This window comes from Couchioplanes caeruleus (genome assembly GCF_003751945.1).
Taxonomy (GTDB): Bacteria; Actinomycetota; Actinomycetes; order Mycobacteriales; family Micromonosporaceae; genus Actinoplanes; species Actinoplanes caeruleus.
The window spans coordinates 5,192,214-5,422,375 of the sequence record NZ_RJKL01000001.1 but is presented as its reverse complement, the minus strand read 5'-3'; the positions used below and the strand labels follow the sequence as shown (position 1 = coordinate 5,422,375).

205 protein-coding genes, 2 tRNA genes and 2 pseudogenes (1 of these 209 only partly in view) are annotated in these 230,162 nt (G+C 71.3%); 76 read left to right on the top strand and 133 right to left on the bottom strand.

Annotated elements, in window-relative coordinates; translation table 11 throughout:
* A protein-coding gene (locus EDD30_RS24210) for an aminotransferase class V-fold PLP-dependent enzyme (protein ID WP_071806457.1) crosses the window boundary here: on the top strand, positions 1-739 show its 3' portion. It extends 464 nt beyond the left edge of the window; only the last 739 of its 1,203 coding nucleotides appear in the window; its start codon lies beyond the left edge, outside the window; it ends in the stop codon at positions 737-739.
* A gap of 212 nt (positions 740-951) precedes the next feature.
* Positions 952-1,509 carry a C40 family peptidase gene (locus tag EDD30_RS24205; RefSeq protein WP_084556531.1) on the top strand — a complete coding sequence of 186 codons (558 nt, stop codon included), beginning with the start codon at positions 952-954 and terminating at the stop codon, positions 1,507-1,509.
* Positions 1,510-1,525: 16 nt separating this feature from the next.
* Here EDD30_RS24205 and EDD30_RS24200 read toward each other — a convergent pair whose 3' ends face one another.
* From EDD30_RS24200 to EDD30_RS24190, 3 genes are read right to left on the bottom strand one after another with little or no spacing between them, the layout of a single operon-like run.
* Positions 1,526-2,569, bottom strand: coding sequence for an alcohol dehydrogenase catalytic domain-containing protein (locus EDD30_RS24200; RefSeq protein ID WP_211277841.1), 1,044 nt, complete (start codon positions 2,567-2,569; stop codon positions 1,526-1,528).
* A gap of 38 nt (positions 2,570-2,607) precedes the next feature.
* Complete coding sequence (locus tag EDD30_RS24195; RefSeq protein ID WP_071806456.1) at positions 2,608-4,002, bottom strand: aldehyde dehydrogenase family protein; 1,395 nt, start codon at positions 4,000-4,002, stop codon at positions 2,608-2,610.
* Positions 3,999-4,628, bottom strand: coding sequence for a TetR/AcrR family transcriptional regulator (locus EDD30_RS24190; protein ID WP_071806455.1), 630 nt, complete (start codon positions 4,626-4,628; stop codon positions 3,999-4,001). The genes EDD30_RS24195 and EDD30_RS24190 overlap by 4 nt, the downstream gene beginning before the upstream one ends.
* Before the next feature lie 54 nt (positions 4,629-4,682).
* Between EDD30_RS24190 and EDD30_RS24185 the strand changes: the two genes are divergently transcribed.
* Together EDD30_RS24185 and EDD30_RS24180 are read left to right on the top strand one after the other, a co-directional pair.
* Positions 4,683-5,855 (top strand): acyl-CoA dehydrogenase family protein, encoded by a 1,173-nt coding sequence (locus EDD30_RS24185; protein ID WP_071806454.1) that lies wholly within the window; start codon positions 4,683-4,685, stop codon positions 5,853-5,855.
* Entirely contained in the window at positions 5,852-7,390 is a 1,539-nt protein-coding gene (locus EDD30_RS24180; protein ID WP_071806453.1) for a long-chain-fatty-acid--CoA ligase, read from the top strand. The genes EDD30_RS24185 and EDD30_RS24180 overlap by 4 nt, the downstream gene beginning before the upstream one ends.
* Here EDD30_RS24180 and EDD30_RS24175 read toward each other — a convergent pair.
* Positions 7,364-7,801 (bottom strand): (deoxy)nucleoside triphosphate pyrophosphohydrolase, encoded by a 438-nt coding sequence (locus EDD30_RS24175; RefSeq protein WP_211277840.1) that lies wholly within the window; start codon positions 7,799-7,801, stop codon positions 7,364-7,366. The genes EDD30_RS24180 and EDD30_RS24175 overlap by 27 nt on opposite strands.
* A 180-nt stretch (positions 7,802-7,981) precedes the next feature.
* On the opposite strand from EDD30_RS24175, the gene EDD30_RS24170 reads away from it, so the two are divergent.
* From EDD30_RS24170 to EDD30_RS24155, 4 genes are all read left to right on the top strand, one after another.
* Positions 7,982-8,293, top strand: a complete 312-nt coding sequence (locus EDD30_RS24170; protein WP_071806451.1) for a 4a-hydroxytetrahydrobiopterin dehydratase — start codon at positions 7,982-7,984, stop codon at positions 8,291-8,293.
* Between the two features lie 24 nt (positions 8,294-8,317).
* On the top strand, positions 8,318-8,680 hold the full coding sequence (locus EDD30_RS24165) for a PH domain-containing protein (RefSeq protein WP_071806450.1): 363 nt from the start codon (positions 8,318-8,320) through the stop codon (positions 8,678-8,680).
* A 130-nt stretch (positions 8,681-8,810) separates the two neighbouring features.
* Positions 8,811-11,591, top strand: a complete 2,781-nt coding sequence (locus tag EDD30_RS24160) for a PQQ-dependent sugar dehydrogenase (RefSeq protein WP_244945384.1) — start codon at positions 8,811-8,813, stop codon at positions 11,589-11,591.
* The gene (locus EDD30_RS24155) at positions 11,588-13,258 is read left to right on the top strand and encodes a ThuA domain-containing protein (protein ID WP_071806448.1); all 1,671 of its coding nucleotides are present in this window, start codon (positions 11,588-11,590) and stop codon (positions 13,256-13,258) included. Before EDD30_RS24160 ends, EDD30_RS24155 begins: the two co-directional genes overlap by 4 nt.
* On the opposite strand, the gene EDD30_RS24150 is transcribed toward EDD30_RS24155, so the two are convergent.
* The 8 genes from EDD30_RS24150 to EDD30_RS24115 all read right to left on the bottom strand — a co-directional run bounded on the left by EDD30_RS24150 (position 13,259) and on the right by EDD30_RS24115 (position 20,570).
* Positions 13,259-13,996, bottom strand: coding sequence for a Type 1 glutamine amidotransferase-like domain-containing protein (locus EDD30_RS24150; protein WP_071806447.1), 738 nt, complete (start codon positions 13,994-13,996; stop codon positions 13,259-13,261).
* Complete coding sequence (locus EDD30_RS24145) at positions 13,993-14,826, bottom strand: nucleotidyltransferase domain-containing protein (protein WP_071806446.1); 834 nt, start codon at positions 14,824-14,826, stop codon at positions 13,993-13,995. Before EDD30_RS24145 ends, EDD30_RS24150 begins: the two co-directional genes overlap by 4 nt.
* Before the next feature lie 18 nt (positions 14,827-14,844).
* A complete protein-coding gene (locus EDD30_RS24140) occupies positions 14,845-15,720 on the bottom strand; it encodes a G5 domain-containing protein (RefSeq protein ID WP_123678483.1) in 876 nt (291 codons plus the stop codon).
* Positions 15,721-16,208: 488 nt separating this feature from the next.
* Positions 16,209-16,892, bottom strand: a complete 684-nt coding sequence (locus tag EDD30_RS24135; protein ID WP_084556975.1) for a polysaccharide deacetylase family protein — start codon at positions 16,890-16,892, stop codon at positions 16,209-16,211.
* A 123-nt stretch (positions 16,893-17,015) separates the two neighbouring features.
* Positions 17,016-18,359, bottom strand: coding sequence for an MFS transporter (locus EDD30_RS24130; protein ID WP_123678482.1), 1,344 nt, complete (start codon positions 18,357-18,359; stop codon positions 17,016-17,018).
* Between the two features lie 33 nt (positions 18,360-18,392).
* Complete coding sequence (locus EDD30_RS24125; RefSeq protein WP_143162835.1) at positions 18,393-18,842, bottom strand: hypothetical protein; 450 nt, start codon at positions 18,840-18,842, stop codon at positions 18,393-18,395.
* 28 nt (positions 18,843-18,870) lie between these two features.
* A complete protein-coding gene (locus tag EDD30_RS24120) occupies positions 18,871-19,458 on the bottom strand; it encodes a phosphoesterase PA-phosphatase (protein ID WP_071807440.1) in 588 nt (195 codons plus the stop codon).
* Positions 19,455-20,570: a trans-sulfuration enzyme family protein gene (locus EDD30_RS24115; RefSeq protein ID WP_071807441.1), complete on the bottom strand. Its 1,116-nt coding sequence runs from the start codon at positions 20,568-20,570 to the stop codon at positions 19,455-19,457. Before EDD30_RS24115 ends, EDD30_RS24120 begins: the two co-directional genes overlap by 4 nt.
* A gap of 59 nt (positions 20,571-20,629) precedes the next feature.
* Between EDD30_RS24115 and EDD30_RS24110 the strand changes: the two genes are divergently transcribed.
* Positions 20,630-21,112, top strand: a complete 483-nt coding sequence (locus EDD30_RS24110; RefSeq protein ID WP_071807442.1) for an Lrp/AsnC family transcriptional regulator — start codon at positions 20,630-20,632, stop codon at positions 21,110-21,112.
* On the opposite strand, the gene EDD30_RS24105 is transcribed toward EDD30_RS24110, so the two are convergent.
* The 6 genes from EDD30_RS24105 to EDD30_RS24080 are packed head-to-tail and all read right to left on the bottom strand — an operon-like array spanning position 21,101 to position 24,787.
* Entirely contained in the window at positions 21,101-21,592 is a 492-nt protein-coding gene (locus EDD30_RS24105) for an SRPBCC family protein (RefSeq protein WP_071807443.1), read from the bottom strand. The genes EDD30_RS24110 and EDD30_RS24105 overlap by 12 nt on opposite strands.
* The gene (locus EDD30_RS24100; RefSeq protein WP_071807444.1) at positions 21,579-21,944 is read right to left on the bottom strand and encodes an ArsR/SmtB family transcription factor; all 366 of its coding nucleotides are present in this window, start codon (positions 21,942-21,944) and stop codon (positions 21,579-21,581) included. The genes EDD30_RS24105 and EDD30_RS24100 overlap by 14 nt, the downstream gene beginning before the upstream one ends.
* 30 nt (positions 21,945-21,974) lie before the next feature.
* On the bottom strand, positions 21,975-22,433 hold the full coding sequence (locus tag EDD30_RS24095; RefSeq protein ID WP_244945383.1) for a MarR family winged helix-turn-helix transcriptional regulator: 459 nt from the start codon (positions 22,431-22,433) through the stop codon (positions 21,975-21,977).
* Positions 22,434-22,492: 59 nt separating this feature from the next.
* Positions 22,493-23,002, bottom strand: a complete 510-nt coding sequence (locus tag EDD30_RS24090) for an ASCH domain-containing protein (protein ID WP_071807445.1) — start codon at positions 23,000-23,002, stop codon at positions 22,493-22,495.
* A gap of 49 nt (positions 23,003-23,051) precedes the next feature.
* Positions 23,052-24,137, bottom strand: a complete 1,086-nt coding sequence (gene ychF / locus EDD30_RS24085) for a redox-regulated ATPase YchF (RefSeq protein WP_071807446.1) — start codon at positions 24,135-24,137, stop codon at positions 23,052-23,054.
* A gap of 11 nt (positions 24,138-24,148) precedes the next feature.
* Positions 24,149-24,787 carry a hypothetical protein gene (locus tag EDD30_RS24080; RefSeq protein WP_071807447.1) on the bottom strand — a complete coding sequence of 213 codons (639 nt, stop codon included), beginning with the start codon at positions 24,785-24,787 and terminating at the stop codon, positions 24,149-24,151.
* A 78-nt stretch (positions 24,788-24,865) separates the two neighbouring features.
* Here EDD30_RS24080 and EDD30_RS24075 point away from each other — a divergent pair, with 78 nt between their 5' ends.
* The 5 genes from EDD30_RS24075 to EDD30_RS24055 all read left to right on the top strand — a co-directional run bounded on the left by EDD30_RS24075 (position 24,866) and on the right by EDD30_RS24055 (position 31,216).
* Positions 24,866-26,335 (top strand): AlkA N-terminal domain-containing protein, encoded by a 1,470-nt coding sequence (locus tag EDD30_RS24075; protein WP_123678481.1) that lies wholly within the window; start codon positions 24,866-24,868, stop codon positions 26,333-26,335.
* A complete protein-coding gene (locus tag EDD30_RS24070) occupies positions 26,326-26,841 on the top strand; it encodes a methylated-DNA--[protein]-cysteine S-methyltransferase (RefSeq protein ID WP_071810073.1) in 516 nt (171 codons plus the stop codon). The genes EDD30_RS24075 and EDD30_RS24070 overlap by 10 nt, the downstream gene beginning before the upstream one ends.
* Positions 26,838-29,369, top strand: coding sequence for a valine--tRNA ligase (valS, locus tag EDD30_RS24065; protein ID WP_071810069.1), 2,532 nt, complete (start codon positions 26,838-26,840; stop codon positions 29,367-29,369). The genes EDD30_RS24070 and valS overlap by 4 nt, the downstream gene beginning before the upstream one ends.
* 284 nt (positions 29,370-29,653) lie before the next feature.
* A complete protein-coding gene (locus EDD30_RS24060) occupies positions 29,654-30,193 on the top strand; it encodes a hypothetical protein (protein WP_071810072.1) in 540 nt (179 codons plus the stop codon).
* Positions 30,194-30,439: 246 nt separating this feature from the next.
* Entirely contained in the window at positions 30,440-31,216 is a 777-nt protein-coding gene (locus EDD30_RS24055; protein WP_143163066.1) for a hypothetical protein, read from the top strand.
* Between the two features lie 135 nt (positions 31,217-31,351).
* On the opposite strand, the gene EDD30_RS24050 is transcribed toward EDD30_RS24055, so the two are convergent.
* Both EDD30_RS24050 and EDD30_RS24045 read right to left on the bottom strand, forming a co-directional pair.
* Positions 31,352-31,549 (bottom strand): hypothetical protein, encoded by a 198-nt coding sequence (locus tag EDD30_RS24050; protein WP_148088158.1) that lies wholly within the window; start codon positions 31,547-31,549, stop codon positions 31,352-31,354.
* A 129-nt stretch (positions 31,550-31,678) separates the two neighbouring features.
* On the bottom strand, positions 31,679-32,839 hold the full coding sequence (locus EDD30_RS24045; protein WP_071810067.1) for a DNA recombination protein RmuC: 1,161 nt from the start codon (positions 32,837-32,839) through the stop codon (positions 31,679-31,681).
* Positions 32,840-32,894: 55 nt separating this feature from the next.
* Between EDD30_RS24045 and EDD30_RS24040 the strand changes: the two genes are divergently transcribed.
* Positions 32,895-33,617 carry a hypothetical protein gene (locus EDD30_RS24040; RefSeq protein WP_071810066.1) on the top strand — a complete coding sequence of 241 codons (723 nt, stop codon included), beginning with the start codon at positions 32,895-32,897 and terminating at the stop codon, positions 33,615-33,617.
* A 67-nt stretch (positions 33,618-33,684) separates the two neighbouring features.
* Here EDD30_RS24040 and EDD30_RS24035 read toward each other — a convergent pair whose 3' ends face one another.
* Positions 33,685-34,692 (bottom strand): 4-hydroxy-3-methylbut-2-enyl diphosphate reductase, encoded by a 1,008-nt coding sequence (locus tag EDD30_RS24035; RefSeq protein ID WP_123678858.1) that lies wholly within the window; start codon positions 34,690-34,692, stop codon positions 33,685-33,687.
* 105 nt (positions 34,693-34,797) lie between these two features.
* Here EDD30_RS24035 and EDD30_RS24030 point away from each other — a divergent pair, with 105 nt between their 5' ends.
* From EDD30_RS24030 to EDD30_RS24015, 4 genes are read left to right on the top strand one after another with little or no spacing between them, the layout of a single operon-like run.
* The gene (locus tag EDD30_RS24030; protein ID WP_143163065.1) at positions 34,798-35,313 is read left to right on the top strand and encodes a hypothetical protein; all 516 of its coding nucleotides are present in this window, start codon (positions 34,798-34,800) and stop codon (positions 35,311-35,313) included.
* Between the two features lie 27 nt (positions 35,314-35,340).
* Positions 35,341-35,853, top strand: a complete 513-nt coding sequence (locus EDD30_RS24025) for a hypothetical protein (protein ID WP_071810064.1) — start codon at positions 35,341-35,343, stop codon at positions 35,851-35,853.
* A 10-nt stretch (positions 35,854-35,863) separates the two neighbouring features.
* A complete protein-coding gene (xseA, locus tag EDD30_RS24020; protein WP_071810063.1) occupies positions 35,864-37,090 on the top strand; it encodes an exodeoxyribonuclease VII large subunit in 1,227 nt (408 codons plus the stop codon).
* Positions 37,087-37,290, top strand: a complete 204-nt coding sequence (locus tag EDD30_RS24015) for an exodeoxyribonuclease VII small subunit (RefSeq protein ID WP_071810062.1) — start codon at positions 37,087-37,089, stop codon at positions 37,288-37,290. The genes xseA and EDD30_RS24015 overlap by 4 nt, the downstream gene beginning before the upstream one ends.
* A 3-nt stretch (positions 37,291-37,293) precedes the next feature.
* On the opposite strand, the gene EDD30_RS24010 is transcribed toward EDD30_RS24015, so the two are convergent.
* A complete protein-coding gene (locus EDD30_RS24010; RefSeq protein WP_071810061.1) occupies positions 37,294-38,133 on the bottom strand; it encodes a hypothetical protein in 840 nt (279 codons plus the stop codon).
* Between the two features lie 75 nt (positions 38,134-38,208).
* Positions 38,209-38,745 carry a DUF4245 domain-containing protein gene (locus EDD30_RS24005; protein WP_084557965.1) on the bottom strand — a complete coding sequence of 179 codons (537 nt, stop codon included), beginning with the start codon at positions 38,743-38,745 and terminating at the stop codon, positions 38,209-38,211.
* A gap of 101 nt (positions 38,746-38,846) precedes the next feature.
* Here EDD30_RS24005 and glpX point away from each other — a divergent pair, with 101 nt between their 5' ends.
* On the top strand, positions 38,847-39,872 hold the full coding sequence (glpX, locus tag EDD30_RS24000; protein WP_071810059.1) for a class II fructose-bisphosphatase: 1,026 nt from the start codon (positions 38,847-38,849) through the stop codon (positions 39,870-39,872).
* A complete protein-coding gene (locus EDD30_RS23995; protein ID WP_071810058.1) occupies positions 39,869-40,855 on the top strand; it encodes a DMT family transporter in 987 nt (328 codons plus the stop codon). Before glpX ends, EDD30_RS23995 begins: the two co-directional genes overlap by 4 nt.
* Before the next feature lie 7 nt (positions 40,856-40,862).
* Here the strand turns inward: EDD30_RS23995 and EDD30_RS23990 are convergent, their stop codons facing one another.
* From EDD30_RS23990 to phoH2, 4 genes are all read right to left on the bottom strand, one after another.
* Positions 40,863-41,525 (bottom strand): rhomboid family intramembrane serine protease, encoded by a 663-nt coding sequence (locus tag EDD30_RS23990; RefSeq protein ID WP_071810057.1) that lies wholly within the window; start codon positions 41,523-41,525, stop codon positions 40,863-40,865.
* A 60-nt stretch (positions 41,526-41,585) separates the two neighbouring features.
* Entirely contained in the window at positions 41,586-42,392 is an 807-nt protein-coding gene (locus EDD30_RS23985) for a S1 family peptidase (RefSeq protein WP_071810056.1), read from the bottom strand.
* Positions 42,393-42,466: 74 nt separating this feature from the next.
* Complete coding sequence (locus EDD30_RS23980) at positions 42,467-43,165, bottom strand: aggregation-promoting factor C-terminal-like domain-containing protein (protein WP_071810055.1); 699 nt, start codon at positions 43,163-43,165, stop codon at positions 42,467-42,469.
* Positions 43,166-43,549: 384 nt separating this feature from the next.
* Positions 43,550-44,965 (bottom strand): RNA 5'-3' helicase PhoH2, encoded by a 1,416-nt coding sequence (gene phoH2, locus EDD30_RS23975; RefSeq protein ID WP_071810054.1) that lies wholly within the window; start codon positions 44,963-44,965, stop codon positions 43,550-43,552.
* A 228-nt stretch (positions 44,966-45,193) separates the two neighbouring features.
* On the opposite strand from phoH2, the gene otsB reads away from it, so the two are divergent.
* On the top strand, positions 45,194-46,048 hold the full coding sequence (otsB, locus tag EDD30_RS23970) for a trehalose-phosphatase (RefSeq protein ID WP_071810053.1): 855 nt from the start codon (positions 45,194-45,196) through the stop codon (positions 46,046-46,048).
* 318 nt (positions 46,049-46,366) lie between these two features.
* Here the strand turns inward: otsB and EDD30_RS23965 are convergent, their stop codons facing one another.
* From EDD30_RS23965 to EDD30_RS23950, 4 genes are all read right to left on the bottom strand, one after another.
* On the bottom strand, positions 46,367-47,137 hold the full coding sequence (locus EDD30_RS23965) for an isoprenyl transferase (protein ID WP_071810052.1): 771 nt from the start codon (positions 47,135-47,137) through the stop codon (positions 46,367-46,369).
* A 31-nt stretch (positions 47,138-47,168) separates the two neighbouring features.
* Positions 47,169-48,287 (bottom strand): NAD(P)/FAD-dependent oxidoreductase, encoded by a 1,119-nt coding sequence (locus EDD30_RS23960; protein ID WP_071810051.1) that lies wholly within the window; start codon positions 48,285-48,287, stop codon positions 47,169-47,171.
* A gap of 94 nt (positions 48,288-48,381) precedes the next feature.
* Complete coding sequence (locus EDD30_RS23955) at positions 48,382-49,230, bottom strand: hypothetical protein (RefSeq protein WP_071810050.1); 849 nt, start codon at positions 49,228-49,230, stop codon at positions 48,382-48,384.
* A gap of 55 nt (positions 49,231-49,285) precedes the next feature.
* Positions 49,286-51,088, bottom strand: coding sequence for a phosphoenolpyruvate carboxykinase (GTP) (locus EDD30_RS23950; RefSeq protein WP_071810049.1), 1,803 nt, complete (start codon positions 51,086-51,088; stop codon positions 49,286-49,288).
* A gap of 320 nt (positions 51,089-51,408) precedes the next feature.
* Between EDD30_RS23950 and EDD30_RS23945 the strand changes: the two genes are divergently transcribed.
* The 3 genes from EDD30_RS23945 to EDD30_RS23935 all read left to right on the top strand — a co-directional run bounded on the left by EDD30_RS23945 (position 51,409) and on the right by EDD30_RS23935 (position 53,438).
* The gene (locus EDD30_RS23945) at positions 51,409-52,173 is read left to right on the top strand and encodes a sigma-70 family RNA polymerase sigma factor (RefSeq protein WP_071810048.1); all 765 of its coding nucleotides are present in this window, start codon (positions 51,409-51,411) and stop codon (positions 52,171-52,173) included.
* A gap of 46 nt (positions 52,174-52,219) precedes the next feature.
* Positions 52,220-52,813 carry a GtrA family protein gene (locus tag EDD30_RS23940; protein ID WP_084557963.1) on the top strand — a complete coding sequence of 198 codons (594 nt, stop codon included), beginning with the start codon at positions 52,220-52,222 and terminating at the stop codon, positions 52,811-52,813.
* Positions 52,814-52,874: 61 nt separating this feature from the next.
* Positions 52,875-53,438 carry a GtrA family protein gene (locus EDD30_RS23935; RefSeq protein WP_071810047.1) on the top strand — a complete coding sequence of 188 codons (564 nt, stop codon included), beginning with the start codon at positions 52,875-52,877 and terminating at the stop codon, positions 53,436-53,438.
* On the opposite strand, the gene EDD30_RS23930 is transcribed toward EDD30_RS23935, so the two are convergent.
* Genes EDD30_RS23930 through EDD30_RS23920 form a run of 3 tightly spaced genes read right to left on the bottom strand, consistent with a single transcriptional unit; the run spans position 53,365 to position 57,055 of the window.
* Positions 53,365-53,979: a PH domain-containing protein gene (locus tag EDD30_RS23930; protein WP_071810046.1), complete on the bottom strand. Its 615-nt coding sequence runs from the start codon at positions 53,977-53,979 to the stop codon at positions 53,365-53,367. The two genes, EDD30_RS23935 and EDD30_RS23930, sit on opposite strands and share 74 nt — an antisense overlap.
* A 4-nt stretch (positions 53,980-53,983) precedes the next feature.
* Entirely contained in the window at positions 53,984-54,853 is an 870-nt protein-coding gene (locus EDD30_RS23925; RefSeq protein ID WP_071810070.1) for a biotin--[acetyl-CoA-carboxylase] ligase, read from the bottom strand.
* A 36-nt stretch (positions 54,854-54,889) separates the two neighbouring features.
* The gene (locus EDD30_RS23920) at positions 54,890-57,055 is read right to left on the bottom strand and encodes a hypothetical protein (RefSeq protein ID WP_143163064.1); all 2,166 of its coding nucleotides are present in this window, start codon (positions 57,053-57,055) and stop codon (positions 54,890-54,892) included.
* Positions 57,056-57,280: 225 nt separating this feature from the next.
* Here EDD30_RS23920 and EDD30_RS23915 point away from each other — a divergent pair, with 225 nt between their 5' ends.
* A complete protein-coding gene (locus tag EDD30_RS23915; protein WP_394328331.1) occupies positions 57,281-58,849 on the top strand; it encodes an acyl-CoA carboxylase subunit beta in 1,569 nt (522 codons plus the stop codon).
* On the opposite strand, the gene EDD30_RS23910 is transcribed toward EDD30_RS23915, so the two are convergent.
* The 4 genes and pseudogenes from EDD30_RS23910 to EDD30_RS23895 all read right to left on the bottom strand — a co-directional run.
* Positions 58,846-59,496 (bottom strand): M50 family metallopeptidase, encoded by a 651-nt coding sequence (locus EDD30_RS23910; RefSeq protein WP_084557961.1) that lies wholly within the window; start codon positions 59,494-59,496, stop codon positions 58,846-58,848. The two genes, EDD30_RS23915 and EDD30_RS23910, sit on opposite strands and share 4 nt — an antisense overlap.
* 70 nt (positions 59,497-59,566) lie before the next feature.
* Positions 59,567-60,292, bottom strand: a complete 726-nt coding sequence (locus EDD30_RS23905) for a M50 family metallopeptidase (protein ID WP_071810042.1) — start codon at positions 60,290-60,292, stop codon at positions 59,567-59,569.
* Between the two features lie 267 nt (positions 60,293-60,559).
* On the bottom strand, positions 60,560-60,772 hold the full coding sequence (locus tag EDD30_RS23900; RefSeq protein ID WP_071810041.1) for a hypothetical protein: 213 nt from the start codon (positions 60,770-60,772) through the stop codon (positions 60,560-60,562).
* A 2,707-nt stretch (positions 60,773-63,479) separates the two neighbouring features.
* Positions 63,480-64,541: pseudogene (locus EDD30_RS23895) on the bottom strand (serine/threonine-protein kinase); the annotation flags it as partial.
* Positions 64,542-64,642: 101 nt separating this feature from the next.
* Here EDD30_RS23895 and EDD30_RS23890 point away from each other — a divergent pair.
* The 7 genes from EDD30_RS23890 to EDD30_RS40870 all read left to right on the top strand — a co-directional run bounded on the left by EDD30_RS23890 (position 64,643) and on the right by EDD30_RS40870 (position 72,188).
* The gene (locus EDD30_RS23890) at positions 64,643-64,840 is read left to right on the top strand and encodes an acyl-CoA carboxylase subunit epsilon (protein WP_071810204.1); all 198 of its coding nucleotides are present in this window, start codon (positions 64,643-64,645) and stop codon (positions 64,838-64,840) included.
* A 133-nt stretch (positions 64,841-64,973) separates the two neighbouring features.
* On the top strand, positions 64,974-65,372 hold the full coding sequence (locus EDD30_RS23885; protein WP_071810203.1) for a hypothetical protein: 399 nt from the start codon (positions 64,974-64,976) through the stop codon (positions 65,370-65,372).
* Complete coding sequence (locus EDD30_RS38410) at positions 65,372-66,769, top strand: hypothetical protein (RefSeq protein ID WP_143163077.1); 1,398 nt, start codon at positions 65,372-65,374, stop codon at positions 66,767-66,769. Before EDD30_RS23885 ends, EDD30_RS38410 begins: the two co-directional genes overlap by 1 nt.
* Entirely contained in the window at positions 66,766-67,884 is a 1,119-nt protein-coding gene (locus tag EDD30_RS23875; RefSeq protein WP_071810201.1) for a S8 family serine peptidase, read from the top strand. The genes EDD30_RS38410 and EDD30_RS23875 overlap by 4 nt, the downstream gene beginning before the upstream one ends.
* A gap of 31 nt (positions 67,885-67,915) precedes the next feature.
* Complete coding sequence (locus tag EDD30_RS23870; protein ID WP_071810200.1) at positions 67,916-68,554, top strand: Maf family protein; 639 nt, start codon at positions 67,916-67,918, stop codon at positions 68,552-68,554.
* A gap of 97 nt (positions 68,555-68,651) precedes the next feature.
* The gene (locus EDD30_RS23865) at positions 68,652-70,406 is read left to right on the top strand and encodes an acetyl/propionyl/methylcrotonyl-CoA carboxylase subunit alpha (protein ID WP_071810199.1); all 1,755 of its coding nucleotides are present in this window, start codon (positions 68,652-68,654) and stop codon (positions 70,404-70,406) included.
* Positions 70,407-71,363: 957 nt separating this feature from the next.
* Positions 71,364-72,188: a DedA family protein gene (locus EDD30_RS40870; protein WP_244945381.1), complete on the top strand. Its 825-nt coding sequence runs from the start codon at positions 71,364-71,366 to the stop codon at positions 72,186-72,188.
* 200 nt (positions 72,189-72,388) lie between these two features.
* Here EDD30_RS40870 and EDD30_RS23850 read toward each other — a convergent pair whose 3' ends face one another.
* Complete coding sequence (locus EDD30_RS23850; protein WP_071810206.1) at positions 72,389-73,789, bottom strand: NAD(P)H-quinone dehydrogenase; 1,401 nt, start codon at positions 73,787-73,789, stop codon at positions 72,389-72,391.
* A 105-nt stretch (positions 73,790-73,894) separates the two neighbouring features.
* On the opposite strand from EDD30_RS23850, the gene EDD30_RS23845 reads away from it, so the two are divergent.
* The gene (locus tag EDD30_RS23845) at positions 73,895-74,356 is read left to right on the top strand and encodes a gamma-glutamylcyclotransferase (protein WP_071810198.1); all 462 of its coding nucleotides are present in this window, start codon (positions 73,895-73,897) and stop codon (positions 74,354-74,356) included.
* Here EDD30_RS23845 and EDD30_RS23840 read toward each other — a convergent pair.
* From EDD30_RS23840 to EDD30_RS23825, 4 genes are read right to left on the bottom strand one after another with little or no spacing between them, the layout of a single operon-like run.
* Positions 74,353-75,285 carry a GNAT family N-acetyltransferase gene (locus tag EDD30_RS23840; protein ID WP_244945380.1) on the bottom strand — a complete coding sequence of 311 codons (933 nt, stop codon included), beginning with the start codon at positions 75,283-75,285 and terminating at the stop codon, positions 74,353-74,355. The genes EDD30_RS23845 and EDD30_RS23840 overlap by 4 nt on opposite strands.
* Before the next feature lie 14 nt (positions 75,286-75,299).
* On the bottom strand, positions 75,300-76,037 hold the full coding sequence (locus tag EDD30_RS23835) for an SCO6745 family protein (protein ID WP_071810196.1): 738 nt from the start codon (positions 76,035-76,037) through the stop codon (positions 75,300-75,302).
* A 44-nt stretch (positions 76,038-76,081) separates the two neighbouring features.
* Entirely contained in the window at positions 76,082-77,026 is a 945-nt protein-coding gene (locus tag EDD30_RS23830) for a hypothetical protein (RefSeq protein ID WP_071810195.1), read from the bottom strand.
* Between the two features lies 1 nt (position 77,027).
* Positions 77,028-77,660, bottom strand: a complete 633-nt coding sequence (locus EDD30_RS23825; RefSeq protein ID WP_071810194.1) for an MBL fold metallo-hydrolase — start codon at positions 77,658-77,660, stop codon at positions 77,028-77,030.
* A 111-nt stretch (positions 77,661-77,771) separates the two neighbouring features.
* On the opposite strand from EDD30_RS23825, the gene EDD30_RS23820 reads away from it, so the two are divergent.
* A complete protein-coding gene (locus EDD30_RS23820) occupies positions 77,772-78,758 on the top strand; it encodes a DUF4349 domain-containing protein (protein WP_071810193.1) in 987 nt (328 codons plus the stop codon).
* Between the two features lie 2 nt (positions 78,759-78,760).
* Here the strand turns inward: EDD30_RS23820 and EDD30_RS23815 are convergent, their stop codons facing one another.
* A complete protein-coding gene (locus EDD30_RS23815) occupies positions 78,761-80,020 on the bottom strand; it encodes an amidohydrolase (protein ID WP_071810192.1) in 1,260 nt (419 codons plus the stop codon).
* Between the two features lie 222 nt (positions 80,021-80,242).
* Positions 80,243-81,814 carry an acyl-CoA mutase large subunit family protein gene (locus EDD30_RS23810; protein ID WP_071810191.1) on the bottom strand — a complete coding sequence of 524 codons (1,572 nt, stop codon included), beginning with the start codon at positions 81,812-81,814 and terminating at the stop codon, positions 80,243-80,245.
* 209 nt (positions 81,815-82,023) lie between these two features.
* Here EDD30_RS23810 and EDD30_RS23805 point away from each other — a divergent pair, with 209 nt between their 5' ends.
* Both EDD30_RS23805 and EDD30_RS23800 read left to right on the top strand, forming a co-directional pair.
* A complete protein-coding gene (locus tag EDD30_RS23805; RefSeq protein ID WP_071810190.1) occupies positions 82,024-83,958 on the top strand; it encodes a serine/threonine-protein kinase in 1,935 nt (644 codons plus the stop codon).
* A gap of 63 nt (positions 83,959-84,021) precedes the next feature.
* On the top strand, positions 84,022-85,671 hold the full coding sequence (locus EDD30_RS23800; protein WP_071810189.1) for a phospho-sugar mutase: 1,650 nt from the start codon (positions 84,022-84,024) through the stop codon (positions 85,669-85,671).
* A 101-nt stretch (positions 85,672-85,772) separates the two neighbouring features.
* On the opposite strand, the gene EDD30_RS23795 is transcribed toward EDD30_RS23800, so the two are convergent.
* The 3 genes from EDD30_RS23795 to EDD30_RS23785 are packed head-to-tail and all read right to left on the bottom strand — an operon-like array spanning position 85,773 to position 91,979.
* Positions 85,773-86,456: a GOLPH3/VPS74 family protein gene (locus tag EDD30_RS23795; protein ID WP_071810188.1), complete on the bottom strand. Its 684-nt coding sequence runs from the start codon at positions 86,454-86,456 to the stop codon at positions 85,773-85,775.
* Positions 86,453-89,869: a CDP-glycerol glycerophosphotransferase family protein gene (locus EDD30_RS23790; protein WP_071810187.1), complete on the bottom strand. Its 3,417-nt coding sequence runs from the start codon at positions 89,867-89,869 to the stop codon at positions 86,453-86,455. Before EDD30_RS23790 ends, EDD30_RS23795 begins: the two co-directional genes overlap by 4 nt.
* Complete coding sequence (locus EDD30_RS23785) at positions 89,862-91,979, bottom strand: bifunctional glycosyltransferase/CDP-glycerol:glycerophosphate glycerophosphotransferase (RefSeq protein ID WP_071810186.1); 2,118 nt, start codon at positions 91,977-91,979, stop codon at positions 89,862-89,864. Before EDD30_RS23785 ends, EDD30_RS23790 begins: the two co-directional genes overlap by 8 nt.
* Before the next feature lie 120 nt (positions 91,980-92,099).
* Between EDD30_RS23785 and EDD30_RS23780 the strand changes: the two genes are divergently transcribed.
* Entirely contained in the window at positions 92,100-92,645 is a 546-nt protein-coding gene (locus EDD30_RS23780; protein ID WP_071810185.1) for an acyltransferase, read from the top strand.
* A 61-nt stretch (positions 92,646-92,706) separates the two neighbouring features.
* Here EDD30_RS23780 and EDD30_RS23775 read toward each other — a convergent pair whose 3' ends face one another.
* From EDD30_RS23775 to EDD30_RS23765, 3 genes are all read right to left on the bottom strand, one after another.
* Positions 92,707-93,990 carry a nucleotide sugar dehydrogenase gene (locus tag EDD30_RS23775; protein WP_071810184.1) on the bottom strand — a complete coding sequence of 428 codons (1,284 nt, stop codon included), beginning with the start codon at positions 93,988-93,990 and terminating at the stop codon, positions 92,707-92,709.
* A gap of 28 nt (positions 93,991-94,018) precedes the next feature.
* On the bottom strand, positions 94,019-95,587 hold the full coding sequence (locus EDD30_RS23770) for a glycosyltransferase family 2 protein (RefSeq protein ID WP_071810183.1): 1,569 nt from the start codon (positions 95,585-95,587) through the stop codon (positions 94,019-94,021).
* Between the two features lie 105 nt (positions 95,588-95,692).
* Positions 95,693-97,825: a glycosyltransferase family 4 protein gene (locus EDD30_RS23765; protein WP_071810182.1), complete on the bottom strand. Its 2,133-nt coding sequence runs from the start codon at positions 97,823-97,825 to the stop codon at positions 95,693-95,695.
* A gap of 97 nt (positions 97,826-97,922) precedes the next feature.
* Here EDD30_RS23765 and EDD30_RS23760 point away from each other — a divergent pair, with 97 nt between their 5' ends.
* From EDD30_RS23760 to wecB, 3 genes are all read left to right on the top strand, one after another.
* Complete coding sequence (locus EDD30_RS23760; protein WP_071810181.1) at positions 97,923-98,564, top strand: class I SAM-dependent methyltransferase; 642 nt, start codon at positions 97,923-97,925, stop codon at positions 98,562-98,564.
* Between the two features lie 14 nt (positions 98,565-98,578).
* On the top strand, positions 98,579-99,400 hold the full coding sequence (locus tag EDD30_RS23755; protein ID WP_071810180.1) for a hypothetical protein: 822 nt from the start codon (positions 98,579-98,581) through the stop codon (positions 99,398-99,400).
* A gap of 64 nt (positions 99,401-99,464) precedes the next feature.
* Positions 99,465-100,556 (top strand): non-hydrolyzing UDP-N-acetylglucosamine 2-epimerase, encoded by a 1,092-nt coding sequence (gene wecB, locus EDD30_RS23750; protein ID WP_071810179.1) that lies wholly within the window; start codon positions 99,465-99,467, stop codon positions 100,554-100,556.
* A 16-nt stretch (positions 100,557-100,572) separates the two neighbouring features.
* Here the strand turns inward: wecB and EDD30_RS23745 are convergent, their stop codons facing one another.
* From EDD30_RS23745 to upp, 7 genes are all read right to left on the bottom strand, one after another.
* Positions 100,573-101,163: a hypothetical protein gene (locus EDD30_RS23745; RefSeq protein WP_071810178.1), complete on the bottom strand. Its 591-nt coding sequence runs from the start codon at positions 101,161-101,163 to the stop codon at positions 100,573-100,575.
* On the bottom strand, positions 101,160-102,536 hold the full coding sequence (locus tag EDD30_RS23740) for a glycosyltransferase (protein WP_071810177.1): 1,377 nt from the start codon (positions 102,534-102,536) through the stop codon (positions 101,160-101,162). Before EDD30_RS23740 ends, EDD30_RS23745 begins: the two co-directional genes overlap by 4 nt.
* On the bottom strand, positions 102,533-103,063 hold the full coding sequence (locus EDD30_RS23735) for a hypothetical protein (RefSeq protein WP_071810176.1): 531 nt from the start codon (positions 103,061-103,063) through the stop codon (positions 102,533-102,535). The genes EDD30_RS23740 and EDD30_RS23735 overlap by 4 nt, the downstream gene beginning before the upstream one ends.
* Positions 103,064-103,108: 45 nt before the next feature.
* Entirely contained in the window at positions 103,109-104,311 is a 1,203-nt protein-coding gene (locus EDD30_RS23730; protein WP_244945379.1) for a glycosyltransferase family 4 protein, read from the bottom strand.
* On the bottom strand, positions 104,311-105,312 hold the full coding sequence (locus tag EDD30_RS23725) for a Gfo/Idh/MocA family protein (RefSeq protein ID WP_071810175.1): 1,002 nt from the start codon (positions 105,310-105,312) through the stop codon (positions 104,311-104,313). The genes EDD30_RS23730 and EDD30_RS23725 overlap by 1 nt, the downstream gene beginning before the upstream one ends.
* Positions 105,309-106,415, bottom strand: coding sequence for a DegT/DnrJ/EryC1/StrS family aminotransferase (locus EDD30_RS23720; RefSeq protein WP_123678479.1), 1,107 nt, complete (start codon positions 106,413-106,415; stop codon positions 105,309-105,311). The genes EDD30_RS23725 and EDD30_RS23720 overlap by 4 nt, the downstream gene beginning before the upstream one ends.
* 228 nt (positions 106,416-106,643) lie before the next feature.
* Positions 106,644-107,276 (bottom strand): uracil phosphoribosyltransferase, encoded by a 633-nt coding sequence (gene upp, locus EDD30_RS23715; protein WP_071807357.1) that lies wholly within the window; start codon positions 107,274-107,276, stop codon positions 106,644-106,646.
* A gap of 62 nt (positions 107,277-107,338) precedes the next feature.
* On the opposite strand from upp, the gene deoC reads away from it, so the two are divergent.
* The 5 genes from deoC (at position 107,339) to EDD30_RS23690 (ending at position 114,052) form a co-directional block, all read left to right on the top strand.
* Positions 107,339-108,289, top strand: coding sequence for a deoxyribose-phosphate aldolase (deoC, locus tag EDD30_RS23710; protein ID WP_071807358.1), 951 nt, complete (start codon positions 107,339-107,341; stop codon positions 108,287-108,289).
* Between the two features lie 50 nt (positions 108,290-108,339).
* Positions 108,340-109,767, top strand: a complete 1,428-nt coding sequence (locus tag EDD30_RS23705) for an aldehyde dehydrogenase family protein (protein WP_071807359.1) — start codon at positions 108,340-108,342, stop codon at positions 109,765-109,767.
* 112 nt (positions 109,768-109,879) lie between these two features.
* Positions 109,880-110,716 carry an aldehyde dehydrogenase family protein gene (locus tag EDD30_RS23700; RefSeq protein ID WP_071807366.1) on the top strand — a complete coding sequence of 279 codons (837 nt, stop codon included), beginning with the start codon at positions 109,880-109,882 and terminating at the stop codon, positions 110,714-110,716.
* Between the two features lie 113 nt (positions 110,717-110,829).
* Entirely contained in the window at positions 110,830-111,735 is a 906-nt protein-coding gene (locus EDD30_RS23695) for a DNA primase (RefSeq protein ID WP_084556720.1), read from the top strand.
* Between the two features lie 145 nt (positions 111,736-111,880).
* Positions 111,881-114,052 (top strand): transposase, encoded by a 2,172-nt coding sequence (locus EDD30_RS23690; protein WP_244945378.1) that lies wholly within the window; start codon positions 111,881-111,883, stop codon positions 114,050-114,052.
* 473 nt (positions 114,053-114,525) lie between these two features.
* Here the strand turns inward: EDD30_RS23690 and EDD30_RS23680 are convergent, their stop codons facing one another.
* The 5 genes from EDD30_RS23680 to EDD30_RS23660 all read right to left on the bottom strand — a co-directional run bounded on the left by EDD30_RS23680 (position 114,526) and on the right by EDD30_RS23660 (position 121,282).
* Positions 114,526-115,113 (bottom strand): GTP-binding protein, encoded by a 588-nt coding sequence (locus EDD30_RS23680; RefSeq protein WP_071807363.1) that lies wholly within the window; start codon positions 115,111-115,113, stop codon positions 114,526-114,528.
* Position 115,114: 1 nt separating this feature from the next.
* On the bottom strand, positions 115,115-115,489 hold the full coding sequence (locus tag EDD30_RS23675) for a DUF742 domain-containing protein (RefSeq protein WP_071807367.1): 375 nt from the start codon (positions 115,487-115,489) through the stop codon (positions 115,115-115,117).
* 92 nt (positions 115,490-115,581) lie between these two features.
* Positions 115,582-115,986 (bottom strand): roadblock/LC7 domain-containing protein, encoded by a 405-nt coding sequence (locus EDD30_RS23670; protein ID WP_014447580.1) that lies wholly within the window; start codon positions 115,984-115,986, stop codon positions 115,582-115,584.
* Entirely contained in the window at positions 115,983-119,771 is a 3,789-nt protein-coding gene (locus tag EDD30_RS23665) for a nitrate- and nitrite sensing domain-containing protein (protein WP_123678478.1), read from the bottom strand. Before EDD30_RS23665 ends, EDD30_RS23670 begins: the two co-directional genes overlap by 4 nt.
* 443 nt (positions 119,772-120,214) lie before the next feature.
* On the bottom strand, positions 120,215-121,282 hold the full coding sequence (locus EDD30_RS23660) for an adenosine deaminase (protein ID WP_071803207.1): 1,068 nt from the start codon (positions 121,280-121,282) through the stop codon (positions 120,215-120,217).
* Positions 121,283-121,308: 26 nt separating this feature from the next.
* Here EDD30_RS23660 and EDD30_RS23655 point away from each other — a divergent pair, with 26 nt between their 5' ends.
* Positions 121,309-122,109: a putative RNA methyltransferase gene (locus tag EDD30_RS23655; protein WP_071803206.1), complete on the top strand. Its 801-nt coding sequence runs from the start codon at positions 121,309-121,311 to the stop codon at positions 122,107-122,109.
* Here the strand turns inward: EDD30_RS23655 and EDD30_RS23650 are convergent.
* From EDD30_RS23650 to trpS, 12 genes are all read right to left on the bottom strand, one after another.
* Entirely contained in the window at positions 122,106-122,783 is a 678-nt protein-coding gene (locus EDD30_RS23650; RefSeq protein WP_071803205.1) for a DUF4272 domain-containing protein, read from the bottom strand. The genes EDD30_RS23655 and EDD30_RS23650 overlap by 4 nt on opposite strands.
* A 6-nt stretch (positions 122,784-122,789) precedes the next feature.
* The gene (locus tag EDD30_RS23645; RefSeq protein ID WP_071803204.1) at positions 122,790-124,067 is read right to left on the bottom strand and encodes a thymidine phosphorylase; all 1,278 of its coding nucleotides are present in this window, start codon (positions 124,065-124,067) and stop codon (positions 122,790-122,792) included.
* Positions 124,064-124,780, bottom strand: coding sequence for a cytidine deaminase (locus EDD30_RS23640; protein ID WP_071803203.1), 717 nt, complete (start codon positions 124,778-124,780; stop codon positions 124,064-124,066). The genes EDD30_RS23645 and EDD30_RS23640 overlap by 4 nt, the downstream gene beginning before the upstream one ends.
* Positions 124,781-124,852: 72 nt before the next feature.
* A complete protein-coding gene (locus EDD30_RS23635) occupies positions 124,853-126,121 on the bottom strand; it encodes an ABC transporter permease (protein WP_071803223.1) in 1,269 nt (422 codons plus the stop codon).
* 5 nt (positions 126,122-126,126) lie between these two features.
* Positions 126,127-127,317 (bottom strand): ABC transporter permease, encoded by a 1,191-nt coding sequence (locus EDD30_RS23630; protein WP_123678857.1) that lies wholly within the window; start codon positions 127,315-127,317, stop codon positions 126,127-126,129.
* 134 nt (positions 127,318-127,451) lie between these two features.
* Positions 127,452-129,035, bottom strand: a complete 1,584-nt coding sequence (locus EDD30_RS23625) for an ABC transporter ATP-binding protein (RefSeq protein ID WP_280526167.1) — start codon at positions 129,033-129,035, stop codon at positions 127,452-127,454.
* 103 nt (positions 129,036-129,138) lie between these two features.
* Complete coding sequence (locus EDD30_RS23620) at positions 129,139-130,236, bottom strand: BMP family lipoprotein (protein WP_071803201.1); 1,098 nt, start codon at positions 130,234-130,236, stop codon at positions 129,139-129,141.
* Between the two features lie 193 nt (positions 130,237-130,429).
* Entirely contained in the window at positions 130,430-130,711 is a 282-nt protein-coding gene (locus EDD30_RS23615; RefSeq protein WP_071803200.1) for an SCO4848 family membrane protein, read from the bottom strand.
* A gap of 31 nt (positions 130,712-130,742) precedes the next feature.
* On the bottom strand, positions 130,743-131,141 hold the full coding sequence (locus EDD30_RS23610; RefSeq protein ID WP_071803222.1) for a hypothetical protein: 399 nt from the start codon (positions 131,139-131,141) through the stop codon (positions 130,743-130,745).
* Positions 131,142-131,149: 8 nt separating this feature from the next.
* Entirely contained in the window at positions 131,150-132,070 is a 921-nt protein-coding gene (locus tag EDD30_RS23605; protein WP_071803221.1) for a YihY/virulence factor BrkB family protein, read from the bottom strand.
* 30 nt (positions 132,071-132,100) lie between these two features.
* Positions 132,101-132,652 carry a 2'-5' RNA ligase family protein gene (locus tag EDD30_RS23600; protein ID WP_244945377.1) on the bottom strand — a complete coding sequence of 184 codons (552 nt, stop codon included), beginning with the start codon at positions 132,650-132,652 and terminating at the stop codon, positions 132,101-132,103.
* A gap of 5 nt (positions 132,653-132,657) precedes the next feature.
* Positions 132,658-133,683 (bottom strand): tryptophan--tRNA ligase, encoded by a 1,026-nt coding sequence (gene trpS, locus EDD30_RS23595; protein WP_071803220.1) that lies wholly within the window; start codon positions 133,681-133,683, stop codon positions 132,658-132,660.
* A 138-nt stretch (positions 133,684-133,821) separates the two neighbouring features.
* On the opposite strand from trpS, the gene galE reads away from it, so the two are divergent.
* The 3 genes from galE to EDD30_RS23580 are packed head-to-tail and all read left to right on the top strand — an operon-like array spanning position 133,822 to position 136,188.
* A complete protein-coding gene (gene galE, locus EDD30_RS23590) occupies positions 133,822-134,799 on the top strand; it encodes a UDP-glucose 4-epimerase GalE (protein WP_071803219.1) in 978 nt (325 codons plus the stop codon).
* Positions 134,800-134,812: 13 nt separating this feature from the next.
* A complete protein-coding gene (gene galK, locus EDD30_RS23585) occupies positions 134,813-135,955 on the top strand; it encodes a galactokinase (protein WP_071803198.1) in 1,143 nt (380 codons plus the stop codon).
* A gap of 38 nt (positions 135,956-135,993) precedes the next feature.
* Positions 135,994-136,188, top strand: coding sequence for a hypothetical protein (locus tag EDD30_RS23580; RefSeq protein WP_071803197.1), 195 nt, complete (start codon positions 135,994-135,996; stop codon positions 136,186-136,188).
* 117 nt (positions 136,189-136,305) lie between these two features.
* Here the strand turns inward: EDD30_RS23580 and cysN are convergent, their stop codons facing one another.
* The 18 genes from cysN to EDD30_RS23490 all read right to left on the bottom strand — a co-directional run bounded on the left by cysN (position 136,306) and on the right by EDD30_RS23490 (position 166,090).
* A complete protein-coding gene (gene cysN / locus EDD30_RS23575) occupies positions 136,306-137,604 on the bottom strand; it encodes a sulfate adenylyltransferase subunit CysN (RefSeq protein ID WP_071803196.1) in 1,299 nt (432 codons plus the stop codon).
* Positions 137,604-138,515, bottom strand: a complete 912-nt coding sequence (gene cysD / locus EDD30_RS23570) for a sulfate adenylyltransferase subunit CysD (RefSeq protein WP_071803195.1) — start codon at positions 138,513-138,515, stop codon at positions 137,604-137,606. The genes cysN and cysD overlap by 1 nt, the downstream gene beginning before the upstream one ends.
* 38 nt (positions 138,516-138,553) lie before the next feature.
* Positions 138,554-139,444 (bottom strand): 3'(2'),5'-bisphosphate nucleotidase CysQ, encoded by an 891-nt coding sequence (locus EDD30_RS23565; protein WP_071803194.1) that lies wholly within the window; start codon positions 139,442-139,444, stop codon positions 138,554-138,556.
* Positions 139,445-139,460: 16 nt separating this feature from the next.
* Positions 139,461-140,867 (bottom strand): sugar transferase, encoded by a 1,407-nt coding sequence (locus EDD30_RS23560; RefSeq protein ID WP_071803218.1) that lies wholly within the window; start codon positions 140,865-140,867, stop codon positions 139,461-139,463.
* Between the two features lie 535 nt (positions 140,868-141,402).
* On the bottom strand, positions 141,403-141,990 hold the full coding sequence (gene pth / locus EDD30_RS23555; protein WP_071803193.1) for an aminoacyl-tRNA hydrolase: 588 nt from the start codon (positions 141,988-141,990) through the stop codon (positions 141,403-141,405).
* A gap of 66 nt (positions 141,991-142,056) precedes the next feature.
* On the bottom strand, positions 142,057-142,683 hold the full coding sequence (locus EDD30_RS23550) for a 50S ribosomal protein L25/general stress protein Ctc (RefSeq protein WP_071803192.1): 627 nt from the start codon (positions 142,681-142,683) through the stop codon (positions 142,057-142,059).
* A gap of 357 nt (positions 142,684-143,040) precedes the next feature.
* A complete protein-coding gene (locus EDD30_RS23545; RefSeq protein WP_071803191.1) occupies positions 143,041-144,021 on the bottom strand; it encodes a ribose-phosphate diphosphokinase in 981 nt (326 codons plus the stop codon).
* Between the two features lie 167 nt (positions 144,022-144,188).
* Positions 144,189-145,625 (bottom strand): bifunctional UDP-N-acetylglucosamine diphosphorylase/glucosamine-1-phosphate N-acetyltransferase GlmU, encoded by a 1,437-nt coding sequence (gene glmU / locus EDD30_RS23540; RefSeq protein WP_071803217.1) that lies wholly within the window; start codon positions 145,623-145,625, stop codon positions 144,189-144,191.
* A 62-nt stretch (positions 145,626-145,687) separates the two neighbouring features.
* A tRNA-Gln gene (locus tag EDD30_RS23535) sits at positions 145,688-145,758 on the bottom strand.
* A gap of 162 nt (positions 145,759-145,920) precedes the next feature.
* Positions 145,921-146,928 (bottom strand): CE1 family esterase, encoded by a 1,008-nt coding sequence (locus EDD30_RS23530; protein ID WP_071803190.1) that lies wholly within the window; start codon positions 146,926-146,928, stop codon positions 145,921-145,923.
* A gap of 97 nt (positions 146,929-147,025) precedes the next feature.
* Positions 147,026-148,741 (bottom strand): hypothetical protein, encoded by a 1,716-nt coding sequence (locus tag EDD30_RS23525; protein WP_071803189.1) that lies wholly within the window; start codon positions 148,739-148,741, stop codon positions 147,026-147,028.
* A 127-nt stretch (positions 148,742-148,868) separates the two neighbouring features.
* Complete coding sequence (locus tag EDD30_RS23520) at positions 148,869-150,554, bottom strand: hypothetical protein (protein ID WP_244945375.1); 1,686 nt, start codon at positions 150,552-150,554, stop codon at positions 148,869-148,871.
* A gap of 15 nt (positions 150,555-150,569) precedes the next feature.
* Positions 150,570-152,162 (bottom strand): hypothetical protein, encoded by a 1,593-nt coding sequence (locus tag EDD30_RS23515; RefSeq protein WP_143162546.1) that lies wholly within the window; start codon positions 152,160-152,162, stop codon positions 150,570-150,572.
* Positions 152,163-152,176: 14 nt separating this feature from the next.
* Positions 152,177-153,118 (bottom strand): sulfotransferase family protein, encoded by a 942-nt coding sequence (locus tag EDD30_RS23510; protein ID WP_071803187.1) that lies wholly within the window; start codon positions 153,116-153,118, stop codon positions 152,177-152,179.
* Between the two features lie 8 nt (positions 153,119-153,126).
* Positions 153,127-153,897, bottom strand: a complete 771-nt coding sequence (locus tag EDD30_RS23505; protein ID WP_071803186.1) for an alpha/beta fold hydrolase — start codon at positions 153,895-153,897, stop codon at positions 153,127-153,129.
* Positions 153,894-154,190, bottom strand: a complete 297-nt coding sequence (locus EDD30_RS23500; RefSeq protein WP_071803185.1) for an acyl carrier protein — start codon at positions 154,188-154,190, stop codon at positions 153,894-153,896. Before EDD30_RS23500 ends, EDD30_RS23505 begins: the two co-directional genes overlap by 4 nt.
* Before the next feature lie 11 nt (positions 154,191-154,201).
* Entirely contained in the window at positions 154,202-158,899 is a 4,698-nt protein-coding gene (locus EDD30_RS23495; protein ID WP_071803183.1) for a type I polyketide synthase, read from the bottom strand.
* Positions 158,900-158,905: 6 nt separating this feature from the next.
* Positions 158,906-166,090, bottom strand: a complete 7,185-nt coding sequence (locus EDD30_RS23490; protein WP_123678477.1) for a type I polyketide synthase — start codon at positions 166,088-166,090, stop codon at positions 158,906-158,908.
* A 520-nt stretch (positions 166,091-166,610) separates the two neighbouring features.
* Between EDD30_RS23490 and EDD30_RS23485 the strand changes: the two genes are divergently transcribed.
* Positions 166,611-167,213, top strand: coding sequence for a TetR/AcrR family transcriptional regulator (locus EDD30_RS23485; RefSeq protein ID WP_244945641.1), 603 nt, complete (start codon positions 166,611-166,613; stop codon positions 167,211-167,213).
* 121 nt (positions 167,214-167,334) lie between these two features.
* On the opposite strand, the gene EDD30_RS23480 is transcribed toward EDD30_RS23485, so the two are convergent.
* The 5 genes from EDD30_RS23480 to rsmA form a co-directional block, all read right to left on the bottom strand.
* Positions 167,335-167,793 (bottom strand): hypothetical protein, encoded by a 459-nt coding sequence (locus EDD30_RS23480; RefSeq protein WP_071803178.1) that lies wholly within the window; start codon positions 167,791-167,793, stop codon positions 167,335-167,337.
* Positions 167,793-168,263 carry a DUF4383 domain-containing protein gene (locus EDD30_RS23475; protein WP_071803215.1) on the bottom strand — a complete coding sequence of 157 codons (471 nt, stop codon included), beginning with the start codon at positions 168,261-168,263 and terminating at the stop codon, positions 167,793-167,795. Before EDD30_RS23475 ends, EDD30_RS23480 begins: the two co-directional genes overlap by 1 nt.
* A gap of 80 nt (positions 168,264-168,343) precedes the next feature.
* Positions 168,344-170,152, bottom strand: coding sequence for an ABC-F family ATP-binding cassette domain-containing protein (locus EDD30_RS23470; protein WP_071803176.1), 1,809 nt, complete (start codon positions 170,150-170,152; stop codon positions 168,344-168,346).
* A gap of 71 nt (positions 170,153-170,223) precedes the next feature.
* The gene (locus EDD30_RS23465) at positions 170,224-171,171 is read right to left on the bottom strand and encodes a 4-(cytidine 5'-diphospho)-2-C-methyl-D-erythritol kinase (protein WP_071803174.1); all 948 of its coding nucleotides are present in this window, start codon (positions 171,169-171,171) and stop codon (positions 170,224-170,226) included.
* Between the two features lie 73 nt (positions 171,172-171,244).
* Entirely contained in the window at positions 171,245-172,144 is a 900-nt protein-coding gene (rsmA, locus tag EDD30_RS23460) for a 16S rRNA (adenine(1518)-N(6)/adenine(1519)-N(6))-dimethyltransferase RsmA (RefSeq protein ID WP_071803172.1), read from the bottom strand.
* Positions 172,145-172,341: 197 nt separating this feature from the next.
* Between rsmA and EDD30_RS23455 the strand changes: the two genes are divergently transcribed.
* Positions 172,342-172,764, top strand: a complete 423-nt coding sequence (locus EDD30_RS23455; RefSeq protein WP_071803170.1) for a hypothetical protein — start codon at positions 172,342-172,344, stop codon at positions 172,762-172,764.
* Between the two features lie 13 nt (positions 172,765-172,777).
* Here EDD30_RS23455 and EDD30_RS23450 read toward each other — a convergent pair whose 3' ends face one another.
* Positions 172,778-173,665, bottom strand: coding sequence for a TatD family hydrolase (locus EDD30_RS23450; RefSeq protein ID WP_071803169.1), 888 nt, complete (start codon positions 173,663-173,665; stop codon positions 172,778-172,780).
* A gap of 73 nt (positions 173,666-173,738) precedes the next feature.
* On the opposite strand from EDD30_RS23450, the gene EDD30_RS23445 reads away from it, so the two are divergent.
* The gene (locus tag EDD30_RS23445; RefSeq protein WP_071803167.1) at positions 173,739-174,815 is read left to right on the top strand and encodes a hypothetical protein; all 1,077 of its coding nucleotides are present in this window, start codon (positions 173,739-173,741) and stop codon (positions 174,813-174,815) included.
* A gap of 12 nt (positions 174,816-174,827) precedes the next feature.
* On the opposite strand, the gene EDD30_RS23440 is transcribed toward EDD30_RS23445, so the two are convergent.
* Positions 174,828-176,150: a hypothetical protein gene (locus EDD30_RS23440; RefSeq protein WP_071803166.1), complete on the bottom strand. Its 1,323-nt coding sequence runs from the start codon at positions 176,148-176,150 to the stop codon at positions 174,828-174,830.
* A gap of 272 nt (positions 176,151-176,422) precedes the next feature.
* Complete coding sequence (gene metG / locus EDD30_RS23435) at positions 176,423-178,219, bottom strand: methionine--tRNA ligase (protein ID WP_071803165.1); 1,797 nt, start codon at positions 178,217-178,219, stop codon at positions 176,423-176,425.
* 471 nt (positions 178,220-178,690) lie between these two features.
* On the opposite strand from metG, the gene EDD30_RS23430 reads away from it, so the two are divergent.
* Positions 178,691-179,866 (top strand): hypothetical protein, encoded by a 1,176-nt coding sequence (locus EDD30_RS23430; protein WP_123678476.1) that lies wholly within the window; start codon positions 178,691-178,693, stop codon positions 179,864-179,866.
* Here EDD30_RS23430 and rsmI read toward each other — a convergent pair.
* Positions 179,860-180,711 carry a 16S rRNA (cytidine(1402)-2'-O)-methyltransferase gene (gene rsmI, locus EDD30_RS23425; protein ID WP_071803164.1) on the bottom strand — a complete coding sequence of 284 codons (852 nt, stop codon included), beginning with the start codon at positions 180,709-180,711 and terminating at the stop codon, positions 179,860-179,862. The two genes, EDD30_RS23430 and rsmI, sit on opposite strands and share 7 nt — an antisense overlap.
* Positions 180,712-180,802: 91 nt before the next feature.
* On the opposite strand from rsmI, the gene EDD30_RS23420 reads away from it, so the two are divergent.
* The 3 genes from EDD30_RS23420 (at position 180,803) to EDD30_RS23410 (ending at position 186,480) form a co-directional block, all read left to right on the top strand.
* Positions 180,803-182,389 (top strand): dolichyl-phosphate-mannose--protein mannosyltransferase, encoded by a 1,587-nt coding sequence (locus EDD30_RS23420; protein WP_071803163.1) that lies wholly within the window; start codon positions 180,803-180,805, stop codon positions 182,387-182,389.
* A gap of 780 nt (positions 182,390-183,169) precedes the next feature.
* Positions 183,170-184,039 carry a hypothetical protein gene (locus EDD30_RS23415; RefSeq protein WP_143162545.1) on the top strand — a complete coding sequence of 290 codons (870 nt, stop codon included), beginning with the start codon at positions 183,170-183,172 and terminating at the stop codon, positions 184,037-184,039.
* Positions 184,036-186,480, top strand: a complete 2,445-nt coding sequence (locus EDD30_RS23410; RefSeq protein ID WP_071803161.1) for a bifunctional polysaccharide deacetylase/glycosyltransferase family 2 protein — start codon at positions 184,036-184,038, stop codon at positions 186,478-186,480. The genes EDD30_RS23415 and EDD30_RS23410 overlap by 4 nt, the downstream gene beginning before the upstream one ends.
* Before the next feature lie 88 nt (positions 186,481-186,568).
* On the opposite strand, the gene EDD30_RS23405 is transcribed toward EDD30_RS23410, so the two are convergent.
* From EDD30_RS23405 to EDD30_RS23390, 4 genes are all read right to left on the bottom strand, one after another.
* Positions 186,569-187,804, bottom strand: a complete 1,236-nt coding sequence (locus EDD30_RS23405) for a GAF domain-containing sensor histidine kinase (RefSeq protein WP_071803213.1) — start codon at positions 187,802-187,804, stop codon at positions 186,569-186,571.
* Positions 187,805-187,912: 108 nt separating this feature from the next.
* Positions 187,913-188,278: a VOC family protein gene (locus EDD30_RS23400; protein ID WP_071803160.1), complete on the bottom strand. Its 366-nt coding sequence runs from the start codon at positions 188,276-188,278 to the stop codon at positions 187,913-187,915.
* Positions 188,279-188,354: 76 nt separating this feature from the next.
* Positions 188,355-189,116: a phosphodiesterase gene (locus EDD30_RS23395; RefSeq protein WP_071803159.1), complete on the bottom strand. Its 762-nt coding sequence runs from the start codon at positions 189,114-189,116 to the stop codon at positions 188,355-188,357.
* 72 nt (positions 189,117-189,188) lie between these two features.
* A complete protein-coding gene (locus tag EDD30_RS23390; RefSeq protein WP_071803158.1) occupies positions 189,189-189,578 on the bottom strand; it encodes a VOC family protein in 390 nt (129 codons plus the stop codon).
* A gap of 160 nt (positions 189,579-189,738) precedes the next feature.
* Between EDD30_RS23390 and EDD30_RS23385 the strand changes: the two genes are divergently transcribed.
* A complete protein-coding gene (locus tag EDD30_RS23385; RefSeq protein WP_071803157.1) occupies positions 189,739-190,128 on the top strand; it encodes a response regulator transcription factor in 390 nt (129 codons plus the stop codon).
* A 295-nt stretch (positions 190,129-190,423) separates the two neighbouring features.
* Here EDD30_RS23385 and EDD30_RS23375 read toward each other — a convergent pair.
* From EDD30_RS23375 to EDD30_RS23350, 6 genes are all read right to left on the bottom strand, one after another.
* Positions 190,424-190,497: transfer RNA gene (locus EDD30_RS23375), tRNA-Ala, on the bottom strand.
* A 118-nt stretch (positions 190,498-190,615) separates the two neighbouring features.
* Positions 190,616-191,446, bottom strand: a complete 831-nt coding sequence (gene sepX / locus EDD30_RS23370) for a divisome protein SepX/GlpR (protein ID WP_211277660.1) — start codon at positions 191,444-191,446, stop codon at positions 190,616-190,618.
* Positions 191,447-191,575: 129 nt separating this feature from the next.
* Positions 191,576-192,217: a GNAT family N-acetyltransferase gene (locus EDD30_RS23365; RefSeq protein ID WP_123678475.1), complete on the bottom strand. Its 642-nt coding sequence runs from the start codon at positions 192,215-192,217 to the stop codon at positions 191,576-191,578.
* Entirely contained in the window at positions 192,217-193,527 is a 1,311-nt protein-coding gene (locus EDD30_RS23360) for a molybdopterin molybdotransferase MoeA (protein WP_071803154.1), read from the bottom strand. The genes EDD30_RS23365 and EDD30_RS23360 overlap by 1 nt, the downstream gene beginning before the upstream one ends.
* On the bottom strand, positions 193,524-194,450 hold the full coding sequence (locus tag EDD30_RS23355) for a UTP--glucose-1-phosphate uridylyltransferase (protein WP_071803153.1): 927 nt from the start codon (positions 194,448-194,450) through the stop codon (positions 193,524-193,526). The genes EDD30_RS23360 and EDD30_RS23355 overlap by 4 nt, the downstream gene beginning before the upstream one ends.
* A 50-nt stretch (positions 194,451-194,500) precedes the next feature.
* Positions 194,501-196,951 carry a diguanylate cyclase gene (locus EDD30_RS23350; RefSeq protein WP_084556109.1) on the bottom strand — a complete coding sequence of 817 codons (2,451 nt, stop codon included), beginning with the start codon at positions 196,949-196,951 and terminating at the stop codon, positions 194,501-194,503.
* 162 nt (positions 196,952-197,113) lie between these two features.
* Here EDD30_RS23350 and EDD30_RS23345 point away from each other — a divergent pair, with 162 nt between their 5' ends.
* Together EDD30_RS23345 and EDD30_RS41540 are read left to right on the top strand one after the other, a co-directional pair.
* Positions 197,114-197,737: a 5-formyltetrahydrofolate cyclo-ligase gene (locus tag EDD30_RS23345; RefSeq protein ID WP_071803152.1), complete on the top strand. Its 624-nt coding sequence runs from the start codon at positions 197,114-197,116 to the stop codon at positions 197,735-197,737.
* Positions 197,738-197,806: 69 nt separating this feature from the next.
* A pseudogene (locus EDD30_RS41540) lies at positions 197,807-197,899 on the top strand (FmdB family zinc ribbon protein); the annotation flags it as partial.
* A gap of 62 nt (positions 197,900-197,961) precedes the next feature.
* Here the strand turns inward: EDD30_RS41540 and EDD30_RS40860 are convergent.
* Together EDD30_RS40860 and EDD30_RS23335 are read right to left on the bottom strand one after the other, a co-directional pair.
* The gene (locus EDD30_RS40860; RefSeq protein WP_244945694.1) at positions 197,962-198,132 is read right to left on the bottom strand and encodes a hypothetical protein; all 171 of its coding nucleotides are present in this window, start codon (positions 198,130-198,132) and stop codon (positions 197,962-197,964) included.
* 833 nt (positions 198,133-198,965) lie between these two features.
* Positions 198,966-199,151, bottom strand: coding sequence for a hypothetical protein (locus EDD30_RS23335; protein ID WP_071803150.1), 186 nt, complete (start codon positions 199,149-199,151; stop codon positions 198,966-198,968).
* A gap of 56 nt (positions 199,152-199,207) precedes the next feature.
* Here EDD30_RS23335 and EDD30_RS23330 point away from each other — a divergent pair, with 56 nt between their 5' ends.
* A complete protein-coding gene (locus tag EDD30_RS23330; RefSeq protein WP_071803149.1) occupies positions 199,208-199,546 on the top strand; it encodes a translation initiation factor 2 in 339 nt (112 codons plus the stop codon).
* Positions 199,547-199,808: 262 nt separating this feature from the next.
* Here the strand turns inward: EDD30_RS23330 and EDD30_RS23325 are convergent, their stop codons facing one another.
* Entirely contained in the window at positions 199,809-200,282 is a 474-nt protein-coding gene (locus EDD30_RS23325; RefSeq protein ID WP_071803148.1) for a DUF2231 domain-containing protein, read from the bottom strand.
* Between the two features lie 201 nt (positions 200,283-200,483).
* Between EDD30_RS23325 and EDD30_RS23320 the strand changes: the two genes are divergently transcribed.
* Complete coding sequence (locus EDD30_RS23320) at positions 200,484-201,344, top strand: oxygenase MpaB family protein (RefSeq protein WP_071803147.1); 861 nt, start codon at positions 200,484-200,486, stop codon at positions 201,342-201,344.
* A gap of 235 nt (positions 201,345-201,579) precedes the next feature.
* Here EDD30_RS23320 and EDD30_RS23315 read toward each other — a convergent pair whose 3' ends face one another.
* The 7 genes from EDD30_RS23315 to EDD30_RS23290 all read right to left on the bottom strand — a co-directional run bounded on the left by EDD30_RS23315 (position 201,580) and on the right by EDD30_RS23290 (position 206,773).
* Entirely contained in the window at positions 201,580-202,398 is an 819-nt protein-coding gene (locus tag EDD30_RS23315; protein WP_084556108.1) for a RecB family exonuclease, read from the bottom strand.
* A 164-nt stretch (positions 202,399-202,562) separates the two neighbouring features.
* A complete protein-coding gene (locus EDD30_RS23310; RefSeq protein WP_071803145.1) occupies positions 202,563-203,171 on the bottom strand; it encodes a MarC family protein in 609 nt (202 codons plus the stop codon).
* Positions 203,172-203,222: 51 nt separating this feature from the next.
* Entirely contained in the window at positions 203,223-204,074 is an 852-nt protein-coding gene (locus tag EDD30_RS23305) for a PHP domain-containing protein (RefSeq protein WP_071803144.1), read from the bottom strand.
* A gap of 44 nt (positions 204,075-204,118) precedes the next feature.
* Entirely contained in the window at positions 204,119-205,012 is an 894-nt protein-coding gene (locus EDD30_RS23300; protein ID WP_071803143.1) for a PH domain-containing protein, read from the bottom strand.
* 9 nt (positions 205,013-205,021) lie between these two features.
* Positions 205,022-205,180: a hypothetical protein gene (locus tag EDD30_RS39305; protein ID WP_023562582.1), complete on the bottom strand. Its 159-nt coding sequence runs from the start codon at positions 205,178-205,180 to the stop codon at positions 205,022-205,024.
* 127 nt (positions 205,181-205,307) lie between these two features.
* A complete protein-coding gene (locus EDD30_RS23295) occupies positions 205,308-205,970 on the bottom strand; it encodes a DUF6758 family protein (protein WP_342353746.1) in 663 nt (220 codons plus the stop codon).
* Between the two features lie 173 nt (positions 205,971-206,143).
* The gene (locus EDD30_RS23290; protein WP_071803212.1) at positions 206,144-206,773 is read right to left on the bottom strand and encodes a TrmH family RNA methyltransferase; all 630 of its coding nucleotides are present in this window, start codon (positions 206,771-206,773) and stop codon (positions 206,144-206,146) included.
* A 571-nt stretch (positions 206,774-207,344) separates the two neighbouring features.
* Here EDD30_RS23290 and trxA point away from each other — a divergent pair.
* From trxA to EDD30_RS23270, 4 genes are all read left to right on the top strand, one after another.
* Positions 207,345-207,710, top strand: coding sequence for a thioredoxin (gene trxA / locus EDD30_RS23285; RefSeq protein ID WP_071803211.1), 366 nt, complete (start codon positions 207,345-207,347; stop codon positions 207,708-207,710).
* A gap of 155 nt (positions 207,711-207,865) precedes the next feature.
* On the top strand, positions 207,866-209,815 hold the full coding sequence (locus EDD30_RS23280) for an intein-containing Rv2578c family radical SAM protein (protein WP_071803141.1): 1,950 nt from the start codon (positions 207,866-207,868) through the stop codon (positions 209,813-209,815).
* Positions 209,816-210,169: 354 nt separating this feature from the next.
* The gene (locus EDD30_RS23275; RefSeq protein WP_071803140.1) at positions 210,170-210,577 is read left to right on the top strand and encodes a CoA-binding protein; all 408 of its coding nucleotides are present in this window, start codon (positions 210,170-210,172) and stop codon (positions 210,575-210,577) included.
* Positions 210,578-210,759: 182 nt separating this feature from the next.
* The gene (locus EDD30_RS23270; RefSeq protein WP_071803139.1) at positions 210,760-211,263 is read left to right on the top strand and encodes a DUF4190 domain-containing protein; all 504 of its coding nucleotides are present in this window, start codon (positions 210,760-210,762) and stop codon (positions 211,261-211,263) included.
* Positions 211,264-211,443: 180 nt separating this feature from the next.
* Here the strand turns inward: EDD30_RS23270 and EDD30_RS23265 are convergent, their stop codons facing one another.
* Positions 211,444-212,379: an SDR family NAD(P)-dependent oxidoreductase gene (locus EDD30_RS23265; RefSeq protein WP_071803138.1), complete on the bottom strand. Its 936-nt coding sequence runs from the start codon at positions 212,377-212,379 to the stop codon at positions 211,444-211,446.
* A gap of 222 nt (positions 212,380-212,601) precedes the next feature.
* On the opposite strand from EDD30_RS23265, the gene EDD30_RS40855 reads away from it, so the two are divergent.
* A complete protein-coding gene (locus tag EDD30_RS40855; RefSeq protein ID WP_071803137.1) occupies positions 212,602-213,135 on the top strand; it encodes a DUF4190 domain-containing protein in 534 nt (177 codons plus the stop codon).
* A gap of 181 nt (positions 213,136-213,316) precedes the next feature.
* Here the strand turns inward: EDD30_RS40855 and EDD30_RS23255 are convergent, their stop codons facing one another.
* Both EDD30_RS23255 and EDD30_RS23250 read right to left on the bottom strand, forming a co-directional pair.
* Positions 213,317-213,952 (bottom strand): hypothetical protein, encoded by a 636-nt coding sequence (locus EDD30_RS23255; protein ID WP_071803136.1) that lies wholly within the window; start codon positions 213,950-213,952, stop codon positions 213,317-213,319.
* 184 nt (positions 213,953-214,136) lie between these two features.
* The gene (locus EDD30_RS23250) at positions 214,137-215,102 is read right to left on the bottom strand and encodes a DMT family transporter (protein WP_071803135.1); all 966 of its coding nucleotides are present in this window, start codon (positions 215,100-215,102) and stop codon (positions 214,137-214,139) included.
* Between the two features lie 131 nt (positions 215,103-215,233).
* On the opposite strand from EDD30_RS23250, the gene EDD30_RS23245 reads away from it, so the two are divergent.
* On the top strand, positions 215,234-215,932 hold the full coding sequence (locus tag EDD30_RS23245) for an HAD family hydrolase (RefSeq protein ID WP_071803134.1): 699 nt from the start codon (positions 215,234-215,236) through the stop codon (positions 215,930-215,932).
* A 12-nt stretch (positions 215,933-215,944) separates the two neighbouring features.
* On the top strand, positions 215,945-216,442 hold the full coding sequence (locus EDD30_RS23240) for a hypothetical protein (RefSeq protein ID WP_071803133.1): 498 nt from the start codon (positions 215,945-215,947) through the stop codon (positions 216,440-216,442).
* Here EDD30_RS23240 and EDD30_RS23235 read toward each other — a convergent pair.
* On the bottom strand, positions 216,439-217,317 hold the full coding sequence (locus EDD30_RS23235; protein ID WP_071803132.1) for a PhzF family phenazine biosynthesis protein: 879 nt from the start codon (positions 217,315-217,317) through the stop codon (positions 216,439-216,441). The genes EDD30_RS23240 and EDD30_RS23235 overlap by 4 nt on opposite strands.
* A gap of 27 nt (positions 217,318-217,344) precedes the next feature.
* Here EDD30_RS23235 and EDD30_RS23230 point away from each other — a divergent pair, with 27 nt between their 5' ends.
* From EDD30_RS23230 to EDD30_RS23220, 3 genes are read left to right on the top strand one after another with little or no spacing between them, the layout of a single operon-like run.
* A complete protein-coding gene (locus tag EDD30_RS23230; RefSeq protein WP_071803131.1) occupies positions 217,345-218,643 on the top strand; it encodes a magnesium transporter MgtE N-terminal domain-containing protein in 1,299 nt (432 codons plus the stop codon).
* Between the two features lie 22 nt (positions 218,644-218,665).
* On the top strand, positions 218,666-219,190 hold the full coding sequence (locus EDD30_RS23225) for a DUF1003 domain-containing protein (protein ID WP_071803130.1): 525 nt from the start codon (positions 218,666-218,668) through the stop codon (positions 219,188-219,190).
* Positions 219,191-219,232: 42 nt separating this feature from the next.
* Entirely contained in the window at positions 219,233-220,381 is a 1,149-nt protein-coding gene (locus tag EDD30_RS23220; RefSeq protein WP_071803129.1) for an Mrp/NBP35 family ATP-binding protein, read from the top strand.
* Between the two features lie 16 nt (positions 220,382-220,397).
* On the opposite strand, the gene EDD30_RS23215 is transcribed toward EDD30_RS23220, so the two are convergent.
* Both EDD30_RS23215 and EDD30_RS23210 read right to left on the bottom strand, forming a co-directional pair.
* Positions 220,398-220,823 carry a twin-arginine translocase TatA/TatE family subunit gene (locus tag EDD30_RS23215; protein ID WP_071803128.1) on the bottom strand — a complete coding sequence of 142 codons (426 nt, stop codon included), beginning with the start codon at positions 220,821-220,823 and terminating at the stop codon, positions 220,398-220,400.
* Between the two features lie 28 nt (positions 220,824-220,851).
* A complete protein-coding gene (locus EDD30_RS23210) occupies positions 220,852-222,114 on the bottom strand; it encodes a S1C family serine protease (RefSeq protein WP_071803210.1) in 1,263 nt (420 codons plus the stop codon).
* 243 nt (positions 222,115-222,357) lie between these two features.
* Here EDD30_RS23210 and EDD30_RS23205 point away from each other — a divergent pair, with 243 nt between their 5' ends.
* Entirely contained in the window at positions 222,358-222,966 is a 609-nt protein-coding gene (locus EDD30_RS23205; protein WP_071803209.1) for an O-methyltransferase, read from the top strand.
* A gap of 68 nt (positions 222,967-223,034) precedes the next feature.
* On the opposite strand, the gene EDD30_RS23200 is transcribed toward EDD30_RS23205, so the two are convergent.
* Positions 223,035-224,474: a leucyl aminopeptidase family protein gene (locus tag EDD30_RS23200; RefSeq protein ID WP_084556107.1), complete on the bottom strand. Its 1,440-nt coding sequence runs from the start codon at positions 224,472-224,474 to the stop codon at positions 223,035-223,037.
* Between the two features lie 49 nt (positions 224,475-224,523).
* Positions 224,524-224,691 (bottom strand): DUF3117 domain-containing protein, encoded by a 168-nt coding sequence (locus EDD30_RS23195; protein WP_015625691.1) that lies wholly within the window; start codon positions 224,689-224,691, stop codon positions 224,524-224,526.
* A 309-nt stretch (positions 224,692-225,000) separates the two neighbouring features.
* Between EDD30_RS23195 and EDD30_RS23190 the strand changes: the two genes are divergently transcribed.
* The 3 genes from EDD30_RS23190 (at position 225,001) to EDD30_RS23180 (ending at position 227,840) form a co-directional block, all read left to right on the top strand.
* Positions 225,001-225,813, top strand: coding sequence for a PaaX family transcriptional regulator (locus EDD30_RS23190; RefSeq protein WP_071808020.1), 813 nt, complete (start codon positions 225,001-225,003; stop codon positions 225,811-225,813).
* Positions 225,810-226,598: an enoyl-CoA hydratase-related protein gene (locus EDD30_RS23185; RefSeq protein WP_071808019.1), complete on the top strand. Its 789-nt coding sequence runs from the start codon at positions 225,810-225,812 to the stop codon at positions 226,596-226,598. Before EDD30_RS23190 ends, EDD30_RS23185 begins: the two co-directional genes overlap by 4 nt.
* 444 nt (positions 226,599-227,042) lie before the next feature.
* Positions 227,043-227,840, top strand: a complete 798-nt coding sequence (locus EDD30_RS23180) for a S1 family peptidase (protein ID WP_084556966.1) — start codon at positions 227,043-227,045, stop codon at positions 227,838-227,840.
* 129 nt (positions 227,841-227,969) lie between these two features.
* Here EDD30_RS23180 and EDD30_RS23175 read toward each other — a convergent pair whose 3' ends face one another.
* The 3 genes from EDD30_RS23175 to EDD30_RS23165 all read right to left on the bottom strand — a co-directional run bounded on the left by EDD30_RS23175 (position 227,970) and on the right by EDD30_RS23165 (position 230,114).
* A complete protein-coding gene (locus EDD30_RS23175) occupies positions 227,970-228,527 on the bottom strand; it encodes a hypothetical protein (RefSeq protein WP_071808018.1) in 558 nt (185 codons plus the stop codon).
* A 329-nt stretch (positions 228,528-228,856) separates the two neighbouring features.
* Positions 228,857-229,423: a DNA-3-methyladenine glycosylase I gene (locus EDD30_RS23170; protein ID WP_425321281.1), complete on the bottom strand. Its 567-nt coding sequence runs from the start codon at positions 229,421-229,423 to the stop codon at positions 228,857-228,859.
* A gap of 193 nt (positions 229,424-229,616) precedes the next feature.
* Positions 229,617-230,114, bottom strand: coding sequence for an SRPBCC family protein (locus tag EDD30_RS23165; protein WP_071808039.1), 498 nt, complete (start codon positions 230,112-230,114; stop codon positions 229,617-229,619).
* Positions 230,115-230,162 lie beyond the last annotated feature (48 nt).

Sequence of the window (230,162 nt, the reverse complement as noted above, 5' to 3'; positions counted from 1 at the left end):
GGGCAGACGCCTGGACGAGACGGTGAAGCTGGTCGCGCTGACCCACGTACCCTCCTCCGGTGGCCTGGTGAACCCTGCGGCAGAGGTCGGCAAGCTTACCCGCGCCGCCGGAGTGCCGTTCCTGCTCGACGCCTGCCAGTCCGTCGGCCAGATCCCGATCGACGTCCGGGAGATCGGCTGCGACCTGCTCTCGGCGACCGGGCGCAAGTTCCTGCGCGCCCCACGGGGCACCGGATTCCTCTATGCCCGCCGCGAGCTCGCCCAGCGCCTCGAACCACCGCTGCTCGACCTGCACGCGGCGAGCTGGCCGGCGCCGGACCGGTACGAGATCCGCCCGGACGCCCGCCGCTTCGAGACCTGGGAGACCAACTACGCGACGAAGCTCGGCCTGGGCGCGGCGGCCGACTACGCGCTGTCCTGGGACGTCGAGGCGACCACCGGCCGCATCGCCATGCTGGGGGAGGCTCTGCGGCAGCGGCTGCGCGACCTGCCCGGCGTCTCGGTGCACGACCGCGGCGCCAGGCTGGGCGGCATCGTGACGTTCACCGTCGCCGGCGTCGACGCGGCCGAGGTGAAGCGCACGCTCGGTGCCGCCGGGATCAACACCAGCACGAGCTCTGCAGATTACGCCCAGTGGCACCTCAAGGGACGCGGCCTGGATGACGTGGTACGAGCATCCGTACATTACTACAATACCGAGGAGGAGCTGGACCGGCTCTGCCGCCATCTCCCCCGCTGAGGATCACCCGTACCGGTGATCGGCAGGAGGGCTCGCGCGGGCTCCCCGATGCGGCGGCCCGGCCACCATGGACAAGATCAACGAGTGGCCGGGCTCCGGGGTTCCCCGCCGCGCGCGCCACCTTGACGCGGGCTCCCGGCTGTGCGGATTGACCGGTGAAGACAGTGCCGAGTTACGGTCCGCCAGTCAGACATTCCGCCCGGATTCGGCCCATGCCCCGGGCCGACCGAGGAGCCGCACTGTCCACGAGCCCGCTGCGCCTGGCCGCCTGCGCCGGTGCGCTCTCCTTCCTGCTGCTGCCCGCGCCCACGAAGGCAGCACCCGCCAGGCCGCTGGAGGCTCCCGTCGTCTCGGCTGAGAAGCGCCTGCTCCGGCCGCAGGCATTGGCGCCGCGGCTGACGGCACGGCAACTGGCCCAGCGGCACGCCCGCGCGCGGGTCCGGGTCGTCGCGTACGCCCGGGCACAGCGCGGCGACCGGTACGCCTACGGCGCCAGCGGCCCGCACCGGTGGGACTGCTCGGGACTGACCGCCCGCACCTACCGGGTGGTGGGCATCCGCCTCCCGCACTCGTCGAGGGCCCAGGCCCGGCGCGGCAAGCGGGTCACGCCCCGGGCGGCCCGGGTCGGCGACCTGGTCGCCATGCGCGGCCACGTCGGCATCCTGGTGGGCCGGTGGCGCATGGTGGACGCGCCGGGTTCGGGACGCCGGGTGACGGAACGGCTCATCTACCGCACGTCGACGCTGCAGTTCCGGCGGCTGATCGGCTGAGGGGTCGCGAGCCGGATCAGAAGGTGACCACGGAGCGGGCGCCCTCGCCGCACGCCATCCGCTCGAACGCCGCCGGCACGTCCGCCAGTGTGATGCGGTCCGTGACGAGATGGTCCAGCTTCAGCGCTCCCGACAGCACCTCACGGGCGAGCAGCGGCACCTCGACGTCCGGATCGGACGATCCGTACACCGAGGCCCGCAGGCTCCGCGCCGACGTGAAGATGTCCAGCGCGCTCAGCTCGACCATGTCGTCGGCCCGGCCCATGCCGACCACCGTCACCTGACCGCCGCGGCGGGTGGCGCGCCAGGCCGCGCGGATCGTCGCCGCCCGGCCGACGCACTCGAATGCGTGGTCCGCGCCGCGCCCCTGCGTGCGGGCCCGGATGTCCTTCGACAGCGTCTCGCCCGACACCACGAAGTCGGTCGCGCCCGCCGCCTCGGCCAGGGCCTTCTTGCCCTCCGACACGTCCACGGCGATCACCGTCGCCGCTCCGGCGGCGCGCGCGGCCGAGACCACCGACAGACCGACGCCGCCCAGGCCGAGCACCACCACCGCGTCGCCCGCGCCGACCTTGGCTGTGTTGCGGACCGCGCCGGTGCCGGTCAGCACCGCGCAGCCGAGCAGGGCCGCGCTCTCCCAACCGAGTTCCGACGGTACGGCGATCACGGCGCGTTCCGGCACCACGACCTGCTCGGCGAAGGCGCCCAGCCCCAGCATCACGTGCACCGGCGCGCCGTCGAGCGTCATGCCGTTCTCCAGCGCCGCCACGTTCGCCGCCGCACACAGCCACGGTTCGCCGTGGGTGCAGTGCCAGCAGTCGCGGCACGGGGGCGACCAGTCGAGGACGACGTGCGTACCCGGGGAGACGCGGGTGACGCCCGCGCCCACCTCGACCACCTCGCCGGCCGCCTCGTGTCCGAGGATCAGCGGGTGCGGCGGTCTCAACGTGCCGTTCACCATCGACAGGTCGGAGTGGCACACGCCGGCCGCGCGGATGCGGACCCGGACCTGACCGGGACCGATCTCGGGAAGATGGATCTCCTCGACCGTGGGCGCCATGCCCTGGTCGCGCGCCACGAGGGCACGGATGTGAGCCGTCACTGCTGGATCGCCTTCGTCTGCTGGAACTCGTTGAGACCGTGAACACCGAACTCACGGCCGAAGCCTGACTGCTTGTAGCCACCGAACGGCGCGAGCGGGTTGAACGCGCCGCCGTTGATGTCGACCGCCCCGGTGCGCATCCGGCTGGCCACCGCGCGAGCCCGGCCGGGCTCGCCCCAGACGCCGCCGGCGAGGCCGTAGCGGGAGTTGTTCGCGATGCGCACCGCCTCATCGTCGTCGGAGAACGCAATGATCGACAGGACCGGCCCGAAGATCTCTTCCTGGGCCAGCTCACTGTCCGGGTCCACGTCCGCGAAGATGGTGGGCGCCACGAAATACCCCTTCTCCGGCACGGGCGCGCCACCGGCGACGAGCCGGGCCTCCGCACGCGCGATGAAGCCGCGTACCCGGTCGCGCTGCGCCGCCGAGACCAGCGGGCCGAGCCGGGTGGTCTCGTCGAACGGGTCGCCGGCGAGGTAGCCGGCCGCCGCGGACGCGGCCAGTTCGACCGCGGCGTCGTAGTGGGCGCGGTGGACCAGCATGCGGGTCCACGCCGCGCAGGTCTGACCGGAGTTGAGGAACGCGTTGGCGACGCCGACCTTCACCGCCTTCGTCACGTCCGCGTCCTCGAGGATCACGTTGGCGGACTTGCCGCCCAGCTCCAGCGCGACCCGGGCGATGCGGTCTGCGGCCGCGTGCGAGATCGCCCGGCCGGTGGCGGTGGAGCCGGTGAAGGACACCATGTCGACGTGCGGGTGGGCGGCGATCGCGGCGCCGACGACCGGGCCGGTGCCGGGCACGAGGTTCAGGACCCCGGCGGGCAGGCCGATCTCGTCGGCGGCGTCGACGAGAAGGTACGCGACCAGCGGCGTGAGCTCGCTCGGCTTGAGCACCACGGTGCAACCGGCGGCGAGGGCGGCGGCCACCTTGGCGACCACCTGGTGCAGCGGATAGTTCCACGGCGTGATCGCACCGACCACGCCCACGGGCTCGCGGACCACCAGCGAGTTGTTGATCGTCTCCTCCGCGGCGGGCTGGGCGGCCAGGTCCGCGTACCCCCGCAGCACGGTGAGCGGAAGTCCGGTCTGGACCGCCCTCGCGATCTTGAGCGGCGTGCCGAGCTCGAGCCCGACGGTGCGGGCGATGTCGCCCGCCCGGGCGGCGAGCGCCTCGTGCAGCCTGCCGAGGAAGGCGCCGCGCTCGGCCATGGGAGTGGCGGCCCACCCGTCGAAGGCGGCGCGCGCGGCGGCGACGGCCCGGTCCACGTCCTCGGCGGTGCCGGCGGGCACGCGGCCGAGGATCTCCTCGGTCGCCGGGTTCTCCACCGCGATCGTCTCCGCCGACGACGATGCGACCCAGCGGCCGCCGAGGTAGATCATGTCCCGGTTCATCGCTGCACTCCGTTCCGCATGGCCTCGAGGCCGGTGATCACGGTGTCCAGGCCGAGCGCGAACGCCCCTTCGTCGACGCTGCGGCGGTGCTCGGCGAGCAGGTGGGCGTCGCGCAGGTGGGGGTAGCGCTCGGCGTACAACTTCGGGTCCTCGTCGAAGCCCTGGGCGAAGGAGCCGAGCGCCGAACCCTGCACCAGATAGCGCATCAGCGCGCCGATGTGGGTGGCGCGCGCCGGCGGCCAGCCCGCGTCGATGAGGCCGCCGTAGACGGTGTCGGCCATGGCGAGGGCCGCCGGGCGGCGCCCGGGGCCCTGGGCCAGCACCGGAACGATGTTCGGGTGGGCGCACAGCACCGCGTGGTACGAGTTCGCCCAGTGCCGCAGCGCGTCCGCCCACCCGTGCGTGGCGAAGGAAGAGACGTCCACCTGGGCGACCACCGCGTCGGCGACCGCGTCCAGAATCTCGTTCTTGGTGGCGAAATGGTGGTAGAGGGACGGCCCGGCGACGCCGAGCTCCGTGGCGAGTCGGCGCACGGAGACGGCCTCGAGCCCCTCGGCGTCCACGAGAGCGGCCGCCACCTCGACGATCCGCTGCCGGGTGAGCACCGGCTGGCGGGGGCGGGCCATTTCACGCTCCTGCGGCTCTGGACTCCGGAAAACTTACGCCGCTAGTTTTAGCACGTGGACTTTTCACTCAGCGACGAAGAGCGGGCGGTCCGCGACACCGCCCGCCAGTTCATCACCCGCGAGGTCATGCCGCTCGAGCAGGAGGCGCTGCGCCGCGAGCGGGAGCACCGGCCCGGCCTGGACCGCAGCGAGCTGCGCGAGCTCCGACTCAAGGCGAAGAAGTTCGGTTTCTGGGGACTGTCCACTCCGGAGGAGTACGGCGGCATGAACCTGCCCGCCGTCATGCAGTCCCTGATCTGGACCGAGGCCGGCCGCTCGTTCGTCCAGTTCTCGTTCGGCGGCGAGGCGGACAACATCCTTTATCACGCCAACCCCGAGCAGAAGCGGGAGTACCTGATCCCCACCATCGAGGGCGAACGGATTTCCTGCTTCGCGATCACCGAGCCGGGCGCCGGCTCGGACGCCGCGAACATCAAGCTCAGCGCGCGGCAGGACGGCGACGACTGGATCCTCAACGGCGAAAAGACCTTCATCACCAACGGCAACGACGCCGACTTCGTCATCGTGGTCGCGGTGACCGACCGGGAGAAGGGCGTCCGCGGCGGCGGCACCACCGCCTTCCTGGTCGACCGCGACATGGGGTGGCGTTCGGAGTTCATCCAGACCATGGGCGAGGGCGGCCCGGCCGCGCTGGTCTTCGACGACGTCCGGGTGCCTTCGCGCAACATCCTCGGCGAGATCGGTCAGGGCTTCGAGCTCGGCATGAAGTGGATCGGCAAGGGCCGCTACCTGATCCCGTCGCACGCGCTGGGCATCGCCGAGCGGGCGCTCGGCATGGCGATCGACTACGCCAACACCCGCGAGACCTTCGGCCGCCGGATCGGCGAGAACCAGGCCATCCAGTGGATGATCGCGGACTCCGAGGTCGAGCTGGAGGCGGCCCGCTGGCTGACCCTGCGCGCGGCCTGGACGGTCGACCAGGGCGGAGACCCGCGGCACTCGTCCTCGATGGCGAAGCTCTACGGCGCGAACATGGTCAACCACGTGGTGGACCGGGTCCTGCAGATCCACGGCGGCATGGGCTACACCCGCGAGCTGCCCATCGAGCGCTGGTACCGCCAGGTCCGCCTGATGCGCATCTACGAAGGCACCGACGAGATGCAACGCCTGATCATCTCCCGCGATCTGCTGCGGGGATACACCAAAATCGGAGGACACCTGGCATGACCGCTCTGTCGTTGGCCACCATCCTCGCCGAGTCCGCCCGCCGATATCCTGACAAGGTCGCCGTGGTCGACGGCGACACCCGCACCACCTACCGGGACCTCTGGGCGGAATCCCTCGCCTACGCGGCGGGCCTGCAAGAGCTGGGCGTACGGCCCGACGACGCCGTGGCCGTGCTGATTCCCAACATCACCGACTTCCCCCGGGTCTACTACGGCGCGCTCGCCGCCGGCGCGCGCGTCGTGCCGGTGCACCTGCTGCTGACCCCCGAGGAGATGGCCTATGTCCTTCGCGACAGCGGCGCGAGCATTCTCGTGGCGCACTCCAGCCAGCTCCCGACGGCGGCCGCAGCCGCGTTGAAGGCCGGCGTCCGGCTCGTCTCCGTGGGTCCGCTGCCGCCCGATCTGCCGGAGGCCCCGCCACGCCTGGAGAAGGCCGTCGTGGCGGTCCCCAGACTGCCGACCTACGTGTCCCGCGAAGCCGAGGACGTCGCGGTGGTGTTCTACACGAGCGGCACGACCGGGAAACCGAAGGGCGCCCTGCTGACCCACCTCAACCTGGTGATGAACGCGACCGTCAACGTCTTCGACGTCAACGACGTGCGCCACGAGGACGTGGTCCTGGGCTGCCTGCCGCTGTTCCACACCTTCGGCCAGTCCGTGAGCATGAACGGCGCGTTCCGCGTCGGCAACACGCTCGTGCTGCTGCCCCGCTTCACCGGTGAGGCCGCGATCGAGCTGATGGTCAGCGAGCGCGTGACCGCCTTCCACGGCGTACCGACGATGTATGTCGCCCTGCTGGAGGCGGCCGCCAAGGCCGACCGCCTGCCCGATCTGAGGCTCTGCGTCTCCGGCGGCGCCTCCCTCCCGATCGCCGTCCTGGAACGGTTCACCGAGACCTTCGGGGCCACCATCTTCGAGGGGTACGGGCTCTCCGAGACCTCCCCGACCGCGACCGCCAACCAGCCGGCGTTCGGCGCCCGGCCCGGCACCATCGGGCATCCGATCTGGGGCGTCGAGGTGGAGATCGCCCGGGCCAAGGTCGACGACCGCGTCGAGCTGCTGCCCGCCGGGGAGTTGGGCGAGATCGTGGTCCGCGGCCACAACGTCTTCGCCGGCTACCTCAACCGGCCGGAGGAGACCGCCCAGGCCCTGGTCGACGGCTGGTTCCGCAGCGGCGACCTGGGCACCAAGGACGCCGACGGCCGCATCACCATCGTCGACCGCAAGAAGGACCTGGTCATCCGCGGCGGTTTCAACGTCTACCCGCGTGAGGTCGAGGAGGTGCTGGCTCGCCACCCCGCGGTCGTGCAGGTCGCGGTGATCGGGGTGCCGGATGCGGTGCACGGCGAGGAGATCTGCGCGGTCGTGGTGCCGGACCCGGGCGGAGTGACCGCCGAGGAGCTCATCGAGTGGTCCAAGGAGCGGCTGGGCCGGCACAAGTATCCGCGTCAGGTCCGCTTCGTCGAGCAGTTGCCGATGGGCCCGAGCTTCAAGGTGCTCAAACGGGAGCTACGCAAGACGTTCGGCGGCCAGTAGCGCGGGAAGCTCCGCCACGATCGGCTTGTCGGCGGGCAGCCACGGCACGCTGCCGAGCTCGTCGACGGCGAGCCAGCGCATCGCGGTGTGCTCCAGGGCGCGCGGCACGTCGCCGTCCCGGAGCGTGACGGCGAAGACGCGCAGCACGGCGCGGCCGTGCGCCAGCGACACGTCCGGACCGACCCGGGCGCCGACCTCCACGTGGACGCCCAGCTCCTCCACGCATTCGCGGGCGAGGGCCTGGGCGTCGCTCTCCCCGGGCTCGACCTTGCCGCCGGGGAATTCCCAGCGTCCCGCGACCTCGGCGGGCGCGGACCGTTCGCAGGCCAACACCCGGCCGTCCTTGACGATGGCGGCCGCAACGATCACTCTGCGTGACGGCGAGACGCTGACGTGCTGTCCAGGGGGCATGAGCCTAGAGCGTGCCACAAATCTTGACCGAACAGGTTGAACGATGCGTCCCGATCGTCACGAGAACACGGATATGTGGGCGTGGACATCGTTGACGGTGCGGACCACACTGTGGGCACTGACATGACGACATGGCGACAGTTTGGCCACAAGCCGGCAACGACGCCTGGGAGGTGGGCCATGCGGGGCAGGAAGACACGGGGCGCCCGCCCCGATTACCTGACCGACGCACTCGCGGTGCTGGGCGGCTGGACCCGGGACGGAGTCCAGCTCAAACGGGTTCTGCCCTGCGACGACAGTCAGCACGCCGCCCTGACCGAGCGGATAAAGGTCGCCGCCGACACCCTGCGCCTGCGGCCGCGCATACAGCGCGCGGATGGTCACACCCAGATCCTGCTCGGCGCGTCGGACGGCGGCGCCATCACCGACGGTGAGGTCACCCTGGCCGCCCGGATCGAGGACGCCTACCGCACGGTCGTCGGGCCACGGTAGCGCCGGCTCGCTAGCCTCGGCAGCATGACGGCTCCGGTCTACGACAGCAAGGGTCAGTACCAGCAGGTCGCGTCCGGCCTCCTCGAGGGTGAACAGATCATCGCGGTCTACGACGCGGTCGGCGTCGGCACCGGCTTCATCGGCCTGACCGACCGTCGAGTGATCATCCAGGACAAGTCCTTCGTCGGCAAGCGCTTCGCGATCACGAGCATTCCGTATTCGAAGATCAGCAGCGTGAGCGTGGTCAGCAACAAGAGCTGGGCCGGGCAGTACTTCTCCACCGGCACCATCGCGATCACCGTCGGCCAGCATGTGTACGAGGTCGAGTTCCGCGGCTCGGACAAGACCCACCACGTCCACAACGTAATCCTGCATTACGCCGCCTGAGCGCCACTTTTGTCGCCATGAACGAAAGTTCATCCGTGGTGACCTAAAGCGTGGACAGCACTGTGAGAAGTGTTTAGCGTGCCCCCATGCCCGCAAGACATTCATACATTCAAGACTTCGATCGGTCGCCGTGGTGGCCGTGACGGCGGCGGCCCTGCTCACCGCCGTGTCGGCCCCCGCGCGGGCCCACGACATCGACCCCGACGACTACCAGCAAGTGACCCTCGCCAAGGGCGTCGCCGAGGTCGGCGAGCCGATGGCGATCGCCGTCCTGCCCGACCGCTCCGTGCTGCACACCGCACGCAACGGGACGCTGCGGCGTACGGACGCGAACGGCACCACGACCGTCGTCGGCACGGTCGCCGTCTACAGCCACGACGAGGAAGGGCTGCAGGGCGTCGGCGTCGACCCGGGCTTCGGCACCAACCGGCACATCTACCTCTACTACGCGCCGCCGCTCGCCACGCCCTCCGGCGACGCCCCGGCCACCGGCACCACCTGGACTTCCTGGCACGGCGTCAACCGGCTGTCGCGGTTCACGCTCAACGCCGACTTCAGCCTCAACCCGGCCAGCAAGGTGGACGTCCTCGACGTGCCGGCCGACCGCGGCCTCTGCTGCCACGTCGGCGGCGACATCGACTTCGACGCGGCGGGCAACCTCTACCTGTCCACCGGCGACGACGCCAACCCGTTCGACTCCGCCGGCTACTCGCCGCTCGACGAACGGACCAACCGCAATCCCGGCTACGACGCACAGCGCAGCGCCGGCAACACCAACGATCTGCGCGGCAAGGTACTGCGGATCAAGGTGAACGGCAACGGGTCGTACTCGATCCCTGCCGGCAACCTGTTCCCGCCAGGCACCCCGCTGACCCGCCCCGAGATCTACGCGATGGGCTTCCGCAACCCGTTCCGGATGAGCGTCGACCGGGCGACCGGCATCGTCTACCTCGGCGACTACGGCCCGGACGCGGGCGCCACCAATCCCGCGCGAGGTCCGGGCGGCCAGGTGGAGTTCAACCGGATCACCAGTCCGGGCAACTACGGCTGGCCGTACTGCACCGGCACCAACACCCCCACCGAGACCTACAACGAGTGGAACTTCGCCACCAACAGCACCGGACCGAAGTACGACTGCGCCGCCGGGCCGGTCAACAACTCGTTCCGCAACACCGGCCAGAGCAAGCTGCCGCCGGCCCGTCCGGCCTGGATCAGATACGGCGGCGACGCCGGCTCCCCGCCCGAGTTCGGCAGCGGCTCCGAGTCCCCGATGGGCGGCCCGGTCTACCGCTTCGATGCGAACCTCGCCTCGCCGACGAAGTTCCCGGCCTCCCTCGACGGGCACTTCTTCGCCGGCGAACTGGGCCGCGGCTGGATCAAGCCGATCCACGTCGGCGCGGACGGCTCGGTGGGCGAGATCGCCGCGTTCCCCTGGGTGGGCAAGCAGGTCATGGACATGGCCTTCGGCCCGGAGGGCGCGCTGTACGTCCTCGACTACGGCACCGGCTACTTCGCCGGCGACGAGAACTCCGCGCTCTACCGCTTCGACTACCTCACCGGGGCCAACCGGGCACCGACCGCGGTGGCCGGCGCCGATCGGACCTCCGGGCAGCCACCGCTGACCGTCACGTTCTCCTCGGCGGGCTCCTCGGATCCGGAGGGCGGGGCGCTGACGTACTCCTGGGCCTTCGGCGACGGCACCACCTCGACCGCGGCCAACCCGACGAAGACGTACACCCGCACCGGCACCTTCGCCGCGACGCTGACGGTGACCGACGCCGAGGGCCTCACCGGCACCGCGACCGTGACGGTCACGGTCGGCAACACCGCCCCGACGGTACGCATCATCGACCCGCCCGCCGGTTCCCTGTTCGCCTACGGCGACTCGGTCCCGTTCACCGTTGCGGTCACCGACCCGGAGGACCCGTCGATCGATTGCGCGAAGGTCACGATGACCTACGTCCTGGGCCACGACAACCACGGCCACCAGATCACCTCGCGCACCGGCTGTACCGGCGCGATCCCGATTCCGGTCGACGGTGAACACGACTCCGCGGCGAACATCTTCGCGGTCTTCGACGCCGGGTACACCGACGGCGGCGGCCTGACCACGCACACCCAGCACATCCTCCAGCCCCGGCATCGCCAGGCCGAGCACTACAAGGCGGCCTCGGGCATCACCCCGATCACCAAGACGCAGGCCGAGGGCGGCAAGACCGTCGGCAACATCCACAACGGCGACTGGATCGCGTTCGAGCCGTACCGGCTGGACAAGGCCGTCTCCTTCACCGCCCGGGTCTCCTCCGGCGGCGCCGGCGGCATCCTGCAACTTCGGATGGGCTCGCCGACCGGCACCGTGCTCGGCTCGGCGGCGATCCCGGTGACCGGGAGCTGGGAAACGTTCACCGAGGTGACCGGGGCGATCAGCGGCGCACCGCCGGCGGGTGGCACGCTCTACCTGACCTTCTCCGGCGGCGCCGGCGCCTTGTTCGACGTGGACGCCTTCACCCTCGACGGCGCCGGCACGGCACGCACGGGAGCGATCCGGGGCCTGGCCGGCAAGTGCCTGGACGTGGCGGGCGGCTCCCCGGCCGACGGCACGAAGATCCAGCTCTACACGTGCAACGGCACCGCGGCGCAGACCTGGACGGTCAGCCCGGAGAGCACGATCAAGGCCCTCGGCAAGTGCCTCGACGTCGCCGGAGGCGGCACCGCGAACGGCACCAGGGCCCAACTCCACACGTGCAACGGCACCGGCGCCCAGGCCTGGTCGGCGCGGACCGACGGCACGATCCGCAACCCGCAGTCGGGGCGCTGCCTCGACGTCTCCGCGAACAATCCCGCCGACGGCCAGCAGATCCACATCTGGGACTGCCACGGCGCGGCCAACCAGAAGTGGGTGCTGCCATGATCGGCAAACTGCTCGCCGCCCTGCTCCTGATCCCGGCACCGGTGGTGGCCGCCGACGATCCGTACGACGTGCTGGTCTTCTCCCGGACGACCGGCTTCCGGCACGACTCCATCGCAGCCGGCACCCAGGCCGTCCGCGACCTCGGCGCCCAGCACGGCTTCTCGGTCACCGCGACCGAGGACCCGGCCGTTTTCACCACAGCCGGCCTCGCCGGGTACGAGGCGGTCGTCTTCCTCAACACCACCGGCGACGTCCTCGACGCCGGGCAGCAGGCCGCCTTCGAGAGCTACATCCGCGGCGGAGGCGGGTACGCGGGCGTGCACGCCGCCGCCGACACGGAGTACGACTGGCCCTTCTACGGCGAGCTCGTCGGCGCCTGGTTCGCCTCCCACCCGGCGATCCAATCCGCCACCGTGGTGCTCGAGGACCGGGCGCACGCGGCGACCGCCCACCTGCCGCAGCGCTGGAACCGCACCGACGAGTGGTACGACTACCGCACCAACGCCCGCTCGACCGCGCACGTGCTGGCCACGCTCGACGAGAGCACGTACTCCGGCGGCCGGATGGGCGCCGACCACCCGCACGCGTGGTGCAAGACGCTCGACGCCGGCCGCTCCTTCTACACCGGCGGCGGGCACACGCGAGAGTCGTACGCCGATCCCGCCTTCCGCGCCCACCTGCTCGGCGGCATCCGGTACGCGGCCGGACAGGCTCACGCCGACTGCCGCCCCGAGACGGGCTACTCGAAGCTCTACGACGGCGCGACGACCGGCTGGTCCCAGGCCGGCCCGGGCGGCTTCACCAACGCGGACGCGACCCTGACCTCCACCGGCGGCATGGGCCTGTTCTGGTACAGCGCCGCGCAGTTCACGAGCTACTCGCTCAAGCTCGACTGGAAGACGGCCGGCGACGACAACTCCGGCGTCTTCCTCGGCTTCCCGCCGTCGAACGACCCGTGGTCCGCGGTGAACAACGGCTATGAGGTGCAGATCGACGCCACCGACGCACCCGACCGCACCACCGGCGCGGTCTACGGTTTCAAGTCGGCCGACCTCGCCGCCCGCGACGCCGCACTGAACCCGTCCGGCGAGTGGAACACCTTCGAGCTCCTGGTCGAGGGCGAACGCCTGCAAATCTTCCTCAACGGCCGAAAGATCAACGACTTCACCAACACCGACCCGGCGCGCTCCCTGGCCGGACACATCGGCCTGCAGAACCACGGTGCGGGCGACGACGTGTCCTTCCGCAACGTCCGCGTCAGGGAGCTCGGCGGCCCGAACCCCCCGCGCACCGGACCCGTCGTCGGCCTGGCCGGCAAGTGCCTCGACGTCGCCGGCGCGGGTACGGCCGACGGCACGAAGGTCCAGCTCTACACGTGCAACCAGACCAACGCGCAGAATTGGACCGTCACGTCCGGCGGAGACATCAAGGCGCTGGGCAAGTGCCTGGACGTCGCCGGCGGCGGCACGGCCAACGGCACCCGGGCGCAACTGTGGACGTGCAACGGCACCGGCGCCCAGACCTGGGCGCCGCAGCCGGACGGCACGATCCGCAACCCGCAGTCCGGCCGCTGCCTCGACGTCAGCGCCAACCGCCCGGTCAACGGTCAGCAGATCCACATCTGGGACTGCCACGGCGGCGCCAACCAGCGGTGGACGCTCCCCTAGCTAGTACTTCAGCACGCGGGTGGGCAGCGGCGTCTCGACGACCGAGCCGTCCGCTGCCCGCTTCAGCTCGTAGCCCAGCGGACCCTCCTTGTCGGCCACCACCTCGGCGAGCCGGGTGCCGCGATAGACAAGGCCGGCGCCGTCGTCGGTCGCGTACCCGTCGGGCAGCGTCCCGTCGCCGATCAGCTTGTGCATCATCGGGCGGCGCTGCTCCTCGGCGTCGTAGTGCACCCCGTTGCTGTACGGCAGCCAGCCCAGCCCGTCGGTGAACCCGCGCAGCTTCAGCCCATAGCTGTCCGTGCTGCCGCCGGCATGCCAGCAGATCGAGCCCGCCGAGACGCCACCGAGCACCACACCCGCCTGCCACGCCTCGTGCAGGATCTCCTCGAGGCCGTGCACCCGCCAGACTGCGCAGAGGTTGGCGACGCTGCCGCCGTTGACCCAGATGACGTCCTGGTCCAGCAGGTGCGCGCGGATGTCCTCGTGGTTGGGCATCGGGAAGAGCTGCAGATGCGACGCCCGGTAACCGGTCTTCGCGAAGGCCGCATACGTGGCACCGATCCAGTTCTCCGGGTCGCCGATGGCCTGGTGCAGGAAACAGAACCTGGCGTCCGGACCGGCGTTCGCCAGCTCGGCGGCGAAGTGATGGATCGGGCCGGGGCGCAGGTCGAAGAGTCCGTGCGCGCCCCGCTCGAAGCCGGCGCTGGTGGCGAGAATGGTGGGTTCATCGGCGGTCATCGCGACATCATGGCGCACGCGTCGGCGGTCTCCAGAATGAGGTCCGTGGCCGCGTCGAGGGCCGCCGACAACTGCAGCGGATCGGCGGCCACCCGGGCGAAGAGCGCGTCGACCCGCTCCCGGAACCGCTCGGGCGCGCCGGGCAGCGCCGCCGCCGCGGCCACCGCGCCCTTCTCGTTGACGAGCCACCGCCCGGCCGCGCCGTGCAGGGCGTGGGCGCAGACGCCGACGATGCGGAAGAGGCAGCCGGCGACGTAGGCCGAGTCGCCACGCGACACCGCCTTGCGCGCCACGCCGATCAGGAAGTCGGCCTCCCAGAGGCCCTTCACCAGCGCTTCGCGCAGCGCCGGCGGGACGGTCCGGGTGCGCGCCCGCAGCGCGGCCAGCTCGCCGGACGGGTCGGCCAGGATCACACCCAGGGCCACTTCCCCGGCGTACGCGAAATCCGCGACGCCGAGCGGGTGCCCGGCCTGGGTGTGGAACGCGTACCGACCGCGCTCGGCCTCCTCCGCCGCCCGGGCGACCCGGTCGAGGTCGCGGTAGATCCAGTCCACGGCGGCGCCGTCCACGGTGAGCCACCCGCCGCCGTCCACCCACGGCCCCCACTCACCGGGCGCGGTGACCTTGGCGTGGGGGCCGGCCACCTCGCGGGCGAGGGCGTTGAGCGCGGCGACGTCGAGCGGAGGACGGTAGTAGAGCCCGAGGTCCGTATCGGAGTCGGGAGTGTGCGTGCCCCGCGCGCGGCTGCCGCCGAGCAGGACGCCGGCGACTCCCGGCACCGCCACCAGACGCTCCGCCAGCTCGTACAGTCGCGCATCGCTCAAGGCCACGCCGCCATCCTCCCGTCGTCAGGTCCTCCCCGGGCTCTCGGCCTCCGGCTTCTCGGCCGGCGCGGGCCCCTCGTCGCAGGGCAGCGTCAGGTCCAGGGCGTTCAGGTCCTCCGCACTGAGCAGACCCAGATGCTGATCGAGGAGATTCTCCTCCTCGGGCATCGTCTCGTCGCTGCACACGGCGGCGCGTCCGGCCGGCGTGCATTCACCCCGGTCGTCCCCGCACCAGCGGTCCCGATCCCGGTCCCGGTCGCGGTCACGGCCGTCGTGGCCGTCCCCGGGGGCCTGCCGGTTGCCGAACGCGATCACCCGATGCTGGGGTTCGCGGGTGACGGTCGAGGCGACCAGCCGCCGCGCGGTCTCCTTCGTGCCGGTGTAGGTCACCTCGTAGTGCAGCACCCGCTCCCCCGGCACGCCCCGGGTCTGCACCCGCTTGCTGCCGCGCGGCAACGACGGGTCCCGGACCAGCATGGTCTGGAACGGGATGGTGTGCGTCTCCGAGACCCGCTCGGTGCGGACCACCGGCCCGGCCGCCGCCGTGCGAGCGGCGTGCTTCGCCGGGGACTTCGCGACCGGCGCGTGGGCTGCCCGGCGTGGGGCGCGCGTGGCCGTACGGTCCGCCTCGCCCGGAGCGGACCGGTCGTCGCCGACGGCCGCCTTGTCGCCGGCCTGCCCGGCGAGGCCGGCCGGCACGGCCGGCGGCTGGGCCGGCGGCTTCGGCGGTGCGGCGGCCACGGCCTCCTGCTTGACGGCGGTGACCGCGCGGGCCTGCTCATCGCCGGTCATGGCGGCCACTCCACCTGCCGTGCCGGCGACCAGGGCGAGCACGCCCAGGCCGGCCGAGGTCATCCGGACGCCGAACGGCAGGCGCGCCCAGAATGACTTTCGCGGCATTTCAAGTAGATGCTGCCAGGAATCACTAGATGTCTGGTTTAGCACCCCAGCATTGTGCGGCCGACGACGCGCCGCGCCAGCGTCACCGCCGCACCCGAAAGGATGACCGCCCGCCGCACCGACGGGTATGCGACACCGAGCCGCCGCTCGTCGCCTTCCCCTCGACGACGAGCGGAGGAGACGATGCGACATCACCTCACCCATGAGGCACCGACGTCCCGAGTGGTCGGGCGATCGCAGGATCGCCCGACCACTCGCCGTCTGAGGCGGGCTCCGGCTGGAGGCCACGGGCCGTGGGCGCGTGCTCGTCCGCGGCCCCGCCGGAGCCCTGGCGGGGCGGCCATGACGGACCTGACACCCGTGCAGCGCCCGGTGGCGCTCGTGGACCTCAACCTCGACCTGGGCCCGGTCGGCACCCTGCTGGCCGACGAATAGACCGAGTGCCGGCCTTCCCACCGGGAAGGGCTGGAGCCGTCCCGCCGAGGCTGCTAGCAGTTGGGCACGATCTTGAAGGTGTAGCCCATGCTCTTCAGCTTCGGGAGGATCCGCTTCAGTGCCGCCAGGGAGTCGCGCTGGGAGTCTCCGCCGTCGTGCATCAGGACGTTCGAGCCGTTGTGCACGTTCCGGATGACCCGCTGGTAGATGGCGGTCGAGGTCTGAGAGTTCTCCCAGTCGCGGCTGTCCACGTCCCACAGCACCGTCTTGAGGCCGACCTCCTTCGTCCAGCGCCGCACCGACGTGTTGGTGGCACCGTACGGCGGGCGCATGCAGGCGCTCTTGTATCGACCGAGGGCGCTCTGGGTGCGCGTGAGCTGGCTCTTCACCGAGGACTTGCTGAGCTTGGTCAGGTTGGCGTGGCTCCACGTGTGGTTGGCGAGCAGGTGCCCCTCGCGGTGGATGCGAGCGCTGAGCTTCGCGTGCGCCTTGGCGTTCTGGCCGGTGGTGAAGAACGTCGCCTTGGCGTTGTACTTCTTGAGCACGTCGAGATACCGGGGCGTCCAGGTGCTGGACGGTCCGTCGTCGAAGGTGAGATAGACCGTGCGGGGCGCGGCTGCCGCCCGCGCGGACGGCGCCGGGGCGGACGATGCCGGGGCGCCTTGCGCGGGAGAAGCGACGACCAGGAGCCCGCAGGCGAGCGACATCGTGCTCAGCATGGCGGCGATACGGCGCATTCTTGCTCCTCGTTCTCCGAGCCGGTCGAACCCAGCCTCGGGAACGCTACGTAATGATTTGCCCTTTCCATAGCGGAGCGTGACTGCAATGACCGTTCGGCCAGGCACCTATACCGAGAGAACTCAGGCGGTCATTACTTTAGGTAGTGGCACCGATGCACGGAACGCAACGGTCACGGTCACCACACCCAGCGCGGTGGCGAACGTGAACGGCCCGGCGAAGGGTGCGATCGCGAACAGCAATCCCGCCACCGCCAGCGAGGCGCTCCCGCCCACCGCGTCCGCGATGCTCTTCGCCGCCGTGTTGAAGCCCGCCTCGTCCGGCGCCGAGCCGGCCAGGACCAGCTCGCTGATCCGCGGATAGAGCGTGCCCATCCCGGCGCCCGCCGCGAACCAGCCCAGCGCCGCGACAGCAGGGTGCAGACGCCACAGCACCGTCGCCAGCTCGACCGATGCGCCGCTCGCCAGCAGCAGGGCACCCACGCGCAGGGCCGTGGCCGCGGCGGCACGTTCGCCGAGCCGGGCCTGGACGGCCGACGCCAGCGCCCAGGCCACCGCCCCGCTGGTCAGGGTGATGCCGGAGAGCCAGGTCGGCAGGCCGTACCGGTCGTGCAGCAGCAGCGGCAGGTAGACCTCCGTACCGAAGAAGACGCCTCCCGCGGTCGCGCAGAGAGCGACCGCCGCGGGCAGGCCCGGGCGCAGCCGATAGGTGCCCGAGGGCACCAGGCGGCGCAGCGCGAGCGCCATCACCGCGAGGACCGCCGGAGCGACCAGCCAGGCGACATGCCGGTCGATCCCGTCGAGCGAGCTGAGGGCGACCACGGTGGCGGCCACGACCGCGGCCTGGGCGATGCGGCGGATGTCCCCCGGTGAGACCGGGAGCCGGTCCGCGGGTGGGCGGTCGCGCCCGCGCAGGGCCGGCACCATCAGAGCGGTCGCCGCCGCGACCAGAAGGACCACGCCGAGGAAGACCCAGTGCCAGCTCCACACGTCGGTCACGAGACCGGCCGCGAAGGGTCCGATCATCGACGGTACGACCCACGCCGACGCGAACGCACCGAAGAGCTTGATGTGCAGGGCGGGCGGGTAGACCTGGGCGACCAGGACGTAGAGCGCGACCGTCTCACCGCCGGCGCCCACGCCCTGCAGGAAGCGGCCGGCGGCGAAGGCCGGCATGGTGGTGGCCGTGCCCGCGACCAGCAGGCCCGCCACGAAGAGCGACGTCGCGACGAGCAGCGGCACGGCGGGCCCGCGCCGGTCGGCCCACGAGCCGATCGCGACCATGCCGACCACGCCGGCGGCCAGAGTGGACGAGAAGGCGAGCGCGTACAGGCTGCGCCCGTTCAGGTCGGCGGTGACCGCCGGCATGATCGTCGTGACGGCCAGGGATTCGAAGGCGGCGAGGAAGACCGAGCTCCAGGCGCCGACGGTGGTCAGGGCGTAGGGCCGCCGCAGGATTCCTGTCACCGTCGCAACCTAGGACCTCCACCATGGTTGAGGTCAACGGCTTCGGCGGGCCTCCCGAGCGCGGATCAGGTCGGGGGCCAGGGCCACTCCGAACGAGATCAATCCCATGCGGACGGCCAAGGCACGGTACGGATGCGCGTGGCCGTCACGGATCAGGGCGGCGAGCCAGCGCTTCTCCAGCCGGTGCCCGGCCACCATCACCGCGACGGATACGGCGACGCCGGCGCCGATGCCGATCAGCTTGGCCTTGCTGATCACCTCCGGCGAGACCGGTTCCTCCTCGGTGTCGCTGTCATCGGCGCCGGGGAGGGCGGGGGCCGGAAACACCCTTTCCCGGATCGCGTAGGCGCCGGCCGCCGTCGCCACCGTGCCCACCCGGGCCAGTCGCCGTTTCGCCGGTGACAGCTCGCCGGCGGCGACCCACACGCCGGTCATGAGTCCTTGCAGTGCCGCCGAGCCCGTGGCTTCTCCGTAGGAATTCATGGTCCGACCGTACAAATCGTGATCTACCTCAGACGGCCCGGAGCGCCGGGAAGACCGTGCCGGCGATGGCGGCGCCGACGATCGCGCCGGCTATCACCTGAGGGGTGGTGTGGGCCGCGAGACGCACCCGGGCCCAGCATGCCAGCAGGGCGAAGGGCACGGTGAGCAACGCCGCCGGGCCGTAGACGGCGGTCAGCGTCGCCGCCGTGCCCGCGGCCACTCCGGCGTGGATGGACATCTTCCACCAGTGGGTCACCGCGGTGAACACGAGCAGGCCGGTGCCGCCCGCCGCCATCAGGGCGAGCACATCCCGGGGCGCGCCGAGCAGGACGAGGGCCACCAGGCCGACCGCCACCGAGGCGATGCCGAACAGCAGAGGAACCCGGCGGTGTTCCCGTTCCGGGATGTGGTGGTTGGTCAGGCGGCCGGTGCGTACGCCGCGGAGCACGTACGCCAGGGGGATGCCCGCCGCGAACAGCGCGCCGGGCAGGCCCCACCAGCGGGAGACGCCGGCGGTCTCGCCGGCGTGCCAGCCGACCACCAGCAGCAGACCGGCCACCAGGACCGCCGGGGCGAAGATCTCGGAGGCGATCCGGGCGGCGCGGTCGGCGGTCACCCGTTGATCATCGCAAGCGCCTTCGACAGGTCCGTCCACAGGTCGTCCACATCCTCGAGACCCACGGACATGCGCAGCAACTGGTCGCTGATGCCGCCGTCGGCCCGGGACTCGGGGTCGACCACCTGGTGGGTCAGCGAGGCCGGGTGCTGGATGAGGCTGTCGACGCTGCCCAGGCTCACCGCGGGAGTGATCAGCCGGACCGCGCCGACCACCTCGTGCGGGTCGCCGGTGACCTCGAAGGAGACGAGCGCCCCGAAGCCGGGGTAGTGCACCTTCGTCACGGCCGGGTGGTCGGCGAGCCGCTCGGCGAGCGCCGCGGCCGTCCGGGAGGACGCCTGCATCCGTACGGGAAGGGTCGACAGCCCCCGCAGCAGCAGGTAGCCGGCGAGCGGGTGCAGAATCCCTCCGGTCGCGAAGCGGATCTGGCGCAGGCGCCGCGCGAAGTCGTCCGACGTCGCGATCACGCCGCCGAGCACGTCGCCGTGGCCGCCGAGGAACTTGGTCGCGCTGTGCAGCACGATGCTGGCGCCGGACTCGGCCGGCCGCTGCAGCACCGGCGTCGCGAACGTGTTGTCGACCAGCAGGGGGACGTCGCCGCAGGCGTCGGCCAGCTTGCGCAGGTCCACCGTGGCGAGCGTCGGGTTGGCCGGGGTCTCGACGATGACCAGGCCGGTGTCCTCGCGCAGCGACTCGCGCACCGTGTCCGGCGTCGCCCAGGTGACGGACGTGCCGAGCAGACCGGTGGTGAGCACGTGGTCCGAGCCGCCGTACAGCGGTCGGACGGCCACCACGTGCGGGGTGCCCGCCGCGGCGACGGCGAGCAGGCACGCGGAGAGCGCGGCCATGCCGCTGGCGAAGGCGACGCCGGCCGCGCAGCCTTCGAGCTCGGCCAGGGCCTGCTCGAAGCGCGCCACGGTCGGGTTGCCGATCCGGCCGTAGACCGGCAGACCGGGGATGTCGGCGCCGGTGCCGAGCTCGTGGAGGCGCTCCGCCTCCGCACGGGTGTCGCGGGCCGGGTAGGTCGTGGACAGATCCAGGGGTACGGCGTGCAGCCCCTGCGCGACCAGGTCGTCGCGTCCGGCATGCACCGCGCGGGTGGTGAGCTCCATGCGCTGAGTGTCGGGCCGAGTGCGAGACATCGGTCAAAGTACCGAATAATCTTCGGAGGATGAGCACCGATCTGCAATTCGATCCGGTTGACGTCGCGATTCTGCGCCTGTTGCAGAACGACGGCCGGATCGCCAACAAGGACCTCGCCGCGGCCGTCGGCGTAGCGCCGTCCACCTGCCTGGACCGGGTGGCACGGCTGCGGCGGGCCGGGGTGATCACCGGCTACGCCGCTCAGGTCGATCCGGCGGCGGTCGGCCGCGATCTGGAGGCGTTGCTGATGGTCCAGGTGCAGCCGCACGCGCGCGGCGTGGTGGACCCGTTCGTCGCGCACGTGCTGTCGCTGGCGGAGACCCGCGCCCTGCACCACGTGACCGGGGCCGACGACTTCATCGTGCACGTCGCCTGCGGCAGCACCGCCGACCTCCAGCGGCTGGTGCTCGACGAGTTCACCGCGCGGCGGGAGGTCGGGCGGGTCCAGACGCATCTGATCTTCTCGACGTGGTCCGGCCCGCCGGTCCTCCCGTACACGTCAGTCCAGTGAGATGGCGACCAGTTCGAGGGCGTCCATGCCCTCCTGCATGCCGCCCTCCATGCCGGAGTCGATGACGGCGTCCCGGCCGGCCTTGTCTCGGAGCTCGCTCAGCATCTCCATGTAGGTGCGGCCGTCCTTCTCGGTGAAGGTGGTGGTGACCAGGGCCGCGTTCCCGTCCGGGTCCGGGACGCCCTCGTACGCCTCGGTGTTCACCAGGCGCACCGGCTCCTGGATCTCGCGGTACTCGCCGTGGAAGGCGACCTCGAACCCGCCGTCCGCCTCCATCACGTAGCGCCACCTGCCGCCGACCCGCAGGTCGACCTCGGCGCTGACGACCGTGCCGCGTTCGCCGCTCCACCACCGCTTGATCAGCTCCGGCGTGGTGTACGCCTTCCACACCAGCCGCGCCGGGGCATCGAACTCGCGGGTGATGAGGATCTGGTTGTCGGCAGGGAGGGTGACCTTCGCCGTGCCTTTAGTGCTCGCCATCGTGTGCCTCCGCTTCCTTGAGCTCGTCTTCCCTGAGCTCGTCGAGGACGTCGTCCATGAGGTCGAACCGCGCGTTCCAGGCCTGCTCGTACTTGCGCAGCCAGTCGTGGATGGATTTCAGCGGGGCGGCGTTGATCCGGTACATCCGCTGCCGCCCCTCGTCGCGGACGTGCACCAGGTCGACCTCGCGCAGGACGCGCAGGTGCTTGGAGACCTGGGGCTGGGCGAGGCCGAGCAGCTCGACGATGTCGTTGACGGGCCGCTCACCCGCCGCCAGGAGGTCGAGGATCTGCCGTCGCCGAGGCTCGGCCACCGCGTTGAACGCGTCCGTCGTCGTTGCCGCGCGTGCCATGCGACAATCATATGCCCGTAAGGGAATATGTCAATCGTCGCCGGTCATGCCCTCCAACGCGGCCGCAAGCAGGTTCAGGTCGAGGTCACCGAGGTGCGCGAAGATGTGCCGCCGGACGCTGGTCAGGTGGCTCGGCCAGGCCTCGCGCAGCCGGGCGAGCCCGGCCTCGGTGAGCACGGCGTTCTGCCCGCGGCCGTCGCTCTCGCACCGGATCCGCCGCAGATGACCCTGGGACTCCAGCTTCGCGGCGAGCCGCGTCATCCCGCTCAGCGACATGTCGGCGGCCGCGGCGAGCTCGCTCATGCGCAGGATCCGGCCCGGCGACTCGGAGAGGTGGCGCAGCACGGCGTACTCGCTGAGGGACATGCGCTGCTCGCGCTCGAGATCCGCGTCCAGCATGCGAGGCAGTACCAGCATGAGCCGCCCGAGCGCGCGCATGACCGCCTCCTCCTCGGCGCTGAGCGGCGCAGGCGGCGGCGTGGCGGACACGATCCCGATCGTACGGTCCCGACGACCGACGTCCGGTCGACGAGCCGCTCCGGCACTCCTCAGTCGGCGAATTCCGGGGGAAACACCACACTGAACCGCTCGAACAGAACCTCTTCGTTCTCGCTCCAGGCCCTGCCCACCGCGGCCGAGCGCCGCTGCCAGTAGCCGCGGTGCTCGCGCATCCAGCTCTCCCGGGTCCGGTCGTCCTCGCCCTCGTCGTAGGCGAACGCCTCGTCGACGCTGAGGAAGGAGCCGATTCTCAGCTCGGTGGTGCGCAGCACCATGCGGGGCGCCCCGGCACCGTCGCAGACGATCCAGTGCGCGCCGATCCGGGGCAGCGATTCACCCTCGGCCAGGTATTCGCCGACCCACGAGGAGGTGGCCCGCTTCTGGCCGTCCGCGACCAGGCGGAGCAGTTCGTCGGCGAGCTCGGCCGAGTCGCCGAACCGTTCGACGGTGTAGTCCGGGCTCGCCTGGGCCGCACCGGGCCGCGCCGCCGCATACCGCCCCCAGAACTCCGCCGCGGCCGAGGCATCCAACGGCGCGGGAGTGGTACGGGCCTGCGACATAGCGCCATGCTGCCACCCGCCGCCGACAATCAGGCGGCAGGCCCCACCGTCACACGTTGAAGCGGAACTCCACCACGTCGCCGTCCTTCATGGTGTAGTCCTTGCCCTCCATGCGGACCTTGCCCGCCGACTTCGCCGCGGACATCGAGCCTGCCTCGATCAGGTCGTCGTAGCTGACGATTTCGGCCTTGATGAAGCCTCGCTGGAAGTCGGAGTGGATGACTCCGGCCGCCTCCGGTGCCGTTGCGCCGATCGGGATGACCCAGGCTCGGGCTTCCTTCGGGCCGGCCGTCAGGTAGGTCTGCAGGCCGAGGGTCTGGAAGCCGACCCGGATGAGCTGGTTGAGGCCCGGCTCGGTCTGGCCCGTCGATTCGAGGAGCTCCATCGCCTCGTCCTCGGGGAGGTCGATCAGCTCCGACTCGATCTTCGCGTCCATGAAGATGGCCTCGGCCGGTGCCACCAGGGCCCGGAGCTCGTCGAGGAAGGCGGCGTTGCCCAGTTCGGCCTCGTCGACGTTGAAGACGTAGAGGAAGGGCTTGACCGTCAGCAGGTGCAGCTCGGCGAGCAGCTCGAGGTCGATGCCGGCCGCCTGGGCCCCGGCGTACAACGTCGTGCCGTCGTTGAGGAGCTTGAAGGCCGCCTCGGCCGCGGCCACCGCCGGGGCGCGATCCTTCTTGAGCTTGGCTTCCTTCTGGAGCCTCGGCAGGGCCTTCTCGACCGTCTGGAGGTCGGCCAGGATCAGCTCGGTGTTGATCGTCTCGATGTCGTCCGCGGGCGAGACCTTGCCGTCGACGTGCAGGACGTTGGGGTCCGAGAAGGCGCGGACGACCTGGCAGATGGCCGAGGCGTCGCGGATGTTGGCGAGGAACGCGTTGCCGCGGCCCTGGCCCTTCGAGGCGCCGCGGACCAGGCCGGCGATGTCGACGAAGGAGACGGGCGCCGGGATGATCTTCTCGCTGCCGAAGACCTCGGCAAGCTTGGTCAGCCGCTCGTCGGGCAGCCCCACGACGCCGACGTTCGGCTCGATCGTCGCGAACGGGTAGTTCGCGGCGAGCACGTCGTTCTTGGTCAGGGCGTTGAAGAGGGTGCTCTTGCCGACGTTGGGCAGGCCGACGATCCCGATGGTAAGGCTCACGACAGGCCAGTCTACGGTGCCCGCAGCCGGAGGGGATCGTCCGCCATCGCGCGCAACTGCGCCGCCACCGGCGAGCCCGGGCGGATGGCGTCCGCGAGCGCTCGCAGCTCGGCCTCGGGGAGCTGGGGGCTACCGATGCCGCGCAGCGGGACGGTCACGTTCCGCCCGCCGGGCTCCCGCGCGACGAGCTGCGGCACGCGTTCGACGGTCTCGGCGGCGGTGTCGGCGTTGCGCTTCAGGAAGTAGGCGCCGACCGAGATCTCGGCCGCCGCCAGGTCGACCGTCCGGGTACGCAGGGCGCCGCGCACCGACACCCGCGTGCCGTCGAGCCAGGCCGCGGTACGCAGGGACTTGAGCGCGAGATAGATACCCAGCAGGAACACCGGGATCCCGACGAGGCCGAGGAGATGCAGAGGGCCGAGACCGGCGAACAGCCACTCACCCTCGGCGACGCAGTCGCGAACCTCCGGCGGCAGCAGCGACGGCGGGATGCCGGACACCTCGTCGGGCGACGGGCACGACGGATCACCACCACCCGGCAGGAAGCCGAGCGGTAGCAGTGCGAATCCTGCCCCGGCGGCGGCGAACACCAGGCCGAAGCCGACGCCGAACGCCTTGGCCACGGGCGGGGCGCCGATGGAGAGCCTCATGGCGGCAGCATAGAGCGCCCACGCCCATGTCCGAATCCCGCCAGCCGGGTGGGTGCCGACGGAGGCAGACTCGTCGGCATGGAACTGGACTTCGAGCGGTGCTACCGGGCCGTCGACAGCCGTGACCAGCGCTTCGACGGCTGGTTCTACACGGCCGTCCGCAGCACCGGCATCTACTGCCGCCCGTCCTGCCCCGCCGTCACACCGAAACGGGAGAACGTCACCTTCCTGCCCAGCGCCGCCGCCGCGCAGCGCGGCGGGTTCCGGGCCTGCCGCCGCTGCCGGCCGGACGCCGCGCCCGGTTCGCCCGAGTGGGACGTCCGCGCGGACGTCGTGGGACGGGCGATGCGGCTCATCGGCGACGGCGTCGTCGACCGCGAGGGGGTGCCCGGCCTCGCCGGGCGGCTCGGCTACACCGAACGGCACCTGCACCGCATGCTCACCGCCGAGCTGGGTGCCGGGCCGCTCGCGCTGGCCCGCGCCCAGCGCGCCCAGACCGCGCGCATCCTCATCGAGACGACCGACCTCGGTCTCGCCGAGATCGCGTTCGCGGCCGGGTTCGGCAGCGTCCGGCAGTTCAACGACACCATCCGTCAGGTGTACGCGCGTTCGCCGAGCGGCCTGCGGGAACGCCGGGCAGCGCGGCGGTCCGAGCCCGGCACGATCTCGTTGCGGCTGGCGTACCGGGCACCGCTGCACGCCGGGGCGCTGCTGGAGTTCCTGGGTGCCCGGACACTACCCGGGGTCGAGGAGCGCGACGGGCCGACGTACCGTCGCGGTCTGCATCTGCCGCACGGGAGTGCGACCGTCGCGCTGACCCCGGCCGACCGCTTCGTCTCCGCGACGCTGCGGCTCGCGGACGTGCGCGATCTGGCGCCCGCGGTGGCCCGCTGCCGCCGGCTGTTCGACCTGGACGCGGATCCGGTCGCCGTCGACGGCACGCTGGCCGCCGATCCCGCGCTCACCGAAAAGATCAACACCGAGCCGGGGATACGGGTGCCGCGCACGGTCGACGGCTTCGAGATGACCGTACGGGCGATCGTCGGCCAGCAGGTCTCGGTCGCCGGCGCCCGCACCACGCTCGGCCGCCTGCTCGGTCGCGCAACCCCCGGCGAGCCGCGCGGCTTCCCCACCCCCGGCGAGCCGCGCGGCTTCCCCACCCCCGGCGAACTGCGCGGCTTCCCCACCGCCGAGGCCGTCGCAGCGCTGCCCGACGAGGCGTTCCGGATGCCGGCCGCCCGCCGGCAGAGCATCCGGGCGCTGGCCGAGGCGGTCGCCGACGGCAAGCTCGACCTGGAACCCGGCGCCGACCGGGAGGAGGCCGTCGCCCGGCTGCGCGAACTTCCCGGCATCGGCGCGTGGACCGCCGGATACGTGGCGATGCGCGCCATCGGCGACCCCGACGTCTTCCTTCCCGCCGACGTGGCGGTGCAGCGCGGCGCCCGGGCGCTCGGCCTGCCCTCCGACCCCCCGGCGCTGGCCGCGCACGCCGAGAGGTGGCGGCCCTGGCGCTCCTACGCCCTGATGCGACTTTGGAGATCAGCATGATGGAGTACACGACCCTCGAGACCCCGGCCGGCCCGTTCACCTATGTCGTCAGCGACGCGGGGGCGGTGCGGGCCGCCGGATTCACCGCGGATGCCGGTGAGCTGCTTCCCCTCGTACACGAAAGGCTGCGGGAGGAGACGCGGCCCGCAGCGTCACCGGGGCCGGTGGGTGACGCGGTTCGGTCCTATCTCGACGGTGATCTCACCGCGATCGACGAGGTCGTGGTCGATCAGCACACCGGCGGGCCGTTCCTCGCCCAGGCCTGGCGGGTGATGCGCGAGATCAAGCCGGGCGCGCCGCTGACCTACGCCGGCTTCGCGGAGTTGACCGGCCGGCCCGCCGCGATCCGCGCGGCGGCCACTGCCTGCGCGCGCAACGCGGCGGCGCTGTTCGTGCCCTGCCACCGGGTGCTGGGCACGGACGGGACGCTGCGCGGATACCGCTGGGGGCTCGGCGTGAAAACGTGGCTGCTGGAGCACGAGCAGGCCCGTAGCCTGACCGCATGACTGATACGGCAGGTACCGCGCGCGCCGGTCTGCCCGAGCGGCCGTCACTGGACGGGCTCGAGGACAAGTGGGCGCGCCGCTGGCAGGAGGAGGGCACGTACGCGTTCGACCGCTCGAAGGAGCGCGCCGACGTGTACGCGATCGACACGCCTCCGCCGACCGTATCGGGCGAGTTGCACATGGGGCACGTCTTCTCGTACACGCACACCGACGTCGTCGCGCGGTTCCAGCGGATGCGCGGCAAGACCGTCTTCTATCCGATGGGATGGGACGACAACGGGCTGCCGACCGAGCGGCGGGTCCAGAACGTCTACGGGGTCCACTGCGACCCGTCGCTGCCGTACGACCCGGCGTGGCAGCCGCCCGCGACGCCACCGAAGCCGGCCGCCGCGGTGTCGCGGCGCAATTTCGTCGAGCTGTGCGGCCGGCTGACCGTCGAGGACGAGAAGGTGTTCGAGGCGTTGTGGCGGCGGCTGGGGCTGTCCGTCGACTGGGCGATGACGTACACGACCATCGGAGCGAGGGCGCAGGCGGTCTCGCAGCGGGCGTTCCTGGACAACCTCGCGCGCGGCGAGGCGTACACGTCCGAGGCCCCGACGCTGTGGGACGTCGGCTTCCGGACGGCCGTCGCGCAGGCCGAGATCGAGGACAGGGAGCGGCCCGGCGCGTTCCACCGGCTGCGCTTCCACGGCAGGCGCGGGCCGGTCGAGGTCGACACCACCCGGCCGGAGCTCCTGCCGGCCTGCGTCGCGCTGGTCTGCCCGCCGGACCACCCGCTGGTGGGCACGACCGTCCGCACGCCGTTCTTCGACGTCGAAGTCCCCGTGTACGGACACGCGCTCGCCGACCCGGACAAGGGCACCGGCGTCGCGATGGTCTGCACCTTCGGCGACCTGACCGACGTCATCTGGTGGCGTGACCTGAGTCTGCCCACCCGCGTCGCGCTCGGCCGCGACGGGCGCTTCCTGCCGGACCGCCCGGCCGGTGTTCCCGAGGCGGCGTACGCGCACTTCGCCGGGCTGACGGTCAACGCCGCCCGGCGCGAGATCGTCCGGATCCTCGCCGAGACCGGCGATCTGCTGGGCGAGCCCCGCCCGGTCACCCACCCGGTGAAGTACTACGAGCGGGGCGACTCGCCGCTGGAGATCGTCACCAGCCGCCAATGGTTCATCCGCAACGGCGGACGCGACCAGGACCTGCGCGAGGTGCTGCTGGCCCGGGGCCGGGAGCTGCGCTGGACGCCGGAGCACATGCGACACCGATACGAGCACTGGGTCGGCGGTCTCACCGGCGACTGGCTGATCAGCCGGCAACGCTTCTTCGGCGTGCCCATCCCGGTGTGGTACCGGCTCGACGACGCTGGCGAGCCGGACTACGGCCAGCCTCTCATACCGGACGTTTCGGCGTTGCCGGTCGACCCTTCCTCGGACTGCCCGCCCGGTTTCGACGAGTCCCGGCGCGACACCCCGGGCGGCTTCACCGCCGATCCCGACGTCATGGACACCTGGGCCACCTCGTCGCTTACCCCGCAGATCGCCGGCGGGCTCGGCAGCGACGACGACCTCTTCCGGCGTGTCTTCCCGATGGACCTGCGCCCCCAGGGCCAGGAGATCATCCGAACCTGGCTGTTCTACTCGGTGGTCCGGGCACAGTTCGCGCACGGCACTCTGCCGTGGACGACCACGGTGCAGTCCGGCTGGATCCTCGACCCGGACCGCAAGAAGATGTCGAAGCACAAGGGCAATGTGGTCACGCCGACGGACCTGCTCGAACAGCACGGCTCCGACGCGGTCCGCTACTGGGCGGCGAACGGGCGGCCCGGCGCCGACCTGGCGTTCGACCCGGCGCAGATCAAGGTGGGCCGGCGGCTGGCGACGAAACTGCTCAACGCCTCGCGCTTCGCGCTCGGACTGGGCGCCGCCGACGCCCTGCGCCGTCCGGTCACCGCCGACCTCGACCGGGCCGTTCTCGCCCGGCTCGCCACGGTGGTCGACCAGGCAACCGCGGCCCTCGACGCGTACGACCACACGACGGCACTGACCACCGCCGAAGCGTTCTTCTGGACGTTCTGCGACGACTACATCGAGCTGGTGAAGGACCGGGCGTACGCGTCCGGCCCGGCCGGCGACTCGGCGCGAGCCGCCCTCGCGAGCGGGTTGTCGGTGCTGGTGCGGCTGTTCGCGCCGTTCCTGCCGTACGCGACCGAGGAGATCTGGTCGTGGTGGCGCTACGGCTCGGTGCACCGCGCCACCTGGCCGACCCGCTACGAGCTGCTGCGCGTCGCCCCCGACGGCGACGCGGAGCTGCTGGATCTGGCGGGCGATGCTCTGCGGCAGGTGCGGCGGGCCAAGTCGGACCGCAAGCTGTCGATGAAGGCGGAGGTGCCGCTGGCCGAGGCGCTCGGGCCGGCGTCGCTGCTGCAGCGGCTGTCGCTGGTCGAGCCGGATCTGCGTGCGGCGGGCCGGATCGGCAAGCTCGACATGCTCCCGGACCGCACTCCCGAGCTCGTCATCGCCTGCGCCTTCTGACCACTGCCGGTGCGCCGGGCCGGATCCGGCCCGGCGCACCACTCGGCCCCGACACACCACTCGGCCCGACACATCACCCCGCCCGGCGCTCCCCCGCCCGACACATCACCCCGCCCGGCGCTCCCCCGCCCGACACATCACCCCGCCCGGCGCTCCCCCGCCCGGCACACCGCACCGCACGCCGCACCACTATTGCCGGGCTCGGTGCCGGCCGGGTGCTCGTGGGGCCGGGACTTCGCCGAAGCCGGACCTGCGGACGGCCGGAACACGGCAGCATGGTGGGCATGTCCCTACCGCCCGAGGAGGTCGAGCCGCCCGCCGCGGACGCCGTGCTGTTCCGGTCCTCACCGGGGCGGACGTTCGTGATCATGGCCGCGGTGCTGCTGGTCGCCTACGTGGCCGTGTCACCCCTGGTCGCCTTCCTGCTGGGCGCCCCGCAGGACCCGTGGTGGGTGACCGCCGCCCAGGGCGCGGTGATCGGCGCGCTGGTGGGGGGCGGCTATGCGCTGTCGTCCCGCTCCGCGATGCGCACCTGGGTGCGGGCCTCGTCCGCGGGCCTGGAGCTGGCCGCCGAGGGCAGCGACCCGGTGCTGCTGGCCTGGCCGGACATCGACCGCGCGGTGGTGCACCGCCGGGGCCTGCGAACCGTGCTGGACGTGACACCGATCGACCTCGACCGGGTCCACCCGGTCGCCGACGGCGACGACGGCTGGCCCACCCTGCACGACGAGGCGGACGGCGCCCCGGCCTTCACCGCCGACCTCACCCAGGTCTGGCCCGGACCGCGAGCCCTGCGCCGCGAGCTTTCCCGCCACCTCCACTGATCGCCGCAGAGGTCAAGAAAACCATCTGTGATGATCAACTCATCCCGTCCGGCGCGACGAGCCGGCCTGCCCGATACCGCTGGTCACGTCTGACTAGACGCCGATGATTCGTCGGCGCACAGTGCCTCTGACCTTTATAAACAACTCTGTTTCCGCGAAGATCTTGTGATTCGAAAGCCCATGCTTGGATCGACTCCACGAGGCCACGAGCCTCGACCATCCTCCACCGATGCTCGGGAGAGATCCTTGCGCGCAACCAGAATCGCCATGTCCGCCCTCGCGGCCGTCGCCCTATCGGCACTCGTCGCACCGACGGCCGCTTCGGCCGGTCCGGCCCGCACGACGTCGACGCCGACCACCGTCGCCCCGGCGCCGAAGACCTACTCATACAGCTTCGCCGGCACCGCGCAGGGCTGGCAGGCCGACTTCGCCGACTACTCGCCGGAGCAGGGCGAGGAGAGCATGGAGTTGAAGTCGGGCATCGCCCCGCTGCCCGCGGGAACCGAGCACGGCAACGGGTTCTTCATCCAAGGCCACAACCGCAGCGACGATCTCTTCATGTTCTTCAAGAAGCGCCTCGGACCGGCGGACGGCATCCTCCCCGGGCAGCGATACTCGGTGCAGAGCTCGGTGTCCTTCTGGTCCAAGGAGCCCACCGGATGCCTCGGCAGCGGAGGATCCGCGGGCGGCTCGGTCCACGTCAAGGCGGGCGCCTCCACCGCGGAACCGCGCGTCTACCTCGATGCGGCGAACCACTACCGGGTCACCCTGGGCAAGGGCCAGCAGAAGAACGGCGGCCCGGAGTCCGCCTACCTGGGCAACATCGAGAACGGCCAGGAGTGCGGTCAGGCCAAGAAGTGGACCAAGGTCACTCGTACCAGCCCCAGCCACACCGCGCTCACGGTGCAGGCCGACGCCCAGGGCTACCTCTGGCTCAACGCCGGCACGGACTCCGGCTACGAGGGCCTGACCCAGCTCTACTACTCCAACATCACGACCACCCTCACCCCTCGCTCAGGGTGAAGGTCACCGCTCGCCAAGGCATCTGAGCGCTGCCGGCGAACGGACGACGAGCCGGGCCCGGCCCGCACACCCACGTGGTCCGCGGGCCGGGTCGAAACTCGGGTCAGTCGTCACTCGGCTCAGTCGTCACTCGGCTCAGTCGTCGAACTCGACGCCATGGGACTTCGCCAGCTCCACAAGTTCGCGCAGGCGGCCTTCGTCTGTCGCGACCGTGCGGAGCCGACCGGCGAGATCATCGGGCACGTCTCGATGACGGCTGGTGGCGACGTAGGCGCCACCTTCCGGATCCGGCTCGTAACGACCCTCGAGAGTGGAGGCGTCGGTCATGACCATCAGTTCGACGATCCCTTCCAAAGAAATAGCCGTGGGGCTCGTGGCCGAATTCGGCGATCACGTCCTCCACGTCGGTCGCGCCCGCCTCCAACCACAGGGCGTACTCGCCCGGCGCCGTCTCCACCACGCTCAGCGGAACATCGCGGAGCCGGGCTCTTCGAACAGCTCGGGGGCCTGCGGCTGGCGCGGGGTCAGCTCGACCTGGGCGGGCACGGCCAGTTCCTCGTCGGAGACGCCCATTTCGGCGAGTTTGCGGGCGCTGACCAGCACACGGGACTCCAGGGAGCCGACCGCGCGGTTGTAGGCCGTCACTGCGCCGCCGAGGGAGGCGCCCAGCTTGCCCACGTGGTCGCCGAGGGTGGCGAGGCGGCCGTACAGCTCGCGGGCCAGGCCGTGCACCGCTAGCGCGTTGCGGGCCAACGCCTCTTGGCGCCACGAATATGCCACTGTCCGCAGCAGCGCCACCAGCGTCGCCGGCGTCGCCAGCACGACGTTGCGGGCGAACGCGTGCTCCATCAGCGTCGGGTCCCGTTGCAGGGCGGCGTCGAGGAACGGGTCGGCCGGCACGAAGAGGACCACGAAGTCGGGGGTCTGGTCGAACGCAGTCCAGTACGCCTTGCCGGCCAGCGCGTCCACATGGCCTCGCAGCACCCTCGCGTGCTGGTCCAGGTGGGTGTCGCGGGTGCGCTCGTCACGCGCCTCCATGGCCGACAGGTACGCGTCGAAGGGCGCCTTCGCATCCACCACCACCGACCGCCCACCGTGCAGACGTACCACCATGTCGGGGCGTACGCCCTGGTGATCGGTGCGGGACGAAACCTGCTCGGCGAAGTCGCAGTGTTCGAGCAGGCCGGCGGCCTCCACGATGCGGCGCAGTTGGTGCTCGCCCCATCGGCCCCGGACCTGGGGCGCGCGCAGCGCCGCGACGAGTTGTCTGGTCTCGGTGCGCAGCTCGCCGGAAACCAATCCCATGGCTCGCACCTGCTCGCGCAGCTCGGCGTAGGCGTCGATCCGCTCGCGCTCGAGGTCGGCGACGCGCTCCTCGTAGCGGCGCAGCGTCTCGTGCAGGGGCGCCACGGCGCGCGCGACGGCCTCCTGCGACTGGGCGGTGGACTCATAGGACAGCGCTCGCAGCGACTGCTCGAGGCGTTCCTCGCCGTCGCGTCCGGCCTGGACCGTCGCCTCCAGCCGGGCGATGTCGGCCGCGGCCCGCAGCCGCGCGGCCAGCCAGCCGAGCGCGGCCCCGACCGCCAGGCAGATGACCACCACGGCCAGCGTCGAGAAGCTCACCCCGCGAGCTTGCCAGAGGGGTACGACGTTTCCCCCTCCGGCGTACCGTCGAGCCATGAAGGTGTTTCTGCTGTTGATCCTGGTCCTGGTCGTGGTGGCGGCCGTCGTGGCCTGGCGCCGCGGCAGCGCGGCCCGTGAGCGGCGGCAGCTCGACGACGCCCGCGCCGAGGCTCAGCGCTGGTACGAGCGCCTCGGCGGGCAGGTGATGAACCTGCACGGAGACGACCCGGCGGCGCGCCAGGCGCTGGCCGACGCCGGCGAGCGCTACAACGCGGCCGGGGGCCAGCTCCAGCAGGCGAAGACCGTCAGGCAGTGCGAACTGGCTCGGGAGTCGGCGCTGGAGGGACTCGCGTACGTACGGGCGGCCCGCACCGCCATGGGCATCGACCCGGGCCCGGAGCTGCCGCCGTTACACGGTGCGCAGGGTGCCGGACGGCTGACCCGCGAGCGCGAGGTCACCGTGCAGGGGCAGCACTACCGGGCGGGGCCCCAGCCCGGCCCGGAGACCCCTCACTACTACCCCGGTGGCCGCATCCAGGGCCGCCCGGTCCCGTCCGGCTGGTATTCGACACCGGTGTGGAAGACCGCCCTCGGTGCGGGCGCCGGGGCCCTCGGCGGCATGTTGATCTTCGATGCGCTTCTGTCGCCGGGCTTCGGCGACATGGGCTTCACCGAGGGCTACGAGGAAGGCTTCCAGGACGCCGCCGGCGACTTCGGCCAAGGCGACTGGGACGGCCAAGGCGACTGGGGCGGCGGAGACTTCGGCGGAGACATCTGAAGAGGTGTGACGAACGAAGCGGTCACGAACCCAGCGGTCACGAACGAAGCGGTGACGGGTGAGGCGGTTACGAGCGGGCGGCGGCCGCGGCCTTCATGTCGCGACGCAGCTCCTGGGGCAGCGAGAACGTGAGCCGCTCCTCGGCCGTGGTGTACTCGGTCACCTCGCCGAAGCCCCGCTCCGCGAGATGGGCGAGCACCTCCATGACCAGATCCTCCGGGACGCTGGCGCCCGAGCTGACGCCGACCGTGGTGGCGCCCTCCAGCCACTCGTCCTGGATCTCGGTGGCGTAGTCGACCAGGTGCCCGGCCTTGGCGCCGGCACCCAGGGCCACCTCGACCAGGCGTACGGAATTGGAGGAGTTGGCCGAGCCGACCACGATGACCACGTCACACTCCGGCGCGATCTCCTTGACCACGTGCTGGCGGTTGGAGGTGGCGTAGCAGATGTCGTCGCTGGGCGGCGACTGCAGCAGCGGCAGACGGGTCTTGAGCCGGGCCACGGTCTCCATGGTCTCGTCGACCGACAGCGTCGTCTGGGACAGCCAGACGACCTTGGCGGGGTCGCGGACCACCACGTTGTCGACGTCGTCGGGGCCGTCGACTAGCTGGATGTGCTGCGGCGCCTCGCCCGCCGTACCGATGACCTCCTCGTGGCCCTCGTGGCCGATGAGCAGGATGTCGTAGTCGTCCGCGGCGAAGCGCCTGGCCTCGTGGTGCACCTTCGTGACCAGCGGGCAGGTGGCGTCGATGGCCTTGAGGTTGCGCTCGCGGGCCTGCTCGTGGACCTCGGGGGCCACGCCGTGCGCCGAGAAGACGACGGTGGAGCCCTCGGGCACCTCCTCGTTCTCCTCCACGAAGATCGCGCCGCGGGCCTCGAGCGTGCTCACCACGTGCTTGTTGTGCACGATCTGCTTGCGCACGTAGACCGGGGCGCCGTAGAGCTTGAGCGCCTCCTCCACCGTCTGCACCGCGCGGTCGACACCGGCGCAGTAACCCCGCGGCTTGGCGAGGAGCACACGCTTGCGGACTGGGGTGCTGGCTTCGGAGGTCACCCGGCCATGGTACGTGCCCACCGCCGGGAACTCGCGGCCTGCGATACGCACCACAGCGGCCCGATCATGATCGTCGTGGCGGCCTGCCCCAGGGACGTTTCGCCGCGGGCGCGGCATACTCGGCCGGTGAGCGACACTGACGTGGCCGCCGGCAGGACCGGCACCGGACCCCGTATCGGGGCCTTGACCAGGGGTTTTGCCGGTGCTGTCACGTTGGTCGGTGCGCTGACCTGGATCCTGCTCAACCTCCAGGCGCCCGGCCGGCAGGCCGATCTGGTGGTGGGCGCGGTCCTCGCCGTCGGCGGGCTGGTGCTGCTGATGCCGCACCGGGTGCCGCTGCCGGCGCTACCGACGGCGGGCGCCTCCGTCGCGGCGGCCGTCGGGGGCGCGCTCGCCGGGCTGCTCACGGAAACCACGCGGACGGGCGGAATGTGGGCGTACGTGGCCCGCCGGGGCTGGCCGTACGAGTGGCTGAACCGGGGCGCGGTGGCGGACGATCCGCAGACCGCCCGGGCCCTCGCCGAGCAGGCGAGCTGGCAGGTGGACGCGGTGAACCTGACCGCGACCGCCGTGTTCTGGGGTTTCCTCGGCCTGCTGCTGGCCGCGGCCGTCACCAGGACGAGACGCGTTTCCGCACTCTGACGGACCGCCCGGCGGGATACTCGGGCCATGAGCGCCACCGGCGCCGTGGGCGCGCCCGGCCTGTGGGAGTCCGTCGGTACGGCCCTGCGCCTGCTTCTCGGCTGGTCCTCGGTCCTGATCGGCGTGCTCGACCTCGTCGTCGAACTGGACCGCCGGCAGGGTACGCCGGACAGCGCGTACCTGCTCTTCCACGGCATGCTGGTGGTCGGCGGCGTGCTGCTGATCTCGCTGGCGTCGATCGCCTACCGACCGAGTCCCGCCGTGTCGCTCGTCGGCGGCCTCGTCCTCGGCGCCGGCCTGCTGGTCAGCGCGGTGCCCGCCGACACCGCGACATGCTGCCTGGACACCTTCGCTCAGCGGCACGGCTACCCGTTCGCGATCATGGCCCGCAACCCGGGCGGCGACTGGCACGTCGACGGCCTCCATCTCGCCGCCAACGTGCTCTTCTGGGGATACGCGGGCCTGATCGCCCTCCTGCTGTCGTGCCTCGCGCGGCGCCTCGGCCGCCCGCACGAGGGAACCGGCTGCAGCCGCCCGTAGGCTAGGCCGGGTGACCCAGCCGGAGCCGAAGCCGACCGCCGACGAGCCCTGGCCGGTCCGCGTCGTCAGCCAGAAGCTCGGCGCCTGGGTCGCCAAGCTCGGCTGGGTGTGGATCGACGGCCAGGTCGCCCAGATCAGCCGCCGCCCGGGTGCGGCCGTGGTCTTCCTGACCCTGCGCGACCCGTCGGCCGACCTGAGCCTGACGGTGACCGCCCACCGCGACGTGCTCGACGCCGGCGCGCCGGAGCTCGCCGAGGGTGCCCGGGTCACCCTGCACGCCAAACCCGAGTTCTATCCGGCCCGCGGCTCGCTCAGCCTGCGCGCCGATGAGATCCGCCAGGTCGGGCTCGGCGAGCTGCTCGCCCGCCTGGAGCGGCTCAAGAAGCTGCTCGCCGCCGAAGGGTTGTTCGCCCGCGAGCGCAAGCGCCGGCTACCGTTCCTGCCGCGGCGGATCGGTCTGATCACCGGGCGCGCCTCGGCCGCCGAGCGAGACGTGCTGATGAACACCCGCCGCCGGTGGCCGGGCATCGACTTCCGCGTGATCAATGTGCCGGTGCAGGGCCCGAACGCGGTGCCGCAGATCCTCGATGCGCTCAAGGTGCTGGAGCACGACGACACCGTCGACGTCATCGTCATCGCGCGCGGCGGCGGAAGCGTCGAGGACCTGCTGCCCTTCTCCGACGAGGCGCTGTGCCGGGCGGTCTTCGGCTGCCGGACGCCGGTGGTCAGCGCCATCGGCCACGAGACCGACGCGCCGCTGCTGGACTACGTCGCCGATCTGCGCGCTTCCACGCCGACCGACGCCGCCAAGCGGATCGTGCCCGACCTGGCGGAGGAGACGCTGCTGATCGGGCAGGCCCGGCGCCGCCTGGACCGGGCGGTGCTGACCCTCATCGAGCGGGAGGCGCACCGGCTCGAGGCCTGGCGGTCGCGTCCGTCGCTGGCTCGCCCCGAGACGCTGGTCGAGCAGCGCGCAACGGAGGTGACCGGGCTGCGCGACCGGGCCGGCCGAAGCCTCGAACACCGGATCCGCCGGGCCGACGACGACCTGCGGCACACCCTCGCGCGGCTGCGGGCGCTGTCGCCCGCGGCCACCCTCGAACGCGGGTACGCCATCGTGCAACGCGCCGACGGCCACGTGGTCCGGGCGGCGGGCGAGGTCGCGACCGGAGATGTTCTACGCGTACGGCTGGCCGACGGCGAGCTGCGCACGGAAGTACAGGAGAGCACCACATGACCGACGAGAAACTCAGCTACGAGCAGGCCCGGGGCGAGCTGGCGGCGGTCGTGGAAAAGTTGGAGCAGGGTGGCGCCTCGCTGGAGGAGTCACTGGCGCTCTGGGAGCGGGGCGAGAAGCTGGCCGATGTCTGCCAGCGCTGGCTGGACGGGGCCCGGGACCGCATCGAGGCGGCCCGGGCGGCCCGCGGAGACCGGTGACGCTCAGTTCTTACCGTTGATCATCTCGTACGCGGACTCCGGCATCTCCTTGGTCTCGGCGGCCGGAGGCGCGTCCTGCTTGGCGGCGGCGCCGTAGCCGCTGACCTCCATGGTCAGCTTGCCGGCCGGGGCGTCGGTGGTCTTCGGCACGTCGAGCACGAGCTTGGTGAGCCGGCCGTCGACGTCGAGCGTGGCCTCGTACGGAATCGCCTTGGCCTGGGCCGGCTCGGCGCCCTTGAAGACGGACGTGCCGAGAAGATGGGCGTCGTCCTTGACCACCGTGGCGTCGAGAGTGCCGGTGATGACCGGGCCCTTGCGCTCCGCGGTGGTGACTCCGCCGAAGAGGCCGGCCGCTCCGGTCAGATCGGGGTCCTCGATACCGATCTTGAAGTCGTCGTTCGTCACCTTGGCCATGTCCAGCTTGAGCCACTGCTTGCCGCTGAACAGCTCGATCATCGCCTTGAGGCCCTCGATGACCTTGGCGCTCTGCGGATCGTCACCGAGCGCCGCCAGGCTCTCCGCCTGCTTCACGGCCTCACTCATGTCGATCGTCATCTTGACGTAGCGGTCGGGGTCGGTGATCCGGAACTGCATCTTCGCCTTGGCGCCCTCCTCGACCGAGTCGAAGTCGAGAGAGGCCGTCTTCGAGGGAGTGTGCACGGTCCCCTTCGCTACCGAGTCGCCCGGAAGCGAGGCCGTGAAGCTGTAGTCGCCGCCCTTGAGCCCGGACGTGGAGGCCACCAGGGCAGCCTTGGGGTCGGCCGGCTTGTCGTCGTCGCCGGTGCAGGCGGCGAGCGAGAGGGCGAGAAGGGGCACGAGAACGGCGGCGAACCGACGGTTCATGAGGGGGCACTCCGAATGCAGGACGGGTGGACTGCGGGAGCCTAGACGATCCCCCCGTTCTCGCGCAGCCCCAGCTCAGGACAGAGATGAGGCAAGCTTCTCGAGGTTCGCCGACTCGGCCTTGCCGACCACGATGATCGTGCGGCCCTTCTCCAGAAGCACGAGCGCGTTCTCACCCGGCCGGGCGTCGTAGCGCTGCCAGGTGCGCGCCCCAGCCCGGTACGTGCCCACCGCCTCGGGCTCCTTGCCCAGCTCCGCGGGGATCAGAGTGGCGGTCGCGACGCTGCTCTCCACGAGCTGGAGCGGCTCGCCGTCCGGATCGGCGTAACCGAGGCGCAGGGTCGCGCCGCCCTGTTCCTGCTTGAACGTGGCGGTCTGCACATGCCAGTCCGCACCGAGCCGAGGCTCGCTGACGGGGAAGACCTTGGCCGCGCGGGCCTGCTGGAGCGTGGGTTCGGCGTCCACGCTGATCGGTTTGTCACCGTCCAGTACGAGCCGGTAGAAGATCAGCAGCAGCGCGATCGGAACGAGCAGGACGGCGAGGGACATAACCATGTCCCTCGGCCGGCGCTCGGCACGCTTGCCGACGGTGGGGGTATCGGGGCTGGACACCCCACCATTGTTAACCATGTCGCTGGAGCGGGACTTTGCACATGCCCCGTGTGAGGATCGGGTAACGACCACACCCCGCACCGTCGCGAGGAGGCCCTGTCATGCCCGTTTCCGCCAATCCGCAGGATCTGGACCGCAACATCGCCCTCGATCTTGTCCGTGTCACCGAGGCCGCCGCGATGGCGGCCGGCCGTTGGGTGGGCCGCGGCGACAAGAACGGCGGCGACGGCGCGGCCGTGGACGCCATGCGCACGCTCATCAACTCGATCCAGATGCGCGGCGTCGTGGTGATCGGCGAGGGTGAGAAGGACGAAGCGCCCATGCTCTTCAACGGGGAGCAGGTCGGCGACGGCACCGGTCCCGAGGTCGACGTGGCGGTGGACCCGATCGACGGCACGACGCTGATGAGCAAGGGCATGCCGGGCGCGGTGGCCGTGCTGGCCGTGGCCGAGCGCGGCGCGATGTTCGACCCGAGCGCCGTCTTCTACATGGAGAAGATCGCGGTCGGCCCGGACTGCGCCGACGTCATCGACATCAACGCCGGCACGGCCGAGAACCTGCGCCGCATCGCCAGGGCCAAGCGCGGCGCGGTCTCCGACGTCACCGTCTGCATCCTCGACCGCCCCCGGCACCAGAAGCTGGTCGAGGAGGTCCGCGCGGCCGGCGCCAACATCAAGTTCATCTCCGACGGCGACATCGCCGGCGCCATCTCGGCGGCCCGTACGGAGTCGGAGGTCGACGTGCTCATGGGCATCGGCGGCACCCCGGAGGGCATCACCGCGGCGTGCGCGCTCAAGTGCCTCGGCGGCGAGATTCAGGCCAAATTGTGGCCGCGGGACGACGCGGAGCGAGAGAAGGCGATCGCCAGCGGCCACGACCTCGACCGGGTCCTGACCACCAACGACCTCGTCACCGGCGACAACTGCTTCTTCGTGGCCACCGGCGTGACCTCCGGAGACCTGCTCAAGGGCGTGCGGTACCGCTCCGGCGGGGCGCACACCCAGTCGATCGTCATGCGGTCCAAGAGCGGCACGATCCGGGTCATCGACTCGTACCACCGGCTGGAGAAGCTCAAGCTCTACTCGGCGGTCGACTTCGACGGCCACCTGCCGACGGTGCGTGAGTGACACAGACCCTCAAGGCGCCGCCCGCGGTGACCACCGGGCGGCGTGCGGCCGGCGTGGTGCTCGCGGTGCTCTCGGGCGTCGCGCTGGCCGTCCAGTCGAGGATCAACGGCGAGCTCGCCGTACGCCTCGACGACGCGATCGGCGCCGCGCTGATCTCCTTCGGTTCCGGCCTGCTGGTGCTGGCGGTGTGCGTGCCGCTGCTGCCGGCGGGCCGGTCCGGTCTCCGCCACCTGGCCAGCGGCCTGCGGGAGCGCAGGATCCGCCCCTGGCAGTGCGTGGGCGGCATGTGCGGCGGCTTCCTCGTCGCCACCCAGGGCCTGACCGTGCCGACGGTGGGCGTGGCCGTCTTCATCGTGGCGCTGGTCGCGGGTCAGTCCTCGAGCAGCCTGATGGTGGACCGGGCGGGCGCGGGTCCCTCCGGCCCGCAGCCGGTGACCGTGCCACGGCTCGCCGGAGCGGTGCTGACCGTGATCGCGGTGCTGATCTCGGTGGCCGACCGGATCGGGCACCCGAGCGCGCTGGCGCTGGCCGTGCTGCCCCTGCTCGCCGGCATCGGCATCGCCTGGCAGCAGGCGGTCAACGGGCACGTCCGGGTGGTCTCGGGCAGCGCCCTGGTCGCCGGCCTGGTCAACTTCTTCATGGGTACGGTCGTGCTCGCCCTAGCCTTCGTCGTCTCGGCGCTGCTCCGCGGCGTCCCGGCGCACCTGCCGGCCGGCCCGTGGTGGCTCTATGCGGGCGGCACGCTCGGCATCGTCTTCATCGCGGTGGGCGCCGCGGTGGTGCGCTACACCGGCGTGCTGCTGCTCGGCCTCGGCATGATCGCGGGGCAGGTCACCGGCGCCCTGCTGCTCGACGGCATCGTCCCGGGCGCCGCGGGCCCGCCCGGGACGAACACGGTGCTCGGGGCCGCCCTGACGCTCGTCGCGGTCGCGGTGGCCGTCGCACCCGGCTGGTCGCGCGCTCGCCGGAAATCGGCCCGCTGAGCGGCGTTCAGATGTCGGTCAGCGTCGCGTCGGGGTTGTAGAGGCTCGGCGCCGGCCGCGGCTTGCGACGCCGGAACGCGATCGCGGCGATCACCCCGGCCAACAGCCCGAGCAGATGTCCCTGCCAGGACACCGGCTGGTCGGTGGGGAGGATGTTGTAGAGCTGGTACCAGTAGAGCAACCCGATGAAGGCGGCCACGCCCAGGTTCCACCAACTGCGCTCGACGAAGCCGCGGGCGAAGAGCAGGCCGAGGTAGCCGAAGACGACGCCGCTGGCGCCGACGACGACGCTGCTCGGGTCGCCGACGAGCCAGACGCCGAAGCCGCTGACCAGCACGATGACCAGGGTCGACCAGAGGAAGCGCCGGGTGCCGCCGGCCAGCGCGAACGTGCCGACCAGGATGAGCGGCACGCTGTTGCCGTAGAGGTGGTCCCACCCGGCGTGCAGGAACGGGCTGAAGACGATGCCGTCGAGGCCGTCGAGGCGGCGCGGGATGATGCCGCCCGCCAGGTCGAGGGAGCCCGCACCGAGGCCCCGGTCGATCGCCTCGATGAGGAACAGCACCGGGATGACCGCGCACATGGCCACGAACGCGCGGCCGATCGCGGCGAAGAACGCCTCCGAACCGACCTTCGCCGCGGCGTCGTCCTGCGCACTCGGGTAACCCATTCCCCGATGGTTACCGATGGCCGCCAGTCACGCCAACCAAGCGTGTCGAATCCGGCACGTTCAGCTTAGCTTGCGGGTGGCCGTACGGATCTCGGCACGGAACGCCGAGACCTGGGTATAGACGCCCGGATAGCCCTTGCGCGCACACCCGAGTCCCCAACTGACGATGCCGATCTGGATCCATCTGTCGCCGGCCTTGCGCACCATCGGACCGCCGGAGTCGCCCTGGCAGGTGTCGACCCCGCGTTTGCCGGCGCAGATCGACTCGTCTTTCACCAGATCGACGCCGACCTTGTCGTACGCCTTCGCGCACTCTTCGTCGGCCACCACCGGCACCGACGCGAAGCGCAGCCGCTTCTCCTGGCGCAGGGCTTTCTCACTGGTCTTACCCCAGCCCAACACGGTCACCGGGCCCTTCTCGTCGTAGCCGCCGCGGGACAGCTCCAGGGTGGGAAGGTCGAGATCCCGGTCCAGCTCGATCAGCGCCCAGTCGTCGCCGTGGGTCTCACCGCGGAACCCCTCGGCGCGGATCACCGACACCGACCTCGCCTCGATCGCCTCGGTGGACTTGAGGTCGGTCACGCCGGCCACGACGCCGATGGTGTCGTCCTCGCCGGTGCCGCCGACGCAGTGGCCCGCGGTCAGCACGACGCGCGGTGCGGTCAGGGTGCCGCCGCAGCCCATGGAGAGTCGCACCATCCAGGGAAAGCGTCCCGTGGGCGCCAGGTCGCCGCCCACGACCTCGCGCAGCGGCGGCGCGCCGCCGGTCGGGGACGCGGCGTCGCCGGCTCGGGCGGCTATCTGGCTCGAGGTGAGCACCGAGGCGAGTACACCGAGGACGACCAACGAAGCGACTTTCCGGACCATGTGGACATTTGATCACTGCCGGAGATACGACAAAGGGGTACGCGCCGAAGCGCGCACCCCTTTGTCGTGAGGTTCTAGTACCAGCCGACGCTCTGCGAGTGTCCCCAGGCGTCGCACGGCGTGTCGTAACGGCCCTTGATGTAGCCGAGCCCCCACTTGATCTGGGTCGCCGGGTTGCTCTGCCAGTCGTCGCCCTTCGAGGCCATCTTGTCGCCCGGCAGGGACTGCGGGATGCCGTACGCGCCGGAGCTGGGGTTGCGGGCGCGATGGTTCCAGCCGCTCTCCTTGTCCCACAGCTTGTTCAGGCACGGGAACTGGTCGATCTCGTAGCCGGCGTCCAGCATCAGCGCACAGCCGATGGCGCGGTTGCCGCTGAACTCCTCGCACGAGGCGGGAATCTCTCCGGTGAACGGCACGGAGGGACCCGAACCGCCGGAATCCCTGCTCTCGGCCGCCTTCTTCTCTGCAGCCTTGGCGATCGCCTTCTTCTCGAGCTTGTGCGCCCTGCCTGCGGCCGCCCTGGCCTCGACCGCGGCCTTGGAGGCGGCTTCGCCCTCCGCCCGGCGCTGGTAGGCGCGAACGGCGGCGTGCTCGTTGTGCCGCTCCTTGAGGAGCGCCATCTCGTCGTTGTTCGCCTGGACCACGAGCTGAGCCTGGGCGCTCCGCGCCTGGACTTCCCGGTCCTGTCCGAGGTAGACCCCGCCGATCACGCCCGCGACGAGCAGACCCACGGAGGCCGCACGGATGCCGACCCGGCTCCAGAGCCGATTCACGAAGATTTCCCTTCGTAGGGGGCAATGACGCGGAGCGGATCCGCCGGCTTCCCCGACCGGCGACGTCCCGCACCGCAAGCACCGACGGCCCGCAGGCCGCGTGGACCGGCCTTGCTTCCCGGTCCGCCGGCGGCCACCGATCGATCTCCGTTCGTGCGGCCACCCGAAGGATGCTCGCCAGCCACCATGGCGCACCGTGAAGGCGATGTGAAATGACGACGCCCACCTGTGAAATGAATCACAGGATGTTTAGGCGCTATTCCGGGCAAACAGGGGCTATTTCTTTCACTCTTGCGATATCGCGATAGTCACAATTTGTAGTCATCCCTAAACAAGGCGTGAGGCGGAAGTCCGAATGGACTCCCGCCTCACGATGACTGTGCGTCAGAGCGGAATCTCCTCCAACAGATCGGTGACGACCTCCGCGATGGGTGACCGCTCGGACCTCGTCAGAGTGACATGCGCGAAGATCGGATGTCCCTTGAGCGCCTCGATGACGGCGGTCACGCCGTCATGCCGGCCTACCCGCAGGTTGTCGCGCTGGGCGACGTCGTGGGTGAGCACGACGCGCGACCCCTGCCCGATGCGGGAAAGCACGGTCAGCAGCACGTTGCGCTCCAGCGACTGGGCCTCGTCGACGATGACGAAGGCGTCGTGGAGGCTGCGGCCGCGGATGTGGGTCAACGGCAGCACCTCGAGCATCCCGCGGGCCAGAACCTCGTCCATCACGTTCGCGTGGACGACGGCCCCGAGCGTGTCGAACACCGCCTGCGCCCAGGGCGACATCTTCTCGGACTCGCTGCCCGGCAGATAGCCGAGCTCCTGGCCGCCGACGGCGTACAGCGGGCGGAACACGACCACCTTCTTGTGGCGGCTGCGCTCCATCGTCGCCTCGAGGCCCGCGCAGAGCGCCAGCGCGGACTTCCCGGTGCCGGCGCGCCCGCCCAGCGACACGATGCCGATCGACTCGTCGAGCAGCAGATCGAGCGCCACCCGCTGTTCCGCCGAGCGGCCCCGCAGGCCGAACGCCTCCCGGTCGCCCCGGACCAGCTTCACGGTCTTGTCCGGGGTGACCCGTCCCAGCGCCGATCCGCGCGACGAGTGGATCACCAGGCCGGTGTGGCAGGGCAGGTGCGCCGTCTCCTCCGGCTCGAGCTCGTCGCCCGCGTACAGGCGGTTGACGTCCTCGTCGTCCAGGCTGAGGTCGGCCATGCCGGTCCATGTCGGGTCGCTGGCCTGGCCGTGCAGATACTCGTCGGCCGTGATGCCCACCGAGGCCGCCTTGACGCGCAGCGGCATGTCCTTGCTGACCAGCGTGACCTCGCGACCCTCGGCGGACAGCCCCAGCGCCACGGACAGGATCCGGGTGTCGTTGGAGTCGTTGCGGAAGCCGTGGGGGAGCTCGCTCTGGTCTGCGTGGTTCAGCTCCACGCGCAGCGTGCCGCCCTCGTCGTTGCAGAGGACCGGATGATCCAGCCGGCCGTGCTTGATCCGCAGCTCGTCCAGCATGCGCAGCGCCTGACGGGCGAACCAGCCAAGCTCGGGATGGTGCCGCTTGCCCTCCAACTCGGAGATGACCACGAGGGGGATGACCACCTCGTGGTCGGTGAACCGGCGGAAGGCCGCCGGATCGGACAGCAGGACCGAGGTGTCCAGCACGAAGACCCGGCCTGCAGGCGCGGGCTCCGCGTCGGCGTGCCGATCCCGGGACGCTCGGCGTCCCGTGGAGGCGCGGCTGCTGGAGACGTTGGCGGCCGGATCGGTGTGGGCGACCCCGGCGTCGGTTCGGCGAGATGTCACAGGCCTGCTCCAGCGGGCGTGCAACCCGGTCCGCCCGCGGTCCGCCACGTCCGGCGCCCGTCACTTGCACGGGGTCGGGATGCGGGCCCCGTGGCGCATTCGTCGCAGGTCCGGGCCGGCCGGCTGGCTCGGGAAAACCCCGTGCCATGCATAAACGCTAGCGGTCAAGAGCCACCTGCGGTAGTACCCGCGACATACGCCAAATCGGGGCCGTTCCGCCGGAGTGCGATGAGCCGAACGGCGGGTACGCTGGGGTGCGTGCCTGAGTCTCCGCCGAGCAACGCTCGCCCCACGCACCCCCTGAGCGTCGCCGAGGCCCTGCGGTTCACCGCCGCGCGGGCCCGGGAGACCACCTTCTTCTTCGACTTCGACGGGGTCCTCTCGCCCGTCACGGACGACCCCGACGCCTCGCAGCCGGTCCCGTCCGTGCTCGGCGTCCTCGAGCAGCTCGCCGCGCGGGTCGCCCGCGTCGCGATCGTCTCGGCGCGGCCCGTCAGCTTCCTGCGCTCCCGGTTCGAGTCGCTCGAGCACGTCGACCTCTACGGCCTGTACGGCCTCGAGGTGTGGCACGACGGGGACGTCGTCACCGAGCCGGCCGCTCTGCCCTGGGTCCCCGCGATGGCCGACCTGGCCGAGCGCGCCAAGGCTGAGCTGCCCGAGGCGATCCTGGTGGAGTACAAGCGCCTCTCGGTCGCCCTGCACTACCGCACCGCACCCCAGCTCGCCCCGCAGGTGGAGCGCTGGGGCCACGAGCAGGCCGAGCGGCTGGGCCTGCGCATCCAGGGCGGCCGCATGGTGGTGGAGCTCAAGCCGCCGGTCGACCAGGACAAGGGCATGGTGATCAGCGAGGGCGTGCTGAACGCCGGATGCGCCTGGTATTTCGGCGACGACATGTCGGACATCAAGGCCTTCGACGCGCTGCGCGCCCGCGAGGCGGTCGACCCGCGCTTCTTCGGCATGTGCGTGGCGGTCGCCAACCCGGAGACCGGCGCGGAAGTCTCCAGCGCCGCCGACCTCACCCTCGAGTCACCCGAGGCGGTCGCCGGCTTCCTCGCCGACGCCCTCCCCGCCTTCGCCCCCTGACCAGCAGCGGAAAGCGGACGTGTCCTCCGCGGCGATGACACGTGCCGCTGCGGCGTCCGCGACGCCTGCCGATGCGCGCCATCTCGTCGAGGCGACGACGCCGATGACGGGCGCCCCGCGGGGCGAGACGCAGCCGCGGCGCGGCGCAGGCTTCGGAGCGGCTTCAAGCTCCGCCCGTCGCGAACGCCGCGGCGCGGCGCAGGGTCAACGGCGGCGCAGCGCGAGGTGAACGACGGGGCGGCTCAACCTCCGCCCGACGCGAACGCCGCGGCGCGGCGACTCCGGCCCCGTACCGTGCAGCGCGGCGTGGGCGGCGGTTCAGGCTCCGTAGCGGCGCTGGCGGGTTGCGTATGAGCGCAGCGCCCGCAGGAAGTCGGTGCGCCGGAAGTCGGGCCAGTTTGCGTCGTGGAAGTAGAACTCCGAGTGCGCCGACTGCCACAGCAGGAAGCCCGACAGGCGCTGCTCGCCGCTGGTGCGGATGACCAGGTCGGGGTCGGGCTGGCCGCGGGTGTACAGGTGCTCGGCGATGTGCTCGACGTCGAGGATCTCGGCGAGCTCCTCCAGGGTGCGCCCGGCCGCGGCGTGCTCGTGCAGCAGGGACCGGACCGCGTCGGTGATCTCGCGGCGGCCGCCGTAGCCCACCGCAAGGTTGACCTCGACGCCCTCGGAGCGGTCGCGGGTCTTCTCCTGTGCCGCCTTGAGAGTGGTCGCCGTGGGGGCGGGCAGGACGTCGAGCGCGCCGACGATGCGCAGCCGCCACGGGTTGCCGTCCTCGGCCAGCTCGGTGGCGAGATCCTCGATGATCTTGACCAGGGGGTCCAGCTCGGCGGCGGGGCGCTGCAGGTTGTCCGTGGCCAGCAGGTAGAGCGTCACGTGCTTGATGCCGGCCTGGTCGCACCAGGTGAGCAGCTCCTTGACCCGGGCCGCACCGACACGGTGGCCGTCGTTGGGGTCGACGTATCCCATCTCCTTGGCCCAGCGCCGGTTGCCGTCGCACATGACCCCGACGTGTTGCGGCACCGGCTTGCCGGCCAGCTTGCCGGCGAGTCGCCGTTCGTACAGGGAGTAGACCAGGGAGCGCAGACTCATCGCGTCCAGCCTATCGAGCCGGGGGCTCCACTCAAGAGGGCATGGCGACGATTCGGGCCATCTCGGCCCCGATGCGCCCGATCGTGCGAAGGTCGAAAACCCCGTCACCGAGCCCGAGGCTCACCATGCGGTCGAAAACCGCACCGTCTCGCCCGGCCGCCCGCACGGCCGCGTCGACGACCCGTGGCTGCCGGGTGAGCAGCGCGGCGAGACCGGAGTGGCGCAGGTGGCGGCCGAGCCGTGCCCGCAGCGCCCGCGTGTAGCGCGCCGCGGCCCGCTCGGGGCCGCCCGCGGCCGCCGTACCGGCCAGGGTGCCGGAGAGCACGGCGTAGAAGATCCCTTCGCCGGTGAACGGATTGATCAGCGACAGCGCATCGCCGGCGAGCAGCACCGGACCGCGGGCCGGCGGCGGACGGTGGGTGGACAACGGCAGATGGTGGGCGCGCAGGCCGGTGGGTGCGGTGCCGGGCAGCAGCTCGACCAGGCGCCCCAGCAGGTACGCCCTGCTCACCGAAGTCCCTCGCAGGACCTCGCCGTACCCGACGTTGGCGGTGCCGTCGCCGAGCGGGAACGACCATGCGTACGCGGGCCAGCGGGCGCGCGTGGTCCGGATCAGTTGCTCCGCGCCGTCGGAAGGCGCGTATCCCCGGATGGCGATGGCGAGGTGCCCGTGGGGGTTCGCCGGGTGGCCGAGCGCGCGCCGCACCACGGAACCCGCGCCGTCGGCGCCGATGACCACGCCCGCCTCGATCCGGTCGTCGAGAACCACGCCGGACGGGACGCGGCGGATCGCGCGGACCGTGTGCCGGCGCAGCTCGGCGCCGGCCCGGACGGCCGCCGCGACCAGGCGCGCGTCGAAGATCCGGCGCGGCACGGTGTATGCGGGGCGCGGCAGGGGCCGGGCCACCTCGGTGCCGCCCGGTGCCACCAGGCGCAGGTCGGCGACGGGCGGGCGCCCGTCGGTCACCCCGGTGACACCGAGGTCCGCGAGCACGTCCAGGGCCTCCGCGGCGATGCCGTCGCCGCATGGTTTGTCGCGGGGGAAGTCCGCCCGGTCGAGCAGCACCACCGACGCGCCGGCCCGCCGGGCGGCGAGCGCGGCGGCGGACCCGGCCGGTCCGGCCCCGACGATCGCGACGTCATAACTCACGTCAGCACCACCGCCACCGAGACGGAGGCACCGCCACCGGGAGGGAAGCGCTGCCACCGAGACGGACGACGGCGCCAGCGCGACGGGAGGCAGCTCATGCCGCCGCTGCCACGGGAGCGGGAGTGCGCGCCACCCTGCGGAGGGAGTAGAGGACGAGCAGGGCGGCGGCCAGGAGGGGAACCCCGTCGCGGATCACGCCGTCCCAGCCCAGCAGCAGGCGGCACAGCGGCAGGTCGACGGCGAGCACGCCGAGAGTGACCCAGACCAGCAGCTTCGGCGCCCAGCGCTTGCCGCGCAGCAGGAAGAAGGTGCTGAGTAGCACCGCGTAGCTCGCGGCGACACCGGCCACGAACCAGAAGCCGACGGCGAACAGCCACTGCGGCCGGCTACCCAGCTCACTCACCGAGATCAGCGCCGGCACCAGCATCAACGGGCTGTAGGTGAACGCCGCGACCCGGGCGGTGAGGGCCCACGCGGCCACCGGCGGGCGCTTCGGCACCGCCTCGCGCCACTCGAACCCAGCCCGGGTGACCGCCAGCTTGTTCGGATGGCGCACCAGATGGGCGCGTACGGCCGGGTGGCGGTAAAGCAGCACGACCACGGCGACACAGAGCGCGGTGAGCGCCACGAAGCCGAGCACGCCGGGGAGCGGTGGGACTCCGGTCCGCGGGACGACGAGCCGCCCCACGGCGAACACGGTGGTGACGGCGAGGATCAGACCGAGCGGCCGGGCCGCGGCACGGCCACGGCCCACGTGCCAGATCAGAATCAGCCATCCGACGGTACGCAGCAACGCCCAGCCCGTGCGGACGGCGAGCCCGAAACCGTGCTCCGGCGCGTACCAGAGATTGAGGAGCTCGACCCCGACGGTAGCCGCCGCCGTCGCGACCAGCAGCCCTCGCAGTGCGCGGATGATGCCCGGCCGGCGAGAGTCGATGGTCACGAATGCGACGGTACCCAGGCCGCGCCCGCCTCGAACGCGAGGCGGGCGCGGGTCGTCACGCGTTGAGGCGGGACTTGAGCGCGTCCAGCTCCGACCAGAGGACGGCCGGCAGCTTGTCGCCGAACTTGGCGAACCACTCCTCGACCTGCGGGATCTCCGCCAGCCACTCGTCGCGGTCGACCGTCAGGACGGCCTCGATGTCGGCCTTGTCGATGTCCAGACCGGTGAGGTCCAGGGCATCGGCGGTCGGCACCTGACCGATCGGGGTGTCGACGGCCTCGGCCTTGCCGTCGAGCCGCTCGACGATCCACTTGAGCACCCGGGAGTTCTCCCCGAAGCCCGGCCACAGGAACCGGCCGTCGTCGCCGCGACGGAACCAGTTGACGTAGAAGACCTTGGGCAGCTTGCTCGCGTCGCCCGACGCGGCCTTGCCCATCTCGATCCAGTGGTTGAAGTAGTCGCCGGCGTGGTAGCCGATGAACGGCAGCATCGCCATCGGGTCCCGGCGCACGACGCCGACCTGCCCGACCGCCGCGGCGGTGGTCTCCGACGACAGCGTCGCGCCGAAGTACACGCCGTGCACCCAGTCACGGGCCTCGGTCACCAGCGGCACGGTCGTCTTGCGGCGGCCGCCGAAGAGGATCGCGTCGATCGGTACGCCGCGCGGGTCGTCGTACTCGGGCGCGAGGATCGGGCACTGGTTGATGGGCGTGCAGAAGCGGCTGTTCGGGTGGCTGGAGACAGCCTCCGACTCCGGCGTCCAGTCGTTGCCCTTCCAGTCGATGAGGTGCGCGGGCGGCTCGCCCATGCCCTCCCACCAGATGTCACCGTCGTCGGTGAGGGCCACGTTGGTGAAGACCGAGTTGCCCCGCGCGAGCGTGCGCATAGCGTTGGGGTTGGTGTGCTGGTCGGTGCCGGGGGCGACGCCGAACAGACCGTACTCGGGGTTGGTCGCCCAGAGGCGGCCGTCCTCGCCGAAGCGCATCCAGGCGATGTCGTCGCCGACCGTCTCGACCTTCCAGCCGGGCAGCGTCGGCTCCAGCATGGCCAGGTTGGTCTTGCCGCAGGCCGAGGGGAACGCGCCGGCGATGTAGCGGACCTGGCCCTCGGGCGAGGTCAGCTTCATGATCAGCATGTGCTCGGCGAGCCAGCCCTCGTCCCGGGCGGCCACACTGGCGATGCGCAGGGCGAAGCACTTCTTGCCGAGCAGCGAGTTGCCGCCGTACCCGGAACCGAACGACCAGATCTCGCGGGTCTCCGGGAAGTGCGAGATGTACTTCGTCTCGTTGCACGGCCAGGCGACGTCTTCCTGACCCGGCTCCAGCGGCGCGCCGACGGAGTGCAGCGCGGGCACGAAGTCGGCCTCGGTACCCATGGCCTCGAGGACCTTGGCACCCATCCGGGTCATGATCTTCATGGAGGCGACGACGTACGCGCTGTCGGTCAGCTCGACACCGAACATCGGGTTCGGCGCGTCGAGCGGGCCCATGCAGAACGGGACGACGTACATGGTGCGTCCGCGCATACAGCCGCGGTACAGCTCCGTCATCGTCGACTTCATCTCGGCCGGCGCCATCCAGTTGTTGGTGGGCCCGGCGTCGGCAGGGTCGGCGGAGCAGATGTAGGTGCGTTCCTCGACCCGGGCGACGTCCCCGGGGTCGGTACGCGCCCAGAACGAGTTGGGGCGGCGCTCGGGGTTGAGGCGAACGAGGGAACCGGCTTCCACCAACGAGTCGGTGAGGCGGGTCCATTCCTCGTCGGAGCCGTCGCACCACACCACCCGGTCGGGCGTGGTGAGAGCGGCTACCTCTTCCACCCAGCTCAGCAGGCGGGCGTGGGAGGTGGGGGGCACAGACATGTGAGTCCCTTCGGTCGGCACTGACCTGTGACGAAGCAGGCCGGCGGTCCGGCCCCATCACGGGAGTCACGTCAGCGTATGCCGAGTGAACGTTCAGTTCATCGGAGAATCTTGTGGACAACCGCACAATCCTCGGAGTTTGTGCGCGATGACGATTGATCCTTTGCCAGACAGCGCAGGAGTGCGCAGAGAGCGCCACGCTGCGCACACAGTGTGGGTGTCAGGCGGTCGTCCGCGGCGCCATTTCACGAAATGGACAAAACACCCTAAGCTTGGCCACAATCGGGCTTTCCTCCCACTCCCGGCTACAGGAGGCAGGAATGTCGATCCCGGCCGGCGAGACCGACGCCGACACGGAGTTGCTGGCCGCCGTGCGGGCCGGCGACACCGCCGCCTACGGCATCCTCTACCAGCGTCATCGTTCCGCCGCCCGAGCCCTCGCGCACGCACTCGTCACCGATCCCGCCGACGCCGACGACCTGGTCGCCGAGACGTTCGCCAAGGTGTTCGCCATGCTGCGGGCCGGGCGGGGGCCGCTCGTGGCCTTCCGGGCGTACCTGAACACCACTCTGCGTCACGTCTGCTACCACCGGGCGCGGCGCGACCGGCGGCTGGAGTTCACCGACGACCTCACCCGCTACGACGAGGGCGAGCCCTTCCTCGACCCGGCCCTCGACAAGCTCGAACGCACGTACGCCGCCCAGGCCTTCCGCGCCCTGCCAGACCGCTGGCGCGACGTGCTCTGGCGCACCGAGGTCGAGGGGGCCAGCCCGGCAGAGCTCGCACCGCAGCTCGGGCTCACGCCGAACGCCGTCGCCGTGCTCGCCCACCGCGCCCGGGAGGGGCTACGCCGCCTCTACCTGCAGCAGCACGTCGCCGTCGCCGACCCGCCCGAGTGCCGGTGGGCCGGGGAGCGCCTGGGCGGGCGTGTCCGGGGGCGGCTCGCCCCGCGCGAGTCCGTACGCCTCGACAGCCACCTGTCGTGGTGCACCGACTGCCGCGCCCAGCTCGACGAGGTGACCGAGATGAACCAGCGTCGCCACCGTCCGTACAGACAGCGGAACCGTGCGACCCCGCCCGGTTAAGAGTCGCTCACGAAACCTATGGAGTAGCTCAGGGACGCCGCGGCAGGTGACGCCCGCCGGTACTCTCGGGTCCGTGCCTGCTGCCGCTCTCCTGCCCGCCCTGCGGGCACGCTTCGGAGCACTGGTGCGCGAGCTGAGCAAGTTCGGCACCGTCGGCGGCATCGCCTTCGCCATCGATCTGCTGATCTTCAACGTGCTGTTGCAGGCGGACGTCGAGACCCTGCTCGCCAAGACCGGCTCCACCCTCGTCGCCACCACGGTCGCCTTCGCGGGCAACCGGTTCTGGACGTGGCGGCACCGCGCGCACAGCCACATGGCGAAGCAGTACACGATGTTCTTCCTGCTCAACGGCGTCGGCCTGGCGATCGGGCTGGCCTGCCTGGCGATCAGCCACTACGGCCTCGGCGCGATCTGGCCCGAGTTCCAGACGCCGCTCGCCGACAACATCTCCGGGCAGCTCGTCGGCACCGCCGCCGGCACGCTGTTCCGATTCTGGTCATACCGTCGCTTCGTTTTCGGCGAGAGCACGGTCCCGGACGTCGCGTCCCCGGCGACTCCGGCGGCCCCTGCCCCGCAGGCGGGCACGGCAGCCCCACAGTCCGCTGAGCCGTCGGCACCCCGAGCCGTCCCGCGGAGATGACGCAGGATCCAGCCGCAAGCTCGGTCCGTCGTCCCTCGTTCCCTCCCCCTAAGGTTGTCGAATGCCATCAGCCCATCCGCTGACGGAACGTCTGCGCCACCTCGCCCCAGAGGCCCTGGCGTTCGGCGTGATCGGCGCAGCGAACACCCTGCTCTACATGGCCATCACCTGGGCGCTTCTGCCCATCGGTGCGGTCAAGGCGAGCGTCGTCGCGACCGTCGTCACCACCACGCTGGCCTACGTCGCCAACCGCTTCTGGACCTACCGCCACCACACCCGCACCGCCCTGCGCCGCGAGTACACGCTGTTCTTCGGGTTCAACCTGGTCGGCATGGTGATCCAGTCGGGCGCGGTGACCATCGGCAAGTACGGCTTCGGCCTCACCGAGGAGAAGGACGCCCTCCTCTTCATGGGCGTCACCATGCTGGGCATCGGCGTCGCGACGCTCTTCCGCTTCTGGGCGTACCGTACGTTCGTCTTCCTGAAGCCGCCGGTGGACGGCCACGAGGCCGCGATCGCCGAGCTCGACGTCGCGGCGGGCCTGGCCGAGCTCAGCGCCGAGGCCGAGGGCCGGCTGGACGAAGAGATCGCCATGGAGATCGACGCCCAGCGCCGCGCTGTCTAGCCACGGGCGGCTCGGGATCCGGCTCCTGCTCTTCCTCGTCCTCCTCCGGCCGTAGCTCGCGGTCGGTCTCGATCAGCTCGTACAGGGTCGTCTGCACCTGCTGCACCTGCGGCACCGACAGCATGACGGCGGACTGCTCGCCGATCGAGTCGACGGTGAGCGTGCCGCACCCCAGCATCCGCTCGAACAGCGACTGGTGGGCCACATGGTCGTTGACCCGGTTGAGCGGCAGATCCCGGCGCTCCCGGGCGACGACACCGTCCTGCAGCAGGATCCGCTCGTCGGTGAAGACGTAATGGGTGGTGCGCCAGACGAGCAACGGCCACACGCCTCGGGTCACCCCGACGAAGACGGCCACCGCGCCGACGACGCAGACGCCGATCAAGCCACCGGTGGTCGGCGGGAGCATCACCCACACCAGGATGACCGCGGCCAGAGCGGCCAGCAGGACCAGGATCGGCCAGACGGCCGCCTTCGCGTGCGGATGCAGGTGGAGGACGACCTCCTCCTCGTCGGTCAGCACGTCGTCCGGGAAAGCCACGGGCTCAGCGTACGTGCAGGACGTCGCCCGCCGAGACGCGATGCTGGACCCCGTCAGCCGTACGGACCACAAGCTGCCCGTCGCCGTCCACGGTGGTCGCGACGCCGACCAGTGCGTCGGCCTCCGGAAGCAGCACGCGTACGTCACGCCCGATCGTCGCGCAGGTCCGGCGGTACGTCTCCAGCAGCCCGCACAACTCCGCGTCGCCGCCGGTCTCGCGCCACCCGCCGTACCATCGGGCGAAGCTCCGCAGCAGCGCGCGCAGCAGCGGATCGCGATCCGCGGAGCCGGAACCGGCGACCCGCAGCGACGTGGCGGGCAGCCCGGTGGTGGGCGGCAGCTCCTCGGCCCGGGTGGTGACGTTCAACCCGATCCCCAGCACCACGGCGTCGCCGGCCACCTCGGCGAGAATCCCGGCGGCCTTGCCCTCGCCGCCGTCGGGACCGGTGACCAGCAGATCGTTGGGCCACTTCAGCGCGGCCTCCCGCTCGGCCACCCGCTGCACGGCCTCGGCCAGCGCCACCCCCGCCAGCAGCGGCAGCCACCCCCACGACCGCTGTGAGGCGGCCTGCCACCCCCGCTCGGCGTCGGCGACCCCGGGCCGCAGCAGCGCGCTCAGCGTGAGACCCGCCCGTGGCGGAGAAACCCACTCCCGGCTCCGCCGTCCGCGCCCGGCAACCTGCCGCTCGGCGACAACGACCAGACCCTCGCCGGCGCCCTGGCGGGCGGCCTGCGCGACATCGGCATTCGTGGACCCGGTCTCGGCGACCACGTCGATCCGGTGCCACATGCCGCCGGGCACGACGAGCGCACGCTGCAGGGCACGCGCGTCCAGCGGCGGGCGATCGAGATCCGCGTACGGCGAGGAGGCCATCGCCACACCCTAGCCAAGCCCGCTTCGGGCGTGGGGTCAGCTCGGTTCCGCGGCGTGCCTGCTCACGTAGACGGTGCTGCGCGCCTCGGACTGACCGGCACCGGGGCGCGGACGCGGCCGAGGACGTGCGCGGGCCGGCTGCTGGGGAGCCCGGTCGTAGCCCCCGGCGTCGACGGCCGGCAGGTTCTGAGTCGGCTCTCCCGCAGCTCCCCGCTGCCGCCTCACCTTGATCGACGCGCGCCGCAAGCGGCCGGACTCGTCCTCGTCCGCAGTGGTGCGAGCCCAGGTGAGCTCGGGCAGGACGGCGTCGGGCAGATCGGGGACCGTCCAGATGGGGCCCTCGGCACTCGCCGGCCGACCGGCGTAGCCGCCACCGCCCGTCCGACCCGGGTGGCCTACGTCGGGCCTGCAGCTCGGGTCGCCGCCCCTGCAGCTCGGGTCGTCGCCCCTGCAGCTCGGGTCGTCGCCCCTGCGGCCCGGGTCGTCGCCCCTGCGGCTGGGGTTGAACCCGAACCGCTGGAACTGCTGGTCCTGCTCGGCCTGCTGATCTCGATCGGACCGCCGGTCCCGGCCATCGGCGGCATCGTGCCCGCCGCCGCGCCAGGGGCGGGGCACGCCGATGCGGTCGTCGGGGCGGGTCGGTGGCCACTGCGGGACCAGGGCGGTCGGTTCCGACTCGACCTCCGGGTCAGGATCGCCGCCCGGCGCCGGCGGGACCTGCGGGATGCGCTCCACCGGCACCGGCCAGCCGTAACCGGCGTCCGGGACAGGCGTCCAGTAGTCACCGGAAACGGGCTCGTCCCGGTACTGCGGACGCACCCACCCCTCGACCCGGTCGCCGAAGCGGCGGGCGGCAGGGCCGGACCACTGCCGGGCTCCGGACAAGGGTTCCACGGCGGATCCTCCGGGCTCCTCCTCGGCTTCGCGGTCGAAGAGGCTCAGGTCGGATCCGACCGGCGCGGCACCGGCCTCGCGATCGAAGAGGCTCAGGTCGGATCCGACCGGCGCGGCACCGGCTTCATGGTCGAACGGGTCGACGTCGAAGGCGCCTCCGGCGAAGGGATCCATGGCGGCCGGGAAGCTGCCGGAGGCGTCGGTGTCGTGCACGGCCTCGAACTCGCCGGACAGGTCGGGATCCTCGAGGCCGGCCTCCTCCCGGCCGACGGGAGTATCCCGCTCACGCCCCAACGGAACATCCTGATCGGAGATCATCGGGGCAGCCAGCCAGCCCCTGTCCTCGTCGACAACGGCCGAAGGCCACTGGTCGCCCTGATCGGCGCCGGCACCCGACCACTCGTCGTCTTCATCGGCGGCCTCGAGGCGGGGTTCCTCGTCGGGGATCGGCTCGCCGAGGCTCACCAGTCGCACGTCCGTCGGCCCGGCGGCCGCAGGAGCGGGCGGGTTCGGCCGGACCTCCTCCGCCGGCCGGAAATGGTGCAACCCGAACCGCCCGTAACGGCCGGCGCCATCCTTGCCATCCGGCCCGGACGTGCCCTCGTCCGAGGACACCGCGTCGTTCGTCGCGACGGAAGGGACGCCCTCGCCCAGGTCGTCGAGGAATGCGTGGACAGGCTCCGGCATCGCGGACACGACCGGCGCGACCACCCCGTCGGAGGGTTCACGGGGCGCGATGGCGGGCCGCAACGCCGTGGTGGCCATACCGGGCGGCAGATCGTCCTGCTCGGCCACCGGACCGGGCGTCGCCGCGCCGATGGTCGAGACCGTCGGCGGAGGAACCGGTGCCGGCTCCCTCGTGGAGTCGCCGGTCCCCGACGTGGGCCAGAAGCGTCGCGAGCTTCGGGGACCCGGTGCCGGCCTCTCCTCGGCGGCCGGACCGGCCTCGGCAGCCGCCAGGCCCCGACGCCGACGAACAGCGCCTCCGCGCTGCGCGCCGATCGGCCCGTTCCGAGCCCGCTCGCCCTCGACCCGCCCGCTCTGAGCCCGCTCGCCCTCGACCCGCCCGCTCTCAGGACTTTCGCCGACGGCCCGCTTGCCCTCGACGGCCCGCTTGCCCTTCACGGCCCGCTTACCCTCGACGGCCCGCTTGGCTTTGCGAGCGCGCTTGCCGGAAGCCGCGGCGCCGTGGTCGACGGCGGTGTCGTTCCCGCCGCCGCTGCCGAAGAGCACCCTGCGGAACACGAGGAGCGTCGCGATGCCACCGACGATCAACGCCACGCCGACGGGGGTCATCCATGTCGTCACGCGGGTTGTAACGAATGGTGCATTAAGAACGAAACGACCCCGGCTCGACGCCGCCCGGGCCCGGCGCTTCGACGCGCTGGATACGATCTCCCACGGCACGGGCGCAGACCGCGCACGAGGCAAGCGAGCGCGGCAGACCACGGCCGCGGAGAAGGCGTGCCCGGCGGCGAGCACCGTCCGGGCGCGGGCGAGTGGAGGCACGGGACAGTGACGACCCAGCAGGACGTGGAGCAGTCCGATATCCACACCACGGCCGGCAAGCTCGCCGACCTGGAGCGGCGGACGGACGAGGCGGTGCACGCCGGTTCGGCGCGAGCCGTCGAGAAGCAGCACGCCCGCGGCAAGAAGACCGCCCGTGAGCGCATCGAGATGCTGCTCGACGAGGGTTCTTTCGTGGAGCTGGACGGGCTGGCCCGGCACCGGTCGACGAACTTCGGCCTGGAGAAGAACCGGCCCTACGGCGACGGCGTCGTCACCGGTCACGGCACCATCGACGGCCGCCAGGTCTGCGTCTTCTCCCAGGACTTCACCGTCTTCGGCGGCTCTCTCGGCGAGGTCTTCGGCGAGAAGATCGTCAAGGTGCTCGACCTGGCCATGAAGATCGGCTGCCCGATCATCGGCATCAACGACTCCGGCGGCGCGCGCATCCAGGAGGGCGTGGTCGCGCTCGGGCTCTACGCCGACATCTTCTTCCGCAACGTACGGGCCAGCGGCGTCATCCCCCAGATCTCGCTGATCATGGGTCCGTGCGCGGGTGGCGCGGTGTACTCCCCCGCGATCACCGACTTCACCGTCATGGTCGACCAGACGTCGCACATGTTCATCACCGGCCCCGACGTGATCAAGACGGTCACCGGCGAAGAGGTCGGCATGGAGGAGCTGGGCGGGGCGCGCACCCACAACAGCCGCAGCGGCAACGCCCACTACCTGGCCAGCGACGAGGACGACGCGATCGACTACGTGCGCGCGCTGCTGTCCTACCTGCCCAGCAACAACCTGGACGAGCCGAGCGTCTTCGAGCTGCCCGCCGACCTCACCCCCGGCGAGACCGACCTGGCGCTGGACACGCTGATCCCCGACTCGGCGAACCAGCCCTACGACATCCACCACGTGATCGAGGCCGTGGTCGAGGATTTCCTCGAGATCCAGCCCCTCTACGCGCAGAACATCGTCGTCGGCTTCGGGCGGGTCGAGGGCCGCCCGGTCGGCGTGGTCGCCAACCAGCCAATGCACTTCGCCGGGACGCTCGACATCGCCGCGTCGGAGAAGGCCGCGCGCTTCGTGCGTACCTGCGATGCCTTCAACATCCCGGTGGTCACGTTCGTCGACGTGCCCGGCTTCCTGCCGGGCACCGGCCAGGAGTGGGACGGCATCATCCGGCGGGGGGCCAAGCTCATCTACGCGTACGCCGAAGCGACCGTCCCCAAGGTCACGGTCATCACCCGCAAGGCCTACGGCGGCGCGTACGACGTCATGGGCTCGAAGCACCTCGGCGCGGACATGAACTTCGCCTGGCCGACCGCCCAGATCGCGGTGATGGGCGCGCAGGGCGCGGTGAACATCCTCTACCGCGGCGAGCTGGCCGCCGCCGAGGACCCCACCGCGCTGCGCGCCGAGCTGATCGAGGAGTACGAGGACACGCTGGCCAACCCGTACGTCGCGGCGGAGCGGGGCTATGTGGACGCGGTCATCGCCCCGTCCGAGACACGCATTCAGGTGACCCGCGCCCTGCGTACGCTGCGCACCAAGCGGGAGACGCTGCCGCCGAAGAAGCACGGCAACATCCCGCTCTAGTGACGTAGGAGCAGGGCGCCGCCGTAGACCAGAGCGCCCAGGGAGAGCAGCCAGAACACGAAGAGCCAGACCACGTCGCCGATGAGGGTGTGCTTCTGCAGCAGACCCGCATCGGTCGACGGGTCGGTGTGCATCGCCCAGAAAAGCTCCGGCACCTGCCGGGCGCCGCCCATGAGCAGGAACCAGACCCACACGTACGCGAAAACGAGCTGCACCGTCGACGTCGAGCGCATGGCGACCACCCACAGGATGGCGCCGACGGCGAGGATGACGAAGACGCCGAACAGGTTCCGCACCATGATCAGTACGCCGGCCAGGAAGGCCAGGCTGAGGAAGAGTACCGATCGCGGATCGAAGTCGTGGATGAGCAGTTGCACGCCGGCGAAGCCGAAGATCGAGGGCCCGAGGTAGCCGGCCACGAGGGACACGAACTTCGAGACCCAGTTCTCGCTCCCGGGCAGCATCTCGCCGGCGCCGCCACGGAAGATCTTGACGTGCTTGACGGCCGAGCCGAACAGCCAGCCGAACACCGCGTGCCCGCCCTCGTGGGCGATCGTGATGGCGTTGGTCGTGTAGCGCCACAGCGGCACGGCACCGACGAACGCCACCACCGCGGTGCTCCAGGCCATGACAGGCTCAGCAGCCATACGGCCGAAGCTATCGTCGGCGATACGTGCCCCACATCACCTATTGCGTAGACAAAGAGTGACCGTTCGGCTACCCGGCGAGCCACTGCCCCGCGAGCATGAAACCACCGATGACCAGGGCCGCGACGTCGACGGCGAGGAAAACTGCGACCCAGAACAGCGCCGGAATGTGGGTGAGGCCGGCGAGCTGGTCGGCGTCCGACTCCGGCATCCGGCCGCGGCTGCGCAACTTCTGCAACTCGAACACCGGCGGCACCCCGCCGATCAGCAGGAACCACACACCGACGTACGCGAAGGCCGCTTGCACCTGCGGCGACGTGTACCAGGAAACGGCGAAGACGATCGCACCGGTGACCACCACGGAGACCGCGCCGAAGACATTCCTGATGTTGATCAGCATGAGCAACAGCAGCGCGACGGCGAGCCAGAGCAGCAGCGTGATGCGGTTCCCACCGAGCAACCAGGCACCGCCCAGCCCGATCAGCGACGGCGCGACGTACCCGGCGAGCAGCGTGAAGATCATGCCGGGCCCGGTGGGCCGCCCCGCGGACAGCGTCAGGCCGGACGTGTCGAACTCCAGGCGAATGCCGCGCAGCTTCCGCCCGGTCAACAGGGCGACGAGCGCATGGCCGCCCTCATGCGCGATGGTGACGGCGTTGCGCGCCACCCGCCACAGCGGGCGGAACGCGACCACCAGGAGCGCGGTTGCCGCCGTGACCAGCACGAGGAATCCAGGCGGGTCGGGCTGGGCGCTGAACAGCGTCTCCCAGATATCAGTCACCGAGTCGATCGACACAGCCCGGGAGCGTAGCGGATCACCGCCCCTCCGGCCGATCCCGACCGCAGCGAAACCGCCCCGCCGTTCTCGGCGGCGTTGTCGAAACCCGCTGGAGCCGCACGTCCCGGCCCCGCAGACCCCGGCCGCAGCTCCCCACGCGCTCTGCCGCTGCGCACCCGCGGATTCAGGCGCGGCGCGCGGTTCAAGCGCGGCGCGGTCGCCTTGTCCTTCTCCGGGCTCCCCGGGAGGTGGCGGCGCGCGGGGTTCAGACGCGGCCCGCACGGTTCAGACGCGGCGGCGTAGGGGTGAGGGTGCCTGCGCTGTTGGGCGGCGTTGCAGTTGGCGGGCGCCGGCGACGGCGCCTGCCACGATCATCGCTCCGGCGGCGACCAGGAGCACGGTCATGACACCCGCGGCCACCACGAGGATGGCGATGTCGGCGAGCGCGACGAGCATCCACAACGCGAGCGTGGGCTTGCTGCCGTGTCGGCGGAACATCGTGCACCTCCTGATTCGGTGCCCGATGAGTACCCATTCATCGATCACCTCATGCACGAGGTCACGGCATCGGCGTGAACCAGTCGTAGATGACCTGCAGATCCTTCATCGAAGCGTCCCAGTCCTCGGGCGAGACATACCAGTTGATGCTGTACGCCTTATCGGAGCCCACCAGGAAGTTCCGCCGCACGACGCGCTGCCGGTATCCGGTGGTCGTCGTGTAGTAGAACTCCCAGTCGACAGCCTTCTGGAAGTACTTGACCGAATCCATCCTGAGCCGCTGGTAGTCGCGGTACTTGCCCCCCGAGCGACTTCTCTCCTGGTCGAGCCAGTCGGCCTTGGGATCCGGCTTCGGCTGGTCCGTCTGCGCGATGAGCAGCAGCCGGTTCTCGAGCTGGATGTAGATTTCGTCCGGGCTGGAGGCGTTCACCGAGGCATTCGGCGGCAGCGGCACGGAGAAGCCGGTCCCGGGGCCACCATAGATCCGCCAGCCTGAGGGCACCGCGACCCGCGGCGGCGACTGGGAAGCAGCGCTCGACGGCGTCGGCCCGGAGGACGGCGTCGGCGCGACGGCCGCCGCGGAGGCCTTCGGCTTGCCGGCAGTCGTCACCGGCCCCGCCCCGGCCCGCTGACCCTGCTCACCATCCCCGCCGTTCACTAAGGCCAGCGGAACAACAAAGGCCAGCAGCAACAGTACGGCGGCCAGCACGCCGATCCCGACCACGGTCTGCCGCCGCGTCAGCGTGACACCCAGGACGGTCAACCCGCGCCGCCCGGCCGACGGCGCCCGCAGGTTCATCGGCTGCCACGCCGGCCGACTCGCGGGCGCCCCGGACGTCGGCGCGAGCGACTCGCTCTGGGTGGACCCGATGACCCGGGTCTGCGAATCCGAGTCGGACATCGCCAGAGACGCGAGCTCAGACACGTCACTCTTGGGCCGCGCGCCCTCGGACTTGCCGCCCTCGGCATCCTTCGTCGCGGCGCCGGAACCGCCCTTCTTGCCTACGGCCGCGACGGCCTCAGCCGATGGCGCTTCGACCTCAGGCTCGGGCGTGACATCCGCGGGCGTTTCGTCCGCATCCGCCGTCGTGCCTTGCTCCGTCGGGCCCTCGGCTGCCTCGTCCTGCGCCATCGGGTCCTGGGCGGTCGCGTCCTGCGCTGCCGGATCCTGGGCCGTCGCGTCCTGCGCCGCCGGATCCTGGGCCGTCGCGTCCAGCTCCGCCGGATCCTGGGCCGTCGCGTCCAGCTCCGCCGGATCCTGGGCCGTCGCGTCCAGCGCCGTCGAATCCTCGGCTGTCGCGTCCTGGGCTGCGGCGTCCTGGGCTGCGGCGTCCTGCGCCGTCGAGTCCTGCGCTGCGGCGAGTTCCGCCTTCGCGTCCTGCGATGTCGCAGGCTGGGCGTTCTCGGCCTGCGCGGAGGTCGATGCTGTTGCCGCCTTCGCCTGGTTCGTGCGGTCGGCGGCAGGCTTGGTGTCAGCCGCCTGCCGGCTGCGGCCCTTCTTTCGGGCGGCTTTGCTTGTGGAGGCCGCTCCTGCCCGGGCGCCTACCGCAGGCTTGGCCGGCGACGGCTCCGGCTTGGCCTCTTCCGTCGAGGACTCGGCGGCCAGGTCGCCAGCCTTGGAGTCCGCGGTCTTGGACTCGGCACCAGGGGTGGCTTTGATTGGCGGCGTCTCCGGCTCGCCACCCTCCTTGGGCGCTCCACTCTCGGGCGCGTCGCCGCCCTTGAGCGCGTCGCCGCCCTTGAGCGCGTCGCCGCCCTTGAGCGCGTCAACCTCGTCCTGTGGCTGCGAGGGCTTATCGCTTGCAGCCTTGTCCGCCGGGGCCTTGGCAGTCGCGGCATTGTCGTCCCCGGCGCCGTCCGTCCCATTGGTGGACTTCGTCGGGCGGGGGCCGAATGGCTCGCGGGAGGATTTCGGTTCCGCTGCGGTGCCGGGCGCGGCCGACGATTCGCCGGCGGTCGATGCCGGTGCATCGGACGTGGCGGTTTCGACCTCGGCGGACGCCGACGGTCCCGGGGCGGCCGGGGTGTCGGCCGGACTCCGCTTCTCGGAACTGGCCGGGGCGTCGGCCGGGTTCGCCTTCTGGGAACCGGCCGTGGCCTCCGAGGGGCTCGGCGTCTCCGGGCGGGACGAGACTGATGCCTCGTCGCGGCTCGGGGTCGAGGGGCGGCTCAAGGTCGAGGCGCTGTTGGGGGTCGAGGCGCTGCTCGAGGTCGAGGTGGTGGTTGCGGTTGAGGGTGGGGGCGGGGGTGCCGGGGTGGGTGTCGACTGTGGGTGCCGGCCTGCTTGGCGCTGGAGGGCTTCGGCGACCTCTTCGGCCGTGAAGGAGCCCAAAGCGGAGCCCGCGCCGCGCATCGTCGCGGTAGGGGTGGTGGGTGGTTCCGCTCCTGATTCCTGCCCTGGGGGCGGCGGCTTCGCTGTGCCCGTACTTGAGAAAACCGCCGACGGGTCCACCCTGGTGGCGTCCAATTCGGGCTTTCGGGGCGCGTCCGCGGGACGCGGCGCGCGGCCGACCGTGGCCTTGCCCGGAGTGAAGATCGTCGGGCGACCCTGGTCCGGCGGCGGGGTCGCGGGCGCGCGGCCCGGCGTGACCGGCGGACGGCCCGGCGGCGTCGCACCCGACGGCCCGGAGGTGACCGGGGGCGCGACGCGACCGTGGGTGACCGGCGGGGTGGCCCGGCCCATCCCGGCGCGCCCCGACACGTTCGGCGGAGTGGCCCGGCCGGGAGGGACCGGCGGCGGCGCGGCCCCCCGGCTCGGAGACACCGGCGCGGAACCGGTGCGGCCGGCGCCGGTCGGCGGAGGCGTCGGCGGCCGGCCGGAGGTGACCGGAGGTCGCGGGCCGGGCACGACGGGCGCGCTGCCCGTGACGCCCGGAACGATCGGTGGACGTTCGCGACCGGCGCCGGGACGCCGCATCGTCGCGCTCATCGGGAAGCTCAGCCGCGACCGGCGCCCGGTCGCGCGCAGCAGCAGACGCTCGGTCTCGTCGGCATTGATGCGGTGCGCGGGATCCTTGCGCAGCAGACCGTTGAGGACCGGCTTGAGCGGACCGGCGTTGCGGGCCGGCGGCGGATTCTCGGTCGCGAGGGCGGCCAGCGTCGCGATCGCCGAGGAACGCGCGAACGGCGACGCGCCCTCGACCGCGGCGTAGAGGGTCGCGCCGAGCGACCACAGATCGGCACCAGGACCGGCAGAGCCGTCGCGGGCACGCTCCGGAGCAATGTACGCGGGCGAGCCCAGCACCAGGCCGGTCCGCGTCACGTTCGGGTCGCCGGGCACCGTGGCGAGGCCGAAGTCGGTGAGCACGACCCGGCCGTCCTCGCCGATCAGCACATTGCCGGGCTTGACGTCGCGGTGCACGACACCGGCGTGGTGAGCGGCCCGCAGCGCGCCGAGGACGCCGAGCCCGATCTCGCCGGCGCGGACCGGGTTGAAGGGTCCGTCGCTGGCCAGAATGTCCTGGAGGGAGCGTGACGGCACGTACTCCATGACGATCCACGGATCCGCATCGGTCCGCAGCACGTCGAAGACGCGCACCACGTTGATGTTGCTGAGCCGCGCGATCGCCCGCGCCTCCCGCAACGAGCGCTCCCGCATCTCCTGCCGCTCGTCGGGAGTGAGGCCCGGAGGAGGAACAAGCTCCTTGATCGCCACTTCCCGGTGCAGGACGACATCGGTCGCCCGCCAGACACGACCCATCCCGCCCTGACCGAGCGGCGCGACGAGCCGGTAGCGGTCAGCGACAACGAGCGGGGGGGAAGTAGACATCACGCAGAAAATACCCGGTCCTGTCGAGCCGCAGCGAATCGATCAGCCGAGTGTGGGATGCGTGTCACCGCACACCGCGGGCCAGACCGTACGCTTGATCAATGAATGAGGAACCGCTGGTCAGCGTGGTCCGTGGCGCACCGACCGCAGAAGAGCTGGCCGCCCTGGTAGGGGCCTTGGTCGGAGCATCCACGGGTACGGATGCCGCAAAGTCCCGCACATCGACGAACCCGTGGCTCCGCAGCGCCCGCCCGGGAGCGGGCCGCGGCTCCTGGCGAGAGTCGAGCCTGCCCCGCTGAGGACCCTCAAGGGATAGACAGCCCTCAGTATGGTGGGAGTGTCCACAGCCCCGGCCACGGGGGGGTCGAACCCCGGGCCGGCACGGACTAGGGTCGCGGAAGATTTCGCACTCCCAGGGGAGGGCACAGGCGCATGCACGAGTTGCCGGACAGCTCCATCACGAGCTTCGCCTCGATCGAAACCGACATCCACGCGATGGAGGAGTTCGCCAGGACACTCGCGAACGAGGTGCAGGCCGGATACGACCCGAACCTGCAACGGGTCACCACGGCGATGATGACCGAGCTTCCCGCGGCCGGCCCGGCCTTCCCCGAACTGCAGAGCTTCCTCACGGTGCACAACGAGGTCCAGAACCAGACCTTCGCCAACACCTTCAACTTCCGCGACGGCACCCACATCTTCGCCACCGCGGCGCGGTCCATCAGCGCCGAATACCGGAACTCGGACGCGTACGCCCACGCCAACGTGGCCGACGTCGAGAAGGCCTTCTCCGACGCCGTACCCGCGCCCGGAGATACGGAGACGCTCTGATGCTCATCGCGGGCGGAGGCGGCGGCTACGGCGGCACCGACTGGAACTCGAAGGACGTCCGCACCATGTGGGCCGCGGTCGCGAATCAGCAGACCGACAGCCACTTCGACGTGGTCTCAGGGTGGAAGCAGACGGCCGAACTGACCCTCACCCATCTGGGCCAGGTCAAGATGTACCGAGACAATCTCGCATCCGTCTGGCCGCCGTCGAAAAGCCCCGCATCGGCGGCCTACCTGGAACGGCTCGACAACCTGATCGCCGACCTCCAAGCCACCCATGAGGCGGCATCCGCCAACTACACGACCTTCTCGACGGTCACGCTGACCCTCAGCCTGGCCCGCCACAAGCTGCAACCCCTGTTCGAGCAGTACGAGGCAAACGAGAGGGCGAACCTCTCCTGGCAGGCCAAGCAGCAGGCCGAGGCGGCCGACCCGGCCGAGCCACCGAAGATCTCATTCCCGCCGGTATCCGCCGCCCAACAAGAGCAACTGAACACCCAGGCGCGCGCCATCATGTACGACCTGAGCAGCACGGTGATCAGCGGACAGGCAGCCCTCCAGAAGCCGAAGCCGTACAACCCCGCAGAATATTCTAGGTACGTGACCGGCGGAGACGATCAAGAATATTCAAATTCAGGACTCGCCGTTCCGCCGGTCATCCCGTCACCTGAGGGCGCCAGCGGACGGTCGGCTTCCAACCCAACGAACAGCTCCATGCCAAGTTCGCCCTCGAACAGTTCACTTCCAGGAGTCACGAATCCAGGAGGAGCTGGAATCATAGGCAGTGGACCCACACTCGGAAGCATGAGCCCGACCACGGCCAACCTCCCTCAATCACCAACGCATGGAACGACAGGTGCGGGAAATCTGATCCCTCCTGCAACAGGCACTTCTGCAAGTTTCCATCCCAGCGCTATCACGGCACCAGGAGCCACCAACCCGTTATTCTCCGGCGGAATACCACCGCGCGGCGAAAGATTAACCGAGCCGGGCGGATCCAGGACAGGTGGCAGCGGGCCCGCTGGGCGTATGACAATGCCACCCGGCGGGATCATCGGTGCCGGCCCGGGCAACGGGGTCATCGGACAGATGCCCGCGAACATCCCCGGATCCCGGACATCGGTCGGAGGTCGAGTCAATCCGGTGGGTGGCGTCATAAGCCCGCAGGGGGCCAGCCCCGTCGGGGGTACGCCAGCAAGACCGGCGAGTACACCACACGCGGTCGGAGGCTTAATTCAACCGTTGACTGGAACACGAGAGCACTCCGAGAGGCCCAGCACAAAGCGGTGGGATCCGGACAACCCGTGGGCTACAGACGAAGGCGTCGATCCCGTACTGCTGCCTCCTGCCGATCCAAGCCCTATCGACCCCGGACCCGCCATCGGCTACAGAGCATGAGGCGGCAACTCCTCGCTCTACTTGGACTGGTAACGCTCGCCATCGGCAGCGGCATACCGATCGGACCGGCTCTCGCCGACGCAACCCGCGACAAGCAGTGGCACCTCGATTTCTTGAAAATTGGCGATGTTCATCAGATAGCAGCAGGAAGTGGCGTCACGGTCGGTGTAATCGACTCCGGAGTAAGCAACCACGCCGATCTCACAGGAAGCATCCTCAGCGGTACCGACTTCATAAACAAGGGACGAGATGGGCGCAGTGACAAAACCGGGCACGGCACTGGCATGGCCGGCCTGATTGCAGCACATGGGAGGTCCGGCAAAGGCGCGCTGGGAATTGCACCCGAAGCAAAGATTCTTCCCGTTCGGATCTTCGAGAACAAGCCGAGAAATGCCGAAATCGGGCCGGCGATCAACTACGCTGTTCAGCACGGCGCGAAGGTCATTAATCTGTCCGTAGGCGGGGGCCTCGACCTGAAGACGATTGAAGCTGTCAAAGCAGCAGCCGAAGCCGACGTTGTCATCGTCGCGTCAGCTGGCAACAGACCACAAGATGCCGGTGTAACCGCGCCGGCGGTTTTGGGGAGTATCGTCGCCGTCGGCGCAGTCGATCGTTCAGGTAAAAAGGCGGACGTCTCCGTTACCGGACCTGCTCTGGACTTGATGGCCCCGGGCGAAGACATTGTGAGCACCAGCAACCAAGGCGGGTATCGCACGGGCACTGGAACATCGGCTTCCGCGGCGATCGTGTCCGGCGCTGCGGCGCTACTTCGAAGCAAGTACCCGAAAATGACCGCCGAGGAGGTCGTGCAGCGACTGCAGGACACCGCTACCGACAAAGGTGCTCCTGGTGTTGATGATGAATACGGACACGGCGTCGTCGATATCGTGGCCGCTCTGAGAGGTGAGGGTGGTTCCGCCTCTGGGACGCAGACCAGTTCTGCGCCCGCCGCCCCTTCCGGGCCCGCCGCGCCGACGCCCGGAGCCGCACCCGGCGACGCACCCACCGGTGACAGCACTCCCCTGGCCGCTGGAGGCGTCCTCGCGGTGCTTGTTGCCGGGCTTGTGGCCGTCCTGTGGGTTCGGCGGCGGCGGTCCTCCGGTGGGGCGCGCTGAGCGGGCCTCCGAAGCTTGTAGCGTGGGTCTTGTGCGGACTGACGACGGCCTCCGGCTGGTTCTTGCCTCTGCCAGCCCTGCCCGGCTGGCCCTGCTCCGGGCCGCTGGCTTCGACCCATCTGTTCAGGTCAGCGGCGTAGACGAGTCCGTCGTCGAGGCGGCCGATGCCTACGATCTCTGCCTTGCGCTGGCGCGGATGAAGGCGCGGGCCGTGGCTTCCACGCTTCCTCCTGACCCCGACGTTCTCGTGCTCGGCTGCGACTCCGTACTGGCCTTCGACGGCCAGATTCTCGGTAAGCCTGCCAACGCCGCGGAGGCTGTTCGGCGGTGGACGGCCATGCGGGGGCGGTCCGGGGTGCTGCACACCGGGCATCATCTGACCGATCTCACCAGCGGCAAGCAGGCGGAGGACGTGGGTGCCACGGTCGTGCACTTCGCCGATGTCAGTGATTCCGAGATCGAAGCGTACGTCGCCAGCCGCGAGCCGCTGCATGTCGCCGGGGCGTTCACCATCGACGGACTTGGTGGTTCCTTCGTCGAGCGGATCGAGGGCGATCACGGCAACGTCATCGGGTTGTCTCTGCCACTTCTTCGCCGGCTTCTTCTGACCTTCGGCGTCGGCGTTCCGGCCCTGTGGAAAAAGGCCGAGGGGCAGGAACAGGGACGATAGGCAGCGAGCCGCACGGACAAGGCCGACATTCGGCACAGGGCACGGCTCTGTCCACAGGTCCGAGCGCGCCGGTGACATCGGACGATAGGCTCAGCCCGTGCGCAAGGTATTGATCGCTAATCGCGGCGAGATCGCCGTCCGTGTCATTCGGGCCTGCAAAGACGCGGGCCTGACCAGTGTCGCCGTCTATGCGGACAGTGACCGGGACGCGCTTCCCGCGCGGCTCGCCGACGAGGCTTGGGCCCTCGACGGCGAGACAGCGGCCGAGACCTATCTGCGCATCGACAAGATCCTCGATGTCGCCGCACGCAGCGGAGCTGACGCGGTGCACCCCGGCTACGGCTTCCTCAGTGAGAACGCCGAGTTCGCTCAGGCCGTACTCGATGCGGGCCTGACCTGGATCGGTCCGACGCCGGCGGCGATCCGCGACCTGGGCGACAAGGTCACCGCGCGGCACATCGCGCAGCGGGCCGGCGCGCCGCTCGTGCCCGGCACGGCCGAGCCGGTCTCCGGGGCGGACGAGATCGTCGCGTTCGCTCGCGAGCACGGCCTTCCCGTCGCCATCAAGGCCGCCTTCGGTGGCGGCGGGCGCGGTCTCAAGGTCGCGCGCACGCTCGAGGAGATTCCTTCGCTGTTCGAGTCGGCCACTCGCGAGGCGGTGGCGGCCTTCGGCCGCGGCGAGTGCTTCGTCGAGCGCTACCTCGACCGGCCGCGTCACGTCGAGGCGCAGGTGCTGGCCGACACGCACGGCAACGTGGTCGTCGTCGGCACGCGCGACTGTTCCCTCCAGCGACGGCACCAGAAGTTGGTCGAGGAGGCGCCGGCTCCCTTCCTCACGTCCGAGCAGCGGGAGCGCATCCACTCCAGCGCCAAGGCGATTTGCCGTGAGGCCGGCTACCACGGCGCCGGCACGGTGGAATATCTCGTCGGGCAGGACGGCACGATCTCGTTCCTCGAGGTCAACACGCGACTCCAGGTGGAGCACCCGGTCAGCGAGGAGACCGCCGGCATCGACCTCGTCCGCGAGCAGTTCCGCATCGCCGATGGTGAGCCGCTGGCGCTGTCCGAGGATCCGGAGCCGCGCGGTCACTCGATCGAGTTCCGGATCAACGGCGAGGATGCCGGCCGCAACTTCCTGCCCGCTCCGGGGACGGTCACCGGCCTGACCTGGCCGTCCGGACCGGGCATCCGGGTCGACGCGGGCGTCGAGGCGGGCAGCGTCATCGGCGGCAACTTCGACTCGATGCTGGCGAAGATCATCGTGACCGGGGCGACCCGGGCCGAGGCACTGCAGCGGGCCCGCCGGGCGCTCGACGAGACGGTCATCGAGGGGATCGCGACCGTCCTTCCGTTCCACCGCCTGGTCGTGCGCGACGAGGCGTTCACCGACGAGCCCTTCTCCGTGCACACGCGCTGGATCGAAACCGAATGGACCGGTGGCGTCCCGGCCTTCACGCCGACCGCCGGTCCGGCGCCGGACGCGCCGGAGCGCGAGACCGTCGTGGTCGAGGTCGGCGGCAAGCGCCTGGAGGTGCGTCTCCCGGCCAATCTCATGACGGGTACGGGCACAGCCCCCGCAGCCCGCCCCACCTCCCGCCGCGCGAGCGCCCGAGCGGCGTCCGCGGCCCCGGGCGGCGCCGCCGCGCTGACCGCACCGATGCAGGGCACCATCGTCAAGGTCGCCGCCGCCAACGGTGACACCGTGGCCGAGGGCGATGTCATCGTGGTCGTCGAGGCGATGAAGATGGAGCAGCCCCTCCAGGCGCACCGCGCGGGCACGGTCAACGGCCTGACCGCCGAGGTCGGCTCCACGGTCACCGCGGGCACGACGATCTGCACGATCGACGACTGAGCCTGGGCGGCAGCCGGGCGATTCACATACCGCGGGCAGCCGCCGGAGGCACGAGGCGCGCCCCGGCGGCGAAGGTCGGGCACGCGGGACACAGCGGCGGAAGGAGCCGTGACCCACGCGCCACGCTGAGCCGGCAACACGAGACACACCCGGCAGCCAGGTCGGGGCGCGGGACACACCGGCAAAGGAAGCCGTGACCCGCGCGCCACGCTGACGGCGAAAGCCGCGGGCGACGGGGACTCACCGATCGGCAACGCCGCGAGCCACCGGGACCCGGCAACAACAAACACCGCGAGCCACAGTGAACCCGCCAACGGCAAGCGCCGCGTGCCAGGGATGTGACGGCGCGGCGTCGGCCGTGGTTCACGTAGATATGACCGCGGCCTTGGCCGTGCGGCCACTGGACATGCCGGCCGGCCTGAGGCGTGGTGATCACCGGAGATACCGGCGGCGAGGTGTTGGTAATGCCGCGACATGCGGCGGCAGGAGTCGGGCCGCCGGTACGGGACCTACCGACGGCCCGAGCGCCTCGCAGCCGGCTGTGGTGGCCGGGCCCTGGGCGCCATTTGTCCGCAACGTCGAGAACGGGAGACTCGGCGTTTCGGACTCCTAACAAAGTACGCTCGTGCGCGCCCCATCAGAAGCGGATGTCCCGCTGTTCACAACTACCCCGTCGGACACTCCGGCCCCTGCGGATGGCGGACACACCCATCAGCATCTCGGGGGGCCACCCCTCCTGAACGGTGCCGGGTATGGCGCTCATTGCCATTCGGTGTCCGGGATGCGGGGTCGGCGGAAAGCCCCCGCGTCGCGTACTACGCGTGCACCGTGGAGGACGTACCGTGTCGGGCATCACCGTTAGCCGGGCCTGATCAGGGCGCATGCTGAGCTCAGCCCATTCTCAGGTGCGCCCACGGACAATGCCGGGGACCCTGGAGCCGTGAGGTGGCCAAGCCGATGACCGACCTGTTGACCATTCTGGCAACGCCGGCGTGGGCCTATCTCGCTCTCTTCGGCTTCCTCGTCGTCGATGCGCTGGTTCCGGTGGTGCCGATTCAGGCCATCATGATCACCTCTGGCGCCCTCACGGTCTACGGCAACCTGAACCTGGCCCTGGTCATCGCCGTCGGCGCGCTGGGCATGTTCACCGGTGATTCCATTGCTTTCGTTCTCGGCCGCACGGCCGGGCATGCCGCCGATCACCGGGGCGGGGGCCGACTCGCCGCCCTCCGCGCCAGGTTCGCGCCGGGCACCGATGGCGCCGAGGACGCCGGGGACCCGCACCGCGGGGGAGCAGCCGGCAGCTACGACGCCACTAGCACGGTCGATGAGGCGAGAGGCTCACACGACCGTGTCACCCATTCGGGGAAAAGTGGGTCCAGGACCCGCCGGGCCGCCCAGCGTTTCACTCGTGGCCTGCGCAAGCCCGGCCCGCTCGTGCTGCTGCTCTGCCGCTTCGTTCCCGGCGGCCGGATGGCGGCCGGTTACCACGCCGGGCGAACCGGCTACCCGATCAAGCTCTTCGTGCTCTACGACGGCGGCGCGGCGCTGGCCTGGGCGACGTACGGGGGGCTGGTCGGCCATGTCGGCGGCACCGCGGTGACCCAGTCGGCGTGGCGGCTCTTCGCCATCGCCGCCACGGCCGCGGTCATCTTCGGCACGGCGGGCTGGATCCTGGCGCTCTTCGGCGGGCGCAAGAGCGAGGACGACCTGCCCGAGGACGCCGCTGGGGAGGACGAACCGGTGCCGAACGCGCCGATCCAGCCCGTTCACCCCGCCTAGGCCGCGCCGCGAGAAGAGAACCGGAGACGAGCCGGATAGGCCGCCACCGACGGAAAGCCGCACGCCACCACCGGGGAAGGACGAGCCGGTGAACCCGGCCCCGCCGGCAGCCGGCAGACGAGAGACGAAAGCCGGCGGCCGGGAGACGGAAGACCGCAGCCGGGCGACGAGAGACGGCAGCCGGGCGACGGGAAGGACGCCTACTCGCGCTCGTGCAGCATCAACTGGCGGGCGGCCTCGGCGATCGACCCGGACAACGACGGATAGATCGTGATCGTATGGGCGAGCTGGTCCACCGTGAGATTGTTCTCGATCGCCATCGTGATCGGCAGGATCAGCTCGCTCGCCTTCGGTGCCACCACGACGCCGCCGACGATCTGGCCGGTTGCCGGGCGGCAGAAGAGCTTGACGAAGCCGTCGCGCAGACCTGCCATCTTGGCGCGGGCGTTGCCGGTGAGCGGCAGCATCACCTGGCGGGCCGGGACCTTGCCGGCGTCCACGTCGTCCTGCGAGACCCCGACGGTCGCCAGTTCCGGGTCGGTGAAGACGTTGGCGGACACGGTACGCAGCCGCAGCGGCGCGACGGCCTCGCCCATGGCGTGCCAGATCGCGATGCGGCCCTGCATGGCGGCGACGCTGGCCAGGGGCAGGACGCCGGTGCAGTCGCCGGCCGCGTAGATGCCGGGCACGTTGGTGCGGGAGACCCGGTCGACCGTGACATAGCCGCCCTGGGCCACGTCCACGCCGTACTCGCGCAGGCCCAGGTCGGCGGTGTTCGGCACGGCGCCGACGGCCATCAGGGCGTGGGAGCCGGCGACGACCCGGCCGTCGGCGAGGGTGACCTCGACGCCGTCGCCCGTGTTGACCACCGAGTCGGCGCGGGACTGGTTGAGGATGGTCATGCCGCGCTCGCGGAAGACCCTCTCGATGGCCATGGCGGCGTCGGCGTCCTCGTGCGGCATGACCCGCTCGCGGCTGGAGACCAGCGTCACCTCGACGCCCATCGCCAGGTAGGCGCTGGCGAACTCGGCGCCGGTCACGCCGGAGCCGATCACCACGAGGTGGGAGGGCAGCTCGGTGAGGTCGTACACCTGCCGCCAGTCGAGGATGCGTTCGCCGTCGGGGACGGCCGTCCGCAGGACGCGCGGGGTCGCGCCGGTGGCCAGCAGCACCGTGGCGGCGTCGACGGTGTACGGGGAACCGCCGTGTGGGGTGATCACCACCTGGTGGGTGTGGCCCAGGGTGTCCTCGCCCAGCCGCGCCCGCCCCTGCACCACGTCGACCCCGGCCTTGACGAGCTTGGTCTGGATGTCCCCGGACTGGGCGAGCGCGAGCTTCTTCACCCGTTCGTTGACCGCCACGGCGTCGACGGTCACCCCCTCGAGGCCCGCGGAGCGGACGCCGAAGCTTTCGTTGTGGCGGTAACCGGTCACGACCTCCGAGCTGGCGATGAACGTCTTGGAGGGGACACAGTCCGAGAGCACGCACGCTCCGCCGGCGCCGTCGGCCTCGACGAGGGTCACGTCCGCGTCGAGCTGCGCGGCGACCAGTGCCGCCTCGTACCCGCCGGGCCCACCGCCGATGATCACGATCCGACTCACGCGCTCTACCTCCATTGTTACGTTTCGTCACTTACGTGACTGAGTTGTGCCGACACGCACGCCTCGTATTCTCCCCCAACGCGGTGCCGGGCTATCGTCATCGCCGTGGGTCATTACGCCGCGTACGGTTCCAACCTTGATCCTGCCCGGATGCGGGCCTATTGTCCGCACTCGCCGATGGTGGGTGTCGGGTGGGTCGAGGGCTGGCGTCTGACCTTCGCCGGGGAGGGCGACCTGGGCTGGGAGGGGGCGGTCACCACGATCGTCGAGTCCCCCGGCGACCGGGTCTTCGTCGCCCTCTACGACGTGCACCCCTGGGACGCGGCTCAGCTCGACGAGGTCGAGGGCGTGACCGCGGGGGCGTACCAGAAGCTCACCGTGCGCGTCTCGACCCTGGAGGGCGACCTGAGCGCCTGGGTCTACGTCTTCGACGGCTACGAGGGCGGCATGCCCACGGCGTGGTATCTCTCGGAGATCGCGAACGCCGCCGAGAAGGCCGGCGCCCCCGACGACTACGTCAACGAGCTGCGCCAGCGTCCCACCCGCACCTCGTCACCCGAGCTCTAGATCTGGCGCTGGTAGATGTTCGCCTCGTACATCGGGTGCATGCCGACGGCGCGGTAGAGACGCGCGGCCCGCGTCGGGTTCGCCAGATCGACACCCAGGCCGGCCCGGGTGAGTCCTTGCGCGGCGTAGGCCGCGAACGCCCGGCGCAGCAGGGCCTCACCCACACCCCTTCTCCGGTACGCCCGGAGCACCGCGAGATTCTTCACCCACCCCGACCCCTCCTCGGCCGCGGAGTCGGACGACTGGAGCACTCCGGCCCATTCGCCGTCCGCGAAGGCGACGAACCAGTCGCTGCGGTCGTCCCCGGCCACTGAACGCCACGCTTCGTATCCGGGGGCCGGGTGGTCACTGTCGGCGAACGCCTCGGCGATGGTGGCGTGGAACCGGCGAAGCTCGTCCGCGTGCACCGGCCGTACGGTGATCCCGGCGGGCGGTTCGGGCGCCACCGGTGACACCCCGTCGAGCGACATGGTCATGCGCGCGTGCTGCTTGAGGAACGTGAACCCGGCGTCGGTCAGCGCCTCGATCCACGGCTTCTCGTTCGGGATCGCGCCCGCGCGCACCATGTAGGCCTCGTGGCCGAACTCCGCACCGCGCTCGGCGGCGCGGGCCAGCAGCAGCGCGAGCAGCGGCCGCTGCGCCGGGACGCCGCGCTCGGGCCAGACGTACACCTCGAGGAAGTCGCGGTCACCGCGGTCGGCGTTGTTCGGATATGCCCATCCGACGACAGCGCCGTCCGCGTCGAGCGCGAGCCAGCAGTCCTTCGCCATGTCGGTGTTCGGACCGGTCAACGCCTCACGGACCTCGTCGACCGTGAAGTCGGGCTCGCCGACCGCCGCGATGTCGCTCGCGTGGGCCAGGGCCAGGAGTTCGGGGATGTCGTCGAGGGTGGGCCGGCGGGTGCGCCAGCCGGCAGGCAGGTGGGTCACCGCGCCAGCCTGCCTCATCTCCCGAGGCGATGCGACAGGGATTCGAGCAGGCCGACCAGTTCGATGCGCTCGGCGCGGTCGAGGGTGGCGTACGCCTGACCGGCCAGCGAGCCCGCGACGGACTCGGCCCACATGAGACGGCGCACGATCGGTCCGGCCGGTGGGTACGGCGGCTGCCAGCCGAACGCCACCGCGCCCGTCTCCCCCTCCGGCCCGGCGATGATCGCCTGCAGCGGGGTGAGGCCGCTGGCGCGGACGGCCACGACGTGCACGCCCAGCCAGTGCTCGTGCATGAGATGCAGCAGGACCGCGGCCTGCGCCCCCGGCGACGTGTCCGGCACCGGCATCGCGCGCCACGCGGCGAACAGCGTGAGTCCGGCGCAGTCCACTGCGGACACGACGCGCTTCGACAGGTCGAGCAGGCGGGTGAGGCGGGGAAATCCGCCGAGCTGGTCGACGCCCCAGCGGCACAGCTCGTGCAGGTGCCAGGTGGCGACCTCGACGGGCGGGGTAGTCTTCGCCGCCGCCTCCCAGCCGTCGGTGACGGCCTCGGGGGCGATGAATCCGATGGCGGCGGCGACGGTCTCCGGCCGTACGTCGCCGAGCACGCCGGCCCGGGCCGAGACGTGGTACGCCCACCCGGACAACCCCATCAGCCGGGCGCGGCGCAGCGTCTGCGGGGACTCGGCGAACGCCCCGACGAGGGACGTGAGTCCCGGCCGGGCATTGGCGGCTGCCTGTTCGGGGGTCACACGAGGAGATTCTGCTACTCCTGACCGGTTCTGGAAAACCGCCGTTAGTCCGGTTCCTCGGCATCGAGATCTTCGAGTGCCGCTTCCACGTCGCCGACCCGCCGGCGCGCGGCCGACGCGTCGCGTTCGGCAGAACGTCGCGCCAGCTTGCGGCGGGAGACCTCGGCCTGGGCGACGATGCGCTGGCGCTCGAGCTCGGCGATCTGTTCCTCCAGCTCGTCGACGGCGTGGCTCGCCGCGCGCTCGGCTTCCTCGGCGTCCTCCAGGATGCTCTTCGCCTTGCGGTCGGCCGCCCGTGCCGCGGTGAGTTCCCGTCGCAGATCCCGGCGCTTGGCCGCGCGCTCGTCCCGGGCCTTCTGCTCGGCGCGACGCCGTCGCTCCTCCAGCGCCGGGACGCGCTTCGGTTCCTCCTCTTCAGGCTCCTCGTCCGGGGTCTCCGGCGCCGGCGCCGCGGCGGGTTCGTCGTCGGCCGTGACCAGGCGCAGCCGGGGCCGGGGCACCTCGCCGAAGCCGGCGTACGTGGCGGCCTTGACCAGGCGGCCGCTGCGCACCTGCTCGGCGACGTCCGGCTCGGCCAGGGCCGCGCCGAGCGTCGCCTCGACCTCGGCCATCGGCAGCTTCGCACCGCGCAGCGCGGGATCGTCCTCGACCGCGAGCTGCTGCGCGGCCCGAACCAGGGCGGAGACCACCTGGCGGCGTTGCAGGGAGAGCTCGCGCAGGTCGTCGCCGCGCAGGCTGCGCTGGGCCTGGCGCAGCGCCGTGGCCAGCTCGACGAGGTCGTCGATGAGCTCGGGCCGGCGCAGGGCGAGCAGGTTGACGAGCCACGCCGCCACGGTGGGTTTTCGCAGGGCGGCGAGGCGCTTGGCCGCTTCCTTGTCGCCGGCCTTGCGGGCGGCGGCGACCGCGGCGGCGCGGCCCGCGACGAAGCCGTCCGGCGGCGCCTCGTACAGCCGCCGGATCAGCTCGTCGGTGCCCGGGGGTGCGGCCACGTCAGGAGATCGTGGTGCCGGGAGCGACCTGTGCGTACGTCGTGCCGCCGAGGCGTTCCAGGTGGCCGTTGGAGATCTGCGCGCCGGTCTCGGTGAGCAGGGCGTCGTGCAGGGCGTACGCCCGCCCCGGCCGCACAGCGCGGACGAAGTCGATCGCCTCGCTGAGCTTCATCCAGGGCGCGTTCAGCGGCACGAACAGGGTGCCGACCTCCTCGTCCGGGACCGTGAAGGAGTCTCCCGGCGTGTACGCCGAGTCGGTGCCGTCGCTGACGAGGTAGCCGAGGTTGGCGATGCGCGGGATGTCCTCGTGGATCACCGCGTGCCGGCCTCCGTACGCCCGGACCGTGAAACCGGCGGCCTGGAACTCGGCGCCCGGCTCCACCGTGATGACCTCGCCCTCAAACCCGCCGAGGGCGGGCAGGACGTCGGCGTGGGCGTAGACGGTGAGCTCCGGCCGGGCGCTGAGGGCCTCGGCGAGGGCCTCGACGTCCACGTGGTCGAAGTGCTCGTGGGTGACGAGGACCGCGTCCGCGCCGGCGAGGGCCGAGCGCTCGCTGAAGGCGCCGGGATCCACGACGAGCACGCCGTCGCCGGAGAACCGTAGGCAGGAATGCGTGAACTTCGTGACGTGCACGGGTCTCCTCCGCTGCCGAATCGTGACCGTCCAACCCGCAGTCTGCCGGAACCGGCGGACGTGCGCCGCACGTCCCAGGCTCCAGACCTCACGGGGACAGGAGAAATCACCATGGCGGGTTCGTCCTCTATCAGACCATCACACGCACGGCACCGGCTGACCTCCGGCCTCTGCGCCGCCGGCATCGCGGCCGCACTCGCGCTGGCCGGATGCAGCGGATACAGCAGTAGTGACTCGCAATCGGCGTCGAGCCGCGGCGGGGACATAGCCGGGCCCGCCCCCGCCGAGCAGGGCGCCGCGCCGCCACAGGCCGGTGCCGGGCCCGACCAGGCCGGCGCCGCGCCGCCGCAGGGCAAGGACACCGCCGCCCAGGCTCCGCACCTCGGCGTGGACCAGCGGTCGATCGTCTATACCGGCTCGATCACCGTACGGGTGGAGGACGTCGGCACCGCCGCGGCGCGGGTCACCGGCATCGTGACGGGCGCGGGCGGGTTCGTCGGCGGAGACAAGCGCAGCAGCTCGGGCAAGGACGAGCCGTCCGACGCCACGCTGACCCTGCGGGTGCCGGCGGCCAAGTTCGCCGCCGTGGTGGACCAGGTCGCGCAGCTCGGCGAGGAGGAACAGCGCGGCATCGACACCGAGGACGTCACCGAGCAGACGGTGGACCTCCAGGCCCGGATCGCGACCCAGCAGGCCCGGGTGGCCAGCGGCCGCAAGCTGCTGGCGCAGGCGAAGTCCTTGGAGGACCTCGTCATGCTGGAGCGCGAGGTGGCTACCCGGGAGTCCGATCTCGCGTCGCTGCAGGCGAAGCAGCGCCGGCTGGCGGATCTCACCGCACTGTCCACCATCACCGTCGTGCTGCTGGACCCCGAGTCGTCGGCGAAGTCCGACGACGAGCCTTCCGGATTCGTCGCCGGGCTGCGCAAGGGCTGGACCGGCCTGCTCGCCTCACTCGGCGTGGTGGCGACGGTGCTGGGGTGGGTGCTGCCATGGCTGCTGATCCTCGGCGTGCCGGCGTGGATCGGCGTCCACTTCGTACGGCGCCGCCGCCGGCTGCGGCCCGCGGTCGCGACGGCCGGCCCGGCCGAGACGCCGTAGCGTCAGAACGCGCCGGTCGCCAGGGCCGCCAGGGCCGTGTGCACCATGACCCGCACGCCGTAGCCGATGCAGCGCTCGTCCACGTCGAAGTTGCTCTGGTGCAGGTCGTACTTCGCCTCGGCTCCCGGCGTGCCGGTGCCCAGCCGGATCATCGCGCCGGGCACGTTCTCCAGGTAGAACGCGAAGTCCTCGCCGCCCATGCTGATCTCGGCCTCGACCACCCGGTCGGCACCGAGCGCGGCACCGGCGGCGCCCGCGATGACCGCGGCGGCCATCCGGTCGTTGATGACGGGCGGGACGCCGCGGTTGTAGGTGACCTCGGCCTCGGCGCCGGTGGCCGCGACCACGTCGTGGATCAGCTTGGTGATGAGCTCCGGTGCCTCGCGCCATGCCTCGCGGTTGAGGATGCGCACGGTGCCCAGCACCTCCCCCTCGCCCGGGATGGCGTTGAACGCCTGTCCGGCCTTCACGGCACCCCAGACCATCGACACCCCGGCGCGCGGGTCGACGCGGCGGTCCAGGAGCGCCGGCACGTCGACGATCACCCGGCCGAGGGCGTGCACGAGGTCGGCGGTGAGGTGCGGCCGGGCGGTGTGGCCACCCGGGCCGGTGAGCCGTACCCGGATGGTGTCGGCGGCCGCGGTGAACGGCCCGGAACGGACGCCGACCAGGCCGGCCGGAAGCTGCGGATAGCAGTGCAACGCGAAGATCGCGGCCACGTCCTTGAGCGCACCGGCCTCGATGACCTCGGGCGCCCCGGACGGCACGAACTCCTCGGCCGGCTGGAAGATCAGGCGCACCCGGCCGGGCAGCTCGCCGTGCTCGTTGAGCTGGGCCAGGGCCAGGCCGAGCCCGAGCAGGACCGTGGTGTGCACGTCGTGGCCGCAGGCGTGCGCCACCTTCTCGACCGTGGAGCGGTAGGGCACGTCCTTGGTGTCCTGCAGCGGCAGCGCGTCCAGGTCGGCGCGGAACGCGATCACCCGGTCGCCCTGACCGATGTCGCAGATCACCCCGTTGCCCTTGGGCAGGAGCTGGGGGCTGAGCCCGGCGACGGCGAGCTCGCGGGCGATGAGCGCGGCGGTCTCGAACTCGGCGTTCGACGGCTCGGGGTGCGCGTGGATGTGACGGCGGATGGCCACCAGCTCGGCACCCCGGGATGCCAGCCAGCGGTCGAGCTGCCCGGGCAGGGGCTCGGCCCCGGGTGGCGGGCCCGGGAAGGGTGCCGTCTCCGCGCCCTCGGGCGCCGTCAATGCACTCGTCACGTCGGTTTCTCTATCGCTCTCGAGGTTTGGGCCACTTTCGGCAACGCGCGATAGCCTAGACCCATTTCCGTGACGCTGTGCAACGCCATTCCCGTACGGGCGGGGTCGCGCAGTGTCACGAAAGCCCTGATAGGCGCGATCTCCGGACGGCATTCGTCCCACCACCTCCTACAACAACGGGTTACGAATGTAGGAGGTGACGCGGTTCAAAATCCGTCACTGTCAGAAGTGTTCCACGGGGTGGTACACCCCCCAGACGCCGCGCAGCGTGTGGCAGACCTCTCCCACCGTCGCACGGCGGCGCAAGGCCTCGCGCATCGGCGGCAGGACGTTGTCCGTACCCTCGGCGGCCTTGCGCAGGTCGGCCAGCGCCGCCTCGACGGCGGCGCCGTCCCGCTCGGCGCGCAGGGTGGCGAGCCGGGCCGCCTGGTCGGCCTCGATCTTCGGGTCGACGCGCAGCGGCTCGTACTTCTCCTCCTCGTCGGCGCCGAAGCGGTTGACGCCCACCACGACCCGCTCGCCGCCGTCGATCTCCTGGGAGATCCGGTACGCCGACGTCTCGATCTCCTGCTTCTGGAAGCCCTGCTCGATCGCGTCGACCGCGGAACCGTGCGAGAAGACCCGCTCGATGAGCGCCGTGGCGGCGGCCTCCACCTCGTCGGTCATGGCCTCGATGACGTACGAGCCGGCGAACGGGTCCACGGTGTCGACCAGCCCGGTCTCGTACGCGAGCACCTGCTGGGTCCGCAGCGCCAGCCGCGCCGACTTCTCGGTGGGCAGCGCGATCGCCTCGTCGTACGCGTTCGTGTGCAGCGACTGGGTGCCGCCGGCGACGGCGCCGAGGGCCTGCACGGCGACGCGTACCAGGTTGACCTCGGGCTGCTGCGCGGTGAGCTGGACCCCGGCGGTCTGGGTGTGGAACCGCAGCATCTGGGACTTGGGGTTCTTCGCGCCGAACTCGTCGCGCATGATCCGGGCCCACATCCGCCGGGCGGCGCGGAACTTGGCGATCTCCTCCAGCAGCGTGGTGCGGGCGACGAAGAAGAACGACAGGCGGGGCGCGAAGTCGTCCACCGCGAGACCGGCGGCGATCGCCGCGCGGACGTACTCGATGCCGTTGGCGAGGGTGAACGCGATCTCCTGCGCGGGCGACGCGCCGGCCTCGGCCATGTGGTAGCCGGAGATCGAGATCGTGTTCCACTTCGGGATCTCGGCACGGCAGTACGCGAAGGTGTCCGCCACCAGCCGCAGCGACGGCTTGGGCGGGAAGATGTAGGTCCCCCGGGCGATGTACTCCTTGAGGATGTCGTTCTGGATCGTGCCCTGCAGGGCCGACCCGGGCACCCCCTGCTCCTCGGCGACGAGCTGGTAGAGCAGGAGCAGGACCGACCCCGGCGCGTTGATCGTCATCGACGTGGACACCTTGTCCAGCGGGATGTCGCGGAAGAGCCGCCGCATGTCGTCGATCGAGTCAATGGCGACGCCGACCTTGCCGACCTCGCCGTGGGCGATCGGCTCGTCGGAGTCGTAGCCCATCTGGGTCGGCAGGTCGAACGCGACGGACAGCCCCATCGTCCCGGCCTTGAGCAACTGGTGGTAGCGGGCGTTGGACTCGGCCGCGGTGCCGAAGCCCGCGTACTGCCGCATGGTCCACGGCCGCTTGGTGTACATCGTCGGATAGACGCCGCGGGTGTACGGATACTCGCCGGGCCGGCCGAGCTTCCCGCCCAGGTCGTCGGGCAGGTCGCCGCTGTCGTAAACCGGCTTGATCTCGAACCCGGATTCTGCGTTCACCCCACGGATCCTAAAGCGTCGTTCAGCCTCCGTCGCGCGTGAGGGATTTTGTACGCACCGTCCCATAAGTTCCACTCTGCGCTACGTCACGACCACGCAGCGTCGAGATCCGGAGAACACCCGTCCATCGGCTTTTCGAAAGGGGGTGCGACCCGGCAAGATAGCGGGGTTGACCGACCGCCCCCTAAACCCCCTTCGGTGGCACCTACGTGACTCAGATCCCCACGTGGAGCAGTGGCAACACGGCTCCGATCAGCGGACGCGCGGCCCCGGGCACGCTCATCGGCGGGCGGTACACGCTGCGCGCAGCGGTCGGTCACGGCGGCATGGGCACCGTCTGGCGTGCCGCCGACACCCTGCTGCGGCGCGACGTGGCCATCAAGGAGGTCATCCTTCCGCCCGGCCTGGCGCCCAGCGACCGCGACGCGATGTACGAGCGCACCATGCGCGAGGCCCGCGCCGCCGCGGCCCTGCAGCACCCGGCCGTCGTGCAGGTCTACGACGTCGTGCACGAGAACGGCCGGCCCTGGATCGTCATGGAGCTGCTGGAGGCGCGCAGCCTCGCCGACATGGTGATCGAGGACGGCCCGGTCTCGGCCCGCGTGGTCGCGAAGATCGGCATCGCCCTGCTCGGCGCCCTCGAGGTCGCGCACGCGCACGGCGTCCTGCACCGTGACGTCAAGCCGGCCAACGTGCTGATCTGCACCGACGGCCGCTGCGTGCTCACCGACTTCGGCGTCGCCCGGATGCCCACCGACGTGCAGCTCACCACGCCCGGCATGGTGCTCGGCTCGCCGCACTTCATCTCGCCCGAGCGGGCCATGGGCAGCGACTTCGGCCCGCCCAGCGACCTGTTCTCGCTCGGCGTGACGCTCTACACCGCGATCGAGGGCCGGCCGCCGTTCGACAAGGGCGACCCGATCGAGACGATGCACGCCGTCGTCGAGGACCCGCCCACCCCGGCGGTGCGCGCCGGCTCGCTGACCCCGGTGCTGATGGGTCTGCTGGAGAAGGACCCGGCCCGCCGCTTCGATGTGCAGACCGCCCGCACCATGCTGCGCCAGCAGCTCGCCGGCCCGTTGGCCAGCAAGGCCCCGCCGCACCTGATGACGGACCCGTACTCGGTGGTCCCGTCGCAGCGCCCGCCGGCCGCCGAGACCCAGCCCATCCCGCCGCAGCCCAAGCCCAGCGGCCAGATCGGCGGCCGGGCCATGCTGGCGCCCGGCGAGTCGCTGTCGGGGCACCTGGCCAAGCTCAAGCGCAACGGCGCCGAGGCCGGCCCGCACCGGGCCGACGGCGGCCCGGACGCCGCCGACCAGCCGACGGGCGCGTATCCGGGGCCGAGGCGCAGCGACGACACCAGCGTGATCCCGCCGACGGCCGGCGGCGACACCACCAGCGTGCTGCCGCCCCGGCAGCAGTGGGACGGCGCCCGCGCGGCCCGGGAGCCGATGGCGGGCGGCACCGTCGTCATGAGCCCCGGTGCCAAGCGCAAGGCCCTCATCGACAAGACCGTCGCCGCCGCCCGCGAGACCACCGGCAAGGCGGTCACCACGGTGCGGGGCTGGCCCCGCAACACCCAGCTCGCGGCCGGCGGCGGCCTGGCGGCGGTGCTCGTGCTCGTGCTAGTCCTGACCCTCTCCTCCTCCGGGGGCGGCGACGACGCCAAGACCCCGACCGCGGGCGGCGGGCCGCAGCCCAGTGCCGCCGCGGTGGCACCTTTCCCCACGGTCTCCTACAAGGGCCGCGGTACCAGCGTGTCGGTGCCCAAGGGCTGGGAGAAGAGGAGCGCCACCAGCTACGTCGACTACGTCGACAAGGGCGCCGACCGCAGGGTCCGGCTCCTGGTCGAGTCGGGCAACGGCACGGCGCAGGGCTTCCTGAAGATCGCGGAGAACAACCTCAAGAGGAAGGGCTCGAGCTGCCCGAAGCCGTACACGCAGGTCAGCCTCACCGACCAGACCATCGCCGGCCAGCCCGGAGCGGTCCTGGAGTACACCTGCAGCGACGAACGGCACGGCCTCTGGGGCGCCGTCATGCGTGACGGCAAGGCTTACTCGTTCTACCTGACCAGCACGGAGGAACAGTTCGCCGAGAGCAGGCCGATCTTCGACGAGTTGGTGAGAACCTTCGCCCTCGGCTGAGCTCGCCTGTCAAGACCGAGGGGTAAAAGCAGGTGAAGGCTGCCGCCGTGCTATCCACATGGCATGGCAACAACTGACGACCTTCGCAAGCTGGCCGAGACCTGGCTGGCCGATGATCCCGACCCGGCCGGCCGCGACGAGATCCGGGCGCTGCTCGACCGGCTTCCGGACAGCGCCGCCGAGCTCGCCGACCGGTTCGCCGGCCCGCTGACCTTCGGGACCGCCGGTCTGCGCGGCAGGCTGCGCGCCGGGCCGAACGGCATGAACCTCGCGGTCGTCACCCGCGCCGCCGCCGGCCTGGTCGGCTGGCTCGCCGCCCAGGGCGGCGAGGGACCCCTGATCATCGGGTACGACGCGCGGCACGGCTCACGGCAGTTCGCCGAACAGACCGCCCGGGTGGCCACCGCCACCGGCCGCGAGGCGCTGGTGCTGCCGCGTCCGCTGCCGACGCCGGTGCTGGCGTACGCGGTGCGCAAGCTCGACGCCGTCGCCGGGGTCATGGTCACCGCCAGCCACAACCCGCCGCAGGACAACGGCTACAAGGTCTACCTGGGAGCGCAGCTCGGCGGCCCGGGCGGCGCCGGGGCCCAGATCGTGCCGCCCGCCGACGCCGGCATCGAGGCCGCCATCCAGGCGGTCGGGACGCTGGCCGAGGTCAAGCTCGGCGACCCCGGCACGGTCCTGGGAGAGGACATCGTCCAGGGATACGTGGACAGCGCGGCGGCCGTGATCCCGGCCGGTGCCCGCGAGCTGAAGGTCGCGTACACGCCGCTGCACGGCGTGGGCGGCAGGGTGCTGGTGGACGCGTTCACCGCCGCCGGATTCGCGGCGCCCGCGGTCGTGGCCGAGCAGTTCGAGCCCGATCCTGAGTTCACCACGGTGGCGTTCCCCAACCCGGAGGAGCCTGGGGCGATGGACCTGCTCCTCGCGCTGGCCACGGCCGAGAACGCGGACCTGGCCATCGCCAACGACCCGGACGCGGACCGCTGTGCGGTGGCGATTCCGGCCGGCGAGGACGGCGGCTGGCGGCCCCTGCGCGGCGACGAGCTGGGTCTGCTGCTGGCCGACCAGCTCATCCGCCGCGGCACGCCGGGCACGTACGCCACCACCATCGTGTCGTCGACCCAGCTCAAGGCGCTGTGCGCGGCCCGGGACGCGCCGTACGCCGAGACCCTGACCGGCTTCAAGTGGATCGTCCGCGGCGCCGAGGAGCTGGCCTTCGGCTACGAGGAGGCGCTCGGCTACTGCGTGGCCCCCGATCTGGTCCGCGACAAGGACGGCATCACCGCAGCCCTGACCGTGGCCGAGCTCGCCGCCGGCCTCAAGGCCGAGGGCAAGTCGCTGCGGGACCGCCTGGATGAGCTGGACACCGAGCTGGGCGTGCACCGTACCGACCAGGTGTCGGTCCGGGTCGACGACCTCACCGAGATCACCCGGGCGATGGCGCATGTCCGGGCGAACCCGCCCGCGACGCTGCTCGGCCAGCCGGTGACCGAGGTCGAGGACCGGGCACCGGCGGCGGACGTGCTGACGCTGCGGACCTCGGGCGTGCGCGTAGTCATCCGGCCCTCGGGCACGGAACCGAAGCTCAAGGCGTACCTGGAGGTGGTCGAGCCGGTCGGGAAGACGGGCAAGCTCGCCAACGCCCAGTTCCGTTCCGGGGTGGGCATGGCCCAGCTCCGCAAAGAAGTCTCGGCCGCCCTGGGCCTCTAGCCGACCGCCGCCGCGCCCTCGGAGCGTTCGCGAGGGGGCGCGGCGACGCGGTGCCTATGGTCTTTCGGGGGGAACGAGCACGGCCGCGGCGACGCGGCTGCCTACGGGGTCTTGGGGGCGCCCAGGGCGGCGGTGATGGCGCGGCTCAGCGTGGCCACCACCAGGGCGACGCTGGGGCGAACGATGGAGTCCTCGAGGTTGGCGCCGCCGGCGAAGCCGGCTCCGTTGGCGATCTCCTCCAGGCGCTCGTGGGCGCGGGCCTGTTCCTCCGGCGGGAGCCGCAGCGCCGGCTCCATCCGCGTCGCGACCAGCAGCGTGGCCAGGGCGGCGGTGCGCTCGTCCGGGATCGCGTCGGTGATCAGCGCCTCGGCGAGCCGCTTGCGGATCTCGGCCTCGCACGCCGGGTCGGTCGTCGGATAGCGGTGCACGTGGATGGCCCCGAGCTGGGTCTCGTCGACATCGCGGATCACGCCCCGCGACACCAGGTCCTCGAGGACCCGCTCCCGGAGGCGGTGGCGCAGGCGCTGGACCCACTGTGCCGGCGTGTGCGGGCTGTCCCCGGCCGCCTTGGCCAGCACGAGGTCGGCGATCGGCTCGCCGGTCGGCGTCGCGTCGGTGACGACGATGTTGCCGTTGACGTAGGCGATCCGCCCGGCCAGCGCGAGGTCGACCAGCACCGCCGCGGCCATGCCGAGGTCGAGTCCGATGCGGGAACCGGTCGCCTTGCCGGTCTGGTCGTCATACGCGAGGAGGAGGAGCTCCTCAGCGAGCGCGATGGAGGTCATGGCAGAACGATAGTGTCCTCAGTCACGCGGCCTCCACCGCCTCTCCCCCTTCGTCCGGCCGCGAGCAGCCAGTCGACCAGTCGCACCGCCGCGCCCTCCCCCGCGGTGGCGTGGCTCTCGGCGAACGCCTCGACGGCGGGCGCATACTTCGCGGCGATCGCGCCGAGCTCCCGCACCGCGGCCATCACCTCCGCGGAGGTCCGCAGCAGTGGCCCGGGCGCGGCCGTGGCGAGGTCGGCGTTGAGGCCGGGAGAGGCCTCGAACTCCGCGAGGTCGGGGACGTAAAGAAGGGCCGGTCGGCCGGTCACCGCGAAGTCGGCGAGCAGCGCCGAGTAGTCGGTGATCAGCGCGTCCGCGGCGAGCAGCAGCTCGGCCGCCCGGGGGTGACCCGAGACGTCCAGCACGCCGTCGACCAGGCCGAGGCCCAGCACGTCGTCGCCGAGCGCCGGGTGGCGGCGGACCAGCAGCGTGTGATCCGGCGGCAGCGCGGCCGCCACGCCCGGCAGGTCCAGCAGCTTGCCGGGGTCGCTCCAGCCGCGTTTGCGCAGGTCCATCGGGCGCCGGGTGGGGGCGTACAGGACGAGGCGGGTGCCGGCATTCAGCCCGAGGCGCTTCAGCACCGCCGTCCGGGCCTCCTCGGCGTCCATGGTGGCCAGCATGTCGTTGGCCGGGCGGCCGTACTCCAGCACCGGGCCGTCGAAGCGCAGCTCCCGACGAAGTACGGGGGTCGCCGAGGCGCCGGGTGACGCGAGCGCCGTCCAGCTCGCCGCGTCGGATTCGATCTGCTCGATCAGCTCCCGGCCGAGCGGGTGCCGCTCGGCGGTGGCGCCGAAGCGGGCGATCGGCCAGCCGCCGGCGAGCCGGAGCACGACCTGACCGTCCTGGGGCGTGAACCAGCGGGGCAGGTCGTCGTTGGTGACGATCCAGCGGCTGGTGGTGAGCGCCGCGTACCAGGCCTCGCTGCCGTGCACGACCGGGCCGGCGCCGGGCGGCACCGGCTGGCCGCGCTCGACCGTCCAGCGGGCCGCCGGGGCGTCCGGCCGCCCGGTCAGCTCCGCCAGGAGCGCGGCAGGGTCGTCGGCGAAGCGGCGGCCCGGCGCGGCGTCGAAGAGCACGACGTCGCACGGTGCGGGCCGGCCCGCCACCGGGGCGTACGCGGCCCGCAGACGCTCCTGCCCGGCCGGGTCCGGGGCGGGCGCCTCGACCACGAGCATGGCCCGCTCGTCCCCGGCCGGACGCAGCACGCTGCGCACACCGTCGCCGGCCGTCGCGCAGGTCGGTAGGCCGGCGAGGACCGTCCCGGCGAAGCCGAGCTCCACGGTGGCCCGCCTGCGCCTGCCGGCGGACCGGAACGAAAGGTCCCAGGTGCCCGCCACCAGCGGCAACGCTCCGGCCAGGCCGGGCACGGCGGACGGGTCGACGACCACCTGCCAGCGGCCGTCCACCACCCGCAGCGGCATGCCGAGGTCTCTGCGGCGCTTGCGCAGGCGCAGCAGCAGTTCGCCCTCGACGTCGCGCGGGCCGTCGCCGCTGAGCACCAGTGCGCCGTCGGGACGCCACTCGGCGGAGGTCACGACCGGGCCGGCCGGGCGGGTGCGGAGCGAGACCTGACCGGTGGCGGAGACGGCCGTGCAGACCTCGTCGGTGCCCTGTACGGTCCGGAACGGCTCGTACCCGTCGTCGGCGATGAGCTGGACCGGCTTGTCCTCGACCACGATGTCGATCCTGAAGCGCTGGGCGTACAGGCCGGTCGCGTGGTTGTCGTCGACGACGTCGAGGCCGATGCCGGTCAGCGGGACGCGCGCGGTGAAGGAGCGGCCGTCCGGGGCCACCTCAACGCTCACCCGGAGCGAGGCGAGCCCGCGGACCCGGCTGAGCTCGATCCGGACCGGACCCTTCGGCCTCCTGCGCAGGATGCCCCGCAGCACCAGGTCGTCGCCGTCGCGGTGGCTCGCGGTGAGCCAGCCGTCCGACTTGCCGACCCGCAGCCGCAGGCGGCCCTTGGTCACGATCGGCGCGACCCAGACACCCGGCTCCATCCGCAGGCGCGGCAGCGGTCCGGTCCAGTCCTCGGCCATCCGTAGCGCGGCCCGCCGCAGCGTGAGACCGCTGGTCGCGGCGACCGCGACGGTCCAGGTGCCGCTGCGCCAGACCTTCCCCTTGCGCAGGGCCAAAGGGTTCACCGAGACGGCGAACCCCGCCGCCTGCTCGGCCGGGGCGGCCGTGCGGTCCCGGTACGCCCGTGTCCGCAGCGGAATCTTGCGCCGTCCGCCCTCGCTGGAGAGCCAGAGCATCCGGAAGCCGAACCGGCGCGGCGGGCGGCCGGGCACGAAGGCGTAGCCGGTCAGCTCCAGCCGGCCGTCTCGCCAGGCGAGGCCGCGGACGGCCGATTCGAGCCTGGGCCGCGACGGCGCCTTGGGCTTGCGGAACCCGTGGTCGATGAGCTCGATCAGGTCGTCGACGCGGCGATCGCGGATCAGCCTCCAGTGCTCGCGCATCCCGGCGGGCTGACGGTCGACGGCGCCGGGATCGAGCTCGGCCAGGTAACCGGTCGCCAGGTCCAGGAACGTCTGGCGGAACTCCGGCGAGGCGGCCGGTAGGAACTTGAGGTAGCCGCTGAGCTTGTCCCAGACCGCCTGCTCCTCGTACACCCGCAGCAGTTCGTCCTGACCCGCCTCTCTGAGCAGCTTGCGGGTCAGGTTGACCGAGTAGAACCGGTCGGTCAGGTTGCGCAGGCCGTTGTCGGACTGGGTGATCGAGCGGACCGCGCCCTCGCGGACCCGCCAGAAGTAGATCGGCTCCCCGACGACGGCGACGCTGGTGGCCAGGGCGTGCGCCGGCACGGTGACCGGCACGTCCTCGAAGAGCCGGCCGACCGGGAACTCGAAGCCGTGTGCGTCGTAGAAGCTGCGGCGGTACAGCTTGTTCCAGATCGTGCGGTCGCGCAGCAGACTCGGGTTGCGCGAGACGTGCGTGTCGAGATCGGTGGGGCCGATCGCCTCGTTGTGCGGGGCGCCGCGATAGGTGCCGCGGGAGGAATACCGGCGGACGCCGCCGGTGGCGAAGTCCGCGCCCCCGGCCATGGCCTGCACCAGCAGCTCGTAGGCATGAGCGGCCAGCACGTCGTCGCTGTCGACGAAGGCCAGATACTCGCCCCGGGCGGCCGGGACGGCGACGTTGCGGGCGGCGCTGAGCCCGGCGTTGGCCTGGCGGATCAGCTCGAATCGGGGGTCGGCCGCGGCGAACTCCGCGGCGATGGCCGCGCAGCCGTCGGTGCTGCCGTCGTCCACCATCAGTACCTGCAGGTCGCGGTAGGTCTGCGCGCGCAGCGAGTCGAGGCAGTCGCGCAGGAACGGTTCCACGTTGTAGATCGGCACGATGACGCTGACGAGACCGGGTACCCGCTCAGACATCGGCTACCCCCGCGCCGGGGAACACTCGGCGGACCACACGTTCGGCGGCGCGGCCGTCCTCCAGGGAGCAGAACCGCGCCTGGAACCGGGCCCGGGCCGCGGCCGCCTCGGCGCCGGTCGCCCGGCCGCTGCGGAACGCTTCGACCAGTTCGTCGAACGTACGGGTGAAGCTGCCGGGATGCTCGGTCTCCAGGTCGAACGTGACGCCACGGACCGCCCGGTAGATCTCCCAGTCCGGCGCGAAGATGATCAGCGGCCGGTCCAGCACGGCGTAGTCGAACATCACCGAGGAGAAGTCGGTGATCAGCGCGTCGGCCGCGAGGTAGAGGGTCTCCACCGCGGGGAAGGACGACACGTCGCTGACCCGCGGGTGCCGGAGCGGGAAGCCGGCGAGGCCGTAGAAGTAGTGACCGCGCAGCAGCACCCGGGTATCCGGGCCGAGCGCCTCGGCGAGCGCGTCGACGTCGAGCACCGGCGTGAAGGCGGCATGCCATTCGCGGTGGGTCGGGGTGTAGAGCACCACCCGCTCCCCCGGGGCGAGGCCCAGCTCGGACCGGGCCGCCGCGACGTCCTCCTCGGTGGCCAGCGCGAGCCGGTCGTTGCGCGGATAGCCGGTCTCCAGCGTCTCTCCCCTGATCGGGAACTGCCGGTCCCAGAGCAGGGTGGTGTGCCGGTTGGCGGTGATGCTGAAGTCCCACTTGGCGATGTTGCGGCGCAGCCGCTCGGCGTCGTATCCGACCGTGGACGCCGGGAACCTGGGCTGGTCGAGGCCCATCGTCTTGAGCGGCGTGCCGTGGTGCGTCTGCACGTGGATGGCGCCGGGGCGCTTCACCACCTCGGGCGGGAAGGTGGCGTTGTTGATCAGGTACTTGGCGCGCGCGATGGTGCGGTAGTAGGCGCGGCTTCCGGACATGACGTAGTCGACGCCCGGGGGCAGTGGCCGGTGGCCGCGCTTGACCACCCAGACGCCCCTGACGCCGGGAGCGAGTTCCCTGGCCTTCTCATAGATGGCGGCCGGGTTGCAGGCGTACCCGCGATACCAGTACGCCGCGTAGACGGCCAAGTTCTCGTCGATCGGCCGACGGAGTTGCCACCGGTAATACCAGCGCAGGCCGCGCTTGCGCAGGCGCGCCTTGGCGGTGCCCGGCGCCCGGCGCACCGAGCGGAGCGCGCCACCGACACCGCGCAGCGCCCGGTAGGCACCGAAGAAGTCGGAGGCGACCAGCTTGAGTCGCAGGCCGGTGGCGCCGCCGGGGCGCGGGGCGGCACCGGCCTCGTGCCTGCGCACCAGCGCGGAGATCGCGGTGAACATCGCCCGGCGGGCGTCGCGAGGCACCCGGGAACCGTCCTCCACGATCTTGAGCAGCTCGGTGACGGCGTGGTCCAGCGCCCGCCGGCGCAGCGTGGCCGAGGCGCCGGCCAGGTGGCGGCTCAGCGCGTGGTCGTACTGCGCGACCGCGTCGGCGTGCCGGGCGGAGCGGGCCGAGCGGATCGAGCCGTCGCGGTCGAACCGCCGGAGATAGCAGGCCGGCGCGAACGTCGCGACGCGGCCTGCCTGGGCGAGCACCGCGTACGCGAAGGACACGTCCTCGTACCAGCCGGGCTCGAAGCGGATGCCCGACTCGACGAGGAACTGCCGGCGCACCACCAGGGCGCCCAGCGGCGGTGTGCGCCGGGTCAGCGCCTCGGCCGCGGTGGGCACGGACGCCGGCGTCCACCAGCCGGACACGGATCTGTTCCACCTCTCGCGGGCGGCGCCGACGACGAGCACGTCCGGCTTTTCCTCGCGCAACCGGGCCTCGACGGCGGCGAGCGCGCCGGGGACGATCCGGTCGTCGCCGTCGACGAACCAGACGTACTCACCGGTGGCCCGCTCGAGACCGGCGTTGCGGGCCGGCCCGGGCCCGCCGTTGGCGCTCAGGTGCAGCACCGTCAACCTCGGGTCCCGGGCGGCCCGGTCGTCGAGGACCTCGCCCGAGTGGTCCGGGGAGGCGTCATCGACGCCGATCACCTCGGCCTGCGCGGTCTGCTGCTCGAGGATCGAATCCAGGCACTCGGCGAGATATCCCTGCACACGCCACGCGGGGACGACGATGCTGATGAAGTTCATATATGTGCGCATACCGTCCGTACGCTGTGTTACCGGGAAAGCGCCCAGGCTACACCGGCAACCGCCCGTAACCGTCTCCCCGATTTCCACCTCAACCCGGTCGGGTATCACACTGCAGGGATGGAACACACCCACAATGGCACCGACGCCGGCAGCGCCAGGCAGCCGTTCGTCCACCCCTCCGCTGACGTGGAGGAGGGCGCCACACTCGGCGCCGGCACCAAGGTCTGGCACCTCGCACACGTCCGCTCGTCCGCCGTCGTCGGCGAGGACTGCGTGATCGGGCGCAACGTCTATCTCGACGCCAACGCCGTCGTCGGCAGCCGCGTCAAGATCCAGAACAACGTCTCGGTGTACCAGGGCGTCACGATCGAGGACGAGGTCTTCGTCGGGCCGTGCGCGGTGTTCACCAACGACCTGCGGCCCCGGGCCCAGAACCCGGACTGGAAGATCACCCCGACGCTGGTCCGCCGCGGCGCCTCGATCGGGGCGAACGCGACACTGGTCTGCGGCATCGAGGTCGGCGAGTACGCGATGATCGCGGCCGGCTCGGTGGTGACCAAGGACGTGCCGCCGTACCAGTTGGTGGCGGGCAACCCGGCCCGGCCCAGGGGCTGGGTGGACGAGCGCGGCGAGATCGTCAGCCGCGACCCCGAGCGGCCCTGACCGCGGCGGCCGGCCATGGCAGTGCTCCCGGGGCGGTGCGACCGCCCCGGGAGCGCACGCCTCAGCCGCCGATGACGATCCGGCGGATGCCTTCGAGCCGCTCCGGGTCGGTGGTGCGCCGGCCGTCGACGATCACCTTGACGCCCGGCAGGTCCGCCGGGGTGAGGCCGCGATACTCCGCGTGGTCCGCCTGCACGACCGCCGCGCCCAGCTCCTCGCCGTTCCAGGCCGGCAGGCCCAGGGCGGTCAGCTCGGCCGCGGAGTACATCGGGTCGGACACGTACGGCTTGGCGCCCCGGCGGCGCAGCTCCTCGACGGCCGGGAAGACGCCCGAGAACGCCGTCTCCTTGACTCCGCCGCGGTAGGCGGCGCCGAGCACCAGCACGCCGACGCCCTCCAGGTCGCCGAGCGCCGCGGCGAGCAGGTCCACCGCGTACGCCGGCATCGCCGCATTGGCCTCGCGGGCCGAGCGGACCACCGTCGCGGCCGGGTCGTTCCACAGGTACAGCCGCGGGTAGACCGGGATGCAGTGCCCGCCGACCGCGATACCCGGCCGGTGGATGTGGCTGTACGGCTGGGTGTTGCACGCGTCGATGACCACGTTCACGTCGACGCCGATGGTGTCGGCGTACCGGGCGAACTGGTTGGCGAGCCCGATGTTGACGTCCCGGTAGGTCGTCTCGGCCAGCTTCGCCAGCTCCGCGGCCTCCGCCGAGCCGAGATCCCAGACGCCGTTCGCCCGGTCCAGGTCGGCACGCTCGTCGAAGTCGAGCACGGCCTCGTAGAACTCGATGCCGCGCTGCGCCGACGCGGCGTCGATGCCGCCCACCAGCTTCGGATACTTGCGCAGGTCGGCGAAGACCCGGCCGGTGAGCACCCGCTCGGGGCTGAAGACCAGGTGGAAGTCGCGGCCGGCGACCAGGCCGGAGCCCTCCTCCAGCAGCGGCGCCCAGCGGGTGCGGGTGGTGCCGACCGGCAGCGTGGTCTCGTAGCTGACCAGGGTGCCCGGCCGCAGGCCGCGGGCGATGTCCCGGGTCGCGGACTCCATCCAGCCGAAGTCCGGCACGCCCTCGCCGTCGACGAAGAGCGGCACGACCACGACCACGGCCTCCGACTCGGCGACCGCGGCCGCGGTGTCGGTGGTGGCCGTCAGCAGGCCGGCGTCGACCGCCTGCTTGAGCTTGACGTCGAGGTCGGCCTCGCCGGGGAACGGCACCAGGCCCTCGTTGACCGTGCGCACCGTCGGCTCGGAGACGTCCGCACCGATCACGGTGTGTCCCTTGGACGCGAACTGGACGGCGAGCGGCAGCCCGATCTTGCCCAGGGCGACGACACAGATCTTCATGCTTGGGTACATCCTCCTTGGCGCGGGTTCAGCCCCTGAGGCGGAGCCAGCGCGCGAGACGGCCGGCGATCCGCCGGGGTGTGACGGTGGTGCTCACGACGTGCAGTCTGGCCTTCTCGTCGAGCTCCACGCCCACGAGGTGCAAACGAAGACCACGCCGATGGAGGATACGCCTCGCCGCCGACAGGTCGAAGGCGGTCACCGGACGACTGCTCGACTCGCCCTGCATGGTCCAGGTGAAACGCACCCGCCGGCGCTGCCGCGGCTTGGTCTGACCGGCGACGATGTCGTCGACCGCCAGGTAACCCAGGACCCGGGTGCCCCCGTCCGCGGGCACCACCTCGGTCAGCGCGGCCGGGCGGTCGCCCGCCGACACCCGCGGCGGCGTCTCGTCGCCGCCGAGATCCAGCAGCGACATGTGCCAGCCGACGAGCAGGGAGCGCCGGCCGTCCGGCGTACGCCCCCAGCGTACGGTCGCCGGCTTGCTCTGGTGGACGAGTTGCCGGAGGTGGGATCCGGCGTCGAACCACTCGTCGGGAAAACCGCGCGCCGGGTCCCGGAAGCCGGGGAAGTCGAGATAGTAGTGATCATCCTCGATCACCACCGGCGTCAGCCCGTGCTGGGCGTGGTGCTTCGCGACCGCCACCAGGTCGTCGACGCTGCCGTGCTGGGCGACGCTCAGCGAGATCCGGTGCGAGACGTCCAGCGCCGCCCGGATGTCTTCGGTGAGGTAGGTGTCGGCGAGCTTGCGGACGCCCTCCTGCACCCGGACCCGCTCGTCGTGGTCGGCGGCCAGGAAGCGTTTGCCGAGCAGCTTGCCGAGCTCCCAGGTGAAGTGCCGGCGCAGGACCGCGGCGCGGGCCTCCGGGTCGGTGATGACGTCGGCGGCGGTGTCCATGATCAGCGCCGTGTCCTGCACGAAGCCGGACAGCGAGGTCCGGTAGGTGATGTTGCTGGAGTCCTTGCGGCGTACGGCGTAGTAGTACTCGTAGTCGGCACGGACGACGATCCGGCGGGCCGCCACCACCGCGCGGATGGTGAACGGCTGGTCACTGCCGGAGCGCAGCTCCTCCGGATACCGGATGTGGTGCTCCTCCAGCAGGGAGCGGCGGAACAGCTTCGTGTTCGACAAGGCCCACGGCAGTGCGGAGTTGACCAGCGTGATGTCGTCACGGTTGCCCGGTTCGAACACGGCCTGGTTGACGACCCGGCCGCCGACGCCGACCAGCCGGCCGAGGACGATGTCCGCATCCAGCTCGTCACCCGCGGTGACCAGGCGCTGCAGCGCCTCCGTGCCGAGGTAGTCGTCGGCGCCGAGGAAGAAGACGTACCGGCCGGTGGTCATGTCGAGGGCACGGTTGCTCGGGCCGGCGGGGCCGCCCGAGTTCTCCTGGTGCACGACCTTGATCGTGCCGGGGTATTCCGCCGCCCAGCGATCGAGCTCGGCGCCGCTGCCGTCGGTGGACCCGTCGTCGATCGCGACGATCTCCAGCCGGTCCACCCCGATGCTCTGGTCGACGAGCGAGCGCAGGCACTCGGTCAGGTAGGGCATCGTGTTGTACACGGCAACCACCACGCTGACGTCGGGTCCACCCACTACGCGCCTCCCCGGCACCTCAAGTCTCGAAGACGACGGGAGTCTATGACATCGCCGCTCGCCGCATCGCTAGATCCACAACGTTCAGGAGGCGTTCGCGATCGATCACCGTCCGGGCCCGGCACCGCCGCGGAGGAGTCGATCCGGCGACGCCACGACGACCAGGTCCGCACGACCGGCGACGAGGCGAGCGGCCAACTCCCGGCCCACCGGCCCCGGCGCCACCACGTAGCGCGTCCGCGTGAGATCCAGGCCGGGCAGAACTGTGCCACGCACTTCGGACCAGAGCGCGTCGGCCCGCCGACGCACCCATCGGCGGCCGGTGAAGACGGCACCCACCTTGCGCACGCCGCGGCGATGCAAGCGGCGCGCCCGGCGCATCACCACCTCCCAGCCCGGCTCCGGCCGCTTTCGGGCGACGGCCAGCAGCCCCTCGATGACCTTTCCGGCCACCTGGCGTACCACGACGTCCTCGGCGTGCCGGACGCGTTCGAGACCGGCCCCGGCGCGGAGCCGGTGCACGGTGATCCCGGGTCCGCCGAAGGAACCGTCCACCGTCGTCAGCACGTCCGCCTGTTGTCCGGCGGCGGCGATCCGGTCGAGGGCCGGGCGAACCTGCGCCGCTGCCGCGGCGTCGGTGACGAGCACGACGACTCGGTCGCCGGACGGCTCGGACGGCTCGGACGGCTCGGCGACGACGCCCTCGATCGGCTCGTCGTACCACCGCCGCAGGCGCTCGGCCACGGCGGCGTTGCCGTACCGCTCGCGCAGGATCTCCCGGGCGGCCTCGAGATCGAGCCTGGGCAGCTCCTCGGCCAGGGCGCGGAACGCCTCGGCCACCTGCGCCGGCGTGCGGTCCACGTCGATCAGCCGGCCGGCGACGCCGTCGAGGCCCGCCAGCGTCTCCCGCGGTCCGTCGCTGCCGGCCACCAGCACCGGCAGACCGGTGCCGACCGCCTCCACCACGGTCATGCCGAACGTCTCCTTGGTACTGAGATGCACGAGGAGATCGTGGTCGTGCATGAGGCCGGCGACCTGGTCCGGGCGTACCGGCGGCAGCAGCCGGACGCGATCGGCCAGCCCCAGTTCGGCGGCCCGGCGCGCCAGGTCGTCCGCCAGTGGCCCCGAGCCCACCAGGGTCAGGGTGCGGGCCGGTTCCTCCGCGGCGGCGACGGCGAAGGCCTCCAGCAGCAGCCGTACGCCCTTGTGCTCGATCAGCCGTCCGACATAGAGCCACCGGTTCAGCTCGGTCACCGGCGACGGCCGGACCGCGAAACCGTCGAAGTCGATCGGGTTCGGCACCACCTCGAACTTGCCCGCGTGGCGCGGGAACTCGGTACGCAGATAGTCGCGCAGGCCCGCACCCACGCACAACACCACGTCGGCCCGGTCGAGCATGGCGGCGTACCGGCGTCGTACGCCCGCCTTGCCCAGCACCCGCGGCAGGAAGGTCGCGTGCTCCGTCACCACGACGCGTGCCTCGGGCCGGGCCAGGGCGGCGGCGACGGCCCCTCCGTAGAGGCCCGTGTGCGCGTGCACCACCGGCGCCTCGATCCGCCCGGTGGGCAGCACGGCCCGTACGGCGCGCACGTGAGCGTCGATCCATTGCGGGTAGCCGCCGGTCGTCAGGCTGGGCACCGCGACCCGGCACAGCTCGCCCTGCGGGGTGTCCCGGACCACGAACAGGCCCGGGCCGGCCGTGAACCGGTCCGAGACCGTGTCGACCGCGTCCGGTGACGCCTCCGCACGGGGATAGAACCAGCCCTCGCTGTGCACCGTGGAGACGGCGCCGCGGCCCGGCCGCACGGCATCGGTGGTGGCCCGCACGAATGCGCCCGCGAAGTCGTCGTTCGGGCCCGGATACCACGGGGTGACGACGACGAGATCGGCCGGCCGCGGCCGGCGACCGGCCGTGGCGTCCGGCTCGATGCCGACGCTGATGTCCGGCCGTCGCCGCGCGACATCCCAGGCCGGCACCAGCGCCGGAGCGTCGCCGGCCACGAGGACGGCGCCGGAGGGCAGGACACCGTCGTCGCGCAGGAGCCCGGCCACGGCGCGCTCGTCCGGAAGCCTTCGAAGATCCACGCCGGCGGGCGCGTCGACGCCGGCCCAGGCCGGCCGGTCGAGCACCACGAGCGTCACCTCGGCGCCGTCGTCCGCCGCCTGGGCGGTCAACCGTAGCGCTGCGTCGATGCGCCGACTGCCGAGCGCGAGGTAGACGACTTTCCGGCGCGACATCCCGTTCCGTTTCTCTGAAGTTGACCACCGCAACCCGCACCGAGGTACTACTCTGCGCAGGTTCGCGTCACCTCCCGCTGCGAAGGTGGATCATGTCATGACGCTTCTGACCGACGCGGAAGCCTCGAAATACTGGAACGAGCGCCACCAGCAGGAGAGCGACCTGCGGTCCGGCGGCGACATCTCGTTCGACGAAGCGACCAACTATATGTTCTACCTGCGGCGCCTCACCATGTTGATGGACCGCGTCGGTCTGCAGAACAACCCCGTGGCGCCGCTGTATCTGCTCGATGCCGGGTGCGGCAAGGGCTACTTCAGCCGGGAGCTGGCCAAGTTCGGCCATCAGGTCGACGGCATCGACGGCAGCGAGGCGGCGATCGCGCATTGCCGGGAGCTCGGCGGCGGCCCGCGCTACCACCAGACGACGCTCTCCGGCTGGCGTACGCCCTGGCTCTACGACGCCGTCTTCACGATCGACGTGCTGTTCCACATCCTGGACGACGCGGAGTGGGCCCGGTCCACCCGCAACCTGGCGTCACTGGTCCGGCTGGGTGGCAAACTCATCATCGGCGACTGGGGCGAGGATGGCGACCGGGTCTACGGCAACTACCAGGTGGTCCGCGGCCGCGACCAGTATCTGCCCCTGCTGGACGCCTGCGGCATGCGTTTCGACGGCTGGGAGCCCTACCGCTTCCGGCGGAGCCCCATCGGTCTCTACACCTTCACCCGCATCGGCTGAGAATCGGCGAGGACATGCTCATTCAGGAACTGCTTCCCCTCGTCGGTGACGCGAAGACCGTCGTGGAAGTGAGCGATAGCGGAGAAACGCTCAAGGAGTTGCTGCGCGCTCCGGCGTCGTCGGCGTACCGGAAGTATGTGCCGGGCGGCGAGAAGATGGATCCCGACACGGTGGTGGTCGCCTTCGTGGGCCCCAGGCCCGAGACGCACGTCGACGCGGAAACGGTCGCTCCGGCCCTGCGGGAGCTGCCCGTCGGCGGCCGGGCGCTGCTACTGCTCGGCTGGGCGGTGCCGGACCTGCCGTACCACCGGCTGCTGGACGAGCTGGTCACCGCGGGATGCCAGGTTCTTCAGGTCGTGCCGCTGGACAAGGTCTCGCGGCACGGAGCGCACTGCGCCGTCCTGGCCGCCCGGGTCGATCGCCTCGCACCGCTGCGTACCCACCTGTCGGACACGCCGGTCGCGCTGGACGAGGAGACCCCCGACCTGCGCGCCCTGCTGCGGCTCACCGGTGAGTACGTGTTCGGCGATCTGCTCAGCCGTCCCCTGCGTCGCAAGCTGGCCGAAACGGCCGACCGGGTGAAGGAACAGGACGAACGCATCCGGCACCTGGAGAAGGAGATCAAGGCTCGCGACGCCGCGGTCACCGCGGCGGAGAGCCGGGTCGCCCGGGCCCGCAAGGAGGCCGCCGACCTGCGCGCCTCCACCTCCTTCAGAGTCGGGGCGACCGTGGTGCAGGGCGCGCGCCGGCCGACCCGGGCCATCGTCAGCGTGCCGGTCGGCCTCGTCCGCATCTGGCGCAAGCGGGATAAGTCCGGCGGCCGTCCGGGGCAGTGATCCCGCCCCTGTATGGTGGCCGTCGAACTCGACCAACCGTCCCGAACCCACGGAGAAGACTGCGATGAAGGTTGTGAGCATCGTCGGCGCCCGGCCGCAGCTGGTGAAGCTGGCGCCCATCGCACAGGCCTTCGCGAACACCGAACACCAACACGTCATCGTCCACACCGGACAGCACTACGACGTGAATCTCTCCGACGTGTTCTTCACCGGTCTCGGCATTCCGGCGCCGGACGTCCACCTGGGCGTGGGTTCCGGCAGCCACGGCGTGCAGACCGGCGCCGTGCTCAGCGCGATGGACCCGGTGCTGGAGCGGGAGCGGCCGGACTGGGTCCTGGTCTACGGCGACACCAACTCGACGCTGGCCGGCGCCGTGTCCGCGGTCAAGATGCACATCCCGGTCGCGCACCTCGAGGCCGGCCTGCGCTCGTTCAACCGCCGCATGCCGGAGGAGCACAACCGCGTGCTCACCGACCACGCGGCCGACCTGCTGCTCGCGCCCACCGAGGAAGCGGTCCGCCACCTGCGCGACGAGGGCCTCGGCGACCGTACCGAGCTGGTCGGCGACGTGATGGTCGACGTCTGCCTGCGGGTCCGCGACGACGTCCTGGCGGGTCGGCACACCGCTCCCGCGCTGCCGGACGGCATCGACCCCGAGCAGCCGTACCTGCTCGCCACGCTGCACCGCGCGGAGAACACCGACGACCCGAAGCGGCTGGCCGAGCTGCTGGGTGCGCTGGCCAAGCTGCCGGTGCCGGTGGCGCTGCTGGCCCACCCGCGGCTCGTGGCCCGGGCCGAGGCCCACGGGCTGAAGCTGCAGCAGGGTGCGGTGCACGTGGGGACGCCGCTGCCGTACGCCTCGATGGTGGCCGGCGTGCTCGGCTCCGTCGGCGTGGTCACCGACTCGGGAGGCCTGCAGAAGGAGGCCTTCCTCCTGGGCCGCCCGTGCACGACCCTGCGCAGCGAGACGGAGTGGGTGGAGACGCTCGAGGACGGCTGGAACCACCTCGTGAACCACCCCGACGAGCTCGGCGACGACTGGACCTCGCTGGCGACCCGCCCCGCGCCACAGGCCGGGCGCGGCACCCCGTACGGGGACGGCGCGGCGGCGAAACGGGTCGTCCAGGTGCTGGCCGAGCGCTTCGCCGCCCGCTGACGGCGGCCCGTTCCTCCTACTTGTCGCCGACGTACGGCTTGCGGTCCAGGGCCGTCGTCGCGCGCACCCCGGGGTAACGCCGCGCCAGCCGCCAGGCCAGGGGCACGGCCGGCTGGTCGGCGGCCACGATCCGGTCCGCCCCCGCCAGGTCCAGTTCCATCGCGGGTCCCCGGCCCCTGCGGGCCAGGATCAGCGGGCGCACTGCACGGAACGTCGGCCAGAACAATTTCTTGTGGATGCCCCTGGAGACCCACGACTGGGTGCGCCGGGTCAGCGCCAGTCCCGCGTCCACCTTCTTCAGCGCCGGCCGGCCGACCGTCATCGACCGAGCCTTGCCGAACGCCTTGGTGGGGAAGGTGAACAGGACGCCGCGGACGATCCGCCGGATCAGGACGTCGTGCACCTCCACGTCGAGCACCCGGTGGACCCGGACCCGGGCATCGAGGTCGGCATCGGCCGTGCTGCCGGTCTCCGCGACCAGCAGGTCGATGTCCACCCCGGCATCGGCCAGGTCCTGTACGTAGGAACGTACCCGCGTGGTGAGCTTGTAGTTCAGGGCGATGACGACGACGCGCGGCGTGGTGCCCGGGACGGCTGACGTGCTCACGACGACTGCTCCTGAACGGTCGACGGTCGGACGAGGGTGCGCATGCGGGCCTCCAGGGGGGCCAGCAGGGTGTCGCGCTTGAAGGTGTCGGCATGCCGGCGGGCCGCCGCGCGTACGTCCGCGGTGGCCTCGCGGGCCGCCTGGCCGGCTTCGATGAAGGACTGCGCCACCTTCTCGGGATCGAGACTGTCCGCGCGGAACCACAGCGGATAGCCCTCGAGGACCTCCCGCGCGGCGATGTCCGGCGCGTGGACCGAGACGATGGGCCGGCCGGTGGCCATGTACTCGAAGATCTTTCCCGAGGTGACGTACCGGCCGCCGGCGGCCAGGAAGACCAGCACGTCGCTGTCGGCGTAGACCGACGACACCTCGGTCTTCGAGACCGGCCCGCGCAACCGCAGCCCGGCGTCCAGCTCGGGGTCGACCTGGCCGGTGGCGTCGAAGCCGAGCCGTGGCAGGAAGCTGGCGTGGCTGTGCTTGAAGAAGCCGAGATGCCCGTAGATGTTGAGTTCGGCGCCGGACAGATCCGGGTGGGCGCGGGCGATCCGGAAGGCCTCCGCCATCTCCTCCACCGGCTGATGGGTGGTGATCGTGCCGAGATAGCCGAACTTGAGCGGGCCCTGCGGCGTCGCCGTCTCCACCGGCTCGGCGGGAGGCAGTTCGAGCAGGTCCGGATCCCATCCGTTCGGCACGACCATCATCCGGTCCGCCGCCCCGGGATACCGCTCGGCGTGCCAGTCACGCAGCGCGTTGTTCACGAAGACGGTCGCCGCGGAGCCGCCGATCACCCGACGTTCCCACTTCCACGTCGGATGCTTCGGTGGGTAGGCCGGCTCGTCCTTGAACAGGTCGAGGGTCCAGGAGTCGCGATAGTCGATCACGTACGGGATCCTCGCCAGCTTGCCGATCGCCCAGCCCGCGGCGAAGGCGGCGAACGGGTTGCCGGTGGCCAGGACCGCGTCGAACTTATCCCGCCGGTGCAGCTTGAGCGCCTTGCCGACCGACGACCGCGCCCAGGACACGTACTGCTCGGGGAACTGCCTGGCCTCGTACCAGTCGAAGAGTTTCTTGGACGCGGTGGGCATCGTGCCGCGGAACCAGCTCATGTTCTGCAGCTCGTGCTCCCACCGGAAGGTGTCGAGCTCGGGGCGTTCGACGGCGATCCGCGGGTCGACGGTTTCGAGCAGCTTCTCGTCGGTCGAGCCGATCACGTCGTACAGGAACCCCAGCGGCGCGGCGAAGACGGTGACGTCCCAGCCGGCGGCGGCGAAGTGGTTCGCCGTCGCGCGGGCCCGGTAGACGCCGCTGGCCCGCGACGGGGGGAAGTAGAAGGCGAGATAGAGCAGGCGAGGACGCCGTTCGCTCGCGGTCATTCCTTGTCCTCACGGTCGGCGGTGGTCAGCTGATCGATGCGGAACGCGACGCGCGGCCGGTGCCGCTCGTCGCCGGCGAGACGCTGTGCCACGGGGAACGACTGCGGGTCCGTCACCACGATCGCGTCGAACCGTCCCCACCGGCGGCGGAACTCGGCCAACGGGCGGTCGGCGGCGTCTCGCCACAGCCGACCGTACAGGGGCAGGAACACGCGGCGGTGCAGTGGGCGACCGATGCGCCGGTCGTACGCCGACGCCAGCCGCTTGCCGCGGCGGCCGCCGACGCGGCGGAGCAGGGCCGCCGGCGCCCGGTGCAGGACGAGGCGCTCGGCGGTCAGCGGCCAGTGCCGCCCGCCCAGTCCGGCCAGCGCGACAACCTGCACGCCGGCGGCGAACTCCTCGTCGGCCCAGGTCTGCGCCTTGTCGACCAGCACGACCGGGCGTTCACCGCGCTCGGTCAGCGTGCGGCTCTCTCCGGTCACCGCCAGCCGCCGGCCGGCGCCCAGGGCAAGAAATAGAACGCGCATGATGCTCCATGATGCTGTCGTCGATCGGTGGCGGAGAAGACTCGCTCAGCTCGGGTCCGCCGACGGCGAGGAGAACCAGGCGTCGTGGTGCTGACGGGCGACGGCCTGATAACCGAACCGGTCGGCCAGGACCCGCCGGGCGCGGTCCAGGTCCATGCCGCCGGGGAAGCGGTCGCGCAACTGCTCGTATCCGGCCACGATGGCGGTGCTGTCCTCCTCCACCTCGATCAGTTGGCCGGCGTCGGACTCGATTCCCGCCAGGGTCTGCTCCGGGCCGCCGCACCGGGTGACGATCACCGGCATACCCGCCGCGGCCGCCTCGACCACCACCACGCCGAAGGTTTCGTACCGGCTCGGATGCACGAGCACGTCGTGCTCACGCATCAGGCCCAGCGCCTCCACGGGCGACAGCGCACCGGCGAAGGTCACGGCGTCGGCGACACCCAGTTCCTCGGCCCGCTCGCCCAGCCGGCCGCGCAGCTCGCCCTCGCCCACCAGGGTCAGGGTCAGGGCGGGCTCCTGCCGGCGGCAGACGGCGAACGCCTCGAGCAGCCAGCCGACGCCCTTGCGCTCGATCAGCCCGCCGACGAACAGCCAGCGGTGCAGCGACTTCACCGGCTCGGCGCGCGGGGTCGCGAAGTCGATCGGGTTGGCGATCGACCGCAGCTTGTCCGCGTGCTCCGGGAACGCCTCCGCAAGCTGCGCGCGCAGGGGATCGCCGACCACGAAGAAGGCCTCACAGGCGGCGAGCACCTCGGCGTAGCCGGCCCGGCCGTCCGGCTCGGCGAGCATCCGGTCCAGGAAGGTGGCGTGCTCGGTCACGAAGAGCCGGCTGTCGGAGCGCATGTTGCGCAGGGCCGGTAGGCCACCCAACAGGCCGACGTGCGCGTGCACGACCGGCGCGGCGATGGGCCGTCCACCGAGAGCCACCTTGAGCGACGCGGCGGCTCGCCGCGCCTGCTCCGCGAACGGCAGCGCCCGGGGCATCGGCACGGGCACGGTCACCAGATCGGCGCCGCCGACCGTACGGCTGGGCGTACCCGCCACGGGCATGAGCGCCCGGACCGCGTCGGCGATCCGGGCGTCCTCGTCAGCCGAGAGCCGGGCTACCCAGCTATCGCAGTGGTACACGGTGAACGACGCCGTGCCCGGCGCGGTCGCCTCCGTCATGGCCTGGACGAACGCACCACGGAACGGCAACTGGGTGCTGGGATACCACGGCGTGACGACGGCGACCGGGCCGGACATCAGGCCTGCTTCGCGGGAATTGCGACCGTGGACCCGCTGCTGGCCGAGCGGAGTACGGCCTCCGCCACCTCGACCGTACGCATGCCCTGGCGGAGGGTGACGATGTCGCTCTCCTTGCCCTCCACGGCGTCCCGGAAGCGTTCGTGCTCGACGAGCAGCGGCTCCCGCTTCGGGATCGCATACCGGACCATGTCGCCCTCGGACACCCCGCGGAACGCGCGCAGCGCCTCCCACTCGGTGCCGATCGCACCGTTGGCGTAGAAGGTCAGGTCGGCGGTGAGCGTGTCCGCGATGAAGCAGCCCTTGGCGCCGGTGATGACCGTCGACCGCTCCTTCATCGGGCTGAGCCAGTTGACCAGGTGGTTGGCCACCAGGCCGTCCTGCATCAAGCCGACCGCGGACACCATGTCCTCGTGCGGGCGCCCGCTGCGCGACACCGTCCGCGCGGAGATGTCCACGTAGCTGCGGCCGGTCACCCAGGCGGTCAGGTCGATGTCGTGGGTGGCCAGGTCCATGACCACGCCGACGTCGGCGATCCGGCCCGGGAACGGGCCCTGCCGGCGCGTGACGATCTGGTACATGTCGCCGAGCTCGCCGGCCTCCAGCCGGGACCGCAGGCTCTGCAGGGCCGGGTTGTACCGCTCGATGTGCCCGACCGCGCCGACGAGCCCGCGGCTCTCGAACGCCTCGACCAGTCGCAGCGACGCCTCCAGCGAGGGCGCCAACGGCTTCTCGATCAGCGCGTTGATGCCGGCCTCCGCCAGCCGCAGGCCGATCTCCTCGTGCAGGCCGGTCGGGCAGGCCACGACCGCGTAGTCCAGCCCCAGGCCGATGAACTGCTCGAGGTCCGCGACCACCGGCACGCCGCCGGGCGCGGCCGCGCCCGGCGCCGGGTCCAGCACGCCGACCAGCTCGACGCCGTCCAGCAGGTTCAGCACCCGGGCGTGGTTGCGCCCCATGGCGCCGAGGCCGATCAGTCCCGCCCGCAGCCCCGCGTTCATGCCTGCACCGCCACGGCGTTCACGGCCTCGGCGATGCGGTCCAGCTCCTCGGTGGTCAGCCCCGGGAAGATCGGCAGCGACACGACCTCCTCGGCGGCCCGGTCGGTCTCCGGCAGCTTCCACGGGCCCGGCGTGCCGTCCTCGTTCAGGTACGGCAGCAGCCGGTGGATCGGCGTCGGGTAGTAGACCGCGTTGCCGATCCCGCGCTCCTTGAGCCCGGCCTGGAACGCGTCACGGTCGCCGGTGAACCGGATCGTGTACTGGTGGTAGACGTGCTTCGCGCCCCCGGCGACCGGCGGCGTGACGACGCCGGTGAGCCGCTCGTCCAGGTAGGCGGCGTTGGCGCGGCGCTGGTCGGTCCAGCCGGCGAGCTGGGTCAACTGCACCCGGCCGATCGCGGCGGCGACGTCGGTCATCCGCATGTTCGCGCCGACGATCTCGTTCTGGTAGCGCGCCTCCATGCCCTGGTTGCGCAGCAGCCGCAGCTTGCGCGCCAGCTCGGCGTCGGCGGTGGTGACCATGCCGCCCTCGAGCGAGTGCATGTTCTTGGTCGGGTAGAAGCTGAAGCACCCGACCGCGCCGAAGGCACCCACCGGCGTGCCGTTCAGGGCGGCGGCGTGAGCCTGCGCGGCGTCTTCCACCACGGCGAGGCCGTGCGCCTCGGCGATCGGCATGATCCGGTCCATCGCGGCGGGGTGGCCGTACAGGTGCACCGGCATGATCGCCACCGTGCGCGGGGTGATCGCCGCGGCGACCGCGTCCGGGTCGATGCAGAACGAGCCGGCCTCGATGTCCACGAAGATCGGGGTGGCCCCGACCAGGCGGACCGCGTTCGCGCTGGCGGCGAACGAGAAGGACGGGACGATGATCTCGTCGCCCGGGCCGAAGCCCAGCGCCATCAGCGAGAGCTGCAGGGCCGAGGTGCCGGAGTTGACGGCGACGCAGTGCCGGCCGGCGACCAGCTCGCCGAACTCACGCTCGAACGCCGCGACCTCGGGGCCTTGCACGACCATGCCGCTGCGCAGCACGCGCACGGCGGCCTCGATCTCGGCGTCGCCGATCACCGGGCGAGCGGGTGGGATGGCGGCGTGGGTTGCCGTCATGAAGGGTCCTCCTGGATACGCACAGCTTCAGATGCGGGGAAGCCTCTGGTCACTTGTCGTGCAGCTTGCGTGACCGGGCCTTCATGCCGCAATAACACCGCGGCGGACGCCACAGTACAGCATGCCCTCGCCCATACTGATTACTCTGCGCAGACGCCGAACGGCTCTGACCAGGCATCGGGAGCCTGAATGACGGCTCCTGAGGGCCCGAGACGTCACTACTGTGAGTCAGAACCGGGGCATGCCGCCGAATTGGCGATCGCCGGCGTCGCCGAGGCCGGGAACGATGTACATCTTCTCGTTCAGTCCCTCGTCGATGCTGGCGGTCACCAGCCGCAGGGGCAGGCCGGAGTCCTTCAGCCGCTGGATGCCTTCCGGCGCCGCCAGCACGCAGCAGATGGTCACGTCCGTGCAACCTCGGTCGACCAGGAGCTGACAGCAGTGCACCAGCGAGCCACCGGTGGCCACCATCGGGTCGAGAACCAGCACCGGCAGGCCGGAGAGGTCACCCGGCAGGGACTCCATGTAGGCGCGCGGCTCGTACGTGTCCTCGTCGCGGGCCAGGCCGACGAAGCCCATGGACGACTCGGGGAGCAGGGCCAGCGCGGAGTCGGCCATGCCCAGCCCCGCACGCAGCACGGGCACGATCAGCGGCGGGTTGGCCAGCCGGGTGCCCTGGGTCGGGGCGACCGGGGTGCTGATCGGGAACTGCTCGACGGCGAAGGCGCGGGCGGCCTCGTAGACGACCATGGTGGTGAGCTCGTGCAGGGCGGCGCGGAACACGCCGGAGTCCGTCCTGGCGTCGCGCATGACGGTGAGTCGGGTCTGGGCCAGCGGGTGATCAACGACAAGTACGTCCACGCCGCTCAACCTACCGGGGTTATTCAAGATCAACTGTTGGTGGGCCGCGTAGACTCCGATTCATGACTGCGACGACGACGTCGAGGCTGTCCGACCTGTCCGATTCCTCCTTCAGCCTCCGGTCCTTCCTGCACGGGCTGCCCGGAGTCGACAAGGTCGGGGTCGAGGCGCGGGCGGCGGCGCTCGGCACCCGGTCGGTGAAGACCAGCGCCAAGGCGGCCGCCATCGACCTCGCGATCCGCATGGTCGACCTGACCACCCTCGAGGGCGCCGACACCCCCGGCAAGGTGCGCGCCCTCTCCGCCAAGGCGGTGCGCCCCGATCCGGCCGACCCGGGCTGCCCCGGCGTCGCCGCGGTCTGCGTCTACCCCGCCATGGTCCCGGTCGCCGCCGAGGTGCTGCGCGGCACCGGCGTGCACCTGGCGAGCGTGGCCACCGCATTCCCCTCCGGCCAGGCGCCGCTCGACGTCAAACTCGCCGACACCCGCGACGCCGTCGCCGGCGGCGCCGACGAGATCGACATGGTGATCAGCCGGGGCGCGTTCCTCGCCGGACGCTACGACCACGTGTTCGACGAGATCGTCGCGGTGAAGGAGGCGTGCGGTTCCGCGCACCTCAAGGTGATCCTCGAGACGGGCGAGCTGGGGACGTACGACAACGTCCGCCGCGCCTCCTGGCTGGCGATGCTGGCCGGCGCCGACTTCATCAAGACCTCCACCGGCAAGGTTCCGGTGGCGGCGACCCTGCCGGTCACGCTCGTGATGCTCGAGGCGGTCCGGGACTTCCGGGCCCGTACGGGACGACAGGTCGGGGTCAAGCCCGCCGGCGGCATCCGCACCACCAAGGACGCCATCAAGTACCTGGTGATGATCAACGAGACCGTCGGCGACGACTGGCTCGATCCCGACTGGTTCCGCTTCGGGGCCTCCTCGCTGCTCAACGACCTGCTGATGCAGCGCACCAAAATCGCCACCGGCCATTACGCCGGCCCTGACTACTTCACGCTGGACTGAGCCCGCCGAGAAGCGGCTTCGCCGCACTGCGAGTAGAAAACCGGTAAGAGATGTTCGAATACGCCCCCGCCCCGGAGTCCCGCTCGGTCGTCGACATCGCACCCTCGTACGGTCTCTTCATCGACGGAGAGTTCGTTTCGCCGGCGTCCTCCGGCGGGGTCTTCAAGACCGTGAACCCGGCCACCGAGGAGGTCCTGGCGGAGGTCTCCACCGCCGGGCCCGAGGACGTCGACCGGGCCGTGGCCGCGGCGCGGCGCGCGGCCGGGCCGTGGTCCGCGCTGCCCGGCGCCGAACGCGCCAAGTACCTCTTCCGCATCGCCCGGATCGTCCAGGAGCGCTCCCGCGAGCTGGCGGTGCTCGAGTCGCTCGACAACGGCAAGCCGATCCGGGAGTCCCGCGACGTCGACCTCCCGCTCGCCGCGGCGCACTTCTTCTACTACGCCGGCTGGGCCGACAAGCTGAGGCACGCGGGCTTCGGCGACAACCCCCGTCCGCTGGGAGTCGCCGCGCAGGTCATCCCGTGGAACTTCCCGATGCTGATGCTCGCCTGGAAGATCGCGCCCGCGCTGGCCACCGGCAACACGGTCGTGCTCAAGCCGGCCGAGACCACGCCGCTGTCGGCGCTGTTCTTCGCCGACGTCTGCCGCCAGGCCGAGCTCCCGCCCGGCGTGGTCAACATCGTCACCGGCGCCGGCGAGACCGGGCGGACCCTGGTCGAGCACGCGGGCGTCGACAAGGTGGCGTTCACCGGCTCCACCGAGGTCGGCCGCCAGATCGCCCGCTCGGTCGCCGGCACCCGCAAGCGCCTCACCCTGGAGCTCGGCGGGAAGGCGGCCAACATCGTCTTCGACGACGCACCGATCGACCAGGCGGTCGAGGGCATCGTCAACGGCATCTTCTTCAACCAGGGCCACGTCTGCTGCGCCGGCTCCCGGCTGCTCATCCAGGAGTCGGTCTACGACGAGGTGATCGAGGCGCTCAAGCGCCGGATGGCCACCCTGCGGGTCGGCGATCCGCTGGACAAGAACACCGACATCGGCGCGATCAACTCGGCGGAGCAACTGGCGCGCATCCGTACGCTCTCCGACATCGGCGCCGAGGAAGGCGCCGAGCGCTGGTCCCCGCCGTGCGAGCTGCCGGCGCAGGGCTTCTGGTTCGCCCCGACGATCTTCACCGGGGTCACCCAGGCGCACCGGATCGCCCGCGAGGAGATCTTCGGGCCGGTGCTGTCGGTGCTCACCTTCCGCACCCCCGCGGAGGCGATCGAGAAGGCCAACAACACGCCGTACGGGCTGTCGGCCGGCATCTGGACCGAGAAGGGCTCGCAGATCCTCGCCGTGGCCGACAAGCTGCGCGCGGGCGTGGTGTGGGCCAACACGTTCAACAAGTTCGACCCGACCTCGCCCTTCGGCGGTTACAAGGAGTCCGGATACGGCCGTGAGGGCGGCCGGCACGGTCTGGAGGCGTACCTTGCCTGAGTCATCCTCTTCCCGCTCGCGCAAGCCCGGCACCGTGGCGGCCGGCAAGGCCGTCGCGGTCCGAAGGTCGTCCGCGGTCAAGGCCGGAGCGACCTCGGCCGTCCCGGCGGCCGTGGCGGACGTTTCCCGCCCCGGCGGCGCCGGACGGCTGGCGGTCCGCAAGACCTACAAGCTCTTCATCGGCGGGGCCTTCCCGCGCAGCGAATCAGGACGGACCTATCTCGTGGACGGCGACAACGTCGTGCTCGCCTCCCGCAAGGACGCGCGGGATGCCGTCGTCGCGGCTCGCGCGGCGCAGCCCAAGTGGGCGGGGGCGACCGCCTACAACCGGGGACAGGTGCTCTACCGGGTCGCGGAGATGCTCGAGGCGCGCCACGCGGAGTTCGTCGCCCGCGGCGTCGCGGCCGCCGAGGTGGACGCCGCCATCGACCGCTGGGTCTGGTACGCCGGTTGGGCCGACAAGATCGCACAGGTGCACGGCGGCGCCAACCCGGTCGCCGGCCCGTTCTTCAACCTCTCCGCCCCGGAGCCCACCGGGGTCGTCGCCGTGGTGGCACCGCCGTCCTTCCTCGGCCTGGTCAGCGTGATCGCCCCGGCGATCGTCACCGGCAACACGGTCGTCGTGCTCGCCGCCGCCCCGCAGGCCGCCGTCACCCTCGCCGAGGTGCTGGCCACCTCCGACGTGCCGGGCGGGGTGGTCAACATCCTCACCGGGCACGCCGCCGAGGTCGCGCCCTGGCTGGCCTCACACGACGACGTGAACGCGCTCGACCTGACCGGGGTCACCGATCCGGCGCTCGCCGCCGACCTGGAACGGTCCGCCGCCGGCAGCCTCAAGCGGGTCGTCCGCCCGAGCGCCGAGGCCGCCGACTTCACCGCGGACCCGGGCCTGGGCGCGATGACGGCACTGCTGGAGACCAAGACCGTCTGGCACCCGAAGGGCTTCTGACCCGCGGGAGGGTGTTTCCGACCGCGGTCGGCCTCCTTCCAGGTTGGACCACTAAGGTGTGTGCCCAGACTCACCCGTCCGAACAGCTCGCGAGAACCAACCCGGAGGTCAGCGTGGCCAGCCAGTCGCCCGAAGAGGCCGCAGAAACCTCGTCGGTCAAGGGAGGCCTATCCGGCCGTGCGCTCTGGGAAGAAGTCCGGGTGTCGCCGGTAGAGATCGCCATGCCGGGCGGCGTGGCGCTGACGCTGCGGGCGCACCGGCAGGCCTCGGAGCTCACTCCCACCGAGATCGAGACCGACGAGGACGACCCGTTCGAGGCGCGCGAGCGCGCCGCGGCCGCGCGGGCCGCCGCGGCGGAGGGCGCGATCGTCGACGACGAGTTCGCCGCGCTCGTCACCGAGGGCGAGGCCGACCCGAAGGACCGCAAGCCCGGCGCCGTCCTGCGCAACGAGGACGGCGAGGTCGTCGAGGAGCCCGACCCCGAGGACTTCAAGGATGACGCCGCGGAGGAGGCGGATGTCCAAGCGGGGGATGAGGAGGTGCCCGTCTTCCTGAGCCACCGCGGCAAACTGCTGGCCTTCAAGACCCCCGAGTCGCTGGTCGCCTTCATTCAATCGGGTGCTCCGCACGACCTCGCACAACTCGACACCTGGGACACAGTGGCCGAGCGGGTACAGTCGTCCGACATCGACCCGCTGCCGGAGGATCGCTACGAGCTGGACCTCGTGGTGGAGAACCTGCGCGGCGGTCACGACACATGGGACCTGCCGCTACTCATCGCCGCGGGCGAGGTGGCCCGCGACCTGGGCCACGCGTTGCGGCTGAAGCCGGTGATCCTGGCGTTGGCACCGGGGTCGCCACTCGACGACCTGGACGAGTCCCTCCGGTCCGCGGAAAGTGGCGGAATGGGCGGTTTCTTCGGTCGCCGCAAGCTCCGTAAAATCGGGGCGCAGCAGGCGAGTCTCGGGTGGCGCTCGGTCATCGGCAAGATCTCTGCCGCTGTGGACTGGCGCGACTGACCCTCACCAGGGACCATCAGTCCTTGGCGAAAACAGCAGCGATGAGCATTGTTCGCGACGGTGGAGATCTCGGCACAGCCGCCAGGCAGCCGTGCAACTCGAGGTAGGTCGCGAACAACCCTCACCTGGGGAGGAGGACGACGCCGTGGCGCTCGTGCGCGTGTACTGCGGTCTGGCGTCGGCTGATGAGACGGTGCGCACGGCCTCGGCCGGATCGGCACTGACCATCGCCGTGGTGGACGACGCGGGCCGGCTGCTCGGCGTCCACGAGATCAGCGACGACCCGGCCGGGTACGCCCAGCTCGGCACGCTGCTCGTGGAGCGGACGAGCGGCTTCGCCGAGGCCGCGGTGGCCGCCGACAGCGACGACCACACGGTCACCTCCCTGCTGACCGCCGCCGGACGCCCCCTCGTGGTGGCCGACGACGACTCCGCCGACGACTTCGCCGAGCGTTTCTCCGACGACGAGTCCCCCGAGGAGATCGCCGCACCGCCCGCCGCCCGCCGCGCCGTGGGCCTCGCCCGCGCACTGCAGGCCGGCGCCATCGCGGCCGTCACCATCCCGGCGCCGCGCGAGCTGGTCAGCTACAAGCCCGTGCTCGCCGCCCACATCGCCATGCTCGACGGCCGGCACGCCGCCGCGATGGCCCTGCGCGAGGTGCTGCGGGAGCTGTATCCGGCGGCGCTGCGGGCGTATCCGGACCCCGCGCACCCGCTGGCCCTGGCCGTCCTGGACGCGCTGCCCGAGCCCGGCCGCCTCACCAGCCGGGGCAAGGACGCCCAGCAGGTCGCCGAGGAGGTCGCCGTCGAGCTGACCCGCGCCGGCGCCGGCACCGAGGACCAGGTCGTCTCGGCGGTCACCGCGCTGGTCGTGGCGATCAGCGAGTCGCCCCGCCGCGGCGGCGTCAACAAGGCGCTCGCCCCGGCCGCCGCCGACGCGATCCGGCACGCCGTCGCCGCGGTCCGGTCGTGCGACTCGGCGTGCGAGGCCCTGGTCGGCACGCTCGCCGCACGGTCCGGTCAGCAGGCCGGCACTGCGCGCCGCCAGGCGGGTTCCCGCCGGGCGACCGAGCCGGACGCCGCGAGCCTGCCCACCCGCACCTCCGCCGCCGCACGCCTCGGCCGCCGCAGCCGGCCGGAGCCCACCGTCTCGGGCAACGGCCCGGTGACGCCCCGCCCGATGACCTCCCCGCCGGTCGCGCCGGAGCCGGTCATGCCGCCGCCGCTGGCGCCCCGCCCGGTGACGCCGCCGCCGGTGGCCCCGGCCGCCGGCCTGCCGAGCCGCACGCCGAACCCCGGCCCCGCCAGCCGCCCGGTCTCCGTGCCGCCGCCCCCGCCGGGAATGACGCCGATCACGCCGGGCACGCGCCCGTCCTCGGTGCCTCCGGCCGACGCCGGGCAACCGTTCCGCCCGACGCTGACCAACGCCGCCATGAGCAGCGCCCGCGCCGAGCGCCAGCGCACGGTCATCCCGCCCAGCACCCGCACCGGCGCGACGGACTTCTCCCTACCCATGCCGGTGCAGCGGTCCGCCTCGGAGACACCCGAGCCCGGCTCGCGCGCCAACTGGCCGCTGCTCAACGGCGACGAGCCGGCCGAGTCCCCGGCCGCGCCGCCGGCCACCCTGCCGGCCGCCACGGTGAGCGGCCCGCCCGCCGACGGCCGCGTCAAGCCGCCGTGGCAGGACATGCCCAAGGAGCCGCCGGCGTTGCGCCTGGTGGAGTCCGGCCTGGCGAACACCTCGGCGGACATCACGGCGATCACCGAGCCGCCGTCCCTGCGCCTGGTCGACGAGCGCGCCGGCCGCAACGGCCGCGCCGCGGCCCGTCGCGCCCCCACGCTGACCGCCCTCGACCGCAGCACCACCCCACCGGTCCCCGCCGAGGGCGACGGCGACCTGCTGATCTTCGCGGCGGCCCGCTCGGCCTGGTTCACCGGTCACGACGAGTCCTCGACGACCTCGGCGGCCGACCTCGACTGGACCAGCCCCATGGACACCGGCTGGCGCGCGGCGGAGAAGGCCTCGGCGCCGGAGGTGGCCGCGGAGACCAAGGCCGGCCTGCCCAAGCGCGTCCCGCAGGCAAACCTGGTGCCGGGCTCCCCCCTGCGCGAGGAGCGGCCGCTGCGCATCGTCCGCGACGCCGCCAGCATCGCGGCACACACCACCGGCTACTTCCGCGGCTGGCGCCGCGGCCAGGAGATCGGCGGCTACGCGATCGGCGGACGCCCCGGACGCGAGTCCGCAGGCGGCTGGGACTTCAGCCGCGACGGTCAAGAGGTCGAGGACTACCGCAACGCGGGCTACCCCAGCCGCTGACTACCCGATCGAGCTCAGCGCAAGTCTCCGAGGCGTAGCCTTCGAGGCCTGGCCTTCTTGACACCCACGGGGCTTTGGTCGCTCAGCATCGCGCTCAGCGGCTCTCGAGGGGCTCCATGCTCTCCGTCCGGGTGCGCGTGCGCTCCGTCCGGGTGCGCGTGCGCTCCGTCCGGGTGCGCGTGCGCTCCGTCCGCGTGCGCTCCGTCCGCGTTCGCTCCGTCCGGGTGCGGCCCTGTCCGCGCACTCCGTCCGGGCATGGCCCCGTCCGCATGCGCCCCTCCGCGTGCGCTCCGTCCGGGTGCACTCCCTCCGTGGCCATGAAGTGGGCGAAGGCCGCCGCCCGCGACACCGGAGGGAATCCCGACTTCGGCGAGCCATACGTCCTTCCTGGACGAGAACGCTCGCTTGATGAACGGCATCCGAGCATGCAAAAGTCCCGCTCTGTCGCACAGAGCGGGACTTCTGACCGGCTGTCAGGCGGGCGCTACCGCGCGCGATCGGCGCATCGTCAGGACGTACTCGACCAGCGAGATGAGTACGTTCTTCGTCGACTCGCGGTTGCGGGCGTCGCAGCTCACCACCGGCACGTCGCTGGAGATCGCGAGGGCGTCGCGAACGTCCTGGGCGTTGTGGTACTGCATGCCGTCGAAGCAGTTGATGGCGACCAGGTACGGCAGCCGCCGGTGCTCGAAGAAGTCGATGGCGGCGAAGCAGTCGGCGAGCCGACGCGTGTCCACCATGACGACGGCGCCGATCGCGCCCCGGACCAGCTCGTCCCACATGAACCAGAAACGCGTCTGGCCAGGCGTGCCGAACAGGTACAGGATCAGGTCGCGATCGATGCTGATGCGGCCGAAGTCCATCGCCACGGTGGTCGTCGTCTTACCCGGCACCTGCCGGTTGTCGTCGACACCCACACCGGCGGAGGTCATGATCGCCTCAGTGGTCAGCGGGGTGATCTCCGAGACGGACCCCACCAGCGTCGTCTTACCGACGCCGAACCCACCGGCGATGACAATCTTCGCCGATGTCACGCGTCCGGCGGTCGGCCGGCGCGCCATGTCAGAGCCTGCGAAGTCCACTCAGCACCCTTTCCAGCAGTTCCGTACCCACCGCATCGGTCTCATCCTCCAGCGATGTCGGCTCGTAGACCGCCACCAGGCCGTCGTGGGCCATGTCGGCGACGATCACTCGAGCCACCCCGAGCGGTAGTTGCATGCGTGCGGCGATCTCGGCCAGCGACTGCACTCTGCCGCCGTCGCACATCGCCGCGATGTACTGGTGTTCGCTCCCGCCCCTGCCGGTACCGGTGGAACGGCCGCGGACGGTGGTCTCGACGAGCGCTTCCAGCGCGATCTCCAGCTTGGGCCGGGTCCTGCCACGGGTTACGGCGTACGGTCTGACCAGTGCGCCGGTCGGCTCATCGCGTTCGGGCATCGTCACCGCTCACCCCATCCCTAGGCCCATAGAAGTGTCTCGTGTTGTCAAGCGTTTGGACAGATACCGGACGGATCCGGAGAACCATCCGTTCAGCCGAGAACCCCGGCCGCTGAGCGCGGAGCCGGCGTCAGAGCCTCGCCCACGCGGTCCACCAGCAGCGCCATCTCGTAGCCCACCTGGCCGACGTCGCAGCTCCGGGCCGCCAGCACGGCGAACGAGGAGCCGTCGGAGATCGACATCAGGAAGAGGAACCCGTTGTCCATCTCCACGACCGTTTGCAGCACCGCGCCGCCCTCGAAGCACCGCGCGGCGCCCTGGGTCAGGCTGACCAGGCCGGAGGCGATGGCCGCCAGTTGGTCGGCACGGTCACGGGGGAGGTCCCGCGAGGCCGCGAGCAGCAGACCGTCGGCGGAGACCGCGATCGCGTGCGCAACCCCGGGAACGCGGTCGGCGAAGTTGGCGAGGAGCCAACCCAGATCCTGCGTACTTGTCATGCCTCATGCTCCTTGCCAGCCTGCGAGGACTGCTGCCCTCCCGGAGTCTCCTCCGGGTTGGTCGATTGATCCTTCGTGCGACCCCGCTGCACCCCGCGGTGGTACGCGGACAGCAGCCCACGCACCGATTCGGGAGTGCGGCGTTGCACCGAGGTCTCGGCCCGGTCGACACCGCCCGGAACGAGCTGCGCCATCGGCGTACGGCGCGGAAGGCCGGCCGTCGTCGTGGTCTCCACCGGCATCTCGGCGGCCTTGCGAGCGGCATGCCACCCCTCGTCGGCCGCGGTCTGCCACGGGTTGACCGGTCCGCCGACGCCGGGTGTGCCGGCCGAGGTGCCGTTGACGGCCGAGCCGTTCGAAGCCGTGCCGTTGACGGCCGAGCCGTTCGAAGCCGTGCCGTTGACGGCCGAGCCGTTCGGAGCCGAGCCGGTGGCGACGGCGCCCACGGGTGCCGGCTCCCGGCCACCGTCGCGTGTCTCCGGCGAGGCGGCCTGCTGCGGCACGGCGGCCGTGCGCGCCGGCTCCCCGGTCGAGAAGCGCTGGGTGCTGACCACGTCGTCCTGCAGCTCGGCCGGAGGCGCGAGCTCGGTGGACCGCGGCTCGGTGACCCGAGACTCGGCCGGACGGGCCGTCGTGAACCAGGCCGACTCGAGCTCCCGGAAAATCGGCAGCTCCATCGTCTCGTCGGAGAACTTCGCCTGGCCGTCACCGGCCCGCTGACGGGCGGCGGCCTGCGCGGCGGCGATCTGCGCGGCGGCGGTCGCCTGGGCGGCCGCGGCCTGCTGGGTCGCCGCCTCGTGCGCCGCCGCGGCGGCCGCGGCGGACCGCTCGGCCTCGCTCTGCGGCGACGACTCTCTCGACGGCGTCGCCTTCTCCGCGCCGGCCGGCCGGGCGACCTGCGGCTGGGCTCCGGAGCCGGCGCGCTCCGCACGGTAGTGCGGGAACTCGGCGGTCAGGTCCAGGGCGGCCGCGAGGCTCTCCGGAACGGGCGGGGTGCCGTGCTCGCGGTCGGCCGACACCGGCGGCCACGCCGGCGGGTTGGCGGCGGCGGGCGGGGCCGACAGCGGCCGGTCCACGCTCGGCGGGGCCGAGAACGGCCGGTTGGTGCTCGGCGGGGCCGAGAACGGCCGGTCCGCGCTCGGCGGGGCCGAGATCGGCGGGCCCGACACGGGCGGCGCCGACACCGGACGGCCACCCGCGTACGGCGGCGCGGACGACACCGGCGGCGCGGAGACAGGCGGCACCGGCGGCGCCGAGACCGGCGGCACGAAGGGCGACCGGCCCTGCGACTCCGGGCTGGGCGGAAGCTGGCGCGGGATGGTGTGCCCGAAGGAACCCGTGTCGTCCGGCCGGAACGTCTCGCCGTTACGGCGCTGCGGAAGCGCCTCGCCACCGGCGAAGCCCTGGGGGCCGGCCTGCGGCAGCGGCGGGATCGGCTCGTTGCTGCGCGGTCCGTGGTAGCCGTTGGCGCCACCGGCACCGTTGGCGAAGCCCTGGGACTGTCCGCCGAAGCCGTTGGAGGAACCACCGAAGCCGTTCGGCGGCTCGAAGCCGTTGGACGACGCGCCGGTCAGGTCGGACCAGGCCGGGGCGGAACGACCGCCACCGGTGCCGAGCATGCCACCGGTGGGAATCGGCGGGTTCGGGTCGAAGGGGCGCCCGCCGGGGTAGCCACCCCTGCCGTTGGTGCCGCTCTCGAGCGCCAGCGGCGGCTCGGCGAACGCGGGACGGGCGTGCTCGGTGCCGCCGAAGGATCCGGCGCCGCTGGTCGCGCCGGCCGCTACCCGGGCGGCCATGGCCGGCGTCACCAGCACGCCGACCGGCAGGCCGACGTCGGCCACGGTGCCACGCTCGGTGTCGGCCGGACGCAGCTCGACCTTGACGCCGTGCCGGTTCGCCAGCCGGGCGACCACGACCAGGCCCATCATGCGGGAGACGGCGACGTCCACCATCGGCGGGTTGGCCAGGCGCTCGTTGAGGTCGCGCAGTTGCTCGCGGCTGATGCCGATGCCGCGGTCCTCGACCGAGAGCACCACACCGTCGCCGAGACGCCGGGCCTCGACCACGACGTGCGAGTTCGGCGGGGAGAACGCGGTCGCGTTGTCGAAGAGCTCGGCGACCAGGTGGACCATGTCGTTGACCGCGTGCGCGGACACCTCGATGTCCCGGTCCATCATGCCGAACTCGATACGGGTGTAGTGCTCGACCTCGGACTGCGCGGCGCGGAGCACGTCGATGAGGGCGGCGGGCTCGCGCTGGACCCGGGTGGAGTCGGCGCCGGCGAGAACGAGGAGGTTCTCGTCGTTGCGGCGCATCCGGGTGGCCAGGTGGTCGAGCTGGAAGAGCTCGGCCAGGCGGTCCGGGTCCTCCTCGCCACGCTCCAGGCGGTCGAGGTGACCGATGAGCCGGTCGACCAGGATCTGCGAGCGGCGGGCGAGGTTGACGAACATCGTCGAGACGGAGGAGCGGAGCGCGGCCTGCTCGGCCGCGGTGCGGACGGCTTCCAGGTGGACGGCGTTGAACGCCTCGGTCACCTGTCCGAACTCGTCCCGGCTGCGCACCGGCAGCGGCTCGGCAACCTGGTCGGCCACCTGGGCCGGGGTGAGCGAGCCGGTCAGCGCGGGGTCACGCAGCCGCTCGACCGCCTGCGGCAGGCCGAACTGGGCGACGTTGAGCGCGCCCTGGCGCAGCTCGCGCAGGGAGCGGGCCATCGACCGGGCGACCAGCCAGGCGAAGACGATGGCGAGCAGGAGCATGCCGAGCAGGATGCTGGTCTCGATGAAGACCCGGCGCTGCACGTCGTCGCGGATGTCGGTGGCCTGGTCGACGATCTGGCCGTCGAGCCGGTTCTCGACGCTGCGGAACAGGTTGTTGTAGCCGGTCATCGAGGTTTCCCACGACTCCCGGTTGAACGAGATCTGCGTGGACTGGTTCAGACCGAGGTTCTTCAGCGGAGTGATGATGTTGTCGGCGGCCCGCTTGGCCGGCCCGGAGACGACGCGGTCGACGAGGGCCTCGTCCTCGGCGGTGGCGACCCGGCGCATCGCATCGTCGGAGATCGCGAAACCGGTGTCGGTCAGCAGGAACTCGCGGCGCAGCGCGGTCGTGAAGTTGGTGTTCTCGAGAATCTTGTGACCGACGTTGCGCTGCTGGGAGACGAAGTCCTTCGACCGGGCGACGCCGGCGACCACTCGCAGCCGGTCGCTCAGCGCGGTGTCCAGCGCTAGCTGGGCCGACGCCTCACGCACGCTGAGCAGACCGCCGATCATCGCGCCGTAGGCCGACTCGATGTCCTCGATGTCGAGGTTGCCGTTGGAGGTCTGGCTGCGGACCGCGGGAAGCCCCTCGAGGTCGCGGTCGAGCTTCACCAGAAGCGTGTTGACCTGCGGGGGAATGTCGTCCAGGGCGGCCTTCTGCTGCGAGTACGGCAGCTTGGCGGCGTCGACCTTCGGGTGCTCGCGCCGGTAGTTGATGTCGGCGGTGTCGCGGTCCTTGGTGCCCTCGTCGGTCGTCGCGATCATCACGGCGTAGGCGCGCTCGTTCTGCAGGTGGTCGACGAGCCCGCCGGCCTCCCGGGAGAGCACGGACAGCGTCCGGGCGCGCTCGGCGTTGGTGGCCTCGTCGATGTGGTCGAGCAGGCCCTGGGTGCCGACGACGATCGTCGCCAGGGTCGGCACGAGCATGATGAGCCCGAGCTTGGACCAGATGGGGAGGTCCCGCAGCCGGCCTGCCGGCCGGCGGAGACGCGACATGACAGCGTTCGCCGTCTTGGGGCGCTTGCTCACGTCACCGTCCTCCTGATTCGGACCCGGTTGTCGGATCACCGGGCACCGCACACGGCCGACTCACCGGTCGGGCCCCCGAGATTCCATCACGACGAGTGTCAAAGAGAAAGAGCAGCCTGACCCGGACCGTTTGTGTGACGCGAAGCGGCGTCCGGAGACGCCGACATCGCCGGCCAGTCATCACTGCTCGTATATGGCAAGTCTCTTAACGTCACTCGATTCAGTCGGCGCGCCCGGGTTCTCGTGCGTGCCGATCTGGCCCGATCTCTTTCGATCGCGCAGCACAGACGATGGCTCGCACGGAAGCCGACGGCAAGGCAAGATGCCGGATTATGCAGTGTTTGTAGACGCCATCTGTCCGAACGGCTGAGCCACCTGACCGAATCGCCAGTTTCATACGACGAAAGTACGCTCGTGTCCCTCATGCCGGTTAAAAGCGGACTTCATGCCAGCAACTTCGCGTACGCCGGCTTGATCTCGTCGTTGATGATGGCCAGTCGCTCGTCGTAGGGGATGAAGGCCGATTTCATCGCGTTGATCGTGAGCCACTGCAGTTCACCCCAGCCCCAACCGAACGCCTCGCACAGCAGCGCCATCTCCTTCGACATCGAGGTGCCGCTCATGAGCCGGTTGTCGGTGTTGACCGTGACCCGGAACCGCAGGTCCTTCAGCAGCCCGATCGGGTGCTCGGCGATCGAGGCGGCCGCGCCGGTCTGCACGTTGGAGGACGGGCAGAGCTCCAGCGGGATGCGCTTGTCGCGCACGTACGACGCCAGCCGGCCCAGGTTTCCGGCGGTGATGTCGTCCACGATCCGGACCCCGTGCCCCAGCCGATCCGCCCCGCACCACTGGATGGCCTGCCAGATCGAGGGCAGACCGAAGGCCTCGCCCGCGTGGATGGTGAAGTGGAAGTTCTCCCGCTGCAGGTACTCGAAGGCGTCCAGATGCCGGGTGGGAGGGAAGCCGGCCTCGGCGCCGGCGATGTCGAAGCCGACCACGCCCTGGTCCCGGTAGCGCACGGCCAGCTCGGCGATCTCCTGCGAGCGGGCCGCGTGCCGCATCGCGGTCAGCAGGGTGCCGACCCGGATCCGCCGGCCCTGGGCCGCCGCCTCGGCGGTGCCGTCCTGGAAGCCCGCGTGCACCGCGTCGACCACCTGGTCGAGGGTCAGGCCGGACTCGAGGTGCTGCTCCGGCGCGTACCGGATCTCGGCGTAGACGACGCCGTCGGCGGCGAGGTCCAGGGCGCATTCCTTGGCGACCCGGTGCAGGCCCTCCTGGGTCTGCATCACCGCGACCGTGTGCGCGAAGGTCTCCAGGTAGCGTTCCAGCGACCCGGAGTCGGCGGCGGCGACGAACCACTCCCCCAGCCGTGCCGGATCGGTCTCGGGCAGTTCGTGCCCGACGGCGTCCGCCAGCTCCACGATCGTCGCGGGTCGCAACCCGCCGTCGAGGTGGTCGTGCAGGAGAGCCTTGGGAGCCTTGACTATGTCGTCGTAGGAGATGGCAGTCATCAGCAGATGTTAGAGGGGCGCGGCAGATGATCGACGGCGCATTGCCATACCTGCGGTGCCCAGTGTGTGGCGGAACACTCGCGCGACCCGGCGAACGGGCGCTGAGCTGCCCGCTCGGGCACTCTTTCGACATCGCCCGGCAGGGGTACGTGAACCTGACGGCGGGCCGATCGCCCCACTCGGGCGACTCGGCCGACATGATCGCGGACCGGGAGGCCTTCCTGGCCGAGGGCCACTACGACTTCATCGCCGAGGCGCTGGCCGCGGCGGCGCTCCCGGACGGCCTGGTGGTCGACGCCGGTACGGGCACCGGCCGCTACCTGGCCGGCGTCCTCGAGGCCCACCCGGCGGCACAGGGCCTGGGGATCGACGTCTCCAAACCGGCCCTGCGCCGCGCCGCCCGGGCGCACTCGCGGGCCGCGGCGGCCCTCGCCGACCTGTGGTGCCCGCTGCCGCTCGCGGACGCCTCGGCGAGCACGGTGCTGAACGTCTTCGCGCCCCGCAACGGCCCGGAGTTCCGCCGCGTCCTGCGGCCCGGCGGAAGGCTGCTGGTGGTCACCCCGGCCCGGGACCATCTCGCCGAGCTCATCGCCGCGTTCGGGCTGATCAAGGTCGACCCGGCCAAGGCGGAGCGGGTCGCCGGGGCACTCGGAGAGGGCTTCACGCCCGAGGACACCACGACCCACCGCCGTACGCTGCGCCTGACCGCGGCGGAGACCCGTACGTTGATCGGTATGACGCCGAGCGCGCGCCATGTCCCGCTCGAGGTCACCGGGACGCACGAGGTCACCGTGGCCGTGGACGTGGTCGCGTACCGCCCGGTCTAGACCGAGAGGTCGACCTCTTCCCATTCCGGCGGGCGGTCGTGATATGGGCCCGAGAAGAGCACCGCCCACTCCAGGGCCCACCGCCGCTGCCCGACGGCGTTGCTGTCGACCTCGCCGGGCGGGCGCACGCCGTTGCGCTCGGCCTCCTGGAACGCCCAGTCGAGGCAGTAGTAGAGGTCGAGCAGGACCGCCGCCTCGACCGCGTCCCGCGGCGCCACCAACGACCGCGACCGCCATTCGTTGAACAGCTCCCCGCCGGGCAGGTCCGGCATCTGCCGCATGAACCTGTCCTCCGGCGGGGCCGTCGGGTCGAGGTGGCGGCTCAGTCCGAGCAGCCACGCCAGGGCGAACACCGCGTCGTGGTGCAGCACGAACGACCGGTGGTCGCCCCGGTCACCGGCGACGAACTGCCACTCCGGCGGGGTGACGAAATCCACGAGCTTCGAGGCGAGCAGCCAGCTCATCGCGGTCTCGGCGGGCATGCCGAAGCACCGGCCCACGACCACGTGCAGCACCGCGGCCCGGGCCTCCAGCTCCGCCGTCGGCCGCAGCTCCACGCCGTCGCCCGGCTCCCAGACCAGCGGGAACGTCGGCGGCGGCAGCGGCAGGCCGAGCCGTTCGAGCTCGTCCAGGCTGGCGTCGCGTACCGCTCGGGGGTCGGGGGCCGCCTTCATGACCGCTCAGGCTATGCGGTCGAGGAGCAGCCGCCCAGGCTCGGGCGCGTCCTGCGCGATGCGGATCGCACCGGCCGCGTCGGCCTGCGCGGCGGGGATCCGGCCGGGTTCGTCGGTACGCAGCTCCAGCAGCACGTCGCCGGCGCTGACCCGGTCGCCGGGGCGCACCTTGAGCACGACGCCGGCGCCGGCGCTCACCGGATCCTCCTTGCGGGCCCGGCCGGCACCCAGCCGCCAGGCCGCCAGGCCGACGCCGAGCGCGTCCACCGACGCCACCACGCCGTCCTCGGTCGCGCGCAGGAACTCGGTCTCGCGGGCGACCGGAAGCGGCGCGTCCGGGTCGCCGTCCTGGGCGCGGATCATCGCCTTCCACGAGTCCATGGCGGCCCCGGAGCGCAGCGCCTCGGCCGGGTCGGCGTCGATGCCCGCCGCGGCGAGCATCTCCCGCGCCAGGGCGAGGGTCAGCTCGACCACGTCGGCCGGTCCGCCGCCGGCCAGGACCTCCACCGACTCCTCGACCTCGATGGCGTTGCCGATGGTGAGGCCGAGGGGCGTGTTCATGTCGGTCAGCAGCGCGACCGTCTTCACGCCGTGCGCCCCGCCCAGCTCCACCATGGTCCGCGCCAGCTCGCGCGCCATGTCGAGGTCCTTCATGAACGCGCCGGTGCCGACCTTCACGTCCAGGACCAGCGCGCCGGTGCCCTCGGCGATCTTCTTGCTCATGATCGAGCTGGCGATCAGCGGGATCGCCTCGACGGTCCCGGTGACGTCGCGCAGGGCGTACAGCTTGCGGTCGGCCGGGGCCAGGCCCTCGCCCGCCGCGCAGATGACCGCGCCCACGTCCTGAAGCTGCCGGACGAACTCGTCGTTGCTGAGCCGGGCACGCCAGCCCGCCACCGACTCGAGCTTGTCGAGGGTGCCTCCGGTGTGGCCGAGGCCCCGGCCGGAGAGCTGCGGCACGGCGGCGCCACAGGCGGCCACCAGCGGGGTCAACGGCAGCGTGATCTTGTCGCCGACGCCGCCGGTGGAGTGCTTGTCGACGGTCGGGCGGGACACCGCGGACAGGTCGAGCCGCTCACCGCTGGCGATCATCGCGGCGGTCCAGCGCGCGATCTCGCCCGGCGCCATGCCGCGCAGCAGGATCGCCATGGCGAGGGCGGACATCTGCTCGTCGGCGACGACACCCTTCGTATACGCGTCGACGACCCAGTCGATCTGCGCGTCGGACAGCGTGTGCCCGTCCCGCTTCGCCCGGATGACATCCACAGCCGCGAATTCCGTCATTGTTGTTGCTCCCACCTAGCGCCGATGCCTTCCGGCGGTTCACCTTCGCCGGCCCATGAGAGCCCGCCTTCCGCGTCCACCACGACCACCCGGGACGTACGGGTGCGACCCCAGGTCACCGCCGCGGCGACGTGGGGGAAGATGGGCCCCTCCTCGAGGATGCCCTTGTCGGCGTCGCTCTCCTCGGGGCTGCCGCCGGAGCGCTCCCAGTATCCGGTCCAGACCTGTGTGCCGCCGGAGAGGTCCGGGTGCACGAAGACCGTGCCGCGGCCGCGCCACCGGGCGAGCTGGGCCGGCACGTCCGGCACGGCCGACGCCCCGGTGACCTTGTCGATGTCGTCGGGACCGAACGCGTTCGGCAGCAGCTCCGCCATCCGCAACGGCCGGGGCAGCGCCTCGACCAGGCACGCCGGGCCGCCGTGCTCGTAGAGGAGCTGGCGGCAGCGTCCGCACGGCATGAGCGGCTGCCCGTTGGCGTCGACGCACGAGACCGCGACCAGCCGGCCTCCACCCGTGGCGTGCAGCGAGCTGACCAGCCCGCACTCGGCGCAGAGGGTGACGCCGTACGACGCGTTCTCCACGTTGCACCCGACGACCACACGGCCGTCGTCCACCAGTGCGGCCACCCCGACGGGAAAGTCGGAGTAGGGCGCGTACGCGTGCCGCATCGCCTCGATGGCCGCGGCCCGCAGCGATCCCCAGTCGATCTCCATGCCGCCGATTCTGCCCCACCCCGTTACGGTGCGGACCGGCTCCCCTTCAAGGACCGGCCCGCACCCTGCGGATCAACTCTTGATGTACGGCTGTCCGTCGGCCGCCGGGGCGCGCACGCGGCCCACCAGGCCCGCTACCGCCACGATCGTCGCCAGGTACGGCAGCATGTTGAGGAACTGGCTCGGCACCGGGCTGCCCACCGCACTCAGGTACGTGGCCAGCTTCTGCGCGAAGCCGAAGAACAGCGCCGCGCCCAGCGCCCCGAACGGCGTCCAGCGGCCGAAGATCAGGGCGGCCAGCGCGATGAAGCCCGCGCCCGCCGTCATGTTCTTGTTGAAGCTGCCGGTCGCCGCCAGGGTGAAGTACGCCCCGCCCGCACCCGCGATCAGGCCGCCGATGAGCACGTTCAGGTAGCGCAGGCCGCGCACCCGGATGCCGACGGTGTCCGCCGCCGTCGGGTGCTCGCCGACCGCCCGGGTCCGCAGACCCCAGCGCGTCCGCGAGAGCCCGAAGTGCACCACGAAGACCAGGATCAGGGCGAGGAAGACCAGCCCGTTGGTCTGGAACAGCACCGGCCCCACCACGGGGATGTCGGCCAGGACCGGGATGCTCCACTCGGGCATCTTCGGCGGCTGGTTGTACGACTGGGCGTCGGGCTGCATCAGCCGCTCGTAGAGGAACCCGGTCAGGCCGAGCGCCAACAGGTTGAGCACGATGCCGACGACGACCTGGTCGACGAGGTACCGGATGGCCAGCACGGCCAGGATCGCCGCGATCAGCACGCCGCCGAGGGCCGCGCTGAGCACGCCGGCCCAGACGCTGGTGGCCATCGTGCCGACCAGGGCGGCGCCGAACGCACCCATGAGGAACTGGCCCTCGATCGCCACGTTGACCACGCCGGAACGCTCACCCAGGACGCCGGCCAGGGCGCCGAGGATCAGCGGCACGGCCAGCTCCAGGGTGCCGCTGGCGGTGTCCACGAGCGGCATGAACTTGCCCGCCACCTGCCAGCACAGGAAGGACAGGACGAAGGTCAGGATGCCGAGGCTGAGCACACCCGTCTGGTACTTGCGGAGCAGGCCGGCCAGGAGCACGGCGCCCGCCGCCAGCGAGACGATGCCGAAGAGGATCGCCCCGAACTGACCGTTGATGGACAGCGCGGCGCCCTCGGCGTCCTCGCTGAGCGTGAACCGGGCGGTCTCCGAGGCCGCGAGGGCGCCGAACACCACCGTCGCCACGAGGCCGATGAACACCACGCCCACGCCGAGGCGCCGCTGCCGGTCCCAGAACCGTGCGGGCGCCGCCGCCGTCGCCGTCTCTTCCACTGTCGCCGTCGACATGCCGGTCACCAGCCCTTCGCCATGGAGGCGCCAAGCCGGGCGGTGCGGGCGGCGCGGAGGTGGAAGATCGCCTTCACCAGCGCCGGTGCGGCGATGAAGATGACGATCAGGGCCTGGACCACGGTCACCAGCTCTACGGAGATGCCGGTGAACGACTGCATGCGGTTCCCACCGGCGCGCAGGGCGCCGAACAGGATCGCCGCGACGAGCGTGCCCCAGGGACGGTTGCGCCCGAGCAGGGCCACGAGCAGGCCGTCGAAGCCGATGTTGCCGGCCACCTGCGGGGTCAGGGCGTGCGCGGTGCCCAGCACCTGGGTCGCGCCGCCGAGGCCGGCGAGGGCGCCGGCGGTGACCATGAGCAGGGTGTACGTCTTGGCGACGCTCATGCCCGCGGTCTTGGCGGCGGCCGGGTTGTGGCCGACCGCCCGCAGCTCGAAGCCGAAGGCGGAGCGGTTGAGCAGCCAGGCGACCCCGGCCGTGGCCAGCACGGCGAGGATGATGCCGAGGTTGGCCCGCAGCTCCGCGCCGAACGACGGAAGCTGCGCCGAGCTGTCGACGGCCTTGCTGATCGCGTCGCTGCGGCCGGGCTGCTGAATGCCCTTCTGCAGGATGAGCCAGCCCAGGAAGAGGTTGGCCGTGTAGTTCAGCATGATCGTCACGATGACCTCGTGGGCCCCGGTGCGGGCCTTGAGGATGCCCGGCACGAAGCCCCAGAGCGCGCCGCCGAGGATGCCGGCCAGCAGCGCCGCGAAGAGGTGGATCACGGGCGGCAGGGGCAGGAAGAAGCCCGCCATCGCCGCGGTGATCGTGCCGATGATCGCCTGACCCTGGCCGCCGATGTTGAACAGGCCGCCGCGGAACGCCAGCGCCACGGAGAGGCCGGTGAAGACCAGCGGCGCGGCGTACGTGAGGGTCTCGGAGATCGGGGCGAAGACCGGTCGCCACGTGCCGGAGCCGTCGATCCAGGCGGTGACGGCGGCCGGGTCGACGATCGCGCCCTTGAACAGGTCGGCGTACGCGGTGCTGACCAGCGTCCAGCTCGCGTTCAGCGCGTCGGCGGGACGCGCGGTGAAGTAGGAGAATGTGCTGAGCACCGCGGGATCCGAGATGACGATCATGATCGCGCCGATGATCATCGCCAGGATGACCGAGAGCAGCGTCACCGTCACGGTGTTGGCCGCCCACAGGTTGTGCATGAAGTGGCTCAGGAAGGAGTCTTCCGGCTTCTTCTGCGGCTCGGCAGGAGTCGCCTCCGTGACGGGAGCGCCCGTGGCGGTCTCCGCGGCCGTCTCGTCGGCGTCTTTCTGCGCGCCGACCGGTCCGTCGGTTGTCACTTCGTCCCCTTCTCTACGGCCTCGTCACCGTCGGTCGCCGGCTCGTTCCTGGCGCCGGTGATGCCGGCCATCAGCAGGCCCAGCTCCTCGCGCGGCGTGTCCGGCGAGACGATCGCCAGGATCCGGCCGCGGTACATCACCGCCACCCGGTCGGCGAGCCCGACGACCTCGTCCAGCTCGCTCGACACCACGATCACGGCCGTGCCCACGTCGCGCTCGTGCACGATGCGGCTGTGGATGAACTCGATGGAGCCGACGTCCACGCCCCGGGTCGGCTGGGCGGCGATGAACAGCCGCAGCGGCCGGGACAGCTCGCGGGCCACCACCACCTTCTGCTGGTTGCCGCCCGACAGCGTGCCCACGGGAGTCTCCGGCGACATCGTGCGGATGTCGAACTGCTCCACCCGCTCGCGCGCCGACTCCGCGACCGCGGCCGGGTTGAGCTGGAAAGCGTTGCCGTACGGCGCCCGGTCGTACTGGTCGAGCACCAGGTTCTCGGCGACGGAGAACTCCTTGACCACGCCGTCCAGGCTGCGGTCCTCGGGAACGTACCCGACGCCCGAGCGCAGGATCTCCTTGGTCGTCATGCCGGTGAGCTCTTCGTTGTCGACCGTGATCGACCCGGCGCGCGGGCGGCGCAGGCCCATCACCGCCTCGACGAGCTCCGTCTGCCCGTTGCCCTGCACGCCCGCGATGCCGAGCACCTCGCCCGCGCGCACGGTCAGGTCGACGGCGTCGACGGCGCGCACGCCGCGGTCGTCGTCGACGATCAGGCCGGAGATGTGCAGGACCTCGCGGCCGGGTTCGGCGGGAGCCTTGTTCACCTCGAGGCTCACCGCGCGCCCGACCATGATCGCGGCCAGCTCGTCCTCGGCGGCGTCCGGGCTGGCGGTGCCCACGGTCCGTCCACGCCGGATCACGGTGATCCGGTCGGCGATGGCCTTGACCTCTTTGAGCTTGTGGGTGATGAAGACGATGGACTTGCCGGCCTCGCAGAGCCCCCGCATGACCGCAAGCAGCTCGTCGGTCTCCTGCGGGGTGAGCACGGCGGTCGGCTCGTCGAGGATGAGCACGTCGACGTCGCGGGTGAGGGCCTTGACGATCTCCACGCGCTGCTGCGCGCCGACCGGCAGGTGCTCGACCAGCGCGTCGGGGTCGACCGGCAGGCCGTACTTCTCGGAGACCTCGAGGACCTCGCGCCGGGCCCGGCGCCGGTCCAGGAAGCCGGCCCGGGTCTTCTCGGCGCCGAGCGCGATGTTCTCGGCCACGGTGAAGACGGGTACCAGCATGAAGTGCTGGTGGACCATGCCGATGCCGGCGGCGATGGCGTCGCGGGGGCTGCGAAAGGTCCGCGCCTCACCGTCGACGAGGATCTCGCCCTCGTCCGGCTGCAGCAGGCCGTAGAGCTGGTTCATGAGGGTGGACTTGCCGGCGCCGTTCTCGCCGAGCAAAGCGTGAACCTCGCCGGGCTCGACGGTCAGGTCGATGTGGTCGTTGGCCACCAGGTCGCCGAAGCGCTTGGTGATGCCGCGCAGCTCGAGTCTCAGCGGAATCTCCTGCAGACGAGGGGCCGGCCGCACGACGTGAGGGACGTGGTGACGGCCCGAGCAGAGCCGCCGCGCAGGCCACGGGGATCGCTCCCCGCGACCGCGCGGCGGCCGGTTTGCTAGATCAACTTACGTGTCACTTCTTGGGCGCGTTGGCCGACTCGACCTTGATGGTGCCCGCGATGATGTCCGCCTTGAGCTTGTCGACCTCGGACTTGAGGCCCGCGTCGACCTTGCTGTCGAACTGGTTGTACGGCGCCAGCGAGACACCGTCGTTCTGCAGCGTGCCCAGGTAGCCCGGGGTGGCGGTGAGGGGCTTGCCCTGCGCGCCGTCGACCACGGCCTGCTCCACGGCGCCGGCGATGTTCTTGACGACGGTGGTCAGGAAGACGTCGCAGTACTGCTCGGCGCTCTTGCAGCCGTCCTGGTCGACCCAGATGACCGAGAGCTTGCCGCCGGACGCCTTGGCGACGTCGGCGCTGCCCAGGCCGGTGCCGCCGGCGACCGGCATGATCACGTCGGCGCCCTGCGAGACGAACGTGTTGGTGATCGTCTTGCCCTTGGTCTGGTCACCGAAGTTCTCGGCGAAGGTGCCGTTCTGCTTGGCCTTGTCCCAGCCCAGCACGGCCACGTTCTTGCTCTTGGTCTTGTTGTAGTGCGCCACGCCGTCGGCGAAGCCGTCCATGAAGACGGTGACCGGCGGGATCTTCAGACCGCCGTAGGTGGCGACCTTGCCGGACTTCGAGTAGCCCGCGGCGAGGTAGCCGGCGAGGAACGCGGCCTGCTCGGTGGCGAACTGCATCGGGTAGACGTTGGTCGCGCCCTCGACGGCGCTGTCCACGATGCCGAACTGCTGGGTGGCGTTCTCCGCCGCGACCTTCTTGGTGACGTCGCCCATGAGGCCGCCGACCGAGAGGATGAAGTTGCACTTCTGCGTGACGTAGCCGCGCAGGTTGGGCTCGTAGTCGGCCTCGGCCGAGGACGGCGCGTACTTCGGGTCGACGTTGCCCTGCGCCTGCTTGGCGGCCTGCAGGCCGGCCCACGCCGAGGCGTTGAAGGACCGGTCGTCGATGCCACCGGTGTCGGTGACCATGCACGCCTTGTATCCCGCGGCGGCGCTCGCGCCGGAACCACTCGGGGTCGACTTCGGGGCGTCGCCACAGGCAGCGGCGGCGAGCGTCAGCCCACCCGCCGCAAGAATCGCAACGATTCGCTTCCCACTTACTGGGCGCAAGACGCCCTCCTTCCACAGCGCACCGACACTGCGCGGTGCATCTCAGGTCGGGAGCGTAACCGCAGGTAAAGTCCTCGTCAGGAAATCGGCCCGGACTGTTGGCTCACCGTTACCTGGCCGCAACCGCGGGTCCGACCGAATCGGCGTTCCGGCACCAAACTGCAGGAAACTTCGGCACGCTCGTCGCAAGCAGTCAATTTTCCGGCGTATCAGCCCGGAGCGCCGAGGAATCCTCGGAAATCGATGTGCGCGCTCCCGCCGCCCGCCAGCCGCGCACGCCCAGAACGCCGACCGTCGTGCCGACGGCGAGGGATGCGGTGATCAACAGCGCGTGCACCCAGAGAAAGGATGTCGGCGCCCCGGCGGCGAAGGACCGGTCGTCCTTGGCGATGGCGACGCCGAAGCGCGGCCAGATCAGCCAGGTCCAGACGCCGACCGCGATCAGGAACGCGGACCACTTGCGGGAGAGCAGCACGGGACCAGTATGCCGGGGGCGGCTCCAGGGGCTAGCCGGCCGCCGTCAGCTTGGCGGCGATCCGGGCGAAGCCGGCGCGCACCTCGGCCTTCGTGGGCGGGCGGCCCGGCGTGGTGCGACGCGGCTCGTCGCGGTCGAAGGTCTCGGCGGACAACTCGTCGGCTCCGGGCTCACCCCCGCTCTTGGCGAGCTCGACCTCGGCGCGGATCGCCTCGCTGTCCGCCAGGGGCAGCAGCGGCTCGACCACCGCCATCAGATCCTCGTCCGCGACGACGGCCTGGGCCAGGGCGAGAGCGTGGGGCCGCTCGTACGGTCCGCAGACCAGCGGCTCCCACCCCTCGTCGTCGTCCAGCGGCCCGATGGTGATGATCCACGGCAGGTCGGCCACCGGTGAGCCCGGCGGCAGGTGCAGCGTCACGAGTGTGCCCACACCGATCATCATTCCGGGCGACGGTGCCGAATCCAGGTATTTTGCCCCACCGGAGCGGTTTTGTCGTCGGCCGAGAGATCCACGACGCGGCCGTGCGGGCTGGTCGCCGCCCATGCCGCGCCGAACAGCAGCAACTGGTTGAAGACGTAGAGGTAGACCAGCAGGCCGACTGCGCTGGCGACCAGACCGTACGCGGGGTTGTGCTGGATCAGTCCGACGAACGACTTGCCCACGGTGTTGAGCAGGTAGATCCCGATCCCGACCTGGAGCACCGGCGGGGCCATGCGCCGCGCGGTCATCCGCAACCGCGGGATGGCGGCCAGCAGGGCGGCCGCGAGCAGCATGTTGACCGCGATGGTGAGCACCACGCTGACCACGGAGAGCAGGACGCCGACCCGCCCGTCGGCGAGCCATTCGAGCAGCGCCTCCAGCCCGTAGACGGCGCCGACCGAGACGATGAGCAGCAGCAGGATGCCGACCAGCACCAGCAGGTCGACCGCCTGCCGTACGCCGACGTAGCCGGGTTGCTCGTTGAGCCGCCAGATCAGCCGCTGCGACGACCGGATCGCCTCGACCCAGCCGATGCCGGTGAAGATCAGGCCGACGATGCCGACGATGCCGACCGTCTTGCCGCTGTCGAGGATCGCCTGCACGTCCAGGAACGGCAGGTTCGCCGCCAGGAAATCCTGGACGATCCCGAACAGCGCCACATTGGAGTTGATCAAGAAACCGAAGGCCGAGTAGCCGATCAGGGCGAGCGCGAAGACCGCGAAGAAGCCGTAGTAGGCGATCGCCGCGGCCAGACGTCCACCGTTGACCTCGTCGTAGCGCAGCCCGGCCCGGCACAGATGGTCGAAGTAGCGGGAGCGGTGCCGCCAGGCCATGATCCGCGCCTCGACCACCGCGTACGCCCGGTCGATGGCGTTCACGCCGGTGACCGTACCCAACGGAGCGGGGATTTACGGGGTGCCGAGCGGATAGTCGCGGCGACGTTGCCAGGGGCGGTCGCCGGGAGCGGAGAGATCGTGCGAGAAGAGCGTGAAGGCGGGCACGTCGAACCGGGCCTCGAACTCGGCCAGGTCGTCGAAGACGGCGTCGAGCGCGGCGGCGGAGACGTCCTGGGCGACGGTCACGTGCGGGTGGTACGGAAAACGCGAGTCGCGCTCCACGCCCTCGGCGTCGGCGATCGCGGCGGCGAGCAGCTCACACTCGCTGATGCCGGCCGCCAGCGTAACGAACACCACCTCGGTGATCGGGCGGAAGGTCCCGGTGCCCCGCAGGTGGACGGTGAAGGGCTCCTGCGCCGAGGCGACCTCCTCGAGATGCTTCTCGATCGCCGGCAGCGACGCGGTGGAGACCTCCGTCGGCCCGAGCAGGGTGACGTGCGCGGGCGTGTACGCCGCCTGCGGGTCGCCCGCCTCGGCGCGACGGCGGGTCAGCAGCTCTCCCCAGGGCTCGGGGATGTCGATCGCGACGCCGATGCGCGTGGTGGGTGTCTCCGTCTGCGCCACCGGCGTCAGGCTCCGCGGGACGGGCTGAGGAAGCCGATGTTCTGGTACGCCGAGCCGAGCGTCGCCGCCGCGACGGCCCGCGCCTTGTCCGCGCCGACCGCGAGCACCTTGTCGAGGTGGACCGGGTCCTCCAGGTAGGCACGGGTGCGCTCCTGGACCGGCTTGACGAACTCGACCACGATCTCGGCGAGGTCCTTCTTGAGGTCGCCGTAGCCGCGCCCGTCGTACTGCTCGAGCAACTCGTCTATGGTCCGGCCGGTGAGCGCGGCGTAGATGGTCAGCAGGTTGCTGATGCCGGGCTTGTTCTCCTCGTCGTAGAGGATCTCCCGGCCGGTGTCGGTGACCGCGGACTTGATCTTCTTGGCCGAGCGCGCGGGATCCTCGAGCAGCTCGATGATGCCGTTCGGCGACGAGGCCGACTTCGACATCTTGGAGGTCGGGTCCTGCAGGTCGGTGATCTTGGCCGTGTCCCGGACGATGTACGCCGACGGCACGGTGAACGTCCGCCCGAAGCGGGTGTTGAACCGCTGCGCCAGGTCGCGGGTCAGCTCGAGGTGCTGCCGCTGGTCCTCGCCGACCGGCACCGCGTCGGCCTGGTAGAGCAGGATGTCGGCGGCCTGCAGGATCGGGTAGGTGAACAGGCCGACGCTGGTGGTGTCGGAGCCCTGCTTGGCCGACTTGTCCTTGAACTGCACCATACGCCCGGCCTCGCCGAAGCCGGTGATGCAGCTCAGCACCCAGCCGAGCTGGGCGTGCTCGGGGACGTGCGACTGCACGAAGAGCGTGCAGCGCTCGGGATCGAGGCCGAGGGCGAGCAACTGCGCGACCGAGAGCCGGGTCCTGTTCCGCAAGGCCACCGGGTCGTGCCCCATGGTGATGGCGTGCAGGTCGACCACGCAGTAGAAGGCATCCGCCGTTTCCTGCATGGCCACCCAGTTGCGGACCGCTCCGAGATAATTGCCGAGATGGAACGAGTCGGCGGTCGGCTGGATGCCGGAAAGCACCCGGGGGCGGCGGTCGGCGTCGGACATGAGCGCCATTGTGTCAGTCTCGCCGGGCTTCCCGTCAAACGCCCGCCACCGTCCGTCCCGGTGTTCGAACGTGTTGACTTATGATCGTTATTGAGCGACTCTGGACGCCAAGACCTAACCGCTACGAAAGGTCGTGTGGTGAAACTTCTCGTCACCGGAGGCGCCGGCTACGTCGGCAGCGTCACCAGCCGCCTGCTGCTCGACGCCGGTCACGAGGTGGTCGTACTCGACAACCTCAGCACCGGCTTCCGGGAAGCGGTCGCACCCGACGCCACCTTCGTCCAGGCCGACATCGCCGATGCCGCCTCGGTGCTCACCCCGGGCTCGGGCTTCGACGCCGTACTGCACTTCGCCGGCCTGATCGCCGCCGGTGAGTCGATGGTCAAGCCCGAGCTCTACTGGGACCACAATGTCACCCGCTCGCTAGCGCTGCTCGACGCCGTCCGCGCCGCCCGGGTCCCCCGCCTCGTCTTCTCCTCCACCGCCGCCGTCTACGGCAACCCCACCGAGCTGCCCATCACCGAGTCCGCGACCAAGGCGCCCACCAACACGTACGGCGCCACCAAGCTGACCTTCGACTTCGCGCTCACCTCGGAAGCCTTCGCGCACGGGCTGGCCGCCGTGTCGCTGCGCTACTTCAACGTGGCCGGCGCCCTGATCCGCGAGGACGGCACCGCCATCGGCGAACGGCACGACCCGGAGACCCACCTCATCCCCATCGCGTTGCAGGCCGCCGCCGGCAAGCGGGACAAGCTGCAGCTCTTCGGCGACGACTACCCGACGGTGGACGGCACCTGCGTCCGCGACTACATCCACGTGGCCGACCTCGCCCGCGCCCATCTGCTCGCCCTGGAGGCGGCCACCGGCGGCGAACACAAGATCTACAACCTGGGCAACGGGAACGGGTTCTCCAACCGCCAGGTCGTCGAGGTGGCGCGCGAGGTCACCGGCGCCGCGCTCGACTTCGAGGTGGCCCCGCGGCGCGACGGCGACCCCGCCACCCTGGTGGCCTCCTCGGAGCGGGCCCGCGACGAGCTCGGCTGGATCCCGGAGAAGGCCACGCTGCAGGACATGATCGGCGACGCCTGGCAGTTCTACCGCGCCCACGTCGCGTGATCTGATCATCGCCATGGATGTCGCGTCCTCGGCAACGGCGGCCTTCCGCACCACATTCGGCGCCGACCCGGCCGGGCTCTGGGCCGCACCCGGGCGGGTCAACCTGATCGGCGAGCACACCGACTACAACGCCGGTTACGTGCTGCCCTTCGCCCTGCCCCAGCAGGTGGTGGTGGCCGCGGCGCCCGGTGACGGCCCGGGCTGGACGGTCTGCTCGGACCTCGCCCCGGAGGCCGTGACCTTCGCCGAGCCGGCGCCCGGCACGGTCGAGGGATGGGCGGCGTACGTGGCCGGCGTGGTCTGGGCGCTGCGCGAGGCCGGCCACGCGGTGCCGCCCGCCCGGATCGCGCTCGCCTCGGACGTGCCCGTCGGTGCCGGCGTCTCCTCCTCGGCGGCGCTGGAGTCCGCGGTGCTGACCGCGCTCGCCGACCTGGGCGGGCTCGACCTGCCGGTCCCGCGGCGGCCCGCGCTCGCCCAGCGCGCCGAGAACGGCTACGTGGGCGCGCCGACCGGGATCATGGACCAGTCGGCCTCCCTGCGCTGCGAGGCCGGCCGGGCGCTGTTCCTGGACTGCCGGTCGCTGGAGGTCGAGCAGATCCCGTTCGACCTGGCGGCCGAGGGGCTGGCCGTGCTGGTCGTCGACAGCAACACCCCGCACCGGCATGTCGACGGCGAGTACGGCGCCCGCCGGGCATCCTGCGAGGCGGCGGCCGGGATCCTCGGCGTGCCGGCCCTGCGCGACGTGCCGACCGGCGACCTCGCTCGCGCGCTCGCCCGGCTCGACGACGGGGTCATGCGCCGCCGGGTCCGCCACATCGTCACCGAGAACCAGCGGGTGCTCGACACGGTGGGTCTGCTGCGCGCGGGGCGCATCCGCGAGATCGGCCCGCTCCTGACCGCGTCGCACGCCTCGATGCGCGACGACTTCGAGATCACCGTGGACCGGGTGGACGTGGCGGTCGAGGCGGCGCTCGCCGCGGGGGCGTACGGCGCCCGGATGACCGGCGGCGGCTTCGGCGGCTGTGTCCTGGCCCTGATCGACGCGGACGCGGCCGGCGCCACCACGGCCGCGATCGAACGGGCCTACCGCACCCGCTCCTTCGCCCCGCCCACCGCCTGGTCCGCCACGCCGGGCCCCGGCGCCCGCCGCCTCTGACCGGCATATCCGCGGGGCGGGGCGGGTATGCGCAGGGCATGACAGTCGAATCGCAAGAGCACCGGCCGAACGAGCACGGCTTCTCCGGCGCCGCCACCGCGCCCGATCCCGAGCGCCGGCCCGAGCCGGTCGAGAAGGTCGAGGGCGAGAGCATCGCGGTGCCCGCGGGCGACATCACCGGCGCGGTCAGCGCGGCGATCGAGGACGCGACGACCAGCGACGACGACCGCTAACCCGGACCAGCCCACCCGGCCCGGACCGCTGACGGGGGCCAGCCGCCGGCGCGGACGCCTGATGCGACCCAGCCCGCCCGGCCTGGGCCGGACGGGCTGGGTCGAGTCTCGGCAGGCTCAGGCCGCCTCGATGATCATGCCTGCGCCGACCGTCCGGTTGGTCGTCTCGTCGATCAGGATGAAGCCGCCGGTGGTGCGGTTGCGGCGGTACTCGTCCGCGAGCAGCGGCAGCGTCGTGCGCAGGCGCACCCGGCCGATCTCGTTCAGCCCGAGCTGCGGTGCGCCCTCATCGCGGTGCAGGGTGTTCACGTCGAGCTTGTACTGCAGCCCGCGGACGACCGTCCGGGCCGTCCGCGTGGTGTGTTTGATCGTGTACTTCCCGCCCACCCGCAGCGGCGCCGTCTCGTCCATCCAGCAGACCATCGCCTCGATGTCCTGGGCGACCGCCGGGGCGTTGTGCGGCCGGCAGAGCATGTCGCCCCGGGAGATGTCGATCTCGTCGGCGAGCCGGACCGTCACCGACATCGGCGGGAAGGCCTCGTCGACCGGGCCGTCGGCGGTGTCGATCGCCGCGATCTTGCTGGTCATGCCGGACGGCAGCACCATCACGTCGTCGCCGGGCTTGAGCACGCCGGAGGCGACCTGGCCCGCATAGCCGCGGTAGTCGGTCACGGTGGTGGACTGCGGCCGGATCACGTACTGCACCGGGAAGCGGACGTCGACCAGGTTGCGGTCGGACGCGATGTGCACGTGCTCCAGGTGGTGCAGCAGCGACGGGCCCTCGTACCAGGGGCTCTTTTCCGAGCGGGAGGCGATGTTGTCGCCCTCCAGCGCGGAGATCGGGATGATCGTGAGGTCGGTGATGTCCAGCTTCGCGGCGAACGAGGTGAATTCGTCGGCGATCCGATCGTAGACCTCCTTGTCCCAGCCGACGAGGTCCATCTTGTTGACGCAGAGGACGAGGTGCGGGACTCGCAGCAGTGAGGTCAGGAACGCGTGCCGCCGGGACTGCTCGACCAGGCCCTTGCGGGCGTCGACCAGGATCAGCGCCAGGTCGGCGGTCGAGGCCCCGGTGACCATGTTGCGGGTGTACTGAATGTGCCCCGGAGTGTCCGCGATGATGAACTTGCGCCGCGGCGTGGCGAAGTAGCGGTACGCCACGTCGATGGTGATGCCCTGCTCCCGCTCGGCCCGCAGGCCGTCGGTGAGCAACGCGAGGTTGGTGTACTCGTCGCCGCGCGCGGCGCTGACCGCCTCGACCGCCTCGAGCTGGTCGGAGAAGAGTGACTTGGTGTCGTAGAGCAGGCGGCCGATCAGCGTCGACTTCCCGTCGTCGACGCTGCCCGCGGTGGCGAACCGCAGCAGATCCATGTTGCGGGCGGCGGCCGCCTCGGTGTCCAGAACTGCCTGACTCATCAGAAGTAGCCTTCCCGCTTGCGGTCTTCCATCGCGGCCTCGCTGACCTTGTCGTCGCCCCGGGTGGCGCCCCGCTCGGTGATCCGGGTCGCCGCCACCTCGTCGATGACCTTCTCGACGGTGTCGGCGTCGGAGAGCACGGCGGCGGTCTGCGACGCGTCGCCGACCGTGCGGTAGCGCACCCGGCGGGTCTCGACCGTCTCGCCGTCGCGCGGGACGATGAACTCGTTGACCGCGTAGAACATCCCGTCGCGCTCGACGACCTCCCGGTCGTGGGCGTAGTAGATGCTCGGCAGCGCGATGTCCTCCTTGGCGATGTAGTGCCACACGTCCAGCTCGGTCCAGTTGGAGAGCGGGAAGACGCGGATGGACTCGCCGGGGTGGTGGCGCCCGTTGTAGAGCGACCAGAGCTCGGGACGCTGGTTCTTCGGATCCCACTGGCCGAATTCGTCGCGGAAGCTGAACATGCGCTCCTTGGCGCGGGCCTTCTCCTCGTCGCGGCGGGCGCCGCCGAAGAGGGCGTCGAAGCGGTACTTCTCCACCGCGGCGAGCAGCACCGGCGTCTGGATGCGGTTGCGGGTGCCGTCGGGCAGTTCGCGGACCAGGCCGGAGTCGATCGCCTCCTGCACGCTGGCGACCACCAGATTGAGGCCCAGCTCGGTGACCCGGGCGTCGCGATACTCCAGCACCTCGGGGAAGTTGTGACCGGTGTCGACGTGCATGACCGGGAACGGGATGCGCGCCGGGGCGAAGGCCTTCTCGGCCAGCCGCAGCATCACGATCGAGTCCTTGCCACCGGAGAAGAGCAGCACGGGCCGCTCGAACTCGGCCATGACCTCGCGCATCACGAAGATGCTCTCGGCCTCCAGGGCATCGAGATGGGATACGCGATAGGGCTTCGCCTGGCTCACAGGATCCCTAGCCTTTCGATGTGCGTGTGTGCAGAGGGTCAGGTTAGCGGGAGGTGACGCTGCAGCGCTGCAAGCAATCGGGGAGCAAGGTCCCTACGACAGACCACGAGGTCCGGCAACTTGGGATCGGCCTGGTTGTATTTCAACTCACTTCCATCGATTCGGCTAGCGTGCAGTCCAGTGGCTGACGCCACAGCGACGGGCGCGGCGCTGTCCCACTCGTACTGCCCGCCCGCATGCACATAGGCGTCCGCCTCCCCGCTGATCACCGCGGCGATCTTGACGCCGGCCGATCCCATCGGCACCAGCTCCGCGCCGATGTCCTCGGCGAGGGCGGTGACGAAGGCCGGCGGGCGGGTGCGGCTCGCGGCGATCCGGATCGGGCCACCGGTGGCGGCGGCGAGGGGCAGCGGCGGGTACGCCGGGATGTTGTCGGTGGCGAGCGTCCGGTGCTGGGCCGGCATCGCGACCGCCCCGGCCGCCAGGCAGCTCGGGCTCGCGCAGTCCGCGGTCCAGAGCGCCACGTGCACCGCCCAGTCGGCGCGGCCCTCCTCGGAGAACTCCCGGGTGCCGTCCAGCGGGTCGACGATCCAGACGCGGGAGGCGTCGAGCCGGTCCGGGCGCACGATGCCGCGCTCGCCGTCCTGCCACGCAACCCGCGAGTGGTCGTCCTCCTCCGACAGCACGGCGTCGGCCGGGCGCCACCGGGCGAGCTCCGTACGCAGCAGATCGTGCGCGGCCTTGTCGCCGGCCGCCTTCAGCGCCTTGCCGTCGGCGTACCCCATCTCCGCACGGACCTGGAGCAGCACCTGCCCGGCGCGGTCCGCCAGCCAGCGCGCGAACGCGGAGTCGTTGACCGGCGGCGTGCCGGCGGATTCCGGCTCGCGCTGACCCGCAATGCGTGCCGACGTCCCTGTCTGCTCGCTCATCGCTCTCCTCATGAATTCAGTACGCTCCCGACGATCGCACCACGGCGGTCATGGTCCGCAAAAGGATCACCAGGTCCAAACTGAGAGACCAGTTCTCCACATAGCGCAGGTCCAGCCTGACCGCCTCCTCCCACGGAAGGTCCGAGCGACCGGAAACCTGCCAGAGGCCCGTCATGCCCGGTTTGACCGCGAGCCGGCGCCGCACGTCGTCGGCATAGGCGGCGACCTCCGACGGCAACGGCGGCCGCGGCCCGACCAACGACATCTGACCCGAGAGGACGTTGAGAAGCTGCGGCAGCTCGTCCAGCGAGAACCTGCGCAACCACCGTCCGACCGGGGTCACGCGCGGGTCGTCGCGGATTTTGAAGAGCACACCGTCGTGCTCGTTGAGGTGCCGGAGCTCGGCCAGCCGGGCCTCGGCATCGACATACATGCTGCGGAACTTGAAGATGCGGAACCGGGACCCGTCGCGCCCGACCCGGACCTGCCGAAAGAGTACCGGCCCTCGCGAGGTGAGCCGGACACAGAGTGCGACGGTTAACAGCAGCGGACCGAACAGGACCAGGAGAAACAGGGCACCGAGGCGGTCGAAGAGGTCCTTGACGATCCGCGCGCCGCCGTGCAGCCGCGGATGCTCGACGTGCAGCATCGGCAACCCGTCGAAGGGGCGGATCGTGGTCCGGGCCCCGGCGACGTCGATCAGCGCGCTCGCCACCACGAGGTCGACCTCGTCGCGCTCCAGGCGCCACGCGAGCCGGCGCAGCGCGGCACCGTCGAGCTCCGGGCAGCTCAACACCACCACGGTGTCCGCGTCGGCGGCGTCCACGGCGTTCGCGACGTCGTCGAAGGTGCCGTAGACGGGCAGGTCCACGTCGCTGGCGCCGTCGTGCCCGGGCGGCAGGCAGGCGCCGACGACCTCGAGGCCGTGGTAGCGCTCCCGGCGCAACTGCCGGGTGATCCCGATGACGGACAGTTCGTGCCCCACCACCAGCACCCGGCGCAGGCTCGCGCCCCGCGACCGTTCCAAATGCAGCCGCTTGCGCAGCGCGAAGCGCAGCACCACGGCCGAGACGATCGCCGTCGGCAGCGCCGCCAGGACGTAGGAGCGGGCGAGCTCGAGCTCCAGCGCGTACGAGACGACGGCCACGCCCGCGATCAGCCCGACTCCGCCGCGGAACACCCGCTGATATTCGTCCGTGCCGACGAACAGGAAACGCCGTTCGTACGCCCGGCTGACCACCAGGACGGCCAGCAACGCCACCGGCAGCAGCGCCGACAGCAGCAGATACCAGCGGTTGTACGCGGTCACCTCGTCGCCGAAGCGCAGTCCGAAGGTCACCGCCCCCGCCGCCACCCCGGCGAAGAGGTCGCAGAGGACCAGGGCCCGCACGTACCGGCGCTCCCAGCGCTGCCGCCGCGACATCGCGGCGTGCTTGCCCCGGACCCGGACGAAGGGACGGCCGGCGGGCCGGGCCGCCGCCGAGCGGTTGGGCCGCGGCGACCAGAGCCGCTCCACGGCCTGGTTCCTCGCCCGTTCGCTCGCCAGTTGTCCGCCGGCACCCGCCTGCGGCGGCGCGTTGTCCTCGTCGCCCGTGGGCCGGGCCGGGGAGGGAATCTTGCTGTTGCGCACCCGGTCGCGGTGCGGCGACGGGCGGTGTGGGCGCGGACCGTGATTGGCCGGTGGGTGGTTGGCCGGGCCGAGGTTCTCGGGGATGTCCGCCCGGGACGGCTCCGAGCCGCCCCGCCGCTGGACGGTCGGCAGGACCACCGTCGGTTCGTCCATCGTCGCCTTGCGGCTGCCGGACAGGTCCTGTGTCACCCGAACCTCCCCGCGCCGTCAGATCCCGCGCACCGTTTCGGTGCGGCTATGTGACCAACGCGCTAACAGCAGGCAGCGTCACGGGACTGATAGACGGACAAAACGGTCCAAACGATCTATCCGTTCCACCCTCATGGAATCAATTCCCGTGGTATTTGTTCTGCGTCCACTCGACGCCCTCGAACACCACGGCCTCCACCACATCCGCCGCCCGGTCGACGAGAAACTCCAGCTCCTTGCGCTCCACACCGGAAAAGTCGGACAGCACGAAGTCGGCCGGATCCTGCCGTCCCGGGGGCCGGCCGATGCCGAAGCGCACCCGCGCGTACTCCTTGGTGCTCAACGACTTCGACATCGAACGAAGACCGTTGTGACCACCCTCACCGCCGCCGCGCTTCACGCGCACCTGGCCGTACGGCACGTCCAGTTCGTCATGGACGGCGATCACCTGCTCGACCGGCACCTTGAAGAACTGCGCCAGCGCCACCACCGGAGCCCCGGAGAGATTCATGTACGTCAGCGGCTTGACGAGAATGAGCTTCGGGCCGCCGAACCCGAGCCGCCCCTCCGCCACCTCGGCCACCGCGCGCTTGTGCCGGCCGAACTTGCCGCCGACCCGGGACGCCAGCAGGTCCGCGACCATGAAGCCGACGTTGTGCCGGTTGGCCGCGTACTCCCGGCCGGGGTTGCCCAGGCCGACCACCAGCCAGGGTGCGTCCTCCGCCATCAGCCCTCCTCACGAAAACAGGGAAAGTGCCGACCGGCACTTTCCCTGTTCGGCGGTTTTGCTCGGTCAGCCGGCGGCTTCCTCGGTCGCCTCGCCCGCGGCGGCCTCCGCGGCCTCACCGGTGTCGCCCTCCATCTGAGCGGCGGTCTGGGCCTGCGACACGATCGCGATGACGTGGCCCGGGTCCACGGCCAGCTCGGTGCCCTTCGGCAGCGTCACGTCACCGGCGGTCACCTGCGCACCGGCCTCCAGGCCCTCGATGGAGACCTCGAGGGCGGCGGGCACGTGCAGGGCCTCGGCGGTCACCGAGAGCGTCGTGCTCTCGCTCACCACGAGGGTGTTCTTGGCGGCCTCGCCGACCAGCGTCACCGGGACGTCGACCTGGACCTTCTCGCCGCGCTTCACGATGATGAGGTCGACGTGCTCGTAGGTGTCCCGGATCGGGTCACGCTGGATGGCCTTCGGCAGCGCCAGCGTGGCGCCCGATCCACCGACGATGTCGATGGTGAACACCTGGTTGAGGCCGCCGTGCCGGATGGCGGCCGCGAACTCACGCGCCGGCAGCGCGATGTGCTGCGGCTTCTCGCCGTGGCCGTACAGCACTGCGGGCACCAGGCCGGCCCGGCGCGTGCGGCGGGCACCACCCTTGCCGAACTCGGTACGGGGCTCGGCGCTGATCTTTACCTCGGACACGGGGAAACTCCTGAAACTCTGAATCGGGCTGCGTCTAAGTCTGCGGGCTACGGGCGGTGATCGGCGGGGGCCGAGCGGTGGTGGTGCTCAGTGCTCGGCAAGGGGCGCACTGGGCACAGGCCCGGAGCACCGCGTCGATCACGGTGCCTCAAGCGAACTCCGCAAACTTGCAGCAGACCGCGTGGCACCCTCGCCGTGGCAACCGCACTAGCTTACCTGCTCATGCCGCGCCTTAGCGGGCGGGTCCCGAGGGCTCGCTCTCCCTGCGAAAAGTTCACCCACCCGATGCAACTTGCACAGTCTCCCGCGCCCACCGGAAATCGGCGCCTGGTTTGCGTCAAAGCAGGCAGATCCGGGCTAGCTGAGGCCGCCGAAGAGGGTCGTGACCGAGCCGTCGTCGAAGACCTCGCGGATCGCGCGGGCCAGCAGCGGCGCGATCGACAGCACCGTGATCTTGTCCAGCCGCTTCTCCGGCGGCAGCGGCAGCGTGTTCGTCACGATCAGCTCGGAGATCTTGCTGTTCTTCAGCCGTTCCGTCGCCGGGTCGGACAGCAGCGCGTGCGTCGACGCCACGATCACGTCCGCCGCACCGGAGTCGAAGAGGATGTCCGCGGCCTTGGTGATGGTGCCGCCGGTGTCGATCATGTCGTCGACCACCAGGCAGATCCGGCCCTCGACCTCGCCGACGACCCGGTTGGCGACGACCTGGTTGGGCTTCAGCGGATCGCGCGTCTTGTGGATGAACGCCAGCGGGCAGCCGCCCAGCCGGTCCGTCCAGCGCTCCGCCACCCGCACCCGGCCCGAGTCCGGCGCGACCACGGTCATCGGCCGGCCCTCGAACTTGCGCTGCACGTGCTCGGCGAGGATGTCCATCGCGAACAGGTGGTCCACGGGGCCGTCGAAGAAGCCCTGGATCTGCGCGGTGTGCAGATCGACGGTGAGGATGCGGTTGGCGCCCGCGGTCTTCAACAGGTCGGCGACCAGCCGCGCCGAGATCGGCTCCCGGCCGCGGTGCTTCTTGTCCTGCCGCGAGTACGGGTAGAACGGCAGCACCACGGTGATCCGCTTGGCCGAACCCCGCTTCAGCGCGTCGATCATGATCAGGGTCTCCATGACCCACCGGTTCACGCCCTCGGTCACCGACTGCACCACGAAGGCGTCGGAGCCGCGGACGGAATCCTTGAACCGGACGAAGATCTCGCCGTTCGCGAACTCGTACGAGTCCGACGGCGTCGGCGCGACGCCGAGCACCTGGCCGATCTCCTCGGCAAGCTCCGGGAAGCCTCGCCCGGAGAAAAGCATCAGACTCTTACGGTTCTCCGCGACGATGCTGCCCATGGGCTCGTCCGCTCCCGTGACTCGAGGGGGTGGGGTTCACGTGAAGTATTACCCGCGGCCGCCGGATGGCCACGCGCCAGATCCGCGTCGTGGGATGCCTCACGCCAGCTTGCGCAACCGCGATCTCAGTGACTAGGACCGCGCCGGACGCGAGCCAGGCACCGTCGTCATTCGTCGGAGTCGGAGGCCGCCCGCGCGGCCGCGTCCGCGGACACCGTGCCCGGCCGCTTCCGCGCCGTCCAGCCCTCAATGTTGCGCTGCTGCGCGCGCGTCACGCCCAGGTTTCCCGCGGGCACGTCCTTGGCGACGGCGCTGCCCGCGGCCACATAGGCACCCGGCCCGATCTCCACCGGCGCGATCAGCACGGTGTCGCTGCCCACGAACGCGGCCTCACCGATCGTCGTGTGGTGCTTGGCGACCCCGTCGTAGTTCGCGAAGATCGTGCCCGCGCCGATGTTGGACTTCGGGCCCACGGTCGCGTCGCCGACGTACGAAAGATGCGGCACCTTCGCGCCGGCGCCCAGCTCGGCGTTCTTGGTCTCGACGAAGCCGCCGACCTTCGCCTTGCGCCCCAGCCGCGTGCCCGGCCGCAGGTACGAGTACGGGCCCACGGAGGCGTCCGGGCCGATCTCCGCGCCCAGCGAGTGCGAGCGCAGCACGGTCGCGCCCTCCTCCACGACCGTGTCGACCAGCGTCGTGTCCGGCCCGATCACCGCGCCGGTCGCGACCGTCGTGGAGCCCTGGAGCTGCGAGTTCTGGTCGACCACCGCGTCCGGCTCGAGGGTCACGGTGACGTCGATCCAGGTCGTGGCAGGGTCGAGGATCGAGACGCCGGAGCGCATCCAGGCGGTGTTGACCCGGTCACGCAGCAGCGACCGCAGCCGTGCCAGCTCGGCCCGGTCGTTGCACCCGAGGGTCTCCCGGGCGTCGGCGGCCACGTACACGCCGACCGGGTGACCGACCGACGCCAGGATGCCGAAGACGTCGGTGAGGTATTCCTCGCCCTGGTCGTTGTCGGTGGACAGCTTGCCGAGCGCCTCCCGCAGCAGCACGGCGTCGAAGACGTAGATGCCGGCGTTGATCTCACGGATCGCCCGGATCTCCGCACCGGCGTCCCGCTCCTCCACGATCCGCTCGAGGTTGCCGTCGGCGCCGCGCACGATCCGCCCGAGCCCGGCCGGGTCGGCCACCTCGGCGGCGAGCACGGTCGCACCGGTGCGCGCGCTCTCGTGCGCGGCGACGAGCGCCTCGACCGTTTCCGGCCGCAGCAGCGGCACGTCGGCGTTGAGCACCACGACGGTGCCGGCCGCCTCGGGAATGGCCTCGAGAGCGATGCGCACAGCATGCCCGGTGCCGTTCTGCTCGGCCTGCAGCACCGGAGTGGCGCCGGGTGCGATCTCGGCGAGGTGGGCGCGCACCTGATCGGCCTTGTGCCCCACGACCACGACGGTCCGCGACGCCTCGGCGGCCTCGGCGGCGTGCAGGACGTGACCGAGCAGCGTCCGACCGAGCAGCGGGTGCAGCATCTTGGGCGTGGCGGATTTCATCCGCTTGCCCTCGCCGGCGGCGAGGACGACGACGGTACGGCTCGGGGCCTGGCTCACGCGGGACTCCATTGTTTGCAGTCTGTCAGAGAAGCGGCGTCAGCTCAGCCGCGGACGAAAAGCTCCCGGGAGAGGATTCGAACCCCTATAAACGGCACCAAAAGCCGCGGTCCTACCATTAGACGACCCGGGAGGGCAAAGCGGACAAAGCGACCTAGGTCATGTACGCGGGTTACATACTAGCGTCTCCCCCGGCTCGGGCAGCTCGACCATCTCGCGACCACGAACCAGGATTCCTCACCCCGCGGCGGGCCGAGGACGGGTTGTGCGTCTTCGCCCCTCGGCGGCGGATCCGTCAGGCCTTGGGGTGGGCGTGGAGGAACGTCCAGATGGTCGGGGTGGCGTTGAGGGCCGTGGAGGGCGGGTCGAGCCTGAAGAGCCGCTCGGCCGCCGGGGCCGGTTTCGATCCCGGCCACTGGTGTCCCGCGCCCGCGACGGTGATCAGCTCTACCGCGCGGCCCTGGGGACAGGTCGCCACGGAGGTCGTCACCGGACCCGACTTGGTCGTGGCCGGGGCCGGACAGCCGTCCGTGCGGCGCCAGGTGTCGATGAGCGACGGCACGGAGGGGCCGTCGATCTTCGCAGGCAGGCGGCCGGTGCCTGCGTTGCTGCGGCGGCCCGGGCCTCCGCCGTACGGGACGGTGGGGTCCTTGTCGCCGTGGATGTGGATGATGGAGATCGGCGCGGGATCGTCGCACTCGTTGAGCATGGTGCCCGCCACCGGGCCGATGGCGGCGAAGATCGTCGTCTCGCAGGCGAGGCGGTAGGCGAGCATCGCGCCGTTGGAGATGCCGGTCGCGTAGACCCGCTTCGGATCCACCCCGGGCACCGCCGCCACCAGCTTCGTGATGAAGCCGACGTCGTCCACGTCGTCGCGGGCCGCCACGCCGCAGCAGTCCGGGCTGACGTTCCAGGTGCGGTTGACCCCGTCGGGGTAGGCGACCAGGAAGCCGCCCTTGTCGGCCTCGGCGTCCCAGCCGTACGCCTGCGCGGCCTGACGCCCGGTGCCCACCGCGCCGTGCAGCACCACGACGAGGGGCGCTCCGGCCTTGGCGGAGGCGGGCCGGTACATCAGGTAAGTGCGTTGACGGCCGTCGACGGTCAGCGAGGCGCTGGACCTGCCGACCGGCAGGGCCGAGGTGGGCGCGCCGGTCTCACCCGGTGGTGAGCCGGGCGCGGAGGGAGCGGAAGGGACGCCGTTCGATGGGGCAGAGCTCGGCGCGGGGGACGGGTCGCGGCGGTCGCGGGTGCAGCCGGCGAGGAGCAGCAGGAGCACGGCCGCGAGGGCGGTCTGGCGCTTCATGGGACCAGCCTTCCTCGGCGATGTTCGGGGACTGTTCGGGCGCGGTCAGGGACGGGACCGGCCGAGCATCCACCGTGGATACCCGCCCGGCCATTCATCAACGCTTGTTCATTTCGATGAGCTCCCAGCCGCCCTGGGGACGGAGGTCGAACTTCTCGGTACGCAGGTTCATCGGGTTGGCCATGCCGATGTAGAGCCCGCCCTTGCCGTTCGGGATCATGTTGCGGATGCCGTAGTTGAGGTAGTTGCCGAGGCCGCGGACGTTCACGGCCTGGGCCGGCGAGTTAGAGTCGGGGAACATGTAGAGATCGCCGCCGAACTTGGTCGGGTCGATCAGCGGCAAGTGCCAGTTGCTCGGGTCGGCGAGGGCACGCTTGGCCCGGGAGTTGACCGGCGGCTGCGGGGCCGCGCCGGCGAGCAGATCCTTGACCAGGTAGCTCCAGTCCATGGTGCCGACGAAGAGCTTGTTGTCCACCACGGTCATGCGCCACGTGTAGTTGTTGAACAGGTAGCCGAAGCCGGACTTGCCGTAGAGCGGCGTGTAGTTGGTGGGCTTGTCCGACCAGGTGGAGGTCGCCGGGTCCCAGGCCGGCAGGGTCTTCTCGCCGTACAGGAGCTCGATCTTCTGGGTCGGTGTGCCCAGGTCCTTGCCGCGCCAGATGCTGATCGCCCGCTGGGTCTTGACCGACTGGTCCTTGGCGGCCTGGTCGGTGGCGGGCGGATAGACGGTGGCGTGCACCATGCTGGACTTCATCGGGACGTGCATGGTGCCCCAGTAGACGTAGCCGTCGAACGTGGCGATGCCACCGCCGCCGTAGGTGGCGGAGACGACGCGGTCCTGCTCGTAGAGGCGGGCGTTCCAGACCTGGCGCCAACCGGACTTGTCCTCGTCGTTGAGGCCGGGCAGGCCGTCGGCGAGCTTGGGGCTGATCCACAGGCCGGCGAGCATCTGCTGGCTGGTGGGCTGTTCGGCGGGCCAGCTCGTGGCGGCGAGGCGGCCGTCGTAGACGGTCAGGTCGGCGGCCTGCACGGGCAGGGCGGCGACGGTGGTGAAGTCGAAGGGTCGGGTGGTGTCGCCGTTCCAGCGCCAGACGGCGCCGCCGGCGGAGCCGTTGCGACCGATGCCGACGCCGAGGTAGAGGCCGTCGTCGGCGACGAGGAACGTACGGATGTTGCCGAAGTCCGGGAAGTTGATCGAGCCGAGGTACTGCTGGGTGGTGGCGTCGAAGGCGAACATGTTGAGCGTGTTCTCGAGCGCCGGGCCGCCGAGCAGGACGACGTTGCCGAGGTGGCCGGCGGCGCGCAGGCCGACGGTGTGGGACAGGCGCAGCGCGTCGTCGGGTGACTTGGCGCGGATCTCGGCGCTCTTGTTGACGGACCGTCCGGTGGTGGTGTCGTAGGTCCACACCTCGGGCGCGCGCATGTCGCCCATGTAGGGCGGGATCACCGGGTCGGACTTGGCGGCCTGGCTCTCGCCGTACTCGCAGGTCCAGTTGTCGTTCGCGGTCGGCTTGACGTAGTCGAGGGTGGCGCCGCTGACCAGGCAGTGCACGTTGGCCCCGGTGCCGTACCAGAGGGTCTTGCCGACCTGGGTAAGGCCCCAGACGTACGCCTGGTTGACCTTGGGCTTGCCGGTCTTGCACCGGGGGCCGGCGGGGTACGCCTTCCCGACGCCGTCGAAGCACTCGTCCGCCTTGGCCTTGGCGAGCCGGGTGAACTTGTAGTCGAGCCGTGCGGGTGCGGCCGTCGCGGGCGCCACCGCGAGGCCGGCGGCCACGAGCGCCACCGCCCCGGCCGCGAAGATTTTCCTCATATTTATCAACTTGAATTCCCTTCCGAGACGCAACGAGCGCCCGCCGCGGCGGTCCGCGGGGGCGCAGAAGAGCTGGTGAGTGGACGGGCGGCGTCGTGGGATGCACCGCCCGTCCACGCTTGCGGTGTTACGTGCGGGGCGCGGTGAGCTTGATCAGCTCCCAGCCACCCTCCGGAACGTCGTCGGCCGGGTCGGTCCGCAGGCTCATCGGGTCGGCCATGCCGAGATACAGGTCCGGTCCGTCCGGGATCATGTTTCGGATCCCGTAGTTGAGGTAATTGCCGACGCCCTGGGTGTTGACCGCCCGGGCCTTCTCCGACGCGGACGGGAAGACCCACAGGTCGCCGCCGTACACGGAGGGGTCGATCGGCGGCGGCGCCACGTCGCGGACCCGGACGCCGGGGTTCTCGGCGGCGATGTGCTGGACGATGTAGCTCCAGTCCATCGTTCCCACATAGAGCCGTCCCCCGGCCACGGCCATCCGCCAGGTGTAGTTGTTGAAGGGGTTGTCGAAGCCGGACTTGCCGTAGAGCGGGGTCCAGCCGGTGGGCACCGAAATCCAGGCCGCGGTCGCCGGGTCGTACGCGGGAAGCGCTGTCGCCCCGTAGAGCAGTTCGATCTTCTGGGTCGGCAGGCCCAGATCCCTGCCGCGCCAGATGCTGATGGCCCGCTGGGTGTTCGCCACCTGGGCCTGCTTGGCCTCCTCGGTGGCCTGCGGGTAGACCTGCTGGTGCACCTTGGTCGACTTCAGCGGCACGTGCATCGTGCCCCAGTAGAGATAGCCGCCGTACGAGGCGATCCCGCCCCCGCCGTAGGTCGCGGCGACGACCCGGTCGGTCTCGTACTGGCGCACGTGCCAGGCCTGCTTCCAGCCCGCCGCGTCCTCGGCGTTGAGGCCCGGAGCGCCGCCGGCGAGCGCCGGGCTGAGCCAGACGCCGGCGAGCTGGGCGGGCGAGGTGGGCTGGTTGGCCGGCCAGCTCGTCGCCGCGACCCGACCGTCGTGGTAGGCGAGGTCGGCCGCCTGCACCGGCAGGTTCGCCACGATCTCGAAGGCGAACGGGTTGGCCAGGTCGCCGGTCCAGCGCAGCACGCCGCCACCCGAGCCGCCGTTGGCGCCGATGCCGACGCCGAGGTACAGCGCCTTCTCGGCGACCAGGAACGTGCGGATGTTGCCGTACTGCGGCAGGTTGACCGAGCCGAGGAAGCGCCTGGTCCGGGCGTCGAAGGCGAACAGGTTGAGCGAGTCGTTGAGCGCCGGGCCGCCGAGCAGCACGACACCGTCGAGGTTCCCGGCGGCGCGCAGGCCGATGGTGGTGCGCAGCCGCTCCGCGTCTCCGGTGCTCTTCGCCCGGATCTCCGCGCTCTTGTTCACCTTCCGCTTCGTGTACGCGTTGTAGAGCCACACCTCCGGGGCGCGCTGGTCGCCGATCTCCGCCGGCCAGTCCGGGTCGTTCGCGACGATCTGGCTCTCGCCGTACTCGCAGACGTAGTCCTCGTTGACCACCGGGTTGACGCTGTCCAGCGTGGCGCCGCTGACCAGACAGTTGACGTTGGCGCCGGTGCCGAACCAGATGTCGGCGCCGACCCGGGTGAGGCCCCACACGTACGCCTGACTGACCTTGGCCTGCCCCTCGGCGCACGGCGGCCCCGGCGGATAGGGGTTGCCGATGCCGTGGAAGCACTCGTCGGGTGCCGCCTTGGCCAGCAACTTGAACGTGTAGGTGTCGTCGGCGGCGGCCGGAGTCGCCGGGGCGGTCAGAGCAAGGAGGACGACAGCGGCGGCGGTGCCGAGTCTGCGCAGTGGTGCTCTCACGAGACGGGGGTCCTCTCAGGACACGGTTCTGTCGAGCCGGATGAGCTCCCAGCCGCCCTCGGGGACGGAGTCGGCCGGGTCGGTACGCAGGTTCATCGGATTGGCCAGGCCGAGGTACAGGTCGTCACCGTCGGCGGCCATGGTGCGGATGCCGTAGTTGAGATGGTTGCCGAGCCCGCTCACGTTCACCGGCTGGGCGGGCGAATCGGCGGAGGGGAAGGTCCACAGGTCGGCGCCCCAGCCGGCGGGGTCGGTCGGTGGGGCGGTGTCGGACAGCAGGTGGACCAGATAGCTCCAGTCCATCGTCGCCACGTAGAGCCGGTCCCCGGCGACGGTCATGCGCCAGGTGTAGTTGTTGAAGGTGTTGCCGAAGCCGGACTTGCCGTACCGCGCGGTCCAGCCGGTCGGCACGGGCGCCCAGGCCCCGCCGGTCGGCTGGTACACGGGCAGCACGGACTCGCCGTAGAGCAGCTCGATCTGCTGCTCGGGAGTGCCAAGGTCGCGGCCCCGCCAGATGGTCGCGGCGCGCTGGGTATACCGGATCTGAGCGTTCCTGGTCTCCTCGGTGGGCTGCGGATACGCCGCCTGGTGCGCCTTGGTCGCCTTCAGCGGGACGTGCATGCTGCCCCAGTAGAGCCAGCCGCCGTAGGCCGCTACCCCGCCGACGCCGTACGTGGTGGTGGTGAGCGGATCCTTCTCGTAGGACCCGGCCTGCCACACCTGGGTCCACCCGGCGCCGTCGAGCGGCAGGGGCGGGCTGCGCCACACGCCGGCGATCTGCGCGTCCGTCGTGGGCCTGGCGGTGGACCAGGTCGTCGCGTAGAGCCGGCCGTCGGCGTACGCGAGGTCGGCCGCCTGCGCGGGCAGCGTCGCCACCCGGTCGAAGAGGAACGGCGCGATCCGGTTGCCACGCCAGCGCAGCACCGCACCGCCGAGGCCGCCGTCCGGCCCGATGCCGGCGCCGAGATAGAGGTCGCCCGCCGCGGCGAGGAACGTACGGGCGTTGCCGTACCGGGCGAGCGTGCGCGAACCGAGGAAGCGCTTGGTGACCGCGTCGAAGGCGAAGACGTTGAGCGTGCTGGTCAGCGACGGCCCGGCGAAGAGCACCACGCCGCCGGCGTTGCCGGCCGCGCGCATGCCGAGCGTGCTGCGCAGGCGGCGGGCGTCGGCGTCGGAGGCCATCACCTCAGCGGTCCGATTCGTCAGGACGCCGGCGTCGTACAGCCAGATCTGCGGCACCCGGATGTCGCCCAACGCGTCCGGCACGGTCGGGTGCTCCTTGGCGACCTGGCTCTCGGCGAACTCACAGACGTAGTCGTCGTTGACCACGGGGTCCGCATCCGCGAGGCCGGAGCCGCTGGTGAGGCAGTGCGTGTTGGCGCCGGTGCCGAACCAGACCTGGCGGCCGACGCGGGTCATGCCCCACACGTACGACTGGTTCACCTTGGCCTGGCCCCGGGCGCACGGCGGCCCGGGCGGATAAGGCTGCCCGATGCCGGCGAAACACTCGTCGGGCGCCGCCTTGCCGAGCAGCCGGTGGGCGTACGTGTCCGCGGCCGCCGCCGGTGCGACCGCGGCACTCGCGCCGAGCAGGACCGCAGCGGTCAACCCGGCCAGGCTGTTCATGCCGGAACTGCCACGGGTTCAGGCTTGCGGACACGGTGGGCCACCGACGCGGCCCAACCGCCCGGGTCGGCGAAACCCAGGAACGTGCCCAGCGCGGTGAGCTGACCCACCGGGTCCGCGACCAGGTCCTCGTACGCCATCGTGTGCAGGTGGGCGGGCGGGTGGTCGGCGAGCGCCTGCTCGGCCTGGCTGCTCATGAACGCGCACAGGCCGATGAACCGCTTCGGGTCCTTGCCCCGCTCCTGCAGGAACTCGGCGGTGAGCCGGTCCGGCAGGTACGCCCGCACCTCGTCGGGCACGTCGTCGCCCGGGTCGGCGGTGAGCGGGTCGACGCCGTACCGTCCGACCGCCTCGACCCGGAGCTGGACGAGCTGGAACGACGAGTGCCGGCTCATCGACTTCGCGGTGGCCGCCCAGTCCCGGGTCAGGTACACGATTCTGGCGCTGGGGAAGTTCTCCAGCAGCGACGTCGTGACCTGGCTGCTGCCGCCGGACCGCTCCACCCAGCGCTTCTTGCCGGTCAGCTCGGTGAGCAGGTCGAGGAACGCCTGGTGATGCGCGCCCACGCTCTGCGTAGGGAATGCCTCCACCCGCGGGGCGAGGCGGTCGAAGAGCGCGTCCGGGTCGTCGGTCAGCTTGGCCAGGGTGATGGCCAGGATGCGGGGCAGGTTCACGAGATCGTCGTTGAAGCGGCCGGAGGCCGGGTAGCGGACCTCCTTCGGCGGCACGCCGATCCGGAACAGGACCGACAGCTCCTCCTTGGGACCGCTGAGCACCCGCCAGTACTCCGGACCCGTGATGATCTCGGTGCTCCGGTTCCACGGCGCGACCGACATGAAGAACTCCTGGACCGAACAGGTCTCCTGCTCCTCGACGATCAGGTCGGAGAGCAGGGTCGAACCACAGCGGCCGTTGCTGATGATGATGGCGCGGTCCATGGGATCTCCTAATGCACGCAGGTGGCGAGCCAGGGCAGCACCTCGGCGCGGACCTGGTCGGGTGCCTTGATGAGCAGGGTGTGCTTCTGGCCGGCGACGACGACGTGCTTCGACTGCGGCACCAGGCGCTCGGTCTGGCCGGCGAGCTCCTTGACCGCCGAGTCGCCGCCGTACAGGCACAGGACCGGGCAGGTGATCGCCGTGAACGCGGCCGGATCGGGCAGGGTGCTGGCCGGCAGTTCCTCGCCGATGTCCGTGTCGGCGAGCAGGGCGGAGGCGTCGCGCAGCCGCCGGGCGAGCAGCGGGCGGCTGCCGGCCACCGCCTCCGCGTCCGCCAGGGTCTCGGCGGCCCGGGCCAGCCGGCGGGCCATCCGGGCGAACCAGGTGGAGGTCGGCGGGGCGGACTCGATCGTGACGATGCCGGCCACCGCGTCCGGATGGCGTGCCGCATACGCGAAGGCGACCGTGCCCCCGAACGAGTTGCCGAACAGATGGACCGGACCGTCGGGGGCCCAGTGCGCGATCAGCGCCTCCAGGTCGCCGACGAAGTCTTCCAGCCGGTAGCCGGTCGCCGGCCGGGCGCTGTGGCCGTGCCCGCGCAGGTCGTAGAGCAGAACCCGCATCCCCGCCTCGGCGAGTGGGTGGGCCATCGTCAGGAACCAGCTCGCCATGCTGTCCGACGTCATGCCGTGGATGAGCACCGCCGTGCCCCGGTGATCACCGATGGGCGCCACTTCCTCCACGTGGAGGTCGACCCCGTTGGCGCGGATCATGCTCATGAACGGGACGGCGCCTTCGCGAGCGAATCCACGATGTAGTCGACGAGCTCGCCGACCTTGAGCTGACCCACCGACTGCACGTCGAGGCCGGAGACGAAGAGCGCGAAGTTGACCGAGGTGCCGTACCGGGCCTGGAGGCGGCCCGCGAGCGACACCACGTCGATGCTCTCCATGCCGAGGTCGTCGCTGAAGGTGGTGTCCATGGTGATCTCGGCGTCGTCGCCGAAGTCACCCAGGACGGAACGCAGCATCGAGGAGACGTCGGCGAGAACGGCAGTCTGATCCGTGGGCATGGCGGTGCTCCTTAGTGGTCTTCGGTACTGGTCCAGGCGACGACGTAGCGTCGCGGCGGAAGCTCCGGCGGATTCTCGATCTCCTGCCAGGCGACCCGGAGGACCCGGTCGCCGACGGACACGGTGCCGTCGGCGAGGGAGACCACGAACCGGCGGGGCGCGCCGTCGAGCCCCGTGCCGAGCGCCTTGCCGGCGGCTTCCTTGGCCGCCCACAGCCGCGCGAAGCTGCGGTCGTCCGTGAGCTGGGCACGCTCACTTTCGGTGAGCGCGTATCGGTAGGTGCTCTCCTCCCGCGGCGCGATCTCGACCACGTCGATGCCGACCGCAGCGCCCGCCGGACCTGCGATGGCGACCCCGGCCTCGGCGGTGTGCGCGATCGACACGGCGCAGTCCTGGTAGCCCCGGCCCGGCCGCAGCTCGACGTAGGGCTTCCCGCTCGGCTCGTTGCGCACGGTCAGCTCGATCGGATACACGTCCGTGTGCCCGGCGTCCCACTGCCGGAAGCGCACAGCGTCCTTCGCCGCGATCCGGCCCAGCATCCACTGGTTGCGCTTGGCGCCGGGCATGCGCTCGTACTCGACCGCGGCCTCCCCGCCGAGGATGCCGCGCGCGGCCATGCCGCGGGTGACCAGGTCCGTCCACGCGTCGAAGACCACGGTCCAGCCGCCGGGCTGGCGGTGCGACATCGGGTACTTCTCCGGGAACCGCTCGCAGGCCCGGGCGGTCGGATGGCTGTCGAAGCGCCGGTCGGTCGCCCCGTCGATCTGCGCCCACACCCGGCCGTTCACCGACAGTTGCGTGTCGGCTATCAGCTCACCGTCGGTGATGGACCGGACCCGGGCCACGCAGTCGAGGGCGGTGCCGGGCGCGGGCGGCGGGCCGTGGAACTTGACGTGACGCAACCCCACCGGCAGGGCCACCGTCCGGAACGGCTGGGTCGTGATGAGCCAGTTGCCGATGAGCTGCAGCGCGTTGTCCAGCAGGGCGCCGGGCGGCGTCGGCGCGGTGACGATGCCGCGCACGTGCATGTCACCGAGGGCGTGCACGGCCGTGACGCCCTGGAAGAGCGGGCCGTGGAACATGAGGCGTTCGGCGTACATCTCCTCGGCGCTGGTCGTGGGCGGGAACTCCGTCGCCGGATCCTGCGTCCACGGCCGCGCCGCCGGCTCCGGATAGGTCGCCGCCATCTCGATCGTGGAGCGCGCGTAGCCGCCGAAGATCACGGTGAACAGGCCGGGACCGGCCCGCCGGACCGTGATCTCGACCTGCTGCGGCGGCGCCGCGATCAGCCACCGGTTGAACTTCGCGTCCCGCACCGCGACCGCCTTCAGCCCGGGCGCGGCCCGCTCGGCGGCATCCATCATGTGCTGCACCACGGTCGTCGCGGGCACCACCGGCCACCGGTCCTCGACGCGCGGCCAGTCGTCGGGCTGCACGAAGAAGCAATGGTCACGCAGGTAGGGCATGTTCTCGATGGAGACGTCAAGGGTCGTCCTGAGGAGGACTTCCGCTTCGTTTCTCGGTCCGGCTGTGGGGGTGGTTTCCTTTTCCGGTCCGACTGCGGGGGTGGTTGCTCCCTTTTCATGTACGGCTACCGGCTCGCGTGACACCGTCGATCCGTGCCCAGCGGTTACCGGCGGTGGTGCCGCCGCCGGACGCGCCGCCTGCGGCGGCGCGGGTCGCTGCTGCGGGATCACCGGACGCTGCGGGGCCGGTGCCGGTGTCTGTCGCGGGATGACCGGCCGGCCGGCCGGTGGAGCCGCCGCGGCGTTCATCACCGTCACCGCGTCGCTCGCGGTCTCCTGGAGCAGGGCCGCGAGCTCCGCGGCGGCCTTGGACGTGCCGGCCATCCTGCTCAACGCGGACAGCGCCGCGCTGTGGGCTTCCACTTGTGCCTGCACCTGTGGCTGCGGCTGACTCGGTGCCTGCGGCTGACTTGGCGGCTGACTTGGCGCCAGCGGCTGAACCTGTGCCTGCGGCTGTGGTGCTTTCGCCGTCGGCTTCGTCTGTGGACTTCCTCCCGTGCTCACGCCGAGGAGTTGGTCGGCGCCGTCGCCCAGCTTGACCAACGGACCACCGAGGTTGAGGCGGACGGCCGGGCCCTTGCGGGCCGACGGCTCGGCGACCGTGTTGACCTTGGGGGCCGCGTGCAGGACCGGGGCGGGATCGAGAACCGCCAGGTCCGGGTCGCCGCCGTCGGCCCACAGGGCCGTCGCCACCCGGCGGAGCTGGGCCAGGCCGTTGCGGCGGGAGACGTTGACCGGCATCGCCAGGTGTTCGCGGTCGCGCAGGTTGTCGTCGATCAGCGAGGCGAGCTGGCCGGCGCCCATCTGCAGGAAGACGCGGATGCCGTCGGCGTACATGGCGTCGACGGTGCGGCGGAACCAGACCGGCTCGATCATGTGCCGGATGAAGAGCTGGTTGACCTCGTCGGGGTCGGAGGGGAACGGCGCCGAGATGGTGCCGGACCAGACCGGCACCTCCGTCGGGTGCACCTCCCAGCGGCCCAGCGCGGCGCCGATGGCCTGCAGCCCCTCGGCGAAGACGGGCGTGTGGAACGCCGAGCGGAACGGCAGGAGCTGGCACAGGATGGTACGGGCCCGCAGGTCGTCCACGAGGCGCTGCACCTGCTCGCGCGGCCCGTTGACGACGCACTGGTTGGGCGCGTTGTCGTGGGACAGCACCACGCCCGGATACCCGTCCAGCAGCGGGGTCACGGTCTCCATGGGCGCGCTGATCGCCGCGAACGCGTACCCGGAGACCTCGACGCTGTCCGCGTCGAAGAGGCCGAGGAACGCGTCGACGCCCTGGGTGCTCATCTGCCCGGTGACCGCGGCGGCCGTCCACTCGCCGATGCTGTGCCCGGCGACCGCGTCCGGCCGTACGCCCATCCGGCGGAGGGCCACGTCGAGCAGCTTGCCGACCTCGACCAGGCCGGTGCCGTGCTGGCCCAGGTCCGCGGCCGTCCACTCGCGGTGCGGCAGCCCGAAGTGCGCGGCGATGTCCGCCGTCCGCGGCGCGAACTCCGCCTCGACGCCCGGGAAGACGAAGGCGAGCTTGCCGCCGCCGGGGCCGAGCAGGGGCCGGGGCGTGAACCAGATGTCCCGCCCGCCCCGCCACGGTTCGCCCCGGGCGACCATCTTGCGGGCGATGCCGAGCCGCTGGTCCGTGGGGTCGACGATGCCGAGCCGCACCGGCCCGCCCGTGAGCGAGCGCGGCAGTTCCCGGACGTCGTCGCGCTCCAGCAGGGCGGCCATCTCGCCGGTCGTGGCGGCGGACAGCCACACGATGCGCTCCGGCTCGGCGACGGCCACGGGTCCCGCCGAGGCGTACTGCTCGACGATGACGTGCGCGTTGATGCCGCCGAAGCCGAACGCGTTGACCCCGGCCCGGCGCGGCCCGGCGCTCTGCCAGGGCTGGGCGGAGGAGATCGGCTGGAACCGGGTCTTAGCCATCTCCGCGCGCGGCTTGGTGACGTTGAGGGTGGGCGGCAGTACGCCGTGGTAGACGGCGAGCGTGGCCTTGATCAGGCCGGCGGCCCCGGCCGCGGGCATCGCGTGGCCGATCATCGACTTCACCGAGCCGATCACCGGCCGCTCGCCGCCGGTGTGCGGGCCGAACACCTCGGCCACGGTGGTCAGCTCGGCCGCGTCCCCGGTCGGGGTGGCCGTGCCGTGCGCCTCCAGCAGGCCCAGCGCATCCGGCGCGGCCGGGTCGAGCCCGGCCATCTCCCAGGCGCGCCGGATCGCCAGCGACTGACCGGAGCTCGCCGGGTTGAACATGCTCGCCGAGCGGCCGTCGCTGGAGGTGCCGCTGCCGCGGATGACCGCGTACACGCGGTCGCCGTCGCGTTCGGCATCGGCCAGGCGCTTGAGCACGACCATGCCGGTGCCCTCGCCGATCAGGACGCCGTCGGCCTCGGCGTCGAAGGGCCGGATGTCGCCCTTGCGGCTCAGCGCCTGGAGCTGGCTGAACACCGACCAGAAGCTGATGTCGTGCACGTGATGCACGCCGCCGGCCAGCACGGCGTCCAGCCGGCCCTGCGCCAGCTCGGTCATGCCCTGGTCGACCGCGATCAGAGACGACGCGCACGCCGCGTCGATCGTGTACGCCGGCCCGCGCAGGTTGAGCCGGTTCGCCACGCGGGACGCCGCGAGGTTGGGCACCAGCCCGATCGTGCCCTCCGGCTGATGCTTGCCGAGCCGTTCGTCGATGCGGTCCCGCAGCATGTCGAGGCGATCCTCGCCGAGGTCCGGCAGGAGTTCCCGCAGCAGGCTGACGACCTGGCTGGCCATGCGCACCCGGTTGGCGTAGCGGGACGCGGCCGGGTTGAGCAGACCGCCGCGGCCCAGGATCACGCCGATCCGGTCGGCGTCCGGCATCCGGTCCGCGCCGCCCGCGTCCGCGATGGCCGCCGCGGCGACCTCGAGCGCGATGAGCTGGTCCGGCTCGATGTCGCCGACCGAGTTCGGCATGATGCCGAACTTCAGCGGCTCGAACACCGCCTGGTCGTCGAGGAAACCGCCGCGCCGGGTGTAGAGCCGGTCCGGCCGGTGCGCGTTGTCCGGGTCGTAGAACAGCGCGTCGAAGCGGTCCTCGGGGACGTCGGAGATCATGTCCTTGCCGTTGACCAGGTTCTGCCAGTACTGCTCCAGGGTGGCGGCGCCGGGGAAGATCGCCGCCATCCCCACGATGGCGATCTGCTCCATGCCGGCCTACCAGCCCGACGCGGTGAGGACGACCGAGGTCTGCGCCGGATCCCCGAAGGCCAGCTCCCGCAGCAGGCTGAGCGCGCCCTCCTCCGGGTCGATCAGGCCGATGCCGCGGCGGGCGTACTCGGCGGTCAGCTCGGGCGTGACCATGCCGCCGTGCGCGCCGACCGGGGCCCACGGTCCCCAGTGCACGGTCAGCGCGCGGTGGCCGGTGACCTGCGACCAGCGGGTGCCCATCGCGTCGAGCGCGTCGTTGGCGGCCGCGTAGTCGCTCTGGCCGCGGTTTCCGTACGCGGCGGCGATGCTGCCGAACATGACCACGAACCGGGGCGCGGCGCCGCAGCCGTCCAGGGCGTCGAGCACCGACCGGGCGCCGTCGACCTTGGTGCGGAACACCCGCTCGAAGGAGGCCGGGTCCTTGTCGCCGATGAGCTTGTCCTCGATGATCCCGGCCGCGTAGACCAGGCCGTCGATGCGCCCGTATTCGTCGTGGATCCGCTTGACCAGCCGGCGGGTCGCCTCGTCGTCGCGGACGTCCAGCGAGTGGTAGCGCACGTGGGCGCCGAGCTCGGTCAGCTCCGCGACGGTGGCGTTGACCTCGCGGGCGGCCAGGATCGCGGACGCGGCGCGGTCGATGTCGGCGGGCGAACGCATGCCGCGACGCGCCAGTGCCGAGCGCAGCGCCGCCTTGTCACCGGCGGCCGCCAGCTCCGGATCCTCGTCGGTCTGCGGCAGCGGCGTACGCCCGACCAGCTCGATCCGGCACCGTGAGGCGGCGGCGACCGTCCGGGCGAACCAGGGCGTGATCCCCCGCGCGCCGCCGATGAGCACCACGACCGAGTCGGCGTCGAGCCCGATCGCCCGCGCCTCGGCCGCGCCGTCGCCGGCCGGCCCGGCTCCCCCGTCGGCCAGCACTCCCAATCCGGCCTCGGTGAGCTGCCCGACGTGCCGCCCGTCGGCCCGGCGATAGACGACCGGGGCGGGGGCCGCCTCGTGCAGTTCCTCGACGAGGCCCTGGGCGACCTCGTCGGCGGATGCCGCGGCGCTCACCTCGACGTAGCGGGCGACGGTCTCCGGGTACTCCCGGGCGATCGTGCGGAACAGGCCGGTCAGTCCGTCGGTCCGCGCGGTGCCCGCCTCCGGGCCGGCGGCGATGAGCCAGCGCGGCCCGGCGGACAGCGCCCGCTTGAGGAAGCCGAACGCGTCCGGCAGCAGCGGGCCGCCGTCGGCAGTCAGGCCGTCGAGCAGCACGATCCCGTCGAGGCCGGCCGGGTCGTCGGCGGTCGAGCCGCTCACGCCGCTCGCACCGGCGTCGGCGAGAAGCTCGGCGAGCCGGACGCCGGTCGCGGCCCCGCCGGTGATCAGGAAGCGGGCGCCCGCGATATCGGTGCCGGCGGCGTCGCCGGGCACGGCGGGCTCGAGGGTGGCGATCAGCCGCTGCGGCGCGATGCCCACCCGGGCCGGCGCCTCGATCTCGGCGACGGGCTCGGCGACGGGGGTGGTGACGGGGGTGGTGACGGGGGCGGCCACCGCCGGGGCCGGCGCGGCCGGCGCGTTGATCTTCGCGTCGAGCCAGCTCACCATGGCCCGTACGGTGCGGGCCTTGACCAGATCCTCCAGCTCGGACTCGTCACCCTCGACGGTCAGCCCCAGCTTGTTCGCCACCTCGCCGGCCACCTCGGCCCGCTTGATCGAGTCGACGCTCAGATCCGCCTCCAGATCCAGGTCGAGCTCGATCAGCTCCTCCGGGTAACCCGTCCGCTCACTGATCACCGCCAGCACGGCACCCTGCACGTCCATCGCCGGTAGGGCGACCGCGGCCGGCGCGGCGGACACGGCGACCGTGGTGGAGACGGCGAAGGTCGCGGCGGCCGGCGACGCGTTGATGCGGGCGTCGAGCCAGCTCACCATGGCCCGTACGGTGCGGGCCTTGACCAGATCCTCCAGCTCGGACTCGTCACCCTCGACGGTCAGCCCCAGCTTGTTCGCCACCTCGCCGGCCACCTCGGCCCGCTTGATCGAGTCGACGCTCAGATCCGCCTCCAGATCCAGGTCGAGCTCGATCAGCTCCTCCGGGTAACCCGTCCGCTCACTGATCACCGCCAGCACGGCACCCTGCACGTCCAGGCCGGAGTGCGACGGCTCCGGGGCGAGCAGGGCCTCCGTCTCGGCGACCGTCGGGTAGTGCACGGCGACCGTCGTCGCGGGCGCGGGCGAGACCGGAGCGACCATCGCGGCCGACATCGACGGCGCCGCCAGCGGCGCCGCCGCCAGGGCCGGCGCCGCCTCGGCGGGCTGCCACACCAGACGCCCGCCGCTGCTCTCGCCCAGGTACGCCAGCAGGACGTCGCGCTGGGTCGCGATCAGGTCCCGGCTCGTCCGTAGGAACTCGCTGACGAGCTCGCTGCGGTTGTCGCGGGCACCGTCGGGGCCCTGCACTGCGGTCATCGTGAACTCCTCGATCTCGATGCGCCGGGCGGGAGTCATCCCGCCGGGCAGGCACTGTCCGGTGCGGTCCCGTACGGCCTGGCCGTCGACGGTCCAGGTGGGACGGTTGGCCGCCGGCGCCGCGGGACCGGAGGTGTCCCGGCCGGCGAAGAGCCAGCCGGTCTGCACCGGAACCCCGGCGCAGGCCAGCTCGGCGGCGGCGGTGAGCAGGGCGCGCAGCCCCTGGCCCGGACGGCCGTCGACGGTGACGACCAGGTGCGGGCGGTCGCCGAGCACGGCGGCGACCAGTTTGGCGAGGACCTGGCCGGGGCCGGCCTCGACGAAGACGCGGGCGCCGGCGGCGTACATCGCCTCGACCTGCTCGACGAAGCGGACCGGCGCGCCGATCTGCGCGGCGAGCCCCGCGCGGACCGCGCCGGCGTCCGCCGGGTACGGCGCGGCGCTGTGGTTCGACCAGACCGGCAGGGTGGGCGCGGTGATCTCCCGCGTGGCGAGCACGTCGGCGAAGGCGACGGCACCCTGCGCCACGACCGGGCTGTGGAAGGCGGCGGCCACCGGGATGGCCCGGGCGCGCAGCTTGGCCTCCTTGAGCGCGGCCGTCGCGCGGGCAACCGCCTCGGTCGGGCCGGAGATGACGACCTGGGTAGGCGCGTTGTGGTTGGCCAACACCACCTCGCCGTCCAGCCCGGCGGCGGCCAGCGCGGCCGTGACCTGCTCGGCGGTGCCGCTGACCGCGGCCATCGTCCCCGGGTCGTCGCCCGCGGCCGCGAGGATGGCCGCGGCCCGCTCCCGGCTCAGGTCGAGCAGCGTGGCCGGGTCGAAGGCGCCCGCGGTGCTGAGGGCGACCAGCTCGCCGTAGCTGTGCCCGCCGGCCATGTCCGGACGTACGCCGAGACGGCGCAGGACGTGGTCGACGGCGAGGCCGCCGATGCCGAGGACCGGCTGGGCGACGCGGGTGTCGCGTACCCGGTCGGCCTGGGCCTGCTCGGCCTCCTCCCCGAACGCGGTCGGGGGGAAGAGCAGGTCGGCCCATTCCCGGCCCAGCTCGAGGTATTCGCGCAGCTCCGGGAAGGCGACGAACAGGTCGGACAGGGCACCGGGCTTCTGGCTGCCCTGCCCGGGGAACAGGAAGGCGACCTTGCCCGGCTCGGTGCTCGCCGGCGGCTGGATCAGGCCCTTGCGCGGGTCGTGGTCCCCGTCGAGGGCGCGGCGCAGCAGGACGGCCAGGTCGTCGACGTCGGACGCGACCACCGCGATGCGCACCGGGCCGGTGCGCGGGTCAGACTCCCGCGCCGCGGTGGCGGCCAGCTCACGCAGGCTTACGCCCTTGTCGCCGGCGGACAGCTTGTCGAGCAGTTTGGTGACGCCGCGCCGGGCGGCTTCCACCGTGGTGCCGCGGAACATGAACAGCTCGGCGGGCCACTCCTGGCGGGTGTGCCGCGGGTCCGCGGTGGGCGGATGGGCGCCGAGCACCACGTGGAAGTTGGTGCCGCCGAAGCCGAACGCGCTGACCCCGGCGATCCGCTCGGCGGCGGGCGCCGCCCAGGGCCGGGTCTCGGTGTGGAACGCGAACGGGCTGGTGTCGGGGTTCCAGGCCGGGTTGGGGCGGGTCAGCCCGATCGTCGGCGGCTTCACGCCGGTGTGCAGGGCGAGCGCGGCCTTGATGACGCCGGCCATGCCCGCCGCGCACTTGGTGTGGCCGATCTGCGACTTGACCGAGCCCAGCACCGAGGTGCCGGGGCGCGCTCCCGACTCGGTGAAGAGCCGGGTCAGCGTCTCCAGCTCGGTACGGTCACCGACGACCGTGCCGGTCCCGTGCGCCTCGACCAGGCCCACCTCGCTCGGGGAGATGCCCGCGCCGCCGTACGCCCGGTCGAGCGCCCGGCGCTGGCCCTCGGCGCGCGGCGCGGTCAGGCCCAGGGCGCGTCCGTCGCTGGCGCCACCGAGGCCCTTGATCACGGCGTACACCCGGTCGCCGTCGCGCTCGGCGTCGGCGAGCCGCTTGAGCACCACGGCGGCGACGCCCTCACCCAGCGCGATGCCGTCGCCGGTGCTGTCGAAGGTGCGGCACCGGCCGGTCGGCGAGAGCGCGTGCGCCGAGGTGAACATCAGGTAGTCGTTGATGCCATTGTGCAGGTCGGCGCCGCCGCAGATCATCAGGTCGCTGTCGCCGGCGATCAGCTCCTTGCAGGCGGCGTCCATGGCGGCCAGCGACGAGGCGCAGGCGGCGTCCACGGTGTAGTTGGGGCCGCCGAGGTCGAGGCGGTTGGCGACCCGGCCGGCGATGACGTTGGCGAGCACACCGGGGAACGTGTCCTCGGTGACCGTCGGCAGCAGGTCCTCGAGCTGCTCCGGGAGCTCGCCTAGGTATCCGGGCAGCAGGGTGCGCAACGTCTGCGTCTGACTCATGTCGCTGCCCGCCTCGGCGCCGAACACCACGCCGGTGCGGCCGTGGTCGAAGCCGGAGTCGTACGCATACCCGGCGTCGAACAACGCCCGGTGCGAGATCTCCAGGGCGAGGAGCTGAGTGGGGTCGATGCTGGCCAGCGCGGCGGGCGGGATGCCGTACTTGATCGCGTCGAACGGCACCGGGTCGATGAAGCCGCCCCACTTGGAGACGGTGATCCGGCCGGTCTGCCCGGGCCCGACCTCCGGCGCGTAGTAGGTGTCGACGTCCCAGCGGTCCGCCGGCACCTCGCCGACCTTGTCGGCGCCGCTGATCACGGTCTCCCAGAAGGAGGCCAGGTCGGGCGATCCGGGGAAGACACAGGCCATGCCGACGATGGCGATGTCCAGCGGGTCGGCGACCTCCGGCTCCAGCACCGGGTCCAGCCCGAGGTCGACGCGCAGGGCGGCGACCCGGTCGGCGTGCCCGGCCGCGGCAGCCGTGGTGACCTGGTCGTGCAGGCCGGCGATGGTGGTGGCGGCGTCGCGCAGGACCGCGACCTGCCCGGCCATGAACAGGCCCTCCGCCGCCTGGGTGGCCTCGTCGACCGGCACGAGCCGGTCGCCGTCGCGGGTGATCCCCTTGCTGGCGATGCGCAGCCGGCCGACGTTGAGCATCTCGAGCTGCTCCCAGACGACGCGGTTCTCCACGCCGGCTCCCTCGAGCTGCTCGCGCAGGCTGTGGAAGTCGTCCACGAAGCCGGACTGCAGGCACCGGGTCGCGTGGCCGGGAGCGGTCTCCAGCAGCGCCGTCCGCGTCGCCTCGATCGCCTGCTGCTGGAACAGCGGCTGGATCGCGCCGTGGGTGACGGCTTCGGCGGTGAACAGGTACGCCGTACCCATCAGCACGCCGGTCTGGGCGCCGCGACGGGTGAGCGGGCCGGTCATCGCGGCCACCATCGCCGCCGACCGCTCGTCGTGGATGCCGCCGGCGAAGAAGATCTGCAGCTCCGCGGCCGTGCCCTCGGGACGCTCGGCGAGGAACTCCTCGATGACCCCGAGCTGCGCCTCCCAGAGCGGGAAGCTGGCGCGCGGGCCGACGTGCCCGCCGCACTCGGCGCCCTCGAAGATGAACTTGCGGGAGCCGGCCTGCAGGAACTGGCGCAGCAGCCCGGGCGACGGCACGTGCAGGAAGGAGCTGATGCCGTCGGCCTCGAGGCCCTTGGCCTGGGCGGGACGGCCACCGGCGATGATCGCGACCGCGGGACGGATCTCCCGGACGACCTCGATCTGCGCGGCCCGAAGGTGCTCCGGCGCGAAGCCGAGCACGCCGACGCCCCACGGGCGGTCGCCGAGCGCGGCGGCGGTCTCGGTCAGCATCCGCCGGCTCTGCTCGGCGTTGGCCAGGGCCAGGGCGATGAAGGGCAGGGCGCCGCCGTCCGCGACGGCGCGGGCGAAGCCGGCCACGTCGCTCACCCGGGTCATCGGGCCCTGGGCGACGGGAAGGTCGACGCCCAGCGTCCGGGCCAGCGGGGCGCCGGGGCTCAGCGCCTCGCCGGCGTCGGCGTGCTCCAGGGCCTGCAGGATCGAGTCGCGGATGCCGCGTACGGCCGCGGCGGTGTCCGCGTACCGCCGGGCGAAGTCGGCGGCGAGCCAGCCGTCCTGGCCGATGGGCAGCAGCGTGCCGCCGCTCTCGACGCCCCGGATGCCGTCGCGCAGCACCGTTTCAGTACCGTCCATGCGACGAAGCAGCGAAAGGTGTTGATCGGACAATGTGGACTCAGGGAGCAGGCTGAGCTGGGTATCCAACAGGATCCCCGCCGCGCCACCCACGACACAGGCCGCCGCGGTGTGCGGGCCGATGCCGCCGGCCGCCCAGACCGGCAACCCGACGCCGACGAGCTGCTGGAGGAGCACGAAGGAGCTGAGGTCGCCGACGCGCCCCCCGGACTCCATGCCGCGGGCGACCAACCCGTGCGCGCCGGCGGTCACGGCGGCTCGCGCCTCGGCGAGGTCGGTGACCTCGACGTAGACGCGGTAGCGGCCGACCAGGTCGGCGACGTCCCATCCGGCGTCCGCGGCGACGACGACCAGCTCGACGGCGCCACCGGCGACCCGCTCCAGGTCGCCCGCGGTGGCCGCGCAGGCCGCGGTGACTCGCACGCCCAGCCCCTCGCCCACGCGGCGGGCGGTCTGCGCCAGCACGCGCAGGCTCCAGGCATCGCCGCGCCCCAGGTCCAGAACGCCGATTCCACCGGCCCGCGCCGCGGCGGCGACCTGATGCGGGCTCGGCTCCATGCCGACACCCCCGCTGACGGCCAGCACCAGTGAGCTCGTCTGTCGCACTGTCTTCATCGGACTCCCGCCGTGTCGTTTGGAACGGTCGCACAGGCATGCAAGGGGCAGCGGTGAAAGAAAGATGTCGATACATGAATGTTGCTCGGAGCGCACGTTATCGACTTGGAGTTACAGCGGCGTTACACCTTCTCGATGGACAAGGTGCAGATTTTGTCGTCGACCGCCCCGCAACCCACCGTCCACACTCCGGTCACATGGCCCGCCAGCAGGATTTCCGTTCCGCGGCCCGGAACATGCGCCGGATCTCGAGCAGTGATCATGGTGAGCGCGAGCGAGGGCTCGGCGGACGCGATCGAGGCCTTCCGACGGCGTTATAACTTACGGTGACGTAAGCGTAAGTTGTTAACAATTGACCATCGCCGTTCCCGCCACGTGGATCGATGGGATTCGCCGAAGCTGGCAGGATGGCGAGGTGACCGAGCACAACGACACCAGCAACCAACCCCGGGGTCGTCGCCTGCGCCCGGTCACTGCGACGGGCCGGAGTGCGGCCGCGCCGTCCTCGTCGCGCGTACGCATGTCCGCGGCGCAACGGCGCGAGCAGCTCATCGCCATCGGCCGGCAGCTCTTCGCCGAGCGCGGCTTCGACGCAACCTCGGTGGAGGAGGTCGCCTCGCGCGCCAAGGTCTCCAAGCCGGTCGTGTACGAGCACTTCGGCGGCAAGGAGGGTCTCTACGCGGTCGTCGTCGACCGGGAGGTGCGCGCCCTGCTCGACCGCGTCGCCGCCGCCCTGACCGCCGGGCATCCCCGCGAGCTCCTCGAGCAGGCCGCCCTCGCGCTGCTGGACTACATCGAGGAGGAACCGCACGGCTTCCGGGTGCTGGTCCGCGAGTCGCCGGCGCTGCAGCCGGCGGGCAACTTCTCCAGCGTGATGAACGACGTGGCCCACCAGGTCGAGCACATCCTCGGCGCCGAGTTCACGTCCCGCGGGCTGGAGCCCAAGTTCGCCGAGCTCTACTCGCAGGCGCTGGTGGGCATGGTGGCCCTGGTCGGCCAGTGGTGGCCCGAGGCACGCAAACCGAAGAAGGAGATGGTGGCCGCGCACCTGGTGAACCTGGCCTGGAACGGCCTGTCGCACCTCGAGGCCAAACCCACCCTGCTGACCCGCAAGACCCGCTGACCCCGGCCTGAGCCGGCCATCCGACTCGCGCCCGACCCGGACCCGCTGACCCGACCCGGGCCGGCCATCCGACCCGGGCCGGAGCCGGCCGCGCTCCGCGCGGGACAGCCGGCCACCCGGCTCAGGCGGGTTGGTGCGCCCGCTCGTCGTCGGCGCGGGTGGCTGCGGAATCGTCCACCTTGCCGTACAGGCCGGCGGTCAGGACCACCAGGCCCAGCAGCGTGAGCACGATGACGTTGACCATCGAGACGTTCAGGACGTTCGCGTCGGTCTGGATGAGGGCCAGCAGCACCATGGACACGCCCAGCAGGCCCCAGCCCGTGACGAGACTGCCGTGATGGTGCACGTTGCCGCCGAGCAGCACGGCGACCAGCACCGCCAGGCCCAACAGGGCGGTCAGCCACGCCCCGGCGGGATTCGTGCGCAGCCCCAGCACCCAGTCGTGTCCCCGGTGGAAGAACGGGTCACCCCAGGTGACGCCGACGCCGACGACCCCGACCAGGGCCAGGTAGGCCCCGGAGGCGCCGGCGAACAGGCGGTAGGTCTGGCGGAGGTGGTGATTGACGGGGTAGTGAGCCATCAGGCGTTCTGGGTCGCCCGTGCCTGCCGCACCTGGCGCGGCTCGCCGGCCTGCGCGGTCGGAGCGACCTTGCTGTAGAGGCTGGCCATGATCAGCACCAGGCCGAGGAGGTAGGTGACCACGACCGTCGAGACGCTGAAGTCGAGGAAGTTGGCGTCGGTGCGGATCACCGCGAGCTCGTAGCTGCCGACGACCAGCAGGCCCCAGCCGAAGTACTTGTCGACCTCGACGTCGGAGTTGCGCCCGATGACCGTGGCGAGCACCACGATGCCGCCGATCAGCAGCGACACGATCGACCAGAACAGGTTGGCACCCTGCCCCAGCACCCGGTCCCCGCCGTTGCCGAACAGGCCGTCACCGGCGGTGACGATGATGCCCACGATCCCGAAGAGGACGAGGTAGGCTCCGGTCAGCGCGCCCAGAGCGCGGTAGAGCGGCCGCAGCGGGTGATTGACCGGAATGTGCGCCATGGTGTCCGTCTCCAACCTCGGTTCGTGTCTCGCCAGAGATTCTCGCGCATCGCCTCGGCGCCCGCAGGAGCACCCCCGGATCAGGCGTCGCCCACCTGCTCCGCCAGCTCGAGCCAGGCCTCCTCGACCTGGGCCCGCTCCGCCTGCACCGCCTTGAGCTGAGCGTCCAACTCCATGATCTTGTCGTAGTCGCTGCCGTGCTCGGCGAGACCTTCGTTGATCTTCACGATCCGGTCCTCGAGCTTCGCGAGCTGCCGCTCCAGGCGGGCGAGATCCTTGCGGGCCGCCCGCAGTTCACCCGCGGACATCCCGTTCCCAGCGGCCGCGGCGGGAGCCGCCCCCGGCGCTTGCGCCGCGACGGGCGCCAGGGCGGGAGCACCGGCGGTCCGCGCGAGGTATTCGTCGACGCCGCCGGGAAGGTGCACCAGCCGGCCGTCGCCGAACATCCCGTACGCGGTGTCGGTCACCCGCTCGACCAGGTAGCGGTCGTGGCTGGCCACCACCATCGTGCCGGGCCAGGAGTCGAGCAGGTCCTCCAGTGAGGCCAGCGTGTCGGTGTCGAGGTCGTTGGTGGGCTCGTCGAGGAGCAGCACGTTCGGCTCCGCGGCGAGCAGGCGCAACAGTTGCAGCCGGCGTCGCTCGCCGCCGGAGAGGTCGCTCACCGGGGTCCAGATCCGCTTGTCGGTGAACCCGAACACCTCGGCGAGCTGTCCCGCCGACAACTCACGGTCGCCGAGCTTGACCCGCTTGGCCACCTCCTCGACGGCCTCCAGCAAGCGCAGGTGTCCCGGCAGCTCCTTGAGCTCCTGGGACAAGAACGCCGGGCGTACGGTCGAGCCCCGCACCAGGCGCCCGCCGTCCGGCTCCGTGACGCCGGCGAGCAGGCGCAGCAGGGTGGTCTTGCCCGCGCCGTTGGCGCCCAGGATCGCGATCCGGTCGCCGGGGCCGACGTGCCAGGTGAGCTCCGAGAAGATGGTCTTGGGGCCGGCCTCGAGGCGGACGTTCTCGAGGTCGTACACCTGCTTGCCCAGCCGGGTGGTCGCCAGCCGCTGCAGGCTCACCTTGTCGCGCACCGGCGGGACGTCCGCGATGAGCGCGTTCGCCGCGTCGATGCGGAACTGCGGCTTCGAGGTCCGGGCCGGCGGGCCGCGGCGCAACCAGGCGATCTCCTTGCGGAGCAGATTCTGCCGCCGGGCCTCGACGGCCGCGGCCACCCGCTGCCGTTCGGCCCGGGCGAGGGTCCAGGCCGCGTAGCCGCCCTCGTAGATGTGCACCTGCTCGTCGACGACCTCCCAGGTCGCGGTGCACACCGCGTCAAGGAACCAGCGGTCGTGGGTGACGACGACCAGCGCGCCCCGGCGGCCGAGCAGGTAGCGAGCGAGCCAGTCGACACCGGCCACGTCCAGGTGGTTGGTGGGCTCGTCGAGGATCAGCAGGTCGGACTCGCGGACGAGCAGCGCGGCGAGGGCCACCCGGCGGCGCTCACCGCCGGACATGGGCCCGACCGGCGTCTCCAGGCCGAGGTGGCCCATGCCGAGGCCGTCGAGGATCTCGCGGACGCCGGCGTCGCCGGCCCACTCGTGCTCGGCGCCCATCCCCTCGGCCAGCCAGGCGGTGCCCAGCACGACGTCGCGGACGGTCGCCTCGCCGGCGAGGACCAGGCTCTGCGGAAGGGCGGCGACCCGCAGGTCGCGGCGGTGGGTGACCCGGCCGGAGTCGGGCTCCTCGAGCTTGGCGAGCAGCCGCAGCAGGGTCGACTTGCCGGCGCCGTTGAGACCGACGATGCCGACCCGGGCGTCGTCGTCGAGCCCGAGCGAGACGTCGGTGAGCAGTTGACCGGCGGCGCCGTAGCCCTTGTTGACCCGGTCCAGATTGACAATGTTGGCCACGATGCCGTCCAGACTACCTTGACGGGCGACAAGCCCCTGCGGCGAGGTCCGCCATCGCGTGGCGGGGCAGGTCAGACGGCGCGGGCGCCCGGCATGGGGCCGCGGGCGGTCACCGCCGTGCGACACACCCCGGACTCGGCCAGCAGCCCCGCCACCTGCTCCGCGTGGCGGGCGTCCGTGGCGAGGAAGACGCAGGTCGGACCGGAACCGGAGACGAGGCCCGCCACCGCGCCCGCCTCGTGGCCGGCCTTGAGCACGTCGGACAGGGCTGGGCGCAGGGACAGCGCCGCCGGCTGCAGATCGTTGGCAAGGGCCGCGCCCAGCACCTCCGGCTTGCGCTGACGCAGGGCGGCCATCAGCTCGTCGGGGCTCTCCAACGGCGTCGGCGGCCACGGGCTGTCGCGAAGCCGGTCCAGCTCGCGGTAGACCGCGGGCGTGGACAGGCCGCCGTCGGCGATCGCCACCACCCAGTGCCAGGTGGTCGGCCGGGCCAGGATGGGGCTGATCGCCTCGCCGTGGCCCGTGCCCAGCGCGGTGCCACCGTGCAGCAGGAACGGCACGTCGGAACCGAGCTCGGCGCCGATCTCGGCCAGCTCCTCCTTGCTGAAGCCGGTGCCCCAGAGCAGGTCGCAGGCGAGCAGGGTCGCGGCGGCGTCGGCGCTGCCACCGGCGAGGCCGCCGGCCAGCGGGATGGTCTTGCGCAGATGCAGCCGGGCGTGGGCCGGCACCCGCGCCTTGTGGGCCAGCGCGCGGGCCGCCCGGATGATCAGGTTGCTGTCGTCCAGCTCCAGCTCACCGGCGCCCTCGCCCTCCATGGTCAACGCGAGGGTGTCGCCGCGGCGGGCGGTCAGCTCGTCGAAGAGGCTGATCGCGTGGTAGACCGTGCTCAACTCGTGGAAACCGTCGGCACGCAACGGGCCGACGCCGAGATGCAGATTGATCTTCGCGGGCACGCGGACCCGTACCGGGCCGGCCATCCGGCGCGGTTTGTCGTCGTCCGGGCCCCAAGCCTCCGTCACGGAGCGAGTTCCCGGGTCACCAGCACGCATCCTCGCGGCAGCGACGAACACACGACGGGTTCCGCTGTTGCCGTCATGAGTCCACCTCCCCGTGCCGCCTGCCGGTTGCGCTGAGCTTACCGCCGTGGCCCAGGGAGATCGCGGCAGCCGCGACCGCGGCGAACTCCCGTACGGTCAACGACTCGCCCCGAGCCTGGGGTTCCACCCCCGCGGCAAGAAGCATTCGCTCCGCCGCGGCGGCGCCGCCGGCCCAGCCGGCGAGCGCGGCCCGCAAGGTCTTGCGCCGCTGCGCGAAGGCGGCGTCGACCACCTGGAACACGACCCCGCGCGGCACGTCGCAGTCCAGCTCGCGGCGGGTGAAGGCGACCAGGCCGGAATCGACGTTGGGCACGGGCCAGAAGACCGCCGGAGGCACGCGACCCGCCGCACGGGACTCCGCGTACCAGGCGAGCTTGACCGAGGGCACCCCGTAGACCTTCGACCCCGGACCGGCGACGAGCCGGTCGGCGACCTCCTTCTGCACCATGACCAGCCCGCCACGCAGCGTCGGCAGGACGGCCAGCAGGTGCAGCACGACCGGAACCGCCACGTTGTACGGCAGGTTCGCCACCAGCATGGTCGGCGCCGGCTGGAACAGCCCCGCGGTGACCTTGAGCGCGTCGGCGGGGTGCACGGTCAGCTTCCCGGCGTCGGACCGTTCCCCCACCGTGGCCGGCAGCGCCGCGGCCAGCACCGGATCGATCTCCACGGCGTGCACGTGTGCGGCGGCGCCGAGCAGCCCCAGGGTGAGCGAACCCAGCCCCGGGCCGACCTCCAGCACCACGTCCGCGGCGGTGAGCCCGGCCGCGGCGACGATGCGCCGGACCGTGTTGGGGTCGTGCACGAAGTTCTGGCCGAGCTTCTTCGTCGGCGCGACCCCGAGCCGCGCGGCGAGCTCCCGGATCTCCGCCGGGCCGAGCAGTGCGTCAGCCATGACGTCACAGCCTACGGCGCCGCCGGGCGACGAACACCGCAGGCGACGCCTTGCGACCTCGGCGGCGGCCGCACGCCCCTCGCACAACGGTCACTGCAGGCGACGCCGTGCCGCCTCGGCGGCGGCCGGGGCGCCGATCGCGTGACGGTCAGTCACGGGGCAGCGACAAGATGCGCGGAGGGAGTACAACGAGGGGCATGACGGAGCTGCTCGAACTGCGAGGCGTGGTCGAGGCGACACCGGACGAGGTCGCCGCGGTACTGCTCGACGCGCGGCCGGGCGGGAGGTCGCCGATCGCGGCGACCGGTGCGGCCAAGCCCGCGAAAGGCGACGAGTTCACCGTCACCAGGGACGGCAGCACCATCACCGTGACCGTCGACCGGGCCGCCCGCTCGGTCGTCCAGCAGGGCGAGTGGTGGTATCGCGGCGTCACCAGCGTCGAGCCCGACGACCGCGGCTCCCTGGTGGTGCACCGCATCTTCAACGTCGCGCCGGGGCACCGCTGGGCGGTGCGCTTCGTGTCGCGCGGCCCGCTGCACGCCGCCCCGACCGAGTTCGCCAAGCTCCTCGGCGGCCTGGGCGAACGCCTCGACTGCGCCGCCTATCCCCTGCCCTCCTGACCCGCCGCCCGGATCACCGCCAGGGGCCGAAGACCCGCTCGCCGTTCGTGGAGATCGCCGCGCACAGGGCGTCGAGATCCCGGCCGGTCACCTCCGCCAGCGCCCGCACGGTCACCGGGATCAGGTACGAGGCGTTGGGACGTCCCCGATGCGGCGCCGGCGTCAGATACGGCGCATCCGTCTCCACCAGCATCTGCTCCGGCGGCGTCAGGGCCGCGGCCGCCCGCAGGTCGCCCGCGCTGGCGAACGTCACCGTGCCCGCGAAGCTCAACAGGTAGCCCCGGCGTACGCATTCGGCCGCGAACTCCGCGTCGCCCGAGAAGCAGTGCAGCACCACAGTGTCCGGTGCGCCCTCCTCGTCGAGGACGCGCAGCACGTCCTGGTGTGCATCCCGGTCGTGGATGATCAGCGGCTTGCCGTGGCGCTTGGCGATGGCGATGTGGGCGCGGAAGCTGCGCTCCTGGGCGGGGCGGCCGGCTTCGCCCGTACGGAAGGTGTCGAGGCCCGTCTCTCCCAGCCCGCGCACCCGCGGCTCGGCCGCCAGAGTCTCGATCTCGCGCAGCGCCTCGTCGAGGTCGGCCAGGGTCGGCGCCTCGTTGGGGTGCAGCGCGACCGTCGCGAGGACCGAGGGATGACGGGCGGCCAGGGCGGCTCCCCAGCGCGACGACGCCACGTCGACGCCGACCTGCACCAGCCGGTCCACCCCGACCTTCGCCGCGGCGGTGATCAGCGCCTCGACCGGGTCGTCGCCACCGCCGGGCACGCCCTGCTCGTGCACCGTGATGTCGAGGTGCGTATGGCTGTCGAAGACGGGAACGGCCAGCGGCTCGGGCGCGGGCGGGAACTCACCGGCGCGCCGGGCGGCACGCTGCTTGCGGGACTCGGACGGTTGCGTGTTCATCGCCGTCCAGCATCACACACGGCATAACCTCGCGTTCATCCGAAATCAACCCGGCGCCCCTAGCTTGGGCGGGGTGACCCTGATCGGTGAGGACGCCGCCGTGGGCAGCGATCCGCTCGAGCCGCCTCTGATGGCGCCGCTGCGCCGCGATCTCTCCTGGGCACAGGTCCAGTCATTGACCCAGTCCGTCGGGCATCAGGACGATCCCCTGTTGCAGCGGATCCGGGCCACTGCCGCCGTGCACCGCGGCACGCGCATGACCAAGGTGCTCTCCGCGGTCCAGCTCGCCGGGCATCTGGCCGGTTGGCTGCCGTACGGGTTCTGCTACCGCACCTGCGACATCGCCCACCTGCGCACTCCGGAGGAGCTGTCCGTGCTGCGCACCGACGGCGCCGGCGACCAGCCGGTCGCGTACGCGCTGCGCTGGCGCGCCACCGACCCGCGCGACTTCGAGATCCCGATGGGCGCCGTCCAGGCCGGACTGCCCGCGTTGCCGGCCCACTCGCGGATCGGCGCGATGGTGCTCGGCACCGGCTTCACGCCCAGCGCCGACGACCTGATCCCGGAGTTCGTCACCGCGGGCTTCGCCGACCTTCCCATGCCGGCGAATGCCCAGCTCCTGGCCTATCCCGGCACCGGCGACGAGGTGGTGCTCTACACCTACCAGCCCGAGCAGCACGGCTGGCTGCGGCTGGCCGGCCCGCGCTGGCGACACCTGCTCGAGGGGGTGCCCGGGGTCAGCCCTGACCGGGAGTACGTGCCCTGCACCAACGCCGGCACGGCGCGCCTCGTCGGCCGGATCGGCGAGCAGGAGTACGAGGCGGTCGCCGACCCGCCGGAGGACTTCCGCGTCCGCGCGCTCACCCGCGCCGCCCGCTACCCGGTGCAGTCCCTGTCCCGCCGCGCCGAGCAGGCCCTGTGGCGCAACGTGCCGGCCTGGGTGCTGCAACGCGACGACACCTGGGCGCGGCTCCGGCTCGTACGCCCCGACGCGGACTCCGTCTCCGCGGTGGGCGCGCGCTGCTATGAGCGCGGCGTGTACGAGGTGTGGGCGGCGCTGCGGGAGCTCACCGATCACCACGTCGCGGAGGTGCCGTACCGGCTCGGAACGAGCGCGGGGCCCGGCGTAGCGCCGGACCCCGCGATGTGACTACTGCCGTACTCAGCTACGGGTGATCTTCGCCTTGACGGAGGCCACCTTGCTGAGGTTGCCGCCCCAGTCCCGCGCCATCGCGTCGACGTAGAGCTCGCCCTTCTTCAGGCCACTCAGCTTCAGCGACCACTTGCCCTTGGAGACCTTCACCGCGACCGGGACGCAGTTCTTGAACTGCCTCTCGTTGTAGACGCGCTTCCACGTCTTCTTCGGGGTGAAGCAGTAGACCTTGTTGCCCGAGATGCGGGTCGCCAGCACGAAGAGGAACGGCACACCGGCTCCCTTGTCGGTGACCGTGCCGGTGGCGTACTTCCAGGACTTCAGCCGGTTCGACTGGCTCGGCTTCTTGACCTTGACGACCGGCCTCCAGCGGTCGCGCTTCACGTCGATCGTGCCGACGGTGACCAGCGACGACATGCCGTTGGCGTTGGCGAAGGTCGCCCGCAGGGTGACCTTGCCCATGTTGCGGCCGTAGAGGGTGGAGACCGTCTGGTTCGCGCCCCTGAGCTTGCTGTAGGAACCGTCGCCCCAGTGCAGGCGGATGACGGTGGTGCCGGCCGGAACGCCGCTGATCGAGACCGAGAACCGCTGGCCCGGCCACACGGTGGTCTTGTTCAGCTTGAATTTGCCGGGGCTGGTCACGGTGACCTTGGTAGCGGCGGGCGCGGTGGCCATGCCGATGTTGCCCGCCGCGTCCTTGAGCGTGACCGTGACCGTGAAACTGCCGGCCTCGGTGTACTGCTTCCGGATCTGCGCCTGGCCCGCCGGCAGCACGTTCGCCGTGTTGTCGCCCCAGTTCACCACGCGGAGGATCTGCTCCGCGGAGCTGGTGTCGTCGCTGACCGCCCCCAGCTTGAGGGTCATCTTCTGCCCGATCCACAGCGACGTCGTCTGCAGCGAGAAGCTGCCGACGGGCGCGGTGGTGTCGGCCGGGCTGCCCGGGTCGGTCTCCGGGCTGCTCGGCTCGGCGACCGGCGTGCTCGGCTCCGTCACGGGGGTGCTCGGCTCGGTCTCCGGCGTGCTCGGCTCCGTGACGGGGGTGCTCGGCTCGGTGACCGGCGTGCTCGGCTCCGTCACGGGCGTGCTCGGGTCGGTTTCCGGGGTACCCGGGTCGGTCGCCGCGCCGTCCGGCGTCGTCGTGCCCGTCGCCGAACCGGTCGGCGTGGACTCCGAGGTGGTCGGATCCGTGGCGGGGTCGCCGAGGGCGGTCCGGACGGCGGCGGTCGCTTCGGTGTCGGCGGCGAAGGCGGGTGCGCCGACGACGGCGCTACCGGTCAGAAGCGCACCGCTGACGGCGATGGCCAGCAGCGAACGGGAGAGGCGTGGGTTCAAGGCAACTCCTTCGGGGGCGACGACCGACGAAAGAGGCATGCCGGCACTGCGCCGCACTCGATGGAACGGCGGCGTACCGATGAAACGCAGGCGTTTCCCCCGTGGTCGGCGCCGAACGTACATGATCGTCGCGGCGCCGATCAATCCTCTTCCGGCCCAGACACGCGAAGGCCCACCGGCGGCCGAGCCGCCGGTGGGCATGTGCGCCCGGTTTCACCCGTCGCCAGTCACCCTTCGCTGTTCGCCCTTCGCCCGTCGCCGTTCGCCCGTCGTCAGGAGCCGAGCCGCTCCAGCTCCTCCTCCACCACCGACGGGTCGAGCTTGCGGAAGACCGGCTTCGGCGCGGCCAGCGGCGTGCCGGCCACCAGCGGTACGGACTCCCACCGGGTGCCGGCCGTGTAGTCACCGGTCAGCACGGGATAGCCCGGGCCGCCGTCCAGGTCGTCGACCTCCACGATGGACGGCATCGGCGCGTGCACCCCGGTGCCGCCGAGCAGCTCGTGCACCCTCTGCGCGGAATGCGGCAGGAACGGCGTGAGCAGGGTGTTGGCATCGCTCACCACCTGCAGCACGACGTGCAGGATCGTGCCCATCCGCGGCTTCGAGGCCTCGTCCTTGAGCTTCCACGGCGCCTGCTCGGAGAGATACTTGTTCGCCTCCGCGACGACCCGCATCGCCTCGCCGATGGCCGCCTTCTGGCGGTGCTTGCCGATGAGGTCGCCCACGGTGGCGAAGCCCGCCCGGGCCACCTCGAGCAGCGCACGGTCGTCCCCGGTCAGCTCGCCCGCCTCGGGGATGGCGCCGAAGTTCTTGGCCGCCATCGAGATCGACCGGTTGACCAGGTTGCCCCAGCCCGCGACGAGCTCGTCGTTGTTGCGCCGCACGAACTCCGACCAGGTGAAGTCGGTGTCGTTCGATTCCGGCCCGGCCGCGGCGATGAAATACCGCAGGGCGTCGGCGTCGTACCGCTCGAGGAAGTCGCGTACGTAGATGACGACCTTGCGCGACGAGGAGAACTTGCGGCCCTCCATGGTCAGATACTCGCTCGAGACCACCTCGGTCGGGAGCTGGAGAGCGCCGAGCGAGCCGGGCTTGCCGCCCTTGTCGCCCTCGCCCGAGTAGCCGAGCAACAGGGACGGCCAGATCACCGAGTGGAAGACGATGTTGTCCTTGCCCATGAAGTAGTAGCCCCGCGAGTCGCCACCCGCGCCGCCGGGCGACCACCACTTGCGCCACGCCTCCGGGTCGCCGGAGCGACGCGCCCACTCGATGGACGCCGACAGGTAGCCGATGACCGCGTCGAACCAGACGTAGATGCGCTTGTCGGCGCGGTCCCGCCAGCCCTCCAACGGGATCGGTACGCCCCACTCCAGGTCCCGGGTGATGGCCCGCGGCTGGAGGTCGTCGAGCAGGTTCCGCGAGAACTTGAGCACGTTGGGGCGCCAGCCGTCGCGGGTGTCGAGCCACTTGCCCAGCGCCTGCGCAAACGCCGGCAGGTCGAGGAAGAAGTGCTCGGTCTCGACGAACTCCGGGGTCTCGCCGTTGATCCGCGACTTCGGGTCGATCAACTGCTCGGGGTCGAGCTGGTTGCCGCAGTTGTCGCACTGGTCGCCGCGGGCGCTCTCGTAGCGGCAGATCGGGCAGGTGCCCTCGATGTAACGGTCGGGCAGGGTGCGCCCGGTCGACGGAGAGATCGCGCCCAGCGTCGTCTTGGCGACGATGTAGCCGTTCTCGTGCAGCCCCGTGAACAGCTCCTGCACGACGGCGTAGTGGTTGCGGGTCGTCGTCCGGGTGAAGAGGTCGTACGACAGCCCGAGGCCGTGCAGGTCCTCGACGATCACCCGGTTGTAGCGGTCGGCGAGCTCGCGCGGCGTCACGCCGTCGGCATCGGCCTGCACCTGGATCGGCGTGCCGTGCTCGTCCGTGCCCGAGACCATGAGCACGTCGTGGCCGGACATCCGCATGAACCGGCTGAACACGTCGGAGGGCACCCCGAAGCCGGAGACATGACCGATGTGGCGCGGGCCGTTGGCGTAGGGCCAGGCGACCGCGGCGAGAACGTGACTCATGAGGATTAAGCGTAGTGACTCGGCGGTCGGCCTCGCGAACGGATAGGCATCCGCCCTTTTTACTCCGACACGCCCGTCATGTCCCTGAACCTCAGCGAGCCGCGTAGTCCAATGGGAGCCATGACCGGAGACGCGCCGCAGCCTGGGGAAACGCCGCGCACCGAGGAAAGCCCGTGGTCATGGAACGACGTCGGCACCGGCGCCTGGTGGTGCACGGAGGCCACACCGGCACCCGCGGACGGCCCCGCCCGCCCCCAGCCTCGGCACCAGCGCCGCCCGACCCCCACGCCGGCACCAGCGACGCCCCTGACCTCGGCACCAGCGGCGCCCCCGACCTCGGCACGGGCACCGGCAGCCGTCACGCCTGCTCCCGCCGCCGCGCCCACCATGGAGGCTTCGACCGCCGCGGGGCCCGCGAAGGAGCCGGCTCAGGCCACCGGACCTGCGGTGGAGCCGCCGACAGCCGGGCCAGTGGCCGAGCCGCCGACGGCCGGGCTGACGGCCGAGCCGCCTGCAGCCAGGCCGACGGCCGAGCCGCCTGCAGCCAGGCCAACGGCCGAGCCGCCGACAGCCGGGCTAGCAGCCGAGCCGCCTGCAGCCGGGACTTCGTCGGAGCCGGCCCAGGTCGCCCGGCGCACCGCAGAGGCGTCCGAGGCGCATCGGACCGGCGTTCAGGACGCCACGGCCGCCCTCGAGCGGCCCGCCGCGACCCCGGAAGCGACGAAGGCGGTCGAACGCGACCACGACCGGACGGACGCCGAACGCTTCAACACCGAGGGCACGGTCGCGGCCTACCAGCCCCGGAGGCATGCGGACCAGGAACCCACGATCGTGGACCTGCTCGCGGCCGTACCCGCGAGCGAGCCCGCCGCTGCCGCCGTACCCGATGTGATGGTTCTTCCCGAACCCGAGCGCAACCGGCCGACGGTGGCCCTCGACCGCGGGGCCGTGCCCGGCCAGGGAACCCCCGGGCGGGCCCGGGAGGATCACGCCCGCGCCGACCAGGCCCTGCAGGATCGGGTACGCGCCGAGCGCACGTCCGCCCTCCTCGAAACCTCACCGTTCTGGCTCAACGACGACCAGCGCCCCCCGGCACCGGCGCGGGAGACTCCGCCCGGCGCCGGCCGGCCGCCGCGGCGCAAGCCGCGCGAACCCCGCCGGCCGGTCAGCGGCCTGCTGGCGCTGCTCGCCCTCGCCCTGGTGGCCACCTTCTTCTCCTGGGTCAGCGCGGAACCGTTCTGGCTGGCCGTGGGGCATGGCCACGCAGGCACGGCGACGGTCGCCCGATGCACCGGCGAGGGAGTCACCCAGCGCTGCTCCGGGCAGTTCACCTCGGCCGACGGCCTCTACACCGTTCCGACGATCGCCCTGTTCGGCGTCGAGCCGGCGCAGCGGGCCACCGGCTCGGTCACCCCCGCGCGGATGGTCAGCCAGGACAGCAGGCAGGCGTACGCCGGGGAGGCGAGCGTCCTGGTGCACCTGCGCTGGTCCTTGGGCTTCGTGCTGGTGCTGCTGTGCGGGCTCGGCATCGCCGGCCTCACCGGGGCGCGGCGGCTCGACACCGCCCGGTACCGGCGCGCCGCGCTGCTGGTCAGCCTCGCCGGCCCGCTCGCACTGCTGGCCGGGTTCCTGTTCGCCGCCTACTGAGCGGTGTGCACCAGCTCGTACACCTCGCGCTTGCGCAGCCCGTACGCGTCGGCAACGGCCTGCACCGCGTCGCGCCGTGAGGCGCCGCCGGCCTCGCGCTCGGCGACCGCCGCCCGCAGGTCCTCGTCGGCCGGCCGCTCGGGCGGGCCGGCGGGTGCGCCGGCCACGACCACCGTGATCTCGCCGCGCGGCCCCGACTCGGCGGCCCAGCCGGCCAGCTCACCGAGCGGGCCGCGGCGGATCTCCTCGTAGGTCTTCGTCAACTCCCGGCAGACGGCGGCCTCCCGCTCGGCGCCGAACGCCCCGGCGACGTCCTGGAGCATGCCGGCGATCCGGTGCGGCGCCTCGAAGAACACCAGCGTCCGCGGCTCGGCGGCCAGCTCACGCAGCCGCGACCGGCGTCCCGATCCACTGCGCGGCAGGAAGCCCTCGAAGCAGAACCGGTCGCTGGGCAGGCCGGACAGCGCGAGCGCGGTCGTCACCGCGCTCGGGCCGGGCGCGGCGGTCACCGGGAAACCGGCGTCCAACGCCGCGCGCACCAGGCGATAACCGGGATCCGAGACGCTGGGCATGCCGCCATCGGTGACGACGGCGACGACCGCGCCGCCGCGGAGGGCGTCGACCAGTTCGGGGGTACGGCGTTCCTCGTTGCCCTCGAAGTACGACACGATGCGCCCACCCACGGTGACGCCGAGGTCACGGGCCAGCCGGGCCAGCCGGCGGGTGTCCTCGGCGGCGACCACGTCGGCACCGGCCAGCACCTCACGCAGCCGGGCCGAGGCGTCGCCGACGTTGCCGAGCGGCGCGCCGACCAGCACGACCCGACCTGCCCCGTTCTCGTCCACGACCCGAGTCCATCACATCCGTTCCATCACCACCGCGACGGGCCGCGGCCTGCAGACACCGGTTCCGGGGTAGGCGGCCTACGATCGCGGGGTGACTTCGGCGACAGCGGAGACAGAAACCCCGAGCCCCTCGACCGCGGACGAGAACGCAGGCGAGGGCGCCGGCGGCGTACGCGGCGTTCCGGATGCCGTGCGGCGCCGCCTGAGCACGCTCGACAACTGGCTGAATCCGTACTCGTGGCTGGTCACGGCGGTCATCGTGAGCATCGCGGCGGTGCTGCGGGTGGTCGGGCTCGACCGCCCGAAGGGGCACATCTTCGACGAGGTCTACTACCCGACCGACGCGTGGGACATGCTCCAGCACGGCGTCGAGTGGGACGAGAAGACCAACGGGCCCGCGTACGTGGTGCACCCGCCGCTCGGCAAATGGCTGATCGCGCTCGGCGAGAAGGCGTTCGGCAACAACGAGCTGGGCTGGCGCTTCCCGGCCGCCGTCGCCGGCACGCTGATGATCCTCATTCTGATTCGCGTCGCCTACCGGCTGTTCCACTCGATCGTGCTGGCCGGCGCGGCGGGCCTGCTGATGACCCTCGACGGCTTCCAGCTCGTGCTGTCCCGGACGTCGCTGCTCGACATCTTCATCGGGCTGTTCATCCTGATGACCTTCGCGGCCCTGGTGCTGGACCGTGACCACTACCGCAGGCGCTGGCTCAAGGCCCTGGAAGACGGCCACGACCCGACCGGCCCCCGCGGCCGGATCTTCGTCTTCCCGTGGTGGTTGCTCGCCGCGGGCATCACGTTCGGACTCGCCTGCGGCGTCAAGTGGAGCGCGCTGTTCTTCGCGCCGTTCTACGCCCTGCTGGTCGTCGTCTGGCGGGTGCAGGCCCGCCGCTCGGCCGGGATGCGCAGCCCGATTCGTTCCGGGATCCTGGGCGACCTCGGCTACCTGATCCTGAGCTTCATCCTCACGGTGATCTTCTACCTCGCCTCCTGGACGGGCTGGTTCGTCACCGACAGCGGCTACTTCCGCCACTACCGCGAGGCCAACGGACTGGACGAGCCGCCGTTCCTGGGCGCCCTGCTCAATCTGATCCACTACCACCACGAGGCGTACACGTTCCACAGCGGCCTGACCGACCGTCACGTCTACCAGTCGTGGCCGTGGCAGTGGCTACTGCTGGGCCGGCCGGTCGCGTTCTACTGGAACGGCAACGGCGACTGCGGCGCCACGAGCTGCGCCGCGGAGATCCTGCTCCTCGGCACCCCGCTGCTGTGGTGGTCGTTCCTGCCGGCTCTCGCCGCTCTGTTCTGGTTCGGCATCGCCCGCCGCGACTGGCGGGCCTTCGCCATCGGTACGGGCGTGGTCGCGGGCCTGCTGCCGTGGTTCTACTTCGCCGTGGCGGACGGCCGCACGATGTTCACGTTCTACGTGATGCCGGCGCTGCCGTTCCTCATCCTGGCGGTGGTCTATGCGCTGGGCGCCATCATGACCCCACCGGCCGGCACAGCCGCCGGAGCAGGACGCACGGACCGGCAGGTCATCGGCACCATCGTGGCGGGAGTGTATGTGCTGCTCGTCGCGCTGTGCTTCGCGTACTTCCATCCGATCTTCGTGGGACAACTGCTTCCGTACGACGACTGGTCGGCGCGGATGTGGCTGGGCAGTCGCTGGATCTGACCGACCCACGGCGGATTCCGCCGCCGCAGACGTGGGTCGAGGGCGCCGCCGCGGGACGTTCGTCGGGGGCGGCTGCCGCCGTGGTGCGCCGACCACCGTCGGCGATGGGCCGGGCACGCGAAAGCCGCCACGGGTGCGCGTGGCGACTGGAAGAGCTGGCGGGGTCGTTGACCGAGATAGGCAACGCCCCGATCGCCTGCCACGGGGGAAGCGGGCGATAGGGGCGCGCAAGATGAAGCTTAACGAGCGTTGTTGACGGACACAACGGGTGGAGTCCGTCGGTTGCCGGAATCTTCGCACCGCGAGAGACCCGCTAGAGGCAGCACGGTCGACCGATCCGGGCGCGGCGCGGGCGCGCGGCGCCGGGGCGCAGAGGCCGGGCCACGGACGCGCGAGGCACGGGGGTAACGGCACGCGGGCGCGAGGGCAAGGAGGCCGGCGCCGCGGGGCGCGGGTCGCGTCGAGTTCCACCATTGCGGCAAACCAGACATAAGGCTATATTGCCTTTTAAGCCGCTTATCCATTGGCGAATGCCTTTCGGAATAGGGTCTGGCAGAGAGTCGAGAATGCGACAGCGGATACTTCGGTAAATTCGCGTAACCTTCTACCTCAACACCTTCTCCCGCAGGTCAGAGCGGACCGGAAATCAGCGACGCACACCTTGCTGATCAGGTCAAACGCGAGCGCTCACCGTTTCGGATGATTTCCCTCCCGCATATGGACGTCATCTGATGGGGTGAGGCAGATCATGATCTTCGTAGATGTTCATAAGCTCGCCGCGTGACATTGCAGGAGCCTGAGACCCAGCTTTTCGCCGACGCCGAGATTCCGGACACCGAGGTGATCGTCGTCGCGCATCCGTCGCCGGTGTTCGTGGACTCGACCGGGCGCCGCCGGCGTCTGCTGCGGCGCGTCGCCTACGGCTTCGGTGCCCTCTGCATGGTCTACGGGGGACTCATCAGCGTCAGCCTCGCCGGAGGGCCGGTCAGTCCGAGCGCGGTTCTGCCCCTGCCTGACCTCGCGGACGGCGACGACGAGGCGATCGCCGCGGTCCGGCCGAGCCCGACACCGGGTCCGTTCACCGCCGTGCCCAGCACGCGCCCGGTGATGGACGTTCTCCCCCGTGGCGACTTGCCGATCATCCGCCGCACGGTGGAGTCGGGCGTGATGCCGCGGTCGGTGGCGCCCACCGCGCGTCCCTCGCGGACTCCGACACCGAGAACGACCACGAAGCCGACCACCACGCCGACCCCGACGAAGCTGGTCGAGTCGAGTACCACCAAGCCGAACACCCCGGGGCCGACCGTGCCGCCCACCGGCACGCCGACCACCCCGGCCGACCCGGTGCCGCCGGCACCGCCGATCCCTCCGGGGACAGGCGAAACCGGCGGCACCGGCGGCGGCACCCCCAGCGACGACGACGGCGAAGACGAGGAAGGCGGGGCCGCGAACGGCACCAGCAACCCCCCGCCGCCACCCGTCATCCCGATCCGCGAACCCGCCGACGTCGACCAGCCGGCCGTCAAGCCCGCCGAAGAGCCTGCCGCCGAACCCGCCGTCAAGCCCACGGAGAAGCCCGCCGAGAACGCCACGGACGCCGGCGACGCCGGTGGGAGCGGGGCCGCCTCCGGCGACGAGGCCGGACGATGACCAAGCGCCGCAACCGCAACCGGAGCCGCTCCCGGCGCCGGATCCTGCCGCGCCCCCGCATCATGCTCGGCGTCCTCCTGATCGGCCTCTTCGTCGGCGTCCTGATCGTGCAGGCGTACGTCAACGCCGAGTTCCGGGGTGACCACGTCGAATCCGAGGTGGGCGACCAGGCCGGCGTGCCGGCCGCGATCCGCGGCGGCGGGCCCGTCATCAACACCACCGGCGGCCAGGAGAGCTCGAGCCGGCTGCCCGACAAGACCATCGCGCTGACCTTCGACGACGGTCCCGATCCCACCTGGACGCCGAAGATCCTCGACGTGCTGAAGGAGAACGACGCGCACGGCACGTTCTTCGTGGTCGGCTCCGAGGTCGCCCGACACCCCGAGCTGACCAAGCGGATCACCGAACAGGGCAGCGAGCTGGGCCTGCACACGTTCACCCACCCGAACCTGCAGCGGATCGCGTCGTGGCGGCGTGACCTCGAGCTGTCGCAGACCCAGGTCGCCATCGCGCGCGCCGCGAACGTGCGGACCAATCTGGCGCGGTTCCCGTACTCGTCCAAGCCGCAGGCCATCGACGACGTCAACTGGCGGATCATCAAGGAGGCCGGCGCGCACGGCTACCTGGTCGTGGTCAACGACCTGGACAGCGAGGACTGGCAGCGACCGGGCGTCGAGCGGATCGTGCGCAACGCCACTCCGCCCGGCGACACGGGCGCGGTCGTGCTCTTCCACGACGCGGGCGGAGACCGGTCGCAGACCGTCGCGGCGCTCAGGACCTTCATCCCGATGATGAAGGCGCGCGGGTACGCCTTCACCACGGTCACCGAAGGGATGAACCTCGCCATCGCCCAGCAGGGGCGCGAATCGCTCGTGCCGGTGCCGCTGCTGCCGGTCAATCCGGAGGCCGGGGGCACCGACCGCTGGCGGGGCACGGCACTGCTGTGGACCGTACGCGTCGCCGACGGGCTGGTCTGGGCGATCGCCGGACTCTTCCTCGTGGTCGGTTCGCTGACGGTGGGCCGTACGCTGCTGCTTCTGGTGCTCGCTACCCGGCATGCCCGGCAGCGCCACAAGAAGACCTTCACCTGGGGCCCGCCCGTGACCGAGCCGGTGTCGGTGATCGTGCCCGCCTACAACGAGAAGGAGGGCATCGAGGCGGCGGTCCGGTCGCTGGCCGGCGGCGACTATCCGGACATCGAGGTGGTCGTGGTGGACGACGGCTCCACCGACGGCACCGCGGACATCGTGGAACGCCTCCACCTGAGCAACGTACGGGTGATCCGGGTGCCCAACGGCGGCAAGGCGAACGCGCTGAACACCGGCATCGCCCTCGCCCGGCACGACATCGTCGTCACGGTCGACGGCGACACCATCTTCGAACCGGACTCGATCCGGATGCTGGTGCAGCCGTTCGCCAGCCCGGCGGTCGGCGCGGTCGCCGGCAACGTCAAGGTCGGCAACCGGGAGAACATCGTCTCGGCCTGGCAGCACATCGAGTACGTGATCGGCTTCAACCTCGATCGCCGGCTCTACGAGGTGCTCAACTGCATGCCGACCGTGCCCGGGGCGATCGGGGCGTTCCGGCGTACGGCGCTGGTCGAGGTCGGCGGCATCAGCGACGAGACGCTCGCCGAGGACACCGACGTGACGATCGCGCTGTGCCGGGCCGGCTGGCGGGTCGTCTACGAGGAGCGCGCCCGGGCGTGGACGGAGGCGCCGGCGACGCTGGAACAGCTCTACCGGCAGCGGTACCGCTGGAGCTACGGGACCATGCAGGCGATGTGGAAGCATCGCGGGGCGCTGACCGACACCGGCGACTCGGGCCGCTTCGGCCGCGTCGGGCTGCCGTTCCTCGCGCTGTTCGGAGTGGCTCTGCCCATGCTCGCGCCGGTGGTCGACATCCTGCTCCTGTACGGCATCGTGTTCTGGGAGCTCGGCGCGACGGTCGCGGCCTGGCTGGGGATGCTGGCCTTGCAGATGTTCACCGCGGCGGTCGCGTTCCGCTTCGACCGGGAGTCGCTGCGGCCGTTGTGGCGGCTGCCGCTGCAGCAGTTCGCGTACCGGCAGCTCATGTACCTGGTGCTGATCCAGTCCGCGATGACCGCGATGACCGGGGCCCGGCTGCGCTGGCACAAGTTGCACCGCGCCGGGCTCACCGGGGTCAAGGCCGTACCCGCGACGCGGACCGCGGTGATCCTGCCGCAGCAGAGCGTCGCCCCGGCCGTGGACACCTGGCCGCCGAGCCGCGATCAGAAGCCGCCGGACACCCATCCGGCGGCCGGGCGGGCGACGGCCCGGCCGCCGGTGCCGTCGCAGAGCCCGAATCCGGAGGACCTCGTCCTGCCGCCCGAAGACCTTCCGTCGGCCGGCTCGCTCCCGGGCGGCGGTTCCGGCCCCGGCTTCACGCGCGGGGCTCGGGGGGTGTCCGGCCGGTCCTGAGGGGCTCGCGTCAGGACCGCGGCACTCCCCCGAACGGATCCGCTCCCGCCCGAACTGCAGCCGGGCGGGAGCGGATCCGCGTCAGCCGTCAGACCCCGGCCAGCTCCAGCTCGCGCTCCTTCTCCGCGACGGGGAAGACCACGTGCAGGGACGTGCCGTCTCCCGGGCGGTCCGAGAGCGCAACCGTGGCGTGGTGGGCGTCGAGGATGCGTTTCGCCAGGGCCAGGCCCTGGTCGGGCCCCGGCTCCGCGGACGGATGAGAGATCGTGCCGTAGTACAGGTGCGGGAAGAGGTCGGGACGCAGACCGTCCGGCAGATCCATGTCGTCGAGCCGCACCGCGGGCCCCGACTCCATCTCGGTGCCGACGCGCACCCGCCCGCCGGCCGGCGTGTACTTCACCGCGGCGAAGAGCAACTGCATGAGGACCTGCTCCAGGCGTACGGGATCCGCGATGATCGGCAACGACGGCCCGCCGGCGTGGTTGAGGATCCAGATCCGCTTGGTGGCGGCGATGGGCCGCACCGCCTCGACCGCGCGCTGGGTGAGCCGGGTCAGGTCGATCTCGCGCATGTGCAGGCTGTCGGCGCCGTGCCCGGCCTCCGCCATGGAGGACAGGTGGTCGAGCAGGTCGGTCAGCCCCCGCACGTGCGCGGCGGTGGCCCGGCCCACGAGGTCGGCCAGCTCCGGGTCGTGCACCCCCTTGTCGCCGAGGTCGGCCAGATATTGCCGCATCAGCCGCAGCGGCGCGCGCAGCTTCCCGCCGACCAGCCCGGCGAGATCGTCCTTGCGGCGCTCGAGCTCCTGCAGTCGGGCGGTGGTGTTGGCCAGCGAGGTGGCATACCGCCGCAGCTCGAGCTGCGAGGTGACCTGACGCGCCAGCGCCCGCAGGGCCTGCAACTGCTCGCCGTCGAGCCGCCGTGGATGCGAGTCGAAGACGCACAGGCAGCCGAGCGCGAACCCGCCGGTGGTGATCAGCGGCGCCCCGGCGTAGAACCGCATCCCACCGTCGCCGACGACGGTGGGATGGTCGGCGAACCGTTCGTCCTTGGTCAGGTCGGGAACGACCATCAGATCCTTGCCCATGATGCTGTGGGCGCAGAACGACAGGTCGCGCGACGTCTCCGTCAGGTCCGTACCGATCCGGGCCTTGAACCACTGCCGGTCGAAATCGATCAGCGAGACGAGTGCCATCGGTACGCCGCATACCGTGGAGGCCAGCGCGACGATGTCGTCGAAGTCCTTCTCGGGTGCGGAGTCGAGGATGTCGAGTTCATAGAGGGCGGCGAGACGGTCGGCTTCGTTCGTGGGCAGGGGCGCTTGCATGTCGGTCACCTCCGAGACTGACTTCAGAGGTACCACCCAGAAGTAGCAATGCTGGCATTTCGGCCATCTTGCTCCCACTCTCGCCCTCCTGGGGGTCATGCCGGTCGGTCATGCCGGTCGGTGGCAGACCGCCTCGATGTTGTTGCCGTCCGCGTCGAACGCGAACGCACCGTAGTAATTCTCGTGATAGTGCGGCCGCAGCCCCGGAGGGCCGTTGTCCACCCCGCCCGCGTGCAGCGCCGCGGCGTGGAACGCGTCGACCGCCGACCGGTCCGCCGCCGTGAACGCCACGTGGACCCGGTGCGTCGGCTCCCGCACGGCCAGCCAGAAGAACGGCCGCCCGCTGTCGTCCCCGAAACCGATCATCTCGGGCCCGGTGGCCACGACCTTGAGACCGAGCGGACGCAGGGCATGCTCATAGAAGTGCCGGCTCTCGTCGAGGTGGTGCACCCCGAGAACGACGTGGTCGATCATCGGTCTCCCCTTCCCGCTGAACATCGACCGTATAGCGGGGGTACGACACTTCGATGATCGCTGCGCCGAGCGGCGGTCAGTATGCGCCGAGCAGAGCCGCGGCGTGGCTCACCTGGACGGTGTGGGTCACGCAGTCGTCGCCCTCGAGCATGTGCAGCAGGAAGCCGGTGGGCTCGGCCACGTACCCGGGTGGCGCGTCGGAGTTCAGCAGCAGCCCGGCCTGGCGCCAGGTGCTCGGGCCCACGGTCAGCACCGACCCGGCGAAGGCGGCGGTGACCGGCCGGTGGACGTGCCCCGCCATGATCCGCGCAACGTTGTCGTGCCCGGAGAGCACCTCCCGGAGCGCTTCCCCGTCGAGCAGCCGCATACCGTCCAGGAACGGGATGCCGATGGGCATCGGAGGATGGTGCAACCCGATCATCGCCGGCACACCGGGACGCGTCGCCAGCACCGCGTCGAGCCATTCGAGCTGTTCCCCACCGAGCCGCCCGGCCGGCGAACCGGGGATCAGCGAGTCCAGAGCGACCAGCGTGAACCCCGGATAGTCCACGGCGTAGAAGGGCTCGCCGCCGAACGCCTTGACCATGGCGTCCCGGTCGTCGTGGTTGCCGGTAGTCAGATGCAGTGGCAGGGGGAAGTCGCCGATGACCTCCTTGAGGGCGGCGTACTCCTCCTCGCGGCCGTTGTCGGTGAGATCGCCGGTGACGAGGACGCAGTCGGGCCGCGGATCGAGCGCCATGACGCGGGCCAGAGCGAGCTGGAGGCCGGCAGCCGGACCGCCCCCCAACGGCCCGGTGGTGAGGTGAGAGTCGCTGAGTTGAGCGATGAACGAGGTCATATCGCTGATGATCCGGTGCCGGGACCGCCGGTCAACCGATCGGTCGTAACCACTACAACGGAAAAATGACGACTAGGCCTCGGTGTCGACGTACAGGCAGAAGGGATGACCGTCCGGATCGAGCATCACCCGTACGGTGTCCTGGGTCTGATGATCCGCTTCGGTCGCACCCGCCGCCGTGGCGCTCTTCACCGCGGACTCCAGATCGGGCACCTCGATGTCGAGATGCATCATCATCTGCTGTTTGTGCGCCTTGTTGGGCCACGTCGGTTGTTCGTAGTCGGGCGAGCGCTGAAAGGCCAGGTATTCGACGTGGTCGCCGAGAGGCGCCACGGCCACGAAGTCCGGCTCCTCCTTGACGATCTTCCAGTCCATCAGGGCCGCATAGAACTCCGCCAGCGCCCGCGGCTCGGGGGTCTCGAGCACCACGCCCCAGAAGTGCGATGAGTTTCGTCCCAGCATTCGTGCAGTCTGCTACCCCGACCCCGCAATGCCGCGAGGACGCGCGGATCCTCAGCGTGATCGATGTGTCACAAAGACCATACCGACCGGTAGGGATACTCCCCGGGTGCAACCCGCATCTTGCTGCCGGATCGCCCGCACCCGCCGGATGTCTGCCCACATGAACGAGAACTTGGTCCTCGTCGCCGAGGACGACCCGGACCTGCGCGACATGCTCGCCCTCGCCCTCGAGCGGGCGGGCTACACCACGGTGGGCGCCAAGGACGGCAGCACCGCCGCCCGGATCATCAAGGTCGCCCGCCCGGTCGGCATCGTGACGGACGTACGGATGCCGGCCCTCAACGGCATGGAGCTGTGCCAGTTGATCCGCAGCAACCCGGAGGTCCGCAACGCGGCCGTGCTGATGGTCTCGGCGAACTGCCACGTCCACGACATCAACGCCGGCCTCGGCTCGGGCGCGGACGGCTACCTGCCGAAGCCGCTGTCGCCGCGGCGCCTGGTGGTCGAGCTCCAGCAGCTCATCGAACGCCGCAAGCCGACCGCCGCCTGACCCCCGGCCCGGAGGGTGCGGCGCGGATCAAGGTTTGATCAACGGTCACGCCAGGAGAGCGGCGAGAGGTTGACCGCCACTTCGGCGATCCGCCGGCCGGTTTCGGTACGGAGACCCTTACGTGCCGAGTCGATCCAGCCCGCCGTGCGCTGCACCCCGGCGCGGGTACATGGTGGAGGCAACAGCCTCACCCGATCGTGGCCTGGTTCCGGGAAGACCCGATCCGGCTTTGAGTCGACGGATTCGGTCCTAACGAACTCTGGCCAGCGTTTCCGCTGGCCAGAGAATTCAGGGGTGGAGCTGTGGGGATTTGAACCCCAGACCCCCTCGATGCGAACGAGGTGCGCTACCGGACTGCGCCACAGCCCCCCGGTCCCTTAGGACCGCAGCTAGGCTAACAGGTCGCCCGCCTACCTCGCGAACCACCCCCTCCGCGTGGCGCCGCCGGCCATCTCAGGCCGCGCGCTTCGTGAGGCCGGATGCTTCGTCAGGCCGGATACGACGCGCCGCGGCCGCCGGCCTCGTACGCCCTGCCGCGGAGGCCTCCGGCGCGCCGGTAGGACACCGACGCGCCGTTGACCGCGGCCGGGAGCTCGGATGGGTCCCGGTCCAGGCCCATTGCTGTGCGGCGGACCGCCTCGCGCTGGGCCGCGAGCCGGCGCTGGGCCTCGCGGCGGGCGGCCGCGCGACGGGCCTGTTCGCGTCGCACCTCCGCCTGCCGGGCCGCCAGCCATGCCGCCTCGCGCGCCTCGATACGGCGGCGCCGGCGGTCCGCGATGGCGCGGTTGCGCAGGTGTACCAGGTAGACGCCGAGCAGGGTGCCGGTCACCGCGAAGCTGATCCAGAATCCCGGGCCGACCGCGAGCACGCCGACCAGCTCGATCACGTTGAGCAGCAGCAGCGCGGCGAAGACCCGGCGGCGGCGGACCACGGCCGGGGTCTGCCGGCGGACCGGACGGCGGCGGACCGGGCGGCGCGACGGCACCACGCGCAGCCGCCGGGCAGGCGGGCCGGACACCGGTGCGGCCGGGACGGGAGCGCCCGACACCGGGGCATCGGCCACCGGAGCACCGGAGACCGGCGCTGGATCACCCGTTAGGGTCCGCGACGTAACCATGTACTGGCGACCGGGGTTGACCGGTCGGCGTCCGGGCACGGTGCGGAGCCGACGGCGGCGCTGCAGCACCCGAGCCGTCGACGACGCCCGCTCCGCCGCCAGGCGCTCGGTGGCGTCGTACCGGCGGACGAGGGCCGGTGCGAGGGCGAGCAACCCGGCCGCGGCGAGGACGGCGAGGAGCACCGAGGTCGGCACCCTCACCCCTCCCGTCAGCCTCAGACCGTGCCGGGCGATCGGGGCCCGGTCACGAAAAAGTCGCAATCTCCCCGAGATTACGGGCGAGAGCTGCGGAAATCGCCGCGCCGCGCCGGGCCGGTAGGCCTTGGATGATCATTTTGCTGTGGTACGTAACCTGCGCCACCGTGCGAGCAGCCCGCCCTCATTTGCGACCTCTTCGCTGGTCATCGCATACCCGAGGTGATCGCGCCAGGCGCCGTCGATGTGCATGTAGCGCGGGTGGTACGCCTCCTCGCGGAACCCGAGCTTCTCCACGACCCGCCGGCTGGGTACATTCTCGGGCCGGATGTTGATCTCCACGCGGTGCAGCCCGCCCGCCCCGAACGCGTGGTCCACGGCGAGCGCCAGGGCCGTCGGTATCACCCCGCGACCCGCGACCCGGGAATCGACCCAGTAGCCGACGTACGCGGAACCGAACGCCCGCCGCACGATGCTGCCCAGGTTGATGTGGCCGACCAGCCGCTCCTCGCCGCCGTCCTGCCGGAGGCAGACGGCGAACGGCATGCTGTCGCCGCGCCGCGCCGCCCGCTTCATGTCCCGGTAGACGTAGAGGTACGCGCGCGGCGAATTCATGTCCGCCCACGGTCCGGGTGGCGCCGACTCCCACGGGCTGAGCCACGCCTCGTTGGCGACGCGGACCTCGGACCAGGCCTGCGCGTCGCCGCGGCGGTAGGGCCGGAGCACCACGGGTCCGTCCGCCAGGACGGCAGGCCATCCGGGCATGGACCCCCACATCATCGCCTCCGGTCGAGCAGCAACACGTCGACGGTCGACCCGGCCGCGGCCGCGGTGACCCGCTCGCCCAGCACCAGCAGACCGTTGGCTTCGGCCAGGCCGGAGAGAGTGTACGGCCCACCGGCGAGCGGCTGGACCGTGTAGCCGCCGCCGCGCCGTTCCGCGACATGCGCGGGGCGGAACTCCCGCAGGCCGCCGGGCGACGAGACGGTCTCGAGCAGGTGTGCCTTGACGCTGGGCCGGAAGACGGGCTCGGAGCCGGCGAGAAGCTGGATGACGGGCCGGGCGAGCACCTCGAAGCCGATCAGGGCGGCACCGGGCTCACCGGGCAGGCAGACGACCGGCACCTCCTCGCCGCCGACGGTGCCGAAGCCGAGGGCAGCGCCCGGGCAGAGCGCCACGTCGGTGAACTCGACCGCTCCCCGCCCGTGGTCGCGCCGGGAGAGGACGCGGCGGAGCATGTCGCCCGGCCCCGTACCCGTGCCTCCGGTGGTGATGATCAGATCGGCCCGCAGCGTCTGGTCCTCGAGCAACCCCCGCAGGCTCTCCGGGTCGTCGTCACAGATGCCGATTCTGTACGCGAGAGCGCCGGCCTCGACCGCGGCGGCGGTGAGCGCGTGCGAGTTGGCGTCCACGACCTGCCCCGGCTGGCTGGGCCGGCCCACGTCGACGAGCTCGTCACCGGTGGCCACCACGACCACCCGCGGGCTGGGCCGCACGACCACGTGCCCGATTCCGGAGGCGGCGAACACGGCGACCATCGCGGGCGTCACGTAGGAGCCGGCGGACGCCAGCACCCGCCCGACCGGCAGCTCGTCGCCGGCCCGACGTACCCCGGATCCGCGTTTCGGGGCATGCAGGATCTCCACCGCTGCCATGCCCTGGTCGGTCCAGTGCACCGGCACGACGACGTCGGCGCCGAGCGGCAGCGGCGCTCCGGCCGCCACGGAGAAGCAGGTCCCCGGGGTCAGCCGGACCGGCCGCCAGCTAGCCGCGCCCAGGTCACCTACGACGTTGAGCCGGACCGGTCGCAGCCCGCCCTCGAACGCGCCGAAGGACGGGTGCGAGCCGATCCGCCCGGCGGCGGCCAGGTCCTCCCAGCGGGCCGCGTACCCGTCGATCGCCGCCTGGTCGAAGGCGGGATACGGGTGTGGGGCCAGCACGTCGTTGGCGAGGACGTTGCCGTGCGCCTGGGTGAGGTCGAGGTCGAGCGGAGGCAGCGCTCGAAGCCTGCGCAGCACGCTGCCCAGGTATTCGGCGAGAGGCATCAGCTCGTTGGCGGCCGCCTCGGCATCGGCCGTGGTTGTCATCCCTGGGCACCGCCGATGTTCGTAGCCACGAACTCGCTCAGCCACCGGCGGAACTCGGGGCCGACGTCCGGCCGCTGGGCGGCGAGCTGGACGACGGCCTGCAGGTAGCCCAGCGGCATTCCGGTGTCGTAGCGGTGCCCGCGATAGATGATGCCGTGCACCGGCACCCCGTCGGCGAGAAGCTGGGCCATGGCGTCGGTGAGCTGGATCTCGCCGCCGCTTCCCGGCTTGGTGTGCTGGATCGCCTCGAAGATGGCGGCGGGCAGGACGTAGCGCCCGACGACGGCCAGGTTGCTCGGCGCCTCGGCGGGCGACGGCTTCTCGACCAGGCCGGTGACCTTCACGACATTCTCGCCGCGCCCCTGCTCCGGCTCGACGGACGCGATGCCGTATCGGCTGGTCTCCTCGGGCGAGACCTCGATGAAGGCGAGGACGATGCCGCCGGTCTCGGCCTGCAGGTCGAGCATGGCCGGCAGCAGCGGATCATCCTCCGCGACGAACTCGTCACCGAGCAGCACGGCGAAAGCCTCGTCACCGACGTGCGAGGCGGCCACCCCGACGGCGTGTCCGAGGCCGAGCGGCTCTCCCTGCCGGCAGGTGTAGATGTCGGCGAGCTCGCTGGTCCGGCGAACGGCGGCGAGCCGCGCGGTGTCGCCCTTCTCCTCCAGCCGTGCCTCCACATCGGGCCGCCGGTCGAAGTGGTCGACCATCGAGGTCTTCCCCCGCCCGGTCACGAGCAGCACGTCGGTGATCCCCGCGGCCGCCGCCTCTTCCACGATGTACTGAAGGACCGGGCGGTCCACAACCGGCAACAGTTCCTTGGGTACGGCCTTGGTGGCCGGAAGGAATCGGGTAGCCAGCCCAGCCGCCGGAATGACGGCCTTGACGGCTCGACGGCCGGTCGCGTGCGCCTGCGTGGTCATGTAAGGGTCACCGCACCTTTGCTGAGTTCATGCCCGGACATTCCGCGAGACTATCGGCCACGGCTCTGCCGCGGCGGTTGTGGCCCGCCAGACGCGCCCGGCATGGATTCCGGATGGTCGAATTGCCCTTCGTCGACTCCCCCCGAAACCGACGCCTGCGTCACAGGGGCGCCGCTTTCGGCGGAAATCCCCGCGGCGCCGGTCGCCAGCGCCGCCTCGGCAGGGATGCCCACGCCGCCTCCCGTCAGCGTCGGCTCGGCAGGGGCTCGCACGCCTCCCATCTGCGTCGGCTCGACAGGGGCTCCAGTGTCTCCCACCTGCGTGGGCTCGGCAGGAGTTGCCGCGTTGCCGGCCGGCCGCTTCATGCCGGCAGCGGTCTCGGCGAGGCGGTAGGTGTCCCGGCCGGCGTTCTTGGCCGCGTACAGCGCGTCGTCTGCGGCGGCGAGCACCCGGTCGGCCGTGGTGCCGTGCTCGGGGTACACGGCGATCCCGATGGAGACGCTGATCGACACCCGTTCGACAGCGCCGCCCGAGCCAGATCTGCGATCATCGATCAATACCGGCTGATCGCGAACGGCGGCCCCGAGCCGCTCGGCGACGATGATCCCGCCGTAAGCATCGGTCTCGGGCAGCAACACCACGAACTCCTCACCACCCTGCCGGAACGCCACGTCGACCTCCCGAAGCCCCACCCGGACCCGCCGGGCAAACTCGCCCAGCACAGCATCCCCGGCGGCATGCCCGTACGTGTCGTTCACCTCTTTGAAGTGGTCGAGGTCCAGCACCAGCACGGTGAGCATCCGCCCGAACCGGTTGGCCCGCTCCACCTCGCGGCGCAACGACTCCCGCAGGTAACGGTAGTTCCACAGCCCCGTGAGCGGGTCAGTGAGAGAAAGCCGCTGAGCCTCCTCGTGCATCCGTACGTTGTGCACGGCGACCCCGGCCTGCCCAGCGAAGGTCCGCAGCATGAGCAGGTCGGCGTCGTCGAACTCATCGGTGCCGAGCCGGTCGTACAGCGCGAGCACGCCCAGCGTGGCGGGATGCCCGACCGTGTCCCATTCCCCCGGCACCAGCGGATCACCAACGGTCGCCGGCGCGCAGATCGGCACGGCGACGTACGTCCGGCAGGCCGGCTCGTCGACCACCCCGCCCCCAAGCCCGCAGAACCCCCGGCGGGGCTCCCCACCGGCCGCGACGGCACCGAGGATCCCGCGCCCGCGCGGCACCCGCAGCGAGGCCAGCTCGTCGTCGGGCACGTCCCAGCGGCCGGTGAGCCCCTCGGCGCACCGCGCGACCAGGTCGCCCCCGGCCGGATCGGTGAGCAGCACGATCCCGGCCCGGGCTCCGCTCGCGGACAGGGCGGTCCGGAGGATGACCCGGAGAATGCGGTCCAGGTCGTGGGTGCTGGAAAGGGTGTCGCCCAGGATGGCGAGATGCCCGCGAAGCTGGTCCCGGCTGGCGGTGAGCGCCTGCACGTACGCCTGCAACTCCCGGGTCATCCGGTTGAAGGTCCGGGCGAGCCGCCCGATCTCGTCGTCCCGCTGGACCGGTACCCGTACCCCCAACTCACCGTCGGCCACCTTGCCGGCGGCCCAGGCGAGCTCCTCGAGGGGACGGGTCGTGGACCGGGCGAGCCACCGGGCGACCACGATCGCGATTCCGGCCACGAGCACCACCGCGGCGGCGAGCAGGGCGTAGAGCGGGAACGGCGTCCGGGCGGGAACGGATACGACAAGAGGAAGTGGCTGCCCGGGACCGCCCGCGATGGTCCGCATGGCCGTCCCGCTGTGCCCGCGTGTTCCGGTGCCTCGCGCAGCCCCGCCGCTGCGTTCCAGGTCGACGGTGGCACCGCTGGTGTGGGCCAGGCGATGGATGAAGTCCTCGTCCGTCCGCGCCAGGGCGATCACGGCAACGTCGCCTCCCACAGCGCTTGCGGTGACGGCGGTGATAGTGGCACCGGGAGCCGGCGCGGCGGGCGGGCCTGCGCAGTCGCGCTCTTCAGCTCGACTTTCGCCGCCGTCGAGTTCCACTGCCCGGTCTTCACCCTTCGCTGCCTCGCCCTCCCCTCCCGCGCTCTGCTCTGCGGCGCTCTGCTCTGCCGCGCCCGGTCTTGCCGTGCCCTGCTCTGCCAGGCCTTGCTCTGCCGCGCCCTGCCCGACCGCGCCCTGGCCCGCCACCGCCTGCTCCGCCGCGCCCTGCCCGACCGCGCCCTGCCTTTCTCCGGGCTGCCCTTCGCCGGGCTGGCTGATCCTGGACGGGAGGCTCGTTCCCGGGCCGGATCCGGCGCTCGGGGCAGGGCTCACGATCCGGACCTCGGCGGCCAGCCCACGGGTCACCATCTGATCCGCTGCCGGCCTCCTGGCGTCCTCCGGCAGCACGGCGACGGCGTCGGCCACGGCCTGCAGTTGGCCGCACAAGGCACCCATCGCACTCCGTACCGTTGTTGCGGCATGATCAAGCCGCTCGACCGTCCGGTCCCGGCTCACCGTGGACACGGTCATCCCCACGAAGAAGGATCCGAGCAGGACCGGGCCGAGCACGACCGCCAAAAAGGCCGCAGTGAGTCGGCCACGCAGAGTCACACGACCTCCTGGAAGCGGCCTTCTTTGGAGCGATGCTGACATAGTGCGCACCGTTTGCCGGTTTTACAAAGGGGGTGTTGCATGTCCGATTTCACCCGTGATGCGGAAAGCTGCCGCGCCGAGAAGGTGGCTCTCCGAGGTCAACTCCTAGCTTTGCGTAGATCGAAAACGCCTGACACCCTCGCTGACGCAGCCACGCGGCTCCAGCAAGCCCTCGAGAGCCACGTACGCCACCAATCACCCACAGTCATCGCCACCTATGTGCCAATCGGCGCCGAGCCCGGCGGCCCCGATCTTCTGGAGGCGCTCCGCCGTGCAGCACCCACCGCCTCGGTGCTCCTGCCGGTCCTGATGCCGGACGGAGACCTGGACTGGGCACCGTACGAAGGCCGGTCGTCCCTCCGCCCCGGTCCGCGAGGCCTCCTCGAGCCGGCAGGGCCACGGCTGGGCACCGCCGCAGTGTCTGAGGCGGAGCTGGTCGTCGTACCCGCGCTAGCCGTCGACCGCCGCGGCATACGCATGGGCAGGGGCGGCGGCTCGTACGACCGCGCGCTCGCCCGCGTTCCCGTCACGACCTTCACCGTCGCCCTGCTCCACGACGGAGAACTCCTCGCCGAGGTCCCCGCAGAGCCGCACGACCGTCGCGTACACGCCGCGATCACACCTGGCGAGGGCCTCAGCGAGCGCCTGGACTGGACGAAATAAACTCCGATGACGGAGCATTGGCACTCGTAGTCGGCGAGTGCCAGCAATCGAGATCGACGCGGAGGACCAGTGCCCACGTACCAGTACGCATGCACCGAGTGCGGGGAGCAGCTCGAAAGGGTGCAGTCTTTTTCCGACCCGGCGCTGACCGAGTGCCCCGCCTGCAGCGGCAAGCTCCGCAAGGTCTTCAACTCGGTCGGCATCGTCTTCAAGGGCTCCGGCTTCTACCGCAACGACTCCCGCTCGGGCAACGGCAGCTCGGACAAGCCGTCCACGACGACATCCTCGACCTCGTCGTCCGACAGCAAGTCGGAGTCGTCGACGTCATCCACCTCGTCGGCACCAGCGGCCTCCTCTCCGTCTCCCTCTCCCGCTCCTGCCACGACGTCGTCCACCGCCTCAACGTCCTCCTGAGCTGACGTCAGCGCGAGCTGACATCCGCTTGGGCTGCCAGTCGCTCGGGCTGGCAATTTGTTCGAGCTGACAACCGCCTGGGTTGACAGCCGCTCGGGGTGACAACCGCTCGGGGTGACACCGCCTGCCCTGACAACCTCCCGGGCTGACAACCTCCCGGGCCAGCGTCCCCTAAGCTGACGTCCCCGAGCTGACGTCAGCCCACGAAGCGTCTACCAGCGCTCGGCGTATTACTGAGACACGGCACGGTGCCTGGGCTCGGCGTCTTCCGATCTCAGGCCGGCGCCGAGTTCGGCATCGCGCCAGAACGGCCGACGCGTTGGCGTGCCCGTCTTTTCTACCGCCCTGGCCAACGGTCCCCGGAGTTATCCACAAAGTGCGGTTGTCCACAGGCCCGACCCGCGACGATCGGAGGACTCGCTAGCTTCGCGGCGTGTGGCTGACTCCGAACAGAACCCATTCAAAATCCGACCTCACTCCGGTACGCCGACGGAGGCGGGCAGGAACGGTCCTGCTCCGCCTGGCGGCGCTCGCAGCGATGTTGGCAACCGCCGCGGCGCTGGCATGGTCCGGGACGGAGACGTGCGGCCGACCGCTGGGCGCTATACCCGCCCACGCCCGCCCACCGGACGCCGCAGCGCCCAGCCCTCACGCCAAGAGCCCCCGACGCTGGGAATCTGCCGCGTGCCACCGGCGGGCGCCTTCTGCTGGGCGCGATGCAGCGTGCTGGGTGCCCGTCCAGACGCGCTTCTGGCGCGCCGAACGACATCACCGGGCACCCACCTCCGGAAGGAACCTGTCGAGTCCGCGCTGGTCAGCCCCAATGCGGCGGCCGGTCCTCCAGAAGACGATCGTCGTTGGAATCGGCGGAGCTGCTGTAACCCCAGCCACGTTCCGTGTCGTCGCGGGTCTGCTCCGGAAGCAGCGGCGTCTCCTCGGACTCGAAGTCCACGGTGCGCTCGGCGTCGGCGTCGCGGTCGGGCTCGTCAAGGATGTCCACGGTAAGAGGGTAAGCCGCGTCGTGCGCGCTGTCGGCACCCGATGGATGTAGCGTCGATGAACGTGAGAGCCCCGACCGGATCCGACGACGACGCATACTGGCGGCGCCCCGACGCGGCGGCGGGGGACCCGTTCGGCGCCGAGCGTCCGACGGCGCCCCCGGAGCCGAGGCCACCCGCGTACGAGGGGCCGCCACGCCCGGCGCCGGCGTCTCCGCTCTGGCGCCCCCCGGTCGTGTCCGAGCCGCCGCCGCCACGAAGCATGCCGGCTCAGGACATGGAAGCCTTGGACGAGTCCGAGGGTGCGGCCCGCACCATCACCTACGGCGTCGGCTTGGTGGCGGGCGCGATAGCCCTGATCGTCATGTTCTTGCTCTGCGCCCGAGCGATCTTCTGACCGCACCACGCCAGAACGACTCTCTCACCGCACTACGCCAGAACGGCTCTCACCGCACTACGCCAGAACGGCTCTCACCGCACCACGCCCGAGCGGTCCTCTCACCGCACCACGCCAGAACAGCTCTTTCACCGCACCACGCCCGAACGATCGGTCACCCGCCACGCCCGAACGATGCCTCACCGCGCCACGCCCGGACGGTACTTGACGACCGAACGCCGTCCCGGCCACCACCCCACACGGCGGCCGGGACGGCTGCCTGTCAACTACCCCAGACCGCCTGCGCGCCCGAGTCACCGGTCATGAAAACGTAGTATCCGGACACCGCCGCGAGCGCCAACATGATCACGGCGAGCACCAGGTCGGCCGCCTTGGGCAGACGGCGGGTCTCGCTCCTGAGCGTGAGGAACACCATGACGAGAGTCACGATGCCCAGGGCGAGCGAGTAGTAGAACGTCATCGTGCCGAAGCCCGCGTGCTCATCGATCTTGGCCAGCGCCGGCCCCGTCATTCCGTTCGCCACGAGGCGGTCGTGCAGTTCGGCGCCCGACTGCTTCGCTACGAAGGCCGACGACGGGGCGGCGACGGCCAGCAGGATCGCCGCCCAGCCGACCTTCGCCCGCCAGCTCGGCACGAACGCGTAAGCCACTGCCGCCAGAGCCAGGAGCGGCACGAACACGACCGCCGCATGGAGCACGAGGGCGTGGACGGGAAGGCCGTTTATCTGATCGAACACAGTCAGCCTCCTTGAACGTTAAACAATCATGGGCGCCAGCCTAGGGCCAACTCGAGCCAGGTACGACCCCCTGCTCGCGTTAACGCTCACCGGATCGATCTGGTTCATCGGCACGGTCGGCCGTGCCCGACCTCGCGCCGCCCCGACACGCACAACCCTGAACCTGTTCAAATTCACCTTCTACGTGGCACGCTGGAGGACATGACCACGGACGACGACCTCGGGCTGTTCGGTCCTGGCTCGGTCACTTGGAAGGTGCACCGGGAACCGATCGTCACCCTCGGCGGTCTCCGTTCCCTCTACCTGCAGGCCCTTCATCCGCGGGCCGTCGCGGCGATCGCTCAGAACTCCAGCTATCGCTCGGACCCGTGGGGACGGCTCGAGCGCACCACGACGTACGTGGAGACCGTTCTCTACGGCACGACGGCCGAGGTCGCGCGCGTGGCGAGCCGGATCCGGCGGCTGCATGCCAGGATGACCGCGACCGATCCGCGTACGGGCGAGACCTTCCGCATCAACGAGCCGGACCTGCTTCGCTGGGTGCACGTGACCGAGGTGGAGTCGTTCCTGACCACGGCCCGGCGCGCAGGGCTGGACCTCACCGACGACGAGGTCGACCGCTACTACACCGAGCAGGTGCGTGCCGCCGAGCTCGTCGGGCTCGATCCCGCCACGGTGCCCGCGACGGCGGCCGAGGTCGCGGACTATTTCGAGGCGATGAAGCCGGAGTTGGGACTGACCCGGGACAGCGCGGAGACGGCGTTCTTCCTCACGGTTCCGCCGGTGCCCGCGTCCTGGGGAAGCTCCGCGCTGCGCCTCGGGCTCACCCTGGGCCCGACACGATGGGCGTATTTCGGCATCGCGGCCACGGCGGTCGCCATGCTGCCGCCCTGGGCACGCAGGATGTTCGGCGGCCTCGGCTGGCCGACGACCGACCTGTCGGCGGACCTCTCCGTGCGCGGGATCCGACTGCTGATCAAGGCTGGGCTCGCCGCCTTACCCGAGCGGTACCGCGTCGCGCCGATGCGCCGCGAAGCCCTCCAACGAGCCGGCCTGGCCTGACCACAAGTCGGCCGGAACTCTGTCGGCCCCAAACCCGGATTCCACCTAGCGAACCCGACCGCCTCCAAGCCCAGAAACCGACCCGGCGAACGCAAGCCGACGGAGAATCGGTCCAGAGAAACGCCAGCCCACGGAGACCGGCCCGGGCAAACGCCAGCCCTCGAAGAACCAAGCCGGACGAACGCCAGCCAACGAAGAACCAGCCCGGGCAAGCACCAACCCAAGAAACAAGCGCCTACCCCGCGCGCTCCAGATGTTCGACGGCCGACCAGGGCTCCTTGCCCTGCACCTCCGCGCCCGCGGGGCACGTCCGCCGGAAATCGCACCACCCGCACAACGTCCCGGGATTGGTCGGGAACTCCGCGTCGGGATCCGCCCCGGCCGCGATCGCCTTCTCGGCCGCCATGATGTCGCGGGCCGTGTCCTCCGCCCGGGTGACCTGGCGGGCCAGCGACTCCTCGGTGTGCTCATGGGCCGCCACGGTGCCGCTGGGCAGATGGTGCAGCTCCACGCGACGGCAGGGGCGGCGGAACACGCGCTGGGCCGCGTACGCATAAAGGGCAAGAGCCTGTGACCCGCGGGCGTCGTCCGCGTCGAGGCCGGATCGGCCGGTCTTGTAGTCGACGATGACGGCCTCGCCGGCGCGGGAGTCGATGCGGTCGGCCCGGCCGTTGAAGGCGAGAACTCCGGTCTTGGTGGCGACCACCCGCTCCACGCCCAGCGGTTCCTGTTCCGGATCGAGCCCCGCGACGTAGGTCTCGAGCCACCCGAGGGCCTTGCGATAGGTGATCCGCTCCTGGTCGACATCGCGATAGCCCTCGCGCACCCATGTCGCCTTCAGCAGCGCCGGCAGGGCGTCGGTGCCTCGGCGGGCGACCGGCAGGGCATACCAGTTCTTGAGGGCCGTGTGCACACTCGCGCCGAGCGAGTTGTGCGCCCACGGCGGCCCCTTCTGCGGACTGGGCCGGTCGACGTAGCTGTAGCGGTAACGCCGCGGGCAGTCGGCGTAGGCACCGAGTCTGCTCGGCGTGCAGACGAAGAGGCGCTCGGGCATGCCGGCGAACCCCAACTGCTCGGGTACGGCGGCCGATCGCTGCGAGGTCCTGGGCACGGCTCAATCCTGCCAGGACCCTCCGACAAAACCGCCGCCCGGACGGGCGACCTCAAAGACGGGCGACCTTGAAGCAAGGCGGGCGACCTCGAGCAAGACGGGCGGCCTCAGGCGTAGAGCTTGACGAACGCCGCCACCGCATCGGCGATGAGCTGCACCGCGATGGCCGCCAACAGCAGACCGGCGATCCGGGTCAGCACCTCGATGCCGGCCGGCCGTAGCAGTTTGACGATCCCGCCGGAGAACCGGAGCACCAGCCACACCGCGAACATGACCGCGAGGATGGCGAGGCCGATCATCGTGTAATCCACCGCACCGTCCGCACGCTGCACGAACAGCATCGTCGCCACGATCGCGCCCGGTCCGGCCAACAGCGGGGTGCCGATCGGCACCAGCGCCACATTGGTCGTACCGCCCTGCTCCGACGACTCGTCCGCCTTGCCCGTGAGCAACTGCAACGCCACGAGGATCAGGAGCAGGCCGCCCGCGCCCTGCAGAGCGGGGAGCTGGACGTGCAGATAGTCGAGCAGCGTCTTCCCCGCGACCGCGAAGCCGACGATCACGCCGAGCGCGAGCAGAACCGCCTGGGTGCCCGCCCGCGTACGTTCCTTGGACGGCAGCGTGCGGGTCAGGGCGAGGAAGACGGGCACCATGCCCGGGGGGTCGACGATCACCAGGAGGGTCACGAAGACCTCGCCGAACAACTTAAGATCCACGCGCTCAACCTAGGCGGCGCGGCGGAGAACCGCCTTGAACTGCGAGAACCGTCACCCCAGGATGGGCACTCCGGTCGCGGCGGCCACGATTTTCCCGTACGCGGCAAGCTCGGTCGTGAAGGCCCCGAGCCGCACGGTCTTGTGCGTACCGTGGAAATCCGACGATCCGGTGACGACCAGGCCGAGCTCGTCGGCGAGCGCCCGCACGTGCGCCCGCTGCTCCGGCGTGTGGTCCTCGTGGTCGGCCTCGAGTCCGAAAAGGCCCTCCCCGGCCAGGTCCACGATCAGCTTGTCCGGCACGATCCGGCCCCGGATCGTGGCGTTCGGATGGGCGAACACGGTCACCCCGCCCGCCTCCCGCACCGCCCGCACGGCCTCGAAAACATCAAGATCAGCCTTGGGTACGAAGTAGCGCGCGCCCAGCCAGCGCGAGGCGAACGCCTCATTGGTCGTCCGGACCAGCCCGGCACGGATCAGCGCCTGGGCGATGTGCGGACGCCCGACCGAGCCCCCGGCCGCATAGCCACTGACCTCGGGCCAACTGATGTCCACCCCGTCGGCACGCAACAGGTCGACGATCTTCTCGGCCCGCTGCTCACGGTCGCTGCGCAGCCGCGCGAGGTCGGCGGCGAGCCGGGGCTCCGCCGGATCGAACAGGTACGCGAGCAGGTGCAGCGGGATCGCCGGTTCCACTCCGTACCAGCGGCAGGAGAGCTCGGCGCCGCGTACCAGAGTCAGGCCTGCAGGCCGCGCCGCCGCGGCTTCCGCCCACCCGCCGGTGGTGTCGTGATCAGTGATGGCCATCACGTCCAGACCCGCCTCGACCCCGGCAAGGACCAGTTCGGCCGGGGTCAGTGTGCCGTCACTGGCGGTCGAATGGCAGTGCAGGTCGATTCTGGTCACTCGCCAGACGCTATCGGGTGGTCGCCGAAGATTTCGTACGGACGTCAGGCATCGTCGCCCGCGTCACCGTCCTTGCCCAGCCGGGCCTCGACCGCCTGCGGCTCGTACATCTCCTCCACGACTCGCAGGTAGAGCTCGTTGGGGTTGGGCAGGTGCTTGACCTCACGCAGCGCCTGGTCCTGGCCCGCCGACTCCAGCACGAACGTGCCATAGCTCAGCATCCGGCCGAGCGCGGATTGCTCATATTTCATGTCGGTGACCCGGAGCAGCGGCATCATCGCGACCCGGCGGGTGATGATGCCGTTGACCACCATCACGCGCTTGTTCGTGAGGATGAAGCGGTCGAAATACCAATCGCCGACCTTCCACGCGACCCAGCCCATCACTCCCAGCCAGATCAGCACCGCGGCAGTGACCAGGCCGTCGATGTTCTGCCGGGTCAGGAAGCCGGCGAGGTAACCGAGCAGCAGCGTGGCGCCGATCCCGATCAGCAGCGGTGTGGAGAGATGGATCCAGTGCCGCTTCCACTCGCCGCGATAGCGCTCGGTCGGGAAGAGATAGCGGGAGACCAGTGTGGTCGGCTCGTCCTCGAGCGGCAGTACGCGGCGGGGTCCACCCGGGACGCCCGCGCTGTCTCCGCCGAGTCCTTCCAGCTCTTCCTGGGTGAAGACGGGGGGCTCGTACTCGCCGGGATCCCGGTAGCGCTCCTGCTGACGCGTCTCGTAGTCGTCGCCGAAGGCCGCGCTCGGCGAGTAGCCGGCGTCCGCTGAGTACCCTGCGCTGGGCGAATAGCCGGGACCGTCCGCTGAGGCCCGCCCCCGCGCATACTCCGGACCGTCGTCTCGGAAGGCGGGATCGTTGTAGCCGAAGTTCTCGTCGTCGTCCTGAGGGCGGCGCGCACCCTCACCATCAGGTTGCCGCGGCTCACCAGGACCCATGCGCCGATGTTAAGCGACGAGGTTGGTGAAGAACGTTCCGAAACCGCGGGCGATGTCTCCGATGGTGGAACCGAGCGACTCGAAGACGGCCGCGGCCGAGTTCGGGTTGAACGCAATGAAGAAGATCAAGAATGCGATGCCAAGCCAGGTGAGAACCTTCTTGATCATGGCGGGCCTGCTCCTCCGTTGCGGGTACGGTCGACGCCGCGGCAACACTCACGGTATCAGTTTCGCTGCTCAGTGTGAACATTGTGTCCGAAAAGCCGATACCGGTCCCGCAGGTCAGCCGAAAAGGTCAGACCCTGCCGTGCAGGTAGGGCGACGGCGCTCCGTACACGAGCTCGGGCGGAATCCCGTCGGACAGGTCGTGCAGCACGACATGCTCGGCGAGGAAGTAGCCCGCGCTTGCGGGCCACGCTACCGCATAGAGCCACATTCCTTTGGCCTCACTCACGTAGGCGCTTCGGTCCTCCGGGGACTTGACGCACCACAGTGGAGTCGGATGCCCACCTGCCTTGATCTTGGCGTGCGGACCGGGTCGCCCACCGCCGTCGCCGAGCGCCTCGGCGATCAGATAACCCGGATCGATGCCGGGAATGCCGGCGAAGCGCGTGCCGAGCCCGACACCGGGCTGCTCGGCGATCAACACCAGGTCGGCCGGCCCGCCGCCGAGCGGATCCGGGCCGCTGCAGGAGAGCGCGGTCGCGCTGACACCCGATCGATCGTCACCCGCCCAGCCGACGCCGGTGACCATCCAGCCGGTCGGAAGCGGCCAAGGACACCACAGGGGCATGCGCCCGACGGATCGAACGGGCTGGCGCAGGGCGCTGTCGAGGATCTCCGGCCCGATGTGGTCGGCCACGTGAAACGGGTGGACGTCGCCACAGTTGTCGCAGCGCCATTCACTGTGCATCAGGTCCGGCGGCCGGACCTGAGCAGCACAACGGGGGCAACTCACCGTGACACCCACCCTCTAAAGGTGCGGGTCGGGGCGGCCTCCGTCAAGCGGATCGGCAGAACCCGAATGGATGGGCAGGCCGGCCCGGATGCCGCCCGGCACGGCGGTCACCCTGCTCAGGGCGGCGCCCCCCGACGACGGGGACCCGTATGTTCCGCAGGGGATCTTCCAGGTCAACTCGGCGGCGGGCCGGCGTGGGCCCGTACCCATGAATGCATTGCGATGCCGCTCGCCACTCCGGCATTGATCGAGCGCGTGGACCCGTACTGGGCGATCGAGAAGAGCTCGCGGCACGCCGCGCGGGCGGGATCGGAAAGTCCGGGACCCTCCTGGCCGAAGAGCAGAATGCATTCCTTCGGCAGGGTGACGGTTTCCATCGGGCGCGAGCCCGGCAGATTGTCGATCCCGATGATGGGCAACCCCGCGCCGGCCGCCCAGTCCGTGAAAGCCTCGATCGTCGGATGATGCCGGACGTGCTGGTACCGATCGGTGACCATCGCACCCCGCCGGTTCCACCGCCGCCGACCGACGATGTGCACCTCGGCCGCGAGAAACGCGTTGGCGTTGCGGACCACGGTCCCGATGTTGAAATCGTGCTGCCAGTTCTCGATCGCGACATGAAACCCGTGCCGCCGGCGGTCAAGATCGGCGACGACGGCCTCGCGGCGCCAGTAGCGATACCGGTCGACGACGTTGCGGCGGTCGCCTTGCTCGAGAAGCTCCGGGTCATAGCGCTCGTCGTCGGGCCAGGGACCCGCCCAGGGCCCGACGCCGACCTCGAGGTGCGGCTCACTCCCGGCCATGGGTGCGGGAAGCCCGCTTTCGGTGATCACCTCGTCGGCCGTCATGGTGCAGGACGGTAACCCCGCAAGCCGCCGCCGTCTCGGCCGGGCTCGCGCCGTAGTGGCCGTGGCGGCCCGGACATGGTGTCGATCATCTCGGATACCGGCCAGGAACGTCACGGCTTGGTCGATCCGTCAGGAGACGCAATGAGCGGCGGGGCCCTCCCCGGCACCCGCCGCCCACGCTCTGTTGAGAAAGAGTTTGCCTTACCGTCCGTGCACATGTGAAGGGTTTTCAAAGTGACCCAGGTCACAGTTAGGTTTGTTATCTATTCGTGCCTACGGGCGATGGGATTGTTATCCCGCTGAGCTGGACAGGGCTGTTGCCGCTGCCCCAGGCACATGGACGCACGCCGATTCGCAGCATATGAAAACTCTCTCCCTACTTTCGGTTACGATCGGGCCTGGCGCGTCCGCCGGCGGGTTCGAAATCGTGCCTCAGACCACGTGCCTCCCGCCTGGGCATGGGAATTGCCGAGGTGGACGATCGGTTGAATGGCCACGTAGCCCCAATCCCGTGGACGGAGAGATCATGGCGACCGTTACGTTGACCGCAGAGAACTTCGATGAGGTGACCGGCAAGGACGGCATCGTGCTGGTCGACTTCTGGGCTAGCTGGTGCGGGCCGTGCGTGCGTTTCGCGCCGACGTACGAGCGCTCCTCGGAGAAGCACCCCGACATCACCTTCGGCAAGGTCGACACCGAGGCACAGCAGGAGCTCGCCGCGAAGTTCGACATCCGCTCGATCCCGACGATCATGGCGGTGCGCGACGGCGTCATCGTCTTCTCGCAGCCGGGAGCCCTCCCCGAGTCCGCGCTCGAGTCCCTGATCGAGCAGGTCGAGAAGCTCGACATGGAAGACGTACGCAAGCAGCTCGCCACCACCGCCACCGAGTAGCGAGGCGACCGCGGCGTCAGGGCCGCACCATAGAACGACGCCGAAGCGCCGCGAGTCCCTCGATTCGCGGCGCTTCGGCGTTCCCAGCCACCGTTGTCCACAGGCCGGGTGAGTCGGCTGGACAGTCGACTCGTACATGTGTTCGAATCTTCGCCATGCGATGGTCTCACCTGTCGGCACCGACCGGCGACGACTCGCTCCAGGACGCAGCGCCAGCGGCCTCACCCCTGCCGCTGGCGCTGCCCGGAGCGACCGTGCGCACGTTCGACACCCCGGGCTTCTCGGGCATGACGTTCTACGAGGTCCGGGCAAAGTCGATCATCAATCGGGTGCCGGGCGCCTCCCGCGTGCCGTTCCAGTGGACAGTCAATCCCTATCGCGGCTGCTCACACGCCTGCTCCTACTGCCTGAGCGGCGACACCCCGATCCTGATGGCCGACGGGTCGACGCGGCCTCTGTCGCAGCTCCGGGTGGGCGACGCGGTGCTCGGCACGATGGGCGCCGGCCCGCACCGGCGGTACGTGGCGACGACCGTCCTCGACCACTGGCCGACGTCGCGACCCGCGTTCCGCGTCACGCTGGCGGACGGCACCCGCCTCGTGGCCAGCGGCGACCATCGGTTCCTCACCGACCGGGGGTGGCGGCACGTCAGCCCCGGTGAGCCGCACCAGCCCGCCCTGGCCGTCGGCGACCGCATGTCCGGCGTGGGTCACTTCGCCGACCCGCCCAAGGAGTCGCCCGACTACAAGACCGGCTTTCTCTGCGGCCTGGTCCGCGGCGACGCGGGCGCCGCCACCGGCCCGCGCGAGGGTGATGCGTGGGTCCGCGCCGACGCCTATCTCGAGGATGTCCCCCTGCACCAGGCGCTGCGCTGGCCGGAGACGGCCTCGGGCGAGTGGCACAGAGGCTTCCTGGCCGGCGCGTTCGGTGCCACCGGATCGGCGGACCGCCTGGCCGTCGTGTTCACCAGCCGCGACCACGGATTTCTCGACCGGGTGACCGACGCCCTCACGCACCTCGGCCTGCCCAGCGGGCGCCCGCCTCACCCCCAGCTCGGCGGCGTCTACTCGGTTGAGGTGGCCCGCGACCTGTGGGCCGCCCTGCGGTTTCGGCACCTCACCGGAGTGAGCGAGGCACCGCTGGACGCTTCCGGAGTCGGCGTGCGCAGCGATGCCGAGCTGACCGTCGCCGACATCGAGGAGCTCGGGCTGACGCTCCCGCTCTACGACATCACCACCGGCACCGGGGACTTCATCGCCGACGGGGTGGTGAGCCACAACTGCTTCGCCCGGAACACGCACACCTACCTCGACCTCGACGCCGGTCACGACTTCGACTCCAAGGTGGTCGTCAAGGTGAACGCCGGTGAGCTGGTGCGCCGTGAGCTCGCCGCGCCACGATGGACCGGTGCACCCATCGCCATGGGGACCAACGTGGACGTCTACCAGCGGGCCGAGGGCCGGTATGGCCTGATGCCACAGATCCTGGCGGCGCTGCGCGACTTCGCCAACCCGTTCTCCATCCTGACGAAGGGCACCTTGATCCTGCGCGACCTGGCGCTGCTCCGGCAGGCGGCCACGGTGACGACGGTAGGGCTGGCGTTCTCCGTCGGATTCCTCGACGAGAGCCTGTGGCGAGCGGTCGAGCCCGGCACGCCCAGCCCCCGGCGGCGCCTCGACGCGGTCCGCCGCCTGGCCGACGCCGGCTTCTCGGTCAGCGTCCTGATGGCACCGATCCTCCCCGGTCTCACCGACACCGACGGGTCCATCGAGGAAACGGTCCAGGCGATAGCGGCCGCCGGAGCGACCAGCGTGACCCCGCTCGCCCTCCACCTGCGCCCCGGGGCCCGCGAGTGGTATGCCGCCTGGCTGACCCGCGAACACCCCGACCTGGCACCCCGCTACCGAGAGCTGTTCCGCGGCGGCTCCTACCTGCCGCAGCCGCTCCAGAACGAGATCGCCGCCCGGGTACGCCTGGCGGCCCGCCGCCACGGCCTGCACCGCGCGGCCCCAGCCGAGGCACGCCAGGTCGCAAGCGACAAGGACACCACCGGCAACGCGGCGACGATCAGGCAGGAAGAGCCCCGCCAGCTCACGCTGATGTGACCCCCGGCGCCGTCCCTGCGGAGACCCCGGCCACCGCACACGCGAACCCCGCCCGCACAGGCGAACCCCGCCCGCACACGCGAACCCCGCCCGCACACGCCGGCCCCGCCCGCACACGCCGGCCCCGCCCGCACACGCCGGCCCCGCCCGCACACCCGGGGCCCGGCCGCCCCAGGACATCCAGGTCACAGGTCAGCGCGGCGGCGACGGTCAGCCACCGCCAGGGCGGGCGGAGAGGTCGGTAGGTGCTGGCGTTGTTGCTCAGGAGGTGTTGATGGCTGTGAGACCGCGCGGGGCGCCGAAATCCCGTCGGGTTCGCGTGGTCCATCGGCCGTGCGTCGATAGAGTCGAGACATGAGGAGTGCACAGCAGATCTTGGCGGAGGCGAATGTCATCGCCGTCGTCGGCGCCTCTCGCGAGCCCCGCAAGCCGTCGCACTCCGTGCCGCTTCAGATGCTCCGACACGGCTGGAAGATCATCCCGGTCAACCCGTTCGTCGACGAGGTGTTCGGCGTCAAGACCGTGCCGACCCTGGCCGACCTGCCCGAACCCGTCGATCTGGTCAACATCTTCCGTCCCGCGGCCGACGCCGTGGAGATCGTCCGCCAGGCCGCGGCCGTCAAGGCGCCTGCGGTGTGGCTCCAGACCGGCATCGTCTCCGCCGAGGCCCGCCGCATCGCCGCCGAGGCCGGCATGGACTACGTCGAGGACCTCTGCCTCGCCGTCGAGCGTGCCGTCGGCAACCTCACCAAGCTGCGGTGACGGCCTGGTGACAGCGGTGCTGCCTCACGATGCTCGGGCATGCCCGCCGGGACGGTGGCTGAACGGGCCGCGGGCTGTCCCTGACGGGTTGTGACAACCGGGGACTGCTAGACACGCGGTATCGGGATGACTCGACGTCCTCGCAGGCTAGTACGGTGCCGGGTGAACTAGGAGGACCACTGATGACCTACCCACCGCCGCCCGGTGGCACGCCGGACCCGTATCAGCCGCAGCAGCCCTATGGGCAGCAGCCGCCCTACGATCCCACCTCGCCGTACTCGCAGGACCCCTACGCGGCTCCGTCCAGCGGTGCGCCGTCGAGTGGGCAACCGTACGGGCAGCCGCCGCCGTACGGAATGCCTACCAGCGGGCAGCCCTACGGTAAGCAGCAGTACCCGCCGCCGGGTTACGGCCAGCCGTACGCCCAGCAGCCCTATGGCCAGATGCCGGCGCCGACCAACACGATGGCGATCCTGAGCCTGGTGTTCGCCTTCGTCTTCCCTCCCGCCGGCATCGTCATGGGCCATGTGGCGAAGAAGCAGATGCGCAGCAGCGGCGAGTCCGGGGACGGGCTGGCCACCGCCGGGCTGTGGGTGAGCTACATCATCACCGGTCTATACGTGCTCTTTTGCGCTTCCTTGGCCATCATCCCGCTCCTTGCGGCCGCCACCACCAGCACCGCCTGACATACGGGCGCCCGGTGGACAAGCGATCCACCGGGCGGTGCGGCGCTGACTGCTGGTCACGGAGACGGCTGCCCTTGTCTGAGGTCACGCAACCGTGTGCGCTCAGAGACCCCGGCCTGCCGCTTGCATCCAGGCGTAAATGACGGCTGTGCTGCCGAAGTCACCGCAGCGGGGCAGCCGTCAGCGGAATTCCGCCTCCCGGACGCTGTTACCGCCGTCGACCACCAGCATCTGGCCGGTGATGTACGACGCCGCCGGAGAGCAGAGGAAGGCGATCGCAGCCGCTACCTCGTCCGGAGTGCCGGGGCGGCCGATCGGCGTGCCGAGGCCCTGCTTGATCTCGGTCACGGTCGAGGCCGCCGTGTAGATGGTGCCGGGGGCGACGCAGTTCACGTTGATGCCGTCCGCCACCAGTTCCATGGCGAGTGCCCTGGTCAGGCCGACCACGCCGGCCTTGGCCGCGGCGTAGGCGGCCTCGGTGGGAAGGGCGTTGATCGGACCCGCGGTGGCGGCGAGGTTGACGATGCGGCCCCAGCCTCGTTCCGACATTCCGCCGACGAAGGCCCGGCTGCACAGGAAGGCCGTGCTCAGGTTACGGTCGATCTCCGCCCGCCATTCGTCGTACGTGAGCTGGGCGACCGGCCGGAGCACCTCCGGGCTGGTGCGGCTCGCCAGGCCGGCGTTGTTCACCAGGACCTCGACGTCGCCGAGCTGGTCCGTGATCGCGTCGGCGAGCGCGCCCACCTCCGCCTCGTCGGTCAGATCGGCGACGAAGCCGGTCACGCCGAGCTCCGTCGCACGGTCGTGGATGCGGCGGGTCGTGGAGACGATCGCAACGCGGGCCCCGAGGTCGCGCAGGCGGCGCGCGGTCGCGTACCCGATGCCGTCGGGACTGCCCGCGCCCGTGACCAGGGCGACCTTGCCGTCCAGGCGGAGGGTGACGGGGGCCTCGCCGGCCTCGGGCGCGACGTCCTCGGTCTCCACCGGTGCGGACTCCGCGGCGAGCGGCTCGGACTCGAGGGCGGAGGCGGCGGAACGGGGCCGGCGGCCGGCCGCCGGGCGCGTGGCGTCCCGCCTCGACCGGCTACCAGTGGTGGAACGGGCGTCGAAGACCATGCGGCGATCCTGCCCGCTCGCGCGCAGAGGGGCAAACATCGACTCAATCGTGGCGCACATCATGTCCTGCGAACGCGGCACCCAGGGTGTCACCGTGAGAGCTGACCGGAACGGCTATCCGGGCGCGACGGATGGGTGCCGGACGTCACCGTCAGCGGGACTACGCCCCGCGACGGAGCCTTCTATCCTGGGCGGAACGTACGCGCCGGACGGAGGCTTTTCGTGACCTACCCACCGACGCCTGCACCGGACGGCAGCCAGCCTCCGCCGCATGACCCGCTGATCCAGGCCTACCAGCCACTGCCGCCCTATGGGTCGCCCCAGGGGTATGCGCCGCCGCAGGCCTACCAGGTGCCGGCGGCGCAGGATCCCTACGCGCCCGGTGCGCCCGCTCCCTACGGTTACGCGGCCGGACAGCAGGTCCCGTACGACTACGGCTATGCCGGAAGCCCGTACGGATACTCGCAGTACCCGCCCGGCCCCCGACCCACGGACGGCATGGCGATCGCCTCGCTGGTCGTCTCCTGCGTCTCGATCGTGGGGCTCTGCGGCTTCTGGCTCGGGGGCATCCTCGGCGTGGTCGGTGCGATTCTCGGCCATGTCGCCCGGAGGCGGATCCGGCAGTCGGGGGCGAACGGCGGCGGCATGGCGCTGGCCGGCATCATCGTCGGCTGGGTCGTGACAGCCATCGCCCTGACCGTCGGGGTCGTGGTGGGCGTGCTCATCGCCAACGACCCCTCGAGCACCACCTTCTGAGCCACGGCCGGCCCGAGCGGCACCCACTGAACCATGGTCGGCCCGAGCGGCACCCACTGAACCACGGCCGGCCCGAGCGGCACCCACTGAACCACGGCCGGCCCGAGCGGCACCCACTGAACCACGGCCGGCTCGAATCGCGGCCGAGCAGTTCACACAGCGCCGAGAGCGCCGCCGGGCCTCAGCCGCCGTCCTGGGGTGCGGTCGGTACGCCTCGGCTGCGGACGGGGGTCACCGGGCCTTCCTCGACGAAGATGAGCGGCGCGGACCGGCCGTAGTGGCGACGCATCTCGCGACGGGCCCGTTCGACGTCCTGGGTGCCTATCTCGATGCCGACGCCGTCGTGGCGGGCCGAGATCGTGGAGATGCGGACTCCCCGGCTCTTCCACGTGTCCAGGTCCGCGGTGATGCCGGCCTGCCAGCCCGCCAGCTCGCTCAGGCTGTGCTCGGCGTCGCGGACGAAGATGCACGCGTCCTGCGCCGCCCGGCGGATGAAGTCGTCGAATGTCGCCGACGGCACCCGGTAGACGATGGCGCGTACGCGTTCCTGGTCGACCTCGAGGCCCGCATAGCTGCCGGCGTGGTCCGTGCGGCCGCCGGCGTCGATGCGGGCCATGGCCGCCGCCAGGCGCTCGGACGTCACCGGCACCACGTGACCGCCGACCGTCATTGTTTCCGGGCTACGCGAGAACTCACAGCCCGCCGTGGTCCAGCCGCCGAGCAGTCCCGGCTGGTTGATCTCCGGTTCCTCACAGGCTCCGGTCATGAGCACCGCTCCGAGCAGCAGACGGCCCAGCGGACATCGAAAGCGGCGCATCGCATCTTCCCTCTCTACCGCGCGCGGCGGCAGTTCGCCAAGGGTTCAACGAGGCTCATCCGGCACCGGGACGGCGCCGGAGACGCGGCAGGAAGCGAGGAACCACCCGGGAAGCCCGGCCGGGGAAGCCAGGGCCTAGCGGGAAGCCGGGCCAGCGGGAAACCAGGGCCCGGCGGGAAGCCGCCTAGTGACCAGCGCCGCTGGGCGTCGGGTCGGCGGCGTCCGCCAGCGACGCCGACGCCGTTGCCGCCGAGCGGCTCCGCGCCCCCGCAAGGATCACCACGGCAACCCCCACGACCAGCAACGCGAGCCCGGGCAACGCTTCGGCCCGCGGAGTCTGACCCAGCCACGCCCACGCCAGCAGTGCGGCCCCGGGAACCTCCAGCAGGATGAGCACGCTGACCGTCGTCGCGGTCACCCGATGCAACGCGTAGTTGAACATCGAATGTCCGAGAAGCTGGGCGCCGATCACGAGGGCGAGGATCGCCGCCCAGGTGCGCTGGTCGTAGCCGGTCATCCGGACGCCTGCGATCAGGCACACCGCCAGCAACAGCGCCGCGCAGGTCCCGTAGCAGGCCCAGGTGTACGTGGTAGTGCTCAGCCGGGCGCGGGCACGCTCACCGAAGGCCGTGTAGACCGCGGCCGCCATGGCTCCCAGGAGCGCGAGCACATCCGCGACGACCGCCTGGGCCGAGACGCCGATGTCCACTCCGGTCGCCCAGGCGACTCCGATCACGGCCAGCAGGATTCCCGCCCAGCCGAGCCGTGACGGCGATCCGCCCCGGACCCGGCTCCAGGAGGGAAGGGCCGCGGCGAGCAGACCCTGCCACACCGGCTGCGTCGCCACCAGGGCCGTCGCGGTGGCCACCGAGCCGAGTTGGACGCTCGGCATCCAGGTGGCGAAGTGCGCCGCCAGCGCAACGCCGGCCAGGACGCAGTACAGACCGTCGGCACTCAGCAGGGTCCGCACCTCCGCCCGCCGCGGTCCGGCGCTGATCGGGGTCAGCGCCGCGAAGGCGATCGCGTTGCGCCAGAACGCCACGGCCAGGGCCGGGGCCGCGGCGAAGGCGATCAGCGGCGCCGAGGAGGAGACGGCGACCACAGCGATGAATAAAGCGGCGACGGTGAGGTATGCGGGTGTCTCGCGCATATCATCCCCGGCCGTCGCTTGTTGCACATCTACACGTCACAGTTTGTTGACCTCTGTTGAGCGGAAAGTGAAGCGATCGTTACGCTCACCGCCGATACCCATCGGTCAATCCCCCTGGAGTGTGGTTTTCGATGCCCGCCTACCAAGCGGTGCTGTTCGATTTCTTCGGCACTTTGACACGATCCGTCAAGCGCGGACCACAGCACGCCGATATCGCACGGGCGCTCGGATGCGATCCCGACGCCGTCCTGAGTGTCCTGGACCGTACCTTCCAGGTCCGGGCCCGCGGACAGCTGGGTTCGGCCGAGGCCACCCTGCGGTGGGTCACCGAGCAGGCGGGCGGCAGCCCGCTGGCGGCGCAGGTGCAGGCCGCGGTGCCGGCCAGGATCAACGCGTTGCGGGCGGACACCCAGCTCCGCTCCGACGCGGAGAGCGTCCTCGCCGCCGTGAAGCGCCGGGGACTGCGGACCGCCCTGATCAGCGACTGCACGCACGAGCTGCCCGCGTTCCTGCCGAGCATGCCGATCGCCCCGCTGCTGGACGTCAGTGTCTTCTCCGTCGAGGTCGGACGCTGCAAGCCGGACCCCCTGATCTACCTGGAGGCCTGCTGGCGGTTGCAGGTCGCGCCGGAGGATTGCCTCTACGTGGGTGATGGCGGCAGCCAGGAGCTGACCGGCGCGGCGGCGGTGGGAATGACCCCGATCCGGCTGAGCGCGCCCGACCTGGCCGACCACCTCGTCTTCAACCACGACGAGGACTTCGCCGGGCCGAGCGTGTCGTCGCTTTCCGCGATCGTCGACCTGCTGGACCGCGTACCCGTGCTCAACTGAGAAGATGGTCCGGTGACGACCGAGCTCGTGTCCGAGGCGATCAAGAAGGCCGGCATCGCCTGGATCAGCGTCGACGACCGGCCGGCCATCGGTCTGTGGGTCCTGCCGCTCGACGGCACCCTCATCGTGCTGAGCGGCCCGGGCGAGCAGGCCGCGCCCGGGCTGGCCGAGGCGGCCACCGCCCAGGTGCGCCTCCGCGGCGACACCGGCGGGCTCATCGTCATCGCCGACACGCGCGTGGAGCGGCTCGTCCCCGGCACCGAGGCCTGGGACGAGATCGCTCCGCAGCTCGCCGCCAAGCGTCTGAACGCCGCCGGCACGGCCGAGGAGCAGGTGGCGCGGTGGGCCGCGACCGGATGCGCGATCGTCCGCCTCACCCCGTCGGACGCTACGCCGGTCGCCGCGCCGGAGCTGTCCGCGGAGTCGGGGGCGGCACCACCACGGGAAACCCCGGCACGGGTCCCGGTCCGCCGCCCCTTCCGCCTTCATCGGGTACGCAAGAAGCGCTAGCCGACGAACGGCGGCACCGCGATCTCCCCCCTGGCGATCGGCACCACGTGACCCGCCACCGTCGCCGACGTGGCCGCGCCCGACGACGCCGTCACCGTGCACTCCAGCAGCGACGGCCGGTGCATCTCCAGGCCCTGGTGCACCGTGTACGCCGTCGTACCCTCGCCGGGCAGTCGGCCGTTGGCGACCAGCCACACGCCCAGTCCCAGCGCCGCCGATCCGGTCGCCGGGTCCTCCGGCACCGCCACTGCGGGGCAGAACACCCGGGCGTACGCGGTGCGGGTCGCGTCGTCCCAGGCGAAGACACTGATCTGGGAGACCCCGGCCTGCGCCGCCCGAGCGGTGTCCGCCCAGGCCCGGGCCAGCGCCCGGCGCTCGACCGGCAGATACACGAACTCCAGGCCGCACCCGGCCGCCGACGGGGTCGCCGAACCGCCGGCATAGTCGTCGGCGGCGAGCCCGGTGAGCTCCAGCAGCACCTCGGGCGCGAACTCCCTGCCCTTCGTCGGCGTACCGCCGGTCAGGGCCGCCGAGCCCGCGTCCGACACCACGACGGGCAGCAGTCCCGCCCCGCATTCCTGCACGACGCGCCCGGCCGCCGCGAGTCCCCGCCGTACCGATGTGACCGCCGCGCCGATGCTGGGGTGACCGGCGAACGGCAGCTCCTCCTCCGGGGTGAAGATCCGCGCGCGGTACGTGGCCTCGATGTCGGACGGCGGCAGCACGAACACCGTCTCCGAAAGGTGGAACTCGCGTGCCAGCATCTGCATCTGGTCACCGGCGAGCGCTTCGGCGCCGTACACCACCGCCAGCGGGTTTCCCGCGAACGGGCGGTTGGTGAAGACGTCCACGATCTCGTACGCGAGGCTCGACATGAAGTGACGCTAACCTAGGCTGACCCTGTGACCATGGGGACGAGGGTTTATCTGGCGCGGCTCGCCGCTCTGCCCGTGTTCGACCCCAACGGCGACCGAGTGGGCCGGGTTCGCGACGCCGTGGTGCGGCTGCGGACCACCAACCGGCCGCCGCAGGTCGTCGGGCTGGTGGCGGAGATGGCGCTGCGACGACGGATCTTCCTGCCGATCGGGCGGGTCACCTCGATGGACGCCGAAGCGGTCGTGCTCAGCACCGGCACCCTCAACCTGCGCCGGTTCGAGAAGCGGCCCAACGAGCTGCTGGTGCTCGAGGATCTGCTGGACCGCCGGGTCAGCATCACCGCCGAGGACGGCAACCAGCCGCCGAAGTCCGGGACCGTCGTCGACCTGGGCATGGACCTCAACCGCAACAACGAGTGGCTGGTCACCCGGGTCGCCGTACGCCAGCACACCGGCCGGCTCGCCCGGCGCGGGCACACGTACCAGGTGGAGTACGACCGGATCCGCGGCCTGGTCGGCGCGACCGACATGCAGGGCAGCGCCAACCTCGTCGCTCTGCTGGAGCAGATGCGCCCGGCCGACATGGCGAACGCCCTGCAGGACCTCTCCGACGCGCGGCGCAACGAGGTGGCCGCGGCGCTGAGCGACCGCACCCTGGCCGACGTCCTGGAAGAGCTGCCGGAACACGACCAGGTGGAGATCCTGGTACGGCTGGACCGCGAGCGCGCCGCCGACGTGCTCGAACGCATGGACCCGGACGACGCCGCCGACCTTCTCGCCGAGCTGCCGAAACCGGAACAGACGATCCTGCTGGACCTGATGGAGCCCGAGGAGGCGGCCCCGGTCCGGCAGCTCATGAGCTATACGCCGGGCACCGCCGGCTCGGTCATGACCTCGGAGCCGGTGATCCTGCCGCCGGACGCGACCGTGGCCGAGGCGCTGGCGCGCATCCGCGAGCCGGAGTTGTCCCCGGTCGTCGCCGCCCAGGTCTTCGTCGCCCGGGCGCCGTCCGCGACGCCGAGCGGGAAGTATCTGGGCATGGTCCATTTCCAGCGGCTGCTGCGGGAGCCACCGTCGTCGATCCTGGGCGGGCTCATCGAGACGGACATCGACCCGCTGCAGCCGGAGGCCAACCTCACCGAGATCACCCGCCGGATGGCGACCTACGACCTGGTCGCGATGCCGGTCGTGGACAGCGCCTACCGGCTGGTGGGCGCCGTCACGGTCGACGACGTCCTGGACCACTCGCTGCCGCGCGACTGGCGGGACCGCGACGTCAACGACGACGAGTACGACGCGGGCATCCTGCCGGGAGCCGGGGCATGACCGAGACGACGGGTGACCGGGCATGAGCGAAATGCGCAGGGACCGGCTGGACCAGCCGGTGGAGCCGGGCCGCGTCCGGCTGCCCCGGTTCGACCCGGAGGCCTTCGGGCAGTGGTCGGAGAACATCGCCCGCTACATGGGTACGGCCAAGTTCATCGTCTACATGACCGTGCTCATCGGGGCATGGTTCGCGTGGAACACGCTGGCGCCCAAGCCGATGCGCTTCGACCCGTACACCTTCACCTTCCTGACGTTGATCTTGTCCTTGCAGGCGTCCTATGCCGCTCCGCTGATCCTGCTCGCGCAGAACCGGCAGACCGACCGGGACCGCCTCGCGATGGACGAGGACCGGCGACGGGCGGCGATGCAGAAGGCGGACACCGAGTATCTGGCCCGGGAGATCGCCGCGCTGCGCATCGCGCTGGGCGAGGTGGCGACGCGCGACTTCGTCCGCTCCGAGCTGGCTCGCCTCGCCGATGAGCTGGACGAAGCCGCCCATCGCAGGCAGAAGCTGGAACGCAAGGAGTGGGAGGAAGAGCACTCCTGACGCCGGCGAAAGCACTCCCGGCATCAACGTAAGCTTGTCGGCATGTCCGCACCCGCCCCCACCCTCGAGGAAGCCGTCCAGGCCGCCCTCGCCACGGTCGACGACCCCGAGATCCGCCGGCCGATCACCGAGCTCGGCATGGTGAAGGGCTTCACCGTCGCCGGCGGCAAGGTCACGGTCGAGCTGCTGCTCACCGTCGCCGGCTGCCCGCTGAGGGACAAGCTGACCACCGACATCACCGCCGCGGTGACGAAGATCGCCGGCATCGAGTCGGTGGAGATCGACTTCGGCGTGATGAACGAGGAGCAGCGCAAGGCCCTGCAGGCCACGCTGCGCGGCGGCGGCCAGAGCGCCGAGCCGGTCATCCCGTTCGCCCAGCCCGGCTCCAAGACCCGGGTGTACGCGGTGGCCAGCGGCAAGGGCGGCGTCGGCAAGTCCAGCGTCACGGTGAACCTGGCCGCGGCGCTCGCCAAGCGCGGCCTGTCGGTCGGTGTCATCGACGCCGACATCTACGGCCACTCGGTACCGCGCATGCTGGGCGTCGACGGCAAGCCCACCCGGGTCGAGGACATGATCATGCCGCCGCAGGCGCACGGCGTGAAGGTCATCTCGATCGGCATGTTCACCGCGGGCAACGCCGCCGTGGTGTGGCGCGGCCCGATGCTGCACCGCGCGCTGCAGCAGTTCCTCGCCGACGTGTTCTGGGGCGAGCTCGACGTGCTGCTGCTCGACCTGCCCCCGGGCACCGGCGACGTGGCCATCTCCCTGGCCCAGCTCCTGCCGAACGCGGAGATCCTGGTCGTCACGACCCCTCAGGCCGCGGCCGCGGAGGTGGCCGAGCGGGCCGGCGCGATCGCGCTGCAGACCCACCAGCGCCTGGTCGGTGTGGTGGAGAACATGTCGTGGCTCGAGCTGCCGGACGGCAGCCGCATGGAGGTCTTCGGCGCGGGCGGCGGCGAGACGGTGGCGTCGTCCCTGTCACGGACGGTGGGTGCCTCGGTGCCGCTGCTGGGTCAGGTGCCGCTGGACACCCGGGTGCGCGAGGCGGGCGACGGCGGCACGCCGATCGTCCTGGCCGATCCCTCGGCGCCGGCGGCCAAGGCCCTCGACGCGGTGGCTGATCGGCTCGCCATCCGGCGCGAGTCCCTCGTCGGCAAGCCTCTGGGACTCATGGTCAACACCCGCCGCTGAGGTCGTTCCCCCCGCCCTAGGTGGCGTCGATGTCGAAGGACGCCGCGGGCGGGGTGGATGGTGCCTTCTGCGGGGGCGCGGCAGGGGCGGTGTGGTGAGCCTTGAAGTCGGCGGCCGCGGCGACCTCCTCGAGGTCGGACTTCACCCCGGTGAGGTCGCTCTTGACGTCGTCGAAGAGGCCCTGGAGCGGCTTGCGGATCGCCGCCTCGTCTTCCTCGCTGAGCAGGTGCTTGCGGATGAACGCCTTCGGGTGCAGGTCCTGGAGCTGGATATCCGTGCCCAGCTCCCGGCTGAGGTCGCTGGTGGCGTTCTGGGCCATCGCTCGCAGGCCGCGCAGCATCCGCAGCCCGTCCCCGATCACCTTGGGCAGGCGCTCGCCGAAGATCAGCAGGGCGAGCAGGAGCAGCGCGATGATCTCCGTCCAGTTCAGGTTCTCGAACACGGCGGCCTCCCCTGCCCGTGAGGGCCTTTCACTTGGCGTCGGCTGCCAAGGTTACTGAGGCGGTCTTGGTGCCGGTGCCCCGGCGGTACTCCACCGATACCGTCGAGCCGGGCGCATACTTGCGGACCAGGGCGATCAGGTCCGTGCCGTCTTCCAGAACGTGTCCGTCGATCTTGGTGATGACGTCGCCGGACTTCAGGCCCGCGGTGGCCGCCGGGCCCGCCGCCTGCACCGAGCGCAGCCGCGCCCCGCTGGCGCTGCCGGAACCCGTGGCGCCGCCTGCGGACACCTCGGCGCCGATCACCGTACGCCGGGCCTTGCCGGTGTCGATGATGTCCTGGGCGATGCGTTTGGCCTGATTGATCGGGATGGCGAAGGCGAGGCCGATGTTGCCGGCCTCCGTCTCGGTGCCGCCCACCGAGCGGATCACCGAGTTGACCCCGATGACGCGGCCGGCGGCGTCGACCAGCGGGCCGCCCGAGTTGCCCTGGTTGACGGCGGCGTCGGTCTGCACCGCCGCGTAGTAGCGCGTCGTGCCGCCCGGGTCGCCGGCCTGGATGGTGCGGTCCAGGGCGCTGACGATGCCCTGCGTCACCGTGTTGTTGAGGGCGAGCGGCGAGCCGAAGGCCAGCACCGGGTCGCCGACGGCGATCGAGTCCGAGTCGCCGAACTGCACCGCCGGAAGATCACCTTTGGAGACTTTGATCACTGCGATGTCGGACTCGGGATCGCGTCCGACGAGGGTCGCGCCTGCCGTGGAACCGTCGCTGAACGACACGGACAGCGTGTCGTCGGCGCCTTCCACGACGTGGTCGTTCGTGATGACGTAGCCGTCCTTGGTCGCCACGAATCCGGAACCGATGGCACCGGACACCCGCACCGTCACCACGCTGGGCTGCACCTGCTTCGCGACACCGGCGAGGGAGTCGGGGGCCCGCTGGGCCGCCCCCGGTGCCGCCAGCGGAGGGCCACCGAGCTGCGTGCCGCCGCCGAAGCCGCTGCGGGTAGCGAACACGAAACCGAGCGTGCCGCCCAGGCCACCGGCGAGCAGGGCTGTGACCAGGCAGATCAGCAGGATGGGGGCGAGCGAGCGGCGGGGCGCGTCGGGGTCGGTGACCGCCTCGGGCTGCGGTACGGCCGTAGGCGGCGCACTCGGCATGACGACGGCGGACGGAGCGTAGGGGTCACGCCACGGATCGGTCAGCGCGTCGGACCACCAGGGTGAACCGCCCGCCGGGGGCGGAGCGGCCGGCGGCGGTTGAGGCTGGCGCCAGTTCCAGCCGTCGGTCACGTCGGGGCCTCCACTCGTCGTCTGCTCCCCCTCCAGGATGACACGGATCGGCATGGATCATCCGCACAGTCGCCGCCCGGAAGGTCCACTCGCCGCTTTCCGCCGCCGAAGTCCCGGTGCGCGAAGGGTGACCGTCGCTCTACGCTCATACCCGATGTGCACCGGTTCTCCTTCCGCGCATCCATCACGGAGGTCGTCATCGTCACCGCAGCCCGCCAGCTCGGCACCCCCAGCGCGCAGTCGATGCAGTTCGCCGAGGCGTACGCCGCCGAGGACATCGTGCTCCAGACCGCCCGGAACCTCGCCCTCGAGGTCGGGCTCTCGTCCGTGACCCCCGGCGCGGGCTCCGTGCTCGCCCTGCTCGCCGCGGCGGGCAACGCCAAGGCCGTGGTCGAGATCGGCACCGGTACGGGCGTCAGCGGTGTCTGGCTGCTCCGCGGCATGCGCCCGGACGGCGTGCTGACCACGATCGACGTCGAGAACGAGCACCAGCGGATCGCCCGGCGCATCTTCCAGGAGGCGGGCTTCGCACCTTCCCGTACCCGGATCATCACCGGCCGTGCGCTCGACGTCCTGCCCCGGCTGGCCGACGGCGTCTATGACCTGGTCTTCGTCGACTCCGACGCGACCGAGTTCGGCGCGTGCGCGGAGGCGGCCCTGCGGCTGCTGCGCCCCGGCGGCATCTTGATCGTGAACGGCGCGCTGGCGGGCGGCCGGATCAGCGACCCGGCGGCCCGCGACGCGGACACCATCACCATCCGGGAGACGGTCAAGGCGATCCGGGAGGCCGAGCACTGGATCCCGGCCCTCATCCCGGCCGGCGCCGGCCTCCTCACCGCCGTCAAACTGTGACATGGCCTCACTGCGCTCGGCGGGGATTGCGCCCCTGAGGAGCGGGCGCAATCCGACTCTGGTTGCGGTCAGTTCTCGCTGAGATAGCGCAGGAGGGTGCGGGTGCCCCAGCCGGTGGCGCCCTTGGTCAGGTCCGCGTCGTTCGCGTCGGACCAGGCCGGCGCGGACATGTCGAGGTGCGCCCAGTGGTCGACCCGATCGCCGAGGAACTCGCTCAGGAACAGCGCCGCGACCACCGAGCCCGCGCCCTGCGACGGCGAGCTGTGCCGGTCGGCGATGTCGCTGCGCAGGTAGTCGGTGTATTCCGCGGGCAGCGGGAGGCGCCACATCCGCTCGCCCGCGGCTTGGCCGGCCGCCTCGAGGTCCGCGGCGAGGGAGTCGTCGCGGCTGTAAAGGGCGGCGGTGCGCTTACCGAGGGCGACCGCGTTGGCGCCGGTCAGCGTGGCCAGGTCGATGACGACGTCGGGGTGCAGCTTCGCGACCGCGTACGCCAGGACGTCGGCCAGCACCAGCCGGCCCTCGGCGTCGGAGTTCGTGGTCTCGGTCGTGGTGCCGTCCCACTGTGTGATCACGTCGCCCGGCCGGTACGCGGAGCCGCTGATCGCGTTCTCCGCCAGCGGCGCGAGCGCGGTGATGCGTACCGGAAGGCCCAGGTCCGCCGCGCCCAGCGTGGCGGCGACGACCGCCGCCGCGCCGCCCATGTCCTTCTTCATCAGCTTCATGCCCTCGCGCGGCTTGATCGAGATGCCGCCCGTGTCGAAGGTGATGCCCTTGCCGACCAGCACCACGTGCCGCGTCGCGCCCTCCGGCCGCCAGGCGATCTCGAGCAGGCGCGGCGGGCTGGCCGAGCCTCCGCCGACGGCGAGCAGCCCGCCGAAGCCCTCGGCCCGCAACCGGTCCGGCTCGCGCACGGTGACCTCGAGCCCCGGCCGGGACGCGGCCTCGGCCACGAGCTGGTCGGCGAACCAGGCCGGGTTCTTCACCGACGGCGGCATATTCGTCAGGTCGCGTGCCAGCCACGTCGCGGCGGCGGTCACGCGGGCGGTTTCGAGGCTTTCCGCGTACGTGTCGGGGCTGTCGGTCTGCAGCGTGACCCCGGCGGACCGGGCGCCGTCGACGGCCTCGCGGAACCGGTAGGCGGCGAGCCACAGGCCTTCGGCGAGGCCGCGCACCGCGGTCGGTGAAACGCCGGCGGGCAGCACGACGTGCAGCGGTTCTCCGGCCGGGACCGCACGGACCGCGGCCGCGCCGGCCGACCGCCAGCCGGCCTCGTCGCCGGCGCCGACCCCGACGATCACGACCTTGGCAGGGGTACGCAGCGGGCGCGGCAGCACCAGCACGGCACCGGCCCGCCCGCGCTCGTCGGAGCCACGGTGCAGTTCCGCGATCTCATCGTCGCCACCTGCGAGAACGGCGGACTCGTCCGCCACGACTACCTGCGTGCCGGCCTGCGCCGCGTCCACCAGGCGAATCCCGAACACTGGAGGATGACCCTTCCCGTCAGACATGGAAAGCCCGCCGGTACGGCGGTACCGTACCGGCGGGCCACGTGAAACGTCAGCCGGCGATCGCCTTCAGCGCGTCACCCAGCGCGTTGGCCTCGTCCGGAGTCATCTCAACGACGAGACGGCCACCACCCTCCAGCGGGACGCGCATCACGATGCCGCGCCCTTCCTTGGTGACCTCCAGCGGACCATCGCCCGTCCGCGGCTTCATCGCCGCCATCTTGTCTCCCCTCAGACCTACATCAGGGTCGGTGGGTTGCCCCACAGCCACTTGCTTCTCGAACAGCTCGGCAACGATGCCCCGTGCTCAGCCCCACGACGCGCCGTACCTCGTCTCCGACCGCCGGAGTCGCCCCCGCTGGACCGACCCGAGACCGCAGCGCTGCGGGCCCGCCACGCGTGTCACGCGGCGTGGCCCACCGTGCCGATCAAACATTTTCCCTGATGAACACCGGCGATCCCAAACCCAACCCGGGCTGATGTGACAGCGTCTAGCATATCCTCTTTCGGGCTGTCACAATGTGCGGTCATGCAGGCGCGGTCGGCACTCTTCGACCTCTACGGCGACTATCTCCGCCCGAGAGGCGGCCGCGCGCCGGTCGCCGCCCTCGTCAAACTGCTCGCACCGCTGGGCATCGCGCCGCCGGCCGTGCGCACCGCGGTCTCCCGCATGGTCCGCCAGGGCTGGCTGCACCCGCTGCGCCTGGTGTCCGGACCAGGGTATCTGCTGACGCCGAAGGCCGCCCGCAGGCTCGACGAGGCGTCCGCCCGGATCTACCGCACCGGCCGGACGAGCTGGGACGGACGCTTCGATCTGGTCCTGCTCGGCGCCTCGGCGCCGCGCCGCGAGGCACAACGGCTCACCTTCCTCGGGTACGGGATGCTGGACGAGCGCGCCTGGGTGGCACCGCGGGCGGCGGAGGAGGTCGACACGGTGCTGCTCGAGGCCGGCCTGGAGTACGAGCGGTTCAGCGCCAGTCACGCCGCGGGCTCACCGGGCGCCGCGGAGGTGGTGGGGCGGGCCTGGAATCTCGCGGAGATCGGGCGGGCCTACGAGGAGTTCATCGAGACCCAGCGGCCGGTGGTGACCGCGGTCAACGCCCGCAGCTCGGACGAGGAGGCCTATGCGGCGCGTTTCCAGCTCGTGCACGCCTGGCGCTCGTTCCTGTTCCGGGATCCGCAGCTCCCCTCGTCGCTGCTCCCGTCCCGCTGGCCCGGCCTGAGCGCCGCGAACTTCTTCGACAGGCACGCGGCCCGGCTGCGCCCTGCCGCCGACCGCTTCGTGGAACGAAGCCTCGCATCGGTGTCCCGTGGAGGACGTGTGGGATTCTCTGAACCATGACCGACTCGCTGCTCGTCGACCGCACGGATGCGGTCGTCACCCTGACCCTCAACCGCCCCGACGCCATGAACGCCTTCGACGTCGGCCTCAAGGAGGCGCTGCGCGACACGCTCACGCAGCTCGAGGTCGACAAATCGGTCCGGGCGGTGGTGCTGGCGGGCGCGGGCAACGCCTTCTGCGTCGGGCAGGACCTGCGCGAACACGCCGAAGTCCTGGCGAGCGGATCGACCGAACTGGACACGGTGCGCGCCCACTACAACCCGATCGCCCAGCGCCTGGCGAGCCTGCCCAAGCCGGTGATCGCCGCCGTGCGGGGCACGGCGGCCGGCGCGGGCGCGTCGCTGGCGCTTCTCGCCGACTTCCGCATCGGCGGCCCGAAGACGACGTTCCTGATGGCGTTCGCCAACGTCGGCCTGGCCGGCGACTCCGGCATCTCCTGGTCCCTGCCGCACATCGTCGGCCGCGCCCGGGCGCTCGAGCTGCTGCTGCTGGCCCAGCCGGTACGGGCACAGCAGTGTCACGAGTACGGTCTGCTCACCCAGCTCGTGGAGGACGACGAGCAGGTGCTGCCCGCGGCGCAGGAGTTCGCCGCCCGGCTGGCCGCCGGTCCGACGGTCGCGTACGCGGCCATCAAGCGTGAGCTGTCGATCGGCACGGCGGGGTCGCTGTCCGACGCGCTCGCGGCGGAGGCCCAGGCGCAGGCGATCTGCGGAGCGACCAGTGACCACAAGAACGCCGTCTCGTCCTTCGTCGCGAAGCAGAAGCCGGTCTTCGAGGGGCGCTGAGACGACGCGGGCCACCGTGCCGGGCCCCCGACGGGGTCGGGTCCGGCGCTCGTCCGCTGGCCCGGCCGAATCGGGTCCGGCGCTCGTCCGCTGGCCCGGCCGAGTCGGGTTCGCGATAGTTCGCGGCTCAGCGGGCGGAGTTCGCAGCTCAGCGGGTGGAGTTCGGGGCCCGGCCGGAGCGGGCCGAGTTTGCGGCCCGGCCCGGCGGGCCGGGCTCGGGTCCGGCATGGCTGCGAGCCCGTTCGTCCAGTTCCGGGCACTGTGGCCCGGGTTACCCGGTCATCCGTCTACCGGCTTTGTTACAGACTGATTTCGCGCCTGCACGCCTCCGGAGAGCGATTTTTTCGTCACACCCCCTGCCTGACGGTATGAGTGTTTCGAGATGGTCGAATTCATGCGTCTAAATGTTTGACTCTCCGCAACACTTTCGTTGGGGAGGCCGGGATGGTCAGGTTGCGCAGGATTCTGGGCGGGGTGGCAGTTGCGCTCACCGTGGCGACGATGGGCACCGTGTGGACGGGGTCGCCGGCGTCGGCGGCCGACGACGGTCCGCAGCGGGTGGTCGGCGGCACCCAGGCCACCCAGGGCGAGTTCCCGTTCATGGTGCGACTCTCGATGGGCTGCGGCGGCTCGCTGTACAGCCCGACGCTGGTGCTGACCGCGGCGCACTGCGTCAGCCGTACGGGCAACAACACGTCGATCACCGCGACGCTCGGCGTGGTCGACCTCAACTCGTCCAGCAAGATCACCCGTAAGTCCAACTACGTCTACCGCGCGCCGGGCTACAACGGCAGCGGCAAGGACTGGGCGCTGATCCGCCTGTCGAGCCCCATCACGACCCTGAAGACGCTACCGATCGCCCAGTCGAGCACCTACGACACCGGCACGTTCACCATCGCCGGCTGGGGCGCGGCCCGCGAGGGTGGGTCCCAGCAGCGCTACATGCTGAAGGCGACCGTGCCGTTCGTCAACGACACGACCTGCAACTCCAGCAGCATGTACGACGGTGACATCATCCCCGCGGAAGAGATCTGCGCCGGCTACACCGAGGGCGGCGTCGACACCTGCCAGGGCGACTCGGGCGGACCGATGTTCCGCCGCGACGCGAACAACGCCTGGATCCAGGTCGGCATCGTGAGCTGGGGCGAGGGCTGCGCCCGCCCGAACAAGCCGGGCGTGTACACCCAGGTCAGCTACTTCGCGCCGGCGATCGCCTCGGCGGCGGCCAGCCTCGGCGGCTGACCCGCAAGGCAGTCGAACAGACCGGAATCACGCGAGCCCCGGAGCAGTCGCCGCTCCGGGGCTCGCCCCGTTCCACAAGATTCAGGGCCCGCCACCGTCTCCGGGCGGTGCATCCCGAGATTGAGGCGGTTAGTCGTCCTCGTCCTCTTCGGGATCGAGGTTCGCCTCCTCGCCGAGCACGAAGGCCTGCATGGCCAGCTCGTCGCCGGACGGCGAGACGAAGGTGGGCAGCTCGGACGGACCGAGCTCCAGTACGTACGACCAGAACTGCCGGACCGCCTCCGCCGGACCGGACGCCTCGATCGGCAGGTCCAGGCTGACCAGCCACGTCTGCCTGTCCCGGTCACCGGCGAGACGATCGGCAAGGCGCTGGAACACCTCGGCGTCGACCTCGGCGACGGCCTCGTCGAGCTTGAGTCCCTCGGCCGGCACGGGGTCGTCGAACGAACGCCGCGTGTAGGCCACCTCGACCTCCGGCACCCCATGTGCGCCGCGCCGACCCGACTCCTGCCCCGCCACGACCCCGCGCGCGACGACGGCGGGATTCTGCTCACCCGCCACGAGCAACACGTCGTCCCCGGCGGCGGGTCGCACGCCGGCCGACCCCGCCACCGTCAGGGTGTCGTGATGGAACAACCGCTCGGTCGCCCATCGTTCCGCCGGAATGGTCACCACCCATTGAGCCATGAGCACTATGACACCACGGCCGCCCCGAACCCCGGCGATTGCCTCCGCCCCATCACCACGGCCGCGTCAGAACTGCCGGGCGCCTCAAAACTGCCGGCGCCTCAAGGACTACCCGAGCGCGGACCACCGAGCGCCTCACCACCACCGAGCGCGCCTCACGGACCTCCGAGCGCCTCACAAACCACCGGACGCTCCAGGACTACAAGGCGCTTCAGGGACCGCTGACGGGCCTCACGGACCAGCAGGAGCCTCACACACCACCACGAGCCTCACGGACCATCAGGAGCTTCACGGACCACCACGAGCAGCTTCACGGACCACCAGGAGCCTCACGGACCACCGGGAGGCACGCAGCAGCCCGTTACGTGGTCGTCGACCATGCCGGTGGCCTGCATGAGGGCGTAGGCCGTCGTCGGTCCCACGAACTTGAAGCCACGCTTCTTCAGGTCCTTGGCCATCGCCGTGGACTCCGGGGTCAGCGCCGGCACGTGTGCGCGTGTCGGCGGGCGGGGCCCCGGGGGCGGCGCGTAAGACCAGAGCAGGTCGGACAGGCCTGTGGACAAGTTGGCGGCCACCTTGGCGTTGTGCAGGGCCGCGTCCACCTTCATGCGGTTGCGGACGATGCCGGTATCGCCCATCAGGCGTTCGGCGTCCTCGGCGGTGAAGGCGGCCACCGCCTCGATCGCGAATCCGGCGAACGCCCGCCGGAACGCCGGCCGCTTGCGCAGGATGGTGATCCAGGAGAGGCCTGACTGGAACGCCTCCAGGCACATGCGCTCGAAGAGAGCGTCATCGCCTCGGACCGGCCGTCCCCACTCGGTGTCGTGGTATGCCATGTAGTCCGCGGCGCTGGCACCCCAGAAACACCGAGCTCGACCGTCCGCCCCCACGACCAAGCCGTCAGCCAGCCCGCCACCAGCCGGCCCGTTGTCAGCCAGCCCGCCACCAGCCGGCCCGTTGTCAGCCGGCCCGCCGCCAGCCGGCCCGTTGTCAGCCGGCCCGCCCTGGGGCGGGGTCGCTACCGAGGCGCCGCGCGCGGCGATGTCATCCGTCATGGCGACCACCGTAGGGATACCCACCGACAGAAACTCAGGGCAGCTTGCCCTCTTCCACCAGGCGGCCGAACTTCTTGAGCGCGCCCTTGAAGCCCATTTTCGATCCCGGCCACAGCACGGGCCACGCGAGCTTGCCGGCCGCGCCGCTGGGCAGGTGGAACCACTCGTGCATGACCACCTGCGTGCGGTCACCGCCCATCGCCGTGCACCGCATCGAGCCCGGCCCGCGCAGAACCTTGCCGCAATGGACGACCCGCAGCTCGTAGGGCGCGTCGACCCGGACCACCCGCATCTCGTCGCGGACCACCGCCGGGCCCAGGGCTGTGACCGCCTCGATGAGGCTGCCCTCGCCGCCGTCGCCCTCGACCACCCGGACCTTGGTGAACGGGATCCAGTCGCTCTGCCGCTCCCAGTCGAGGAAGGCGGCGAACACCCGGGGGGCGGGCGCGCGCACGATGACGGTCGCGGTGACCTCCCCGGTTCCGGGTTTCGCGGCGTCGCCGAGGCCGCCGACCGGCCCGGTCTCACTCATCGGCGCTCCGCCGGCTCTTCGTTCCCGGCCGGCTCCGCCGGAGCCGGC

Bases quoted from the DNA above. Each gene is read 5' to 3' on its own strand.
- EDD30_RS24205 (WP_084556531.1), top strand. From the start codon at position 952: ATGCCCCGGGCCGACCGAGGAGCCGCACTGTCCACGAGCCCGCTGCGC.
- EDD30_RS24200 (WP_211277841.1), bottom strand. From the start codon at position 2,569: ATGGCGCCCACGGTCGAGGAGATCCATCTTCCCGAGATCGGTCCCGGT.
- EDD30_RS24195 (WP_071806456.1), bottom strand. From the start codon at position 4,002: ATGAACCGGGACATGATCTACCTCGGCGGCCGCTGGGTCGCATCGTCG.
- EDD30_RS24190 (WP_071806455.1), bottom strand. From the start codon at position 4,628: ATGGCCCGCCCCCGCCAGCCGGTGCTCACCCGGCAGCGGATCGTCGAG.
- EDD30_RS24180 (WP_071806453.1), top strand. From the start codon at position 5,852: ATGACCGCTCTGTCGTTGGCCACCATCCTCGCCGAGTCCGCCCGCCGA.
- EDD30_RS24175 (WP_211277840.1), bottom strand. From the start codon at position 7,801: ATGCCCCCTGGACAGCACGTCAGCGTCTCGCCGTCACGCAGAGTGATC.
- EDD30_RS24170 (WP_071806451.1), top strand. From the start codon at position 7,982: ATGCGGGGCAGGAAGACACGGGGCGCCCGCCCCGATTACCTGACCGAC.
- EDD30_RS24165 (WP_071806450.1), top strand. From the start codon at position 8,318: ATGACGGCTCCGGTCTACGACAGCAAGGGTCAGTACCAGCAGGTCGCG.
- EDD30_RS24155 (WP_071806448.1), top strand. From the start codon at position 11,588: ATGATCGGCAAACTGCTCGCCGCCCTGCTCCTGATCCCGGCACCGGTG.
- EDD30_RS24150 (WP_071806447.1), bottom strand. From the start codon at position 13,996: ATGACCGCCGATGAACCCACCATTCTCGCCACCAGCGCCGGCTTCGAG.
- EDD30_RS24140 (WP_123678483.1), bottom strand. From the start codon at position 15,720: ATGCCGCGAAAGTCATTCTGGGCGCGCCTGCCGTTCGGCGTCCGGATG.
- EDD30_RS24135 (WP_084556975.1), bottom strand. From the start codon at position 16,892: ATGCGCCGTATCGCCGCCATGCTGAGCACGATGTCGCTCGCCTGCGGG.
- EDD30_RS24125 (WP_143162835.1), bottom strand. From the start codon at position 18,842: ATGAATTCCTACGGAGAAGCCACGGGCTCGGCGGCACTGCAAGGACTC.
- EDD30_RS24115 (WP_071807441.1), bottom strand. From the start codon at position 20,570: ATGGAGCTCACCACCCGCGCGGTGCATGCCGGACGCGACGACCTGGTC.
- EDD30_RS24110 (WP_071807442.1), top strand. From the start codon at position 20,630: ATGAGCACCGATCTGCAATTCGATCCGGTTGACGTCGCGATTCTGCGC.
- EDD30_RS24105 (WP_071807443.1), bottom strand. From the start codon at position 21,592: ATGGCGAGCACTAAAGGCACGGCGAAGGTCACCCTCCCTGCCGACAAC.
- EDD30_RS24100 (WP_071807444.1), bottom strand. From the start codon at position 21,944: ATGGCACGCGCGGCAACGACGACGGACGCGTTCAACGCGGTGGCCGAG.
- EDD30_RS24090 (WP_071807445.1), bottom strand. From the start codon at position 23,002: ATGTCGCAGGCCCGTACCACTCCCGCGCCGTTGGATGCCTCGGCCGCG.
- EDD30_RS24080 (WP_071807447.1), bottom strand. From the start codon at position 24,787: ATGAGGCTCTCCATCGGCGCCCCGCCCGTGGCCAAGGCGTTCGGCGTC.
- EDD30_RS24075 (WP_123678481.1), top strand. From the start codon at position 24,866: ATGGAACTGGACTTCGAGCGGTGCTACCGGGCCGTCGACAGCCGTGAC.
- valS (WP_071810069.1), top strand. From the start codon at position 26,838: ATGACTGATACGGCAGGTACCGCGCGCGCCGGTCTGCCCGAGCGGCCG.
- EDD30_RS24060 (WP_071810072.1), top strand. From the start codon at position 29,654: ATGTCCCTACCGCCCGAGGAGGTCGAGCCGCCCGCCGCGGACGCCGTG.
- EDD30_RS24050 (WP_148088158.1), bottom strand. From the start codon at position 31,549: ATGGTCATGACCGACGCCTCCACTCTCGAGGGTCGTTACGAGCCGGAT.
- EDD30_RS24040 (WP_071810066.1), top strand. From the start codon at position 32,895: ATGAAGGTGTTTCTGCTGTTGATCCTGGTCCTGGTCGTGGTGGCGGCC.
- EDD30_RS24025 (WP_071810064.1), top strand. From the start codon at position 35,341: ATGAGCGCCACCGGCGCCGTGGGCGCGCCCGGCCTGTGGGAGTCCGTC.
- EDD30_RS24015 (WP_071810062.1), top strand. From the start codon at position 37,087: ATGACCGACGAGAAACTCAGCTACGAGCAGGCCCGGGGCGAGCTGGCG.
- EDD30_RS24010 (WP_071810061.1), bottom strand. From the start codon at position 38,133: ATGAACCGTCGGTTCGCCGCCGTTCTCGTGCCCCTTCTCGCCCTCTCG.
- glpX (WP_071810059.1), top strand. From the start codon at position 38,847: ATGCCCGTTTCCGCCAATCCGCAGGATCTGGACCGCAACATCGCCCTC.
- EDD30_RS23990 (WP_071810057.1), bottom strand. From the start codon at position 41,525: ATGGGTTACCCGAGTGCGCAGGACGACGCCGCGGCGAAGGTCGGTTCG.
- EDD30_RS23985 (WP_071810056.1), bottom strand. From the start codon at position 42,392: ATGGTCCGGAAAGTCGCTTCGTTGGTCGTCCTCGGTGTACTCGCCTCG.
- otsB (WP_071810053.1), top strand. From the start codon at position 45,194: ATGAGCCGAACGGCGGGTACGCTGGGGTGCGTGCCTGAGTCTCCGCCG.
- EDD30_RS23965 (WP_071810052.1), bottom strand. From the start codon at position 47,137: ATGAGTCTGCGCTCCCTGGTCTACTCCCTGTACGAACGGCGACTCGCC.
- EDD30_RS23950 (WP_071810049.1), bottom strand. From the start codon at position 51,088: ATGTCTGTGCCCCCCACCTCCCACGCCCGCCTGCTGAGCTGGGTGGAA.
- EDD30_RS23945 (WP_071810048.1), top strand. From the start codon at position 51,409: ATGTCGATCCCGGCCGGCGAGACCGACGCCGACACGGAGTTGCTGGCC.
- EDD30_RS23935 (WP_071810047.1), top strand. From the start codon at position 52,875: ATGCCATCAGCCCATCCGCTGACGGAACGTCTGCGCCACCTCGCCCCA.
- EDD30_RS23925 (WP_071810070.1), bottom strand. From the start codon at position 54,853: ATGGCCTCCTCGCCGTACGCGGATCTCGATCGCCCGCCGCTGGACGCG.
- EDD30_RS23910 (WP_084557961.1), bottom strand. From the start codon at position 59,496: ATGGCTGCTGAGCCTGTCATGGCCTGGAGCACCGCGGTGGTGGCGTTC.
- EDD30_RS23900 (WP_071810041.1), bottom strand. From the start codon at position 60,772: ATGTTCCGCCGACACGGCAGCAAGCCCACGCTCGCGTTGTGGATGCTC.
- EDD30_RS23890 (WP_071810204.1), top strand. From the start codon at position 64,643: ATGAATGAGGAACCGCTGGTCAGCGTGGTCCGTGGCGCACCGACCGCA.
- EDD30_RS23885 (WP_071810203.1), top strand. From the start codon at position 64,974: ATGCACGAGTTGCCGGACAGCTCCATCACGAGCTTCGCCTCGATCGAA.
- EDD30_RS38410 (WP_143163077.1), top strand. From the start codon at position 65,372: ATGCTCATCGCGGGCGGAGGCGGCGGCTACGGCGGCACCGACTGGAAC.
- EDD30_RS23875 (WP_071810201.1), top strand. From the start codon at position 66,766: ATGAGGCGGCAACTCCTCGCTCTACTTGGACTGGTAACGCTCGCCATC.
- EDD30_RS40870 (WP_244945381.1), top strand. From the start codon at position 71,364: ATGACCGACCTGTTGACCATTCTGGCAACGCCGGCGTGGGCCTATCTC.
- EDD30_RS23820 (WP_071810193.1), top strand. From the start codon at position 77,772: ATGGCGGGTTCGTCCTCTATCAGACCATCACACGCACGGCACCGGCTG.
- EDD30_RS23800 (WP_071810189.1), top strand. From the start codon at position 84,022: ATGGCAACAACTGACGACCTTCGCAAGCTGGCCGAGACCTGGCTGGCC.
- EDD30_RS23795 (WP_071810188.1), bottom strand. From the start codon at position 86,456: ATGACCTCCATCGCGCTCGCTGAGGAGCTCCTCCTCCTCGCGTATGAC.
- EDD30_RS23790 (WP_071810187.1), bottom strand. From the start codon at position 89,869: ATGTCTGAGCGGGTACCCGGTCTCGTCAGCGTCATCGTGCCGATCTAC.
- EDD30_RS23785 (WP_071810186.1), bottom strand. From the start codon at position 91,979: ATGAACTTCATCAGCATCGTCGTCCCCGCGTGGCGTGTGCAGGGATAT.
- EDD30_RS23780 (WP_071810185.1), top strand. From the start codon at position 92,100: ATGGAACACACCCACAATGGCACCGACGCCGGCAGCGCCAGGCAGCCG.
- EDD30_RS23775 (WP_071810184.1), bottom strand. From the start codon at position 93,990: ATGAAGATCTGTGTCGTCGCCCTGGGCAAGATCGGGCTGCCGCTCGCC.
- EDD30_RS23765 (WP_071810182.1), bottom strand. From the start codon at position 97,825: ATGTCGCGCCGGAAAGTCGTCTACCTCGCGCTCGGCAGTCGGCGCATC.
- EDD30_RS23760 (WP_071810181.1), top strand. From the start codon at position 97,923: ATGACGCTTCTGACCGACGCGGAAGCCTCGAAATACTGGAACGAGCGC.
- EDD30_RS23755 (WP_071810180.1), top strand. From the start codon at position 98,579: ATGCTCATTCAGGAACTGCTTCCCCTCGTCGGTGACGCGAAGACCGTC.
- wecB (WP_071810179.1), top strand. From the start codon at position 99,465: ATGAAGGTTGTGAGCATCGTCGGCGCCCGGCCGCAGCTGGTGAAGCTG.
- EDD30_RS23740 (WP_071810177.1), bottom strand. From the start codon at position 102,536: ATGACCGCGAGCGAACGGCGTCCTCGCCTGCTCTATCTCGCCTTCTAC.
- EDD30_RS23735 (WP_071810176.1), bottom strand. From the start codon at position 103,063: ATGCGCGTTCTATTTCTTGCCCTGGGCGCCGGCCGGCGGCTGGCGGTG.
- EDD30_RS23730 (WP_244945379.1), bottom strand. From the start codon at position 104,311: ATGTCCGGCCCGGTCGCCGTCGTCACGCCGTGGTATCCCAGCACCCAG.
- EDD30_RS23725 (WP_071810175.1), bottom strand. From the start codon at position 105,312: ATGAACGCGGGGCTGCGGGCGGGACTGATCGGCCTCGGCGCCATGGGG.
- EDD30_RS23720 (WP_123678479.1), bottom strand. From the start codon at position 106,415: ATGACGGCAACCCACGCCGCCATCCCACCCGCTCGCCCGGTGATCGGC.
- deoC (WP_071807358.1), top strand. From the start codon at position 107,339: ATGACTGCGACGACGACGTCGAGGCTGTCCGACCTGTCCGATTCCTCC.
- EDD30_RS23705 (WP_071807359.1), top strand. From the start codon at position 108,340: ATGTTCGAATACGCCCCCGCCCCGGAGTCCCGCTCGGTCGTCGACATC.
- EDD30_RS23680 (WP_071807363.1), bottom strand. From the start codon at position 115,113: ATGGCGCGCCGGCCGACCGCCGGACGCGTGACATCGGCGAAGATTGTC.
- EDD30_RS23675 (WP_071807367.1), bottom strand. From the start codon at position 115,489: ATGCCCGAACGCGATGAGCCGACCGGCGCACTGGTCAGACCGTACGCC.
- EDD30_RS23670 (WP_014447580.1), bottom strand. From the start codon at position 115,986: ATGACAAGTACGCAGGATCTGGGTTGGCTCCTCGCCAACTTCGCCGAC.
- EDD30_RS23660 (WP_071803207.1), bottom strand. From the start codon at position 121,282: ATGACTGCCATCTCCTACGACGACATAGTCAAGGCTCCCAAGGCTCTC.
- EDD30_RS23655 (WP_071803206.1), top strand. From the start codon at position 121,309: ATGATCGACGGCGCATTGCCATACCTGCGGTGCCCAGTGTGTGGCGGA.
- EDD30_RS23650 (WP_071803205.1), bottom strand. From the start codon at position 122,783: ATGAAGGCGGCCCCCGACCCCCGAGCGGTACGCGACGCCAGCCTGGAC.
- EDD30_RS23645 (WP_071803204.1), bottom strand. From the start codon at position 124,067: ATGACGGAATTCGCGGCTGTGGATGTCATCCGGGCGAAGCGGGACGGG.
- EDD30_RS23640 (WP_071803203.1), bottom strand. From the start codon at position 124,780: ATGGAGATCGACTGGGGATCGCTGCGGGCCGCGGCCATCGAGGCGATG.
- EDD30_RS23635 (WP_071803223.1), bottom strand. From the start codon at position 126,121: ATGTCGACGGCGACAGTGGAAGAGACGGCGACGGCGGCGGCGCCCGCA.
- EDD30_RS23630 (WP_123678857.1), bottom strand. From the start codon at position 127,317: ATGCACAACCTGTGGGCGGCCAACACCGTGACGGTGACGCTGCTCTCG.
- trpS (WP_071803220.1), bottom strand. From the start codon at position 133,683: ATGTCCGACGCCGACCGCCGCCCCCGGGTGCTTTCCGGCATCCAGCCG.
- galK (WP_071803198.1), top strand. From the start codon at position 134,813: ATGGATGTCGCGTCCTCGGCAACGGCGGCCTTCCGCACCACATTCGGC.
- EDD30_RS23580 (WP_071803197.1), top strand. From the start codon at position 135,994: ATGACAGTCGAATCGCAAGAGCACCGGCCGAACGAGCACGGCTTCTCC.
- cysN (WP_071803196.1), bottom strand. From the start codon at position 137,604: ATGAGTCAGGCAGTTCTGGACACCGAGGCGGCCGCCGCCCGCAACATG.
- EDD30_RS23565 (WP_071803194.1), bottom strand. From the start codon at position 139,444: ATGAGCGAGCAGACAGGGACGTCGGCACGCATTGCGGGTCAGCGCGAG.
- EDD30_RS23560 (WP_071803218.1), bottom strand. From the start codon at position 140,867: ATGTCGCGGCGGCAGCGCTGGGAGCGCCGGTACGTGCGGGCCCTGGTC.
- pth (WP_071803193.1), bottom strand. From the start codon at position 141,990: ATGGCGGAGGACGCACCCTGGCTGGTGGTCGGCCTGGGCAACCCCGGC.
- EDD30_RS23545 (WP_071803191.1), bottom strand. From the start codon at position 144,021: ATGGGCAGCATCGTCGCGGAGAACCGTAAGAGTCTGATGCTTTTCTCC.
- EDD30_RS23530 (WP_071803190.1), bottom strand. From the start codon at position 146,928: ATGAAGCGCCAGACCGCCCTCGCGGCCGTGCTCCTGCTGCTCCTCGCC.
- EDD30_RS23525 (WP_071803189.1), bottom strand. From the start codon at position 148,741: ATGAGGAAAATCTTCGCGGCCGGGGCGGTGGCGCTCGTGGCCGCCGGC.
- EDD30_RS23510 (WP_071803187.1), bottom strand. From the start codon at position 153,118: ATGGACCGCGCCATCATCATCAGCAACGGCCGCTGTGGTTCGACCCTG.
- EDD30_RS23505 (WP_071803186.1), bottom strand. From the start codon at position 153,897: ATGAGCATGATCCGCGCCAACGGGGTCGACCTCCACGTGGAGGAAGTG.
- EDD30_RS23500 (WP_071803185.1), bottom strand. From the start codon at position 154,190: ATGCCCACGGATCAGACTGCCGTTCTCGCCGACGTCTCCTCGATGCTG.
- EDD30_RS23495 (WP_071803183.1), bottom strand. From the start codon at position 158,899: ATGGAGCAGATCGCCATCGTGGGGATGGCGGCGATCTTCCCCGGCGCC.
- EDD30_RS23490 (WP_123678477.1), bottom strand. From the start codon at position 166,090: ATGAAGACAGTGCGACAGACGAGCTCACTGGTGCTGGCCGTCAGCGGG.
- EDD30_RS23485 (WP_244945641.1), top strand. From the start codon at position 166,611: ATGTCCGCGGCGCAACGGCGCGAGCAGCTCATCGCCATCGGCCGGCAG.
- EDD30_RS23480 (WP_071803178.1), bottom strand. From the start codon at position 167,793: ATGGCTCACTACCCCGTCAATCACCACCTCCGCCAGACCTACCGCCTG.
- EDD30_RS23475 (WP_071803215.1), bottom strand. From the start codon at position 168,263: ATGGCGCACATTCCGGTCAATCACCCGCTGCGGCCGCTCTACCGCGCT.
- rsmA (WP_071803172.1), bottom strand. From the start codon at position 172,144: ATGGCTGACGCACTGCTCGGCCCGGCGGAGATCCGGGAGCTCGCCGCG.
- EDD30_RS23455 (WP_071803170.1), top strand. From the start codon at position 172,342: ATGACGGAGCTGCTCGAACTGCGAGGCGTGGTCGAGGCGACACCGGAC.
- EDD30_RS23450 (WP_071803169.1), bottom strand. From the start codon at position 173,665: ATGAACACGCAACCGTCCGAGTCCCGCAAGCAGCGTGCCGCCCGGCGC.
- metG (WP_071803165.1), bottom strand. From the start codon at position 178,219: ATGAGTCACGTTCTCGCCGCGGTCGCCTGGCCCTACGCCAACGGCCCG.
- EDD30_RS23410 (WP_071803161.1), top strand. From the start codon at position 184,036: ATGACCAAGCGCCGCAACCGCAACCGGAGCCGCTCCCGGCGCCGGATC.
- EDD30_RS23405 (WP_071803213.1), bottom strand. From the start codon at position 187,804: ATGCAAGCGCCCCTGCCCACGAACGAAGCCGACCGTCTCGCCGCCCTC.
- EDD30_RS23400 (WP_071803160.1), bottom strand. From the start codon at position 188,278: ATGATCGACCACGTCGTTCTCGGGGTGCACCACCTCGACGAGAGCCGG.
- EDD30_RS23395 (WP_071803159.1), bottom strand. From the start codon at position 189,116: ATGACCTCGTTCATCGCTCAACTCAGCGACTCTCACCTCACCACCGGG.
- EDD30_RS23390 (WP_071803158.1), bottom strand. From the start codon at position 189,578: ATGCTGGGACGAAACTCATCGCACTTCTGGGGCGTGGTGCTCGAGACC.
- EDD30_RS23385 (WP_071803157.1), top strand. From the start codon at position 189,739: ATGAACGAGAACTTGGTCCTCGTCGCCGAGGACGACCCGGACCTGCGC.
- EDD30_RS23365 (WP_123678475.1), bottom strand. From the start codon at position 192,217: ATGTGGGGGTCCATGCCCGGATGGCCTGCCGTCCTGGCGGACGGACCC.
- EDD30_RS23360 (WP_071803154.1), bottom strand. From the start codon at position 193,527: ATGACAACCACGGCCGATGCCGAGGCGGCCGCCAACGAGCTGATGCCT.
- EDD30_RS23355 (WP_071803153.1), bottom strand. From the start codon at position 194,450: ATGACCACGCAGGCGCACGCGACCGGCCGTCGAGCCGTCAAGGCCGTC.
- EDD30_RS23350 (WP_084556109.1), bottom strand. From the start codon at position 196,951: ATGACCGTGTCCACGGTGAGCCGGGACCGGACGGTCGAGCGGCTTGAT.
- EDD30_RS23345 (WP_071803152.1), top strand. From the start codon at position 197,114: ATGTCCGATTTCACCCGTGATGCGGAAAGCTGCCGCGCCGAGAAGGTG.
- EDD30_RS23330 (WP_071803149.1), top strand. From the start codon at position 199,208: ATGAACGTGAGAGCCCCGACCGGATCCGACGACGACGCATACTGGCGG.
- EDD30_RS23320 (WP_071803147.1), top strand. From the start codon at position 200,484: ATGACCACGGACGACGACCTCGGGCTGTTCGGTCCTGGCTCGGTCACT.
- EDD30_RS23315 (WP_084556108.1), bottom strand. From the start codon at position 202,398: ATGCCCGAGCGCCTCTTCGTCTGCACGCCGAGCAGACTCGGTGCCTAC.
- EDD30_RS23300 (WP_071803143.1), bottom strand. From the start codon at position 205,012: ATGGGTCCTGGTGAGCCGCGGCAACCTGATGGTGAGGGTGCGCGCCGC.
- EDD30_RS39305 (WP_023562582.1), bottom strand. From the start codon at position 205,180: ATGATCAAGAAGGTTCTCACCTGGCTTGGCATCGCATTCTTGATCTTC.
- EDD30_RS23290 (WP_071803212.1), bottom strand. From the start codon at position 206,773: ATGGCCGGGAGTGAGCCGCACCTCGAGGTCGGCGTCGGGCCCTGGGCG.
- trxA (WP_071803211.1), top strand. From the start codon at position 207,345: ATGGCGACCGTTACGTTGACCGCAGAGAACTTCGATGAGGTGACCGGC.
- EDD30_RS23280 (WP_071803141.1), top strand. From the start codon at position 207,866: ATGCGATGGTCTCACCTGTCGGCACCGACCGGCGACGACTCGCTCCAG.
- EDD30_RS23275 (WP_071803140.1), top strand. From the start codon at position 210,170: ATGAGGAGTGCACAGCAGATCTTGGCGGAGGCGAATGTCATCGCCGTC.
- EDD30_RS23270 (WP_071803139.1), top strand. From the start codon at position 210,760: ATGACCTACCCACCGCCGCCCGGTGGCACGCCGGACCCGTATCAGCCG.
- EDD30_RS23265 (WP_071803138.1), bottom strand. From the start codon at position 212,379: ATGGTCTTCGACGCCCGTTCCACCACTGGTAGCCGGTCGAGGCGGGAC.
- EDD30_RS23255 (WP_071803136.1), bottom strand. From the start codon at position 213,952: ATGCGCCGCTTTCGATGTCCGCTGGGCCGTCTGCTGCTCGGAGCGGTG.
- EDD30_RS23250 (WP_071803135.1), bottom strand. From the start codon at position 215,102: ATGCGCGAGACACCCGCATACCTCACCGTCGCCGCTTTATTCATCGCT.
- EDD30_RS23245 (WP_071803134.1), top strand. From the start codon at position 215,234: ATGCCCGCCTACCAAGCGGTGCTGTTCGATTTCTTCGGCACTTTGACA.
- EDD30_RS23235 (WP_071803132.1), bottom strand. From the start codon at position 217,317: ATGTCGAGCCTCGCGTACGAGATCGTGGACGTCTTCACCAACCGCCCG.
- EDD30_RS23225 (WP_071803130.1), top strand. From the start codon at position 218,666: ATGAGCGAAATGCGCAGGGACCGGCTGGACCAGCCGGTGGAGCCGGGC.
- EDD30_RS23220 (WP_071803129.1), top strand. From the start codon at position 219,233: ATGTCCGCACCCGCCCCCACCCTCGAGGAAGCCGTCCAGGCCGCCCTC.
- EDD30_RS23205 (WP_071803209.1), top strand. From the start codon at position 222,358: ATGCAGTTCGCCGAGGCGTACGCCGCCGAGGACATCGTGCTCCAGACC.
- EDD30_RS23200 (WP_084556107.1), bottom strand. From the start codon at position 224,474: ATGTCTGACGGGAAGGGTCATCCTCCAGTGTTCGGGATTCGCCTGGTG.
- EDD30_RS23195 (WP_015625691.1), bottom strand. From the start codon at position 224,691: ATGGCGGCGATGAAGCCGCGGACGGGCGATGGTCCGCTGGAGGTCACC.
- EDD30_RS23190 (WP_071808020.1), top strand. From the start codon at position 225,001: ATGCAGGCGCGGTCGGCACTCTTCGACCTCTACGGCGACTATCTCCGC.
- EDD30_RS23185 (WP_071808019.1), top strand. From the start codon at position 225,810: ATGACCGACTCGCTGCTCGTCGACCGCACGGATGCGGTCGTCACCCTG.
- EDD30_RS23180 (WP_084556966.1), top strand. From the start codon at position 227,043: ATGGTCAGGTTGCGCAGGATTCTGGGCGGGGTGGCAGTTGCGCTCACC.
- EDD30_RS23175 (WP_071808018.1), bottom strand. From the start codon at position 228,527: ATGGCTCAATGGGTGGTGACCATTCCGGCGGAACGATGGGCGACCGAG.
- EDD30_RS23165 (WP_071808039.1), bottom strand. From the start codon at position 230,114: ATGAGTGAGACCGGGCCGGTCGGCGGCCTCGGCGACGCCGCGAAACCC.